The sequence below is a fragment of the Haematobacter missouriensis genome, from assembly GCF_000740775.1.
Lineage (GTDB): Bacteria > Pseudomonadota > Alphaproteobacteria > Rhodobacterales > Rhodobacteraceae > Haematobacter > Haematobacter missouriensis.
In genome coordinates, this window is the sequence record NZ_JFGS01000002.1 from 164820 (window position 1) to 364540 (window position 199721).

General features: G+C 64.9%; 193 protein-coding genes, 3 tRNA genes, 1 other RNA gene, 3 pseudogenes and 2 riboswitches (1 of these 202 only partly in view). Of the genes and pseudogenes, 106 read left to right on the forward strand and 94 right to left on the reverse strand.

The window, feature by feature from the left end; genetic code table 11:
- Positions 1-786, reverse strand: the beginning of a protein-coding gene (locus CG51_RS03050; RefSeq protein ID WP_035741663.1) for an acyl-CoA dehydrogenase family protein. It extends 921 nt beyond the left edge of the window; the window shows 786 of its 1707 coding nt (coding positions 1-786); its start codon is at positions 784-786; its stop codon lies off the left edge, out of view.
- An 81-nt stretch (positions 787-867) separates the two neighbouring features.
- Here CG51_RS03050 and CG51_RS03055 point away from each other — a divergent pair, with 81 nt between their 5' ends.
- Positions 868-1860 (forward strand): L-threonylcarbamoyladenylate synthase, encoded by a 993-nt coding sequence (locus tag CG51_RS03055; RefSeq protein WP_051930003.1) that lies wholly within the window; start codon positions 868-870, stop codon positions 1858-1860.
- 222 nt (positions 1861-2082) lie between these two features.
- On the opposite strand, the gene CG51_RS03060 is transcribed toward CG51_RS03055, so the two are convergent.
- Positions 2083-2640 carry a YqgE/AlgH family protein gene (locus CG51_RS03060; protein WP_035742062.1) on the reverse strand — a complete coding sequence of 186 codons (558 nt, stop codon included), beginning with the start codon at positions 2638-2640 and terminating at the stop codon, positions 2083-2085.
- Positions 2641-2782: 142 nt separating this feature from the next.
- Here CG51_RS03060 and CG51_RS03065 point away from each other — a divergent pair, with 142 nt between their 5' ends.
- The 9 genes from CG51_RS03065 to CG51_RS03105 all read left to right on the forward strand — a co-directional run bounded on the left by CG51_RS03065 (position 2783) and on the right by CG51_RS03105 (position 12950).
- Positions 2783-3601 (forward strand): protein-disulfide reductase DsbD domain-containing protein, encoded by an 819-nt coding sequence (locus tag CG51_RS03065; RefSeq protein WP_088233455.1) that lies wholly within the window; start codon positions 2783-2785, stop codon positions 3599-3601.
- Positions 3602-3757: 156 nt separating this feature from the next.
- A complete protein-coding gene (locus CG51_RS03070; protein ID WP_051930004.1) occupies positions 3758-4222 on the forward strand; it encodes a copper chaperone PCu(A)C in 465 nt (154 codons plus the stop codon).
- A gap of 60 nt (positions 4223-4282) precedes the next feature.
- Positions 4283-4479, forward strand: a riboswitch (cobalamin riboswitch).
- Positions 4480-4609: 130 nt separating this feature from the next.
- Positions 4610-6487 (forward strand): TonB-dependent receptor plug domain-containing protein, encoded by a 1878-nt coding sequence (locus tag CG51_RS03075; RefSeq protein WP_035741664.1) that lies wholly within the window; start codon positions 4610-4612, stop codon positions 6485-6487.
- The gene (locus tag CG51_RS20665) at positions 6481-7794 is read left to right on the forward strand and encodes an ABC transporter substrate-binding protein (RefSeq protein ID WP_233141243.1); all 1314 of its coding nucleotides are present in this window, start codon (positions 6481-6483) and stop codon (positions 7792-7794) included. Before CG51_RS03075 ends, CG51_RS20665 begins: the two co-directional genes overlap by 7 nt.
- Positions 7795-7841: 47 nt before the next feature.
- Positions 7842-8786: a FecCD family ABC transporter permease gene (locus tag CG51_RS03085; RefSeq protein WP_051930030.1), complete on the forward strand. Its 945-nt coding sequence runs from the start codon at positions 7842-7844 to the stop codon at positions 8784-8786.
- On the forward strand, positions 8783-9541 hold the full coding sequence (locus CG51_RS03090) for an ABC transporter ATP-binding protein (protein WP_035741667.1): 759 nt from the start codon (positions 8783-8785) through the stop codon (positions 9539-9541). The genes CG51_RS03085 and CG51_RS03090 overlap by 4 nt, the downstream gene beginning before the upstream one ends.
- Positions 9542-9732: 191 nt before the next feature.
- A tRNA-Pro gene (locus tag CG51_RS03095) sits at positions 9733-9809 on the forward strand.
- Positions 9810-10899: 1090 nt separating this feature from the next.
- Positions 10900-12537, forward strand: a complete 1638-nt coding sequence (locus CG51_RS03100; RefSeq protein ID WP_035741669.1) for a phosphoethanolamine transferase — start codon at positions 10900-10902, stop codon at positions 12535-12537.
- Positions 12534-12950: a diacylglycerol kinase gene (locus CG51_RS03105; RefSeq protein ID WP_233141242.1), complete on the forward strand. Its 417-nt coding sequence runs from the start codon at positions 12534-12536 to the stop codon at positions 12948-12950. The genes CG51_RS03100 and CG51_RS03105 overlap by 4 nt, the downstream gene beginning before the upstream one ends.
- A 291-nt stretch (positions 12951-13241) precedes the next feature.
- Here the strand turns inward: CG51_RS03105 and CG51_RS03110 are convergent.
- Together CG51_RS03110 and CG51_RS03115 are read right to left on the reverse strand one after the other, a co-directional pair.
- Positions 13242-13781, reverse strand: a pseudogene (locus CG51_RS03110) (CbtA family protein); the annotation flags it as partial.
- 356 nt (positions 13782-14137) lie between these two features.
- Positions 14138-14213, reverse strand: a tRNA-Lys gene (locus CG51_RS03115).
- Between the two features lie 136 nt (positions 14214-14349).
- On the opposite strand from CG51_RS03115, the gene dapF reads away from it, so the two are divergent.
- From dapF to CG51_RS03155, 7 genes are all read left to right on the forward strand, one after another.
- Positions 14350-15150 (forward strand): diaminopimelate epimerase, encoded by an 801-nt coding sequence (dapF, locus tag CG51_RS03120; protein WP_244901148.1) that lies wholly within the window; start codon positions 14350-14352, stop codon positions 15148-15150.
- The gene (gene mtaB, locus CG51_RS03125; protein WP_035741672.1) at positions 15150-16412 is read left to right on the forward strand and encodes a tRNA (N(6)-L-threonylcarbamoyladenosine(37)-C(2))-methylthiotransferase MtaB; all 1263 of its coding nucleotides are present in this window, start codon (positions 15150-15152) and stop codon (positions 16410-16412) included. Before dapF ends, mtaB begins: the two co-directional genes overlap by 1 nt.
- Positions 16413-16903: 491 nt before the next feature.
- On the forward strand, positions 16904-17086 hold the full coding sequence (locus CG51_RS03135; RefSeq protein ID WP_035741679.1) for a hypothetical protein: 183 nt from the start codon (positions 16904-16906) through the stop codon (positions 17084-17086).
- 99 nt (positions 17087-17185) lie between these two features.
- Positions 17186-17788, forward strand: a complete 603-nt coding sequence (locus CG51_RS03140; protein WP_035741680.1) for a glutathione S-transferase — start codon at positions 17186-17188, stop codon at positions 17786-17788.
- A 160-nt stretch (positions 17789-17948) separates the two neighbouring features.
- Positions 17949-18512 (forward strand): ubiquinol-cytochrome c reductase iron-sulfur subunit, encoded by a 564-nt coding sequence (gene petA / locus CG51_RS03145; RefSeq protein ID WP_035741682.1) that lies wholly within the window; start codon positions 17949-17951, stop codon positions 18510-18512.
- Between the two features lie 5 nt (positions 18513-18517).
- Complete coding sequence (gene petB / locus CG51_RS03150) at positions 18518-19870, forward strand: cytochrome b (protein WP_035741684.1); 1353 nt, start codon at positions 18518-18520, stop codon at positions 19868-19870.
- Between the two features lie 10 nt (positions 19871-19880).
- Positions 19881-20678 (forward strand): cytochrome c1, encoded by a 798-nt coding sequence (locus CG51_RS03155; protein WP_035741685.1) that lies wholly within the window; start codon positions 19881-19883, stop codon positions 20676-20678.
- 49 nt (positions 20679-20727) lie between these two features.
- Here CG51_RS03155 and CG51_RS03160 read toward each other — a convergent pair whose 3' ends face one another.
- The 3 genes from CG51_RS03160 to thiB are packed head-to-tail and all read right to left on the reverse strand — an operon-like array spanning position 20728 to position 23940.
- The gene (locus CG51_RS03160; protein ID WP_035741687.1) at positions 20728-21432 is read right to left on the reverse strand and encodes a thiamine ABC transporter ATP-binding protein; all 705 of its coding nucleotides are present in this window, start codon (positions 21430-21432) and stop codon (positions 20728-20730) included.
- Positions 21419-22969, reverse strand: coding sequence for a thiamine/thiamine pyrophosphate ABC transporter permease ThiP (locus tag CG51_RS03165; RefSeq protein ID WP_035741689.1), 1551 nt, complete (start codon positions 22967-22969; stop codon positions 21419-21421). The genes CG51_RS03160 and CG51_RS03165 overlap by 14 nt, the downstream gene beginning before the upstream one ends.
- Positions 22945-23940, reverse strand: coding sequence for a thiamine ABC transporter substrate binding subunit (gene thiB / locus CG51_RS03170; RefSeq protein WP_035741692.1), 996 nt, complete (start codon positions 23938-23940; stop codon positions 22945-22947). Before thiB ends, CG51_RS03165 begins: the two co-directional genes overlap by 25 nt.
- A gap of 20 nt (positions 23941-23960) precedes the next feature.
- A riboswitch (TPP riboswitch) is annotated at positions 23961-24059 on the reverse strand.
- Positions 24060-24189: 130 nt separating this feature from the next.
- Between thiB and CG51_RS03175 the strand changes: the two genes are divergently transcribed.
- On the forward strand, positions 24190-25044 hold the full coding sequence (locus CG51_RS03175) for a YihY/virulence factor BrkB family protein (protein WP_051930006.1): 855 nt from the start codon (positions 24190-24192) through the stop codon (positions 25042-25044).
- 18 nt (positions 25045-25062) lie between these two features.
- Here the strand turns inward: CG51_RS03175 and CG51_RS03180 are convergent, their stop codons facing one another.
- The gene (locus CG51_RS03180; RefSeq protein ID WP_035741694.1) at positions 25063-25503 is read right to left on the reverse strand and encodes a phage holin family protein; all 441 of its coding nucleotides are present in this window, start codon (positions 25501-25503) and stop codon (positions 25063-25065) included.
- Positions 25504-25505: 2 nt separating this feature from the next.
- A complete protein-coding gene (locus CG51_RS03185; protein WP_051930007.1) occupies positions 25506-25841 on the reverse strand; it encodes an ElaB/YgaM/YqjD family protein in 336 nt (111 codons plus the stop codon).
- Between the two features lie 185 nt (positions 25842-26026).
- Here CG51_RS03185 and CG51_RS19390 point away from each other — a divergent pair, with 185 nt between their 5' ends.
- Positions 26027-26197, forward strand: coding sequence for a DUF1328 domain-containing protein (locus tag CG51_RS19390; RefSeq protein ID WP_035741697.1), 171 nt, complete (start codon positions 26027-26029; stop codon positions 26195-26197).
- A gap of 58 nt (positions 26198-26255) precedes the next feature.
- Here the strand turns inward: CG51_RS19390 and CG51_RS03195 are convergent, their stop codons facing one another.
- Positions 26256-27065 (reverse strand): response regulator, encoded by an 810-nt coding sequence (locus CG51_RS03195; RefSeq protein ID WP_088239022.1) that lies wholly within the window; start codon positions 27063-27065, stop codon positions 26256-26258.
- A gap of 104 nt (positions 27066-27169) precedes the next feature.
- On the opposite strand from CG51_RS03195, the gene CG51_RS20345 reads away from it, so the two are divergent.
- The 4 genes from CG51_RS20345 to CG51_RS03210 are packed head-to-tail and all read left to right on the forward strand — an operon-like array spanning position 27170 to position 29911.
- Positions 27170-27340: a NepR family anti-sigma factor gene (locus tag CG51_RS20345; protein ID WP_158212536.1), complete on the forward strand. Its 171-nt coding sequence runs from the start codon at positions 27170-27172 to the stop codon at positions 27338-27340.
- Positions 27337-27897, forward strand: coding sequence for an RNA polymerase sigma factor (locus CG51_RS03200; protein WP_035741700.1), 561 nt, complete (start codon positions 27337-27339; stop codon positions 27895-27897). Before CG51_RS20345 ends, CG51_RS03200 begins: the two co-directional genes overlap by 4 nt.
- A gap of 21 nt (positions 27898-27918) precedes the next feature.
- A complete protein-coding gene (locus CG51_RS03205) occupies positions 27919-29652 on the forward strand; it encodes a sensor histidine kinase (RefSeq protein WP_084695008.1) in 1734 nt (577 codons plus the stop codon).
- 58 nt (positions 29653-29710) lie between these two features.
- Entirely contained in the window at positions 29711-29911 is a 201-nt protein-coding gene (locus CG51_RS03210; RefSeq protein WP_035741702.1) for a CsbD family protein, read from the forward strand.
- Between the two features lie 67 nt (positions 29912-29978).
- Here CG51_RS03210 and gyrB read toward each other — a convergent pair whose 3' ends face one another.
- The 4 genes from gyrB to sfsA form a co-directional block, all read right to left on the reverse strand.
- Positions 29979-32414, reverse strand: a complete 2436-nt coding sequence (gyrB, locus tag CG51_RS03215) for a DNA topoisomerase (ATP-hydrolyzing) subunit B (RefSeq protein WP_035741705.1) — start codon at positions 32412-32414, stop codon at positions 29979-29981.
- A 79-nt stretch (positions 32415-32493) separates the two neighbouring features.
- On the reverse strand, positions 32494-33114 hold the full coding sequence (locus CG51_RS03220) for a LysE family translocator (protein WP_035741707.1): 621 nt from the start codon (positions 33112-33114) through the stop codon (positions 32494-32496).
- Between the two features lie 55 nt (positions 33115-33169).
- On the reverse strand, positions 33170-33985 hold the full coding sequence (gene map, locus CG51_RS03225) for a type I methionyl aminopeptidase (protein WP_051930032.1): 816 nt from the start codon (positions 33983-33985) through the stop codon (positions 33170-33172).
- Positions 33986-34017: 32 nt separating this feature from the next.
- Positions 34018-34743 carry a DNA/RNA nuclease SfsA gene (gene sfsA, locus CG51_RS03230; RefSeq protein ID WP_035741711.1) on the reverse strand — a complete coding sequence of 242 codons (726 nt, stop codon included), beginning with the start codon at positions 34741-34743 and terminating at the stop codon, positions 34018-34020.
- A 65-nt stretch (positions 34744-34808) separates the two neighbouring features.
- Here sfsA and CG51_RS03235 point away from each other — a divergent pair, with 65 nt between their 5' ends.
- Genes CG51_RS03235 through CG51_RS03250 form a run of 4 tightly spaced genes read left to right on the forward strand, consistent with a single transcriptional unit; the run spans position 34809 to position 37739 of the window.
- On the forward strand, positions 34809-35540 hold the full coding sequence (locus CG51_RS03235) for a competence/damage-inducible protein A (RefSeq protein WP_035741713.1): 732 nt from the start codon (positions 34809-34811) through the stop codon (positions 35538-35540).
- Positions 35537-36247: a GNAT family N-acetyltransferase gene (locus CG51_RS03240; protein ID WP_051930008.1), complete on the forward strand. Its 711-nt coding sequence runs from the start codon at positions 35537-35539 to the stop codon at positions 36245-36247. Before CG51_RS03235 ends, CG51_RS03240 begins: the two co-directional genes overlap by 4 nt.
- Positions 36247-36813 (forward strand): peroxidase-related enzyme, encoded by a 567-nt coding sequence (locus CG51_RS03245; RefSeq protein WP_035741716.1) that lies wholly within the window; start codon positions 36247-36249, stop codon positions 36811-36813. The genes CG51_RS03240 and CG51_RS03245 overlap by 1 nt, the downstream gene beginning before the upstream one ends.
- Positions 36810-37739, forward strand: coding sequence for an OmpA family protein (locus CG51_RS03250; RefSeq protein WP_233141241.1), 930 nt, complete (start codon positions 36810-36812; stop codon positions 37737-37739). The genes CG51_RS03245 and CG51_RS03250 overlap by 4 nt, the downstream gene beginning before the upstream one ends.
- Before the next feature lie 203 nt (positions 37740-37942).
- On the opposite strand, the gene CG51_RS03255 is transcribed toward CG51_RS03250, so the two are convergent.
- Positions 37943-38839: a LysR family transcriptional regulator gene (locus CG51_RS03255; protein WP_035741717.1), complete on the reverse strand. Its 897-nt coding sequence runs from the start codon at positions 38837-38839 to the stop codon at positions 37943-37945.
- Between the two features lie 411 nt (positions 38840-39250).
- Here CG51_RS03255 and CG51_RS03260 point away from each other — a divergent pair, with 411 nt between their 5' ends.
- The 3 genes from CG51_RS03260 (at position 39251) to CG51_RS03270 (ending at position 42597) form a co-directional block, all read left to right on the forward strand.
- The gene (locus CG51_RS03260; protein ID WP_035741719.1) at positions 39251-40141 is read left to right on the forward strand and encodes a CPBP family intramembrane glutamic endopeptidase; all 891 of its coding nucleotides are present in this window, start codon (positions 39251-39253) and stop codon (positions 40139-40141) included.
- 60 nt (positions 40142-40201) lie between these two features.
- Positions 40202-41128, forward strand: a complete 927-nt coding sequence (gene accD / locus CG51_RS03265; protein ID WP_035742093.1) for an acetyl-CoA carboxylase, carboxyltransferase subunit beta — start codon at positions 40202-40204, stop codon at positions 41126-41128.
- Between the two features lie 230 nt (positions 41129-41358).
- Entirely contained in the window at positions 41359-42597 is a 1239-nt protein-coding gene (locus CG51_RS03270; RefSeq protein WP_051930033.1) for a bifunctional folylpolyglutamate synthase/dihydrofolate synthase, read from the forward strand.
- Positions 42598-42603: 6 nt separating this feature from the next.
- Here the strand turns inward: CG51_RS03270 and CG51_RS03275 are convergent, their stop codons facing one another.
- Complete coding sequence (locus CG51_RS03275) at positions 42604-43026, reverse strand: ATP-binding protein (RefSeq protein ID WP_051930009.1); 423 nt, start codon at positions 43024-43026, stop codon at positions 42604-42606.
- Between the two features lie 30 nt (positions 43027-43056).
- On the reverse strand, positions 43057-43398 hold the full coding sequence (locus tag CG51_RS03280) for an STAS domain-containing protein (protein ID WP_035741722.1): 342 nt from the start codon (positions 43396-43398) through the stop codon (positions 43057-43059).
- A gap of 102 nt (positions 43399-43500) precedes the next feature.
- On the opposite strand from CG51_RS03280, the gene CG51_RS03285 reads away from it, so the two are divergent.
- The 5 genes from CG51_RS03285 (at position 43501) to CG51_RS03305 (ending at position 47098) form a co-directional block, all read left to right on the forward strand.
- Positions 43501-44679 (forward strand): thiolase family protein, encoded by a 1179-nt coding sequence (locus tag CG51_RS03285; RefSeq protein WP_035741725.1) that lies wholly within the window; start codon positions 43501-43503, stop codon positions 44677-44679.
- Positions 44679-44915, forward strand: coding sequence for a GFA family protein (locus CG51_RS03290; RefSeq protein WP_051930010.1), 237 nt, complete (start codon positions 44679-44681; stop codon positions 44913-44915). Before CG51_RS03285 ends, CG51_RS03290 begins: the two co-directional genes overlap by 1 nt.
- A gap of 154 nt (positions 44916-45069) precedes the next feature.
- Complete coding sequence (locus tag CG51_RS03295; protein WP_035741728.1) at positions 45070-45435, forward strand: GFA family protein; 366 nt, start codon at positions 45070-45072, stop codon at positions 45433-45435.
- Positions 45436-45630: 195 nt separating this feature from the next.
- Positions 45631-46290 carry a pseudouridine synthase gene (locus CG51_RS03300; RefSeq protein ID WP_035742098.1) on the forward strand — a complete coding sequence of 220 codons (660 nt, stop codon included), beginning with the start codon at positions 45631-45633 and terminating at the stop codon, positions 46288-46290.
- A gap of 154 nt (positions 46291-46444) precedes the next feature.
- Positions 46445-47098, forward strand: coding sequence for a peroxiredoxin (locus tag CG51_RS03305; protein WP_035741731.1), 654 nt, complete (start codon positions 46445-46447; stop codon positions 47096-47098).
- A 162-nt stretch (positions 47099-47260) separates the two neighbouring features.
- Here the strand turns inward: CG51_RS03305 and CG51_RS03310 are convergent, their stop codons facing one another.
- From CG51_RS03310 to rpsO, 3 genes are all read right to left on the reverse strand, one after another.
- On the reverse strand, positions 47261-47860 hold the full coding sequence (locus CG51_RS03310; RefSeq protein WP_035741733.1) for a L,D-transpeptidase: 600 nt from the start codon (positions 47858-47860) through the stop codon (positions 47261-47263).
- 135 nt (positions 47861-47995) lie between these two features.
- On the reverse strand, positions 47996-50137 hold the full coding sequence (pnp, locus tag CG51_RS03315; protein WP_035741735.1) for a polyribonucleotide nucleotidyltransferase: 2142 nt from the start codon (positions 50135-50137) through the stop codon (positions 47996-47998).
- Positions 50138-50373: 236 nt separating this feature from the next.
- On the reverse strand, positions 50374-50643 hold the full coding sequence (gene rpsO / locus CG51_RS03320) for a 30S ribosomal protein S15 (protein ID WP_035741737.1): 270 nt from the start codon (positions 50641-50643) through the stop codon (positions 50374-50376).
- A 220-nt stretch (positions 50644-50863) separates the two neighbouring features.
- On the opposite strand from rpsO, the gene aroC reads away from it, so the two are divergent.
- Positions 50864-51964 carry a chorismate synthase gene (gene aroC / locus CG51_RS03325; protein ID WP_035741740.1) on the forward strand — a complete coding sequence of 367 codons (1101 nt, stop codon included), beginning with the start codon at positions 50864-50866 and terminating at the stop codon, positions 51962-51964.
- Positions 51965-52122: 158 nt separating this feature from the next.
- On the opposite strand, the gene CG51_RS03330 is transcribed toward aroC, so the two are convergent.
- The 4 genes from CG51_RS03330 to ade all read right to left on the reverse strand — a co-directional run bounded on the left by CG51_RS03330 (position 52123) and on the right by ade (position 56789).
- Positions 52123-53022 carry a DMT family transporter gene (locus CG51_RS03330; RefSeq protein WP_035741743.1) on the reverse strand — a complete coding sequence of 300 codons (900 nt, stop codon included), beginning with the start codon at positions 53020-53022 and terminating at the stop codon, positions 52123-52125.
- A 57-nt stretch (positions 53023-53079) separates the two neighbouring features.
- Positions 53080-53367 carry an HU family DNA-binding protein gene (locus tag CG51_RS03335; protein ID WP_035709049.1) on the reverse strand — a complete coding sequence of 96 codons (288 nt, stop codon included), beginning with the start codon at positions 53365-53367 and terminating at the stop codon, positions 53080-53082.
- A gap of 129 nt (positions 53368-53496) precedes the next feature.
- Positions 53497-54978, reverse strand: a complete 1482-nt coding sequence (locus CG51_RS03340) for an AMP nucleosidase (protein ID WP_233141195.1) — start codon at positions 54976-54978, stop codon at positions 53497-53499.
- 5 nt (positions 54979-54983) lie between these two features.
- A complete protein-coding gene (ade, locus tag CG51_RS03345) occupies positions 54984-56789 on the reverse strand; it encodes an adenine deaminase (protein ID WP_035741746.1) in 1806 nt (601 codons plus the stop codon).
- 89 nt (positions 56790-56878) lie between these two features.
- Between ade and CG51_RS03350 the strand changes: the two genes are divergently transcribed.
- Complete coding sequence (locus tag CG51_RS03350; RefSeq protein WP_035742102.1) at positions 56879-57742, forward strand: SDR family oxidoreductase; 864 nt, start codon at positions 56879-56881, stop codon at positions 57740-57742.
- Here CG51_RS03350 and CG51_RS03355 read toward each other — a convergent pair.
- The 6 genes from CG51_RS03355 to CG51_RS03380 all read right to left on the reverse strand — a co-directional run bounded on the left by CG51_RS03355 (position 57722) and on the right by CG51_RS03380 (position 63453).
- Positions 57722-58939 carry an MFS transporter gene (locus CG51_RS03355; protein WP_035741747.1) on the reverse strand — a complete coding sequence of 406 codons (1218 nt, stop codon included), beginning with the start codon at positions 58937-58939 and terminating at the stop codon, positions 57722-57724. The two genes, CG51_RS03350 and CG51_RS03355, sit on opposite strands and share 21 nt — an antisense overlap.
- A 101-nt stretch (positions 58940-59040) precedes the next feature.
- Positions 59041-60957, reverse strand: coding sequence for a 1-deoxy-D-xylulose-5-phosphate synthase (gene dxs, locus CG51_RS03360; RefSeq protein WP_035741748.1), 1917 nt, complete (start codon positions 60955-60957; stop codon positions 59041-59043).
- A gap of 9 nt (positions 60958-60966) precedes the next feature.
- Positions 60967-61836, reverse strand: coding sequence for a polyprenyl synthetase family protein (locus CG51_RS03365; RefSeq protein ID WP_035741750.1), 870 nt, complete (start codon positions 61834-61836; stop codon positions 60967-60969).
- 4 nt (positions 61837-61840) lie between these two features.
- Positions 61841-62077 (reverse strand): exodeoxyribonuclease VII small subunit, encoded by a 237-nt coding sequence (locus tag CG51_RS03370; RefSeq protein WP_035741751.1) that lies wholly within the window; start codon positions 62075-62077, stop codon positions 61841-61843.
- 162 nt (positions 62078-62239) lie between these two features.
- Positions 62240-62935, reverse strand: coding sequence for a response regulator (locus tag CG51_RS03375; protein ID WP_084695028.1), 696 nt, complete (start codon positions 62933-62935; stop codon positions 62240-62242).
- A gap of 5 nt (positions 62936-62940) precedes the next feature.
- A complete protein-coding gene (locus CG51_RS03380; protein WP_035741754.1) occupies positions 62941-63453 on the reverse strand; it encodes a MarR family winged helix-turn-helix transcriptional regulator in 513 nt (170 codons plus the stop codon).
- A gap of 180 nt (positions 63454-63633) precedes the next feature.
- Between CG51_RS03380 and CG51_RS03385 the strand changes: the two genes are divergently transcribed.
- Positions 63634-64503, forward strand: a complete 870-nt coding sequence (locus CG51_RS03385; RefSeq protein ID WP_035741756.1) for a branched-chain amino acid aminotransferase — start codon at positions 63634-63636, stop codon at positions 64501-64503.
- Between the two features lie 109 nt (positions 64504-64612).
- On the opposite strand, the gene CG51_RS03390 is transcribed toward CG51_RS03385, so the two are convergent.
- The 9 genes from CG51_RS03390 to CG51_RS03430 all read right to left on the reverse strand — a co-directional run bounded on the left by CG51_RS03390 (position 64613) and on the right by CG51_RS03430 (position 73529).
- Entirely contained in the window at positions 64613-64810 is a 198-nt protein-coding gene (locus tag CG51_RS03390; RefSeq protein ID WP_035741758.1) for a hypothetical protein, read from the reverse strand.
- Between the two features lie 69 nt (positions 64811-64879).
- Positions 64880-65935 (reverse strand): tRNA epoxyqueuosine(34) reductase QueG, encoded by a 1056-nt coding sequence (queG, locus tag CG51_RS03395; RefSeq protein WP_035741760.1) that lies wholly within the window; start codon positions 65933-65935, stop codon positions 64880-64882.
- Positions 65916-66581, reverse strand: coding sequence for an FtsZ-binding protein FzlA (fzlA, locus tag CG51_RS03400; RefSeq protein WP_035741762.1), 666 nt, complete (start codon positions 66579-66581; stop codon positions 65916-65918). The genes queG and fzlA overlap by 20 nt, the downstream gene beginning before the upstream one ends.
- 96 nt (positions 66582-66677) lie before the next feature.
- A complete protein-coding gene (mtgA, locus tag CG51_RS03405; protein WP_035741764.1) occupies positions 66678-67415 on the reverse strand; it encodes a monofunctional biosynthetic peptidoglycan transglycosylase in 738 nt (245 codons plus the stop codon).
- Between the two features lie 432 nt (positions 67416-67847).
- On the reverse strand, positions 67848-68948 hold the full coding sequence (gene leuB, locus CG51_RS03410; protein WP_035741766.1) for a 3-isopropylmalate dehydrogenase: 1101 nt from the start codon (positions 68946-68948) through the stop codon (positions 67848-67850).
- Between the two features lie 212 nt (positions 68949-69160).
- Positions 69161-70195: an endonuclease/exonuclease/phosphatase family protein gene (locus tag CG51_RS03415; protein WP_035741769.1), complete on the reverse strand. Its 1035-nt coding sequence runs from the start codon at positions 70193-70195 to the stop codon at positions 69161-69163.
- 327 nt (positions 70196-70522) lie between these two features.
- Complete coding sequence (leuD, locus tag CG51_RS03420; protein WP_035741772.1) at positions 70523-71128, reverse strand: 3-isopropylmalate dehydratase small subunit; 606 nt, start codon at positions 71126-71128, stop codon at positions 70523-70525.
- Positions 71128-72570: a 3-isopropylmalate dehydratase large subunit gene (leuC, locus tag CG51_RS03425; RefSeq protein WP_035741775.1), complete on the reverse strand. Its 1443-nt coding sequence runs from the start codon at positions 72568-72570 to the stop codon at positions 71128-71130. Before leuC ends, leuD begins: the two co-directional genes overlap by 1 nt.
- A 413-nt stretch (positions 72571-72983) precedes the next feature.
- Positions 72984-73529: a glutathione peroxidase gene (locus CG51_RS03430; protein WP_035741776.1), complete on the reverse strand. Its 546-nt coding sequence runs from the start codon at positions 73527-73529 to the stop codon at positions 72984-72986.
- 327 nt (positions 73530-73856) lie between these two features.
- On the opposite strand from CG51_RS03430, the gene rsfS reads away from it, so the two are divergent.
- From rsfS to CG51_RS03465, 7 genes are all read left to right on the forward strand, one after another.
- Complete coding sequence (gene rsfS, locus CG51_RS20670; protein WP_035741778.1) at positions 73857-74228, forward strand: ribosome silencing factor; 372 nt, start codon at positions 73857-73859, stop codon at positions 74226-74228.
- A gap of 130 nt (positions 74229-74358) precedes the next feature.
- Positions 74359-74826 (forward strand): 23S rRNA (pseudouridine(1915)-N(3))-methyltransferase RlmH, encoded by a 468-nt coding sequence (gene rlmH / locus CG51_RS03440; protein WP_035741781.1) that lies wholly within the window; start codon positions 74359-74361, stop codon positions 74824-74826.
- Between the two features lie 210 nt (positions 74827-75036).
- Positions 75037-76557 carry a 2,3-bisphosphoglycerate-independent phosphoglycerate mutase gene (gene gpmI, locus CG51_RS03445; RefSeq protein WP_035741782.1) on the forward strand — a complete coding sequence of 507 codons (1521 nt, stop codon included), beginning with the start codon at positions 75037-75039 and terminating at the stop codon, positions 76555-76557.
- A 17-nt stretch (positions 76558-76574) separates the two neighbouring features.
- Complete coding sequence (locus CG51_RS03450; protein WP_035742103.1) at positions 76575-77768, forward strand: murein hydrolase activator EnvC family protein; 1194 nt, start codon at positions 76575-76577, stop codon at positions 77766-77768.
- Entirely contained in the window at positions 77765-79108 is a 1344-nt protein-coding gene (locus tag CG51_RS03455) for a S41 family peptidase (RefSeq protein ID WP_035741783.1), read from the forward strand. Before CG51_RS03450 ends, CG51_RS03455 begins: the two co-directional genes overlap by 4 nt.
- 76 nt (positions 79109-79184) lie before the next feature.
- Entirely contained in the window at positions 79185-79652 is a 468-nt protein-coding gene (locus tag CG51_RS03460; RefSeq protein WP_035741786.1) for an RNA pyrophosphohydrolase, read from the forward strand.
- Between the two features lie 114 nt (positions 79653-79766).
- Complete coding sequence (locus CG51_RS03465; protein ID WP_035741788.1) at positions 79767-83210, forward strand: pyruvate carboxylase; 3444 nt, start codon at positions 79767-79769, stop codon at positions 83208-83210.
- Between the two features lie 549 nt (positions 83211-83759).
- Here the strand turns inward: CG51_RS03465 and CG51_RS03470 are convergent.
- Positions 83760-84311: a nucleotidyltransferase family protein gene (locus CG51_RS03470; protein WP_051930011.1), complete on the reverse strand. Its 552-nt coding sequence runs from the start codon at positions 84309-84311 to the stop codon at positions 83760-83762.
- Between the two features lie 77 nt (positions 84312-84388).
- On the opposite strand from CG51_RS03470, the gene CG51_RS03475 reads away from it, so the two are divergent.
- The 5 genes from CG51_RS03475 to CG51_RS03495 all read left to right on the forward strand — a co-directional run bounded on the left by CG51_RS03475 (position 84389) and on the right by CG51_RS03495 (position 89020).
- Positions 84389-85255, forward strand: coding sequence for a YihY/virulence factor BrkB family protein (locus CG51_RS03475; RefSeq protein WP_051930012.1), 867 nt, complete (start codon positions 84389-84391; stop codon positions 85253-85255).
- 128 nt (positions 85256-85383) lie between these two features.
- A complete protein-coding gene (locus CG51_RS03480; RefSeq protein WP_035741792.1) occupies positions 85384-86319 on the forward strand; it encodes a siderophore ABC transporter substrate-binding protein in 936 nt (311 codons plus the stop codon).
- A gap of 7 nt (positions 86320-86326) precedes the next feature.
- Positions 86327-87319: an ABC transporter permease gene (locus tag CG51_RS03485; RefSeq protein ID WP_051930035.1), complete on the forward strand. Its 993-nt coding sequence runs from the start codon at positions 86327-86329 to the stop codon at positions 87317-87319.
- Complete coding sequence (locus CG51_RS03490; RefSeq protein WP_035741794.1) at positions 87309-88265, forward strand: iron chelate uptake ABC transporter family permease subunit; 957 nt, start codon at positions 87309-87311, stop codon at positions 88263-88265. The genes CG51_RS03485 and CG51_RS03490 overlap by 11 nt, the downstream gene beginning before the upstream one ends.
- Positions 88262-89020, forward strand: a complete 759-nt coding sequence (locus tag CG51_RS03495) for an iron ABC transporter ATP-binding protein (protein WP_035741796.1) — start codon at positions 88262-88264, stop codon at positions 89018-89020. The genes CG51_RS03490 and CG51_RS03495 overlap by 4 nt, the downstream gene beginning before the upstream one ends.
- Positions 89021-89313: 293 nt before the next feature.
- Here CG51_RS03495 and CG51_RS03500 read toward each other — a convergent pair whose 3' ends face one another.
- From CG51_RS03500 to CG51_RS03520, 5 genes are all read right to left on the reverse strand, one after another.
- On the reverse strand, positions 89314-89790 hold the full coding sequence (locus tag CG51_RS03500) for a copper chaperone PCu(A)C (RefSeq protein WP_051930013.1): 477 nt from the start codon (positions 89788-89790) through the stop codon (positions 89314-89316).
- Between the two features lie 41 nt (positions 89791-89831).
- Positions 89832-90185 carry a hypothetical protein gene (locus CG51_RS03505; RefSeq protein ID WP_143412839.1) on the reverse strand — a complete coding sequence of 118 codons (354 nt, stop codon included), beginning with the start codon at positions 90183-90185 and terminating at the stop codon, positions 89832-89834.
- Between the two features lie 1155 nt (positions 90186-91340).
- Positions 91341-92561: a M20/M25/M40 family metallo-hydrolase gene (locus tag CG51_RS03510; RefSeq protein ID WP_035741802.1), complete on the reverse strand. Its 1221-nt coding sequence runs from the start codon at positions 92559-92561 to the stop codon at positions 91341-91343.
- Positions 92562-92569: 8 nt separating this feature from the next.
- Positions 92570-93217 carry a hypothetical protein gene (locus CG51_RS03515; protein ID WP_035741804.1) on the reverse strand — a complete coding sequence of 216 codons (648 nt, stop codon included), beginning with the start codon at positions 93215-93217 and terminating at the stop codon, positions 92570-92572.
- Position 93218: 1 nt separating this feature from the next.
- A complete protein-coding gene (locus tag CG51_RS03520) occupies positions 93219-93488 on the reverse strand; it encodes a hypothetical protein (protein ID WP_035741806.1) in 270 nt (89 codons plus the stop codon).
- A gap of 194 nt (positions 93489-93682) precedes the next feature.
- Between CG51_RS03520 and CG51_RS03525 the strand changes: the two genes are divergently transcribed.
- Both CG51_RS03525 and CG51_RS03530 read left to right on the forward strand, forming a co-directional pair.
- Positions 93683-94381, forward strand: coding sequence for a cytochrome c oxidase assembly protein (locus tag CG51_RS03525; protein WP_035741807.1), 699 nt, complete (start codon positions 93683-93685; stop codon positions 94379-94381).
- Positions 94378-94878 carry a CopD family protein gene (locus CG51_RS03530; RefSeq protein ID WP_035741809.1) on the forward strand — a complete coding sequence of 167 codons (501 nt, stop codon included), beginning with the start codon at positions 94378-94380 and terminating at the stop codon, positions 94876-94878. The genes CG51_RS03525 and CG51_RS03530 overlap by 4 nt, the downstream gene beginning before the upstream one ends.
- Here CG51_RS03530 and CG51_RS03535 read toward each other — a convergent pair.
- Positions 94796-95365 carry a DUF2231 domain-containing protein gene (locus CG51_RS03535; RefSeq protein WP_084695012.1) on the reverse strand — a complete coding sequence of 190 codons (570 nt, stop codon included), beginning with the start codon at positions 95363-95365 and terminating at the stop codon, positions 94796-94798. The genes CG51_RS03530 and CG51_RS03535 overlap by 83 nt on opposite strands.
- A 120-nt stretch (positions 95366-95485) precedes the next feature.
- On the opposite strand from CG51_RS03535, the gene coxB reads away from it, so the two are divergent.
- From coxB to CG51_RS03550, 3 genes are read left to right on the forward strand one after another with little or no spacing between them, the layout of a single operon-like run.
- Entirely contained in the window at positions 95486-96067 is a 582-nt protein-coding gene (gene coxB / locus CG51_RS03540) for a cytochrome c oxidase subunit II (protein WP_143412854.1), read from the forward strand.
- Positions 96064-98607 (forward strand): cytochrome c oxidase subunit I, encoded by a 2544-nt coding sequence (ctaD, locus tag CG51_RS03545; protein WP_084695013.1) that lies wholly within the window; start codon positions 96064-96066, stop codon positions 98605-98607. Before coxB ends, ctaD begins: the two co-directional genes overlap by 4 nt.
- Positions 98604-98921, forward strand: a complete 318-nt coding sequence (locus CG51_RS03550; RefSeq protein WP_035741811.1) for a hypothetical protein — start codon at positions 98604-98606, stop codon at positions 98919-98921. Before ctaD ends, CG51_RS03550 begins: the two co-directional genes overlap by 4 nt.
- Positions 98922-99169: 248 nt before the next feature.
- Here CG51_RS03550 and CG51_RS03555 read toward each other — a convergent pair whose 3' ends face one another.
- Positions 99170-100786 carry an isocitrate lyase gene (locus CG51_RS03555; RefSeq protein WP_035741814.1) on the reverse strand — a complete coding sequence of 539 codons (1617 nt, stop codon included), beginning with the start codon at positions 100784-100786 and terminating at the stop codon, positions 99170-99172.
- Positions 100787-100850: 64 nt separating this feature from the next.
- Entirely contained in the window at positions 100851-102479 is a 1629-nt protein-coding gene (gene aceB, locus CG51_RS03560) for a malate synthase A (RefSeq protein ID WP_035741816.1), read from the reverse strand.
- Between the two features lie 159 nt (positions 102480-102638).
- On the opposite strand from aceB, the gene CG51_RS03565 reads away from it, so the two are divergent.
- The gene (locus tag CG51_RS03565) at positions 102639-104072 is read left to right on the forward strand and encodes a helix-turn-helix domain-containing protein (RefSeq protein ID WP_035741818.1); all 1434 of its coding nucleotides are present in this window, start codon (positions 102639-102641) and stop codon (positions 104070-104072) included.
- Positions 104073-104537: 465 nt separating this feature from the next.
- Here CG51_RS03565 and CG51_RS03570 read toward each other — a convergent pair whose 3' ends face one another.
- Positions 104538-105815, reverse strand: coding sequence for a PP2C family protein-serine/threonine phosphatase (locus CG51_RS03570; RefSeq protein ID WP_035741821.1), 1278 nt, complete (start codon positions 105813-105815; stop codon positions 104538-104540).
- A gap of 133 nt (positions 105816-105948) precedes the next feature.
- Here CG51_RS03570 and CG51_RS03575 point away from each other — a divergent pair, with 133 nt between their 5' ends.
- Positions 105949-106323, forward strand: a complete 375-nt coding sequence (locus CG51_RS03575) for an Hpt domain-containing protein (RefSeq protein ID WP_035741824.1) — start codon at positions 105949-105951, stop codon at positions 106321-106323.
- On the opposite strand, the gene CG51_RS03580 is transcribed toward CG51_RS03575, so the two are convergent.
- Genes CG51_RS03580 through CG51_RS03590 form a run of 3 tightly spaced genes read right to left on the reverse strand, consistent with a single transcriptional unit; the run spans position 106241 to position 109990 of the window.
- On the reverse strand, positions 106241-107245 hold the full coding sequence (locus CG51_RS03580) for an aldose epimerase family protein (RefSeq protein ID WP_035741827.1): 1005 nt from the start codon (positions 107243-107245) through the stop codon (positions 106241-106243). The genes CG51_RS03575 and CG51_RS03580 overlap by 83 nt on opposite strands.
- Before the next feature lie 21 nt (positions 107246-107266).
- Positions 107267-108514, reverse strand: a complete 1248-nt coding sequence (gene ilvA / locus CG51_RS03585) for a threonine ammonia-lyase IlvA (RefSeq protein ID WP_035741830.1) — start codon at positions 108512-108514, stop codon at positions 107267-107269.
- A 42-nt stretch (positions 108515-108556) separates the two neighbouring features.
- Positions 108557-109990 carry a sensor histidine kinase gene (locus tag CG51_RS03590; RefSeq protein WP_035741833.1) on the reverse strand — a complete coding sequence of 478 codons (1434 nt, stop codon included), beginning with the start codon at positions 109988-109990 and terminating at the stop codon, positions 108557-108559.
- A 169-nt stretch (positions 109991-110159) separates the two neighbouring features.
- Between CG51_RS03590 and CG51_RS03595 the strand changes: the two genes are divergently transcribed.
- Complete coding sequence (locus CG51_RS03595) at positions 110160-111383, forward strand: argininosuccinate synthase (protein WP_035741835.1); 1224 nt, start codon at positions 110160-110162, stop codon at positions 111381-111383.
- Between the two features lie 413 nt (positions 111384-111796).
- On the opposite strand, the gene CG51_RS03600 is transcribed toward CG51_RS03595, so the two are convergent.
- On the reverse strand, positions 111797-112678 hold the full coding sequence (locus tag CG51_RS03600) for a ribokinase (RefSeq protein ID WP_035741838.1): 882 nt from the start codon (positions 112676-112678) through the stop codon (positions 111797-111799).
- Positions 112679-112811: 133 nt separating this feature from the next.
- Between CG51_RS03600 and mutS the strand changes: the two genes are divergently transcribed.
- Entirely contained in the window at positions 112812-115430 is a 2619-nt protein-coding gene (mutS, locus tag CG51_RS03605) for a DNA mismatch repair protein MutS (RefSeq protein ID WP_051930037.1), read from the forward strand.
- Between the two features lie 513 nt (positions 115431-115943).
- Here the strand turns inward: mutS and CG51_RS03610 are convergent.
- Positions 115944-116702, reverse strand: a complete 759-nt coding sequence (locus CG51_RS03610) for an SDR family oxidoreductase (RefSeq protein WP_035741844.1) — start codon at positions 116700-116702, stop codon at positions 115944-115946.
- A 170-nt stretch (positions 116703-116872) separates the two neighbouring features.
- Positions 116873-118171 (reverse strand): FliI/YscN family ATPase, encoded by a 1299-nt coding sequence (locus tag CG51_RS03615; protein WP_035741845.1) that lies wholly within the window; start codon positions 118169-118171, stop codon positions 116873-116875.
- Positions 118172-118250: 79 nt separating this feature from the next.
- On the opposite strand from CG51_RS03615, the gene CG51_RS03620 reads away from it, so the two are divergent.
- The 9 genes from CG51_RS03620 to CG51_RS03660 are packed head-to-tail and all read left to right on the forward strand — an operon-like array spanning position 118251 to position 122710.
- Positions 118251-118631, forward strand: a complete 381-nt coding sequence (locus CG51_RS03620) for a FlgB family protein (protein ID WP_035741847.1) — start codon at positions 118251-118253, stop codon at positions 118629-118631.
- Positions 118631-119020 (forward strand): flagellar basal body rod protein FlgC, encoded by a 390-nt coding sequence (gene flgC, locus CG51_RS03625; RefSeq protein ID WP_035741849.1) that lies wholly within the window; start codon positions 118631-118633, stop codon positions 119018-119020. Before CG51_RS03620 ends, flgC begins: the two co-directional genes overlap by 1 nt.
- A gap of 8 nt (positions 119021-119028) precedes the next feature.
- On the forward strand, positions 119029-119310 hold the full coding sequence (fliE, locus tag CG51_RS03630; protein WP_035741851.1) for a flagellar hook-basal body complex protein FliE: 282 nt from the start codon (positions 119029-119031) through the stop codon (positions 119308-119310).
- A complete protein-coding gene (locus CG51_RS03635; RefSeq protein WP_035741853.1) occupies positions 119310-119576 on the forward strand; it encodes a flagellar biosynthetic protein FliQ in 267 nt (88 codons plus the stop codon). Before fliE ends, CG51_RS03635 begins: the two co-directional genes overlap by 1 nt.
- Before the next feature lies 1 nt (position 119577).
- Positions 119578-120300, forward strand: a complete 723-nt coding sequence (locus CG51_RS03640) for a flagellar hook-basal body complex protein (RefSeq protein ID WP_035741856.1) — start codon at positions 119578-119580, stop codon at positions 120298-120300.
- A 9-nt stretch (positions 120301-120309) separates the two neighbouring features.
- On the forward strand, positions 120310-121095 hold the full coding sequence (flgG, locus tag CG51_RS03645; RefSeq protein WP_035741858.1) for a flagellar basal-body rod protein FlgG: 786 nt from the start codon (positions 120310-120312) through the stop codon (positions 121093-121095).
- A complete protein-coding gene (gene flgA, locus CG51_RS03650; protein ID WP_035741861.1) occupies positions 121095-121529 on the forward strand; it encodes a flagellar basal body P-ring formation chaperone FlgA in 435 nt (144 codons plus the stop codon). Before flgG ends, flgA begins: the two co-directional genes overlap by 1 nt.
- A complete protein-coding gene (flgH, locus tag CG51_RS03655; protein WP_035741864.1) occupies positions 121526-122254 on the forward strand; it encodes a flagellar basal body L-ring protein FlgH in 729 nt (242 codons plus the stop codon). The genes flgA and flgH overlap by 4 nt, the downstream gene beginning before the upstream one ends.
- Before the next feature lie 9 nt (positions 122255-122263).
- The gene (locus CG51_RS03660) at positions 122264-122710 is read left to right on the forward strand and encodes a flagellar basal body-associated FliL family protein (RefSeq protein WP_035741867.1); all 447 of its coding nucleotides are present in this window, start codon (positions 122264-122266) and stop codon (positions 122708-122710) included.
- A gap of 84 nt (positions 122711-122794) precedes the next feature.
- Here CG51_RS03660 and CG51_RS03665 read toward each other — a convergent pair whose 3' ends face one another.
- The 10 genes from CG51_RS03665 to CG51_RS03710 form a co-directional block, all read right to left on the reverse strand.
- Positions 122795-123112, reverse strand: coding sequence for a hypothetical protein (locus CG51_RS03665; protein ID WP_035741870.1), 318 nt, complete (start codon positions 123110-123112; stop codon positions 122795-122797).
- Positions 123109-124182 (reverse strand): flagellar type III secretion system protein FlhB, encoded by a 1074-nt coding sequence (flhB, locus tag CG51_RS03670; RefSeq protein ID WP_035741873.1) that lies wholly within the window; start codon positions 124180-124182, stop codon positions 123109-123111. The genes CG51_RS03665 and flhB overlap by 4 nt, the downstream gene beginning before the upstream one ends.
- On the reverse strand, positions 124179-124958 hold the full coding sequence (locus CG51_RS03675) for a flagellar biosynthetic protein FliR (RefSeq protein ID WP_035741875.1): 780 nt from the start codon (positions 124956-124958) through the stop codon (positions 124179-124181). The genes flhB and CG51_RS03675 overlap by 4 nt, the downstream gene beginning before the upstream one ends.
- On the reverse strand, positions 124955-127042 hold the full coding sequence (gene flhA / locus CG51_RS03680) for a flagellar biosynthesis protein FlhA (protein ID WP_035741876.1): 2088 nt from the start codon (positions 127040-127042) through the stop codon (positions 124955-124957). The genes CG51_RS03675 and flhA overlap by 4 nt, the downstream gene beginning before the upstream one ends.
- Positions 127043-127045: 3 nt before the next feature.
- Entirely contained in the window at positions 127046-127750 is a 705-nt protein-coding gene (locus tag CG51_RS03685; protein ID WP_051930015.1) for a lysozyme family protein, read from the reverse strand.
- A 110-nt stretch (positions 127751-127860) separates the two neighbouring features.
- The gene (locus CG51_RS03690) at positions 127861-128883 is read right to left on the reverse strand and encodes an aspartate-semialdehyde dehydrogenase (RefSeq protein WP_035741878.1); all 1023 of its coding nucleotides are present in this window, start codon (positions 128881-128883) and stop codon (positions 127861-127863) included.
- A gap of 38 nt (positions 128884-128921) precedes the next feature.
- A complete protein-coding gene (locus tag CG51_RS03695) occupies positions 128922-130598 on the reverse strand; it encodes an ABC transporter ATP-binding protein (protein WP_084695016.1) in 1677 nt (558 codons plus the stop codon).
- Complete coding sequence (locus CG51_RS03700; RefSeq protein WP_035741880.1) at positions 130595-131704, reverse strand: ABC transporter permease; 1110 nt, start codon at positions 131702-131704, stop codon at positions 130595-130597. Before CG51_RS03700 ends, CG51_RS03695 begins: the two co-directional genes overlap by 4 nt.
- 3 nt (positions 131705-131707) lie before the next feature.
- Entirely contained in the window at positions 131708-132808 is a 1101-nt protein-coding gene (locus tag CG51_RS03705) for a microcin C ABC transporter permease YejB (RefSeq protein WP_035741881.1), read from the reverse strand.
- Between the two features lies 1 nt (position 132809).
- Positions 132810-134711 carry an extracellular solute-binding protein gene (locus tag CG51_RS03710; protein WP_051930016.1) on the reverse strand — a complete coding sequence of 634 codons (1902 nt, stop codon included), beginning with the start codon at positions 134709-134711 and terminating at the stop codon, positions 132810-132812.
- Positions 134712-135021: 310 nt separating this feature from the next.
- Here CG51_RS03710 and CG51_RS19915 point away from each other — a divergent pair, with 310 nt between their 5' ends.
- Positions 135022-135495 (forward strand): hypothetical protein, encoded by a 474-nt coding sequence (locus tag CG51_RS19915; protein ID WP_156961329.1) that lies wholly within the window; start codon positions 135022-135024, stop codon positions 135493-135495.
- A 254-nt stretch (positions 135496-135749) separates the two neighbouring features.
- Here the strand turns inward: CG51_RS19915 and CG51_RS03720 are convergent, their stop codons facing one another.
- Positions 135750-136268 carry a c-type cytochrome gene (locus CG51_RS03720; RefSeq protein WP_035741882.1) on the reverse strand — a complete coding sequence of 173 codons (519 nt, stop codon included), beginning with the start codon at positions 136266-136268 and terminating at the stop codon, positions 135750-135752.
- Between the two features lie 144 nt (positions 136269-136412).
- Here CG51_RS03720 and CG51_RS03725 point away from each other — a divergent pair, with 144 nt between their 5' ends.
- Positions 136413-137246, forward strand: coding sequence for a prephenate dehydratase (locus CG51_RS03725; protein WP_035741885.1), 834 nt, complete (start codon positions 136413-136415; stop codon positions 137244-137246).
- Between the two features lie 1160 nt (positions 137247-138406).
- On the opposite strand, the gene nudC is transcribed toward CG51_RS03725, so the two are convergent.
- On the reverse strand, positions 138407-139384 hold the full coding sequence (gene nudC, locus CG51_RS03730) for an NAD(+) diphosphatase (protein WP_035741887.1): 978 nt from the start codon (positions 139382-139384) through the stop codon (positions 138407-138409).
- A gap of 236 nt (positions 139385-139620) precedes the next feature.
- Between nudC and CG51_RS03735 the strand changes: the two genes are divergently transcribed.
- From CG51_RS03735 to CG51_RS03755, 5 genes are all read left to right on the forward strand, one after another.
- Positions 139621-141597 carry a bifunctional 2',3'-cyclic-nucleotide 2'-phosphodiesterase/3'-nucleotidase gene (locus CG51_RS03735; protein WP_035741890.1) on the forward strand — a complete coding sequence of 659 codons (1977 nt, stop codon included), beginning with the start codon at positions 139621-139623 and terminating at the stop codon, positions 141595-141597.
- Between the two features lie 166 nt (positions 141598-141763).
- Positions 141764-142771, forward strand: coding sequence for an ABC transporter substrate-binding protein (locus CG51_RS03740; protein ID WP_035742133.1), 1008 nt, complete (start codon positions 141764-141766; stop codon positions 142769-142771).
- Positions 142772-142823: 52 nt separating this feature from the next.
- Positions 142824-143615: an ABC transporter ATP-binding protein gene (locus CG51_RS03745; protein WP_035741891.1), complete on the forward strand. Its 792-nt coding sequence runs from the start codon at positions 142824-142826 to the stop codon at positions 143613-143615.
- Entirely contained in the window at positions 143615-144379 is a 765-nt protein-coding gene (locus CG51_RS03750) for an ABC transporter permease (RefSeq protein ID WP_035741893.1), read from the forward strand. The genes CG51_RS03745 and CG51_RS03750 overlap by 1 nt, the downstream gene beginning before the upstream one ends.
- 68 nt (positions 144380-144447) lie before the next feature.
- Positions 144448-144891 (forward strand): DUF305 domain-containing protein, encoded by a 444-nt coding sequence (locus CG51_RS03755; protein ID WP_035741894.1) that lies wholly within the window; start codon positions 144448-144450, stop codon positions 144889-144891.
- A gap of 1 nt (position 144892) precedes the next feature.
- Here CG51_RS03755 and CG51_RS03760 read toward each other — a convergent pair whose 3' ends face one another.
- On the reverse strand, positions 144893-145456 hold the full coding sequence (locus CG51_RS03760; RefSeq protein WP_035741895.1) for an NADPH-dependent FMN reductase: 564 nt from the start codon (positions 145454-145456) through the stop codon (positions 144893-144895).
- Positions 145457-145551: 95 nt separating this feature from the next.
- On the opposite strand from CG51_RS03760, the gene CG51_RS03765 reads away from it, so the two are divergent.
- The 3 genes from CG51_RS03765 (at position 145552) to CG51_RS03770 (ending at position 147239) form a co-directional block, all read left to right on the forward strand.
- Positions 145552-145929, forward strand: a complete 378-nt coding sequence (locus CG51_RS03765; protein ID WP_035741896.1) for a winged helix-turn-helix transcriptional regulator — start codon at positions 145552-145554, stop codon at positions 145927-145929.
- A 38-nt stretch (positions 145930-145967) separates the two neighbouring features.
- Positions 145968-146064: signal recognition particle sRNA small type (gene ffs / locus CG51_RS19400), an RNA gene on the forward strand.
- Positions 146065-146141: 77 nt separating this feature from the next.
- Positions 146142-147239, forward strand: coding sequence for a transglutaminase-like domain-containing protein (locus CG51_RS03770; RefSeq protein ID WP_035741898.1), 1098 nt, complete (start codon positions 146142-146144; stop codon positions 147237-147239).
- Positions 147240-147254: 15 nt separating this feature from the next.
- Here CG51_RS03770 and CG51_RS03775 read toward each other — a convergent pair whose 3' ends face one another.
- From CG51_RS03775 to CG51_RS03795, 5 genes are all read right to left on the reverse strand, one after another.
- Positions 147255-148592, reverse strand: coding sequence for an MFS transporter (locus CG51_RS03775; RefSeq protein WP_051930038.1), 1338 nt, complete (start codon positions 148590-148592; stop codon positions 147255-147257).
- Positions 148593-149530: 938 nt separating this feature from the next.
- Positions 149531-149606, reverse strand: a tRNA-Thr gene (locus CG51_RS03780).
- 107 nt (positions 149607-149713) lie between these two features.
- Complete coding sequence (locus CG51_RS03785) at positions 149714-151309, reverse strand: heme biosynthesis protein HemY (RefSeq protein WP_084695017.1); 1596 nt, start codon at positions 151307-151309, stop codon at positions 149714-149716.
- Between the two features lie 7 nt (positions 151310-151316).
- On the reverse strand, positions 151317-152621 hold the full coding sequence (locus tag CG51_RS03790) for a COG4223 family protein (protein ID WP_035741901.1): 1305 nt from the start codon (positions 152619-152621) through the stop codon (positions 151317-151319).
- A 142-nt stretch (positions 152622-152763) separates the two neighbouring features.
- On the reverse strand, positions 152764-153471 hold the full coding sequence (locus CG51_RS03795) for a uroporphyrinogen-III synthase (protein WP_051930018.1): 708 nt from the start codon (positions 153469-153471) through the stop codon (positions 152764-152766).
- Between the two features lie 60 nt (positions 153472-153531).
- Here CG51_RS03795 and tsaD point away from each other — a divergent pair, with 60 nt between their 5' ends.
- From tsaD to CG51_RS03820, 5 genes are read left to right on the forward strand one after another with little or no spacing between them, the layout of a single operon-like run.
- Positions 153532-154632, forward strand: coding sequence for a tRNA (adenosine(37)-N6)-threonylcarbamoyltransferase complex transferase subunit TsaD (tsaD, locus tag CG51_RS03800; protein WP_035741903.1), 1101 nt, complete (start codon positions 153532-153534; stop codon positions 154630-154632).
- A complete protein-coding gene (locus CG51_RS03805; protein ID WP_035741906.1) occupies positions 154629-155591 on the forward strand; it encodes an NAD(P)H-dependent glycerol-3-phosphate dehydrogenase in 963 nt (320 codons plus the stop codon). Before tsaD ends, CG51_RS03805 begins: the two co-directional genes overlap by 4 nt.
- Positions 155591-155857 carry a YciI family protein gene (locus CG51_RS03810; RefSeq protein WP_035741909.1) on the forward strand — a complete coding sequence of 89 codons (267 nt, stop codon included), beginning with the start codon at positions 155591-155593 and terminating at the stop codon, positions 155855-155857. Before CG51_RS03805 ends, CG51_RS03810 begins: the two co-directional genes overlap by 1 nt.
- Positions 155857-156270 carry an EVE domain-containing protein gene (locus CG51_RS03815; protein WP_035741911.1) on the forward strand — a complete coding sequence of 138 codons (414 nt, stop codon included), beginning with the start codon at positions 155857-155859 and terminating at the stop codon, positions 156268-156270. The genes CG51_RS03810 and CG51_RS03815 overlap by 1 nt, the downstream gene beginning before the upstream one ends.
- Before the next feature lie 16 nt (positions 156271-156286).
- Positions 156287-157084, forward strand: coding sequence for a DUF72 domain-containing protein (locus tag CG51_RS03820; RefSeq protein WP_035741914.1), 798 nt, complete (start codon positions 156287-156289; stop codon positions 157082-157084).
- On the opposite strand, the gene CG51_RS03825 is transcribed toward CG51_RS03820, so the two are convergent.
- Positions 157075-157416 (reverse strand): DUF2853 family protein, encoded by a 342-nt coding sequence (locus CG51_RS03825; RefSeq protein ID WP_035741917.1) that lies wholly within the window; start codon positions 157414-157416, stop codon positions 157075-157077. The two genes, CG51_RS03820 and CG51_RS03825, sit on opposite strands and share 10 nt — an antisense overlap.
- A 62-nt stretch (positions 157417-157478) precedes the next feature.
- Positions 157479-158867: an adenosylhomocysteinase gene (ahcY, locus tag CG51_RS03830; protein ID WP_035741920.1), complete on the reverse strand. Its 1389-nt coding sequence runs from the start codon at positions 158865-158867 to the stop codon at positions 157479-157481.
- A gap of 134 nt (positions 158868-159001) precedes the next feature.
- Between ahcY and CG51_RS03835 the strand changes: the two genes are divergently transcribed.
- Positions 159002-159601 carry a YfbR-like 5'-deoxynucleotidase gene (locus CG51_RS03835; protein WP_035741924.1) on the forward strand — a complete coding sequence of 200 codons (600 nt, stop codon included), beginning with the start codon at positions 159002-159004 and terminating at the stop codon, positions 159599-159601.
- Between the two features lie 45 nt (positions 159602-159646).
- On the opposite strand, the gene CG51_RS03840 is transcribed toward CG51_RS03835, so the two are convergent.
- The 3 genes from CG51_RS03840 to CG51_RS03850 all read right to left on the reverse strand — a co-directional run bounded on the left by CG51_RS03840 (position 159647) and on the right by CG51_RS03850 (position 161362).
- The gene (locus CG51_RS03840) at positions 159647-159961 is read right to left on the reverse strand and encodes an H-NS histone family protein (protein WP_035741928.1); all 315 of its coding nucleotides are present in this window, start codon (positions 159959-159961) and stop codon (positions 159647-159649) included.
- 135 nt (positions 159962-160096) lie between these two features.
- Positions 160097-160648 carry an ActR/PrrA/RegA family redox response regulator transcription factor gene (locus CG51_RS03845; RefSeq protein ID WP_035741931.1) on the reverse strand — a complete coding sequence of 184 codons (552 nt, stop codon included), beginning with the start codon at positions 160646-160648 and terminating at the stop codon, positions 160097-160099.
- 84 nt (positions 160649-160732) lie between these two features.
- Entirely contained in the window at positions 160733-161362 is a 630-nt protein-coding gene (locus tag CG51_RS03850; RefSeq protein WP_035742163.1) for an SCO family protein, read from the reverse strand.
- Between the two features lie 96 nt (positions 161363-161458).
- Between CG51_RS03850 and regB the strand changes: the two genes are divergently transcribed.
- Positions 161459-162805: a sensor histidine kinase RegB gene (gene regB / locus CG51_RS03855; protein WP_035741934.1), complete on the forward strand. Its 1347-nt coding sequence runs from the start codon at positions 161459-161461 to the stop codon at positions 162803-162805.
- A 118-nt stretch (positions 162806-162923) separates the two neighbouring features.
- Positions 162924-164429: a PAS domain-containing protein gene (locus tag CG51_RS03860; RefSeq protein WP_035741936.1), complete on the forward strand. Its 1506-nt coding sequence runs from the start codon at positions 162924-162926 to the stop codon at positions 164427-164429.
- Positions 164430-164448: 19 nt separating this feature from the next.
- Here CG51_RS03860 and CG51_RS03865 read toward each other — a convergent pair.
- A pseudogene (locus tag CG51_RS03865) lies at positions 164449-165483 on the reverse strand (transposase family protein); the annotation flags it as partial.
- A 912-nt stretch (positions 165484-166395) separates the two neighbouring features.
- On the opposite strand from CG51_RS03865, the gene tsaE reads away from it, so the two are divergent.
- The 7 genes from tsaE (at position 166396) to hslV (ending at position 176276) form a co-directional block, all read left to right on the forward strand.
- On the forward strand, positions 166396-166881 hold the full coding sequence (gene tsaE / locus CG51_RS03870) for a tRNA (adenosine(37)-N6)-threonylcarbamoyltransferase complex ATPase subunit type 1 TsaE (RefSeq protein WP_035741937.1): 486 nt from the start codon (positions 166396-166398) through the stop codon (positions 166879-166881).
- A 152-nt stretch (positions 166882-167033) separates the two neighbouring features.
- A complete protein-coding gene (locus tag CG51_RS03875; protein WP_035741939.1) occupies positions 167034-168056 on the forward strand; it encodes an aminoglycoside phosphotransferase family protein in 1023 nt (340 codons plus the stop codon).
- Positions 168032-168709: a nucleotidyltransferase family protein gene (locus CG51_RS03880; RefSeq protein ID WP_035741941.1), complete on the forward strand. Its 678-nt coding sequence runs from the start codon at positions 168032-168034 to the stop codon at positions 168707-168709. Before CG51_RS03875 ends, CG51_RS03880 begins: the two co-directional genes overlap by 25 nt.
- Positions 168702-171776, forward strand: coding sequence for a double-strand break repair protein AddB (addB, locus tag CG51_RS03885; protein ID WP_051930019.1), 3075 nt, complete (start codon positions 168702-168704; stop codon positions 171774-171776). The genes CG51_RS03880 and addB overlap by 8 nt, the downstream gene beginning before the upstream one ends.
- Entirely contained in the window at positions 171773-175264 is a 3492-nt protein-coding gene (addA, locus tag CG51_RS03890; protein ID WP_051930020.1) for a double-strand break repair helicase AddA, read from the forward strand. Before addB ends, addA begins: the two co-directional genes overlap by 4 nt.
- A gap of 54 nt (positions 175265-175318) precedes the next feature.
- Entirely contained in the window at positions 175319-175639 is a 321-nt protein-coding gene (gene trxA / locus CG51_RS03895; RefSeq protein WP_035741942.1) for a thioredoxin, read from the forward strand.
- Between the two features lie 73 nt (positions 175640-175712).
- On the forward strand, positions 175713-176276 hold the full coding sequence (gene hslV / locus CG51_RS03900) for an ATP-dependent protease subunit HslV (RefSeq protein ID WP_035741944.1): 564 nt from the start codon (positions 175713-175715) through the stop codon (positions 176274-176276).
- Positions 176277-176489: 213 nt separating this feature from the next.
- On the opposite strand, the gene CG51_RS03905 is transcribed toward hslV, so the two are convergent.
- Positions 176490-176978, reverse strand: coding sequence for a pyridoxamine 5'-phosphate oxidase family protein (locus CG51_RS03905; protein ID WP_035741946.1), 489 nt, complete (start codon positions 176976-176978; stop codon positions 176490-176492).
- A 79-nt stretch (positions 176979-177057) separates the two neighbouring features.
- Here CG51_RS03905 and hslU point away from each other — a divergent pair, with 79 nt between their 5' ends.
- Positions 177058-178359 (forward strand): ATP-dependent protease ATPase subunit HslU, encoded by a 1302-nt coding sequence (gene hslU, locus CG51_RS03910; RefSeq protein WP_035741948.1) that lies wholly within the window; start codon positions 177058-177060, stop codon positions 178357-178359.
- 79 nt (positions 178360-178438) lie between these two features.
- Here hslU and CG51_RS03915 read toward each other — a convergent pair whose 3' ends face one another.
- Positions 178439-180733, reverse strand: coding sequence for an adenosylcobalamin-dependent ribonucleoside-diphosphate reductase (locus CG51_RS03915; protein ID WP_035741950.1), 2295 nt, complete (start codon positions 180731-180733; stop codon positions 178439-178441).
- A gap of 125 nt (positions 180734-180858) precedes the next feature.
- Here CG51_RS03915 and CG51_RS03920 point away from each other — a divergent pair, with 125 nt between their 5' ends.
- A complete protein-coding gene (locus tag CG51_RS03920) occupies positions 180859-181278 on the forward strand; it encodes a DUF1489 family protein (protein WP_035741952.1) in 420 nt (139 codons plus the stop codon).
- 283 nt (positions 181279-181561) lie between these two features.
- Here the strand turns inward: CG51_RS03920 and hisG are convergent, their stop codons facing one another.
- From hisG to hisS, 3 genes are read right to left on the reverse strand one after another with little or no spacing between them, the layout of a single operon-like run.
- The gene (hisG, locus tag CG51_RS03925) at positions 181562-182254 is read right to left on the reverse strand and encodes an ATP phosphoribosyltransferase (protein WP_035741953.1); all 693 of its coding nucleotides are present in this window, start codon (positions 182252-182254) and stop codon (positions 181562-181564) included.
- Complete coding sequence (locus tag CG51_RS03930) at positions 182245-183357, reverse strand: ATP phosphoribosyltransferase regulatory subunit (protein WP_035741954.1); 1113 nt, start codon at positions 183355-183357, stop codon at positions 182245-182247. Before CG51_RS03930 ends, hisG begins: the two co-directional genes overlap by 10 nt.
- Positions 183357-184859, reverse strand: coding sequence for a histidine--tRNA ligase (gene hisS / locus CG51_RS03935; protein ID WP_035741957.1), 1503 nt, complete (start codon positions 184857-184859; stop codon positions 183357-183359). The genes CG51_RS03930 and hisS overlap by 1 nt, the downstream gene beginning before the upstream one ends.
- Before the next feature lie 90 nt (positions 184860-184949).
- Between hisS and CG51_RS03940 the strand changes: the two genes are divergently transcribed.
- Positions 184950-185156, forward strand: coding sequence for a SlyX family protein (locus tag CG51_RS03940; RefSeq protein ID WP_035741960.1), 207 nt, complete (start codon positions 184950-184952; stop codon positions 185154-185156).
- Positions 185157-185338: 182 nt separating this feature from the next.
- Here the strand turns inward: CG51_RS03940 and CG51_RS03945 are convergent, their stop codons facing one another.
- Together CG51_RS03945 and CG51_RS03950 are read right to left on the reverse strand one after the other, a co-directional pair.
- Positions 185339-186325: an NAD(P)H-quinone oxidoreductase gene (locus CG51_RS03945; protein ID WP_035741962.1), complete on the reverse strand. Its 987-nt coding sequence runs from the start codon at positions 186323-186325 to the stop codon at positions 185339-185341.
- Entirely contained in the window at positions 186322-187065 is a 744-nt protein-coding gene (locus CG51_RS03950) for a COQ9 family protein (protein WP_051930021.1), read from the reverse strand. Before CG51_RS03950 ends, CG51_RS03945 begins: the two co-directional genes overlap by 4 nt.
- Before the next feature lie 112 nt (positions 187066-187177).
- Here CG51_RS03950 and rpsU point away from each other — a divergent pair, with 112 nt between their 5' ends.
- Complete coding sequence (gene rpsU, locus CG51_RS19405; RefSeq protein WP_084684048.1) at positions 187178-187384, forward strand: 30S ribosomal protein S21; 207 nt, start codon at positions 187178-187180, stop codon at positions 187382-187384.
- A gap of 534 nt (positions 187385-187918) precedes the next feature.
- Here rpsU and CG51_RS03960 read toward each other — a convergent pair.
- Positions 187919-188377 carry an Lrp/AsnC family transcriptional regulator gene (locus tag CG51_RS03960; protein ID WP_035709296.1) on the reverse strand — a complete coding sequence of 153 codons (459 nt, stop codon included), beginning with the start codon at positions 188375-188377 and terminating at the stop codon, positions 187919-187921.
- An 82-nt stretch (positions 188378-188459) separates the two neighbouring features.
- Entirely contained in the window at positions 188460-188858 is a 399-nt protein-coding gene (mscL, locus tag CG51_RS03965) for a large-conductance mechanosensitive channel protein MscL (RefSeq protein ID WP_035741967.1), read from the reverse strand.
- Positions 188859-188994: 136 nt separating this feature from the next.
- Between mscL and htpX the strand changes: the two genes are divergently transcribed.
- The 3 genes from htpX to otsA all read left to right on the forward strand — a co-directional run bounded on the left by htpX (position 188995) and on the right by otsA (position 192294).
- Positions 188995-189960, forward strand: coding sequence for a zinc metalloprotease HtpX (gene htpX, locus CG51_RS03970; RefSeq protein WP_051930022.1), 966 nt, complete (start codon positions 188995-188997; stop codon positions 189958-189960).
- A gap of 106 nt (positions 189961-190066) precedes the next feature.
- Positions 190067-190864: a trehalose-phosphatase gene (otsB, locus tag CG51_RS03975; RefSeq protein ID WP_084695018.1), complete on the forward strand. Its 798-nt coding sequence runs from the start codon at positions 190067-190069 to the stop codon at positions 190862-190864.
- On the forward strand, positions 190861-192294 hold the full coding sequence (gene otsA / locus CG51_RS03980; protein ID WP_051930023.1) for an alpha,alpha-trehalose-phosphate synthase (UDP-forming): 1434 nt from the start codon (positions 190861-190863) through the stop codon (positions 192292-192294). The genes otsB and otsA overlap by 4 nt, the downstream gene beginning before the upstream one ends.
- Before the next feature lie 5 nt (positions 192295-192299).
- Here the strand turns inward: otsA and CG51_RS03985 are convergent, their stop codons facing one another.
- Complete coding sequence (locus tag CG51_RS03985) at positions 192300-193127, reverse strand: tellurite resistance TerB family protein (RefSeq protein WP_051930024.1); 828 nt, start codon at positions 193125-193127, stop codon at positions 192300-192302.
- A 219-nt stretch (positions 193128-193346) separates the two neighbouring features.
- Here CG51_RS03985 and CG51_RS19920 point away from each other — a divergent pair, with 219 nt between their 5' ends.
- The 3 genes from CG51_RS19920 (at position 193347) to CG51_RS03990 (ending at position 194102) form a co-directional block, all read left to right on the forward strand.
- Positions 193347-193502: a hypothetical protein gene (locus CG51_RS19920; RefSeq protein WP_156961330.1), complete on the forward strand. Its 156-nt coding sequence runs from the start codon at positions 193347-193349 to the stop codon at positions 193500-193502.
- Positions 193499-193660 (forward strand): hemin uptake protein HemP, encoded by a 162-nt coding sequence (hemP, locus tag CG51_RS19410; RefSeq protein WP_084695019.1) that lies wholly within the window; start codon positions 193499-193501, stop codon positions 193658-193660. The genes CG51_RS19920 and hemP overlap by 4 nt, the downstream gene beginning before the upstream one ends.
- 190 nt (positions 193661-193850) lie before the next feature.
- Positions 193851-194102, forward strand: coding sequence for a DUF1289 domain-containing protein (locus CG51_RS03990; RefSeq protein WP_035741968.1), 252 nt, complete (start codon positions 193851-193853; stop codon positions 194100-194102).
- Positions 194103-194104: 2 nt separating this feature from the next.
- Here the strand turns inward: CG51_RS03990 and CG51_RS03995 are convergent, their stop codons facing one another.
- Both CG51_RS03995 and CG51_RS04000 read right to left on the reverse strand, forming a co-directional pair.
- Positions 194105-194575, reverse strand: coding sequence for a Dps family protein (locus tag CG51_RS03995; RefSeq protein ID WP_035741972.1), 471 nt, complete (start codon positions 194573-194575; stop codon positions 194105-194107).
- A gap of 70 nt (positions 194576-194645) precedes the next feature.
- Complete coding sequence (locus CG51_RS04000) at positions 194646-195005, reverse strand: hypothetical protein (protein ID WP_143412840.1); 360 nt, start codon at positions 195003-195005, stop codon at positions 194646-194648.
- A 295-nt stretch (positions 195006-195300) separates the two neighbouring features.
- Between CG51_RS04000 and CG51_RS19030 the strand changes: the two genes are divergently transcribed.
- Complete coding sequence (locus CG51_RS19030; RefSeq protein WP_051930026.1) at positions 195301-195777, forward strand: DUF2478 domain-containing protein; 477 nt, start codon at positions 195301-195303, stop codon at positions 195775-195777.
- A 6-nt stretch (positions 195778-195783) separates the two neighbouring features.
- On the opposite strand, the gene CG51_RS04010 is transcribed toward CG51_RS19030, so the two are convergent.
- Together CG51_RS04010 and CG51_RS21100 are read right to left on the reverse strand one after the other, a co-directional pair.
- Positions 195784-196356 (reverse strand): FadR/GntR family transcriptional regulator, encoded by a 573-nt coding sequence (locus CG51_RS04010; RefSeq protein WP_035741974.1) that lies wholly within the window; start codon positions 196354-196356, stop codon positions 195784-195786.
- Between the two features lie 55 nt (positions 196357-196411).
- Positions 196412-196558: pseudogene (locus CG51_RS21100) on the reverse strand (hypothetical protein); the annotation flags it as partial.
- Positions 196559-196875: 317 nt separating this feature from the next.
- Here CG51_RS21100 and ku point away from each other — a divergent pair.
- Entirely contained in the window at positions 196876-197676 is an 801-nt protein-coding gene (gene ku / locus CG51_RS04015) for a non-homologous end joining protein Ku (protein WP_035741977.1), read from the forward strand.
- Here ku and CG51_RS04020 read toward each other — a convergent pair whose 3' ends face one another.
- The gene (locus CG51_RS04020) at positions 197677-198510 is read right to left on the reverse strand and encodes an LOG family protein (protein WP_051930027.1); all 834 of its coding nucleotides are present in this window, start codon (positions 198508-198510) and stop codon (positions 197677-197679) included.
- A gap of 87 nt (positions 198511-198597) precedes the next feature.
- Here CG51_RS04020 and dapD point away from each other — a divergent pair, with 87 nt between their 5' ends.
- Positions 198598-199437: a 2,3,4,5-tetrahydropyridine-2,6-dicarboxylate N-succinyltransferase gene (gene dapD, locus CG51_RS04025; RefSeq protein ID WP_035741979.1), complete on the forward strand. Its 840-nt coding sequence runs from the start codon at positions 198598-198600 to the stop codon at positions 199435-199437.
- Positions 199438-199721 lie beyond the last annotated feature (284 nt).

Sequence of the window (199721 nt, forward strand, 5' to 3'; positions counted from 1 at the left end):
CGGCGAGCCATGCAGGCCCATCTTGTGCTCCAGCGACACGACACGCACGCCATTCCTCGGTCCGGGTTCGCCCGCCTCGTCGAGCAGCAGCTTCGGCACGAGAAACAGGCTGATCCCCTTGACGCCCGGCCCGCCATCGGGAAGCCGGGCCAGCACGAGGTGGCAGACATTGGGCATGAAATCCCCGTCACCCCAGGTGATGAAGATCTTCTGCCCCGAAATCGCGAAGGTGCCATCACCGTTGTCCACCGCCTTCGTCACCAGCGCGCCGACATCCGACCCCGCGCCGGGTTCGGTGAGGTTCATCGTACCGTTCCATTCACCGGAAGTCAGTTTCGGCAGGTAAAGGCGCTTCAGCTCATCCGTGGCGTGATGCTCCAGCGCCTCGATCTGGCCCTGGGTAAGCAGAGGGTTCAGTTGCAGCGACAGGCAGGCGCCGGAGAACATCTCGTTCACCGCCGTCGCCAGCGTGATCGGCAGGCCCATCCCACCGAACTCCGGTGCCGCCGACATGCCGACCCAGCCGCCCTCCGCGATGGCGCGATACCCCTCGGCAAAGCCGGGAGAGGTGCGGACGACGCCGTTCTCCAGCTTCGCAGGGGTCAAGTCACCCGCCCGGTTCAGCGGGGCGAGGACATCTCCCGCAAGCTTGGCCGCCTCATCGAGGATCTGCTGCGCCAGATCGCGGGTGGCATCCGCATAGGGCTCTGTGGCGGACAGGCCCTGAAAACCAACGATATGATCGAAGATGAAGGTCTGATCCTTCACCGGCGCGCGAAAAGCCATCGAATTCCCCCCTCGCACCTTGGCGGCGACCGCCCGGGCGCGTATTTCGGCATTACTGTCACGAAGGCTAAACAAAGCAACATGACCGGCAAGCCCAAACGCAGCGTCACTGGAACCACACGCCGTCTCATCTCCGACAGCGCGGGGATAGAGACCGCGGCACGCCTTCTGGCAGAAGGGGGGCTGGTGGCGCTGCCGACGGAAACGGTCTATGGGCTCGCCGCCGATGCGCGGCAGGATCACGCGGTGGCGCGCATCTTCGAGGCGAAGGGGCGGCCCCGGTTCAATCCTCTCATCATCCATGTGGCCGATCTGGCAAGCGCGGGCCGCTATGCCCGGCTGACCCCGGAGGCGGAGCGGCTGGCGCGGGCCTTCTGGCCGGGGCCACTGACGCTCGTCCTGCCGCTGCTGCCGGAGGCGGGGCTGTCGCCGCTGGTTACGGCGGGCAATGACAGCGTGGCGGTGCGGGTGCCGGCGCATCCCGTCGCGCAGGCATTGCTCCGCCGGTTCGGAGGACCTCTGGCTGCGCCATCCGCCAATCCCTCGGGCCGTGTCAGCCCGACCCGCGCGGCCCATGTGCTCGACGGTCTTGACGGGCGGATCGAAGCGGTGATCGACGGTGGTGAGGCTGCCGTTGGGGTGGAATCGACGATCATCGGGCTGCTCGGGGCACCGCTGCTGCTCCGTCCCGGCGGACTGGCGCTCGAGGAACTGGAAGCCGCCTTGGGCCTCGCGATCCCCGCACCCGCGACCGATCCGGCGCGACCTGTTGCGCCGGGGCAGCTCTCTTCGCATTACGCGCCGCGGGCGGAGATGCGCCTCGGCACCCAGCCCGCGCCGGGGGAGGCATGGCTCGGCTTCGGACCCGAGGACGCGGGCGCCACGCTGAACCTCTCACCCGCAGGCGATCTGACGGAAGCGGCGGCCAATCTCTTTCATTACATGCGGGAAATCGATACCGGCCCCGGAACGGTCATCGCCGTATCTCCCATCCCGGAAAGGGGTCTGGGACGCGCTATCAACGACAGGTTGCGCCGTGCTGCTGCTCCGCGTCCCCGCGACCGATTGGTTTGACCGCTCAGCTTAGTGGCTGCCGAGGAACGGCTTTCAGAATAGCGCTAACGCGAAGATCGCCTGCAATCTTCTGAAACCCGTCAGAAATCCTGCACAGGGCCACCATCCCGGAGCCGATTTGCCGGTTTCCCAGCCGCATATCGGGCGAACCTGACCCTGCATGCACTTGGCGTGGCCAGACGCGTCAGACGCCGTCCCGCTCGCTGGAGGCATCTGAAGACATCAGGCCCTGCCGCCGAAGGCCGACAGGCTTATGGGATCCACCCCCATGGACCGTATCGCGGAAAGCCATTTCGTTCCGTTGTCAGCGGCGAAGACGAGATCGGGAAATGCGTCGCACACCAGCCAGTCATCACGGAGTATCTCGCTCTCCAGTTGACCGGGACCCCAACCTGCATACCCCAGCGCCAGAAGCGCCTGCGCTGGTCCCATGCCCCGCGCGATCTCCCGCAGGATATCGGGCGTGGTGGTCATGGCGAAGTGAGGGCCAACTTCTATCGTACCAGCCTCCTCCTCTTCATCGATCTGCGGAGAATGCAGGACGAACCCGCGGGCAGCTTCCATGGGCCCGCCGACGTGGATCGGGCAGCGCCCCCCCAAATGTGGTATGGAAAGCTGGTCCAGCAGCGCCTCGAAGCTGATATCCGCGGCCGGCTTGTTGACGACCAGCCCCATGGAACCTTGCGAAGAATGGGCGCAAATCAGAATGACGCTTCTTTCGAAGCGCGGATCGCCCAGACCGGGCATGGCGATAAGGAGCTTGCCCCCTAGGTCAGACATATGCGTGGTCCTGCTGCTCATGAACATAAGATGGCGCATGAGACTATCGTCACAAGCAGAGATTGCACCGCATGGGAGACAATGCCATCTCGTCGCCGGATTGTGATTTCAAGTCCTGCGATATCCCGCCGACAGTCCCGCCATGATGCTCAGCCCGTTCCGCCTTCTCGCCCTTGCCACAGCGACGCTGCTGCCTGCCCTTGCGGCGCACGCCGCGCCCACGCGTCCGCAGGATGTGGTGCAGGCAGAGGTTCTACCTGGCTGGCGACAGGCGGACGGCAGCCATGTCGCCGCGCTCCGCCTGACCCTTGCCGATCAGTGGAAGACCTATTGGCGTGCGCCGGGCGATGCGGGCATCCCGCCCAGTTTTGACTGGAGCGGATCAGAGAATCTGACGGATGTGACGCTGCATTGGCCCGCCCCCCATGTGTTCGAACTGAACGGAATGCGCACGGTCGGCTATACCCGCGAACTGATCCTGCCTCTGGAAATCCGCGCCCGGAACGCGGATCAGCCCATTTCGCTGCGCAGCCATGTCATGCTCGGGGTCTGCCGCGACATCTGCGTGCCGGTCGACCTGCGGATCGACGCCGTTCTGCCGGTGACGAAGCAACCGGACCCGACGATCCGGGCAGCCCTTGCCGCCGGCCCGCTGGATGCGGAAATGGCCGGGGTAACGAATCTCCGCTGCCGCGTGGAGATGATCCCGGATGGCCTGCGCGTGACGGCGGCATTCCGCGCGCCTCCGCTGGGCGGACACGAACTCGCCGTGTTCGAAACGCCGGACCCGGCCGTCTGGGTGTCGGAAAGCGATACGCGGCGCGAGGCCCATGGCGTGACGGCAACGGCGGATCTCGTTCCCCCTCCGGGAGAGACATTGGCGCTGGACCGCTCGCGGCTGCGCATCACCCTGATCGGCGACAGGGGCGCAGTGGACATGCTCGGTTGCCCCGCAGGCTGACAGCGCGACATCACGGCGCAGCCTCATACCAGCTATGCACAAAAATATGGCACTAAACGTGCCACTGCTGCTCGCACAAGCAAATCCTTTCTGTTAGGGAGCGCGCCCGCCGCTCTGCGGCATGCACAGCACTGTACCAGTATGATTGGAATATCCATGTTTCGCAGCCTTCCGCTTTTGTCGCTTCTGCTCGCTACCCCCTCTCTTGCGCATGATTTCCGCGCGGGAGAGTTGACGGTCGGGCATCCCTACGCCTTCGAGACGACCCAGGCCGGTCAGGCGCCGCAGGGCTATTTCTCCGTCACGAATGCCGGCGCGGTCGATGACCGGCTGATCGCCGTCCGTCCGGCACAGGGCGAGGCAAATCTCCGCGTGGCAGAGCGGTTCCGGCACATGGTTTCCACAAGCTCGACCGATTCCATTGCCATTCCCGCCGGAGAAACGGTGACGCTGCGCCCCTCCGGCCCGCATGTGAGCTTCACCGCTCCCGAAGCGCGAGTCTGGTCCGCGACTGAACGGATGGACGCGATTCTGGTGTTCGAAAATGCGGGTGAAGTCCCGGTCGTGTTCAATGTGGAGGCCCGCAAGGCAGGAATGGGCAATGGGCACTCGCCCAACTGATGCCAAAGTGCGTGAAGGGGCCGCGACTCCTTCGTGCTTGACAAGGATCGGCGGAGCAGATCATCCATGATCTGCTTCGGTTCCGGTAGATCCGGATGAAAAGGGAACTGCGGTGCGCCTTTGGGCAAGACCGCGGCTGCCCCCGCAACTGTGAGCGGCGAGCGACGGCCAAGAATGTCACTGGAGGTGCACCTCCGGGAAGACGGCCCGAGCGATGACCCGTGAGCCAGGAGACCTGCCGCAGCACTCACCCATTTCCGACGCGGGGCGCGTCTGGAAAGCGGCCCTTCCGCAGAGGTGATCTCACCGGTCTGCGGAATTCCCCGTCAGGCCATTCTGCAATTGGCGGGCCAATACATGCGGACCCGCGTTGGAAAGGCCCCTGCGATGACCTTAACTGGCATCAGGACGATAACGGTTCTCACCGCCCTCGCCCCCCTGGCTGCTCAAGCCCAGGCCGATTCTCCGGTGATGCTCGACAGCATCGTTCTGTCGGGAGGGCTTACCCCTGTGCCCACGGATGCCTATGGACGGGCCTTCACCGTCGTAACAGCGGCGGAGATCGAAGAGCGCGGCATCCGCACCGTGCAGGACGCGCTCCGCGGAGTGCCGGGCGTCTCCGTCAGCTCTTCCGGTTCGAGCTTTACACAGGTCCGCATCCGGGGTGCCGAGGCGAACCACACGCTCATCCTCATTGACGGCGTCCCGGCGACGGGAGGAAATGACGAATATATCCTGAGCGGATTGGAAACCACGAATGTGGAGCGGATCGAGGTGCTGCGCGGCCCTCAATCGGTCTATTTCGGCTCGAACGCTTCTGCCGGCGTCATCAATATAATCACCAAGCGGGGAGAGATCGGTACCCATTACGGCGGTGCCGTGGAGGTGGGCAACGGATATGCTGCCTCTGGCTGGCTCACGCAGCGGACAGAGCGGGGTGGCTTGTCCTTCAACATCTCGAAGCGGGACGATCACGGCTACAACGCGGCTTTCACCGGCAGCGAGAAAGACGGAACAGACCGGCGCACCATCGGATTGACCGGCGACTGGAAGGCGACCGAAGCCCTGACGCTCGGCTTCACCCTTCGGTATTCGGAAGAAAACTACGGCTACGACGCGACGAACTACGCTGCCACCAGCTATCGCGATTACCTGATCGACGACCCGCATCTCACGGGTGAGCGCAAGGAGTTCACCGGCTCCGTCTGGGCGGAATACGAAATGCTGGACGGGCGCCTCGTGAACCGACTGGAGTTTCAGAACTCGACGCTCCGGCAGGAAACGACGGGGTCCGAGGAGACGCGGGGCGAGACACGAGCGCTGAAATACCGGCTCAGCTATGGGCTCGACGGCCGGCCCGCCGCCGAAGCGCGGCACCTGCTCAACCTGATGCTGGAGCGGTCGGAGGACGAGAACGACACCGCCCGCGACTATGATCGCGCCAACAATTCGATCGCGATGGAATACCGTGGTTCCTTCGACGCGGGTGTGGATGTGCAGGCTGGCCTCCGCCACGACAATTTCAACACGTTCGACGACTTCACGAGCTGGAACATCGGGCTGTCATGGCGAATCCCCGACAGCGCCTTCCGGCTGCATGCCTCCGCGGGGCGGGGCCTTGTGAAACCCTCCTACTATGAGCTGTTCGCCAATGACGGCTACACGCTCGGCAATCCCGATTTGAAGCCCGAGCGCAATACCGGCTACGATATCGGCATTGAGGCGGAGGTGCTGCAAGGACGCGGGCTGATCGACGTCACCTACTTCAACGAGAAGATGGCAGACGAGATCACCTATGTCGCTGGCGCTGCCCCGGACGGAAGGGCGAGCTACATCAACCAGGCAGGCAAAAGCCCGCGTGAGGGGGTGGAGATTACTGGTCGGTTCGATGCGACGGAGGATTTGCTCCTGTCGGTCAGCTACACCTACCTCGACGCGAAGAACCCCGACGGAACGGTGGAGATACGTCGGCCCCGCCATGAGCTTGGCCTGAGCGCCACGCAGCAGATACTGGACGGTCGCGGATCGCTCACCGCCGATATCCGCTACGTCGCCGGCAACTACGACACGCAGTACTGGGGCTTTTACGAGACGAAGGAACTGGGCAACTACATGCTGGTCAACCTTGCTGCCGGTTACGATCTCACGGAGCACCTGCGTGCCACGGCCCGCGTGGTCAACCTGCTCGACAAGGAATACATGGACGTCTGGGGGTTCCGCAGTCAGGGTCGGCAAGCCTACCTCGGGCTGGAAGCGAAATGGTAGGACGACTCATCTGGACGGCGGTGCTGGGCTTGACTGTTTCCGCGCAGGTTGCGGCCCCTGCCGCCCGGATAGAGACCGGTGCCTCGGTGTGGCGCGCGGATGCCGCGCCTGAGATTTTGCTGCGGCCGCTTCCCGATGCCGCGCCATCCTCACCCCGCTTTGCCATGGCTGCCTTGCATGGGCCGGCGAGGCTGGGTGCCGCGCCCCGCGCCGTTCGGGACACCGTGGCGACTATGGCCGTTGGTGGCGTCGGCAGAGCCTCCGTTGCCACCACATCTGCCACCACCGCCATGGCACCTTCCCGCAATATGCCGGGTGCGTGGCTGGACATCGTGCCGGTGAGCGCCTTCCCTTGGGATACGGCCCATCCGGCACCGCGGGGATTGGAGCGCCCTGTCAGCGTCTCGACCGGAGGCCTGGCAGCGGCAACACAGGTCGAGCCGCTCCCCACCCCGCCGATTCCTGGCACCCCGCGCATGGAGCCGGCCTCCTCCGGAGCTGTGTTCGGGAATGCGGCCGCCGGCGCGGCAGAGCGCCCCACCGACGCCGGTCGGATATTGCCCCGCCGCGTCGTTTCGATGAACCTCTGCACAGACCAGCTTGCCATGATGCTCGCGGCACCGGGACAGCTTGTCTCCGTCAGCTATCTGGCCAGCGATCCGCGCGCCTCCGCCATGACGATGGAAGCGGCCCGCTACCCCCGGAACTACGGGCTGGCGGAGGAGATCGTGCTGCTGAAACCGGACCTCGTGCTGGCGGGGCGCTACAGCGCTGGGGCAACCACCGCCCTCCTTAAGCGAATTGGTGTGCCGGTGCAGGTGTTCGACCCGGAAACCGGTCTCGCAGATATCCGAAACAATGTCAGGCGGATGGGCGCGATTCTGGGCCGGGAGACGGAGGCGGAAAGGCTGGTCAGCCGCTTCGACAGCGACCTTGCCGCACTAGGCGGACCGCCCGCTGACGCGCGCCGTGCCGCGCTCTATTACGCCAACGGCTATACGGCGGGTGATGCGAGCCTCGCAGGAGAAATACTGTCCGCAGCAGGGCTGACCAATATCGCTTCGGAACTCGGGCTGCGGAACGGTGGCGTGTTGCCGCTGGAACAGCTGGTGCTGGCCGATCCGGACCTGCTCATTGAGGGACGGCGCTATGGTGGGACATCCCGCGCGGAGGATCTGCTGGATCATCCCGCGCTTGCCGCCCTCACGGGCACATCAAGCGCGCTGGCCGACAGCGACTGGGTATGCGGGACGCCGCATGTGATCGACGCCATCCGGCGGCTCCGGGATATGGCGGCATACCCGTGAGCGGCCGCTCCGCTGGGCTGCTCGCCGGACTCGGCGCTGTCGTGGCCATGTTGTTCGTCACCTCCCTGCTCACCGGGCCGGCCGAATTGCCGTGGCTTGATGAACTTCGGGCGCTTTTCGGGCGGGGCGATCCCCTGCTGGTGATCGTCATGCAGGAGATACGCCTGCCCCGAGCGCTGCTCGCAGTTCTGCTCGGGGCAAGCCTCGGGCTTGCCGGGGCGGCGATGCAGGGCTTTCTGCGCAATCCATTGGCGGAGCCGGGGCTGATCGGAACATCCGCGTCGGCGGCCCTAGGCGCGGTACTGGCGATTCAGACCGGGCTGGCCACTGCTGCGCCTGCGCTTTTCATGGCGGCGCCGCTCGCCGGGGCGTTTCTGTCCTTCGTATTGATCCTGCTGCTCGCTGGCAATCGCGGGGGGGCGATGCCGCTGATCCTCGCCGGCATCGCCATTTCGGCGCTGGCAGGGGCGATGACTTCGCTGGTGCTGAACCTCTCGCCTAATCCCTTCGCGGCGAACGAGATCATCTTCTGGATGATGGGGTCACTCGCCGACCGATCCATGGCGCATGTCTGGATGGTGCTCCCGTTCTTCTGTCTCGGCACCGTGCTGATCCTTGCCACCCGCCGCGGTCTGGAATCGCTCACGCTGGGGGAGGAGGTGGCGGCAACCATGGGAATCTCGCTTCCCCGGCTGCGACTCATGCTTCTTGCCGGCGTGGTGGCGCTGATTGGCTCGGTCACCGCAGTGGCGGGCGCCGTTGGCTTTGTGGGGCTGGTTGTCCCGCATCTGCTGCGGCGCTCGGTAGGGGCCAGTCCGGCGCGTCTGCTCCCGGCCTCCGCGCTCGGCGGCGCAGCGGTGATCCTTGCCGCCGACATCGCCGCGAGGGTAATTGCACCGGGCCGGGATCTGAAGCTGGGCGTGCTGACGGCGCTGGTCGGCGCCCCCTTCTTCTTCCACCTCATATGGCGGCTGCGGCGAGAGGCGGTATGACAGTACTGACAACCCAAGGCCTGACCGTACGCCGCGGCGAACGCACCGTTCTGGCGGGCATCAACCTTTGCATTCGCCCAGGAGAGTTCGTGGGTCTTCTCGGCCCGAACGGCGCAGGCAAGACTACCCTGCTACGGGCGGCACTCGGACTTCTGCCCTGCCAGGGGAGTTCATCTCTCGCCGCGCTTCCGATTTCGGAGCGGGCGCGGCAGGCCGCCTTCATGCCGCAGGGCCGGGAGATCGCCTGGCCGCTGTCTGTAGAGCGGGTGGTCTCCCTCGGTCGCGCGGCCCATCCGGCGGGGGCAAGGGACCGGCAGATCGTGGAGGAGGCACTCGCCCTGCTGGACCTGACGGAATTCCATGAGCGGCGGGCCACGGACCTGTCCGGCGGGGAACAGGCCCGCGTCCTGATCGCACGGATGATCGCACAGGACACGCCGCTCATGATCGCGGATGAGCCGATTGCCGGGCTGGACCCGGCCGCTCAGATAAACGTCATGGACGTATTTGCCGGAATCGTTTCTCGGGGCGGCGCCGTGCTCGCCTCACTCCACGACCTTGGCCTTGCGGCAAGACATTGCACCCGCCTCATCGTGATGCAGGCAGGCCGCATCGTCGCCGACGGAGCGCCGGAGGCCGTCCTCTCCCCGGAGATTGTCGCGCAGGTGTTCGGCATCACCGCCTTCACCGCACGGACACCGCAAGGGCTGGTGTTCCAGCCGCTCTCAGTGCTTTCCCGCCGATCACCGCATTGACCGGCTCGCATGCCCTTTGCTGCTTCCAGAAATCAGTCGCCCGGACCCTTTGTCGGACGCGGTTCTTTGCGGCCAGCCCCTGCTTTTCCCGCCGCGACCCTACCGAGCCCCGCTACATATTCCACGCCGACAAATCTCTCCGCATGGCCCTTGCAAACCCCCTCGTCATCGGTTAGTCCGCCTTCCACGGTCGGAGCGTAGCGCAGCCTGGTAGCGCACCTGCTTCGGGAGCAGGGGGTCGGAGGTTCGAATCCTCTCGCTCCGACCATTTTCCCGATTGTGTCGTTTCGGAAAGCTTGCCTTTTGTTTCAAAAAGGTGGCCTTGCTGGCGGATGGATGGGCTCCACGCTCTCGCTCATCTTCGGTGGTTCGCGACAGGAGCCCCGTGTGCCGCAACTGGTCCATAGCGGAAGGGTCAGCAGGTCGGATGTTGCATGGCGGTATTCCACAAGGCCGACCCCCAACGCGTAACGCGGAACAACTCCGATAGAGGCGGGAACCATGCGCCTCATCTCGTCACTTCCCTATCAGCGGCCAAAGACCCGGAAGCATGCACAACTTCTGACATCGTCAACGCGGATTTTCCAAGGCCTCAGACGGGAGAGACCCTCACTGGCAGCGGCCATGATCCTGCGTGACATTTCGATCGTCAGCAGCCGATCCGCGTTCTTGCTGAGCACGGTCGGCAACACGCAGGATCGCCCATGCCCGACCGCCCAAGCCTGATCACAGCAGATGATGCCGCATCCGCTCCCTCGCTATCGTCGGAGCGAACGGAACAGAGGATCTGCGGCAGGCTTCCGCCGCCCCGGCGGCGGCGAAGAGCCGAAATCGGTGTAAAGCATGTCGAACGCGGCATGGAGGCCGGCCGGCACCCATTTCCAGCGGCCGGATAGCCGCAGCGGGTGCCGGGCGGAAGGCGCGCTGCAAGCTCGACATCGCTAAACGGCAATCCGCTCGCTTCCTCCGTCTCACGCATGTCTATCGCCCCGTCTCCCTGCGCCGGGTGAACCATGTTTCACAAGCCTGTCTTGAGCCAAGGGCGGGCGGGTTGCGGGAGTGATCGGAGACGTCGGCGTAATATCGAGATTTGTCTTGGCCGCACATAGTCGCCGCCTCGCCATCGGTGCTACAGGATGCCGAGCATATGACGTCCGGCAATTGGCTTGTTAACGGCAAGCTCCGGACAGCCCTCGTATCCTTTGAAGAACCGTTTGCACATCAGGTCGGCAAGAACGGCCACCCGCAGGCAAATCTGTCCCAGCGCCAGACCTGGTTGTCATTCGTAAGCTTGCCGTAAGCTTGGGCCGCCAGAGAGTGCAGGTCGGCAACGGGCCGGCGGCAAATCTGGCGGGCCCATGATCAGACCTTCAATCTTGCCCAGCCTACAACGGCCGGCTCTCTCACATACAGCACTGAACCTGATCGTTGCCGCTTATGTCATGGTCGGTCTGAATCACGGGTTCTGGGTTCGTGTTCTTTCGCAATTTCCTTGGTTTGATGATAGAGCGACGGTTTTTGGGCTGGGTGTATTCGCGCTGAGCCTCCTCCTGTTGGAACTCCTCGGTCCGGGCCGGCTGCAAAAACCGGTCGCAGCCACCATAGTCCTGCTAAGCGCCGCCGCAGGTTATTATGAGCGTAATTTTGGCGTGCTGATCGATCAGGAGATGGTACGCAACATCTTCGAGACCACCTACACCGAATCGAGCCACATGGTGACCGGCCGGATGGTGCTCGTGATCCTGCTTACCGGGGTTTTGCCCGCCGCCCTGATCTTCTGGCCTGTGGTCCGTCGGGTTCAGCCGGTCCATCAGATATGGCGCTGGCCGCTGGGTGTAGGTGTCAGCTCCGCATTGGTTCTGGCTGCCCTTGCCTTCGACTACAAGGACTACTCCGCCGTGTTGCGCGAGAGGCACGACGTGATGGGTGCCTATCAGCCCGGCGCGACACTTGTGGCGAGCTGGCGCTATGCCCGCGAGCAGTGGAAGACCGCCGATCCCGTGGTCGCCCCTTATGGTCGCGACGCTGTGGCGGGCGGGCGCCTGGCAACCGCGGACCGTCCCGTGCTCTTAGTGCTTTTCGTGGGCGAGACCGCACGGGCGCAGAACTTCGGGTTGAACGGCTATGGTCGCGACACCACGCCGGAGTTGGCGGAGCGCGGACTCATCGCCTTCACCGACACCACCTCCTGCGGCACCTCCACTGCCGTATCGGTACCCTGCATGTTCTCGGGGCTTGGAAAGGCGGGCTATTCCCGTGCGGCGGCCTTGGGGCGCGAAAACCTGCTGGATGTGCTGTCCCATGCCGGGATGCAGGTCGAATGGTGGGACAACAATACTGGCGATCAGAATGTTGCCCGGCGCATCGGCTGGAACCGGGTCGACCGATCGATCGCCCCGGATGCCTGCAGGGGCGAATGCACCGACGAGGCGCTGTTGCCGGTAATTGCCCGGACAGTGGCAACCATCAAGCGCAACACGGTATTGGTGCTCCATATGAATGGAAGCCATGGCCCAGCATACTATCTGCGCTATCCGGAAGACCGCGCGGTCTTCCGTCCGGACTGCCGCAGCGCACAATTTTCGGACTGCACCGGTGCGGAAATCGTCAACGCCTATGACAATACGATCCGGGAAACCGATTTCGTTCTGGCAAATGCGATCGACATGCTCGCCCGCTCCGAAAGGGTAATACCTGCCATGGTATATCTTTCGGATCACGGGGAATCGCTGGGCGAAAACGGTCTCTATCTTCATGCTGCCCCCGCGTTCATGGCGCCGGCCGAGCAGACGCGGGTGCCGTTCGTGATGTGGCTGGCGCCGCGCTTTGCCAGGACTATGGGCCTTGATACCGCCTGCCTGCAAAACATGACTGACAGGCCGACGAGCCATGACAATCTCTTTGCGAGCGTCCTGGGATTGATGGATGTCGAGACCTTGGTTCGTGATCCGTCGTTGGACCTGACAATGCCCTGCCGCAGAGGAGAGACGATGTGACCGGCCAGGCCCGCCCGCCACGCTCATCCCAGGGATCTGCGACGGGCGTGGTGCCGCCCCGCCGCCAGGGTGCATTGCACCTTCTGGATGCGGCCCGCTACTCGTTCGCCGGCGTGGTACGGCTTTGGCAGGAAGCGGCAGCGCGACTGGAAGTGACAGGCGGCGCTTTGGCTGCCTTCGTGCTGGCCCTGCATGGCGCCACTCTCGTTCAGTGGCTCTCCTTCGCGGGGCTTTGCTGCGCGGTGCTGGCTTTGGAAGCCCTGAATACCGCCCTCGAGATACTGTGTGACCGCATCTCGACGGAGTGGTCGAGCGAGATAAAGCAGGTCAAGGATTTGGGCTCTCTTGCTGTGGGTCTGGGGATCATGACGTCCGCAGGGTATGTCGCACTGGTTCTTCTGGGTACGGCTTAGGGCGCTGGTCAATGATCCGGTCTCGAACCACTGCGGAAGCGGAGAGGCGTTTGCCGCCTACCCCCGCACCCAACCACCATCGAAGCCGTGCGCGGCTCAGGTGACCGGCGGGATGAGCCTTCCTCACGCCGGCCAGACACCTTCGTCGAGGATGCCTAGCAGACTGTTGTCATGGCTTCCTGTACAACCCGGTGACCTGCTCCGGCATCCGGCACCCTCCGGGAGATCGAATACGGAATGGCTCGCGCTGTGGATTGCGGGCCGTCCATGAGCCGTCCGCAATTCCCACGATCAGACAGGTCGGGGGACCGGTTCCACCCCGGGAACGCGCCGCAGGAGCTGGGCTGAGAACAGCCCCAACACCAGCCACGCGGTAAATCCTACACCAAGTGCGCGCCCAGCGAACTGGCTGGCCAGTTCAGGCGGCGTCGGCCCCGTGAACTCATGCGGATGCGGTGCGCCGACGACATGCGGGAGTGCAAGCAGCACGATTGCCACTCCCCATGCCAGCCAGTTCCGACCGAAGGCGATGAGCCAGATCCCGATCGCAGATGCAGCGACGGTCAGGAGCCACCAGATCTGGCGCGCTCCAAGATCTGCCGTCGCCATGCCGGGAAGTTCCGGCGGCAGCCCGGCAGCGGGCAGGAACTGCACGGCAAGGAATCCTCCCAGCCCCCAGAGAAGCCCTTCACGTGCCCCTGCCGCGTGATGCCCACGGCTCTCGCTCAATGCCATGGCTGCGGTCAGCAACAGTCCATAACCCGCATACACAACCATGGAAAACAGGATCGACAGAGCGTCCCGCCCCACATCGAGACCTCCGATATCCGGTCCGTGAGGCTGAGCGTGGTGGGCGCCGCCGCTGCCAAGCCACGGAGGTTATAGCTGTGCCGGAAGGCGCTATTTGGTTTTGCTCCATCGCGCTTTAGTCTTGGTACGCACCGACCATCGACCGATCCCCGGCCCGCGCCGTTTTTCCGCAGCCCGCTCCGGACTTTCAAGGACATGCAGGAAGGCCAAATCGGGCGCGACGACACCTCCGCCGAGCGCCCTCCAGCGCCGGGGGATAGTGATCCGGGTTTCCACGCTCCATCTCCATGCACCGTGAAATCGCGCGCCGTGGTAGCCCGGTGGCAGTCCGCTAAAGCAAAGGGCTCAGGCGTTTTCGCCTGAGCCCTTGTATTTATTGGTGAGCCCAACAGGATTCGAACCTGTGACCCACTGATTAAAAGTCAGTTGCTCTACCAACTGAGCTATGGGCCCACTCTGTGAGGCGGGTAACTAGAAACATGTGGGGACGGGGTCAAGGGCAAAACCGACGTGGCACTGGCAAAAAGTGCATGGCTCACGTATATCGTCGCGCATGAAGGACAATAGCACCCCCGGCGGACTGCCGTTCATGAAGATGCACGGCCTTGGCAACGATTTCGTCGTGATCGACGGACGGGGCCGAACGGCGCATGTCACGCCGGAACTGGCGCGCAGGCTTGGCGACCGGCACCGGGGGGTCGGCTTCGACCAGCTTGCGGTGATCGAGGCGGAGGACGGCGTCGATGCGCGGCTGACCTTCTGGAATGCCGATGGCTCGCTCTCCTCCACCTGCGGGAATGCCACGCGTTGCATCGCGCGATTCCTGATGGACGAAACCGGCAAGGCGCGGCTGACGCTCCGGACGGAGCGCGGGCTGCTCACGGCGGAAGATGCAGGCGGGGGGCTGACCCGCGTCAACATGGGAGCGCCGTTGCTCGACTGGCGGGAGATCCCGCTGGCGGAGGCAATGGACACGCTTCACCTGCCCATCGAGGGCGATCCCGTGGCCACCGGCATGGGCAATCCGCATTGCACCTTCTTCGTGCCCGATGCGGAGGCGGTGGAGCTGGAACGGCTTGGCCCCGAGTACGAACACCACCCCCTCTATCCCGAACGCACAAATGTGGAATTCGTGAGTCTGCTCGGCCCGGACGCGATCCGGCTGCGGATATGGGAACGTGGAACGGGCGTGACGCTCGCCTCCGGTTCCTGCTCCTGCGCGGCGGCGGTGGCGGCGGCACGGCGCGGCCTGACGGGACGGCGCGTGTCGGTTCATGTGGATGGCGGCGTGCTGGAAATCGACTGGCGCGATGACGGGGTGTGGATGACCGCACCGACAGCCTATGTATTTGACGGGGTGCTCACCCCGGCCTTTCTCGGAGCCCTGTGATGGATGCCCGCGCGCCGATCTTCGCCACTCTTGGCTGTCGTCTGAACGCCTACGAGACGGAGGCGATGCGGGAGCTGTCGGCCGCCGCCGGGCTCGACAATGCGGTGATCGTGAACACCTGCGCGGTGACGGCGGAAGCGGTGCGCAAGGCCAAGCAGGAGATCCGCCGCCTGCGCCGGGAAAACCCGGATGCAGCGGTGATCGTCACCGGCTGCGCGGCGCAGACGGAACCCGAAACCTTCGCCGCGATGCCGGAGGTGACCCGTGTCATCGGCAATCACGAAAAGATGCAGGCCGACACCTGGCGCAGCATCGCGCGCGCTCCCGATTTCATCGGCGAGACGGAGCGTGTCACGGTCGATGACATCATGTCGGTCCGGGAAACCGCCGGCCATCTGATCGACGGTTTCGGTCGCCATCGCGCGTATGTGCAGGTCCAGAACGGCTGCGACCACCGCTGCACCTTCTGCATCATCCCCTATGGTCGGGGCAATTCGCGCTCCGTCCCCGCCGGCGTGGTCGTGGAGCAGATCAAGCGGCTGGTGGATCGCGGCTTCAACGAGGTCGTGCTGACGGGCGTGGACCTGACGAGCTGGGGGGCGGACCTTCCCGCCGAGCCGCGGCTCGGCGATCTGGTGCAGCGCATCCTGCGGCTTGTCCCCGACCTGCCGCGCCTGCGTATCTCCTCCATCGACTCGATCGAGGCGGATGAGGCGCTGATGCAGGCCATCGCGACCGAGCCACGCCTGATGCCGCATCTTCACCTGAGCCTGCAGGCAGGCGACAACATGATCCTGAAGCGCATGAAACGCCGCCACCTGCGCGACGACGCGATCCGCTTCTGCGAGGAGGCGCGCCGCCTGCGCCCGGACATGGTCTTCGGCGCAGACATCATCGCCGGTTTCCCCACAGAGACCGAGGAGATGTTCGCCAATTCGTTGAAACTGGTGGACGACTGCGGCCTGACCTTCCTGCATGTCTTTCCCTACAGCGCCCGCAAGGGCACGCCCGCCGCCCGTATGCCGCAGGTGGATGGACGGTCGATTCGTGATCGGGCCGCCCGGCTCCGCGCCCGGGGGGATGCGCGCCTTCACCTCCATCTGGCGGAGCAGGCGGGCCGGTACCACAGGATCCTGATGGAAAACACGCGCCTCGGGCGGACAGAGCAGTTCACCGAGGTGCGGTTTACCACCGATCAGCCGGAGGGTCAGATCGTATCGGCGCAGATCACCGGCCATGACGGAACCCGGCTGTCTGCCTGACAGGCTGCCGAAAAATCTTGAAGTACCGGACCGACGCTCTGGAAATGGCGAAATCGGGCCTCGAACCGACCAGAGCCGTCCAGATGTCATCGGATTTCGAGCGATCCCACTTCAGCGCCTGCAGGCTTTTCAGCAGCCAGCTCATGTCCGGCTTGCAAAAGCCGCCGGTGCGCGGGCGACCGCACGGCGCTTGCGAATGGGGCTGGTACCGGCGCCACGCCATAGCGATCGGAGCCCTTTCAAGGAGCTGGCCAGGCGCAGGTGCTGCTGATCTCGCCAGGAGAGCCTCCGACTCGGGCTCCGCCTCTCGCGAGGTGTCTCGCACAGCAGGAAGTGCCGCTCCAAATGCGTCGGTCAGCGTAAAGCGTCGTGGCGCCCTTCAGCATTTGACGACCGCCGAGTGGATAATCAGACCCGCGCATGGCGGCCAGCAATCGCGCGGCTGCAATCGACGGGTACCAGGCCCGGAGAAGGCGTGTGGCGACGCGACGATGCTCCGCGCGCCCCAAAATGCCAACGCGACCGAAACCGAAACCGGCGTGCTTGGCCGCAGCGCCGAGCCGCAGGACATGTGCCATAGCAGCGATCTCGTGGACGGGACGATCGTCTGGCATTCCGGCTGGCCTACGCGTCTGCATCCCGCATGGGGGCGTGAGGCAATCGGCGCGAGCTGACGTGGGACATAGCGCAGGATGGCATGGGCAGCCCTGCGGGCACTGGATCCCCAGTCCGCGCTCGCCTAGGCTCCGCGCTAGCCAGAACGGATGGAAGCCATGCGCCTTTACTACAGCCCAGCGTCACCCTTCGCCCGCAAGTGCGTTGTTACTGCCACGGAACTCGGAATCACCGGGCAGGTGGAGCGCGTGACGGTCTCCACCAATCCGCTGGGCACAGGAGAGACACCGATTCCCGGCAATCCTCTGGGCAAGCTGCCGACGCTTGAACGGGACGACGGGCCCGCGATCTATGACAGCTCGGTGATCTGCCGCTATCTGGACACGGTTGCGGAGGGCACGCTCTATCCGGCGGGAGAGCGGCTCTGGACCACGCTCACGCTCGAGGCGCTGGCGGATGGCATCATGGATGCGGCCCTGCTCATAGCGCTGGAATACCGCCTCCGGCCGGAGGAACTGCACTATGCTCCCTGGCTGGAGGGGCAGTGGCAGAAGGTGTCCCGCGCGCTCGATACGCTGGAAACCCTGTGGATGAGCCACCTGCACGGTCCGCTCGACATCGGCCAGATCGCGACGGGCTGCGCGCTCGGATATCTGGACCTTCGTCACGGCGCGCGGGATTGGCGGGCGGGGCGGCCGCAACTGGCCCACTGGTTCACCGGCTTCGACCAACGTCCTGCCATGGAGGCGACGCGGCCCTGACAATCCGCAGGCATCGCTGTTGCACAAGCCTCGCGCCCGGCAACGAAAGCGGGATGCCTTCTGGACGCACGGATATTTGATCGTTAGAAACCTTCCAGGCGACCCCCGGGGACAACCCGGAGGCGACAGCATGTGCTGACGGCTAGGTAGGGAGGATTCCGTGTCCCAAGCAGAAGATCATACGACGAGCCGAAGGGATTTCCTTTTCTACGCGACGGGGGGTGCGGCGGTCGTGGCAGGGGGCGCGGCGGTCTGGCCGCTCGTCAACCAGATGAACCCCTCCGCGGATGTGCAGGCGCTTTCCTCCATCCACGTCGATATCGCCAATGTGGCGGAGGGCACGCAGCTCACCGTCAAGTGGCTGGGTAAGCCCGTTTTCATCCGCCACCGCTCGCAGGCCGACATCGAATCGGCCCGTGGTGTGGAGATGTCGCAACTTGTGGACACCAACGCCCGAAACGCAAACAAACCATCGGATGCGCAGGCGACCGACCAGAACCGCGCGCTGGATGATGCGGGACAGTGGCTCGTGATGATGGGTGTCTGCACCCATCTGGGCTGTGTGCCGCTCGGTAACGGCGCGGGCAATTTCGACGGCTGGTTCTGCCCGTGCCACGGCTCGCACTATGATGCCGCGGGGCGCATCCGTCAGGGACCGGCGCCGGAAAACCTGCACATTCCCGTTGCCGCATTCACCGACGAAACCACCATCAAGCTCGGGTAAGCCAGATGTCCGGTATTCCCCACGACCATTATGAGCCGAAGACCCGCTTCGAGAAGTGGCTTCACACCCGTCTCCCCGTCGTGTCGCTGATCTATGACACGATCATGATCCCGACACCCAAGAACCTCAACTGGATGTGGATCTGGGGGATCGTCCTGGTCTTCTGCCTCGTGCTCCAGATCGCGACCGGCGTGGCGCTGGTGATGCACTACACGCCGCATGTCAGCCTCGCATTCTCTTCCGTCGAGCATATCATGCGAGACGTGAACGGCGGCTACATGCTCCGCTATCTTCACGCGAACGGTGCGTCGCTGTTCTTCGTCGCCGTCTATCTCCACATCTTCCGCGGCCTCTACTACGGCTCCTACAAGGCCCCGCGTGAAGTCACGTGGATCATCGGCATGCTGATCTACCTCGCCATGATGGCCACGGCCTTCATGGGTTACGTGCTTCCCTGGGGACAGATGTCCTTCTGGGGCGCCACGGTGATCACCGGCCTGTTCGGCGCGATCCCTGGCATCGGCGAGTCGATCCAGACCTGGCTTCTGGGCGGCCCTGCGGTGGACAATGCCACGCTGAACCGGTTCTTCTCGCTCCACTACCTGCTGCCGTTCGTCATCGCCGGTCTGGTGATCGTTCACGTCTGGGCCTTCCACACCACCGGCAACAACAACCCAACGGGCGTCGAGGTGCGGCGCGGCTCCAAAGAAGAAGCGAAGAAGGACACCCTGCCCTTCTGGCCCTACTTCGTCATCAAGGATCTGTTCGCGCTCGTCGTGGTCCTGCTGGTGTTCTTCGCCATCGTGGGCTTCATGCCGAATTACCTCGGCCACCCGGACAACTACATCGAGGCGAACCCGCTCGCCACGCCCGCGCATATCGTGCCGGAGTGGTACTTCCTGCCGTTCTACGCCATCCTGCGCGCCTTCACCGCGGATGTCTGGGTCGTGCAGCTTGTCCACTGGGTAACCTTCGGCATCGTGGACGCCAAGTTCTTCGGCGTGCTGGCCATGTTCGGCGCGATCGCGGTCATGGCGCTGGCACCGTGGCTGGATACATCGTCCGTCCGCTCGGGCCGGTTCCGGCCGATGTTCAAATGGTGGTTCTATCTGCTCTGCGTCGATTTCATGGTGCTGATGTGGGTGGGCGCGATGCCGGCAGAGGGCATCTACACCTGGATTTCGCTCATCGCCGCGACCTACTGGTTTGCCTACTTCCTTGTCGTCCTCCCGCTCCTCGGCGTGATCGAGAAGCCGACTGCCGCGCCCGCGACCATCGAAGAGGACTTCAACGAGCATTACGGCAAGCCCGGCGCACGGCCCGACCTGTCGATCCCGAGCGATCATCCGGCGGAGTGAGGAAGACATCATGCTGAAGAAACTCGCGCTCGCCACGGCCGCCACCCTCGCCCTCACCAGCCCGCTCATGGCGGCGGAGGGGGGGCATGTGGAGGACTTCTCCTTCTCCTTCGAAGGTCCGTTCGGCGCCTATGACCGGATGCAGCTTCAACGGGGCCTGCAGGTCTATACGGAGGTCTGCTCCGCCTGCCACGGCATGAAGTTCGTGCCGATCCGCTCGCTCTCTGACCCCGGCGGTCCGGCGATGCCGGAAGATCAGATCCGCGCCTATGCCGCGCAGATGACGATCACGGATGCGGAAACCGGGGAGGATCGTCCGCGCACGCCTGCGGATCACTTCCCGCCCCACCAGCTTCCCAACGCCCCTGACCTGAGCCTCATGGCAAAGGCCCGCGCCGGGTTCCACGGGCCCTACGGGCTGGGGATCAACCAGATCGCAAAGGGCATCGGCGGGCCGGAATACATCGCCTCGCTCCTCACCGGCTATACGGGCGAGGAGAAGGTGGAGGCCGGCACCACCTTCTACGAGAACCATACCTTCCCCTCCGGCTGGATCGCCATGGCGCCGCCCCTTGCGGACGGTCAGGTCACCTTTGCCGACGGCGCGCCGAACGATGTGCGCGCGATGGCGCAGGATGTGGCCGCGTTCCTGATGTGGGCCGCGGAACCCAAGATGATGCAGCGCAAGACGGCTGGCTGGACGGCGGTTATCTTCCTCGCGTTGCTGGCGGTGCTGCTCTACCTGACCAACAAGCGCATCTGGGCGCCGGTCAAGAAGGCGGCGAAGGACGCCTACAAGAAGGTCTGATCCGGACCGGATATTGAGACAGGACGCGCGCCCCCGGGCGCGCGTTTTTTCATTTCCGCCGCTGGCCGAGATAGCGCGCGAGAGCAACGGGCGGATCGGCCAGCAATGCCGCAGTCGGGCGCGGGGGAAAGGCCGATCCGCCGTCCACGACGATCACCTCATCCGCCAGCCGCTCCGCATCCGCGGGATCATGCGTCACCATCAGCACCGTCGCCGCCGTCTCTGCCGCGATGCGGGCGACGAGGGCCAGCATCTCCTCCCGCAGGGCGGGGCCGAGAGCGGCGAAGGGTTCATCCAGCAGCAGGAGCGGTCGCCGCCGCAGGAGCGCGCGGGCGAGCGCCACGCGCCCCGCCTGCCCGCCGGAGAGCGCGGCGGGTCTGCGCGCGCCAAGCCCCTCCAGCCCCACATCGGCAAGGGCCGCGGCGACCTGCCGCCGCTCCGGTTCGCCAAGCCGCAGATCCGGGCGGAGACCCAACCCGACGTTCTGGCTGACGGTCAGATGCGGAAAAAGGTTGTTGTCCTGAAACAGCACAGTCATCGGCCGCGCGCCCGGACGCAGCCCGCCGATATCCTCACCCGCCCAGAGAATGCGGCCCGAAGCGAGCGGCAAGAACCCGGCAATCGCGTTCAGCAGCGTGGACTTTCCCGCGCCAGACGGCCCCATGACCGCCACCCGCCGCCCAGCCTCCACCGTGAAATCGGCGGAGAGAACGAAGTCGCCCTGCCGGATCGTAACCTGCTCAAGCCTCAGCACCGCGTCCCATCCTGTCGATGATCCAGAAAATCCCGAAGCTCAGCGCAAGCAGCAGCACCGCTGCCGCCGAAGCCTCCGCCATCCGGTAAGCGCCCATTAGCCGGTAGATCTGCAAGGGCAGCGTCGCCTCATCCGCACGGGCGAAAAGCGCGATCACCCCCAGATCGCCCATGGAGAGTGCCGCTGCCAGCCCGCCCGCAAAACAGAGTGGCCGCCGAAGTCGCGGCAAGGTGACAAGCCGGAGCCGCGACACCCCGCGCAACCCGAGACTCTCCGCCAGGCGGGCATAGCCTGCCTCCTCTGCCCGCACAGCGGGAAGCAGGATGCGAAAGGCAAAAGGCAGCGCCATCACCGCATTGACCGCCGCCGTGACACCGAGCGACAGACGCGCCGGATCGACCAGCGGGTTCAGCAGAATGAACAACCCCGTGCCCATCACGAGCGAGGAGGAGGCGAGCGGCAGCATCCCCGCCGTCTCCACCCATCGCCGACGCGGCGACGCGAGCAGGGAGAGCGACAGCGAGAGGAGGAGCGTGAGCAGTGCAGACCCCACCGCTACGACCAGCGACCGCCCCGCCGCCCGGAATACGTTCGCGGAAAGGCCCGGCAGCCCCCCCGCCCCGTCCATCACCAGCGCCAGAAGAGGCACGAGCAGAAAGACCGCCGCCCCGCCGATGGCCAGCGTGTCAAGCACACGCGCCAATGGCCCTGCCGCATCCCAGCGCTGCACTGGCCGGTCAAGGCCGGTGCCGAAGCCGGAAGGCACGGAGATCACCGCAGCACCCATCGCCGCGAGGGCACAGATGCCGAACTGTACCAGCGCGAGCAGCGCCGCACGCCCGAGATCGAAGTCGAAACCGAAGGCCTGATAGATCGCCAGCTCCACCGTCGTCGCCCGTGGACCACCCCCCAATGTCAATGCCACGGCAAAAGAGGTGAGGCAGACAAGGAAGATTGCCAGAAACGCGCCCGGCAACCGCTCCCTCAGCATGGGGCGCTCCAGATGCCGCCGCATGTCCTCCGGACGGAAATCCAGCGCGGCGGCAAGGCGGAAACGTTCCGCGGGTATCGCGAGCCAGCCCTCCAGCAGCAAGCGCGTGGCGAGCGGCAGGTTGAAGAACACATGGGCAAGGATCACCCCCTGCGGCCCATAGATCGACACCGGCGGCAGCCCCAGGGCCGCGAGCGCCGCATTCACCAGCCCCGCCCTGCCAAAGACAGAGACAAGGCCCAGCACCGCCACGATCACCGGCAGCAGAAACGGCGCGCCCAACAGGGTTATGAGCAACCTCCGCCCGTGGAAACGCCGCCGCGCCAGCGCGCGGGCAACCGGGATGGCAAGCAACACGCTCACCAAAGCGGAAACCAGCGCCTGAATCACCGTGAACCGGATCGCTGCAACATCGCCCGACCGAAGCGCCGTGAGCCCTCCTGCCGTTATCGCCACGGCCAGCAGCGTGCCGAGCGTCAGGCCCAGAACGAGGGCGAGCGCCGCCCCCCCTGCCAGAAACCTCACCGGCTGAGCGCCCCCAGCCATTCGTCCAGCGCAGCGTCACGCACGGAGCGGGCCTCCTCCGGCGTGAAGATCAGCGCGCGTTCGGGGATGGAGAGCTTCTCGAAGCCAGCAGGAAGCCCCCCCGCCGGGATGACGGCAGGATACATCCAGTTGGTCGTGGGCAGCACAGCCTGCGCCGCATCCGAGAGGAGGAAGGACAGGAAACGGCCTGCCAATTCCTGCTCCTGGCTGCTGGCCAGCCGGGCGGCAACCTCTACCTGCAGATAATGCCCCTCGGAGAACATCGCGGCGGCCTTGGTGTCGTCCTTCTCCTCTATGATGTGGTAGGCGGGCGAGGTTGTATAGGAGAGAACCATGTCCGCCTCTCCCTTCAGGAACATCCCGTAAGCCTCAGACCAGCCCGGCGTCACGGTGAGGACATGGGGAGCAAGCCCCTTCCATATCTCCGGCGCCTTGTCGCCATAGGCGGCTTTTACCCAGAGCAGCAGTCCGAGACCGGGCGTGGAAGAGCGCGGATCCTGAATGATCACCTTGAAGGAAGCGGGCCTGTCGATCAGAGCGGGGAAGCTGTCGGGCGGGTCAGAAAGCTTCGTGCGGTCATAGACGAAGGCAAAATAGCCCCAGTCGAAGGGCAGGAAGGTGTCATCCCGCGCCTCCACCGGCAGGTCGAGCGTGGCATGGCCCAGCCCGTGCGGCGCAAACAGGCCCGATTCCCGTGCGGCATCGATCAGGTTATTGTCCAGACCGACCACGACATCGGCGGGGCTTCGCGCGCCCTCCAGCCGCAGCCGGCCGAGCAGCGATGCCCCGTCGCCCGCCGTTACGAAATCAACGGTGCAGCCGCACTCCGCCTCGAACAGGGCCTTGATCTTCGGCCCGGGCCCCCATTCCGAGACGAAACTGTCGTAGGTGTAGACGGTAAGCACGGGCGCAGCCGCCACCCCCTGCCCCAGAAACCCTGCGAAAACCGCGGCGATCAATCCAAGCCGCATGACGGCGCCTCCATTTTGGGGCAACAGCGTCGGACCTTCCCTCCGCCGGTGCTGACCGGATCAGGTTCTACGGGTTCGCGCGACGCGTCTCAGCCGGATTGGCACCCCGAGGTGAGGTAAATGATAACCCTTTCCCGCAGAAAAGGCAAAGTGCCCTTCCGATCGTGGCAGGACGGGCCTAGAATGCCGCGCCTGCATGAAGGAGACCACAGGCTGTCAAACTCCCCTCCCAAGCGACAGAGCTTCGTGATGGCGATGCTCGACACGATCGACCGGGCGAACCTGTCGCTCGCTGCCGGAGGCGTTGCCTTCTTCACGGTCTTCGCCATGTTTCCAGCGGTCAGTGCGCTTATCTCCGTCTGGGGATCGTGGCAGGATCCTTATGTCATTCAGGAACAACTGGAATATTTTCGGGAGATCGTTCCGCCAGCCGCCTTCGAGATCATCCGCTCGCAGGTGACTTCGCTGGTGGAGACGAATTCAGGCACGCTGGGCTGGGCCACGCTCATCTCGTTTGCCGTAGCGCTGTGGTCGGCCATGGCGGCCATCGACGCGATGGTCAGGGGTCTCAACGCGATCTATCGCAAGCCGAATCCGCACAGCGTGATTGCCTATCTGGTGTCGATCCTGCTCACGTTGACCTTTACCGCGACAGCGCTTGTGGCGCTGACGGTTGCGGTAGTGCTGCCGATATTGCTGACGTTCTTCCACATACCGCTCTTGGAAAACATCGCCTTTAACCTCGCGCATGTTCTCGCCTCCACGGGAATCGTTCTTGGCGGCATATGGCTGCTCTATCGCATCGGGCCGAACTGGCGGGGAAGCAAGCCCGGAAACCTGCTCCCCGGAACGTTGCTGGCCGTGGTTCTCTGGGCCATCGCGTCGCTTGGCTTTACCTATTTCCTGACGAACTTCGGCCGTTACAACGAAATATACGGATCCATTGCGGCTGTGATGATCCTGCTGATGTGGCTTTATCTTTCCGCTTATTCCGTGCTGCTCGGCGCCGCACTCAATGCCGAGGTCCGGCGCCGGCGGCTTTCGAGCGCAAAAGAACACGCCGCGCAGCTCCATCTGGAGACGCGCGGCGCTGATGTTCAATAATGGTCGCGCGTGCCCTTATTACCGGTGACGCGGCGGCGGGGGCGGCGGCGCGCCGTTCCGCGAGCGCAAAGCTGAATCCAGACCGAAGAAGAATGCTTCCATCAACGGCGGAACGACAGACGAGCTAGATGCGAATGCCCGCGCAGGATCACGTGTGCCGGCGCCAGCGCCGCCGGGCGGAGGGGCATCATACGCCCGCACACCCGGCGTTCCCGGATGTGCCGCCCGGTCGCGGTTCCTGCCGATCAGAAGCACGATGATACCCGCCAGAATATAGGCGAGCGCCACGCCGAGCGCCGCTGTCAGCGCATTGCTCTGTCGCTCAATGAACAGCCAGAGTGCCGCTGTCAGGAATGCGATACCGACACAAAAAAGCACACCCGCAACCAGTGAGAAGACGGATTTCCGCGCTGCATCAACGGCAGCTTCCTTCACACCGGCGGTCAGCTGCTCCAGCATGGTCAGCGGCGCGACAGAAGAAGACCGAACAGGAAACCGGCCCCGGCTGCGACGCCAAGCGCGGTTGCCGGGTTTTCGCGCACCATCTGACTCGTCTGATCGCTGAGTTGGTGGGCGCGGTCCTGCATGTCCGCTACCTTCTGCTCGCCACGCTCGCGCAAGGCCTGCGCCTCCGAGCGGGCGGCGTCCGCTACCTGTTGTCCCTTGGCCCGGCCCAGCTGGGCAAGCGTTTCCGTAATGGCCACCATATCGGCCTTTAGGGAATCGAGCTGGCTCGACAACTCGGCCATCGAGGGTTCGGTCACTTCCTGTTCGACTTCCGTTTCAGTACGGGCCATCTGTCAGCTCCTTCGAATGCATTTTTCCAACGATCGACACTACGACCGCGCACTTCGCCAACGCAGAGATACCGCGCGTGGTTCCGCTCGAGAAGTGTCGATAAGAAGGGAACCACAAAGCTCATTTACAGGTTTTAAATGCAATAACGCCGCTCGACGTAAATCTGAAAGGGAAGGAGAATCGTATGCTCTACTGGGCTCTTGTTTTTCTGGTCGTCGCCATAATCGCAGGGGTTTTTGGCTTCGGCGGAATAGCCAGCGCATCTGCGGGCATCGCTCAGATCCTGTTCTTCATATTTCTGGTCCTGTTTATCGTCGCCCTTATCGCGCGGGCCGTCGGCGGTCGCACTCCCTGATGGAAAAGGGCGACGGTGATCCGTCGCCCATCTGAACAGGTCGCGAGAATTGGGAGACCTAGACGCGCATATCCTCGGTGGAGGCGAAGAACATCGCCTGACTGACCGCAGATCTCACCTGCTCCTCCGAATAGGGTTTCGTGATGAGGAAAGCCGGCTCCGGGCGCTCGCCGGTCAGCAGGCGCTGCGGGAAGGCAGTGATGAAGATCACCGGCACATCTCCAAGAATTTGCAGAAGCTCGTTGACCGCATCAATGCCTGATGACCCGTCCGCAAGCTGAATATCCGCAAGGATAAGATCTGGCCGATCCTTCTGACCCAAGGCAACTGCGGCATCACGGGTGCGGGCATTGCCCGTCACGCGGTGGCCCATTCCAGTTACGATCGAATGGATGTCCATCGCGATAATGGCTTCATCCTCGATGATCATGATCTTGCCGAGGACGGATTCTTCCATCTCGTTCAGAGCGGTGGCGAGCAGTTCTTCTGCTTCCGCAGCCGAAATCTGCATGATCTCGGCGATTTCCTCGAAGGAAAATTCCTCGACCGTCCGAAGCAAAAGCGCTTCCCGCGTATTTCTGGTAAGGGTGCCCAAATGGACCTGTGCCCGCCGTTCCAGAACATCGCCCACGGCTTCGGCAATCGGAGCACCAGCGCTCGACCAGATCAGGTGGAAAGCACGGAACAGGGCCACCTTCGGGGAACGCGCACCTTCGAATACGCTGCGATCCTCCAGGATTGCCTCCAGCGTTGCAGCCGCGTAGGCATCCCCGGTTGTCTGGCTACCAGTCAAGGCACGGGCGTAGCGGCGCAGATACGGAAGCTGCTCTCCGATCCGTTGGGCGAGGTCAGCCTGCGTCTTTGTCATGATGTCTCCGAAGATTCTTCCAGTGCAGTTGGAACCAAACGCACTCAGAAGCGTTTTGTTCCTGCGCAACGACTAGAAAATGACGTCAGGATCAAGCCTTCATCATGACAGACAAACCCAAGGAGGCGACTCTTCGTCTCCAGATCGATGAAAACTTGCGAAGAGTGTATCAGGAAAAAGTGGAGGAAGCGATTCCTTCCCGTTTGATGGATTTGCTGAGCAGGCTGAAGGACCAGGATCAGGCAGCGGACTCTGACAACGAGTCCACACTATGAAGGTCGCCCTCGCCGACCCGAGGGACGAACTTGTCCAGCATCTCCCCGCTCTTCGTGCTTTCGCTCTCAGCCTTGCCCGCAATGGCGCGGCGGCAGACGATCTGGTTCAGGATACGATCCTGAAAGCTTGGACCAATATCGACAAGTTCGAGATCGGAACCAATCTCCGCGCCTGGCTCTTTACGATTCTGCGCAACACTTTCTATTCGAGCCGTCGCAAGGTCAGCCGGGAAGTGGCGGACAGCGATGGGCTCCACGCTGCTCGACTGGCACAGAAGCCCGATCATGACGGTCGTCTTGCGCTTGCGGATTTCCGCACGGCCTTCGCCCAGCTTCCCGATGAGCAACGCGAAGCACTTATCCTTGTGGGCGCCTCAGGTTTCTCTTACGAGGAAGCAGCGGCGATGTGCGCCTGTGCTGTCGGCACGATCAAGAGCCGGGCCAATCGCGGCCGCAAGCGGCTGTCCGAGCTTCTGCACCTGCAGGATGGCGAGGAATTCGAGTTGACGGACCGCGCCACGCTGGCGGTGATTTCATCGAAGGCCGCCCACGGCTGAAGCGCTTGAAAAGGATGGGGCATGAAGACCGGGCTCAGGTCGCGGATCCGGTTCATTGACTCGCTGGGCTTTCGCCTTGCCGCCCTGCTGTCCATCGCACTCCTGCCCATCGGCCTTATCGCGGTCGCACAGAGTTCGCGCAGCATCATGGAAAGCCGCCGTATCTCGGATACGGCGCTTCTTGGCCGAACGGCGGAGGCTGCGGCTTCCGAGCGTACCTTGCTGCTGACGACCTTCGGCGCGGCGGAGGCGCTCGGTGACACCGTGCTCGCCGCGTCGGAGCGGCCGGAGCAGTGTTCCGCTCTTCTCCGCTCCTTTGTCGCACAGTCTTCCGTGATCGATTTCGTCGGATATACCAACGAAAAAGGGCTTCAGAACTGCATCTCCGCCGGCACACCAATCGACGTTTCCGAATATGAGCCGTTCCAGACCATGGCGGCACAACAGGAGGTCCTGATACTTGCGTCTGAGGGCAACAGTCGGGTGTCGGTGCCGAGCGTTGATGTCCGCTGGCCGTTGTTCTCCGAAGGACAGTGGCGGGGGTATCTCTATTTCGGCATTCCGAAAAGCAACATCGGATCCATCAGGGACTATTCAGAAGGAGTCCGCCGCCCCACGGTCATCACTTTCAACGCACGCGGCGAAATCCTGACAAGCTCACTGGCGCGGGACGATCTTGAGGGACAGCTGCCGGAAGGGCATCCCCTTACGACCTTCGCGGTGGATACGGAGCAGGTTTTCCGGGGTCGCAACAACCATGGAGAAAACCGGCTCTTCGCCGTGGTCCCGGTGATCCGCGGACAGGTCTTCGCCATCGGTAGCTGGGGGCCGAGAGAGGATCTAGCCGCCATCAGCATTCCGGCTGCCGTCCTCTATCCTTTGTTGATGTGGGCCGTCAGCCTTGTTGTTGCTTATCTGGCGGTTCATCGCCTTGTCATCCGCCACATCCGTGAAATGCGGGGCCAGATGCGCCGCTTCGCGCTCGGACAGCGGGATACAGCTCCCGAAGTGTTGACAGACGCCCCCGCCGAAATTCAGGAGATGAGCCATACGTTCCACAACCTCACCCGCATCCTGATCCGGGACGAGGATGCGCTGGAAGCGTCTCTGAGCGAAAAGACTGTTCTGCTGAAAGAGGTGCACCATCGGGTGAAGAACAATCTTCAGCTCATCGCGTCGATCATGAACATGCAAATCCGTCGGGTGAAGGAGCCCTCTGCCCGCCGCGTGTTGAAGAGTGTTCAGAACAGGGTGATGAGCCTCGCCTCCGTACACCGCAGTCTTTATCAGGCCGAGCAGCTTTCCGCCGCGCGGGTGGACAGGCTGATTTCCGAGATCGTCGATCAGATGGCCACCGTGGCCACGGACGGACATCACCGGATCGATATCCGCAAGGACCTAGCGGAGATCACTCTCTACCCCGATCAGGCTGTGCCGCTTGCCCTGCTGACAACCGAAGCCTTCACCAACGCGCTAAAATATATCGGGAGACCTGCGCAGGGTGATCCGTGGGTGCGCATAGCCCTGTCGCAGCCGGAGCCGGGACTGGCCATATTCTCCGTTGAAAACACACTCGGCACCGAGATTTTCGGAGAGGAGGAGCGGGATGCCCAGGCGGCCAGCACCGGTCTCGGCTCGCAGCTCATCCAGGCTTTCGTCGTGCAGCTGGAGGGAGAGCTTCTTACCGCCGAGGTGGAAGGCGAGTTCTACCGGCTGGCGGTCAGCTTTCCCGTTCAGGCTTTCACGCCCGCCTGACATTTGCGGAACCAGAACCGAGTTCCCGCGTTGATCGTCAGGAAGCAAGGAGATCACGATGAACTGGGACCAGATCGAAGGCAAGTGGACGCAATTCAAGGGCAAAGCCAAGGAAAAATGGGGCGATATCACCGATGACGATCTGGATAAGATCGCCGGTAAACGTGATCAGCTCGTTGGCAAGCTTCAGGAAAAATACGGCTACGCCAAGGATCAGGCTGAAAAGGAAGTGGACGAATTCTCCAGTTCCATGCGCTGACTGCGAGCAGCTTTCATGACAAAGCCCCGGTATACACCGGGGCTTTCCTATTTTTCGCGGTAGAACCTCAGAAGTCGAGATTCTCCACGGAAAGCGCATTCTGCTGAATGAATTCGCGCCGCGGCTCCACCACATCGCCCATGAGCTTGGTGAAGATATCGTCCGCCTCCGCCACATCCTCGATCCGTACCTGAAGGAGCGTCCGGGCCTCCGGATCGAGCGTGGTTTCCCAGAGCTGGTCCGGGTTCATCTCACCCAGCCCCTTGTAGCGCTGCAGGGTAAGCCCTTTCTCGCCTTCTGCTAGAATCGCCTTCAGCAGATCGACGGGACCGTGGATCGGCTGTTCCCGGTCCTTGCGGACGAGCTTTGCGGGGGCGCCATAAACTTCACGGAGTTTTTCCGTCAGGCTGCCGAGACGCCGCGCCTCCGCCGAGCGGAAGACCGGGCCATCGAGCGTCCGCATTTCCTCCACACCTCGCACCAATCGGCTGAACCGCAGACCGTGGTCCTGTGTCGGCCGCCCTTGCCACCCGCGCTCATACTCAACGGAGACGAGATCCAGCCGTTCCGCCACCACATTGGCCACGCCTTGGGCATCCTTGTCCACCGCGCCGGGCAGCATGGCCCCGGCAATGGCAGCCTGCTCAAGAATGTTCTGCGGATAGTGGGTCGGGAAGGTCTGCAGCACGCGCCGCACAGTGCGCGCCTCCTCCACCACACGGGCAAGATCGGCGCCGGCAATCTCGCTCCCGTCGCCCAGCCGCAGGATCGCCCCTTCCACCCCCTGATGGATAAGGTAATCTTCCAGCGCGGCCTGATCCTTCAGATAGACCTCCGACCGGCCCCGCGTGACCTTATAAAGCGGCGGCTGCGCGATATAGAGAAAGCCCCCCTCGATGATCTCAGGCATCTGCCTGAAGAAGAACGTCAGCAGCAGGGTGCGGATGTGGGCGCCATCCACGTCGGCATCCGTCATGATGACGATCTTGTGGTAGCGCAGCTTCGACACGTCGAACTCATCCCGGCCGATCCCGGTGCCGAGTGCAGTAATGAGCGTGCCGATCTCCTGACTGGCGAGCATTCTGTCAAACCGCGCGCGCTCCACGTTCAGAATCTTGCCCCGGAGCGGCAGAACGGCCTGATTGGCGCGGCTGCGCCCCTGTTTGGCGGAACCGCCGGCAGAATCGCCTTCGACGAGGAAGACCTCCGATTTGGAAGGATCCTTCTCCTGACAATCGGCCAGTTTGCCGGGCAGACTCGCCACATCCATCGCCGTCTTGCGCCGGGTAAGCTCGCGGGCCTTGCGGGCTGCTTCACGGGCCAGGGCGGCTTCGATGATCTTGCCGATGATCGTCTTGGCTTCGGCGGGATGCTCCTCGAACCACTCGCCCAGCTTTTCGTTCACCAGCCCCTCGACCGCGGGCCGAACCTCTGACGAGACGAGCTTGTCCTTGGTCTGGCTGGAGAATTTCGGATCGGGAACCTTGACCGACAGCACACATGTCAGCCCTTCGCGCGCATCGTCGCCCGTGAAATCGATCTTTTCGCGTTTGGCGATGCCGCTGTCCTGCGCGTATTTGGTGAGCGTCCGGGTCAGCGCACCGCGGAAGCCCGCAAGGTGCGTGCCGCCATCGCGCTGCGGAATGTTGTTGGTGAAGGGCAGAACGGTTTCATGGTAGCTCTCGTTCCACCACATCGCGACCTCCACCCCGATACCGCCCTTTTCGCCGGTGATGTAGATCGGCTCGGGCATCATCGCGGTCTTGGAGCGGTCGAGATAGCGGACGAATTCCTTGACCCCGCCCTCATAGCACAGCTCCGTGCGCAGTGGCTCCGCCGGACGGTCGTCTTCCAGAATGATGCGAACGCCGGAGTTCAGGAACGCCAGCTCCCGCAGCCGCGCTTCCAGCGTCTTGAAGGAGAATTCGCGATTGGAGAAGGTGCCGTTCGGGTCATCGACCTTGGTGGAGGCCATGAACCGGACCTCCGTCCCTTTCTCGCCCGCCGCGTCGCCCACGACGCGGAGATGCTCCACCGTATCGCCATGTTCGAAACGGGCGTAATGCTCCTTGCCGTTCCGCCAGACGCGCAATTCAAGCCAGTCGGACAGCGCGTTGACGACGGAGACGCCGACGCCATGCAGACCACCCGAAACCTTATAGCTGTTCTGGTCGAACTTCCCGCCCGCGTGAAGCTGGGTCATGATCACCTCGGCGGCGGAAACCCCCTCCTCACGATGGATATCCACCGGAATTCCGCGGCCATTGTCACGCACGGAGACGGAGCCGTCCGCGTGAATCCTTACCCCCACGAAATCGGCATGACCGGCGAGTGCCTCGTCAATGCCGTTGTCCACGACTTCATAGACCATGTGGTGCAGGCCCGAGCCGTCATCCGTGTCGCCGATATACATGCCGGGGCGCTTGCGAACGGCCTCCAAGCCCCTGAGAACCTTGATGGATTCTGCGCCGTATTCTTCGGGCTTCGGAACGGGTTGAGCCATAGGGGAAATACCTTCGACATTGCCCCCGATTTATAGCGGGGGGAGCATGAAATGTCACCCTCGGACACAATATTTGGTGTCAGAGAAATGCGATCGCGCCTCCGACGAGGATGAGCAGACCCCCCGCGATGCGGTTGGTGCGCGCCATCGCCGAGGGCGAGGACAGAACCGCCCGCGCGCGCGAGACGGCGGCAGCGGCGATGAGGTTGCCAGCCAGTGGCACGGCGGCGGAGACGGCCACGATCACCGTCAGATCCGCGGCTCCGGCATGGGACAGATCGAAGAACCCCGGAAGAACAGCCATGTAGAACAGGATCGCCTTCGGATTGCCGAGGATGGCCATCACCCCGGCGGAGAACCCCGACCACAGGCCGGGACGGGCCAGACGGCTGTCACGATCAGGCGGCGCGCCGGCGTTGCGGATCAGCCCCCAGCCGAGCCACAGGAACATCGCCACTGCCACCCAGCGCATTAAGTCGAGCGCCCAAGCGTTGGCGGTGATGAACCAGGCCATGCCGAACGCGGCGACCAGTGGCCACAGCACATCCCCCACGGTCACGCCGAGCGCCAGCGGCCAGGCGGCGGAGAACCCGCCGGAAAGCGCCCGCGCCGTGATGGCCACGAAAACAGGGCCCGGCGTCAGCCAGAGCACGAACAGCGCTCCTGCATAGAGCCAAAGCGCCTCCGCCGTCAGGGTCATGCGAGACTGTCGCGCTGAGCCGCATGATCAGCGGCCAGTCTGGCGGACGCGACCCTCACAGCGAAGGATAGAACCTGTCCGCAGGGGACAGAGTGAAGATCTCGCAGCCTGTCGCCGTCACGCCGACGGCATGCTCGAACTGTGCGGAGAGCGACTTGTCCCGCGTGACCGCCGTCCAGTCATCGGCAAGCACCTTGGTTTCCGGGCGACCGAGATTCACCATCGGTTCGATGGTGAAGAACATCCCCTCTTCCAGCATGGGGCCGGAGCCGGGACGGCCATAGTGCAGCACGTTCGGCGGCGCGTGGAACACCCGCCCGATGCCGTGGCCGCAGAAATCGCGTACGACCGACATGCGCTGACCTTCCACATAGGTCTGAATCGCGTGACCGATATCGCCGAAGGTGTTGCCGGGCTTCACCTGCTCGATGCCGAGCATCAGCGAGTCATGCGTCACGCGGATCAGGCGTTCCGCTTTCCGCGAGGGGGTGCCCGCGACATACATGCGCGAGCTGTCTCCAAACCAGCCGTCCAGAATCACCGTCACGTCGATGTTCAGGATGTCGCCGTCCTTCAGCACCTTTGCACCCGGAATCCCGTGGCAGACCACGTGGTTCACGCTGATGCAGGAGGCGTGCTGATAACCGCGATAACCGATTGTGGCGGAGACCGTACCCTTCTCCGTCACCTTCCGGGTGATGATGTCGTCGATCTCCGCCGTCGTGGCACCGGGATAGACCGCCTCGCCGATCTCATCGAGAATCTCGGCGGCGATACGACCGGCGGCGTACATGCCGGCGAAGTCTTCAGGATCGTGGATTCGGATGCCGTCCTTCGTCAGACGGCCATGGTGGCGATCGTCCACAGGCAGCTCCGTCAATTGTGATGGCCCCTAGATAGTCATTAGCTCCGGGATTTGCCAGAGCCGGGACGCACCGGCACGGCGGGCCCGAGCGTCAATTCTTCCGGGGCGATCCGCGTCGCGTGGGCGATCACCTCCACCCCCGCGACCTGCGCCGCCTCCGCGGCGCGCGCATAGGCCGGGTCGATGTCTCCCGCGACCGCCACCGCGTCGCAGTCGGAACGGCCGAGCAGGTAGAGCAATACGGCCCGGCGCCCCTCTCCAGCCGCCGCAGCAAGCTCCGCCAGATGACGTGCGCCCCGCGCCGTCACAGTGTCGGGAAACTCGCCCAGCCGTCCCTCCCGACGCAGCGTGACGCTCTTGACCTCCACCAGTGCGTCGGGCAGCCCCGCGCCTGTGAGCAGGAAATCCGCACGGCTCGCCTGACCGTAGCGCACCTCGGCGCGGTGGGTGCCATAGGCCGCGAACGCAGGGAGCGCGCCGTTCCGCAATGCCTCTGCCACGATACGGTTGGGTGTGGAGGTGTCGATGTTCACCAACGTCCCATCCGGCAATTCCGTCAGCCGCCAGCCGTAGCGCAGCTTGCGCCGTGGATCGTCGTTCCCCTCCACCCAGATCGGCATCCCGGGCTCTGCCAGACCCGTCATCGCGCCAGGATTGGGACAATGGGCCACATGCTGCGTCCCGTCCTCCAGCAGGATGTCGGCGAGGAAGCGTTTGTAGCGGCGCAGCAGCCGGACCCGGCGGAGAGGGGATTGAAAGCGCATCGTCAGGGTCTATAGCTGTGAAGGGGACGCGACAAGACGACCGGCATTGCCGGCAGGAGGACAGGATGACGAACCCGACAGCCGCAATGCTGGTGATCGGAGACGAGATCCTCTCCGGTCGAACCAAGGACACCAACAGCGGCCATCTTGCCGACGAACTGACGGCACGGGGCATCGACCTGCGGGAAATCCGGGTGATTCCCGACGATAACGCCGCCATCGTGGAGGCGGTGCGCTCGCTTTCCGACAGGTTCGACCATGTTTTCACCTCCGGTGGGATCGGCCCGACGCACGATGACATCACCGCCGATGCGGTGGCCGAAGCCTTCGGCGCAACGATCGGCGTTCGGGCGGATGCACGGGAGATCCTCGCGCGCCACTACGCCCGGCAGGGCACGGAACTGAACGAGGCGCGGCTGCGCATGGCCCGCATCCCGGACGGCGCCACGCTGATCGACAATCCGATCTCCGCGGCGCCGGGGTTCACCATCGGCAATGTGCATGTGATGGCGGGCGTGCCGACGATCTTCGGCGCGATGGTGGCTTCGGTGCTGTCCACCATCGACGGGGGCGCGCCGCTCCTCTCCCAGACCCTCCGCATCGAGCGGGGAGAGGGCGAGGTGGCAACACCGCTCGCCGATCTCGCGCACCGCTATCCAGAGCTCACGATGGGTTCCTATCCGTTCCAGAAGAACGGCGTCTATGGCACGAATATCGTCGTCCGGGGCACCGATCCCGGCCGGATCGGCACGGCGGTGACGGAGCTTGCAAGGCTGTTCCCGGAGGCGATCGCGTGACTTACGGCGAGGTGATGGACGCCACCTGGCCCGCCGAATCGCTGCACCGGGCCGGTGAATGGCTCATCCGTGTGTCCCCCGCGGCGGGGGGCAAGCGCGTGCAGGCGATCACGCCCGCAGAACCCGGCACCCCGGACCCGGAGGAGGCGATCCGCGCCGCCCGCGCCCTTGGCCAACGCCCGATCTTTCGGGTGGAGGCGGAGGATGGCGCGCTGGACAGCCGGCTGGCAGCGGCCGGGCTGACGAAAATCGACCCCGTCATCTACTACACCGCCCCGACGGCCACGGTGGTGGGCGCGGGGCCGAAGCCGGTCACGGGCTTCACCATCTGGGAACCGTTGCAGCTCATGCTCGACATCTGGGCGGATTGCGGCACGTCACCGGAGCGGATCGAGGTGATGCATCGCGTCAGGGGGCCGAAGACCGCCCTTCTCGGCCGATCGAGGGACCGCGCTTCCGGCGTGGGCTTCGTCGCGCTGGCGGGTGATCGGGCGATGGTCCATTCCCTCGCCGTCCTGCCCGACTTCCGCCGCATGGGCGCGGGGCGCAACATGATGCAGCGCGCAGCGCTCTGGTCCATGGAACAGGGCGCGGAGGAGATCTCCCTTGCCGTGGAGGCGGAGAACACCGGTGCGCGAGCGCTATATGATTCGCTCGGCATGCGTGCCGCGGGGGGATACCACTACCGCGTGGGAGGAGACGACTGATGACTGACAGCGCAACCGCACTCGACCTGCCGATGGTCGATCCGCTGCCGGAGGCAACGGCGAAGTATTTCCGCATCTGCGAGGAGAAGCTGGGACTCGTCCCCAATGTGCTGAAGGCCTATGCCTTCGACATCGACAAGCTGAACACCTTCACGGCCCTCTACAATGACCTGATGCTCGCCGACAGCGGGCTGACCAAGCTGGAGCGGGAGATGATCGCCGTGGTGGTGTCGTCTCTCAACCGCTGCTGGTATTGTCAGGTCGCCCACGGCGCGGCGGTGCGGGAGCTGTCCGGCAACCCGGCGCTCGGGGAAGCAATGGTGATGAACTGGCGCGCGGCGGAGCTGAATGCCCGGCAGACGGCGATGCTGACCTTTGCCGAGAAGCTCACCCTCGACAGCGCGCGTGTCGTGGAGGCGGACCGGGAGGCGCTGCGGACCGCGGGTTTCTCCGACCGCGACATCTGGGACATCGGCGCGGTCACGGGCTTCTTCAATATGACCAACCGCGTGGCCTCCGCCAGCGACATGCGTCCCAACGCAGACTACCACGGCATGGCGAGGTGAAGGGGGAGCGCCTGTCACTCCCGCTTCTCGCCCTGCTGATAAGCCCCCTGCCCCTAAGCGCCCTGCCACCGGGCGGCGCGCCGGACCTCGGGCTGCCGCCTGATGCCGTGCTGACAGTGGACAGCCATGTGGCGACGGGCAGCTATGCCCTGCCGACCGGGCCTGCCAATGACTCCCTCCCCGTGCGGACGGTGGAGGGAGAGGTCACGCGGCAGGTCTGGCGCGTGCCGGGGCCCGGTTTTTCCACCCTTGATGCGCTGACGGCGATGGAGGAGCGGCTTTCGGCGGCGGGTTATCGTACAGGCTTCGCCTGCGAGACGCTGGCCTGCGGGGGCTTCGACTTCCGCTATGCCACCGATGTCGCCCCAGAGCCGGATATGCATGTCGATCTGGGGGATTTCCGCTTCGCCGTGGCCGAGGGTCCGACAGGCATCGTCAGCCTGTTCGTCAGTCGGTCGAGCGACAGCGGTTTTGTCCAGATGACCCATGTCTCCCCGCGATCCGCGCGGCCTGCGCCGGAGTCGGTGCCGAAACCGATGCTAACGGAGGCGAGTCCTCAGGGCGATATTGCCGAACGGCTTGCGGCAGGGTTTGCCGTCCCCCTTGAGGACCTGCGATTCGCAAGCGGCGCAGCGGCGCTGGATGGCGGAAACTTCCCCTCCCTCGATGCCCTTGCGGCATGGCTCAGGGAGGACCCGGGGCGGCGCGTGACCCTTGTCGGCCATACTGACAATTCCGGCACGCTGGAGACAAACCGCGCCCTGTCTCTCCGGCGGGCCGAAGCCGTGCGCAATTACCTCACAGGCAAGGGCGTCAGCGCCCGCCAGATCCGGGCGGAAGGCGTGGGCTGGCTGGCTCCGCGCGAAAGCAATGCCACGGAAACCGGCCGCCTTCGCAACAGGCGGGTGGAAGCGGTAGCGGATTAGCAGGCTGCTGAAAGAGGCTTTCAGGTCTGCGTGCTGTGGAAATCACTCGCGATCTGAAGAAGGAAAACTACACATTTCGGGGCATTCTAGAGCCGATTTCCCCGCTTTCCTGAGCACAGACATAACACTCAGACCTCTTTCCGCAGCCTGTTAGGAGAGGCCAGCCACACCCACGCCCACGCCCACGCCCACGCCCACGCCGATCAAACCTGATGCTCCGCAAAGCGATCGCTCAGGAAATCGATGAAGGCGCGCACCTTCGGCTGCGTAAACCTGCCGGGCGGATAGACGGCATGCACGCCGACTGTCTCCATCGGGAGGCTGGGAATCGCTTCCTCCACCAGACCCGCCTTCATCGCGTCCGCGTAAAGAAACCGGGGCAGATAGGCGATGCCGAGACCGGAGATTGCCGCATTCAACAGTGACTGGCCGTCATTCACGGTAAGCCATCCCGTCGTCCGCACCGCGCGGCGCTCCCCCGATGGGGTTATGATCCGCCAGACATTGGCGCTGGCTTCGTTCGAGTAATGCAGCAACCGGTGATCGCTCAAATCCTCCACCCGCTTCGGGTGCCCAAACTGCTCGAAGTAGGCAGGTGCCCCAACCATCCTCCGAGTGGTGTTCAACAGCCGTCGCGCACGAAGCGAGCTGTCCTCCAGCTCCCCCATGCGAATGGCAAGGTCGAACCCCTCCGAGATCAACTCCACGTAGCGGTTGGAGAGGGACATGTTCACCGTCACTTCCGGGCAGTCGCGCAGAAAATCCGCGAGAATCGGTGACAGCAGGCTGACCCCGAAATCGGTATCGACGGAGACGCGCAGCACCCCGGAGGGCGCTGTCTGCATGGATGTGACGAGCGCATCGGCCTCTCCGGCGTCGTTCAGCACACGGCGGGCGCGGTCGTAATAGGCCAGCCCGATCTCCGTGGGGCTGACGCGCCGGGTCGTGCGGTTCAGCAGCCGCGCGCCAAGCCGCGCTTCGAGGGAAGATACATGTTTCGACACGGCCGATTTGGAAATGCCCATCTTGCGCGCCGCATCCGTGAATCCGCCCTGATCCACGACCGTCGCGAAGGCCTCCATCTCTGTCAGTCGATCCATTCCAAATCTCCAAAACTAATCCCCGGACACCGGCCCACACAAGCTATCTCACTGATAAGGAAGAACAATGAGGAGCTGAAAAAAAGAGGTGGGATGTGGGAGGGCGTGCAATCGAAAGAAGAAATAACACAGAATATCTCGCCAAAAAAGTGTCCTTACGCTTGAGCCGTATTTGGAAACGAATCACGCGTTGGGCGCGCGGCCCTAGATTATTCCGAAACAGCAGGGAAGACTTCCCGATCCTCACCGGCGATTCCTTGCCGATTGCCCGTCCAGAGGCTCGCAGGATAGTCTCAGGAAGAAAGCCGTCCGCGTGCCCGAAATTTCAGCTTGTCCAAACCGTCCTGTCCTCTCAAGTCTTTAGCCCAACGCATCCTGTGATCCTGACGGGTATGCCGAAAGCGGTGCCCGATGTCCTATGCCCCCCTCGCCCCATATGTCGCGCCAGCGCGGCGGCGCTCCGCCCTGTGGCGGACGGTGCTCGGCCTTTTGCTGATCTTTGCGGTTTATGCCGCAATTCTCGCGGCGGTTGCCGCCGTGCTCTTCCGACTGACAGGACAGGGACGCTTTCAGCCGCTCGCAGCCGACATTGCACTGGGCGAGACACCCTGGGGCATGATCGCGCTCCTGTGGTCCTTCGCGGCGCTGGCCATCGGCCCGATGATCGCGGTCCGCCTGCTGCACGGACGGAGCGTCCGCTCGCTGTTCGGGCGGGGAGGGACGGTTCTGCGCGACTTCGTGAAGGCCGCGGTAACACTCATCGTAATCTATGCTCTCGGCATGACCGTCACCAGCCTGCTGCCGGGGGAGGAGGGGACGCTGCCCGGCCTCGATCTGCGGCGCTGGTTGAGCTTCCTTCCACTTGCGCTGATCGGGATCGGAATCCAGACCCTGGCGGAGGAGCTGGTGTTCCGCGGCTATCTTCTCCAACAGCTTGCCGCGCGCTTTCGGTCGCCGCTGATCTACCTGCTCCTGCCAAGCATCCTTTTTGCGCTGCTGCATTATGAGCCCGGCCTGATGGGGCCGAATGCGATTTATGTGGTCGCCGCAACGGGGCTTTTCGGGCTGGTGGCCGCCGACCTGACAGCGCGGACCGGGTCCATCGGCGCGGCCTGGGGGCTGCATTTCGCCAACAATGCCGCTGCGCTGCTCTTCGTCTCCTCCGGCGGGGCGCTGCAGGGTCTGGCGCTTCGCATCTCCACCGTCGCGCCGGAGACGGACGGTTTCGTCGCGATGATCGTCATCGACGCTGTGATGCTGGCCATCGTCTGGCGTCTGTGCCGCCTCGTGCTGAGGCGCTGATTGCATTTCGGGCCCGCGCGGCTTATCTCAGTCGCGACCGAAAGAGGGCCCTCTGCGCGCATGAACTGGATTTCAAACTACGTCCGCCCGAAGATCAACTCGCTCTTCTCCCGCCGGGAAGTGCCTGAGAACCTGTGGACGAAGTGCCCCGAATGCGGAACGATGATCTTCCACCGGGAGTTGACGGACAATCTGAATGTCTGCCCCAACTGCGGCCATCACATGCAGATCAGCCCGCGGGACCGCTTCCGCGCGCTCTTCGATGGCGGGATCTTCACAGAGGTTAAGGTGCCGGAGCCGATGGTCGATCCGCTCCACTTCCGTGACCAGAAGAAATATCCCGACCGCCTGAAAGCCGCTCAGAAAACCACCGGCGAGAAGGAGGCGATGCTCGTCGCCGAAGGCGAGATGGGGCGGACCCCGATCATTGCCGCTGCACAGGACTTTTCCTTCATGGGCGGGTCCATGGGCATGTATGTCGGCAACGCGATCATCGCCGCGGCGGAGCGCGCCGTGGAGCTTGGACGGCCGCTCGTGCTCTTTTCCGCTGCGGGCGGGGCACGAATGCAGGAGGGGATCCTTTCCCTGATGCAAATGCCGCGCACCACGGTCGCCGTCGAGATGGTGAAGGAAGCGGGCCTGCCCTATATCGTCGTTCTCACGCATCCGACCACCGGCGGCGTGACGGCGAGCTATGCCATGCTGGGCGATGTGCAGATCGCAGAGCCGAATGCGCTCATCTGCTTTGCGGGACCGCGCGTGATCGAGCAGACGATTCGCGAGAAGCTGCCCGAAGGTTTCCAGCGGGCGGAATACCTTCTGGATCACGGCATGCTGGACCGCGTTACGCCCCGCAAGGACCTCAAGGATGAGCTGACCGCGATCATCCGCCTGCTGATGAGCCAGCCGCAGGCCGTGAAGGCGGAGCTTCCCCCCCCCGCTGAAGACGCGGAAGCCGAGCCTCTTCACGTGGACACAACTCCGTGAGCGAGACGCCTGCCGGTGGCAAATCCCACGACCGCAAGGGAGATGGGCCGGTGACCGGCATGTCCGCTCAGGAGGGGGCGGGCAAAGGGCCGCACTCTCCTGACACGGCTCAGCCCGGCGCGCTGCCGCAGGACGGGCCTGTACCGGCAAGCGCGGGGCAGGATGGATCCGCCAAAGGCGCTGCCTCGCCGCTTGAGGGGGCGGCCGGAAGCGACGAGATTCTCGACCGCATGATGCGGCTGCACCCCAAGGTCATCGATCTCACGCTCGACCGTATCGGGGAATTGCTGAGCCGGCTTGGCCATCCCGAACATGCCCTGCCCCCGGTGATCCATATCGCCGGGACCAACGGCAAAGGTTCCACGCAGGCCATGATTCGGGCTGGTCTGGAGGCGGAAGGCAAGCGGGTCCACGCCTATACATCCCCCCATCTCGTCCGATTTAACGAACGCATCCGGCTGGCCGGAGAGTTGATCGATGAAGGCGATCTCATGCGCCTTCTGGACGAATGTGACCGGGTGAACGCCGGGGCCCCGATCACTTTCTTCGAAATTACCACGGCGGCGGCCTTCCTCGCCTTTTCCCGCGTTCCGGCCGACTATCTGCTGCTGGAGGTTGGGCTGGGCGGGCGTTTCGATGCGACCAACGTGATCGACCACCCTGCCCTTACCATCATCACGCCGGTGTCCTTCGACCATGAGCAGTATCTGGGTGACACGCTGGGGCAGATCGCCTTCGAAAAGGCGGGAATCCTGAAACCAGGTGTCACCGGGATCATAGGGCCGCAACCTCTCGAAGCGCGTGAGGCGATCACGGCACGGGCAGAGGCGATCGGCGCGCCGCTCCTCCTCTCCGGGCAGGATTGGCAGGTCTGGGAGGAGCGGGGACGCCTCGCCTATCTGGATCAGCGCGGCCTGCTCGATCTGCCGCTGCCCAATCTTCCCGGTCCGCATCAGGTTGAAAACGCAGGCGCTGCTCTCGCCGCGCTCCGGTCGCTCGGCATAGGCGAAGCGGGGACGGAGGCCGCGGTCACGCGCGCCGTCTGGCCGGCGCGGATGCAGCGTCTTCGCCGGGGTCCGCTCGTGGAAGCTGCGCCCGCCGCGGATATCTGGCTCGACGGGGGGCACAACCCGGCTGGCGGACAAGCGCTGGCGGCGACGCTCGCCCGGATGCCGGAACGCCGGACCCATCTTGTCTGCGGTATGCTGAACACAAAAGATATCACCGGCTATCTCGTCCCCTTGGCTGCGAGGGCAGAGGATCTGCGCGCCGTCAGCATTCCCAACGCGCCCGCGACGCTGCCCGCCGAAGAAACCGCTGGCGCGGCGCGGGCAGCCGGTCTGAACGCCCATGTCTGCAAGAGCGTTCTGGCGGCGGTCGAGGAAATTGCGAACAGCGATCCTGACTCGCGCATTTTGATCTGCGGCTCCCTGTATCTCGCGGGAGAGGTGCTGCGCGACAACGGCTGACACCTGTCATTCGCCCAGCACCACTTCAAAACGCGTCAGGTTGGTTCGGGCGCTGCGCCGGTAATCCAGGTGCTCGGCCATGGAACGGATGAGAAACCAGCCGTAGCCCCCTTCCGGCGGCGAACCGCTTTCCGGCAGCATCCCGTCGGGTAATGCGCCCCCCGGCATGACCCCGCCCCTGTCGCTCACAGTGAAGCAGGCGCGGTCATCCCCGCAGCGCATCCGGATCGCAATCGGGCCGTCGTCCCCTGCATAGCCGTGTTCAACGATGTTGTTCAGGATTTCGGCCAGGGCGATCTCCGCCCTTGCCAAGCCTTCGTCGGAAGTGCCGCGCAGGCGGAGCACGCCGATAATCCGGGTCAGCGCTCCGCGCACCGCCATCGGGTCGGCGGGAATAAGCAGGCGCATCTGGTCCTGCCCGTCCGCCATGTTACTCCTCTCTACGCGGCCCATGTGCCGTCAGGAGGCGAGGGGCAACGGCCCCGCCTCATCCAGCGGCGGGTGGATCGGGAAGATCCTGTCCATCCGGGTGAGCGTCAGAACCTTGGCCACCGTGGGGGTCAACCCAGCAAGTTCCAGCCGCCGCTCCGGTTGAAGCAGCTTCATCACCGCCACCAGCGCGCCAAGGCCGGAGCTGTCGAGAAAGGTAACCTCCGCCATATTGAGAATCACGCGATCTGCAGGCTCCGCGGTGAGTTGGCGCATCCGTTCCTTGAAGGCGATGGCCGAGGCCGCGTCGATCCGGCTCTCCTCAACCCGGACGAAAAGAAGGCCGTCTGTCAGACTGGCGGAAAGCTGCATGTCAAATACCTCTTAAAAACCGGCGAGTCGCACCCGCATGTGGAAATGCTGGCAGCAAAGAGTTACTTTTGCGTAAACTCTCCGCACGCTCAGGAGCACAGAATGAGAGACGTTGTTATCGCCGGCGCCGCCCGGACCCCAATGGCCGGTTTTCAGGGCGCTTTTGCCGAGTTGGACGCCCCCACCCTAGGGGGCGCGGCGATAGAAGCCGCGCTGAAAGATGCGGGAATCTCTACCGCCCGCGTTGAAGAGCTGGTGATGGGCAACGTCCTCTCCGCCGGTCAAGGGCAGGCTCCCGCGCGGCAGGCGGGTTTCAAGGCAGGTCTGGGCGAGGAGGTTCCGGCCACCACACTGAACAAGATGTGCGGCTCCGGCATGAAGGCACTGATGATCGCCGCAGATCAGGTGGCGCTTGGCCAGACGGGGCTGATGGTCGCGGGCGGGATGGAAAGCATGACCAATGCTCCCTACCTGCTGCCGAAGATGCGCGGCGGCGCGCGGATGGGGCATCAGCAGGTCATAGACCACATGTTCCTCGACGGGCTGGAGGATGCCTACGACAAGGGTCGGCTCATGGGCACCTTCGCGGAGGATTGCGCCGAAGCCTTCCAGTTCACCCGCGAGGCGCAGGATGAATTCGCGCTCGGCTCGCTGAGCAATGCGCTGGAGGCGCAGAAATCCAATGCCTTCCGTCGGGAGATCGCGCCGGTTACCGTCACCACCCGCAAGGGACAGGTCACGATCAGCGAAGATGAACAGCCCGGCAACGCCCGACCCGAAAAGATCCCCACGCAGAAACCCGCCTTCCGCAAGGACGGTACCGTGACGGCTGCGAACTCCTCTTCCATCTCCGACGGCGCGGCGGCTCTGATCGTGGCCAGCGGCGATGTGGCGGCGTCGGAGGGCCTGCCCATTCGGGCCCGGATCCTCGGACATGCTTCCCACGCGCAGGCACCGGGCTGGTTTGCCACCGCCCCGGTCCCCGCCGCGAAGAAGCTGCTCGACCGGCTGGGCTGGTCGGTCGAGGATGTCGATCTGTGGGAGGTGAACGAAGCCTTTGCCGTCGTTCCCATGGCGTTCATGCAGGAGATGAACATCCCGCGCGACAAGGTGAATGTGAACGGCGGGGCCTGCGCGCTCGGCCATCCGATCGGGGCTTCGGGAGCAAGGATCGTCGTCACGCTGCTGAACGCGCTAGAGACGCGCGGATTGAAGCGGGGCATCGCGGCGATCTGCATCGGCGGCGGGGAAGGCACGGCCATCGCCATCGAACGGCCCTGATGAACGGGCGCTGCCTCTGCGGGCATGTCTCCTTCACTTCGCGGGAGACGCCCGAGGGTGTCGTGATCTGCCGCTGTGCCGATTGCCGGCGGTGGTCAGGCAATGCCTGGGCCTCCGTCTCGGTGCCGCTGGAGGCGCTCGAGGTGCGGGGCACACCGGTGTGGTATCGCTCTTCCGTCCACGCCGCCGCGGGTTTTGCGGCGGCTGCGGCGCGTCGCTGTTCTGGCAAGCCGTGACCGAAGAAACGGCGGACGGCAAGATGCCAGGCGGTGAGAGAATCGCCGTCTCGGCGGGCGCGCTGGACTTGCCCACGGGGCTGTCGGTCCTGCGGGAGGAAGGCGGGCCCGCCGACTTTCAGCAGACAGACACCTCCCCACGGAGCCGCGACGGCTGACCGGCCGCTGTCTCTGCGGCGGCGTCACCGGGCGGCTCGCGGGGCCAGCGGGCGCGGTGGAGGCCTGCCATTGCAGCCAATGCCGCCGGATGACTGGGCACCACAGCGCCTCCTTGGGACCGGTGACGGAGTTTGTGACGAGGGCGCACACGCTCCGATGCCGCGCCACCGGGGCGGGCCGCTGGACGTTCTGCGGCACCTGCGGCTCCACCATCGGGTTTCGCCGGGGAGAGGACATATGGGTGGATGCGGGCTTCATCGACCCGCCCACGGGCGGGAGGCTCACTGCGCATATCTTCACCGCCTTCAAGGGAGACTATTACGAGATCACGGACGGGTTGCCGCAGGCTGCGGAGCGCTAGCAGGCGAACGAAAAGCCGTTAGGGCGCCACGAGGGGGAGTCTCCCGATTGCCAGAGATCGGCCCCGAAACCGCAGGTTCTGGCCTCGTGTCCGGGACGATTTCCGGTCTTTCAGCGTAAGCCCTGCCGATGCCCGCCTTTTCCGCAGCCTGCCAGGGTTGGAACGGTGGCTTGGATGGCTTACATCCGCTCCGCCATGACCGACCATTACGCCCCTCCAGACACCCCGCTCAGCATCCTGCACCACGACCATGAGATCCTGATGGTGGACAAGCCCTCCGGCCTGCTTTCCGTGCCCGGCAAGGGGGAGCATCTGGCCGACTGCCTCATCTCCCGCCTGCAGGGGTTGTTCCCCGAGGTCCTGCTGGTGCATCGGCTGGACCGGGACACCTCCGGCGTCATGGTCTTTGCCCTTACCCCGCATGCGCAGCGTCATCTGGGGCTGCAATTCGAGAAGCGGATGACCAAAAAGGTCTATCTCGCCCGTGTCGCCGGGCATGTGGAGCCGCGTCATGGTACCGTGGACCTGCCGCTCACCGTGGACTGGCCGAACCGCCCGCTCCAGAAAGTGGATTTCGAGACGGGTCGGGAAGCGGTGACAGACTGGCGTGTCGTCCGCCACGAAACAGGGCAGGAAGGGGCAACGACGCGGATGCGCCTCATGCCGAAAACCGGGCGGAGCCATCAACTCCGCGTACATATGCGGGAACTTGGCCATCCAATCCTCGGCGACAGCCTTTATGCGACAGGCGACGCCCGGAATGCGCCCCGACTGATGCTCCATGCCGAAAGTCTGCGCTTCCGTCATCCCGATGGCGGCAAGAGCCTGTCCTTCTCCGCTCCGGCACCATTCTGAAACAGGCGTTCCAAAACCGGGGAAAGGCAGGGAAAGCGTTTGGCGCTGCCCGATCGCGGTGGAATGCAGTACCTTTCCTCACCCGCCCGCTGACACCGGGCGAGAAGCTGCCTATTCTCCTAGGCAGCCGGCACGCAGCCTGAAAGGATGGACCATGTCGCTTCGCATCAACGATATCGCCCCTGATTTCACCGCCCAGTCCACGGAAGGGGAGATTCGCTTTCACGACTGGATCGGTGACGACTACGCCATCATCTTTTCCCATCCGAAGGACTTCACTCCGGTCTGCACCACGGAATTCGCCGCCGTGGCGAACCTTCAGGACGAATTCGCCAAACGGGGCACAAAGGTGATCGGCGTATCGGTGGACCCGCTGGACAGTCACCAGAAGTGGAAAGCCGACATCGCCCAGTACGGCGGAACAGAAGTGTCATTCCCGCTGATCGCCGACCCGGACCTTACGGTGGCCAAGCTCTACGACATGATCCCCGCGGAGACCGTGCTGCCGGACGGGCGCACGCCTGCCCATACGGCGACAGTGCGCTCCACCTTCTTCATAGGGCCTGACAAGAGAATCCGTGCGGCGATCATCTATCCGATGACCGTGGGGCGGAACTTTCAGGAAGTACTCCGGGTGCTCGACGCGCTGCGCCTGACGGATGGGGTGCCGCTGGCCACGCCCGCCGACTGGAAACAGGGCGATGACGTGATCGTGGCACTGTCGCTCGACGATGCGCAGGCCAAGGAGAAATACGGCGATCTGAATATCCAGCTCCCCTATATCCGCAAGGCCAAACAGCCCGCGTAGACCCGCAGACCAAACCTGTCAGCCAAGGCGAGCGGACCGCCCGCCGAGGAGAGAGCAGGGCGGCCGAAAGCCCCCTCGGCGCGGACGGATCGGCACCTTCAAGCGCAAAAGCAGGCAACCCCAACGCGGCTGCCTGCCCCCCTCTCCGCCCCAGCATTTCCGTCATACGACGGGAACGATGTCCTTCGGATACAGCACGACGGGCGCACCCACGGGGACGAGGTTGTAAAGCTCCTCGATATGCTCGTTCATCAAACGCACACAGCCGTTGGAGACAGCCGTCCCCACGGTCCAAGGATCGGGTGTGCCGTGGATTCGCAGCATCGTATCCCCCGCGTTCGGCGCGAAAAGATAAAGCGCACGCGCACCCAGCGGGTTCGTCGGCCCCCCCGGCATCGGCTCCTCCGCCCATTTGGCATAAGCGGTGGGATTGCGCTCCACCATCTCGGCCGTGGGCTTCCAAGTCGGCCATTCCTTCTTGGCGCCAACCCAGAAATTGCCGGATTCGTAAAGATCGCCCTTGCCGATGCCGACCCGGTAGCGCCGGGCGCTTTGCCCCCCGAAGGTAAGGTACAGCGCGAAATCGCTGGGAACGACATGTACCTGCCCCGCGGAATAGCTGTTGTTCAGCAAAACCATCTGCGGTGTCCAGTCGGCGGGCATCGTCCACCCGGTCCGCGCCTCGGCGCGCTGCATCAGCGAGGCCGCCGAAACCGTTGCAAGACCTGTAAAAATGAAGCCACGGCGGGAAAATCTGGGCATGTCGAACTCCGTTCCATCTACCCTATCAAAAACATTATATAAATTCCGGTTCCCTGATCTCACCCCAAAGTCACGTCGTCGGGAACAAAAAAACCCCGGCCGTTACCGGCCGGGGCAATAACGAGCGAGAATGCCTTACTCGGCGTTCTGCTTTTCCTTCTGTTCGGTGATTTCCTCACCGGTTTCCTGATCGACCATCTTCATGCCGAGCCGGACCTTGCCGCGATCGTCGAAGCCGAGCAGCTTGACCTTCACTTCCTGGCCTTCCTTCAGCACTTCGTTCGGATGGTTCAGACGCTTGTTGGCGATCTGAGAGACGTGGACCAGCCCGTCCCGCTTGCCGAAGAAGTTCACGAAGGCGCCGAAATCGACAAGCTTCACGACCTTACCGGTATAGACCTTGCCCTCTTCCGGCTCCGCCACGATCGACCAGATCATGTCATAGGCCCGCTTGATCGCTTCGGCGTCGCTGGACGCGATCTTGATCACGCCGTCGTCGTTGATATCGACCTTGGCGCCGGAGGTTTCGACGATCTCGCGGATGACCTTGCCGCCGGAGCCGATCACTTCACGGATCTTGTCGGTCGGGATGGTCAGCGTCTCGATCTTCGGTGCGTATTCGGAGAAGCCCTGCGGCGCGGAAAGCGCCCGGTTCATCTCTCCGAGGATGTGAAGACGGCCATCCTTCGCCTGCGCCAGAGCCTGCTCCATGATCGCCGGGGTGATACCCGCGACCTTGATATCCATCTGGAGCGAGGTGATCCCGGCTTCGGTGCCCGCCACCTTGAAGTCCATGTCGCCGAGGTGATCCTCGTCGCCCAGGATGTCGGTCAGCACCGCCCACTTGCCGTCATCCTCAAGGATGAGGCCCATGGCCACGCCGGCAACCGGCGCCTTCAGCGGCACACCCGCATCCATCATCGACAGCGAGCCGCCGCAGACGGACGCCATGGAGGACGACCCGTTGGATTCGGTGATCTCGGAGACGACGCGGATCGTGTAGGGGAAGTCCGTCGGCGCGGGCAGCACGGCCTGAAGGGCGCGCCAGGCAAGTTTCCCGTGGCCGATCTCACGACGGCCGGGGGAGCCGACGCGACCCACTTCGCCGACCGAATAGGGCGGGAAGTTGTAGTGCAGCAGGAAGTTCGACCGCGAATTGCCGGTCAGCGCGTCGATGATCTGCTCATCCTCGCCGGTGCCGAGCGTGGTCACGACCAGCGCCTGCGTCTCGCCGCGCGTGAACAGAGCGGAGCCGTGGGTGCGCGGCAGGATGCCGACTTCGGAGACGATGGGACGCACGGTCTTGTTGTCGCGCCCGTCGATCCGCGGCCCGCCGGAGATGATGTCACCGCGCAGGATGGAGGATTCGAGCTTCTTGAAGGAGGAGCCGAGGTTCGGATCCGCCAGTTCGTCCACCGAGAGCGTGGCTTCGACGGCGTCCCGGGCGGCTTCGATGGCGGACTGGCGCTGCTGCTTGTCCTTGATGGCGAAGGCGGCGCGCATCTTGGTCTCGCCTGCCTTCTTCACCTTCGCATAGAGCGCCGAATAATCGGCGGGTTTGAAGTCGAAGGGCTCTTTTGCGGCATCTTCGGCAAGGTCGATGATCAGGTCGATCACCGGCTGCATTGCCTCATGGCCGAACTTCACCGCGCCCAGCATCTCTTCTTCGGTCAGCTCATAGGCTTCCGATTCGACCATCATCACGGCGTTCTTGGTACCCGCGACGACAAGGTCGAGACGCTGCTCCGGGTTCGCGCGGAGCTTCTGCATATCCTCTACCGGCGGGTTCAGACGGTATTCACCGCCCGAGAACCCGACGCGCGCCGCCCCGATCGGACCCATGAAGGGCACACCGGAAATGGTAAGCGCCGCAGAGGCCGCGATCATCGCCACGATGTCGGGATCGTTGACGAGGTCATGGGACAGCACGGTGGCCATCACCAGAACCTCGTTCTTGAAGCCCGGCACGAAAAGCGGCCGCGTCGGACGGTCGATCAGGCGGGAGACAAGCGTCTCCTTCTCCGAAGGACGCGCCTCGCGCTTGAAGAACCCGCCGGGGATCTTGCCCGCGGCGTAGTACTTTTCCTGATAGTGAACGGTGAGCGGGAAGAAGTCCTGACCGGGCTTCGGCTGCTTGGCGAAGGTCACGTTGGCCATGACGCTCGTCTCGCCCAGCGTGGCGATCACGGAACCATCCGCCTGGCGAGCGACGTGGCCCGTCTCGAGGGTCAGCGTCTCGCCGCCCCATTCGATGGATTTCCTGGTAATATTGAACATGTCGTATCCTTTTCGCCGGAGGACCCTCCCCCGGCCGTTACGCGTACGGGCCGCATGCCCGTGATCCCTGATGATCATTTCTCCAACCTGTCCCGCGGGATCCGACGGGGAGGCTTCGACCTTGGCCCGGCGATGCGCGGGCGCGGTGCCGGTCCTTGGGCGGGCGCGGTCATCCTGCGCCCCTGCCCGGATATATATAGCGGTCGCGCCCCGCAGGCGAGGCGCGACCGGAAAGGTCAGCGACGCAGGCCGAGACGCTCGATGAGCGACTGATAGCGGGCCTCGTCCTTGCCCTTGAGATAGTCGAGCAGCTTGCGGCGCTGCGCCACCATCATCAGGAGCCCACGGCGGGAATGGTTGTCCTTCTTGTGGGTCTTGAAGTGCTCGGTGAGCGTCGCAATCCGCGAGGAGAGGATCGCAACCTGAACTTCGGGCGAACCGGTGTCGCCTTCCTTCGTTGCGAATTCCTTGACGACGCGGTTCTTCTCTTCGACAGTGATCGACATCGGGGCCTCCTGTTCGGCTTGAGATAAGGGCGCGAGCCGGGATGTCGTCCAGCAAGGCCCGTGGAGCATCCGCGCGGAGATACGATGATCTCCCGGACGGATGCGCGCCTATACTGGAAAAACCCGATAAAGGAAAGCATAAATGGCGCGCCCGCGCCGCCCCGAAAGACTTCCCAGACGCCTCCGCAGCCGCTAAACGGGCGGGCGAAGGAGACCCTCCATGAGCCTAAACACGTTCGGCCACGTCTTTCGCGTCACCACTTGGGGGGAGAGCCACGGGCCGGCACTTGGCGCGACGGTGGATGGCTGCCCGCCCGGCGTGCCGATCGACCTTACCCGCGTTCAGGCGTGGATGGACAGGCGCAAGCCCGGGCAGAGCCGTTTCACCACCCAGCGCCGCGAGGCCGATGAGGTGGAAATCCTCTCCGGCACCTTCGAGGGTGTCACGACGGGCACGCCGATCCAGCTCATGATCCGCAACACCGACCAACGGTCGAAGGACTATGGCGAGATCGCCAACGCCTTCCGCCCCGGCCATGCGGACGTCACCTACTGGCAGAAATACGGCATCCGCGACTATCGCGGTGGCGGACGTTCCTCGGCGCGGGAAACCGCCGCACGGGTGGCGGCGGGCGGTATCGCGCGGGAGGTGCTGGCACGGCTCGTTCCCGATCTGCGGATCACCGGCTATCTCGTGCAGCTTGGCGCGGATGCCATCGACCGCGCCAGCTTCGACGCTTCGGAAATTGAGCGGAACCCGTTCTGGTCGCCGGATGCCGCGGCGGCGGAACGCTGGGCGGCCTCGCTCGACGCACTGCGCAAGTCGGGCAATTCCGTCGGCGCGGTGATCGAGGTCGTGGCCGAAGGCGTGCCTCCCGGCCTGGGCGCACCGATCTACGGCAAGCTGGACAGCGACCTCGCTGCCGCGATGATGTCGATCAACGCGGTGAAGGGGGTGGAGATCGGTGACGGGTTCGCCGCAGCCGCCCTGACCGGGGTGGAGAATGCCGACGAGATGCGTATGGGCAATCAGGGCCCCTATTTCACCTCAAACCACGCGGGCGGAATTCTGGGTGGCATCTCCAGCGGACAGCCCGTCGTGGTGCGCTTCGCTGTGAAGCCGACCTCCTCCATCCTCACCCCACGGCGGACGGTGACAAAGGACGGCGGGGAAGTGGAATTGGTCACCAAGGGCCGCCATGATCCATCCGTGGGCATCCGCGCCGTGCCGGTGGGTGAGGCGATGATGGCCTGTGTCCTGCTCGACCACCTGTTGCTCGACCGCGCCCAGACGGGCGGCGTGCGGGGCGAGTTCGCCTGACCTGCGGGCCATACGATTGGGTCCTCTGACTGGACCGTGTGGCGGCGGTGCCCGGCATCGGCGGGACACCGAAGGCCAGCCGACGACGACAACGACGCCAATGGATGGGTAGCCTTTTTCAGAAGCTTCGACTGCCCCCGTGAGGGCAGCGCCGAGGCTCAGGCTTTCTGGCTCTCGGCCAGAACGGGGCGTGTGCGGATCTGCTTGGAAAGCTGCACCGCGAGAATCCCAGCCATGATGATGAGCACGCCGACCAGATCGGCGCCATGCACTGGCTCTCCCAGCAGGACAGCCGCGACGGCCACGCCGAAGAACGGGTTGAGGAAGTGAAAGGTCGCGGCCTTGACCGCGCCGATCCGCAGCACAAGCCGAAACCAGAGCCATGTCGCGAACAGGCCCGGAACGAAAACCATGTAGAGAAAAGCCATCAGCACCCGCGGGCTGCCGTCGAGATGGAACGGCTCGGTCACAAGGGCAATGGGCAGCAGAACCGCGGTTCCGACGAGCATCTGCAAACCCACCACCATCAGCAGGTTGCCGCCTCCCGACGTTCCCCTGACCGCCAGCGTCGCTGCGGTGAGCGCAAGTGCGCCAAGGCAGAGCAGGAACAGCCCCCATGGGTCCACCCCACCGCTGATACGCCCCGCCATGATGATCGCGACCCCGACCATACCCGCGACTAGCCCCGCGATGCCCAGCGGACGCGGACGTTCGCCAAGGATGAGCCAGCCGAACAGCGCCACGAGCAGCGGCATGGTGGAGCCGACGATGGCGGCGAGCGAGGCCTCCACCGTCTGCATACCCACGAAATTCAGCCCGAGGTAGAGCGCATTCTGGCACACGCCGAACACGATCACCGAAATCCACTGCGAACGTGTCAGCCGCGCCGTCTGACCAAGCGAGAGCGCCAGCAGGATGCCGCATACCCCCGCCAGCAGAAAGCGCCCGGACAGCGCGTAGAGCGGGGGAACGGCGGTAACGACGATCCGGGCGGCAGTGAAGGCCGACGACCAGATGAAGGCGAAGGTCAGCCCCATCAGGAGCGCGCGGACGTCCATATTCCCCCCCGGAAATGGAAAGGGCCGCTCCTTGCGGGCGGCCCCTTGTTCTTCGCCTCAGGCGTTGATGCTGTCTTTGAGAGCCTTGGCGACGGTGATCTTCACCACCTTGTCCGCCGGCTTGGTGATCTGCTCGCCGGTGGCAGGGTTGCGCACCTGACGCTCGGGGCGGGTCCGGCAAACGATCTTGCCAAGGCCCGGAAGCGTCACGGCACCGCCGGCCACCACTTCCTTGGTCACCACGGACGCGATTGCGTCGAGCGCAGCCGTCGCCGTCTTCTTGTCCGAGCCCATCTCTTCGGCCAGGGCGGCGACCAGTTGGGTCTTGGTCAGCGCTTTCGACATCAGAACACTCCTCGTATAGTCCCGCTTGTGTTGTTATCGGCCCGTCATTTTAAGGGCATGTCGCTTGCTACACAGGTTTTCACCGCGCATTTCAAGCCGTTTCGCGTGGGCCAAGGCGGAAATCAGCCTTTAGAGAAAGGCTGTCTCCTCAAAGGAACGCAACTTGCGGCTGTGCATGCGCTCCAGCGGCGTCTCCCGCAGCAATTCCATGGCCCTGACGCCGATCTTCAGATGCCGCGCGACCTGCGTGCGGTAGAAGGCGCTGGCCATGCCGGGCAGCTTCAGCTCCCCATGCAGCGGTTTGTCGGAGACGCAGAGCAGCGTGCCGTAAGGCACGCGGAAGCGGAAACCGTTCGCCGCGATGGTCGCGCTTTCCATGTCCAGCGCCACGGCGCGGCTCTGGCTGAGGCGCTGCACCGGGCCGGACTGGTCGCGCAGTTCCCAATTGCGGTTGTCGATCGTGGCGACGGTTCCGGTCCGCATGATGCGTTTCAGCTCATAGCCCTCCAGCTCCGTCACCTCTTCCACCGCATCCTCCAGTGCCACCTGTATTTCCGCGAGCGCGGGGATCGGCACCCAGACGGGCAGGTCATCGTCCAGAACGTGATCCTCGCGCAGATAGGCGTGCGCGAGCACGAAATCGCCGAGGCTCTGGCTGGATCGCAGCCCCGCGCAGTGCCCGACCATCAACCAGGCATGTGGGCGCAGCACGGCGATATGGTCGGTGGCCGTCTTGGCGTTGGAGGGGCCGACACCGATGTTGACCAGCGTGATCCCTGCAGCCCCCGGACGCTTCAGATGGTAGGAGGGCATCTGCGGCATCTTGCCCAGCTGCGGCAGCGGATCGCCGGCCCCGGTGATCTCCACCCCGCCCGGCCCCACGAAGGAGGTATAGCCGCTCGCCGGATCGGCGAGGCAGGCGCGAGCATAGGCCTCGAACTCCTCCACGTAGAACTGGTAGTTGGTGAACAGCACGAAGTTCTGGAAATGCTCCGCTGCCGTTGCGGTATAATGCTGAAGGCGGGCCAGTGAATAATCCACCCGCTGCGCGGTAAAGGGAGCAAGGGCGCGCGAGCCGTCCTCATGCCGGATGTCGTAGCCGTTCACGATGTCGTCGTTCATCGTGTTGAGGTTCGGCACGTCGAAGATGTCGCGCAGCGGAAAGTCCAGCGCGGCCTCCTGCGGAACGGTGAACCCCTCGCTCGACATGGCGAAATGCAGCGGAATCGGCGTCACGGAGGGGCCCACGGCCACCGGCACGCCGTGGTTCTGCATGACGAGCCCGATCTGCTGGGTCAGGTAGGCTTCGAACAGGTCGGGACGGGTCACGGTGGTCGAGTATTCCCCCGGCTCCGCCACGTAGCCGAAGGACAGGCGGCTGTCGATCTTGCCGTAGCTCGTCGTGGTGATGCGGATTTCCGGGTAGAAGGCCCGGTATCGAGCACGGATCGAGCCGCCATTCAGTGTCTCTCCGAAGCGATCGCGGAGAAAGGCCGTGGCCTCGTCATACAGTTCCCGGAGAAAGGCCACCGCGGCGGCGGGATCGCCGAAAAGCTGCGGCTCGCGCAGGGGAGGCGTGCGGATCGGGAGGTTATTCTTGGGCAGGGACACGAGGTTCACGTGAAAAGCTCCGTCAACTCGAAGGTCGTAACATCGACGAGCCCGAGGTCGGAGATACGGATCTCCGGGATCACAACGAGCGCGAGAAGCGAATGCTGCATGTAGGCGTTGTTGAGCCTGCAGCCGCATTCCTCCATGGCCTGCACCATGCGCTCCGCCGCCGCGGCTACCTCCTGCGCCGGCCGGTCGCTCATCAGCCCCGCGATGGGAAGCGGCACGGAAGCGATCTCCGCGCCGTCCTTCCACACGGTGATGCCGCCGCCGATCTCGCCCAGCCGGTTCGCGGCTTTTGCCATCAGGTCGCGGTCGGTGCCCACGACGATCATGTGGTGGCTGTCATGCGCGACGGTGGAGGCGATGGCCATGCGCCCCTTGTAGCCGAAGCCGGAGACGAAGCCGTTCACCACGCCACCGGTGCCCCTGTGACGCTCCACCAGCGCGATCTGGGCGACGTCACGGCCCTCGTCCGGCTCCACCCGGCCGTCGGTGACGGCAAGATCCACGGTCAAGGCCTTGGTCGGGGCCTGATTTTCCACCACGCCGATGACGCGGGCGGTGACGGTATTCGCGCCGTCGGGCGCGGAGATCAGGAAATCGTCCCCGTCCAGCACCTTGCCCAGATGCACCGTCTGCCGCGCGGCTTCCGGCCAGTCGAGATGGGGGCAGCTCACCTTCAGGTCGCCGTCCTCCGCCACGGTCACGCCCCGCGCGATCACCCGTTCGATGGGCAGCATCATCAGGTCAGAGGTAAAGATCAGATCCGCCCGCCGCCCCGGCGCGATGGAGCCAAGCTCCCGCTCCAGCCCGAAATGCGCGGCGGTGTTGATCGTTGCCATCTGCAGCGCCACCAGTGGATCGCAACCACAGGTAATGGCATGGCGCACCACCCGGTTCATGTGCCCCTCGTTCACCAGCGTGCCGGAGTGGCAGTCGTCAGTGCAGAGAATGAAGCTCCGCGGGTCCAGCCCCCGTTCGGTGACGGCCTTGATCTGCGTCTCCACGTCATACCAGGCGGAACCCAGGCGCATCATGATCCGCATGCCCTGCCGGGTCCGTGCGATGGCATCCTCCACCCGCGTGCCCTCGTGATCGTCCGCCGGGCCCGCTGCGGCATAGGCATGGAAGGCCGGCCCGAGATCGGGAGAGGCATAGTGCCCGCCCACCGTCTTGCCCGCGGCCTGCGTCGCGGCAATCTCCGCCAACATCTGTGGATCGCCGTTGATCACGCCGGGGAAGTTCATCATCTCGCCCAGCCCGATGATGCCGGGCCATGTCATCGCCTCGGCCACATCCTCCGCGCTGATGGCGAAACCCGTCGTCTCCAGCCCCGGTGCGGAGGGCGCGCAGGAGGGCATCTGCGTGAAGATGCTGACGGGCTGCATCAGCGCCTCGTCATGCATCATCCGCACGCCTTCCAGCCCCAGCACATTCGCGATCTCATGCGGGTCGGTGAACATGGTCGTCGTGCCGTGCGGGATGACGGCGGCGGCGAATTCGGCCGGGATCAGCATGCCGCTTTCGATATGCATGTGGCCATCGCAGAGACCGGGGATCAGATACCGCCCTTCGGCGTCGATCACCTCCGTCTCCGGGCCGATACAATGCCCTGCATCCGGCCCTACGTAGGCAAAGCGTCCTGCGGCGATGGCGACCTGCCAGCCGTCAAGCACCTCACGCGTGTGAACCGAGACGACCTTGCCGCCGGTGATGACCAGATCGGCCGGCGCGCGTCCCGCGGCGACGGCGACCAGAAGGGGGGCCACGTCGGGCCAGCTCTGAAGGGGAGAGACTTTACGTTCCATGCCCGAGATTTTCACCTTGCGGCGTTGCGTTCAAGTGATATTGCGATGACAGTGGCAGCATGACCATGCCTCGCCCGGAAGAATCCCGCATTCCCACGCTTTTGTCACTCGGCCACGGTTACACGGCCGGCTTTCTGGAGCGGCATCTGCCCGGCTGGCGCATCATCGGCACGACGCGGGACGCGGCAAAGGCCCGGGCTTTCGTCAGCCGGGGAGTAGAGCCACTCCTGCTGCCCGCCGATCTCCGTCCCGCGATGGCGGTGGCCACGCATCTGCTCATCTCCTCCGCGCCGGGGATGGAGGGCGATCCGTTTCTGGTATTGGCGGGAGAGGCGATCGGCAAGGCCGCCCCGCATCTCGCCTGGGTCGGGTATCTCTCCTCCACCGGCGTCTATGGCGATCATGGCGGCGGCTGGGTGGATGAAACGACGGCACCCCGCGCGACGGAGGGTCACCGCGACCGCAGGCTCATGGCGGAGCAGGCATGGCAGACGCTCGCGGCACAGACAGGCCTGCCGCTCCATATCTTCAGGCTTGCCGGGATCTATGGGCCGGGGCGCGGCCCGTTCGAGAAGCTCCGCGCAGGCACGGCGCACCGCATCATCAAGGAGGGGCAGGTCTTCTGCCGTATCCATGTGGAGGATGCGGCGGAGGTGCTCGCGGCCTCCATCGCGCGGCCTGATCCGGGCGCGATCTACAATGTCTGTGACGATCTGCCCGCACCGCCGCAGGACGTGGTGGAAGCCGCCGCGCGGATGGCGGGCCTCCCCGTCCCCCCCGCGGTGCCCTTTGACGAGGCCGAGATGACGCCGATGGCGCGGGCCTTCTACCGCGACAACCGCCGGGTCAGGAACGAGAGGATCAAGCGCGATCTTGGCGTCACGCTCCGCTACCCGACCTACCGCGAGGGGTTGGCCTCGCTCCTGTCACCGTCACTCGCAGGGCTGGACTGAGCGGGCCACGCCCGAACGTTGTGCCGACCGGCGTGCATCCCAGACGGTGACGCCCAGCAGAAGAAGCCCGCCCAGCGCCAGTGCGCTGCCCACGAAGCCCGAGGCCGGAAAGCCGTAGCCCGCCGTCAGCACTATTGCGGCCAGCCACGGACCCAGCGCATTCGCCGCATTGAAGGCGGAGTGATTCAGCGCCGCCGCCAGCGTCTGGGCATCGCCCGCGACATCCATCAGCCGGGTCTGCAACACCAGCCCCAAAGATCCGCCCGCCCCGATCAGGAAGACGCAGGGCGCGATAGTCCAGAGGCTGTGGACGCTGAACGAATAGAGAAACAGCATCACCGCCGAAAAGATCAGGATGCCCGCCGCCGTGGCCATCAACCCCCTGTCGGCGATCCGCCCCACGATCAGCGTTCCCGCCGTCATGCCGAGACCGAAGACCATGAACACGATCGGTACCGCCCATTCCGGGGCCATCGTCACCGTCAGCAGTGTGGAGGCCACATAAGTATAGACGGCGAACAGCCCGCCGAACCCCACCGCCCCTGTCAGCAGCGTCAGCCAGACCTGCCGGTTGCCGAGCGCCGACAGCTCCCGGAGCGGGTTCGCCCCCGGATCGGCTGCCGGATCGGGCGCGAGCCGCAGGATCAGCACGAAGGTCAGGAGCGCCAGCACCCCCACCACACCGAAGCCCCAGCGCCAGCCGATCGTCTGGCCCATCACATTGGCCATCGGGACGCCCAGCACGGTGGCGATGGTAAGGCCGATCATCAGCATGGACACGGCCCATGTCCGCCGGTTCGGCGGAACGAGGGAGGCTGCCATCAGGCTTGCTACGCCGAAATAGGCCCCATGCGGCAGGCCGGCCATGAAGCGGAACAGCAGCATCACCGGATAGCTGGGCGACAGCGCCGCCGCCACGTTGGCCAGCCCGAAAACCGCCATGAGAATGAGGAGCAGGCGCTTCCTCGGCATCCGCGCGCCCAGTACCGCCAGCACCGGCGCGCCCACGACAACCCCGAGCGCATAGGCAGAGATCACATGGCTCGCCGTCGCAGCATCGATACCAAGCGCGGGCGAGAAATACGGCACCAGCGACATCGCCGCGAACTCCGTGGTGCCGATGGCAAACCCGCCCATCGCCAGAGCGAAGAGCACGAGCCTTACCGGCGCCTGGGCGATGGTGGGTGAATCGGTCATGTCGGGATCCCGCGGTTGCTGAGGCGAGATGTCGCATAACCGGCCCGCCATTCAAGGGGGTCCGTCAGTTATTTCTGCATTGCAGCAGGAGAATGGCCGGGTCAGGCCCGCCGTTCGATCCGCGCGACTCCCAGAACTTCCAGCACCTTCGCCTCTATCTCGGCGGCGTTCATGCCGGCGACGGCGTACATGTCCTCCATGCTCGCCTGGTCGATGAAGATATCCGGCAGCACCATGGAGCGGAAGCGGAAGCCCTTGTCGAAGACGCCTTCCTCCGCAAGAAGCTGCGCGACGTGGCTGCCGAAACCGCCGACCGCGCCCTCCTCCAGCGTGATCATCGCCTCATGCCCGCGGGCAAGCCGCAGGATCAGCTCCCGGTCCAAGGGCTTGGCAAAGCGCGCATCGGCCACCGTCGGCCGCAGGCCCCGCTGCGCCAGCGCCTCGGCGGCGGCATTCACCTCCGCCAGCCGCGTGCCGAAGGAAAGGAGCGCCACGCGGTTGCCCTCCGACACGATGCGGCCCCGACCGATCTCCAGCGGCTGGCCCCGCTCCGGCAGATCGACGCCGACACCCTCACCCCGCGGATAGCGGAAGGCGGAAGGCCGGTCATCCAGCGCGGCAGCGGTCGCGACCATGTGGACGAGCTCCGCCTCATCCGCCGCGGCCATCACCACCATGCCGGGCAGGTTGGCAAGAAAGGCGATATCGAAGGAGCCGGCATGCGTCGCCCCGTCCGCCCCTACCAGTCCTGCCCTGTCGATGGCGAAACGGACGGGCAGGCGCTGAATGGCCACATCATGCACGACCTGATCGTAGCCCCGCTGCAGAAAGGTGGAATAGAGCGCGCAGAACGGCCTCATGCCGCCCGCCGCCAGGCCGGCGGCAAAAGTGACGGCATGCTGTTCCGCGATGCCTACGTCAAAGCAGCGCTTCGGGAACCGTTCGGCGAACAGGTTCAGCCCCGTGCCATCCGGCATGGCAGCGGTGACGGCGACGATCCTGTCGTCGCGCTCCGCTTCCGCCACCAGCGCCTTCGCAAAGACGCTGGTGTAGCTCGGCGCATTGCTCGGGGTCTTTGCCTGCTTGCCGGTAAGCACGTCGAACTTCGCTGTGGCATGGCCCTTGTCGAGGGCGGCCTCGGCGGGGGCATAGCCTTTGCCCTTGCGGGTGATCGCGTGGATCAGCACCGGCCCCCGTGCCCGTGCCTTCGCGGTGCGCAGCACGGCCAGAAGCTGCTCCATGTCATGCCCGTCGATCGGCCCGATATAGGAGAAACCCAGTTCCTCGAAGAGAGTGCCGCCCACGGTCATGCCCTTGAGCATCTCCTTGGCGCGGCGCGCGCCTTCCTGCATCGGCGGCGGAAGGAAACGTACGGCGCCCCGCGCTGCCGCCTTCAGTTCCTGAAACGGCTCACCCGCATAAAGCCGTGCGAGGTAGGAAGACAGCGCTCCGACCGGCGGCGCAATGGACATGTCGTTGTCGTTCAGCACCACGAACAGCCGCTTGCCCAGATGGCCCGCGTTGTTCATCGCCTCGAACGCCATGCCTGCGGACATTGAGCCGTCACCGATGATGGCGACCGCATCTCCCACGCCCTCCGCGCCCAGATCGCGCGCCACGGCAAACCCCAGAGCAGCGGAGATGGAGGTGGAGGAATGCGCCGCTCCGAAAGGATCGTAGGGACTCTCTGACCGCTTGGTGAAGCCCGACAGCCCGTCCTTCTGGCGAAGCGTACGGATCCGCTCCCGCCGTCCGGTGAGGATCTTGTGCGGATAGGACTGGTGGGAGACATCCCAGACGATCTTGTCGCGCGGCGCGTCGAACACGGCATGGAGCGCGACGGTCAGTTCCACGACGCCCAGCCCGGCGCCCAGATGTCCCCCGGTTTCCGACACCGCGGAAATTGTTTCGGCGCGCAGCTCATCCGCCACGGCGGACAGCTCACGGTCGGTTAGCCCTTTCAGGTCGGCTGGTAGCCGCACCCGGTCCAGATGCGGCGTCACGGGTCTGTGGCTCATCGGGGCCTCCTACATCTCCCGCGCGATAACGAAACGGGCGGTGTCACGCAACCGTTCCGCCCCGTCCCCATAGGGGGTGAGCGCCGCGCACGCCTCCTCCACCAGCGAGATGGCACGTTTCCGCGCACCGTCGAGCCCCAGAAGCGACACGAAGGTGGCCTTGCCCGCCTCCGCATCCTTGCGCAGCCGCTTGCCGGCCTTTGCCGGGTCGCCCTCCGCATCCAGAATGTCGTCCGCGATCTGGAAGGCGAGACCCAGCGCCTCCGCATAGGCACGCATCGGCTGCGGATCCGCCGCGGCCAGCAGCGGCCCGGCCTCGGCCGACCAGCGGATCAGCGCACCCGTCTTGTTGGCCTGAAGGATGGTGATCTCCTCCAGCGTCAACGGGTGGACCGCGGTCTCCGCCGCAATGTCCTGCGCCTGTCCCAGCACCATTCCCGCCGCCCCCGCCGCCCGCGCCAGCCCTGCGATGAGCCGAAGCCGGACATCCGCGTCCGGCGCCACCTCCGGCCGCGAGAGGATATCGAAGGCCAGCGTCTGCAACGCGTCGCCCGCAAGGATCGCCGTCGCCTCGTCCCATTTCACATGCACGGTCGGCTGGCCCCGGCGCAGATCATCATCGTCCATCGCGGGCAGGTCGTCATGGACGAGCGAATAGGCATGGACCGCCTCGACCGCTGCCGCTGCATGGACGGACTGTTCAGGCGGAATACCGTGCAGCCGTGCGCCCTCCATCACCAGAAAGGCCCGCAACCGCTTGCCGCCGCCAACCGCATACCGCATGGCCTCGATCACGGGCAGATCGCCCATGGGAGAGAGCGCGGCCTGAAGCCGTGCCTCCACCCGTCCGGCCGCCGCGCGCAGCACCTCTTCGAACATTGGTTCAGAGCCCCTCGGCCGGCCGCGTTCCCGTCGGCTGACCGTTCTGGAGCGTGATCTGCTCGACCCGCTCCTCCGCTGCGCGCAGTTTCGCCTCGCAATGCTGGCGAAGCGCGTTGCCGCGTTCATAAAGGGCGATAGACGCCTCCAGCGCCACCTCCCCCCGCTCGAGCTGGCTCACCACCTGCTCCAGTTCCTTCAGCGCTTCCTCGAAGCTCAGCTCCGTCAAGGGCTGCGTCATGGCCGGTCTCCTTGGTTCGCGCCCCTGAAAGCACAAGGCCGCGCCGGAGTCGAGCCGCCCCGCCGCAGCATGCGCAGCACGCGCCCTGCCGATGTCCCGCGGCAGCCGGAAAGCCGGGGGTTCGACGCCCCCGGTTTTCCGCGCCGTCAATTGCCGGCCAACTCAGTCGGGCGCCAACATGTAGCCTTCGCCCCGCACGGTCTGCAGGTAACGTGGCTGGCGAGGATCCTCCTCGATCTTGCGGCGGAGACGGGTGATCTGCACATCGACCGCGCGCTCCTGCGCCTGCCCCTTGTCGCGTCCCAGATCCTCCACCAGCTTCTCGCGAGTCAGTGCCTCACCCGGATTGGCCGCGAAGATACGCATAAGCGCGACCTCGGTTGCCGTCAGCCGCACATGGTCCGGCCCGCGCCACATCTCGCCCCGTTCCACGTCATAGCGGACAGGACCAAGCTGGATGACCTTCGGGCCGCCCTGCTCCGGCCGGGCGGCAGGCACCCGGCGCAGGATCGCGTTGATGCGCAGCAGAAGCTCCCGCGGCTCGAAGGGTTTCGTCAGATAGTCGTCCGCTCCCGCCTCGAGCCCCTTGATGCGGTCGTCCGCCTCCCCCTTCGCCGTCAGCAGCAGGATCGGCGTGTCGATGTCCTCCCGGAGCGATTTCGTCAGGCTGATCCCGTCCTCGCCCGGCATCATGACGTCAAGCACCAGCAGGTCGAACTCCAGGCCCGCAAGCAGCCGCCGGGCCTGCGCTGCATCCCGCGCGGTGGAGACCAGAAATCCGTTGCGTATCAGGAATTTTTGCAGAAGGCCGCGGATCCGCTGGTCGTCATCGACGATCAGCAGATGCGGCGCGGAAATCTCCGTCACGATCCCTGCTCCTTCAATCCGCCATAGAGCCGGCGCATCTCCGGATCCATCATCGCCTCCAGCACCTGCCGGAACCCGGCCACCGCCTCTGGCCCGGCCGCCCTGTAAGCCGCGCGCATCCGTGCCCGCTGCGCCTCCGACAGGTCGCGTTCCAGCACGGTGCCGCGCTCCGTCAGGTAAAGGTGCCGCTCGCGCTTGTCGTTCGGCCCGATCCGGCTTTCTACCAACCTGTCCTCCACCAGCGCCCGCAGAACACGGTTCAGCGATTGCTTGGTCACGCCAAGGATCGCGAGCAGGTTGTTGACCGTGGTGCCCGGGCAGCGGTGAATGAAGTGCAACGCCCGGTGATGGGCGCGACCATAGTCGTACTGCTCCAGAATCCGGTCAGGGTCTGCAGTAAATCCACGATAGGCGAAGAACATCGCCTCGATGCCCTTGCGAAGCTGTTCATCCGTCAGAAACAGCAATCCCTCGCCCTGCACGGGCAATGCACCGATACCTTCCGCCAACCCGGACCCCCTTGCTCAATAGCGCCTGGAGACCGTGTTTACGTCAGGCATGTTGACTTTCCAAGAATCAATTGATAGCTCCGCCGGGCTTGCGCGCAATATTCTTTAATATGGAGAAATCGGCACGCAAGATTCGCCAAGGAAATCCCCGAGGCGGGGAAACACGAAAGGAATGGCCCGATGGCCGGCTCATACGAAGACCGCGATGGCAAGATCTGGATGGATGGCAAACTGGTGGAGTGGCGGGATGCACAGGTGCATGTGCTGACCCATGCTCTGCACTATGCTTCCGCGGTATTTGAGGGTGAGCGGTGCTACAACGGCAAGATTTTCAAAGGCACCGAACATTCCCAGCGGCTCCACCGCTCGGCTAACCTGCTCGACATGGAAATTCCCTTCACCGTCGAAGAAATCGACGCAGCGAAAGCGGCGGTGCTCAAGGCCAACGGACTGACCGACGGATATGTCCGCGCGCTTGCCTTCCGCGGTGCGGGTGACGAAATGGGCGTTTCTGCCATCGACAATCCGGTGCGGCTCGCGATCGCCACCTGGGGATGGGGTGCCTATTACGGCGATGCCAAGATGAAGGGCGCGAAGCTCGATATCTCCAAATGGAAGCGCCCCTCGCCCGAAACCATCCCGGCGGAGGCCAAGGCAGCGGGGCTTTACATGATCTGCACGATGTCGAAACATGCGGCTCAGGCCAAGGGCTGTTCCGACGCGCTGTTCTTCGACTATCGCGGCTATGTGGCCGAAGCGACCGGGGCGAACATCTTCTTCGTCAAGGATGGTGAGGTGCACACCCCGCTGGCCGACTGCTTCCTGAATGGCATTACCCGCCAGACGGTGATCGGCCTGCTCGGCGACCATCAGATCAAGGTGCATGAACGCCATATCCTGCCTGCGGAACTTGAAGGGTTCGAGCAGTGCTTCCTGACAGGCACGGCGGCGGAAGTGACCCCTGTGGGCCAGATCGGCGATTACAACTTCGAGGTCGGCGCGCTCACCCGCGACATCGCCTCCACCTACGAGAAGCACGTGCGCGCCTGACCTTTCAGGTGGGAGCATCATGACGGGGCGGTGCCGCACGGGCCGCCCCGCTCTTTTCCGGGCCGCGACAAGCCGCCAAGGACGCCCCGTCAGCCCCGCTTTGCGACGATCAGGCTTCGCGACCGCGCTCGATACGCGTGTAGTGGGCCACCCGGGCGTCGGCTTCGGGGGATTTCGCGCCGGTGCGCTTCATCAGTTTGAGACTGGCGGGATGCGGCCCTTCGCCCTGCTCACGCGCCAGAACAGCGAATTTTTCCAGCCGCCCAGTCTCACCGGGTTCGCGACGGTCAATGATATGCTTCGTCATGCGCCTTCTCCTCCTGGAAAGGCGAGTATAGGGCCGATGCGGCCTTTTGTCTGCCCCGGTCGTGGAAAGTCACTGATCCCGCTGCGTGGACAGGCGGTTCACAGCCCATTCCGCTGCCTCCGCAACGACCGGGTCGGGATCGGAACGAAGCGCCATTGCAGAGGGCATCAAACGGCTGTCCGCAGAATTTCCGATGGCATAGAGCACATTGCGCACAAATCGGTCACGTCCGATCCGCTTGATCGGACTGCCGGAGAATCGCGCGCGAAAGGCCGCATCATCCAACAGCGCCAGTTCCGCCAGTGGCGGCGCCACCAGATCCTCGCGGGCGGCATAGCGCGTCTCCCGCGCCTCGACGGCGAACTTGTTCCACGGGCAGGCCGCCAGACAGTCGTCACAGCCATAGATGCGATTGCCCATCCGCTGCCGCAGCGACTCCTCCACCGGCCCGTGATGTTCGATGGTCAGGTAGGAGATGCAGCGGCGGGCATCCAGCTGATAGGGCGCGGGAAAGGCGTCGGTCGGGCAGGCGGTCTGGCAGCGCGTGCAGGAGCCGCAGTGGTCCGCCTCCGGCCCGTCCACCGGCAAGTCCAGCGTGGTGAAGATCGCCCCCAGAAAGAACCAGTTGCCCATCTCGCGGCTGACGAGGTTGGTATGCTTGCCCTGCCAACCCAGCCCAGCCGCCTGCGCCAGCGGCTTCTCCGGCACCGGGGCGGTATCGACGAAGACCTTCACCTCGCCGCCCCCTTCGGCGATCAGCCAGCGGGCGAGCCGCTTCAGCCGCTTCTTCACCAGATCGTGATAATCCTTGCCCCGCGCATAGACGGAAATCGCCCCCCTGTCGCGCTGCGCGACGGCGGCCATGGGGTTCTCCTCGGGCGTATAGCTCTCGGCCAGCATGATGACGGAGCGCGCCTCCGGCCAGAGCGCGGCCGGATCGGTCCGCCAGTGCACCCGCTCCGCAAGCCAGCCCATCTGGCCGTGAAACCCGGCGTCCAGAAAGGCCCGATACCGCTCCGGCACTTCGGGAATATCCGTCGGACGGCAAAGTCGCGCGGCGGAGAACCCCTCCACCAGCGCCTGAGCGACCAGGCGTTCCTTCAGGTCAGAAGTCGAGATCGGCATAGTGCCTGGGGGGCGGGAAGCCCGGCACCTGATCGGCCAGCAGCGACCGGAAGGAGGGGCGCGACTTGATCTTGGCATACCAGTCCCGCACGTTGGCGGCCCGGTTCCAGTCCACGTCGGAGATGTAGTCGAGGCAGGACAGGTGCGCAGCAGCGGCGAAATCCGCCAGCGTCATCACGTCTCCCGCCAGCCAGCGGCGCTGATCGAGCAGCCAGCCCATGTAGTCGAGATGATACTTGATCTTCTGAGCCCCCGACTTGACGTTCTTGCTGTCGGGATAGCCAAGACCCATGATCTTCTTGTTCACCCGCTCATAGAGCAGCTTGGACGTGACCTCATGGTGGAACTTGTCGTCGAACCAGGCGCAGAGGCGGCGCACCTCGAACCGTTCGTCGGGGCTTCGGGGAAACAGCGGCGGGTTCGGCACCGTCTCCTCCAGATATTCGCAGATCGCCTGACTTTCGGACAGGAAGCGGTTGTTGAGGCGCAGGACCGGGACCTTGCCGGCGGGGTTGCGGCGCAGGAAATCCTGGTTCGGCTCCCAGTAACGCTCCTCCACCAGTTCGACCTCGATCCTCTTTTCCGCGAGCGTGAGCCGGACCTTGCGAGAGAAGGGAGAGAGGGGGAAGTGAAAGAGCCTGTTCATCGCTGCGTCGTCTCGCGCTTCATGGATATCGGGTGGAGTGGCCTTTCATCGCGCCCGCGGCAGGGAATTTCAATCCCGTCCGAAGGGAAAGCCGCCTCAGCCGGTGAAACAGTTCGCGCGTCCGTCGGCGCGGATCGTCTGCGCCCCGTCCTGAATCGCGGCTCCCCGACGCTGGACGAAAGCCGTCGGTCGTCGCGGATCCCGTCCTTTCGGATCCGGCAGAATAGCGGCCAGCCGCGCCGCCTGTGCCGGTGTGAGCCGGGCGGCATCGACATTGTAGTAGTGCCGCGCGGCCGCCTGCACGCCAAAGACCCCCTCACCGAATTCCGCCACGTTCATGTAAACCTCAAGGATCCGCCGCTTGGACCAGAACGTCTCCACCAGTGGCGTAAGCACACCCTCCAATGCCTTGCGCGGCCAGGAGCGGCCCTGCCAAAGATAGACGTTCTTCACAGTCTGCTGGCTGATGGTGGAGGCGCCACGCTGGCCTCCCGCATCTATGGCACGCCTTATCTCGCCCATGTCGAAGCCCCAGTGCAGGCAGAAGTTCGCATCCTCCGCCGCGACGATGGAGCGGGCCATCACGGGGGCGACGTTCTCGAAATCCACCCACTCCTGCTCAACCCCGCCGAGCCTGCGGGATTCAGAGGCCATGTAGATGGTCGTGGGCGGGTTGAAGAGCGAAAAGAACAGCACTGCAGCGACCAGCACGGCCACCAGCCCGATCCCCCCGCGAATCGCCCAGCGGGCCATGTCCTTCCGGCCGGGCGCGAGAGGAACGCGCGCAGGGGCTGAAGCGGCCTTCGAACGGGCGGTCTTTGCGGGTTTCGCCATGGCGGAGCCAGACCATGTGGCGTCTCACCGGTCAAGTGCGACATGATGTGCGGATGTGGAAAACAACCGCTGTGGATTGCGGACGGCACACCTCAAGATGCCGACGCGAGTCCCGATGCGTGCGGGGACATCCACTGCCTCTCCGCCCTATGCCAATATCAGCGGCAAGCACGTGCGTCGGAACTTGCCGCCCGCGTGATCACCCCTCACCGGCGGATACGGATGAATGACGAAGCGGTCGGCCCCCGACCATCGCGGGCAGGCGCTGCGCGATGGGATGCACGGCGATGGACCGCGGGGTGATACCGCGGCCGCCAAGGGGTGGGACAGGCCTGCGGGGGGCTTCCGGCACGCGGCCCACCCTCCGAGGTGTAGGGGAGCGCGCGACATGCCCATAGGGCAATGCCGCAGCAGGCGCACCGGAGAAGCCCGTCAGACCGCCGCCAGCGCCCGGACGATGGCATCGCCCATCTGCGAGGTGCTGAGCGGCGCACGGTCACCCGCCTGCATCAGATCAGCCGTCCGGTCGCCATCGGCCAGCACCTTCTCCACGGCGCGCTCCAGCCGGTCGGCCTCCGCGCCACGGTCGAAGGAGTAACGCAACGCCATGGCGAAGGAGAGGATGCAGGCGATCGGGTTGGCCTTGCCCTGCCCCGCGATATCCGGTGCGGAGCCGTGAACCGGCTCATAGAGCGCCTTCGGCCGACCGTTGGCCATCGGCGCACCGAGGCTCGCGGAGGGCAGCATGCCGAGAGAGCCAGTCAGCATCGCGGCGAGATCCGACAGCAGATCGCCAAAGAGGTTGTCCGTCACGATGACGTCGAACTGCCGCGGCCAGCGGGTGAGCTGCATGGCACCGGCATCGGCATACATATGCGTCAGCTCCACGTCGGGGTATTCATCGTCGTGGACCTTCTGGACGACTTCACGCCACAGGACGCCGGATTCCATCACATTGGCCTTCTCCATAGAGCAGACCTTGTTATGACGCCGCCGCGCCAGCTCGAAAGCGGAGCGGGCAACGCGGGCGATCTCGGATTCCGTATAGCGCTGGGTGTTGATGCCCACCCGCTCATTACCCTCCATGAAGATGCCGCGCGGCTCGCCGAAATAGACGCCCGAGGTCAACTCCCGCACGATCATGATGTCGAGCCCGGCCACCACCTCCCGCTTGAGCGAGGAGAAATCGGCCAGCGCGTCGAAGCACTGTGCGGGCCGGAGGTTCGCGTAGAGGTCCATCTCCTTGCGGAGGCGCAACAGCCCCCGCTCCGGCTTCACCGAAAAATCCAGCACATCGTATTTCGGCCCGCCCACGGCACCGAGCAGCACCGCATCCACCGATTGCGCCAGCTCCATCGTCTCGTCCGTGAGCGGCGTGCCATGCGCGTCATAGGAGCAGCCGCCGACAAGTCCCTCATGAATGTCGAAGACAAGGCCCTGACCGGCGAACCAGTCGATGACCTTGCGGACCTCGGTCATCACTTCGGGGCCGATGCCATCGCCGGGCAGGATGAGAAGCGACGGGTTAGACATGGACAATTCCTCCTTATGCGCCGGGATGGCCTAGCCTTCGGCCCTCCGTCGGTCAAGCGGCGTGCAGCGGAGCCGGGATGCTGACTGCCCCCGAACCGGCCTGTCCCGCATGCCGCAGGCCGTCTCTGGGGCGCTGCCGGGAAGTCCGCCTGCCCTCGGTCAGCCGCTGACTTCATCCGTGGCGGCGGGAACGGGAGCGGATCGGCGGCGCGCTACGGAACTGTTGCCTGCGCTGCCTCCATGCGCAGCGGGGGGAGTGTCACATCCACCATCACGACGGAATGGCGATCCTCCCCCTCCGGTGGAAGCAGACCGGCGGAGAGAAGCGTCATATCCCGGGAGGGAAGGACATAGTCCACACGCAACCGGCCCGGCCCCCGTTTGCCGGAGCGGAGCATGCTCCAGTCCGCCGTCGCCGTGCCTCCCTGTGGATCGGCAGGACGCGGGTCCGTCAGACGTGGATCGGCCAGAAGACGCGCCATGGCCTGACGCATGCCATCGCCGCCTTCGGGATCCAGATTGGCATCCCCCATCAGTACGAAGGGCATGGAAGGCGGCGGACCAAGCGCCCCGTCCAGCAGCGCACCCCAGATCGCTGTTTCGTCGTGATTGCGGCGCCGGCTCCTCTCCCCGCCGAAGGCTGGCGGCCCTGCGCACCATGTCAGCAGCGTCACCCGCTTGGTTCCCCACAGAACGGGCACCTGCCAATGCCCGGTGGTGGAGAGTCTTTGCGCCGCCGCCGCCGGGCCGGTCAGGGGGGAAAGGTTGCCGGGAAAGTCGCGCCAGAGCATCGCGCTGTGATCGACGATCTCCTCCCGCAGAATGGGCAGTCGGGAGAGCAGGGCCATTCCCTTCTCTCCGCTGAAATTACCGAAACCCTGGGCGTCGGCCGGCCCGCCCAGACGCCCGTCGCCATCGAGATCCAGCCCCGTCGCCATGCCGGTGTTCGGCCGAAGCGCCAGCCGATGGGGATAGTCGAGCCCCGCCGCCCGCACGCGATCCGCGAGGGCGTCGAGTGCCAGCCCGTCGTGGTCCCAGTCGATGCCACACAACAGCAGCACATCCGCTCCCGCCGCCACGATCCGGCGCACCGCGGTTTCCACCCCGGGCGCGCCCGGTTTCAACAGGTCACGATACAGCAGGCCCGGCCCGTCACGGGTGAGTTCGGTCGTATATTGCGCAAGCCGCAGCCGGTCGCCCGCAAAGGCGGGTGTGACGAAGAGCAGAAGGAAAAGAAGCCGCAGCATCCCTGCAGGATGTCACGACTTCCCTAAGACGCGGTTAACAAGCGGCCGAAACGCCCCGAATTAACAGGCTGCTTAAAAAGTCGGGCACCTAACTAGGATTGCGTCGAAGCCAGAAATCTTTCCTGTCACGCGCCAAGACCGGCGGCTTCCGGGGCGCATCTCAACACCGTGTGGGAAAGATCTCCACCCCAGGGGAGTCGTGGACGGCCTTTTCAGCAGCCGGTTAACCCTCCCGGCGGCCGGAACATCCCGTCCTCGGCACGGGGATCCGGCCCGGTGTCCCGCCGCGCCGACCGTTGATGGGATTTCCGGCAGTCAGCGAGTCCGTCAGGCCCAGGGGCGGGACATGCGGGTGTTTGCCTCATAGGCGTCGATGTCGCCCGCGTTTTCCAGCGTCAGCCCGATGTCATCGAGACCGTTCAGCAGGCAGTGCTTGCGGAACGGGTCGATCTCGAAGTGGAATACCTCGCCATCGGAGGCGGATACGGTCTGCGCCTCCAGATCCACCGTGATCCGCGCATTGGAGCCGCGCCGGGCGTCATCCATCAGCCGATCCACCTGCTCCTGCGGAAGCGTGATCGGCAGGATGCCGTTCTTGAAGCAGTTGTTGTAGAAGATGTCGGCAAAGCTGGTGGAGATCACGCAGCGAATGCCAAAATCCAGAAGCGCCCAAGGAGCATGCTCGCGCGAGGAGCCACAGCCGAAGTTGTCGCCCGCGACGATGATCTCAGCCTTGCGATAGGCGGGCTGGTTCAGCACGAAATCCGGCTTCTCCGATCCATCGGCCTCATAGCGCATCTCGTCGAACAGGTTCTTGCCCAGCCCCGTCCGCTTGATCGTCTTGAGGAACTGCTTGGGGATGATCATGTCCGTGTCGATATTGACCAGCGGCATCGGCGCGGCGACCCCGGTCAGCGTGGTGAAACGATCCATCAGGCAGTCTCCCTTTCGGCTGTCAGTTCACGCACGTCCACCAGATGGCCCGCGATACCTGCGGCGGCGGCCATGGCGGGGCTCATCAGATGCGTCCGCCCCCCACGGCCCATGCGGCCCTCGAAATTGCGATTGGATGTGCCCGCGCAGCGCTCACCGGGTGCGAGCTGATCGGGGTTCATACCGAGACACATGGAGCATCCCGCCAGCCGCCATTCGAAACCTGCCGCGCGGAAGATGTCCGCGAGGCCTTCCTCCTCCGCCTGCAAACGAACGAGACCCGACCCCGGCACCACCATGCCCCGCACACCGGAGGCGAGCTTGCGCCCCTTCACCACCGCGGCGGCGGCGCGCAGATCCTCGATCCGGCCATTGGTGCAGGAGCCGATGAACACGGCGTCGATCGGGATCTCCGACAGCGGGGTTCCGGGCGTCAGACCCATGTAGTCGAGACTCCGCCGCGCGGCTTCCGCTTTTGCACTTGGGAAATCCTCGGGGTCCGGCACGATGCCGGTGATCGGCAGCACGTCCTCCGGGCTGGTGCCCCAGGTGACGACGGGAGCGATATCCTCTCCGCGGAGCGTGACCACCTTGTCGTAATGCGCGCCCTCATCCGTGAAGAGCGTCTTCCAATAGGCGACCGCCGCCTCCCAAGCCGCACCCTTGGGCGCATGCGGTCGGCCCATGACATAGGCGAAGGTCGTCTCGTCCGGCGCGATGAGACCTGCGCGTGCGCCGCCCTCGATCGCCATGTTACAGACGGTCATCCGGCCTTCCATCGACAGTTCGCGAATCGCTTGACCGCAATACTCGATGACATAGCCGGTGCCGCCTGCCGTGCCGGTGGCGCCGATGACCGACAGGGTGATGTCCTTGGCGGTCACGCCGGGGCGCAGACTCCCGGTGATCTCCACCTTCATGTTCTTCGACTTCTTCTGGATCAGGGTCTGGGTGGCAAGCACATGCTCCACCTCCGAGGTGCCGATCCCGTGCGCCAGCGCGCCGAAGGCCCCGTGCGTCGCGGTATGGCTGTCGCCGCAGACAACGGTCATGCCCGGCAGCGTCCATCCCTGCTCAGGCCCGACGATGTGCACGATCCCCTGCCGAATGTCGTTCACCGGGTAATAGACCACACCGAAATCGCGGGCGTTCTTGTCCAGCGCATCGACCTGAATGCGGGATTCCTCGTTGTCGATGCCCTTCTCGCGATCCCAGGTTGTGGGAACGTTGTGATCGGGCACGGCGATGGTCTTTTCGGGTGCGCGGACCTTTCGGCCGGTCATCCGCAGGCCCTCGAAGGCTTGCGGCGAAGTCACCTCATGAACGAGGTGCCGGTCGATATAGAGAAGGCAGGTGCCGTCTTCGGACTGGTGGACGACATGATCGTCCCAGATCTTGTCATAGAGCGTTCGTGGACTGCGGCTGGCGGTGTCGGCTGACATCGGAATTCACTCCGTTCGGAATGGCTGTTACGCGGCAATGCGCGCGGCTTTTCGGAAGGGTGTCGCAAGGCGCATGGGGCGGACGCTTGACGGCGCCGCCCGCGCGATCAAAGTCGCCCGAGGATCGAATGCTCCACGCCGAAGAAGCGGCCCGGAAGCCGTGCACGGTCGTGGATATTGAAATAGACGAAGCCTCTCATGGCAGCCCTCATAGCCGCATCTCCGGCAGCAGGCAAGCACCCACCGCCACAGAACGCAACAACCGGATGGCAGACAGGCGGGACGAGCAAGTTTGTTGCGCAGGCCCTGTGCTGGAGGGCAGAACGACACCGCTTCACCCGCCAGCCACGGCCGCTTCATCGGGAGGGTCAGCGGGAGGAATTAGCTCCGCCGAAACGCCCTGCGAAGCGGGATCAGCCCTTCGCCAGCTCCGCGTCGATCGCAGCGAGGATACGGGGGTCGTCCGCTGGAATATCGGGAGCGAAGCGGGCGACCACGTCGCCATGGCGGGAGATCAGGAATTTCTCGAAGTTCCATTGCACCTCAGGGCGGGGATTCATGGCGATCCCCTTGCCCTCGAGCCGCGCGCGCCAAGGCCCTTCGCCCTCCGCCTCCGGGATCGCCCCGGTCAGAGCGGTATAGAGCGGGTGGCGATCCGCACCGGCCACCGAGATCTTGGAGAACATGGGAAAGCTCACATCATATGTGAGGGAGCAGAACTCCGCGATCTCGCTGTCCGACCCGGGTTCCTGGCCCAGAAAGTCGTTCGCGGGGAAGCCCAGCACCTCGAAGCCTTGGTCCTTCTTGGACTCGTAGAGCGCCTCAAGACCGGCATATTGCGGGGTGAGACCGCATTTCGACGCGACATTGACGATGAGAAGCACCTTGCCGGCATGGGCGCCAAGCGTGTCGGGACTGCCGTCGATGCGGGTGAGCGGAAGGGTGGTGAGCGTATCCATGGAGGGTCTCCGGCAGGGGTTGTCAGCGGCATTCCGGCGGGGCGTCGGCTCATGCCACCCTCCGGATGCCGCCATGCACCATGCCCCAGTCGCGCCCCGCCGTCACCCCCGCCCGTCGGGAGGTCATCACTTCTGTGCGGAAGGTGGAAGATCGCCGCGACGGCGGCACGAATCCGGGACCGCTGTGCATTGAGAAATCGCCGTCGAAGTGTTAAATGGATAAGCGTCCCGGCGCCGGGGAGGATCGGGCGCGCAGAGAAGGAGGACAATGTCCTGTCGTACATATCGCCCGCGGTCGGCGCCAAGACCGCTTCGGGAGCCGCGGGCTTGAGTACCGCACCCCAAGGGAACGTCGCAGAGCCCTCCAGTGAGGAGCTCCTGTCCCGTATCGTCGCCTCACTGGATGACGACAAAGCCGAGGAGATCGTGACGATCGACCTCAAGGGCCGGTCGTCGGTCGCCGATTACATGGTGATCTGCTCCGGTCAGTCGTCGCGTCAGGTCGCCGCCATCGCCGACAAGCTCGTCGAGCGTCTGAAGGAGGACTACGGTCGCTCCTGCAAGATCGAGGGCAAGGAACAGGGCGACTGGGTGCTGATCGACGCGGCCGATGTCATCGTGCACGTCTTCCGCCCGGAAGTGCGCGAGTTCTATCAGCTCGAGAAGATGTGGATGCCCACCGGCCCCCGCGCGGCCTGAAACTTCGACCGGTCTGACGTTCTGCCCGGCGCCCGGCGGGAGCCTTGACGACGGAGTCTCCGCCCGACGACGGTGAGAACGATTTGGCCGAGGGGTGCCGCGCACGTGGTGCCGGGAGATGTGACGCGTCGTGAAAGTGCAGATTTGCGCCGTGGGCCGGCTTCGAAGTGGCCCGGAGGCGGAGCTCGTATCGGATTATCTCGCGCGTTTCGACCGGACAGGTCGTCCGCACGGTTTGGGTCCAGCGGCAGTCGCGGAGGTTGAGGATCGCAAGGGCGGAGGCATGGCCGCGGAGGCGGAGCTTCTGCAACGCAGCCTTCCCTCAGGTGCCCTGACCGTCGTGATGGACGAGCGGGGGCAGATGCCCTCCTCCCCCGATTTCGCGGCGATGCTTGTTCGCTGGCGCGATCAGGGGCGCGACGTGGCGTTCGTGATCGGCGGAGCGGACGGGCTGTCTCCCACCTTCCGGGACCGAGCCGACGCGGCCATCTCGCTGGGGACGATGGTCTGGCCGCATATGCTCGTCCGGGTGATGCTGGCCGAACAGCTCTACCGCGCCGCGACCATCATCGCCGGAACTCCTTATCACCGCTCCTGAACCCACGCGGCTGGAGTTCCAACGGCACTCCCGCCCTGCCCGGTCAGGCGCCGCCCCCGGACGACTGGACCATCGACACCCGGACCGCCTACCGCGGCTCCGCACGATACCGTCACCGAAAGGCCGCGGAGTTGCCTTGCGCCGCGGTGGAGCGTAGAACGCCTGCGACCCGGCCGTTGCCATCCGTCTTTGCCAGCCAAGGAGCCCTTCATGCCGTCGATAAAGCCCGTGGTTCTCTGCATTCTCGACGGTTGGGGATTGCGCGAGGAGCAGGAGGCGAATGCCCCGGCGCTGGCCGCCACGCCGAATTTCGACAGGCTGTGGAGCGGCTCTCCGCATGCGACGCTCATCACCCATGGGCCGGATGTGGGCCTGCCGACCGGGCAGATGGGCAATTCGGAGGTCGGCCACACCAATATCGGCGCGGGTCGCGTGGTGGCGATGGACCTGGGACAGATCGACCTCGCCATTGAGGACGGCAGCTTCTTCGCCAATGAGGCCCTCCGCACTTTCCTCGCACATGTGGGTACGGCGAACGGGCGTGTACATCTGATGGGCGTCATATCCAACGGTGGTGTGCATGGTCACATCGAACACGTGCTGGCCGCGGCCCGTGCCGCGACGGAGGCGGGGCTCGGCGTGCTCGTCCACGCAATCACCGACGGACGGGACGTGGCGCCCACTTCCGCCCCGGGCTTCATCGCCGATCTGGCGGCGCGGCTACCGGCGGGGGCGGAGATCGCCACGGTTTCGGGCCGTTACTACGCCATGGATCGCGACAACCGCTGGGAGCGGGTGGGCCTTGCGTATGACGCCATCGTGCGAGGCGGTGGCGAGCGCGCGGCGGATGCCGCGACCGCCGTGGCCGCAGCCGCCGCGCGTGGCGAAACCGACGAATTCATCAGGCCAACGATCATCGGCGGCTATGCGGGCGCACAGGATGGCGACGGATTCTTCGCCCTGAATTTCCGGGCCGACCGCACGCGCGAGATCATGGCCGCCATCGGCGCGCCCGGCTTCGACGCTTTCGACACCGGGCCACGGCCCGACTGGTCGGCGCTGCTCGGGATGGTGGAATATTCCGATGCCCATAACGCCTACATGACGACCGCCTATCCCAAGCGGGACATCGTGAACACGCTCGCCTCCTGGGTGGCGGATCACGGCCTGCGGCAGTTCCATATCGCGGAGACGGAGAAATATCCCCATGTCACCTTCTTCCTGAACGGTGGCAAGGAAGCCCCGATGACGGGGGAGGATCGCTACATGGCGAAATCCCCCAAGGTCGCGACCTACGACCTGCAACCCGAAATGTCGGCGGATGAGGTGACCGATCACCTCGTCGCCGCGATCGGGGAGGGCTACGACCTCATCGTGGTGAATTATGCCAACCCGGACATGGTGGGCCATACCGGCGTCCTTTCCGCTGCCATCGCCGCCTGCGAGACGGTGGACCGGGGGCTGGGCCGGGTGATCGCCGCCGTGGATGCCGCAGGCGGGGCGCTGATCGTCACTGCCGATCATGGTAACTGCGAAACGATGGTCGATCCGGTGACGGGCGGACCGCATACGGCCCATACGACGAATCCCGTCCCGGTGATCCTTCATGGCGGACCAGCGGGAGTATCGCTGGCTGCAGGCAGGCTCGCTGATCTCGCGCCGACGGTGCTGGACCTCATGGGCCTGCCGAAGCCTGAGGAGATGACCGGCGAAAGCCTCGTGCGGCGATGAGCGGATCCGTGACGACCATGCGGCGGATCGCGCTGCCCGTTCTCCTCGCCCTGGGACTGGCCGCGCCGCTCAGGGCGCAGGACGATCCGGCCGATGCCGCGCGTTCGGCAGCGGCATCGCTCGCGGCAGCGATCGACAGCCTGGACACCGCGACCGGCGCGCAGGACAGGGTAGCGGCGCTCACCCTCACCATCCGTGCCTATGAGGACGGTCTGGCCGCCGCGCGGGAAGCGCTGCGCCGCGTGACCCACCGGGACGCGGAAATCCGCGCCGACCTGAACGGAAAGCGGGAGCGCGTCTCCCGGCTGGTGGGCGTGATGACGGGGATGAGCCGCGATCCCGCCCCGGTCCGGGTGCTGCATCCCTCCGGTCCGCTCGGCGCGGCGCAGGCGGCGATGATCCTCGGCGATATCGCCCCGGCGCTGGAGGCGGAGACGCATACGCTCCGGCAGGAGCTGGCGGAGCTGGGGGAGTTGCGCGCCCTCCAGCAGCAGGTCACCGAGATGCTGGAAAAGGGCCTTGGCGCCGCGCAGACCGCGCGCACCGATCTGGCGCAGGCGATTTCCGACCGGCGTGACCTGCCGCAGCGCTTCACCGAGGACCCCGCCGTGCTCCGCGCGCTGATCGAGAGCCACGATACGCTCGACAGCTTCGCTGAGGCCGTGGCTGGGGGCGAGAAGGTGACCCCCGGCGAAGGGCCGTTCGGTTCGGTCAAGGGCGACCTCATGCTGCCGGTGGCGGGCGAGCTGCTCCGGGGTTACCGGGAGGCAGACGCCGCGGGTGTGAGCCGTCCCGGAATGATCGTGGCCGCCCCGCCGCGCGCGCTGGTGGTAACACCTGCTTCGGCGACGATTCGCTACATCGGCCCGCTCGACGGCTATGGCAACGTGGTGATCCTTGAGCCGGCGGCGGGCTATCTGATGGTGCTGGCCGGGCTGGGAGAGACCTACGGACGCATCGGGCAGGTCGTGCCCGCAGGCTCTCCCGTGGGCCTGATGGGAGGCGAGGATACCCGCACTGCTGAACTGTCGGCCGATATCGCCGGGCGCGCACGAAATGTCGCAGGTGCACAGAATGTCGTGAACGATGCCCCCCCTGATGCACAAGCCGCTGGCGCGATGGCCTCGGAGACGCTTTACATTGAGGTCAGGCAGGGGGGGTCGCCCGTGGACCCCGCCGAGTGGTTCGCTGAGACAAGGATGTTTCCATGAAGAAGTTCGTGATGGCCGCGCTCGGCGGCACGGTCGCCGGGGTGCTGCTCACCACGCAGGTCGCAGGGCCTCTTGTCGCTCAAGAAGCCAAGGAGAATGCTTCCGTCTATCAGCAGCTCGATCTCTTCGGAGACATCTTCGAGCGGATCCGCGCCCAATATGTGGAACCCGTGGATACGTCGAAGCTGATCCAAGCGGCGATCAACGGAATGCTCACCTCGCTCGATCCGCATTCCAGCTATCTTGCGCCCGACGATTTCAGCGACATGCAGGTGCAGACCAAGGGCGAATTCGGGGGTCTCGGCATCGAGGTCACGCAGGAGGAGGGCTTCGTCAAGGTCGTCTCCCCCATGGACGGCAGCCCGGCGGACAAGGCGGGCATCCAGTCCGGTGACTACATCACCCATGTGAACGGCGAGACCGTCATGGGCCTGACGCTGGATCAGGCGGTGGACATGATGCGCGGCCCCATCGGGTCGGAGATCACCATCACCGTCGTGCGCAAGGACAAGCCCGAGCCGTTCGACGTGACGCTGACCCGCGACACGATCAAGCTCACCGCCGTTACCGCGCGCATGCAGGGCTCCACGGTCGTGCTCCGCGTCTCCACCTTCAACGACCAGACGTTCCAGAACCTCGAAGACGGCTACAAGAAGATGCTGGAGGAGGCCGGCGGCGCGGACAAGGTGTCAGGCGTCGTGCTCGATCTGCGCAACAACCCCGGCGGGCTGCTCACCCAGGCGATCAAGGTGTCAGATGCGTTCCTCGAATCGGGAGAGATCGTATCCACCCGCGGGCGCAACCCGCAGGACGGGGAGCGTTACAACGCCACCGCCGGCGACATCACCGGGGCGAAGCCGATGGTTGTGCTGATCAACGGCGGCTCCGCTTCGGCATCGGAGATCGTGGCGGGCGCCCTTCAGGATCACCGCCGCGCAGTGGTCGTAGGCACCAAATCCTTCGGCAAGGGCTCGGTGCAGACCGTGATTCCGCTGAAGGGCGACGGGGCGATGCGGCTGACCACGGCGCGCTACTACACGCCGTCGGGCCGGTCGATCCAGTCGCTCGGCGTCTCGCCCGACATCTGGGTGGAACAGCCGCCGCCCAAACCCGCGGCGGATGACGAAGGTACCCCGAATACGCTGGCCGCGCGGATGCGCTCGGAAGCCGATCTTCGCGGCGCGATCACCAACGACAGTATGACCGATGACGAGCGCAAGCAGCTTCAGGAGGAGCAGCATCAGGCCGAGCTCGCCGCGAAACTGCGGACGGAGGACTATCAGCTCGCCTATGCCGTGGATATCCTGAAAGGGCTGTCCGCGCTCGAACTGCCGCAGTAAGGCGGCTCTGCGCCGCACAGGACACGCGGACGGACCGCCCGGCTTCATGCGGGTGGTCCCGACGGACGGAGGAACCATGGCCAAGGAATTGCCCTACCGCCCCGGCGCGGGAGTAATGTTGCTCAATCAGGCGGGCCTCGTCTGGGCGGGGATGCGCCGGGACACGACGGGTGCATGGCAGATGCCGCAAGGCGGGCTGGACGAGGGAGAGGAACCTCGCGACGCCGCCCTGCGGGAGCTGGAGGAGGAGACAGGCATCTCCCCCGACCTCGTCGATATCATCGCGGAGACCGGCTGGGTAAGCTACGATCTGCCGCCCGAACTGCTCGGCAAGGTCTGGAAGGGCCGGTATCGCGGACAGCGGCAAAAGTGGTATCTCATGCGCTTCAACGGCGATGACAGCGCGGTGGACATCGCACAGGATCACCCGGAATTCTCGCAATGGCGCTGGATGCACGCCGACGATCTGTTGGTCCACATCGTTCCGTTCAAGCGCAAGCTTTACGTCGATGTCATCGATAGCTTTCGGACATATCTCACATAACAGTATATTCTGCGATGCAGCAAAAAATCTGCTGCTCCGCATAAATGGTTGATTGATCGCTCCTTCGCTTCCTGTTTATCCCTGTCTAACACGGAATGGCTGCGGGGAGCGAAGATGCCAAACTTCCGGAAGATACTGATAGCGAACCGTGGCGAGATCGCGATCCGTGTGATGCGGGCCGCGAACGAGTTGGGCAAGCAGACGGTTGCGGTCTATGCGGAGGAGGACAAGCTGAGCCTCCACCGCTTCAAGGCCGATGAGGCTTACCGGATCGGGGAAGGGCTGGGGCCGGTTGCGGCCTATCTGTCGATCCCGGAGATCATCCGCGTGGCGAAGATGTCGGGCGCGGACGCGATCCACCCCGGCTATGGCCTGCTGTCGGAGAACCCGGATTTCGTGGAAGCCTGCGACGCGGCCGGCATCGTGTTCATCGGCCCCAAGGCGGAGACGATGCGCGCGCTTGGCGACAAGGCAAGCGCACGGCGGGTTGCGATTGCGGCCGGTGTGCCTGTGATCCCGGCGACCGAGGTTCTGGGCGATGATTTCGCCGCGATCCGGGCGGAGGCCGGGGAGGTCGGCTATCCGCTGATGCTGAAGGCAAGCTGGGGCGGCGGCGGGCGCGGGATGCGCCCGATCAACGGCCCCGATGAGCTGGAAGCCAAGGTGCGCGAGGGCCGGCGCGAGGCCGAGGCCGCCTTCGGCAACGGCGAGGGCTATCTGGAGAAGATGATCCTGCGCGCCCGCCATGTGGAAGTGCAGCTTCTTGGCGACGACCATGGCGGTCTCTACCATCTTTATGAGCGCGACTGCACCGTTCAGCGGCGCAACCAGAAGGTCGTGGAACGCGCCCCCGCCCCGTACCTCACGCCGGAGCAACGGGCGGAGATCTGCGAACTCGGGCTGAAGATCGGGCGGGCGGTGGGCTATCGCAACGCCGGAACGGTCGAGTTCCTGATGGATATGGACAGCGAGCAGTTCTACTTCATCGAGGTGAACCCTCGCGTCCAGGTCGAGCATACCGTGACGGAAGAAGTCACCGGCATCGACATCGTCCAGGCCCAGATACGTATCGCGGAGGGAGAGACGCTAGCAGAGGCCACCGGAGCACCGACGCAGGCCGATGTGCAGCTCAAGGGTCACGCGTTGCAATGCCGGGTGACAACGGAGGACCCCCAGAACAACTTCATCCCCGACTACGGCCGCATCACCGCCTATCGCACCGCGACGGGCATGGGCATCCGGCTGGACGGCGGCACCGCCTATGCCGGTTCCGTGGTCACGCGGTATTATGACTCTCTGCTGGTCAAGGTCACCGCCTGGGCGCAGACGCCTGAAAAGGCCATCGCGCGGATGGACCGGGCGCTCCGCGAATTCCGCATCCGGGGCGTGTCCACCAACATCGCCTTCGTCGAGAACCTGCTGAAACATCCGACGTTCCTGAACCTCTCCTATACGACGAAGTTCATCGACACGACGCCCGAGCTGTTCCGGTTCGAGACCGGGCAGGACCGGGCGACGCGGCTGCTCACCTACATCGCCGACGTGACGGTGAACGGCCATCCCGAAACCAAGGGCCGCGGCCCGCTCGCCGCCGGGGTGCGCGCGCCCGTACCCCCGTCCGTGACGCTGGACCCGCCCCCCGCGGGCACACGGACGCTGCTGGACGAGCAGGGGCCGCAGGCGGTGGTGGACTGGATCGCCGGGCAGAAGAAGCTTCTGCTCACCGATACAACCATGCGCGACGGGCATCAGTCCCTGCTGGCCACCCGGATGCGATCGATCGACATGGTGCGTGCCGCCCCGGCCTATGCACATCTGCTGCCGGGCCTGTTCTCGGTGGAGTGCTGGGGCGGCGCGACATTCGACGTGGCGTACCGCTTCCTCCAGGAATGCCCCTGGCAACGGCTGCGCGACATCAGGGAGGGGATGCCCAACATCCTGACCCAGATGCTGCTCCGCGCGTCCAACGGGGTGGGCTACACCAACTATCCCGACAACGTCGTGCAGGCCTTCGTGCGGCAGGCGGCGGAGTCCGGTGTCGACGTGTTCCGCGTGTTCGACAGCCTGAACTGGGTGGAGAACATGCGCGTGGCGTTGGACGCGGTGATGGACTCCGGCAAGATCTGCGAAGCCGCGATCTGCTACACCGGCGACCTGCTAGACCCGGACAGGTCCAAATATGACCTGCAATACTACCTGAAGATGGGCCATGAGCTGAAAGCCGCGGGCACTCATATCCTCGGCATCAAGGATATGGCGGGGCTGCTGAAACCTGCCGCCGCCCGGGTGCTGATCCGCACGCTGAAGGAGGAACTCGGCCTGCCGATCCACTTCCACACGCATGACACATCCGGCATAGCCGGAGCCACCGTGCTGGCGGCGGCGGAGGCGGGGGCCGATATCATCGACGCGGCAATGGATGCGTTTTCGGGCGGCACATCGCAACCGTGTCTCGGCTCCATCGTCGAGGCGCTACGCCATACAGAGCGCGACACCGGGCTGGACATCGCCGCGGTCCGGCAACTCTCCGACTACTGGGAAGGCGTGCGCTCCCAATATGCCGCCTTCGAGGCCGGGATGCAGGCTCCCGCCTCCGAGGTCTATCTGCACGAGATGCCTGGCGGGCAGTTCACCAACCTGAAAGCGCAGGCGCGCTCCCTCGGGCTTGAGGATCGCTGGCCGGAGATCGCACAGGCCTATGCCGATGCCAATCAGATGTTCGGCGACATCGTAAAAGTCACCCCCTCGTCCAAGGTGGTGGGAGACATGGCGCTGATGATGGTGTCACAGGGTCTCACCCGGGCGCAGGTGGAGGATCCGGCCGTGGACGTGGCCTTCCCCGATTCCGTCGTTGACATGATGAAGGGCAACCTTGGCCAGCCGCCCGGCGGCTTCCCGGCGGGCATTCTGAACAAGGTGCTGAAAGGCGAGCGTCCCGATACCACACGCCCGGGAGCGCGGATGGCCCCGGTGGATCTGGCGGAGGCACGGGCGAAGCTGGAGGCCGACCTACCCGGCGAACACGTGGATGACGAGGATTTCGCCGGCTGGCTGATGTATCCGAAGGTGTTTCTCGACTACCGCGCGCGTCATCGCACCTATGGTCCGGTGCGGGCACTGCCGACGCGCACCTTCTTCTACGGCATGGAACCGGGCGAGAGCGTGGAGGCTGCACTCGATCCCGGCAAGACACTGGATATCCGCCTCCAGACCGTCGGCGAAACCTCGGACGAGGGCGAGGTCAAGGTATTCTTCGAGCTGAACGGACAGCCGCGCGTCATCCGCGTGGCCGACCGGTCTGCCGTGGCGAAGGCAGGCGCGCGCCCCAAGGCGGTCGAAGGCAATCCCGCCCATATCGGCGCCCCCATGCCCGGCTCGATCGCAACGGTTCTGGTCAAACCCGGCGCGAAGGTGCGGGCCGGAGATCTCCTCCTCACCATCGAGGCGATGAAAATGGAAACCGGCCTTCATGCCGACCGCGAAGCCGTCGTGAAAGCCATCCATGTCGCCCCGGGCACACAGATCGACGCAAAGGATCTCCTCGTCGAAATGGAGTGAAGATACGCCACGCCTCCTCATAGGAGCAGGCGTGGCGCAGCATTGCGCGCAGCCAACGACAGGTACGCCTGCCTCTGCCCGAGGGCGGTCATGCCACCGGGGGACGTGCGCGCCCTCGGTGAGATACGTGCGGGCCGCCCTCCGGCGAGGCTACCCTTCTGGCTTCGGATTGGCGGCCCTTCACGGCACGGATCGCAACGCCCACCGCTTCTGGGAATATCGGTCCCCGCAGCAGCGAGGACGCTCGTGTATGCGCTCCCCGTCTCGCACCGCTACAGGCAGGCGAGGCAGGCGCCGAACTCACGCATTTCGTCGGCCGCCGGGCGCACCGGGGAATATCGGACGCGGCAGGCTGAAAAGGCTTTTTTCAGGGCAGATATCCACCTTCCAGACCATAGGCATGGGATTCAGAATGCTTGCAGCGGCCTGCCACGGGGGAGAGGCCCCGCCGCCAGCCGATAAAAGGGCCGATCTGCGCAAAGCTCGGTTGTCGACCCGCGATTGGGCTGGAAACTTGCGCCAAGGCAAGCCGTGTTTCCATCCGGCGGGTTATTCGCTCCTCGTGGAATCATCGAGATCGGCCGGACGATCAATGTCATGAAGCATCAGGGGTGCCACCTCGATCAGCCCCTCCCCGCCGATGATCTGCAGAAGGCTTCCCGCCCCCCTGTCACCCTCAAGGGCAAGAAGAGTATCGAACTTGTCCGAATCGAAGGCAGCGGGGGGCATGCGCCGCGCGCCATCCGTCACGCAGGCCGCACCCCGACGCGAAAGTACCGCCGCCATCGTCGCTGTATCGATGCGCGGCATATCGGCGAGCACGATGAGCAGCCGCTCCGCCCCCATCGCGCGCGCCCGCCTCACCCCGAGGCGGAGGCTCGCGGATTGCTCCGCCGGACGGGGCGGATCGAGCCTGTCATAGCCGGGCAGCAGCGGCGACAGCTTCGTCCCCGCCACGGCGATCCGCGCCTCCAGAGGAACCGCCGCCAGCGCCGAGGCGGCCCATGTGATGAGCGGGCGCCCCCGCCAGTCGGCCAGCAACTTGTCCTGCGTCCCGAAACGCCGCGACAGTCCTCCGGCGAGCAAGAGCCCCACCCTCATGCGACCTCGCTGCCACAGATCGCGGAAAACAGCCGGGCGGCAGGGAACAGGAGCGCGCCGCGCAGACTTGGCGCTGCATGGCAAACAGTTTCTTCCTCTCCGCCAGGCAAATCTGGCAAAGAATCGGCGATAACCACCTGTCTCTCATCGCGGCCGGGGTGGCCTTCTACACGATGTTCGGCCTGTTCCCCGCCATCACCGCGGTCATGGCCATCGCGGCGCTGCTGACGACGCCTGCCGATATCGTCGCGCAACTGAACGCGCTGAGCAGCGTCGTGCCGGAGGAGGTCGCAAGAACCGTGATCTCGCAGGCGAGTGCGGTCGCCGCGGCACCGGACACCGGACTGGGGCTGACGGCGATCTTCGGCCTCGGGCTGGCGCTCTGGTCGGCCTCCCGAGGGGTGGGAAGCCTCATTCAGGGGCTGAACGTGGCCTATGACGCGCGGGAGGAGCGGAACTTCGTTCATCTGACGCTCGTGACCCTCACCCTGACCCTTGCAGGTGTTGTGGGGGTGGTTGTCGTGCTGGCACTGATCGCGCTCCTGCCCGCCGTTTTCGCCATCTTCGGCGAGGATGAGCTCTGGGCGCAGATCGCGAACTGGCTCCGCTGGCCCGTGCTGTTGGCAACCATGATCCTAGGGTTGTCCCTTGTCTATCGGTTCGGCCCGTGCGGCAGCCGCGGACGGCGGTTCGCGCCCGGCGCGGCACTGGCCTGTCTGCTCTGGCTCGTCGTTTCCATCGGATTTTCGGTCTATGTCAGCCATTTCGCAAGCTACAACGAAACCTTCGGCGCGCTTGGCAGCGTCATCGTCCTGTTGATGTGGATATGGTTGTCCACGTTCATCGTACTGCTCGGCGCAGAGGTAAACGCGGAGATTCAACGCCGCGGCACTCGGGGCAAGGCTGCGAGCGAGGGGATCAGGCCTGCCCGTGGCTTCGGGTGAGCGGATGCGACATTTCACCACCCCTTCGTCAAACCGAAACGCTGGATAGTTTATCTTTTCCCTAGGAATTGGTTTTGACCCCCCCGTATTCACGGGGTAATGACGGCCCAACAGGAATGGAGGTCGCCATGAACCGTTTTCACGCCCTGCTCGGTACGGCCGCGCTCGGGCTTGCCCTTGCCGGAGCGCCCGTGATGGCGGAGCCGCTGACCATCCAGCATCAGCAGGGCACGCTCGAACTGCCCGCGACGCCACAGAAGGTGCTCGTTCTGGATATCGTGTCTCTGGACGACATGGATGCGCTCGGGGTGGAACCTGCTGGTGTCATCGGCTCCAACCTGCCGCCCTATCTGCGGAAATACGCGGATGACAAATACCTCAAGATCGGCACCCTGTTCGAGCCGGACTATGAAGCGATCAACGCGGCTGAGGGCGATCTTGCCGTCGTCGGCGGCCGGTCGCGGTCGAAATATGCCGAAGTGGCGGCCCTGCTGCCGACCATCGACATGACGGTGACAAACGACGCCGAATTCGTCGATCATGTGAAGTCCAACCTGACGACCCTCGGCGCGCTGTTCGGCAAGTCCGACAGGGCCGATGAACTGAACGCCACGCTGGACCAAAAGGTCGCGCAGCTGAAGGCGGATGCGGCGGATGAGGGGACGGCGCTGATCCTCGTCACCAATGCGGGCAAGCTCGGCGCCTACGGGCCAACCTCCCGCGTGGGCTGGCTGCATACGCTGATCGGCTTCCCGACGGTGGAGAAGAGCATAGACGACCGTTTTCACGGCGGTGACGTGGTGTCCTTCGAATACATTCTCGAGAAGAACCCGAAATGGCTTTTCGTGATCGACCGCGATGCCGCCGTCGGCCAGTCCGAGCCGGGAGTCGCGGCCAGGGCGGTGCTCGACAATGAAATCATCCACCGCACCGATGCGTGGAAAGAAGGCCGGATCGTCTATCTGGACCCGGCTTCCGCCTATGTGACCTCGGGCGGCTATACCGCGTTCACCACGCTGGTCGATCAGGTCCAGGCGGCGGTTTCCAAGGACCGTGGCGAGTAATCCCGACATCACCGGGGGCGGACCACGGTCAGTCCTTTCGGCACTCCTTCTACCCGCCGCGATCTGCCTCACACTGGCGCTCGCGGCGGGCAGCCTTTTCGTGGGCGTGACGGACATCGGGCTTGCGGGCCTGTTCACGGGCACCGCGACATCGGAACAGGCGCTGGTCCTGGCGGCGAGCCGCATTCCGAGAACGGCAGCGCTGCTGCTCGCCGGCTCCTCGATGGCGATCGCGGGGCTCATCATGCAGATGATGATCCGCAACCGTTTTGTCGAACCCTCCACCGCGGGGACCGTCGAATCGGCGAGCCTCGGCCTGCTGCTCGTCACGCTCTTTGCTCCGGCCTGGCCCATCTGGGGCAAGATGCTGGTCGCCGCGGTCTTTGCCGCGGCGGGTACATGGCTTTTCCTCCGGCTGCTCCGGCTCGTTCCGCTCCGCGATGTGCTGATGGTGCCGCTGGTGGGCATCATGCTGGGCGGGATCATCGGCGCGGCTACGACCTTTCTCGCCTATCGAGCGGATCTGCTTCAGACAATGCTCGCCTGGACAACCGGAGATTTCTCGGGCGTGCTGCGCGGGCGATACGAGCTTCTCTATATCGGCCTAGCGCTGGCCGTGGTCGCCTATATCGCGGCGGACCGGTTCACCGTCGCGGGGATGGGTCGGGATTTCGCGACCAACCTCGGGCTGAACTATCGGCGTGTCGTGGCGCTGGGATTGACCATCGTGTCGCTCATCACGGCCGTCGTGGTGGTGAGCGTGGGGATGATCCCGTTCCTCGGTCTCATCGTGCCGAATGTCGTCAGCCTGATGATCGGCGACAACATGCGCCGCGCCGTGCCTTGGGTCGCGGTGCTGGGCGCGGCCTTCATCCTTGCCTGCGACATCCTCGGGCGGCTGATCCGCTACCCCTACGAGATTCCGATCGGCGTGGTGGTCGGCGTGATCGGCAGCGGGATGTTCCTCTGGCTGCTTCTGAGGAAACAGCATGGCCGCTAACCGCCCCCGCCTTGTCATCCTGCTGCTGGCCATTGTGGCGGCGCTGGCAGCGACGGCGTTCATGACGCTCGGGGCCAAGGGGAGCTGGGCCTTCGTGCTGAAGTTCCGGGGCCTGAAACTCGCAGGGCTGGTGCTGGTGGCCTATGCGGTCGCGGTTTCCACGGTGATGTTCCAGACGGTCACCGCGAACCGCATCCTCACGCCTTCCGTCATGGGGTTCGACGCGCTCTACGTGCTGATCCAGACATTGCTTGTCGCCGCCATCGGCTCCCATGCCGCTGCGGTGCTGAACCCGAACCTGCTGTTCGCGGCCAAGGTCGTGCTGATGGTGGTGTTTTCGGGCCTGCTGTTCCGCTGGCTGTTTCTGGGCGAGGAGCGGAGCCTCCATCTCCTCGTGCTCGTCGGTATCATCTTCGGGGTGTTCTTCCGCAGCATCTCCACGCTGATCCAGCGCATGCTCGACCCGAACGAGTTCATGGTCCTGTCGGACAGCCTCTTCGCCAGTTTCAACAGCGTTCAGCCAGCGTTGCTCGGGGCGTCCGCCGTGCTGATCGGGCTGGCCTCCATCGTGGGCTACCTGATGCTGAACCGGCTGGACGTGCTGACGCTGGGCCGCCCCATGTCGATCGGCCTCGGCCTCCCCTACAGGCAGACGGTGGCGATCATCCTTGCCATCGTCGCGCTCCTCGTGTCCGTCTCCACGGCGCTTGTCGGTCCGGTGACGTTCTTTGGTCTGCTGGTGGCGAGCCTCGCGCATGTCATGACGGGCAGCGCGAAGCACCGTCATCTCCTGCCTGTCGCGGTCCTGCTCGCGATCATCTGCCTCGTCGGCGGTCAGACGGTGCTGGAGCGGGTGTTCGGCTTCCACACGGCGCTGTCGGTCATCATCGAATTCCTGGGCGGCATCGCTTTCATCCTGCTCATCATACGCCGGGGGGCCAGATGATCCACGCCTCGAATCTCAGCAAGACCTATGGCGACGCGATCGTCGTCGACGATGTGACGCTGACCCTGCCCGCACGGGGCGTCACCTCGATCATCGGGCCGAACGGGGCGGGGAAATCCACCTTCCTGTCGATGGTGAGCAGGCTGCTGGCGATGGACGGGGGCACCGTCACGGTGGACGGCCTCGACGTGACGAGGACGCCCTCCGACGTGCTGGCGCGGCGGCTTGCGATCCTGCGGCAAGACAATCATCTGACCTCTCGCCTGACAGTGCGTGATCTGGTGACCTTCGGGCGCTACCCCTACACCAAGGGCCGCCCCAATACCGGGGACCGCGTCCATGTGGAACGCGCGCTCGGCTACCTGAACCTTGAACCTCTGGCCGACCGGTTTCTGGACGAGATCTCCGGCGGGCAGCGGCAGCGGGCTTTCGTCGCCATGGTACTGTGTCAGGACACCGATTACGTGCTGCTGGACGAGCCGCTGAACAACCTCGACCTGAAACACGCGCAGGCGATGATGAAGACGATGCGCGGCGCCACGCGCGATCTGGGCAAGACCGTGGTCATGGTGCTGCACGACATCAACTTCGCCGCTTGGTATTCCGACCATATCGTCGCCATGCGGGACGGTCGCGTCGCCATCGCCGGAACGGTGGAGGAAGTCATTCGCCCCGAGGTTCTCCGCGACATCTATGAGGTCGATATCGCGGTCGAGGAATTCGGCGGTCGTCGGGTCGCTCTGTTCTACGAATAAGCCCGCGCTCTGCACACACAGACCCCCAGACGCCCACCCGCAAGGCTCGTGCGCTTCAGAGGCAAAAGCCCCTGAACGCTGGCGAACCTGCCGCCTGTCCATGCGGCGTGCACGGCACCCTCCACCGGGACCTGCTCTCACCCCTGCTCCGAACCAGGCGACGGTCCTGCCGACCAGGCGGCCCACGACGAGCGGCCAGAACGAGCGGCCAGAACGAGCGGGCGCCAGGAGGACTGGGCAGCCCGCGCGTCCGGTGCTGGTGGCTGGTGCCTCGAAGGGCACCAGCCACCAATTCAGTGATGTGCGTGCGGATCGGCGTCGCCGTCCTTGCGGGCCTCGACATTGAAGACGACAGGAACCTTGCCGGTCTTTTCGAACACCAGCGTGGCGGGGATCTTTTCCCCTGCCGTCCATGACGTGCCGCTCAGCCCCGTGAACATGATGTGGTAGCCGCCCGGAGCAAAGGTGACGGTCTGCCCCGGCGCGATTTCCACCGCCTCGACATGGGTCATTCTGGCGACCCCGTCTTTTTCTTCCGACAGGTGGACCATGGGGTTCCCCACCTTTGCCTCTACAGCGATCAGCCGGTCGGGCGCGCTGCCCGCATTGGTAACTGTCAGATAGCCGGCGGCAGCACGCGCGGAAGAAGGAACCTCGAAGGAATAGGGGTGGCCGATGGTCAGCTCACCAGCCTTGAACTCATGCGCGAGCGCAGGGGCGGCAAGGAAGGGCATGGCGATAAGAGTTGCAGCCAGAAGCGTGCGGAACATGGGAAATCTCCGTGAAAACGTTCATTAGATGAGGGCGCGTTTCACGAAAGCGGCGGGCCGCGTGGCAAAGGATTGAAAAACGGTGTTCCCGCCCGCAGGGTCAGCGGGCCGAGCGTCGTCGAAACCGTGCCGGACAGCCGCCAGACCATGCCCGGCAACGGCAGCGCCGGCACGTGATCAAGGGCATGCAGAAACGCACAGGGATCCGAGCGCACCTCCTCGACCGGGGTGCCACTGCCGTCGAGCGCGATGACCCGCATCCCGTCGCCCGAACAGATCACCACATAGCGCAGGTCGAGAAGCCCCATCGACACGGCCGCCGCCGAAACCTTCGGCAGCAGGATGCCCGCGGCGACGAGCAGGACGGAAAGAAGGCGCAGCAGCCTGACGATCATGGCAGAGACCATACTGACGCGGACAGGGCGTGGAAAGGCGCAGAATGTCCTATGCTTGCCACGTATCGCCTCATATCCATCGGAACCGGCCAAAGGCTGTCGCGACCCCAGGCCGCAATCGCCTCGCGCCCGGCGTAAGGCGCGGCGCTACCCTCGCCCGGAGCGGGCAGCGCCGCAATTCCCCCGCCGAACAGCATAGGGCACGCAGGCGCGACAGGCGCGCGCGACCGCAGGGACAAGGGGCAAGCTGAGGGCTTAGTCCTCCACCGGGCCGCATGTCGCTCTTATTCCGCCTCAGGGAACATGCGTGGGTCATCCTGAGACTTGTCGCCGACAAGGGCAACCGAGCGTGCCTCCGCCCGCAGAATGCTCCAAGGCCAAAGGTGGTTCATCGCTGAAAACAGCACCGCGCGCGCGACAGCTTGCCGACTGCTGGCGGATCCCGATCCGGGGCGGCCACCGATGTCAGCCTGAGTGCCTGAGTGCCTGAGTGCCTGAGTGCCTGAGTGCCTGAGTGCCTGAGTGCCTGAGTGCCTGAGTGCCTGAGTGCCTGAGTGCCTGAGTGCCTGAGTGCCTGAGTGCCTGAGTGCCTGAGTGCCTGAGTGCCTGAGTGCCTGAGTGCCTGAGTGCCTGAGTGCCTGAGTGCCTGAGTGCCTGAGTGCCTGAGTGCCTGAGTGCCTGAGTGCCTGAGTGCCTGAGTGCCTGAGTGCCTGAGTGCCTGAGTGCCTGAGTGCCTGAGTGCCTGAGTGCCTGAGTGCCTGAGTGCCTGAGTGCCTGAGTGCCTGAGTGCCTGAGTGCCTGAGTGCCTGAGTGCCTGAGTGCCTGAGTGCCTGAGTGCCTGAGTGCCTGAGTGCCTGAGAAGGCCATACTCAGCAGGCCAGACACCACAAGACACGAAAGCACACATGAACGGCCCCTCCGGGTCACCGCAGACACCCGCTATACGAGAGGGAGAGCAGCGCCGGAAGCAGTCCAGCGCCTGAGCCTCGCGGTAGGCCAGGTCGCCCACGCACAGGCCGCCGGGAGCGGCCGTGACGGGATGCTGGGAAAGCACCCGGGACGCGCTGCCGGAGGCAGAGACGATCCCGAGGCGGAGATCGTCCAGGCAGCCGCAAGCTCTGGCTGACCGGACCGATAGCGCTGGTCGGAAACCTCTCAGCCCTCCACAAGTCCGGCAACTGCGATCAGCGCGGCAAGGCCGGTGGAGAGGCCCTTGCTGCTCGCCTCCGGTTCCACATCGATCCATTCATCCACCGAGTGATACCGGTCGCCATGACCGCCGGTGCCGATCATGACCGCCGGGATACCGAGGCTCATGGGGATATTGGCATCGGTGGAGGAAGCCGCGGTGACGAAATCCAGCCCGTGCGCACGAAGCGCGGCCTTGCAGGCCTCGACGATCGCTGCATCCTCTGGCGTGGCGCCCGCGGGGCGATCGCCGATCTGCTTCACTTCCGCGGTGATGCTGCCGCTCCGCGTCTCGCGGCGGCCGTTTTCAGCGGCGACGGCCTCCTCCACCAGCGCCCGCATCCGCGCGTCGAGTTTCGCCAGCTCCTCCGACGAGGCCGAGCGGAGGTCGATCTCCACCCAGACCTCCTCCGGGATGGCATTGATGGAACTGCCGCCTCCGAAAACCGAACAGGAGAAGGTCGTGCGCGGGGTCTCCGGCACGACGATCTGCCCCATGCCAGCGACCAGCGCCGCCATGGCATAGGCCGGGCTGACCGTGCCGAAGGCATTCAGGCTGTGTCCCCCCGGCCCCCGGAAGGTGACGCGGTAGCGATGGGAGCCGATGGCGGAGGTGACGAGCTTGCCCATCTCCGGGCCGTCGAAGGTGAAGAACGCCCCGATCCGGTCGCGATACTCTCCTTCGGTGAACAGGTGGCGGATGCCGCGCAGGTCGCCCTGCCCCTCCTCGCCCACATCGGCCACGAAGAGGATATCCTCCGCCGTCTCGATCCCCGCCGCATCCAGCGCCCGCATGAAGGCAAGAAGCGCCGCCAGACCGCGGGTGTCGTCACCCACGCCGGGGGCAAACAGCTTTGTCCCCTCGCGCCGGACGGTGGTGTCGGTCCCTTCCGGGAAAACCGTGTCGAGATGGGCGGAGGCCACGACCATCCCCTTCCGGCCCGGTGCCTTCCCCGGACGAAGGCCGGTGACATTGCCGATGCCGTCCAGCTTCACGTCATGCAGGCCGTGCTGGATCATCAGGTCGCGGTAGATCTCGGCACGGCGCGCCTCCTTGAAGGGGGGCGCCGGGATTTCCGTCAGGGCCACGATATCCTCCACGAACCTGTCGTGATCACGGCGCAGGATGGCTGAGGCGCGGGCGAAGGCGGGCGTGGCGATGATCCGGGCGGCGTCGGTGAGGGGCATGGAGGCTCTCAGGTTCGTCCGGGGACGAGGGCTTCCCGGATCAGGGCGATACGTTCAAGAAGCGCCGGCAGATCCCAACCCTCCGGTCCGCCGCCACTGACCCGCGTTTCATAGACCGCCTCGATCACCCTTGTCACCTCGTTGCGGCGCGCGATCGTGGCCGCGGCCCCCGTTACGGGCGGCAACGAGGCCCGCCATGCCTTCAGCGGATCGGTGAAGGCCGCGCTGAAGGCGGCCTTCGCCTGCCCTGCGGGCCAGATCCGGCTTCCGGGCTTGCGCGCATCGTCAAGCCATGCCCCGGCAATGAAGGCATTCACCGCGCCCAGAAGCACACCCGTCGCGGTTTCCATCTGTTTCTGGTCTGGGATATGCGCTTTCAGCCCCATCCAGTCGGCGAAATGCAGCGACAGCCAAGTCGTCGCGCAGGTGGTGAGCGCGATGAGCGTGATGGGCGCCAGAAAGCCCAGCTGCATGAGGCAGACGGCGCTGCGCGGCCAGCGTGCCAGCAAGGCGGTGGCAAGCCCCATCGCCAGCATTCCCGCAAGCAACGCCGCGAACGTCCATCCGACACTCGCCCAACCGGGCAGGAACTGGATATAAACGCCCAGAAATACCCCGATCAGCACAGGGGCAAGCGCCTGAAACTTCTCCCACATCTCAGCGGAGGAGTTCGTGGGGCGGGTTGTGGTAGCAGCGATAGACGAGCTGATCCCCCACAATGACGGAATAGACCTCCGATGGTGGCAGGTCCAGATCGCACCGCGTCTCCTCCCGGAGCAGGGTCCGGTCGAGTTCCTGCGTCAGCGCCGTCGCATCCGCCAGCGGATCGTTCAGCGCCTCCTCCACGGCCGCGGTCGCCTCCTCCAGCCGCGCGATATCACCACCAACGACAAGCCCGGGCACTTCGGCAAGTTTGAAATCCGGCATGGCTCTCTTCCCGTAAATGACCTGTGGAAATGGGTTCATCTTCCGCCTCTCTCTGCCATCGGGCAAGTGAGTCTCGTGGACCGTCTGCGACAGATGCGTCTTTGGCACCCCGACGGGGGAACCGCTCCGGCTCTCCCACGTTGGCGATTACCGGCAGCAGTTCACGACGGAGTATCACGCATGGGAGGAGCAGAATGACGCCCTATTGCGGCCCCGCACCCACGCCGGAGGCCCTCTGGCTCAGTTGGAACGCGGATCCGCTGGTCATCGCTCCGATCCTGCTGCTGGCAGTGTGGCCGCTTCATGCGCGGTCGCGGGCGGGGATCGTGGCGACAGGGGTGCTGGTCGTTGCTTTCGTATCGCCGCTCTGCGCGCTGTCCACCGCGCTGTTTTCCGCCCGTGTGGCGCATCACGTGCTCCTCGTCTCCATCGCCGCGCCGCTTCTGGCGCTTTGCCTGCCGCGGAGCGCGGGTCGCGGAGGGGAGCTGGCCTTTCTGGCTCATGCGGCGACATTGTGGCTCTGGCATACACCCGGCCCCTACGGCTGGGCGCTGTCCTCCGACGCCGCATACTGGCTGATGGAGGTGACGCTCCTTGGCTCCGCCGTCTGGCTGTGGCGCGCGATACTCTCACCGGAAACTGCGGCGGGGCGGGCGATCCTGCTGTTGCTGGGCGTCACGATGCAGATGGGTCTGCTGGGGGCGCTGCTGGTCTTTGCCGGGCGTCCGCTCTTTGCTGCGCATCTGGCGACAACGGCGCTCTACGGCCTGTCGCCGCTTGAGGATCAGCAGCTCGCGGGGCTCATCATGTGGGTTCCGGCCGCGCTGCCCTATCTCGGCGTCGCGCTCTGGCGGCTGGGCGGACTGCTTGGCCGGCGCGGGCACACGGCATGATCGTCGCCTGGGTGAAGCTCGTCCACATTGCCGCGATCTCCCTTTGGGCCTTCGGGCTGATGGCGCTCCCACCGATGCTGATGCGGCGAAACCATGTGACCGGAGAGGCGGCGCTCTACAATCTGCATCGCGCGACGCGATTCTTCTACCTGGCCTTTCTTTCTCCCGCAGCGGCCATCGCGGTCATCTCGGGTACGGCGCTGATCTTTCTGGCTCATGTCTACACCCCGTGGTTTGCGGCAAAGCTCGCCTTCGTGGCCGTCCTTTGCATGATGCACGGCCTTGCCGCCGGACGGATCCTCAAGGTGTTCGGAGAGGACGCCCGCTACCCCCGGTGGCTGGGCCTCCTGTCGCTTTTCCTGCTGATGGGCACTGTCGGGGTTATTCTGTTTCTTGTCCTCGGCAAGCCGGTGCTTACGCTTCCCGATCTGCCGCTTCTGCGTCCCGGCGCCCTGTCGGAGCGGTTTCCCGGGCTTCCGTCTCTTCGTTCTGAATGAGGCCGACCCCGTGATGGAAGATGAGCTTACCGCCGTGCCAGCCCGCAGCCCCCGCCACGATCGCGGAGAGAAGCGACAGCAGGATCCCTACGGGCATCACGTCGCCGCCCTGAAACCTGAACCCCCAGTTCAACCCGAGAAGCGAGATCAGCATGAGGCCCGCCACCCCGTGACTCCAGCTCCCGACCCGCGTCCTGATGCCCGGAACGGCAAGGATTTCCATCAGCCCCGCCAGCCCCGCCAGCGCGCCGGAGAGGAAGCCGAGGCCGACCATCCAGATCGCCGCCCGCACCCAGAACGGATCGCCGTTCCACCAGTAGAGCAGGTCGGCCCCGAGAACGGTCATGGTCAGGGCGATGGGGAAATGCACCAGCATCGCGTGGATCGGGTGCCCGGCAAAGGCCACGACCGATTGCGTCGTCTCGGCGGCGACCTCCGCCATGACGGGATCGTCCTCGTCCTGCGGTTCGCGGGCGGTGTCGTTCATCGGCTGTCTCCCCTGTGGCGTTCTCTCCGAACGGCGGGACGGAGCGGTCGGTTCCTGCTTGCGACGTTTCCTCTCACCGCCTGCAGTGGTCCTCTCTCCACGTTGTCGCCGGGCGGGCGGGTGGCAGAGGATATCGCGTTTCTATGGTGGGCGATGCTGGCGGCCTCCGGTCTGGCTTTCGCCATCGTCATGGGGTTCTTCCTGACGGCGGTGCTCAGGCCCGGGCGGCTCGCGCAGGTGCCGGTAGGCCGATGGCTCGTCTGGGGCGGCTTCGCCCTGCCGCTCACGGTGCTGACGCTGCTGGTCTGCATCGGTTTCGTGGTCGGGGAGCGCGCGATCATGCGCGGCGCGGAGCCGCTGGTGATCGAGGCGGAGGCGCGACAATGGTCCTGGACCTTCCGCTATGCCGACCGTCCCGATCTGCCGCCCGAAGAAAACGGCATCGCCATTCCCGTGGGCCAACCGGTGGAGTTCCGGCTGACAAGCGCCGACGTGATCCACGCCTTCTGGGTGCCGCGCCTTGCGGGCAAGCTCGACGCGATACCCGGCCATGTGAACCGGCTGCGCCTTGTCGCGGACGATGCGGGGGAGTTCGGCGGGGTCTGCGCCGAATACTGCGGGTCTGGCCATGCGATGATGCCCTTCCTCATCCGCGCGGTTCCCGTGGCGGAGTTCGAACGCCTGACCGGAGGTTCCGAATGACCGTGCTGCCTGACGGACGCCCCGACGCACGGCCGCGCAGCCGCCAGATCCCCACGCCAGAGGCCGCCCGGAGGGACAGGGAGCTGGAGCGCATCTGGACCTCCGGCCATGGCTGGCGGCGGCTCTCGGCGGTGAACCACTCCGTCGTGGGAATGCGCTTCATCCTGACCTCTCTCGTGTTCTTCACCATCGGCGGATTGCTGGCGATGCTGATCCGCGCGCAGCTCGCCACCACGCGCAGCCCCTTTCTGGATGCCGAAAGCTATGCGCAGGTCTTCACCATGCATGGCACGGTGATGATGTTCCTGTTCGCCATTCCGTTCTTCGAAGGTTTCGCCATCTACTTCCTGCCGAAGATGCTCGGTGCGCGCGACCTCGCCTTCCCGCGCATGTCGGCCTACGGCTACTGGTGCTACCTCTTTGGCGGGACAATCCTCATTGCCGCGCTGATCGCGGGTTATGCGCCGAAGGATGGCTGGTTCATGTATACGCCGCTTTCCTCCGCGACCTATTCGCCGGGGGTGAACGCGGATATCTGGCTGCTGGGCATCACCTTCGTGGAGATCTCCGCCCTGTCCGCGGCGGTGGAGATCGTGGTGACGATCCTGAAGATGCGCGCGCCCGGCATGACGCTGGACCGGATGCCGATCTTCGCCTGGTACATGCTGGTCGTCGCGGCGATGATGGTGCTGGGCTTCCCGCCGCTGATCGTCGGCTCCCTGCTGCTGGAGGCGGAGCGCGCCTTCGGCCTGCCGTTCTTCGATCCGACGCGCGGCGGCGATCCGCTGCTCTGGCAGCACCTCTTCTGGCTGTTCGGGCACCCCGAGGTCTATATCATCTTCCTGCCTGCGGCGGGCGCGCTCTCCACCCTGCTGCCGGTCTTTGCCGGGCGGCCGCTGGTGGGACGGCGCATGGTGATCGCAGCAGTGCTGTCGATGGGGTTTCTCTCCTTCGGCCTCTGGGTTCACCACATGTACACGGTCGGCCTGCCGCATCTGTCGCTCGCCTTCTTCTCCGCCGCCTCCGCCGTGGTGGCGATACCGACGGCGGTGCAGATCTTCGCCTGGATCGGCACGCTGGCCACGGGGCGGCCAAGGCTCGAACTGCCGATGCTGCATGTTTTCGGCTTCTTCTTCGTCTTCGTGATCGGCGGGCTGACGGGCGTGATGCTGGCGGTCGTGCCCTTCGACTGGCAGGCCCATGACAGCCATTTCGTCGTCGCGCATCTGCACTACGTGCTGGTCGGCGGTTTTCTGTTTCCGATGATGGCAGCCGCCTATTACTGGCTGCCGGCGCTCACCGGGCGGATGCCGGACGGGCGGCTGGCCCGGCCCGCCTTCTGGCTGATCTTCATCGGCTTCAACCTGACATTCTTCATCATGCACCTCACCGGGCTGCTTGGGATGCCGCGGCGGGTGGACCATTACACCGCGGATACCGGATGGGAGGTGTTCAACCTCATCTCCTCCATCGGCAGTTTCGTGATGACGGGCGGTTTCATGCTGGTGATCGTCGATATCGCGCTGACGCTGCGCTACGGGCGGCAGACAGAGCCGGACCCCTGGGGGGCCGGGACACTCGACTGGGCGGTGCCAAAGCTGCCTGCGCCCAGCTACAACTTCCCCGCCGTGCCCCGGATCGCGGCGAATGCCGACCGGCTCCGCCCCCGTGATATCGGACCCGCACTGGCAGAGGGCGAAGGCTACCTGCCCACCCCGCGCAACGGCTGGATGGAGACGCTGGTGACCGGGGCCGCCGATGCGGAGCCGGAGCATATCGCGCTTCTCCCCCGTCAGACCTTTCTACCGCTCTATACCGCGCTGGCGACGGGGACGGTTTTCCTTGCACTGATCTTCAAGCTCTACTGGTGGCCGCCCTTTGGCGTCGCGCTGGTGGTGGCGCTGTTTCTGTGCTGGACCGCTCGGGGGGAGTTCCGCCGCGATCACGGCAGGCTGGACGCGGGCTTGGGCGCGCGGCTCCCCCTTCATGCCGAAGCTTCCCGCCCGCTGACATGGTGGGCCATGGCGGTGACGATCACCGCTGATGCGACGGCCTATGCGGCACTCCTGTTCGGGGGGCTGTTCCTGTGGCTCTCCGCTCCCGGATGGCCACCGCCGGACTTCCCTGTACCGCCGGTTCTGGGGGTGATTGTGGCGCTGGCTGCACCGGTGATCGCCGCCCTCGCTGCCCGCTTGGCGGAACGCGGGGGGGAGATGCCGTTTCTGGCGTTGTCGCTGGTCTGCCAGCTTGCCGGACTTGCGGCGCTGATCGGGCTGATCCTTGCGGTTCCGAGTCCCTCCTCGCACGCCGCTCTGGCGAGCATGGCGGCCGTTCTCGCCTATGCCGCCCTGCATGTCGGACTGGGCGCGCTGTTCGCGGCCTATGGCATCTGGCGCCTTTGGGCGGGCTATGTCTCCATGGCGCGGCGGGCGGACCTGGCGATCGGCAGGCTCTGGCAGGATTACAGCGCGCTGGTGGCCGTGATCGCGGTCGGGTTTCTCTACGCGCTCACCCATCTGTCCCAAACGGTGCCGCTATGATCGGGCTGCGTCCACTCGCCGGGTTCGCGGCGCTCGTTGGAGCCTTCGTGATCTGGAGCATCGCATTCGTCCTACTCTACGGGGCGCATGCCACCGGCTGCGCGATGGGATGGGAGGGCCAGCCTTTCCTGACGACCTCGCTGCTCCGCGCGGTGCTGGCGGGCATTCTGGCATTGACCTTCGCCGCACTGTTTCTCCTCCGCCCAGCAGGGGGAGAGGAACCGCTGGCCCGGGTCGCGCGCATGGTGTTCATCGCGGCGCTCGTGGCGACGGTATTCTGCTTCTGGGCGATCTTTGTCCTGCCGCTCTGCTAGCAGGCTACCGAAAGGGTTGAGCAGTCTCCTGCATATGATCCGGAGGTTGCGGATCGGACCCCCGGAATGGTTCTGGTCGTATGGATTGCCGGCTGGGTTTCCATCATATTTTCGCTCCAGCGCGGACCTGAAATCTTTTTCGCAGCCTGCTGGAGTATCGCGCATTGCGCTCGCCCGCAGCATGTCGGAATGCGAACCGCCCGCGGAGTTTCCTCCACGGGCGGCCCGACGATCACCGACGAGGGAGCTTACTCGGCGGCGAACTGGTTCATGGTGTTGCCATGGCCACCGGCCTTCAGCGCGCGCTCACCCGCCACCATCTCCTTGAACGTGTCGCCCAGATCGGAGCCGACCTCGTGCTGGTGCTTCACGGCGGAGATGCCGCGACGGATTTCCTCACGCTGCACGGTCGCGACATAGGCGAGCATCTTGTCCTCGCCGAAGTAGCCGCGGCTGAGCTCGTCCACCGATTTCGCGGTGAGGTGGAAGGTCGGCAGGGTGATGAGGTTGTGGAACACGCCCGCCTTGGTGGAGATGTCGAACTGGAAGTTCTGCAGGCGGGCATCCGCCTCGCGGCCCAGATCGGTCGCGTCGAACTCCGCCTTCATCAGCTCGTTGCCCTCCGGGTAGTCGGCTTCCTTGATCCGGCCCTCCTTCAGCCACTCGTTGCGGACCTGCTTGCGCAGGTTGAGCGTCCAGTTGAACGAGGGCGAGTTGTTGTAGGTCAGCTTGGCGTGGGGGGCCTTGGCGCGGATATCGGCAACCATGCCGGCGATCTCCGCCACGTTGGGCGTGTCGGTCTCGATCCAGATCAGGTCCGCGCCGCCATCGTTGAGCGAGGCGATGCAGTCCTCCACCACCCGCGACCGGCCGGAGCCGTCCTTGAACTTGTAAAGGCCGTTCGGCAGGCGCACCGGCTTCACCAGCTTGCCCTCGCTCACCATCAGCACTTCGCCATCGGCGGGCAGGTTGCCTTCGGCCACCGGCTCCACCTCGACCCACTTCAGATATTCGGAGGCGAGGTCGCCAGGATGCTGGCTGACGGGGAGTTTCTGCGTCAGGCCGGCGCCGAGGCTGTCGGTCCGGGCCACGATCACGCCCTCATCCACGCCCAGTTCCTCGAAGGCGAGGCGGCAGGCACGGAGCTTCTCGATGAAGTCCTCGCGCGGCACGGTGACCTTGCCGTCCTGGTGACCACACTGCTTGGCATCCGACACCTGGTTCTCGATCTGGAGGCAGCAGGCGCCCGCCTTGATGAGCTCCTTCGCCAGCAAATAGGTGGCGTGCTCGTTGCCAAAGCCCGCGTCGATATCGGCGATGATCGGCACCACATGCGATTCGAAGGTGTCGATCGCCTCGATCGCCTTCTTCTCGGCCACCTGGTCGCCCTTGGCGCGCGCGGTCTTCAGATCCTTGAACAGATCGTTGAGCGCCACTTCATCCGCCTGACGCAGCGAGGTATAGATCTCCTCGATCAGATCCGCGACGGCGGTCTTTTCATGCATGGACTGGTCCGGCAGGTGGCCCCAGCGGTTGCGCAGGCCCGCGACCATCCAGCCCGACAGATAGACATAGGCCCGTTTCGTCGTGCCGCGCAGGCGCTTGACCGACTTGATCATTTGCTGCGCGTGGAAGCCGGACCAGCAGCCCAGCGACTGGGTGAACTGCGTCGGGTCGGCATCATAGGCCGCCATGTCCTCCCGCATCACCGTCGCCATGTCGCGGGCGATGTCGAGATGGGTGGAATAGGTGTTCTGCAGCTTGAGCTGGACGATATCCTCAACCGTCACGCCGCCCGGCGTCTGGCCGGAGGGGTAGCGGGCAAGCGTCTCGGCTTCGAGTTCTGCATAGGTCTTGCGGGCCATCTTGGGTCCTTTCACTGTCGAAATGGTCGAGGAGAAGCGGGCGGTGGGGCGCCCGCCCGGTTTGTCAGTCGAGCGCGTTCAGCACGTCATAGGCCGGCAGCGTGATGAAATCGGGAAGCACCTCGGCGGCGGCCGCCTCCTGGAAGATCCGCGCAGCAGAGGCGTAGCGTCCCCGGTGGAAGGCGTTCGGGCCGATCCGGTCGAGGATGGAGACGATCTCCTCCTGCACCAGCTCCGCCAGCCATTCGCGGCTCATCGTCCGATCTCCGCCCGCGGTGAGGGCGACGCTGGCGGAATGGCGGATCCACTGCCAGATCTGGGCGCGCGAGATCTCTGCCGTCGCGGCATCTTCCATCAGGTTGTGGATCGGCACCGCGCCACGGCCCGACAACCACTGCGCCAGATATTCGATGGCCACGGAAACATTGGTGCGGACACCCGCCTCCGTGATCGTACCCTCCGTCGGCTTCAGCAACATGGCCGGTTCGATCCGCCACTCCTGACGCGGTTTGCGGATCTGGTTCGGGCCGGGCATCTCGGCATCGAACACCTCCATGGCGACCGGAACCAGATCGGGATGGGCGACCCAGGTGCCGTCGAAACCCATACCCACTTCGCGCAGCTTGTCCGCCCGGACCTTGGCAAAGGCGGCCTCGTTCGCGGCCGGGTCGTTCTTCACCGGGATCTGCGCGGCCATGCCGCCCATGGCGTGAATGCCGCGGCGGTGGCAGACCTTCACGACCCGCGCCGCATAGGTGGCGAGGAAGGCGCGATCCATCGTGACCTGCGACCGGTCGGGCAGGACATAGGCGGAATGGTTCCGCAGGGATTTGATGTAGCTGAAGATGTAGTCCCAGCGCCCGGAGTTAAGCCCGGCGATATGGTCCTTCAGTTCCCAGACGATCTCATCCATCTCGAAGGCGGCGGGCAGCGTCTCGATCAGCACGGTAGCCTTGATCGTACCCTGGGGAATGCCGAGGCGGTCCTGCGCGAAGACGAAGACCTCGTTCCAGAAACGCGCCTCGCGGTGGCCTTCCAGCTTTGGAAGATAATAGAACGGCCCCCGCCCCGTCGCCGCCAGCGCGCGCCCGTTGTGGAAGATGTTCAGCCCGAAGTCGAACAGCGCGGCAGAGACGGCATAGCCGCCGATCATCATGTTCGCCTCGTCCAGATGCAGCCCGCGCGGACGCACGATCATGACCGCCGGGGTATCGCCGACGCGGTAGGACTTGCCCGTCTCCGCATCGTCGAGTTCCAGCGTGCCATCGCGGTAGTCGAGCATGTTGACATGCCCCGCGATGATATTGGTGAAACTGGGCGAGGTCGCATCCTCGAAATCGGCCATGAAGACCTTCGCCCCCGAGTTCAGGGCGTTGATCATCATCTTGCGGTCGACCGGACCGGTGATCTCGACCCTGCGGTCGGCCAGAACGTCCGGCACCCGCGCGGCGGACCAGATGCCGCGACGGATCGTCACCGTCTCCTCCAGGTAGTCGGGCAGACGACCGTCGTCGTAACGCTCCTGCCGGCGCTGGCGGGCGACCATCAGCGCGTGGAGCTTGGAACCGAAACGCGCCTGCAACTCCGCGATGAAGGCGGTCGCGTCCGGGGTCAGCACCCTATCCTGTCCCCGCACCACGCGCAGGAACACCGGACGGGTCGCTATCGAAGGGGCGGCAAGATCAAGGGACATGGCGATTCTCCTTTCGTGCAGGACAAGCACGATTCGTTAAGTCATGTTAGTAATGTAATGCCGCACACGCAGCATGAGATGCACCTTTACTTGTGTGAATGAGGTCGTGTTGTCAGTTGTGTCGTGGCTGAAACTTGAATTTTGTAAGGTTTGTAAGTAATGGCGAGAGGCGAGAAGCTCATCATCGGCCCCCGGTTGAAGGCGCTGCGCCAGAACCTCGGGCTCACGCAGGCGCAGATGGCCGAGCAGCTCCGCGTAAGCCCGAGCTACATCACGCTCATCGAAGCCGATCAGCGTCCTGCCAGCGCGCGTCTGCTCATGCGGCTCGCCGAGGTGTTCGACCTGAACGTCGCCGAACTCGCTCCGAGCCATGATACGCAACTTGCGACCGACCTGACGGCGACGCTGAAGGATCCGGCGCTGGAGGCCGCGCATGTCACCCGCACGGAGATCGAGCAGGCCCTTCATGCCGCGCCGGGAGTGGCGGGTGCGCTTGTCCGCCTGCACGAACGCTACCGGCGGGTGATCCTGCGCAGCCAGTCGGGGGATGATCCGCTCATTGACCGGGACAAGGTGCAGGTGCTGGAGGAAGGCTCCCGCCCCGTGGAGGATGTCCGCCTGTGGTTCTACGACCGTCGGAACTACATCGACGAGGTGGATCGCGCGGCGGAAACGATGGCGGAGGACTTGGGCCTGCACCGGGGAGAGCCGAACACCGTGTTGACGGAACGGCTTCGCGCCCACGGCATCCGCGTCCGCATTCTGCCGGGCGACGTGCTTTCGGGGCGGCTGCGGCGGTTCGAGATGCACCGGCGGGAGCTGATGCTCTCCGAATTGCTGGGGCAGGCAAGCCGCCGGTTCCAGATCGCCGTTCTGCTGGCACGACTGGAGCACGAGCCGGTGATCGAGGCGGCGCTCGCCGATTCGGGAATGGAGGGAGAGGCGATGCGGCTCGCCCGTGTGAGTCTGTTCAACTACTTCGCCGCAGCTCTGCTGATGCCCTATCGCCGGTTCCTCGCCGCCTGCGAATCGGCGCGCTATGACGTGGAACTGCTCAGCCATCGCTTCGGCACAAGCTACGAACAGACGGCCCACCGCATGTCCACACTGCAACGCGCGGATGCGCGGGGGGTGCCCTTCTTCTTCGTGCGGGTGGATCGGGCGGGGAATGTCTCCAAGCGGTTCAGCGCCGGGCGTTTTCCCTTTTCCAAATTCGGCGGCACCTGCCCGCTATGGAACATCCACGCGGCCTTCGAGGCCCCGGACAAGGTTCTGACGCAGGTCATCCGCATGCCGGATGGCGCGAGCTACTTCTCCATCGCGCGGACGGTCACGCGGACCGGCGGCACATTCGACCAGCCTGCACCGAAACTGGCCATCGGGCTGGGCTGCGACATAGCCTATGCGCCGCGTCTCATCCATGCCGACCAGATGAACCTTGAACGGACCGTGCCCACGGATGTGGGACTGAACTGCTACCTTTGCGAGCGCCCCAACTGCGCCTCCCGCGCCCATGCGCCGATCAACCGCCGACTGGCGATCAACGAGCAGGAGCGCAGCCTGTCGATCTACCGCTTCGAAGGCGAGGGCTGAGGGCTGAGGGCTGAGGGCTGAGGGCTGAGGGCTGAGGGCTGAGGGCTGAGGGCTGAGGGCTGAGGGCTGAGGGCTGAGGGCTGAGGGCTGAGGGCTGAGGGCTGAGGGCTGAGGGCTGAGGGCTGAGGGCTGAGGGCTGAGGGCTGAGGGCTGAGGGCTGAGGGCTGAGGGCTGAGGGCTGAGGGCTGAGGGCTGAGGGCTGAGGGCTGAGGGCTGAGGGCTGAGGGCTGAGGGCTGAGGGCTGAGGGCTGAGGGCTGAGGGCTGAGGGCTGAGGGCTGAGGGCTGAGGGCTGAGGGCTGAGGGCTGAGGGCTGAGGGCTGAGGGCTGAGGGCTGAGGGCTGAGGGCTGAGGGCTGAGGGCTGAGGGCTGAGGGCTGAGGGCTGAGGGCTGAGGGCTGAGGGCTGAGGGCTGAGGGCTGAGGGCTGAGGGCTGAGGGCTGAGGGCTGAGGGCTGAGGGCTGAGGGCTAGGCATCCTCCCTCCGGCCGAACTCGTAAAGCGTGCATGAGATGTCGTCGGGGAAATCCGCGCCACCGACGGTCTCCGCCAGATCGGCGATCACCGACTCGAGGAATTTCCGCCCGGCAAGCTGCTGGTTCAGGCGAAGGATATCGGCCAGACCCTCCTCCATCACGCCCTGCCCCGCCGCGCCGCACTCCGTCACGCCATCCGTTAGCAGCAACATCCTGTCGCCGGGCCGCAGCGTCACCGTCACCTCCTCATACTCCGCCTCCGCGATCAGGCCGATGGGAAAGCCACCCGCGCCCGGAAATTCCACCATGCCGTTCGCGCGGATAAGCGCCGGGTTGGGATGACCCGCCTGCACGAAGGTGACGCAACCGGTAGCCATGTCGGCGTCAGCATAGATCATGGTGAAATATCGCTCCGTCTTCATCTCCTCCAGAAACACCCTGTTCAGGTGGACGGCGACCTCCTTTGGTCTGCGCGGGGTGAGAGTGCCGTATTCGTTGCGGACCAGCGCCACGTTCTGACCGCCGCCGCCGGGAGAGAAAAGTCCGGAAAGACGTGCCATCATCAACGCCGCGGCGACACCATGGCCCGCAACATCGACCGAGAAGAACCCGACCCGCCGTGGCCCTATCGGGAAGAACCCCGCCAGATCCCCGCCGATCTGGCCGCTTGGCCGCAAGAGCACCGAAAGGGCGGCAGGCCCGAAATCGCGCGAATGATCCCGCACCAGCGCCTGCTGCAGCTTGCGCGCCTCGTCCAGATCACGGTCGAGCGCGCTGTAGAGGCCGCGCACCTCCGCCAGCGTCTCGTTGAGCCGCCGGTTGCTGTCGGAGAGCCGCCGCTGCATGTCGATGATCCGCTCACCCGCCGCGATGCGGGCCCGGAACTCTCCCGGAGTTACGGGCTTTGTCAGGAAGTCATCGGCCCCACGATCCAATCCATGCGCGACCTCATTCTTCTCGCTCTTGGCGGTGACGAGAATGAAGTAGCTGTAGCTCTCCCCCGGGAGCGCCCGGAGCGCCTCGCAGAACTCGAGACCGTTCATGCCGGGCATCATCCAGTCGCTGACAACCAGATCGAACTGCCGCTGACGCGAGAGGAGCAGCGCCGCTTCCCCCGTCTCCGCCTCCTGCACCTCGTAGCCCCAGTCGGTCAGCATCTCTGCCAGCAACTGTCGCTGCAATCCGCTGTCATCGACGACAAGCGCCGTTCGCCCCCCCCAGCGCTGGCACTGGGCAAGGGGCATGACAGCCTGGGACATCATAATGGGCATGAACAAAGGGTTCCTCCGCAATCGCCTCAGCTATCGCAGGAAACCCTTAACGCGCGATGAATCCACCGCTCTCCGTGCTGTAACCGGCCATTAAGCTCCTGCGTGTAAGGTACTTCCGAAGCGGGAGGACGGAATGATCGACTGGCAGCGCGTGGCGGTGTTGAGGCGCGACCTCTCCCCGCAGACCCTTGATATCCTCATTGGCGTCTTCCGCGCGGAGGTGGAGGAGACGCTCGCGGCCATGACGGAGAAGAACGCAGGAACGGAGGCCTGTCACTTCCTGCGGGGCAGCGCGCTCAACATGGGATTTTCGGCCTTCGCCCGCCTTTGCGCGGAGGGAGAGGCGGAACCGGGGAGGCTGCCCGCGGAAACCCTGCGATCCCTCTGGCAAGCGTCGCTGACCGCGTTTCTCGACGGTCCGCCGGTCAGCTGGAAAACCGATAGACCGTGGCCTGACGGCGCACCTCTCCGGGATGCAGCACAAGATCGGGAAAGCCCGGATGATTGACTGCATCGGGCCAGATCTGCGTCTCCAGACAGAAACCCGCAGCCGTGCCGTAGTCCTTGCCCTCCAGACCCGGGACGCCGATCGTCATCCCCACCGCACAGAAAAGCTGTACACCGGGTTCAGTGGTCAGCACCTCCAGCGTCACGCCGGACGAGGGACTTTCCGCCCATGCGACAGGACGCAGATCGACCCTGCCGTCGGAGAGACAGAAGTTGTGATCGAACGCGATGCCGGCCTCGGCCATCCTGTCACCGAGGGTCGTGGCGTCCCGCAGGTCAAAGGGCGTGCCGGACACCGGCGCGATCTCCCCCGTCGGCACCTTCAGCGCGTTCACAGGCAGATAGGCCCCGGCGTCGATGCGCATCCGGTGGCCCAGAATGTCCGGCCCGCCGTCGAGGTTGAAGTAGCCATGGTGGCACAGGTTCACCAGGGTCGGTGCATCCACCCGCGATTCGTAGGTGATCTCCAGCCCGCCATCCGCAAGCCGCATGTGGCAAAGCGAGTCGACGGCCCCGGGATATCCCGCCTGGCCCGCCGGATCATGAATGGACAGGGTGAGCCGATCCGCCCCATGCTCTTCCACTTTCCAGACGCGTTTCGCCATGCCGCGGCTGCCGCCATGGCTGTGGGTCACACCCTTTTCGTTCAACTCCAGCGCGTAGTCCCGCCCCTCAAGAGAGAACCGCCCGTTGCCAATCCGGTTCGCCACCCGTCCGCAGGTGGCTCCGTGATTGCGCGCATGGCCGAGATAATCCTCCAGCGACTCGAACCCCAGCACCAGCGGTGGCGGATGACCCTCCAGCCGCAGGTCGCGCACCACGGCGCCATAGGTCAGCACCTCGGCCTGGAGGCCGCCTCCGCTGAGCGTCAGCGCCTCCACCTGCGTGCCATCGGGCAGGGTTCCGAATGTGCGACGACTCATGGCTCTCTCCGCGCCGGAAGGTCAGATCAGGAACTGGCCCACGACCTCGTCATTGGTGATATCGGTGAAGACGAAGCCGGCCGCATCCAGACGCTCGAAAAGCGTGACGAAATCATCCGGCGCGCGGGTTTCGATGCCGATCAGGATCGTGCCAAAGTTTCGCGCGGATTTCTTCAGATATTCGAACCGCGCCACATCGTCATGCGGGCCAAGCTGTCCCAGAAAATCCCGAAGCGCGCCCGGGCGCTGCGGAAGACGGAGCAGCAGGTATTTCTTGACGCCGGAGAATCGCTGCGCCCGCTCCTTCACCTCCGGTAGCCGCTCGAAATCGAAGTTCCCGCCCGAGGTCACGCAGACCACGCGCTTGCCGCGGATCTGGTCGGCCAGTTCGGGCAGCACATCGAGCGACAGCGCTCCCGCAGGTTCCAGCACGATGCCTTCCACATTCAGCATCTCGAGAATCGTGGTGCAGATCCGATCCTCGGGAGCGAGGAGAATGTCGTCCGTCGGAAAATGGCGGAGGCGGCTGAAGGTCAGGTCGCCCAGCCGTCCGACGGCAGCGCCATCGACGAAACTGTCCACCTTGGGCAGCGTCACCGGCCGGCCCGCCCTGACAGCCGCACGGAGGCTTGCCCCCCCCAACGGCTCCACAAAACGGAACGTCGTCTCCGGCGAGGCTTCGCGCAGATAGCCCGTCACGCCGGAGGCAAGGCCGCCGCCGCCCACCGGCAGGATCACCATGTCGGGCGGGCTGTCGAGCTGGTCCATGATCTCCACACCGACCGAGGCCTGCCCCTCGATCACGTCGGCATCATCGAAAGGAGACAGGAAATACCCGTGGATTCCGGCGCAGAACTCCTTTGCCGCCGCCAGCGACTGGTCGAAATAGTCGCCCGTCAGTTCGATCGTCACATTGTCGCCGCCGAACATGCGGGTTTTTTCGATCTTCTGATCCGGCGTCGTCACCGGCATGAAGATCGTGCCCTGCACGCCGAAATGCCGACAGGCGAAGGCCACACCCTGTGCGTGGTTGCCCGCGCTCGCACAGACGAAATGCCCGCTGGTCGCGCCGGAAGCGATCACCTTGCGCATCGCATTGAAAGCGCCACGCAGCTTGTAGGACCGGACAGGGGTCAGATCCTCGCGCTTCAACCAAATATCCGCGTCATACCGCGCAGAGAGCAGTTCGTTGCGCAGAAGTGGTGTTTCCGGGAAGAGATCACGGAGCGCGGCGGTGGCGGAGCGGGCGGAGGCGGCGAAACTGGTCATGCCCCTTCGAATAGCGCTGGTGTTGCCGTACGTAAAGCGGCGTCAGGCGATCATTCCCTCACCGCCCAGAAGCGCGCTCATTCGACAATGAAGGCCACCCGGCGCGAAATCCATGACGACCTCGCCGCCAAAGGTGCCCAGCCCCGCCGCTATCAGCCCCGAGCCGCTCCCCTTTGTCAGCGGCTCGGAAACCGGTGGCCCGCCGCTTTCCCGCCAGTCAAATATGAAACACCGGCCTTCCGGGAGTGCCTCCATCTCCCAAGTGATGTTCACATGGCCATCGGCCACGGAGAATGCGCCGTGTTTGAGCGCATTTGTGCCCAGTTCATGCACGACGAGGGACAGACTCATCACGAGCTGCCCACCAAGCACGACATGCGGCCCGGTCAGGCTGTAGCGTGAGCTTTTCCCTTCGTCAGCTTCATCATACGGCGACAGGGCCGCGCGGACGACGGCAGCCACAGTGCTTTCCTCCGTCTCGGCACTGAGGAGCAGGTTCTGCGCCCGGCCGAGCGCCATCAGGCGACCGTCGATCACCTGCGCCGCCTCCCGCATGTCGCCGGCGCGGCGGATCGTCTGGGAGATCACCGCACGCACGACGGCAAGCTGGTTCTTCAGCCGGTGCGACAACTCGTTGGCAATGATCCGTTGCTGCTCCTCCTTCTCCCGGCGGTCGGTGACGTCGATCCCCTGGATGAGCAAGCCGCGCGCGCCGGTGATGGGATCGGCGAAGGGCTGATAGACGAAATCGACATAGTGGCGCGTCATCTCGGCATGGTCGTCATGCAGCAGGTCGATCGGCACATCGCGGCCCTCATAGGGCGTTCCGCTGGCGAAAACCCGGTCCATCAACCGGATGAACCCCTGTTGCGCGATCTCCGGCAGAGCCTCGGCGATAGGTTTGCCGATAATGCCGATGTCCTTACCGCACAGGAAAAGAAACCGCTCGTTAGCCAGCGTGAAGATATGATCGGGCCCCATGACCAGTGCCGTCCCGCCAGGAGAAAGACGCAGCGCCTCATAGAGCACTGCCCGCTCCTGCTCCTGCGCCCGCCGATGCCGTACCTGTTCGGTGGTCTCGTCGCAGGCACAGAACATACCCGCAACCTGCCCCAGCGCATCCCGGACCGGCGTGTAGGAGAAGGAAAAATGCGTCTCTTCCGGATAGCCGTTGCGATGCATCAGGAAGCAGATGTCGTCCATGTGGGTCGACCGCCCCCGGTAAGCGGCTTGCAGGATCGGGTAGACATCGTCCAGAATGTCAGCCCAGAGCACTTGGAAGGGGACGCCGATCGCAGGATGCCGTGCACCGCAGAGGAGGGCATAGGCGTCATTGTACAACATGATCTCCTGCGGGCCCCAGGCCACGAACATCGGCTGTCGGGAGCCGAGCATGACACCTACAAGCGTCCTGAGTTCTGTAGGCCATGTCTCGGGCGGTCCCAGCGGATTGGCGGACCAGTCAAGATCGCGCATAAGGCGCGCGCACTCCGTATCCGCCGAAAACATTGCTACCCCGCGCCAGCCTGCCCTGAAACACTAAAGGAGGAGCGCCCCGCTTCAAGCCCCGCTGACGCTTTTCCTTGAGCCTCGCGCTCAAAGGGCATAGACCCGCGCGGATTGTTGTTCGCCGGGGAAAATCCCAATGTCCGCACCGAAAAAAGTCGTCCTCGCCTATTCGGGCGGGCTCGATACGTCCATTATCCTCAAATGGCTCCAGACCGAGTATGGCTGCGAGGTCATCACCTTCACAGCCGATCTGGGTCAGGGCGAGGAGCTCGAGCCCGCGCGCCAGAAGGCAGAGATGCTGGGGATCAACCCCGCCAACATCTATATCGAAGACCTGCGCGAAGAATTCGTGCGCGATTACGTCTTCCCGATGTTCCGGGCGAATGCGCTCTATGAAGGCGAGTATCTGCTCGGCACTTCCATCGCGCGGCCGCTGATCGCACAGCGGCTGGTCCAGATCGCGGAGCAGACCGGGGCGGATGCCGTGGCCCATGGCGCCACTGGCAAGGGCAACGACCAGGTCCGGTTCGAGCTGTCGGCCTATGCGCTGAACCCGCATATCAAGGTGATTGCGCCCTGGCGGGAATGGTCGCTGACCAGCCGCACCAAGCTTCTGGAATTCGCCGAGGCGAACCAGATCCCGATCGCCAAGAACAAGCGGGGCGAAGCACCGTTCTCCGTCGATGCGAACCTGCTCCATACCTCCTCCGAGGGGCGGGTGCTGGAGAATCCGGGCGAGGAAGCACCGGGTTACGTCTATCAGCGCACCGTCGATCCCGAGGATGCGCCGAACGAGGCGGAGTATGTGGAGATCACCTTCGAGAAGGGCGATGCCGTCGCACTGAACGGCGAGCGGCTCAGCCCGGCCACCATCCTGACCCGGCTGAACGAGCTGGGCGGCAAGCATGGCGTCGGCCGTCTCGACATGGTGGAAAACCGTTTCGTCGGCATGAAGTCCCGCGGGATCTATGAAACTCCGGGCGGCACCATCCTGCTGGTCGCACACCGCGGGATCGAGCAGATCACCCTCGATTCCGGGTCGGGACACCTCAAGGATTCGATCATGCCCCGCTATGCGGAGCTGATCTACAATGGTTTCTGGTTCAGCCCGGAGCGCGAGATGCTTCAGGCACTCATCGACAAGAGCCAGGAGCATGTCTCCGGCACCGTGCGGGTGAAGCTCTACAAGGGTTCCGCGCGGACGGTGGCGCGCTGGTCCGACGAGTCGCTCTATTCGGAGGCGCATGTGACCTTCGAAGATGACGCGGGCGCCTATGACCAGAAGGACGCGGCGGGCTTTATCCGGCTGAATGCGCTGCGGTTGAAACTGCTCGCCACACGGAACGCGCGCGGCAACTGAGCCCCGCAGGATCCCCCGGGGAGGGCCGCACCGGCCCTCCCCCGCCCGGCTGAAATGCCGGAACATCCCCCCTCACAACACCACGGATCGCGCCGCCCGCCGCCTGCAAAGCGGGAGGGCAGAGCATTCAGCAGGCTGCTGAAAGGCCTTGAGGTTTGGGCTGGAGCGGAAATCCTTCTCAATCTGAGGGATTTCAGCCGGAAATCTGTACAATACGTAGCATTCCGGGGCAGATTTCCATTCCCACGAGGCTTCGGAATATTCCCGCAGGCTGGTGGAAAAGGCTTTTTGGCAAGTGGGGCGGAAGTGAGTCCCAATCTGACGAAACCCAGCCGGAAATCTATATGCTTCCGAGCGGATTTTCCGATTTCCGGCACATAGGCATGACGCTTCAGGACTTTTCCCGCGGCCCGCTAGAGCCCGCGCGCGGCCAGGAACGCCTCCACCTCCATGCGTGACGGCATGGCATCGCCGGCGCCGGGACGCCCGACCTGCATCGCGGCCGCCGCCGCCGCAAGGCGCATGGCGGTCTCCGGCGCGGCGCCTTCATCCAGCGCCGCGACCAGATAGCCCGCGAAGCAATCCCCAGCGCCGGTCGTATCCACCACATCGACGGAATGTGCAGCGACGGTCACGATCTCCTCCCCCTCCGTGATCCAGCTCGCACCGCGCGCGCCTTTCGTCACCACGATGTCGGGAACCCCCAGCGTGGCAAGAGGCTGTCCCAGAGCCTCCTCAAGCTGTTGCGCCTCCAGCTCGTTCAGGAGCAGGATGGAGAGATAGGGCAGAACGGCGCGCACGGCTTCCACCTCGAAAGGCGCGGCGGAATAGGCGACGCGGAGACCCTTTTCCCGACCCGCGCGGGCAGCGGCCTCCTGCGCGGAGGTTTCGTTCTGGATCAGCAGAAGGTCGCCCGGACGTGATTCGGCCAGCCCGTCCATCACCGCATGGGGGGGGATTTCGCGATTCGCGCCGGGGTGAATGACGATGATGTTCTCTCCATCCTCCGCCACCAGGATCACCGCATGGCCGGTGGCCTCCGCCCCGATCCCGACGCGCGACACATCCACCCCGGCGAGCGCCAGCCGCTTCAGCGTCCAGTCACCATCCTCGCCCACGGCGCCGATATGCAGCACACGCCCGCCCGCCCTCGCCGCGGCGACGGACTGGTTCGCACCCTTGCCGCCAAGCCCCGTCGCATAGGACAGAGCGGCCAGCGTCTCCCCCGGCGCGGGATGCCGCGGCAGGCGATAGACCTTGTCGATGTTGATCGAGCCCAGATTCCAGATTGTCATACCCGATAGATAGCGCGGCGGCGGACCGCCGTGAACGGGATTTCGCCTTTCCCCCGCCCGCGCCGGTTTGTAGGTTCCGCAGCCGGAAACAAGAGGAGAGACCGTGGCCAGCGACGATACCTCCGTCACGCCGATGATGGCACAATATCTGGAGATCAAGTCCGGGCATCCCGACGCCCTGCTGTTCTACCGGATGGGTGACTTCTACGAGATGTTCTTCGACGACGCCCGCCAGGCGGCAGTGGCCCTGGATATCGCGCTGACCAAGCGGGGCAAGCATCTGGGCGAGGATATCGCCATGTGCGGCGTGCCCGTCCACGCAGCGGAGAGCTATCTGCTCACGCTTATCCGCAAGGGCTTTCGCGTCGCCATCGCCGAGCAGATGGAAGACCCGGCGGAGGCGAAAAAGCGCGGCTCGAAATCCGTCGTGCGGCGGGAGATCGTGCGCCTCGTCACCCCCGGCACGCTGACGGAGGAGAGCCTGCTGGAGGCGCGGCGGCACAATTTCCTCGCTGCCTATGCCGAGATGCGGGAGGAGGGCGCGCTGGCCTATGTGGATATCTCCACCGGCGAACTGGGCGTGACCGCCTGCCCGCCCGTGCGGCTTGCGCCGGAGCTGGCCCGGCTCCGCCCGCGGGAGGTGCTGATCTCCGAAGTGCGGGAGGCGGAATGGGAGCCGGTTGTGGCGGAAGTCGGTGCGGTCGCCACGCCGCGCCCGCGCGCGAGCTTTGACAGCACGGCGGCGGAGCGGCGGCTGTGCGCGCTGTGGCGGGTGGCCTCGCTCGACGCGTTCGGAGCGTTTTCGCGGGTGGAGATCGCGGCGCTGGGGGCGCTCGTCGATTATCTCGACCTGACGCAGAAAGGGCGGATGCCGCTTCTCCGCCCGCCGGTGCGGGAGGAGGCGCGCCGCGCCATGCAGATCGACGCGGCGACGCGGCGGAACCTTGAACTGACGGAGGCGCTGTCCGGCGGGCGGGAGGGCTCCCTGCTCGCAGCCATCGACCGCACCATCACGGCGGGCGGCGCGCGGCTGCTGGAGCGGCGGCTTTCCAGCCCCTCCTGCGATCTGGGGGAAATCGCCTCCCGGCAGGAAGCGGTGCGGCTGCTGGTGGAGGATCGCGCGCTGGCGGACAGGCTGGCCGACAGGCTCCGCAAGGTGCCCGACATGGACCGCGCCCTGTCGCGGCTGGCGCTCGACCGGGGCGGACCGCGGGATCTGGCGGCGATCCGCAACGGCCTCGCGGAAGCGGAGGCCTTGGCCACGCTCCTTGCCGACAGCACGTCCAGCCGGCTCGCGGGGGCGGCCGGGGCCCTTCGCGGGCATGGCGCGCTGATCGAACTCCTGGACGCCGCGCTGATCGCCGAGCCACCGCTTCTTGCCCGCGATGGCGGTTTCGTGGCCACCGGGCAGGACGCGGAACTCGACGAGGCGCGCAAACTCCGGGACGAAGGGCGAAGCGTCATCGCCGGGATGCAGGCCGATTACGCCGCAGAAACCGGCATCTCCTCGCTGAAGATCAAGCACAACAACGTGCTGGGCTATTTCATCGAGACGACCGCCACCCATGCCGAAAGGATGCTGGCCCCGCCGCTCAACGCCCGCTTCATCCATCGCCAGACGACGGCCAGTCAGGTGCGGTTCACCACCGTGGACCTCGGCGGGCTGGAGACAAAGATTCTCAACGCCGGAAACCGGGCGCTGGAGATCGAGAAGCGGATCTTCGAGAGGCTGCGTCAGGCGGTCCTCGCCGCTGCGGGACCGATCGGGGAGGCCGCACGGGCGCTGGCGGAGATCGACCTCTCCGGAGGGCTCGCCCTTCTGGCGATAGAGGCGGACTGGGCCTTGCCGGTGGTGGACGCCTCGCGCGCCTTCCGGGTGGAGGGCGGGCGGCATCCGGTGGTGGAGCGGGCGCTCCGCAGGCAGGGCACGCCCTTCATCGCCAATGACTGTTCCCTCTCCGACGGGGGGGAGGGTGCGGCGATCTGGCTCGTCACCGGTCCGAACATGGCCGGGAAATCCACCTTCCTCCGGCAGAACGCGCTGATCGCCATTCTGGCTCAGGCGGGCGGTTATGTCCCGGCCCGCGCGGCGCATGTCGGGTTGGTCAGCCAGGTCTTCTCCCGCGTGGGCGCGGCGGATGATCTGGCACGCGGACGCTCCACCTTCATGGTGGAGATGGTGGAGACGGCGGCGATTCTCAATCAGGCGGATGACCGCGCGCTGGTCATTCTCGACGAGATCGGTCGGGGCACCGCAACATGGGACGGCCTTTCCATCGCCTGGGCGACCCTGGAGCATCTGCACGGGGTGAACCGTTGCCGGGCGCTTTTCGCCACGCATTACCACGAGATGACCGGACTTGCCGCGAAGCTGCCCGGGCTCACAAACGCGACCGTCGCCGTGAGGGAGTGGCAGGGGGAGGTGATCTTCCTGCACGAAGTGCGGGAGGGCGCGGCGGACCGGTCCTATGGCGTACAGGTCGCGCGTCTCGCAGGCTTGCCGCCTGTCGTGGTGGAACGTGCGCGGGTGCTGCTCGAGGCGCTGGAGAAGGGTGACCGCGAGGGCGGCGGCCATCGGCGCGCCATGGTGGAGGATCTGCCGCTCTTTGCCGCGCGGCCCGCACCGCCGGTCCCGGTCGAGGCGCCCGACGGGGTGAGGCGCGCGCTCGAGGAGATCGAACCCGACGCCCTCACCCCGCGCGAGGCGCTGGAGACCCTCTATCGGTTGAAGGCATTGCTGACCGCCGGCTGACGGCGCCCTTCCCGGGGCTTTGGCAAAGGCTGCCGCCGGGCGGGCCTGTTCAGGGGAGGCGTCCCGCCAGTCCCGTAGGGCGACCCGCAGCGTTCCGACCGGTGGTAGGTGGAAGCCCCGCCGCACCGGCAAGACCTGCGCTCCGGCAACGCTGCGTGCAGGACAGCCCGGCATCGTTCCGCAACAGGGCGGAATGGACCCGTCCTCTCGGCCCCTCCGCCCGACGCCGGAGGCCAAGGGCAGGCGGGTTCACGACAGGAAGAGGCGGTATGCCCCCGCCGCTACCCCGTCCGCCCGGCAAGCAGGCGGCAAGGCGCGGGGGACGCCCCCGCGACCCCCGGCGGAACGGATGCGCCAGCAGGCCGATGAAAGAATCCTGAAATGTCATGCCTACGGCCCGAAAATCGGAAAATCGGCCCGGAAATACCCGGAAGTATACCGATTTCGGATTTCGTCAGATGGCGAAGGATTTCCGCTCCAACACAGGCCAAAAAAGCCTTTTTCAGCCGCCTGCTAGGCCCTGTCCGTCTCGCGGCGATGAACGCGTAGCGGCGCCCAGGACTGGCTGACAGGCATCATCTCGATGCTGTTGAAGTTCAGATGCGGTGGTTGGGTGGCGAGCCAGTGGATCGTTTCGGCAATATCCTCCGGCTGGATCGGATCGGCCCCTTCATAAAGCGCGTCGTAGGCCGCCTGATTGCCGCGGGTGCGGATCATTGTGAACTCGCTCTCGCACAGCCCCGGCTCCAGCGACGTGACCCGGACCCCGGTGCCATGCAGATCGGCCCGCAGACCGAGCGAGAACTGCCGCACGAAAGCCTTGGTGGCGGCATAGACATTTCCCCCCGGATAGGGCCAGTGCGCGGCGATGGAGGAGAGGTTCACGATCATGCCCTTCCGCGCGATCAGCCCCGGCAGCAGCCTGTGCGTGACGGCGAGAAGACCCGACACGTTCGTCTCCACCATCGCCTGCCAGTCCGCGAGCGGCGGTTCCGGCGCTGGTGCGGTACCAAGCGCCATGCCCGCATTGTTCACCAGCAGGTCGATGGCGGCAAATGCGTCGGGCAGACTGTCCAGCGCCGCAGCGACGGCGGCAGGATCGGTGATGTCGAAGGCGAGGCCGTGGAAAGCCGGGCCGATCTCCCCGGCCAGCGCGCGGAGGCGCTCCTCCCTCCGGCCGGTGCCCACGACGGACCAGCCCGCGCGCGCAAAGCGGCGGGCGGTGGCCTGACCGAAACCGGCGGTCGCCCCGGTGATGAGGATGATGGGCATGGCTGTCTCCTTCCACGGATTGCGACCCGAGCTATTCCGCGAGACGGCGGGCAACACAAGCAAAAGCGGCCTCCCCCCCGACTGGTCCCCCGAGCGGTCCTGGCGGATGGTCCCGGCGGACGGTCCCCGCGGACGCTCCCCCGAACGCTCCCGGCAGATGGTCCCGTCGCTCAGGCCAGTATCGCCGCGAGGCGTCCGAAGCTGGCCGCCGTTCCATCCTGCGCCCGCTCCGCCAAAAAGGCATCAAGCGCGGGCCAGACGGCGATGGCGCGATCGACCAGCGGATCGGAGCCGGGCACATACAGCCCTGCCTGGATCATCATCTCTGCCCGGTCATAGGCGCCAAGGAGCCGCCGCGCCTCACCGATCAGCAAGTTCTCCTCAGCGCTCGCGGCGGCGGGCAGGCTGCGGGAGACGGAGCGCAGCAGGTCTATGGCCGGGAAGCGTCCGCGCTCGGCGATGCTGCGGTCCATCACCACGTGGCCGTCCAGCACGCCGCGCAGGATATCAGCCACCGGCTCCTCCATGTCGGACCCGGCAACAAGCACGCTGAAGATCGCGGTAATGTCGCCCGCGCCCCTCGGCCCCGGCCCCGCCCGCTCGGCCAATGCCGTGATCATCTGGCTGGTGGAGGGCGGGAAGCCCCGCAGGCTCGGCGGTTCGCCGGAAGCAAGCGCGATCTCCCGATGCGCCTCGGCATAGCGGGTGACCGAATCCATCAGGAGGAGTACCTGTTTGCCCGCGTCGCGGAAATGCTCCGCCACGGCCATCGCGGTCCAGGCCGCGCGGCGCCGGAGCAGGGGTGACTGGTCAGATGTCGCAGCGACGACCACCGCCCGCGCCATCCCGGCAGGCCCCAATACATGATCGACGAATTCGCGGACCTCGCGCCCCCGTTCACCCACCAGCCCGACCACCACCACATCGGCGGCAACATGGCGTGCCAGCGCCGCCAGCAACGTGGACTTGCCCACGCCCGACCCTGCGAAAAGCCCGATGCGCTGCCCGCGCACGAGGGGGAGCAGCGTGTTGAACACGGACAGACCCGTCTCCATGCGGGTGCCCAGCGGCCGGCGCAGGGCCGCGTCGGGCGGAGCGGCGGCATAGTCCCGCGCCCGTACCCCCGACCCCAGAGGCCGCCCGTCCAGGGGCTTGCCGGAGGCATCGACCAACCTGCCGATCCAGCTGTCATCCGGGGCGATGCCGCTCCCCTGCTCCCAGAGTACAAGGTCGCCGACCGCCAACCCTTCCGGCCGTTTCTCCGGCAGCACGCCCGCCCCCTCCTGCGTGAGCGAGACGATCTCGCCCGCCAGCCCCGCGCGGGGAAACTCTACCCGGTCACCCAGCGCAGCCCTTCGCGGCAGCCCGCCCACACCGATCAGCGCACCGCTGACGGAAACGACTCTTCCCACCGGACGGGTGACGGGAACGGCTGCGATTCTGGAAAGAAGGATTTCGGTGGGCGACATCGGATTCTCCTGCGGCTCTTACCATTCTTAAAGGAATCACTCTTAAAGCTTGGTTTCGCCGAGAGAGGGAGAAATGCCGATGTTCGAAAGACTTGCGCTGTCGCGACTCGCTGGCGCGCTCGCCAATCACGCCGCAGCCCGGCAGGCCATGGTGGCGGAGAACGTCGCCAATGCCGATACGCCCGGATACCGCGCCCGCGACCTGCGCCCTTTCGCCGAACTGGTCGAACGGGGCGACATGCCGATGGCCGTCACACGGGCGGGCCATCAGCCGGATGGGCTCTCCAGCCTCCGCAGCCCCGTGGACAAGGGAGGGGAGCCTGCGCCCAATGGCAATACCGTCTCGCTGGAGGGTGAGATGGTGACGGCGGCGGAGATACGTCACAGCCATGACCTCGCGCTCGCCGTCTATCGCAGCGCGGGCGGCATCATCCGCGCCAGCCTCGGGAAGGCGGGCTGATGGCGGACCTGAAGCAGATCCTCGCCGTCTCCTCCTCCGGGATGGAGGCGCAGGCCGGCAGGTTGCGCAACATCTCCCAAAATATCGCCAATGCCGATACGCCCGGCTACCGCCGCAAGACCGCCGCATTCGAAGCGGAAATGCGCGGCGCGGAGGCCGGGCAGGTGCATCTCTCCCGCACTAGGCTCGATCGCTCGGAACTTCAGCGCATCCATGACCCCGCACATCCGATGGCCGATGGCTCGGGCTACTACGATGGTTCCAACGTCGATCTGATGGTGGAGATCGCCGACGCACGTGAGGCCCAGCGCAGTTATGAGGCGAACCTGCGCATGTTCGATCAGGCCCGGCAGATGGCCTCCGCAGCGCTCGATCTTCTCCGCCGATAGGACAACAGATGGACCTGACCCCCTCCCTCGCCATCCGTGGCTATGACACCGCCCGAACCGCGACCCGCCCCGAACCGGGCGGCGCGAACGGCCTGCTCGGCGCCGCGCAGGACTTCGCCCGCGTGCTTTCAGAGGGCGAGCAGACGGCTGCCGCCGCCTTGAGCGGCAAGGCGGACGCCCACGCCCTGGTCCAGGCGCTCTCCGCCTCGCAGACGGCGGTGGAGACGGTCGTGGCCGTGCGGGACAAGGTGGTGGAGGCGTATCAGGAAATCCTCAGGATGCCGGTCTGATGGCGGATACGGTCCTTTACGACACGCTCCGGCAAGCGCTCTGGATCGCGGCGCTGACAGCCGCGCCGCTTCTGGGCGTGGCGCTTGTTACCGGTGTGGTGATCGGGCTCTTTCAGGCCCTCACCTCCGTGCAGGAGGCAACGCTGACCTTCGTGCCGAAGCTGGCCGCGATGCTCGTCGTCTTCTGGGTGTCGATGAGCTTCATGACCGAAACGCTGGTGAGCTTTTTCACCGACCGCATCGTGCCCCTGATCGCAGGAGGATAGGATGGACACCCCCGTTTATGTCGCCCTCACCCGCCAGCGTGGATTGACGCGCGAAATGGATGTGATCGCCAACAATATCGCCAATGCCTCCACCACCGGGTTCCGGCGCGAAGGGCTGGTGTTCTCCGAACATGTAAAGCGCTCGGGTCAGCCGGGAGAGGTGCTGTCCATGGCGACAGCCCATGGCCGCACCATCGACCCGCGCGCAGGCGCGATCGCGGCGACGGGGGGCACCTACGACTTCGCCATCGAGGGGGAGGGCTACTTCCTCGTTGAAACACCGGACGGTCAGGCGCTCACCCGCGCGGGTCACTTCACGCCGAATGCCGAAGGGGAGCTTGTGACGCCGGAGGGCGACCGGTTGCTCGACGAAGGCGGCGGCCCGGTTTTCGTGCCCGCGGAAGCCCGCTCCGTGACGCTGTCGCCGGATGGCACGCTCGCCGCGGATGGCACGCCGCTCACCCGCATCGGCCTGTGGCAGCCCGTCGATCCCGGCCGGAGCCAGCTGGCTGGCGCAAGGCTCCAGATCCCCGAAGGCGGTGCAGAACCCGTCGCGGAAGACGGAGCGCGCCTTCTGCAGGGCCACCTGGAAGGCTCCAACGTCAACCCGATCTCGGAGATCGCGCGGATGATCGCCGTCCAGCGCGCCTACGAGATGGGACAAAGCTTCCTCGAGATGGAGGACGGGCGCATCCGCGTCGTCGTCCAGACGCTCGGCCGATAGGAGAGAGATATGCGTGCACTTCAGATCGCCGCGACCGGCATGGCCGCCCAGCAGATGCGGGTGGAGGTCACGTCGAACAACCTCGCCAACATGAACACGACGGGCTACGCCGCCCGGCGGGCGGAATTCGCCGACCTGCATTATCAGCAGATGACACGCCCCGGAACCATCACCGCCGCCGACGGAACAATCGTGCCCGCAGGTGTGCAGCTCGGCCTCGGGGTCCGTCCTGCCGCGGTATCGGTGCAGATCGCCCAAGGCACCCTCTCGCAGACGGGGGGGGATCTCGACGTTGCCATCGAGGGGCGCGGCTACATCGAAGTCACACTGCCCTCCGGGCTGGCGGCCTACACGCGGGACGGGGGGCTCAAGCGCTCTGCCGAAGGGCTGATCGTCACAGCGGAGGGACATGAGGTCGCCCCGGGCATCACCATTCCCACCGATGCGCGGACGATCTCCATCAATGCGGCGGGAGAGGTCTATGCGTATTTCAGCGACAGGGTAGAGCCCGAGATGCTGGGCCAGATCACGCTTGCAGGTTTTTCCAACGAAAAGGGACTGGAGGCGATAGGCTCCAACCTGTTCACAGAAACGGAAGCCTCCGGCCCCGCGCTTCCCGGCAATCCCGGCGAGGACGGGTTGGGGACATTGCGGCAAGGATATCTGGAGAGCTCCACCGTCGATGCCGTGCGCGAAGTGACCCAGCTGATCGAGGCACAGCGCGGCTATGAACTGAATGCCAAGGTGATGACAGCGGCGGATCAGATGATGGCAGCGACGGCTCAGGTGCGCTGATGCGGCTGGCGGTTTTCCTTCTTCTGGCAGCTTCCCCTGCGGGAGCGGAGGCGCTGGTCGCGGCACATACGATCCGCGCGACAAGCGTCATCGCGCCGACCGATCTTGCGCTTTCGGCTGAGGTTGTGCCCGGCGCCCTCACCGATCCGGGCGAAGCCATCGGTTTCGAGGCCCGTGTTGCGATCTATGCAGGGCGCCCGATACGTCCCGGCGACATCGCACCGGCCGCCGTGGTGGAGCGCAATCAGATCGTGCCCCTTGCCTGGCGGAAAGGTGGGCTGCTCATTCGCGCCGAAGGCCGCGCGCTCGGCCGTGCCGCCCCGGGCGAGGATGTCCGTGTTCTCAATCTCGCCTCGCGCACCACAGTGACCGGCATCGCCGGCCCGGACGGGACTGTGCATGTCGGCGGCACCTCCAAGGATTACATGCAATGAAAAACCGCGTTCTGGCCACCATGGTTCTGCTCCCGCTGACCGCCGCCTGCGGGCGCATGGCAGAGGTCGGGCGCGCCCCCGCCTTCAAGCCGGTGGAGGACACCTATCAGATGCAGGCGATGTATGCGCTCCCCTCCCATACCGACGCACGGGAGGGACAGGCCCCCGCCGCCTCGCTCTGGAACGGAGGGCGCGAGTCGCTGCTGGGCGACAGGCGTGCGGGCATGCGGGGGGACATCCTGACAGTCGTGATCGAAATCGACGACCGGGCGGAGATTTCCAATACCACGGGCCGCTCCCGGCAGGGGTCCGACACGATGGGGATACCGCAGCTCTTCGGCCTCCCCCAGCGTCTGAACGAAAAGCTTCCCGAAGGGGCAGGCATGGCGGAGGCGATCTCCACCGGCTCTGCCAGCAACTACAAGGGCAACGGCTCCGTCAAACGGCAGGAGAAGCTCACCCTCCGCGTCGCGGCCACAGTGGTCGAGCGCCTGCCCAACGGTGTGCTGCGGATCGAGGGCAGCCAGGAGGTACGGGTGAACTTCGAGCTGCGGGAGCTTCTGGTGACGGGCTATGTCCGCCCCAATGACATCACCCGCCAGAACGAGATCGCCTACGACAAGATCGCGGGCGCCCGGATCGCCTATGGTGGGCGCGGTCAGATCACCGACGTTCAGCAGCCGCGCTACGGCCAGCAGATCAGCGACATCGTCCTGCCGTTCTGAGGGGAAACCATGAAGCGACTTCTTCTCCCGATCCTGCTCTGCGTCACCGGTCTTACCGGAGGGGTGGCCGCCGGCATAGCGTTCCGGCCAGCAGCGGTGGACGAGGAACCATCTCCGCCCCCGCCGGCGCTGCGCGACTATGCCCGGCTCAACAACCAGTTCGTAGTCCCGGTGATACGGCAAGGTGAAACGCGGGCGCTCATCGTGCTCTCCCTCAGCGTGGAAGTTCCGCAGGGCCGGAGCGATGTCGTACACCGTTATGAACCAAAGCTTCGGGATGCGCTTTTACAGGTTCTGTTCGATCACGCGAATACAGGCGGTTTCGACGGCGCCTTCACCGAAGGTGGCCCGATGATCGCGCTTCGTGCGGGATTGGGCGAGGCGGCAAGAGGCATCGTGGGGCCGGATGCTCTCGACGTGCTCGTCACCGACATCGTCCGGCAGGACAGCAGATAGCCACGGTCTTGCCCACGCCTCCCGCGGCAATGCCCGGCGGTTCCGTGGCGACAAGATGCCCGCTTCCGGCCGCGGATCGTGCAATCACTTGTCCTTCGCCGCGAGACGGGAAAGCCCATCCTTCTGACCAAAAGCCCGCGTTGCGCTCTCCCGCGCTTCCTCGATGCGCACGAGCCGGTTTGCCAACTCCATATTCAGCTTATCCAAGCGCTGTCTGACCCATACAGCGTGACTTTCGCCCAGCCGCTGATCGTCCCGGCGCGCCAGCAGCGCGCTATCGGCCAGATGCCGCATCTCGGATCGAAGCGTCTCCGCAGCCTCCGTCTCCCGACGGAGCGCGTTCAGCTTCAGATCGAGCCGGAGGCCCGCAAGGTGCTCCAGTCCAACCACATCCTTTTTCATGCACCCGTCCTCCGTGCGGCCCGCACGCGTTCGGCAAACCGGATCGCGATGGCGACCGCCCGGTAGTGCTCCGGCCGTATGCGTGCGCCGACCTCCACCGTCGCATGAAGCGCCCGGGCCGTGGGCGGATCGCTATGGATCGGGACACCATGTTCTGCCGCCGCGGCGCGGATACGGGCAGCCACCTCATCGACACCCTTGGCCAGACAGAGCGGGGGTCCGGGCTCGCTCCGCGACCATTTCAGCGCCACCGCATAATGTGTGGGATTGACGATCACCACGTCGGCCTTGGGCATATCCGCCATCATGCGGTTCGTAGCGAGCGCTTCCGCCTTGGCGCGACGTTGCTGACGGATGTGCGGGTCGCCCTCCTGCTCCTTCATCTCGTCCGTTACCTCCTTCCGCGTCATGCGATTGCGGCGGAGGAAATCGAAGCGCTGCCACAGGTAGTCCAGCACCGCGAAGACCACTGCGATCATCAGAATCGGGACGAGAAACGCCAGAAGAAGCTCTCCCAGCAAGCCTGCCCCTTGAGCAGGCGCCAGATGGGGTGCCGTCAGGAGAAGCGACATGCGGTCGGAAAGAAATACGCCGAGCAATCCCGCGATGAGAAGGAGCTTGATGAAACTTTTCAGGAATTCGACCAGCCCCGTGGGCCCAAATTTCTGCTTCGCATTCGCAAGGGGCGAGAGGCGTGAAAGTTTTGGCTCTATCTTGGATGGCGCAAAGATCATGGATCGTTGTGCAAGAGTCGCGAGCAGCACCAGCCCTGCCGGGAGAAGAAAAAAGGGAGCGATGGATCGGACGGCGGACAGCATGACACCAGACATGCCCCCTTCCGGAGTAGCGACGAGCCCTTCCGCCACCATGTCCGCCTGCCCCAGAAGCATGCTGCCGAGCGTTCCTATTCCATCGACCGCCGCGGGTCCTGAAAACAAGCCTGCCAGCAAGAGACCGCCGTAGGCTGCCGCCGTGCCGACATCGGCAGACCGGACGACCTCCCCCTTCCTGCGTGCATCGTCGAGCCGTTTCTGTGTCGGCTCATGTTCCTTTTCGGCATCGTCGCTCATGGCGTGCCGAACGGCGCGGAAAGGAATCCGGCGAACCGTCCGATCCAGATACCCAGCATGACGGGCGCGAGCAGCGCCAGAAGCACGATCCCGCCAAGCACCTGCGCAGGCGCACCGACAAGAGACACCATGAGCGACGGCATCGCGCGGTTGATCGCTCCGATTGCAAGGTTGTAAAGTGTGCCCCCGATCACGAACGGCAGGGCAAGGGAAAAGGCCAGCCCGAAGCTCTCCGCGATCAATGCCACTCCCCAACGGGTCATCTCCGCAGCAACAGGATGCCCCCCCGCGGGCAGCAGGTCGTAGGACAGGATAAGATATTCCGCAAAGCGCACGTGAAGTCCGATCGTCACGGCGAGAGCCAGACCCGCAACGGTCAGAAGATGGGATACGACCGGCTGCGGCTCGCCCACCGTGCCGAACATCTGGGCCAGCGAAATCGTCTGCGCGACGATAGCGCCCGCCGTCTGCAGGGCGAAAACAAAGAGCCGCAGCGCCGCGCCAAGCGCGAGACCGATCAGCGTCTCCGTCAGCAGCGGCAGGCCGAGAAGGGCCTTCTCCGTCGCGATCGGGGCCACCCTGTCGGCGACAGGCGGCAGAACGATCACCGTGAAGGCCACGGCCAGCGCCAGACGGATGCGGACCGGCACCGACTGCTCGCCGAAGGCCGGCAGGAACGCCATGGCCGCGCCGACGCGGAGGAAAACGGCAAAACCGGTGAGAAACATCTCCCGCAGGGAAAGGACCAGGTCCAGGAGTCCCGCGTCCAGCGTCATGCGGGAACCTGCCCGACGAGGGAGGGACGCGCGTCGAAGCCGATTTCGTCGAACGACAGGACGGGCGCGGAGAGGCCACGGGCGATCATCACCGTACGCAGGAACCGCCGCCGCAGCGGCGAGGTGATGACAGCGGCATGCACCCCCGTTTCCCCCGCCCGCGCCAGCTTTTCCGCGATGCCGTTGGCAAGCCGGTTGAACAGATCGGGCGGCAGGGCCACCTGCCCCCCTGTACCGCCGAGCTCATAGGTCGCGAAGCTCTGCTCCCACTCCGGGGCAAGCTGCACGAGGGGTATGGTTCCGTCAGGGCGACGCAACTCGGCCACGAGTTGAAACCCGAGGCGTTGGCGGACGTATTCGCAGACCGCCTCCGCATTCGGCAGGGCAGTCTTCGCCTCGGCTATCGTCTCGAGGATGACCGGCATGTTGCGGATCGAGACACGCTCCTCCAGCAGAAGCCTGAGCACAGAGAGCAGAAGGTCCATTGGCACACGCTCGGGGATCAGCTCGTCTATCAATCGGCGGTTGGCCTCCGCTCGCGCGCCGTCGGAAAGGTTGGTCATCTCGTCCAGTACCCGGCGAAGCTGGCGAAGCGTCAGCAGGCGACCGAAGTTCCGCTTGATGACCTCCAGCATGTGGGTTGCAAGCACCTCCGGCGGAGAGACGACCGTGGCACCGGCAATCGCGGCTTCCTCCTGCCGCGAAGGGAGAAGCCAGCGGGCGGGCGCGCCATAGACCGGCTCCCGCACATCATCCCCGGCCGGCATCAGCGCCTCCTCCGAGCCGCCGGGCATCAGGGCCAGAACCCTGTCCGCCTCCAACCCGTCGGCTGCCTGCTCCACGCCCTGAATGCGGATGCGATAGCCGCCCGGGGGCAACGTTGCATCATCCGTCAGCCGGATCTCCGGCAGGATAAGGCCGAATGTCGCGGCGACATGACGGCGCATGTTGCCGATGCGCGCATCCAGACCCGAAGCGGGATCGAGCACCATGGAAATCAGCGTGGGCGAGAATTCCACATGGATATCGTCCAGCTCCAGAATATCGCCCAGAGACTTCTCTGCCGGCTTCTCAACCGCTGCCGGCCCCTGCGCCGGCTTCGCGGCCCGCTTCTCCCGCCGGAAGCCGATCCAGGCGCAAAGACCAAGCAGCCCAGCCCCCGTCATGAAGGGCAGAAACGGCATGCCGGGAACAAGAGCAAAGAACGCCATCAACCCACCCACGGTGGCGAGTGCGGCGGGGTAACGTCCGAGTTGACCGAAGAAATCGAGGTTGACCGCGCCTTTGGAACCGCCGCGAGAGAGAAGCAGGGCGGCAGCGACGGAAACGATCACGGCTGGGATCTGTGACACGAGGCCATCGCCCACGGTCAGGATCGCATACGTCCGGAACGCGCCACCTATGTCCATGCCGTGAAGGCCGATGCCGACGGCCAGCCCCACACAGATGTTCAGGAGCGTGATGATGAGGCCCGCGACCGCATCGCCCTTCACGAATTTGGATGCCCCGTCGAGCGAGCCGAAGAACGTGGTTTCCGCCAGCTCCCGCTCCCGCCGCGCCTTGGCCTCCGCATGGTCGATGGCCCCCGCCGCCATGTCGCTGTCGATGGCGAGCTGCTTGCCCGGCATCCCGTCGAGCGCGAAACGCGCTCCGACCTCCGCCATGCGGCCCGCGCCCTTGGTGATGACCATGAAGTTGACGATCATGAGCACGCAGAAGATGACCACGCCCAGAAAGACGTTTCCGCCCATCACGAACATGGCGAACCCCTCTATCACGTGGCCCGCCGCCGCCGTGCCAGTATGACCCTGCCCGATGATGAGCTTGGTCGAGGAGACGTTGAGTGAGAGCCGCAGCAGAAGCGTGGCCAGCAGGATCGTCGGAAAAGCGGAAAAGTCGAGCGGCCGTTCGATGAACAGGGTGATGGTGAAGATCAGGATCGCCAGCGCGAAGGAGACCGCCAGCCCAATGTCCAGCACCAAGGCAGGCACAGGCAGCACCATCATCACGATCACAGCCATCAAGGCGACGGCAAGCAGGACGGTGGGATGGAAGACGAGTTTGAGGTCGAATTTCGCAGGCATGGCTTACTCCTGCGAGGGTGGGCCGATCAGCGGCCGGGAGGAGGGGGCGGAACCGGGAAACAATGAGCCACGCCGCCCGCGTTCGCCGCCCTGCAGCAGCGGGAACAGGTTCTGCCGGGGAACAGGCTCCCCGCCGTTCAGGGCGAGCACGATATCCGGTATGTCGGGGATGCCGTCCTCCGCCGCCAGACCGGCGCGGATCGTGTCGAACCGTTCGCGGTAGCGCGCGGCATATTCGGGCGTTCGGGAATGGAACGCACCCGCCGCCGCGCTCCATGACCCGAATTCCCCGTGCAGCTCCGACAGGAAGCGCGCGGCATAGAGCGCGTTGCCGAGAGGATCGAACATCTCCTCCACCGTGTCGAACGCATCGCCGTGCCAGCGGTAGTTGATCTGGAAACACCCGACATCGAAGGACCGCGCGCCGCGGGCGAACTCCTGCCGGACATAGGCGAGCGCCGCCTCCGGCGTGTCGAACCAGCGCCCCTCGCCCTCCATGTTCACGGTCCAGGGCCATGACTGGAAGCGCCCGCCCTGCCGCCTGCCGGTCTCCGTGAGGGAAATGGCGCGGAGGACGGAAGCGGGAACGCCGCTCTGACGCGACGCGACCAGCGCCGCCTGTTCACAGACCGTCGCCGGATCGGCAACGGGAAGCCCGGCGACTGGGTTCGACAGAAGGAGCAGCAGGAACAGAAGAAAGCGCGCCATGGATCCCGCCCGGTTGGGGTTCTGGGATCAGGCTAGGGGAAGTTCCTTGAGATTTGGTAACCACCCCGATAGAAAACGCGGCCCCTGCGAGGAGCCGCGTGGGAAGGGACTCACCCCTTCTTCAGAACCCGGTTGCCCAGCGTTTCCGCGATCTGAACGGCGTTCAGCGCGGCGCCCTTGCGCAGGTTGTCAGAGACGCACCAGAGATTGATGCCGTTCTCGATGGTCGAATCCTGCCGGATTCGGCTGATGTAGGTCGCGTATTCGCCGACCGATTCGATCGGCGTGACGTAGCCACCCGGCTCCCGCTTGTCGACGACGAGAATCCCCGGCGCCTCGCGGAGGATGTCGCGCGCCTCGTCCTCGTCGAGGAATTCCTCGAACTCGATGTTGATGGACTCGGAATGGCCGACAAAGACCGGAACCCGGACGCAGGTCGCCGTCACCCGCACCTTCGGATCAAGGATCTTCTTGGTCTCCGCCACCATCTTCCACTCTTCCTTGGTGGTGCCGTCTTCCATGAAGACGTCGATATGCGGGATCACGTTGAAGGCGATCTGCTTGGTGAATTTCGACGGCGCCACTTCCTGACCGGGGACATAGAGGCCCTTGGTCTGGTCCCAGAGCTCGTCGATGCCCGCCTTGCCCGCGCCGGAAACCGACTGGTAGGTGGAAACCACGACCCGCTTGATCCGCGCGCGGTCATGCAGCGGCTTGAGCGCCACTACCATCTGCGCGGTGGAGCAGTTGGGGTTCGCGATGATCATCTTGTTGCGGTAGTCCTCCACCGCCTCCGGGTTCACTTCCGGCACGACCAGCGGAACCTCCGGGTCGTAGCGGTAGAGCGAGGAGTTGTCGATGACGACGCAACCCGCCGCGGCAGCCCGCGGCGCGTAGATCTTGGTCGCATCCGAGCCGATGGCGAAGAGCGCGATGTCCCAGCCTTCGAAGTCGAACGTGTCGAGATCCTTCGTCTTGAGCGTCTTGTCCCCGAAGCTGACCTCCGTTCCCAGCGACTTGCGCGAGGCAAGCGCGGTAATCTCGTCGATGGGGAATTCCCGCTCGGCGAGGATGTTCAGCATTTCGCGGCCCACGTTACCGGTGGCGCCCGCGACGACGACCCTGTAGCCCATCCGGACCTCCTGTCTGTCAAGGGACCCGGTCCCTTAGCCTAAAGGGGAGAAGGTGGAAAGGGCTTTGGTGGTTCCGGGGGCGATTCCGGCTGGCGTGTATCGGCGACGGGGGGTGCGTCCTCCGCCGACATGTTGAGTGCGGCGGCCATGAGCGCGCGGGTGTAGTCGGTCTTCGGCGCGGCGAAAATCTCTGCCGCCGGACCTTCCTCCACCACATCGCCCGCGCGCATCACCATGACCTTGTGCGACAGCGCCCGCACCACCCGCAGGTCATGGCTGATGAACAGATAGGCGAGGCGGTGCTTCTGCTGCAGCCCGCGCAGCAGATCCACGATCTGCACCTGCACCGTCATGTCGAGCGCGGAGGTCGGCTCGTCCAGCACGACGAGGCGGGGCCGCAGGATCATCGCGCGTGCTATGGCGATCCGCTGCCGCTGGCCACCGGAGAATTCGTGCGGATAGCGATACATGGACTCGGGCGGTAGCCCCACCTCCTCCATGATCTCCGCAACGCGGCCGTGACGCTCTGACGTGGACAGGGTGCCATGCACGCCCAGGCCCTCGGCGATGATCTGCTCCACCGTCATGCGGGGGGAGAGACTGCCGTAGGGATCCTGAAACACGATCTGCATGTCGCGGCGCACCGCCCGCATCTGCCGCGAGCGCCAGCCCTGGATGTTGCGCCCCAGAAACACGATCGGCCCTTCGGAGGAGATGAGCCGCAGGATGGCGAGGGCGAGCGTCGTCTTGCCGGAGCCGGATTCACCCACCACCCCGAGCGTTTCCCCCTCACGGACGGAGAGGCTGGCGCTGTTGACCGCCTTCACATGGCCAGTGATCTTGCGAAGAAAACCCCGGTGTATCGGAAACCAGACGCGGAGCGCGTCCGTCCTCAGCAGCTCCTCTGCGCCCTCCGGCACCGCGGCGGGGCGCCCCTTCGGCTCGGCGGCGAGGAGCTTCTGCGTATAAGGATGCTGCGGATCGGCAAAGACCACTGCCGTGGGGCCGGTCTCCACGATCTCGCCGTCCTTCATCACGCAGACCCGGTCAGCAATCCGCCGCACGATGCCGAGGTCATGGGTGATGAACAGCATGCTCAACCCCTCCTCGCGCTTCAGTTCCGACAGAAGATCGAGGATCTGCGCCTGAATCGTCACGTCGAGGGCGGTCGTGGGCTCGTCCGCGATGAGCAGCTCCGGCCCGTTGGCGAGCGCCATGGCGATCATCACCCGCTGCCGCTGCCCGCCCGAAAGCTGGTGGGGATAGGCATCCAGCCGGCTCTCCGGGTCGCGGAGTCCGACCTTGCGCAGAAGTTCGAGCACACGCGCCCGCGCGGCGGAGCCGGAGAGGTTCTGGTGGAGCGACAGGCTTTCCGTGATCTGCTTTTCGATGGTGTGCAGCGGGTTCAGCGATGTCATCGGCTCCTGAAAGATGAAGCTGATATCGTTGCCCCGCACATCCCGCAGCTTCGCCTCCGGCGCGCCGCGAAGTTCCTCGCCCTTGTAGCGGATGCTGCCCGTCACCTCCGCGCTGTCGGGCAGGAGCGAGACGGTGGAAAGCGCGGTGACCGACTTGCCCGAACCGGATTCGCCTACCAGCGCCACCGTCTCTCCCCGCCCCACGGTGTAGGAGACGCCGCGCACGGCCTCATGCACCCGTCCGTCCTGCACGAAGCGGACATGAAGATCGCGGACATCAAGGACGGGATCGCTCACCGGAAGGTCTTTCTGGGGTCGAAGGCATCCCGCACGCCTTCAAAGATGAAGATGAGCAGGGACAGCATTATCGCGAAGGTGAAGAAGGCGGTGAAGGCAAGCCACGGCGCCTGAAGGTTGTCCTTGGCCTGCTGGGTCAACTCTCCCAGCGACGGATAGGAGGAGGGCAGCCCGAAGCCCAGGAAGTCCAGCGCGGCCAGCGACCCGATGGTGCCCGTGATGATGAACGGCAACATGGTGACGGTCGCGACCATGGCGTTCGGGAGCACGTGGCGGAACATGATCTTGCCGTCGGAGACGCCGAGCGCGCGGGCTGCGCGGACATATTCGAAGTTCCGCGCCCGCAGGAATTCCGCCCGGACGACCCCCACCAGCGCCGTCCAGCCGAAGGCGGTCATCAGAATCACGAGCAGCCAGAAATTCATCTGCCAGATCGCGCCCACGATGATGATGATGTAAAGGCTGGGCGTCGCTCCCCAGATCTCGATGATCCGCTGAAAGCTCAGGTCGATCCAGCCGCCGAAATAGCCCTGCACGGCGCCGGAGGCGATGCCGATCACCGTCGTGGCGAAAGTCACCACCAGCGCAAAGATCACCGACAGGCGGATGCCGTAGATCACCCGGGCCAGCACGTCCCGCGCGGTATCGTCGGTGCCCAGCCAGTGCTGGCCATCCGGTGCGGAAGGTGCGGTGCCCTGAATGTCGTTCACGGTGTTGTAGCTGTAGGGAATGACCGGCCAGATCATCCAGCCCTTCTGCACGGGCGTGCCGTCCACCGCGCCGGTGGCACGCGCCTCCGCCATCGCGGCGGCAGGGTCATCCCAGCAGACTTCCGCCCCGCCGGTCGCGATCAGGCACTGCACCTCCGGGTCGCGATAGACGGCCTCGGTGGCGAAGTCGCCGCCGAAGGTCGTCTCCGGGTAGAAGCGCATCACCGGCACGAAAAGCTCCCCCCGGTAGCTCACCAGCAGGGGCTTGTCATTGGCAACGAATTCCGCGCAGAGCGCGATGAGGAAAAGGACCGAAAAGATCACCAGCGCCCAGGAGGCACGCCGGTTGGCCCGGAAGGTCCGCCAGCGGCGGCGGGTTAGCTCTGAGACTGCCATCACTCAGGTCTCACGTGATTCGAAGTCGATGCGAGGGTCGATCCAGACATAGGTCAGATCCGACAGCAGCCCGAGGATCAACCCGATCAGCCCGAACACATAGAGCGTGGCGAACATGACGGGGTAATCCCGCGACACTGCCGCCTCGAACCCCAGCCGTCCCAGCCCGTCGAGCGAAAAGATCGTCTCGATAATCAGGCTGCCGCCGAAGAACACCGATACGAACAGCGCCGGAAAGCCAGCGATCACGATCAGCATCGCGTTGCGGAACACATGGCCATAAAGCACCCGCCGCTCCGGCAGGCCCTTGGCCCGTGCCGTCATGACATACTGCTTCTTGATCTCATCCAGAAAGGAGTTCTTCGTCAGCAATGTCAGCGTGGCGAAGCTGGAGATGGTGGAGGCGATGACCGGCAACGTGATGTGCCAGAGATAGTCCAGCACCTTGCCGACGAGCGAAAGCTGATCCCAGTTGTCCGAGGTCAGCCCGCGGAGCGGAAACCACTGCCAGTAGGAGCCGCCCGCGAACAGCACGAGCAGGAGCACCGCAAACAGGAAACCGGGGATCGCATAACCCACGATGATGAGGCCGGATGTCCATGTGTCGAACGGGGAGCCATCCTTCACCGCCTTGCGGATGCCAAGCGGGATGGAGATGAGATACGCGATCAGCGTGGACCACAGGCCAAGCGAGATCGAAACCGGCATCTTCTCCAGCACCAGATCGACCACGGAGATGGAGCGGAAGTAGCTCTCGCCGAAATCGAAGCGCAGGTAGGACCACATCATGTCGAGGAACCGCTGGAGCGGCGGCTTGTCGAAGCCGAACTGCTTCTCCAGATCGGCGATGAAGTCGGGCGGCAGGCCGCGGGCACCGAGATAGCGGTCGTCCCCCCCGGCGTTGCCCGCCGAAAGCTGCCCGGCCCCGGCATCGCCGCCTCCGCCCGAGATGGAGGAGAACACATCCCCTCCGCCCCGGACCTGCGCGATGATCTGCTCGATCGGGCCGCCCGGCACGAACTGCACCAGAGTGAAGTTGATGACCATGATCCCGATGAGCGTCGGGATCATCAGCAGGAGGCGGCGAAGGATATAGGCAGCCATCTTAGCGGAGCGCGCCCTGTGCCTTCAGCCGGCCGAGCTTTGCCTCGTCCATCCACCACATGCCGTCCCCGCGGGAATAGGGCGGCTTTTCCGGAGGCTTGCCGAACACATCCCAATAGGCGATCAGATATTTGCCGGAGTACCAGTTCGGCACCCAGATCTGCTTGGAGCGGAGCACCCGATCCAGCGCCTTCGCACGGGCGTCCAGTTCTTCGCGCGTTTTCGACTGGATGACCTTTTCGATCAGCGCATCCACCACCGGGTCGGCCACCCCCGAGAGGTTGGCCGAATCCGGTGTCGTCGCGGCTTCGGCGGAGAAAAGTTGGCGAAGTTCGATGGAAGGGCTGAGTGACATGACGAACCGCCCGCTCAATATATCGTAGTCGAAATCCTTCTGCCGCTGCTGCATCTGGGCGCTGTCGATCCGCGTCAGGCGGGCATCCACACCGATGCGGCGCAGGTTCTGGATATAGGGGTTCAGCACGCGGTCCATGGAGGTGCCGTCCTCGATGAATTCCAGCGTCAGCCGCTCTCCCTTGGCGTTCTGACGCATCCCGTCACCGCCGACAGACCAGCCCGCCTCGTCCAGAAGCTGCGAGGCGCGGCGCATGTTGCCACGGTCGAGCTGCTGCTTGCCGGAGACCGGCGGCTCGAAGGCGGGTGCAGTGAAGATTTCCGGGGGAAGCTGGTCGCGGAACTCCTCCAGCACGGCGAGTTCCTCCCCCTCCGGCAGCCCCTCGGCCTGCATGGGAGAATTCTCGAAGAAACTGTCCGTGCGTTTGTAGAGGCCGTAGAACAGCGTCTCGTTCGTCCATTCGAAGTTGAACATCAGGCCGATGGCCTCGCGCACACGCGGATCCTGAAACTTCTCGCGACGAAGGTTGAACCAGAAGCCCTGCGTGCCCGAGGGCGTCGCATCCTCCAGTTCCTCTCGCTTCACCCAGCCGCGCTCGACGGCGGGGAAATTGTAGCCCGTGGCCCAGAGGAGGGAGAAGAACTCCTGCTGGTAGAGGTACTGGCCGACCTTGAATGCCTCGAAGGCGGCATTGTTATCGGCGAAATACTGATAGGTGTAGCAATCGAAATTCGCCATGCCGACGTTCACCGGCAAATCCTTCGCCCAGTAATCCGGGTTCCGGCAATAGGTGATGGATCGACCGGGCTGCGCATCCTTGACCAGGAACTGCCCCGACCCGACGGGCGGGGTCATCGTGGACTGAGCAAAATCCACCGTGTCATAATAATGCTTCGGCAGGATCGACAGTCCGCCCGCCAGCATCGGCAGATCGCGCGTAGCCGCGCCCTCCTTGAAGGTGAATTTCACCCGGTGCGGGTCCAGCGCCTCGACATTCTCGATATCGCGGAGAGAGATGCGATAGGCAGGCGAGCCCTTCTCCAGCAGCACCTTCCAGGTAAAGACCACGTCCTCCGCCGTGATCGGCTGACCGTCGGAAAATGTCGCCTCCGGCCGCATGGTGAAGGTCACCCAGGAGCGGTCCTCCGGGTACTCGACGCCCGAGGCCACCAGCCCATAGGCGGCATCGGGATCGTCCGGTGCGCCGGAAAGCAGGCTGTCATAGAGCAGCCCCAGCCCCTGCGCCGGGTTGCCCTTCAGCACAAAGGCGTTCAGGCTGTCGAAGGTCTGGCTCGCTCCCGTACCCCGGAAGGTCATCGTGCCTCCCTTGGGCGCCTCCGGGTTCACGAAGTCGAAATGCTTGAAATCCGCGGGATATTTCAGATCGCCGAATGTGGAGATCCCGTAGGAGGTGATGACCTTCTGCTCTTGCGCCGCAGTCATCGAAGGGGAGAGCGCCAGAAACGGCAGTGTCAGGAGCAGGACGCGGGAGGAAATCGCAGACGAATTCCGTCCGGCGATAATAGTTGTCCTCGGGTCAGCCGGCATCCTGTCCTCCGATCAGCATCGTTCCGCGCCAGCTAAGGGCGCAAGCGGCAAAGTTTCAAGTTGCGATTGCGTGAGAGACTGCGCCTTCCGGCAGGATAGACGGAAAACCGACCACATACATCCCAAAGCGGCAGCCCTGAGCCGGCGGTGTCTGGATGACGTCACCAGTGCCGCCTTCGATGTTCCGCAACCAATGCCACAGCCGCAATGCCAGGATCGACTTTCGGCGCCAGAGGCAGGCGAATGCCATCTATGGCTCGGTCACCGACCCGGTGGCACGGCTCTGCAGAAAGTACCCGGAGCCGGCGCAATGCTGTGCGTTTTCTCCCGCTCTCCCGCTCTCCCACTCTCCCGCTCTCCCGCTCTCCCGCTCTCCCGCTCTCCCGCTCTCCCGCTCTCCCGCTCTCCCGCTCTCCCGCTCTCCCGCTCTCCCGCTCTCCCGCTCTCCCGCTCTCCCGCTCTCCCGCTCTCCCGCTCTCCCGCTCTCCCGCTCTCCCGCTCTCCCGCTCTCCCGCTCTCCCGCTCTCCCGCTCTCCCGCTCTCCCGCTCTCCCGCTCTCCCGCTCTCCCGCTCTCCCGCTCTCCCGCTCTCCCGCTCTCCCGCTCTCCCGCTCTCCCGCTCTCCCGCTCTCCCGCTCTCCCGCTCTCCCGCTCTCCCGCTCTCCCGCTCTCCCGCTCTCCCGCTCTCCCGCTCTCCCGCTCTCCCGCTCTCCCGCTCTCCCGCTCTCCCGCTCTCCCGCTCTCCCGCTCTCCCGCTCTCCCGCTCTCCCGCTCTCCCGCTCTGACGGGTGCTGCCGCATCACCTTTTCCGCAAGTGTCCATGGAGGGCCGGCGGCGCATGGGGCGGATGTGGGTCCGGTTTCCGCCACGACGGCGGCGCCTTGCAAAGAAAATGTCTGGGGCAACGTCTGACCTACGGGCGTGGACGGGAACACCACCCCACCCGAAGGCGGGATCACGGCTCAGTGACGCACCGCCAGTACAAATGGAAAAGGCCGGCGCAAGCCGGCCTGTCTCGTGCCTTCACATGGAGGCGGGATCAGTGCGGCAACGATTCCAGATAGGCGATGAGGTCGACACGCTCCTTGATGCGCGGCAACCCGACGAAGGACATCTTGGTGCCCGGCACGTCGCCCTTGGGATTGGCAAGGAACTCGCTCAGTTTTTCAGGCGTCCACTCGCCGCCATGTGTCTTCATCGCGTCCGAATAGCCGAAGCCGTCCACGGAACCGACCGGGCGGCCGACCACGCCGTCCAGATGCGGGCCGGTGGCATTGGCACCATCGATCTTGTGGCAGGCGCGGCATTTTGCGAACACCCTCTCGCCCGCGGCAGCATCGGCGGTGGCGAAGACCTCCTCGAACGGCGGCTCATCGGAGGCGGCGGCAGCGCCCGCACCTTCCTCCGCACCCGTGTCGATCACATAGGCGGCGTGTTCATCACCATGACCGCCTCCCATGGAGAACAGGGCGCTGGCGGCCCAGTTCGACAGCAGCAGGATGAGCAGGGCCCCGCAGAGCGCGGCAACGGTCTTGGTCACGGTCATCTGGTCGAACATCTGGCCCCCCCGGCTGGTGTCTCGTTCGGTCTTAGCCGCTTCCGTTCGAAGTTTTCAAGGTGTAGTTACCACGCGCCGGGGCGGTGTGTCCCGCCAGCCCTCAGAAGACCTCACAGAGCAAGCCTCAGAATTCCGGGAGAAACCATGCGGGGAAAGATCGCCTTTCAGGGTGAGCCGGGAGCCTACTCCCACCAGGCCTGTCGGCAGGCGCGGCCGGATATGGAGCCGATGCCATGTCGGACCTTCGAGGATGCGATGGAGGCGGTCCGCCAGGGGGAAGCGGATCTGGCCATGCTCCCGGTGGAAAATTCCACCTACGGACGCGTGGCGGACATGCATAGTCTGTTGCCACAGAGCGGGCTTCATATCGTGGACGAGGCCTTCGTGCGCGTTCACATCAGCCTGCTTGGCGTGCCCGGCACAAAGATCGGGAATATCCGGCAAGCGATGAGCCATACCGTGTTGCTGGGCCAGTGCAGGGATTTCCTGCGCGCTCACAGCATCCAGTCGCTGACCGGCGCCGATACGGCGGGCTCTGCGATGAAGGTCGCGGAAATGGGCAATCCCGCCATCGGGGCGCTCGCATCGGAACTCGCAGGCGAGATCTACGGGCTCGACGTGCTGGCCAGGGAAATCGAGGACCAGCAGAACAACACCACGCGCTTCCTCGTCATGTCCCGCGAACTGGACCTGACGCGCCGGGGAACGGCCGGGATGATCACGACCTTCATGTTCCGCGTCCGCAACATCCCCGCCGCGCTCTACAAGGCGATGGGCGGCTTCGCGACGAATGGCGTCAACATGACGAAGCTGGAAAGCTACATGGTCAACGGCTCCTTCACTGCCACGCAATTCTACGCCGACGTGGAGGGACACCCCGAAGATCGGAACGTGCAGCTCGCCTTCGACGAGCTTCGCTATTTCACCACGGAAATGTCGCTTGTCGGCGTGTACCCGGCAGATTCGCGTCGGCGGTGACGAGAGCTGACGGGTCTTTTGGCTCTCGCGGCATTCCCTTCGTGCTCGACAGATCGGCGGGTGCCGTCGCGATCATTGAGGTCGGGAACATGTAGAGAGCCAGCAGGCGTGCGTCCAGGCCGGTCCCCCGGTCACGGGATCGGGGGATCGGGGGATCGGCCTGCGAGCCGGGGCGGGCAGCCCGCTTCCACCCCCGGAGAACGGCGGTTTCCAACTCGTTTTCGGCAGAGCATTCCGCGGCGCCCTGAGGCGAAGATTTTCCCCACATTGCCGAAGAGCACCCCGGAAAACCCAGTTTCGGGCATGTGACTGGATAGATTTCAGGCTTTCAACGCGGATCCTGACAGGCAACGCACACAAGTAAGTGCGCGATTTTTTCCAGCAGCCCGTCAAGGCCATGTTCCGCTGGTCTCCGGTGGAACACAGGCTGTGAGGAGAGGCGCCCTCTGGCGAGGCCCGGGGCGCGCCGCCGCCCGAGCCTCCCTACCGGTATCAATTGTCGGATTCCCTCGAGGATGCACATGCTGCTAGGTGAAACGGTGTGCTGCCTTTTGTGAAACACCGGCTCCCCGGGCACGATACGGAGAGAGGCTTTCAGCTCGGCGGGGGAGCAGGAATCGTTCGACATCCAGCCAGCAATCTGCCCAGTCAGGTGATCCACGGTCCGCCTTCCATGGACATGATGCTTCAAAAGTTTCTCAACAGGCAGCCAGATTCGGAAGGCCGGGAGGCGGTGCCTGAAAACGCGAAATCCGCCGCCCGCCGCGGAAACCCGAGGCAAGCCTTGCAACAACCCCTGCAGTTACTACCACCCCAATTAGCAGGCCGCTGAAAAGCACTCCACGATTCCCCTGAGGCGCAGATCTTTCCCACACTGTTGAGATGCGCCCCGGAAACCGCCAGTTTGGCCCATGACGGGACAGATTTTCTGCTTTCGACGCAAGTCCGGGGCAGGTGCCCGACTTTTTCAGCAGCCTGTTACGACCATCCCCGTCTTCGAACCTCGCGACGGAACCGTATTCCCCCGCAGCCGCCAGCCGGAGCTGTTTTCCTTCTTCCCACTTCGAGGATCGTGGCGGCGCCAGCCGATCCAGAGCGACCCCCGAACAGGGCATGCCGCGCGGCGGCAGCCCGGTCAGATTACCCAGCGACGATGGACTCTAGTCCAGCCGGTCCTCCATCCAGCGATGGATGAGGAAATGCGCGATCGCTCCCTCCCGCGCGGGGCGAATTGCGGGATTGGCACCGGACAGCACATCCACCATCTCCTGCCGTGAAACCCAGCGCGCGTCCTCTATTTCCGCCGGGTCGATTTCTATGGCATCCGATAGAGCCTCTCCCCGGCAGCCGATCATCAGCGAAGCGGGGAAGGGCCAGGGCTGGCTCGCAAGATATTGCACCGCGCCGACGCGGACGCCCGCCTCCTCCAGCACCTCGCGGCGGACCGCGGCCTCCACCGTCTCGCCGGGTTCGATGAATCCCGCGAGCAGCGAATACATCCCCTGCGGCCAGGCGGCGCTCCGCCCCAGCAGCACACGATCTCCCCGCGTGATGAGCATGATGACCACGGGATCGGTGCGCGGATACTGCTCCGCCCGGCAGTTCGGGCAACGCCGGATCCAGCCCCCCATCGCGGGTTCGGAGGCATGGCCGCAGCGCGGGCAGAAGCCATGTGTCGCGTGCCAGCCGAAAAGCGCGCGGGCGGTGGCTGCGATCTCCGCCTCCCGGCGGGTGAGGCGGGTCATCACCGCGCGCAGTTCGACGAAACGGCTGTCGGCGGGAAGCGCGGGATGGCGCTGCTCCCGTGGATCAAGAAAGGCGGCATTGGCGGCGGCATCGGCGATGTCGGGTGACCAGGCGGAAATATCGGCCCCGAACCACGGCACGCCGTCGTCAAGGCCGAGCAGCGTCGGTGCTCCCCCGGCTTCCGCCAGTGCAGGATGGCCCGGCGACACGGTGACCAGCCCCATCTCTCCGGCCGGCCCTGCCTCCACAACCGGCACGAGGCCTTGCCACAGTGGCAGAACCCGCGCATCCGGCCTTTTCAGCAGCGCCGCCAGCGCGTCCGGCTTCGCCCTGAGACCGGAGGCCCTGTCGAGCCCCGCGCTTCCAAAAGTCACATCTTCCGCATCCCGCATTTCTGCCTCCCGCCGCCGTCAGACATCCGGCCGACTGCCAGTTTCGCTCATTGGATCGCATGCCGCCGGTGCCACCGCAAGCTGCACAAAAACACGGCATTCATGGAAATTAAACAATTACAAGTTGTAATTTCTCGGTTATACCTGCGGTGGCGATCCTCCGCCGTTGGCGGGAACGCGGTATGCGGCCTACCACTGATGATGCTAGGATCACCCTGTCTAAAGCGGAGGTGGGCATGCGGCAGGGCACAGATTTCACGATGACCCGTCGGAGATTTCTGGCGGGAACGGCAGGAACCGGTTTGATCGCTCTGCACCCTTTCTCCCTTCAGGCCGCCACCAACCAGGCGCATCTGCGGATCCTCGAGACGACGGATCTTCACGTCCACATCTACCCCTATGACTATTATGCAGACCGGGCGTCCGACACCGTCGGGCTGGCGCGCACCGCCGCGCTGATCGAGGCCGTCCGGGCAGAGGCCACGAACACGATCCTGCTGGACAACGGCGACTTCCTTCAGGGCAACCCGATGGGCGACTACATCGCCTATGAGCGGGGCATGCGGCAGGGCGACGTGCACCCCGTGATCGCGGCGATGAATGCTGTCGGCTACGACGCGGGGACCCTGGGAAACCACGAGTTCAACTATGGGCTGGAGTTTCTGGAGCGGACGCTTGCGGGGGCGGACTTCCCGGTGATCTCCGCCAATGTTGCGAAACGGCAGGGCGCGGGACCGCGGGGAGACCAGACACTGATCCCCCCCTATGTCATTCTCGACCGCATTGTGAGGGACGGCTCCGGGCAGACCATCCCCATCCGCATCGGGCTGATCGGTTTCGTGCCGCCGCAGATCCTGAAATGGGACCGCAAGCACCTGGAGGGCCGGGTCGAGACGCGCGACATCGTCGAGGCAGCGGAAGCATGGTTGCCGGAGATGAAAGAGGCGGGGGCCGATATCATCGTCGCGCTATCCCATTCGGGCATCGGGACGGCGGAGCGGTCCGATGGAATGGAGAATGCCTCCACCCCCCTCGCCGCCCTGCGGGGGGTGGATGCGGTGCTGACGGGGCACAGCCATCTCGTCTTCCCCTCCCCCGCCTTTGAAGCCTCCGCCGCCGTCGATCCGGTCGCGGGAACGCTCCACGGCAAGCCTGCGGTCATGGCGGGCTTCTGGGGTTCACACATGGGGTTGATCGACCTTCTGCTCGAACACGAGGGCGGCCAGTGGCGTGTCGTCACCGCGACGAGCGAGGCCCGGCCCATCGCCCGCCGGAACGAAGACAGGAGCGTAACTGCGCTGGTGGACAGCCGTCCCAACGTGCTGGCCTCCGTCATGCGGGAGCATGAGGAAACGCTGGCCTATGTCCGCCGCCCCGTGGGCCGGACGAGCGCGCCGCTGCACAGCTATTTCGCCCTCGTGGCCGATGACCCCTCTGTCCAGATCGTCTCAAATGCGCAGAAGTGGTATATCGCCGAGATGATGATCGGCTCCCCGCATGAGGGGTTGCCGATCCTCTCCGCCGCCGCGCCCTTCAAGGCCGGAGGTCGGGGCGGGCCAGACTACTATACCGATGTGCCCGCGGGCGACATTGCCATCCGCAACGTGGCCGACCTCTATCTTTACCCCAATACGGTCCGCGCGGTTCGGGTGACAGGGGCGGAACTGCAGGGCTGGCTGGAACGATCCGCGGGCATGTTCAACCGGATAACGCCGGGGGAGACCGACCAGCCTCTCCTCAACCCGGAGTTTCCGAGCTACAATTTCGACGTGATAGACGGCGTTACCTATGAGATCGACCTCTCCCAACCCTCCCGCTATTCCGCCAAGGGGCAGCTGGAGGCGCCGGAGGCCAGCCGTATCATCAACCTTTCCTTCGACGGCCGCCCGGTGGAGCCGGAACAGGAATTCATCATCGCGACCAACAACTACCGGGCGGAAGGCGGTGGAGATTTTCCCGGCGCGGACGGCACGACGATTGTCTTTGAAGGGCCCGATACCAACCGGGACGTCATCGTGCGCTATATCGTCGAACAAGGCACGATCAACCCGTCTGCGGACAATAACTGGCGTCTTGCGCCCCTGCCCGACACGAGCGTCATCTTTGAGACAGGGCCGAAGGCGGCGGATCATCTGGGCGATCTGAACGGACTGCGCATCGAAGCGGCAGGGCCGGGAGAGGATGGCTTCGCCCGTTTTCGTATCCTCCTCTAGTTTGCAAAATGCCCGTTCACAGGGCGTTATTACCGGATGAGCTCAAAAAACACGCACTGACCTGCGACGAATTTGCACAGTTCGCAGGCAGTTTCCCTAAGATGCTCCCCTGCCGGGCGAATATCGGGCACGGTCGGTGCCGCAGTTTTCAAAGAGGCCCTTCGTGTTGCACCGCGCCCTGACAGCCATCACCGCCACCGTCCTCATCGCCACGGGCGCGTCGGCGGAAACCACGGTCCCCTTCGCCCTCGACTGGAAGTTCGAAGGCCCCTCGGCCCCCTATTTCGCCGCGATCGACAACGGTCATTTCAAGGCCGAGGGCCTTAATGTGGAGATCTCCGCAGGCCAGGGATCGCTCGATGCCATTCCGAAAGTGGCGACGGGCGCATTCCCGTTCGGCTTTTCCGACATGAATTCCATCGCAAAGTTCCTCGACCAGAACCCGGGCGCGCCGGTCACGGCGGTGATGATGGTCTATGACAAGCCCGCCGCTGCCATGGTCGGCCGCAAGTCACAGGGCATCAACGAGATCAAGGATATCGAGGGCAGGAAGCTCGGCGCTCCGCCCCCGGACGGCGCATGGGCGCAATTCCCTGCCTTTGCGAAGGCCAACGACATCGACATTTCCAAGATCACCGTGGAGCCCGTCGGCTTCCCCACGCGGGAACCCATGCTGGCAGAGGGCAAGGTGGATGCGGTGATGGGCTTCTCCTTCTCCGTCTTCCTCAACCTCACGCGGCTCGGCGTCCCGGCGGATGACATCTCCATCTTTCTGATGGCCGACAACGGGGTGAAATACTACGGCAACGCCATCATCGTGAACACCGCCTACGCCAAGGAGCACCCGGAGCAGGTGACAGGCTTCCTCCGCGCGGTGGCGAAGGGCTGGCATGATGCCATCGCCAACCCGGAAGCGGCGGTGGAATCCATGATAAAACGCTCCCCCGCCTCCGATCTGGCGCTGGAGACGGAGCGGTTGAAGATGTCCATCGAGACGAACGTGCTGACCGACTGGGTCAAGGAGCACGGCATGGGCAATGTCGATCCCGAACGGTTCGCGGCATCCATCGACCAGCTCAAGGAAATCTACACCTTCCAGAACGATCCCACGCCGGATCTGTATTTCACCGCCGATTACCTGCCCGCAGACGGCAGCCTGAAGCTCGCAGACTGACCGCATTCAAACAGGGCCGGGCGGGGTTGCACCCGCCCGAAACGGAACCGGCATGGCAAACCTCGTCGATATCAAGGGCGTCACGCACGCCTACAAGACCAAGGCCGGCCCGCTGCCGGTTCTGGACGACCTCAACATCTCCATCCCGGAAGGCAATTTCTGCGCGGTGGTCGGCCCATCCGGCTGCGGCAAGTCCACGCTCACCCGGCTGATCGCCGGACTGATGATCCCTGACAGGGGAGAGGTCTGGCTGCACGGGGAACGGGTGAAAGGCCCCCGCAAGACGGTGGGGATGGCGTTCCAGAACCCCGTCATGCTGGAATGGCGCACGATTTTGGACAATGTGATCCTGCCGCTGGAGATCGTTTCCCCCGGCATGGCCCGCAAAGCCCGGGAAGCCCGTGCGATGGAGCTGCTGGAGCTGGTGGGCCTTGGCAAGTTCGCGGACAAGCGTCCCTCCGAACTCTCGGGCGGAATGCGGCAGCGCGCCTCCCTCTGCCGGGCGATCGTCCACAAGCCCGACGTGCTCATCATGGATGAACCCTTCGGCGCGCTCGACGCCTTCACGCGGGAGGATCTGTGGCAGACGATGCACGCGCTCCGCGCGGAGGAGCCATTCACCTCTCTCCTCATCACCCACGACCTGCGGGAGAGCGTGTTCCTTGCCGATGAGATCGTCGTGCTCTCGGGCCGCCCTGCCACCACCCAATATGTCATGACCGTCGCCCACGACGGCCCGCGGACGCTCGACATGCTGTATGAACCCGCCTCTGTGGAGCGCCTCTCCATCCTTCGCGATCAGATCGAAATCGCGCAAGGCCGCAAACCGGCGGGGGCGCACTGATGGAAACGCTGCGCAAGATCGCCATTCCGCTGATCGCCACCGTGCTCCTGCTCGCGGGGTGGGAATTTCTGGTCTGGGTGAAGGGCTGGCCGAACTACGTGATGGCCTCCCCCTCCGATCTGCCGCCCGCCTTCTGGAAATACCGGGAGTTGTTCTTTACCCAAGGCTGGCAGACGCTGTGGCGCACGGTCGTCGGCCTGGTGCTGGCGGTGATCTTCGGCACGCTGCTGGGAATGGTCATGGGCTTTTCTCGCACCATGCGGGATGCGCTCTATCCGCTGCTTGTGGGCTTCAACGCCATACCGAAGGCGACGGTGGTGCCGGTGGTGGCGCTGATCTTCGTCGGCCAGCATGATTTCAACACCGTCCTCATGGCCTTCATGATCTCCTTCTTCCCGATTTCCGTGTCGGTGGCGATCGGGCTGTCCACGCTGGAACCAGAGTATCGCGACATCCTGCGATCCCTTGGGGCGTCCAAGTTCACCATCTTCCGCAAGATCGCCCTGCCGAAAACCCTGCCGGAGTTCTTCGGCGCGCTGAAGGTCGCGGTGACGCTGGCCTTCATCGGCACCAACCTGATGGAGATCGTGGAACCGCATGGCCGGGGCTTGGGTGCGCTGTTCGATTCAGGCAAGATCAACGCGGATTACCCGCTGATGTTCGCCGTCCTGCTCGCCCTCGCCTTTTTGGGGATCGTGCTCTACTATATCGTGGTGGCGCTGGAGAAGATTTTCGCCGGCTGGGCGGAACGCAATACGGCCTGAGAATTTGTGCGTCAGCAGGGAACCATTTCACCGGCAGCGATTGATCCTGATCCAGTCAGGAGAAGACGATGTCCTACGCCCGCTTCCTCACCATGATCGCCGTTTCCACCGTGCTGATGTACGTCTTGATGTATCTCAACACCTGGAGTTGGGATCACGTCTATTTCAGCGAAACTCGCGCCTTCGCCGCGCTCTACATGGGTGCGGTGATGGCGGTGGTCATGTTGCTTTTCATGTGGGGCATGTATCGCAACCGCGCCGCAAATTACGCCATTCTAGCTGGGAGCGCCGTGGTGTTCGCGGTGGCGCTCGCCCTGCTCCGGTCACAGGCGACCGTGGGGGATGTGGCCTGGATGCGCGCGATGATCCCGCATCATTCCATCGCCATCCTGACGTCATCGCGGGCGCACATCACCGACCCGCGGGTGAGGTCGCTGGCCGACGGGATCATCACGACGCAGCAGCGGGAGATCGGCGAGATGAAATCCCTCATCGCCGATCTCGAGAGGTAGATCAGGCGGGAACCGGTTCCTTGGCCACCGCGTCGATGAGAGCGGCGAAGGCGTCGACCCAGCCCGAGAGGAATGCCTTGGCCGTCGGCTCGACCAGCGTGCCGGTGGCATCGAACAGTTCCGGCTTCCAGACGAAATACACCTCCGGCTGGCCGAGTTGAACGGTGCCCAGAATCGTCGCGAGCATTTTCATCGACTGTTGTCCGGCGGCGGAGCCCGTCGTGCCGGGAGTGGTCCCGACGACGGCAGCGGGTTTGCCCATCCAGGAGCTTTTCCCATAGGGGCGGGAGCCCCAGTCGGCGGCGTTCTTCAACGCGGGGGAGAGCATGCGGTTGTATTCGGGCGTAACGAAGAGGACGGCATCGGCGGCCTCGACCTCGGCCTTCATCCGCAGGACGGAATCCGGCACCTCATCCCACAGGTCTTCATTGTAGAGCGGCAGATCGCCGATCTCGACGAATTTGAAGCCGAGCTTACCAGCGGCCAGCTTTGCCAGCGCTTCGGCGAATTTGCGGTTGATCGAATCCTTGCGGAGCGATCCGACGAGAACGGCCACGGTCTTCATGGGAGGAGCCTCTTGTTTCTTTGAGTGACTGGGGGCAAATTAGTAACCGTCTCGCAAAACGCAAGAAGGCACCTTGCAGTCAGAAGGTTACACCCATGGAACCCACCCATCAGCGCTGCAATAGAGTGAATGACATCATCTCGCTTGTCGGGGACAAGTGGAGCGTCTTGATCGTCATGCATCTCAGCGCCGAGCCGCGCCGATTTTCCGAGATCAAACGATCCATCACCGGCATCTCCCAGAAGATGTTGACCGTTACCTTGCGGGGTCTCGAGCGGGATGGTTATGTGCACCGGCGCGTTTATCCGACCGTGCCGCCGCGGGTGGAATATCGGCTCACGCAGCTGGGCGAGGAGCTTCAGGTTCCGCTCGGAGCGCTCGGAAATTGGGCGGAAACGAATTACGAACGGGTATGCACGGCCCGTAAGGCCTATGATTTTGGCGCGACTCAGCCGCTGACGGCTGCAGAGTAGTCTTGCCATTTCCGCCCGCGCGCCGTAAATCCGGCTGCGAGAGGTTGGCGCGGGCGAGCGCCTCGCCAACCCGGTCAGGTCCGGAAGGAAGCAGCCGTAACGAGTCCCGCTTGGGTCGTTGTCCAGCCTCTCACCCGTTCTTCTCCGAAAATCGTTGAGCACGGTCTGGTCTTGGCGCAGTCTGTCCAGATACCCACGGACAGGAGAAGCCGATGACCGCCCATCCCCGCAGGACCGTTCTGAAGATCGCGCTGGCTGCAGGATTCGCCCCGATGTTCGGGGGCCTTGCCTCCCGCGCCTGGGCGGATCCGGTCAGCTTTTCTCCCGCACCCACGCCATGGCGGGCTTACGAGACACGCACGACGATTGCCCTTCCCGCCAGCCGGGCGGAGATATGGCTGCCAGTGCCCTCGCTCTCCACTGATTACCAGCGAAGCCTCGGCGATGGCTGGACAGGCAATGCGGCACAAGCCGAACTGGTGACAGACCCCTCGACGGGCGCGCGCTTCCTGCATGCGGAGTTCGATGGCAAGGCTCCCGGAAACCTTGAACTGGTCAACCGGTTCGAGACGCGAAACCGCACCACCGACTGGTCGAAAACCTCTGATGTCTGGGAAGAACCTGCCGTTCTGGCAGCGGCACTGCGGCCCTCCGCGATGAAGCCGCTCGACGGTGTGGTCGCGGAGACGGCGGCACGGATCACCGCGGGCGCCACCACGGATGTGGAGAAGGTGCGCGCGATCTACGCCTATATCGTTGCTAACTGCTATCGCAATCTCGACACGCCGGGCTGCGGTCCGGGGGATGCCGTGGCGACGCTGACCAGCGCCGGGCTGGGCGGGAAATGCGCCGATCTGAACGGGTTGTTCGTGGCGCTCACCCGTGCGTCGGGGGTTCCCGCGCGCGACATGTACGGGGTCCGGGTTGCCCCCTCCGCCTTTGGCTACAAGCAGCTCGGCGCGAACAGCGAGACGATCACCGGCGCCCAGCACTGCCGGGCAGAGGTCTGGCTCGATGGCTACGGCTGGGTCGCGATGGACCCCGCCGATGTGCTCAAGGTGATGCGCGCCGAATCGGACCGCTGGATCCGTGACCCGTCCGACCCGCTGGTGACAGAGGTGGACGCGGCTCTCCTCGGCAACTGGGAGGGCAACTGGGTGGCCTACAACCGGGCGGAGGATCTGCACCTGCCGGGCCGGCCGGGCACTCTGCCCTTCCTCATGTATCCGCAGGGGACCGTGGACGGCGCCGCGCTGAACGAGCTTGACGCCAAGGCCTTCGCCTACACGATCACCGCACGCGAGGCTTGATGCGCAGGGCGGCCCTCAATGGGCCGCCGCTTCCGCTCCGTTGAGGCCGATCTCCCCCTCCACCCGTGCGCTGTTCGCCATCAGGTAGAAGCCCAAGCCCGTCGTCAGAGCGGCGATGAACAGCAGATACCACGCATGCGCCATCGGGCTGACGGCGAGAAACGTGGTAACGAGCACCGGCGTCAACCCGCCGAAGATCGCATAGGCCACGTTGTAGGAGAAGGAGAGGCCGGAAAACCGGACCTGCGCGGGAAAGGCGCGCACCATGACATAGGGCACGGCGCCCACCATGCCGACCGCCAGCCCCATCACAGCGTAAAGCCCGAACAGAACCGGCAGGGACACACCCGCGAAGGTGTAGAAGGTGAAGGTCGCCACTCCGAACACCACCCCTGCTACCGCGAAGAACGGACCGCTGCCCACCCTGTCCACGATCGCCCCGGCGCTGACCGTTCCGAAGATCAGGAACAGTGTGCCGAAGCTGGTGGCAGAAAGTGCCTCCAACGCGGAATAGCCATAGAGTTTCTGCAGAAAAGTCGCCGTCATCAGCGTGGTGACGACAATCCCGGCAGACAGCACCCACGTGAGCAGGCCGGAGATGATGACGCCGGGCATATGGTCGCGCAGGACGGTGCGGATCGGCAGCGTCTCCTGCAGGCGGCTGTCTTGCTTCATGGCGAGGAAGATCGGCGTCTCCGACAGCCAGCGGCGCAGATAGACCGCAAGCAGCCCGAAGACCCCGCCGAGAAAGAACGGAAGGCGCCACGCCCAGGCGGAAACCTGTTCCGCCGTGAAGGTCCAGTTGATCGCCGTGGCGATCAGCGAACCCAGCAGGATGCCCATCGTCAGGCCGGAACACAGGAACCCGCAAGCCATGCCCACGCGCCGGGCGGGCACATGTTCCGCCACGAATGTCCATGCGCCCGGAACCTCGCCGCCGATGGCCGCGCCCTGCAACATGCGGAGCACGATCAGCAGGATCGGGGCCAGCACGCCGATGGTCGCATAGGTCGGCAGCATCGCCATGCCGAGAGTCGAGATCGACATGAGGAACACGGACAGGGCGAATACGCGCTTGCGCCCCACCTTGTCGCCATAATGCGCCATGACGATCCCGCCAAGCGGACGCACGAGGTAACCTGCGGCAAAGATGCCGAAGGTCTGGATCATGACCAGCCAGTCCGGCATGTCCGGTGGAAAGAACAGATGGCCGATGACCGCCGCGAAAAAGACAAAGATGATGAAGTCGTAGAATTCCAGTGCCCCGCCCAGAGCCGACAGGCCCAGAACCTTGAAATCCTCACGATTGAGCGGGCGGTTTTCCTCACCCGCGCCTTGCAGCGTCTCAGTCATCATGCGTCCTTTTCGATTTCCCGCTCCATCCTTCGGGACGCAGCCTTATCGCGGCAATCGCGCAGCGCGGCAAGCGAGACGTGGGAGCACAACATGACACTGCGGCCAGGACGCTACGTTGGCCTCCTCCCCCTGGCAGGGGTGCCAGCACAGGTGAAGCCCAGTTTTTTCGGACGACCGCGCCAGGAGGATTGCTGAAGTTTGCTTCGGAGCGGAAGTCGTCCCTTGTCCGGGGAGTTCCAGTCAGAACGCTACGGATGGCAGGTCATTGCAGGATCGATTTCCCGGGTCTGAGAGCGGAACTATGCTAACAGCCGAAAAAATCGTGGAGCTACCCGTCCTTGGGTTGAAACTAGGAAATCGGTCCGGTCACGAGCCAAAACCTGCGGCTTCCGGGGGGTTCTTCAACCATGGAAGTTCTCGGCCCCCGAGCAACCTCGGGATACTTTTTTCAGCACGCTGCCAAAGAAGCGTCTGCAAGTGCCGCCTCGCCCAGCTCTGGCCGCAAATCGCAGGCGAGCAAGAGAAGCAGCCCATGCACCGGCGATTTCCATGGGGATCACTCGACATCCCGAGGTCAGCCGATGCGTGACACCTCCCGTTCCGGCAAGATTTCTTCCAACTCGCTGGCTGACGGCATCCCCCGCCGAATGTGTTCCGCCACACCCGGCCGAAGCGGGCATGATCGCGGGCGGCAACGTTCCTTGCCATCGAGACGGACGTGTTCTTCTCCGAAAGGTCGCTCTACGGCGACCGCTGGATCAAAAGTGTGCTGGCGCGGCTGCAATGCGCGGCGCTGATCCAAGGGTGCACTGGAGCCGCCGAAGGGCAAGAGGCCCGACGGCTGGTAACCGCGGGAGCAGACGCCGTTCGGCACGACCGAGCCATGAAGCAGCCCGGAGATGGACGACCTGAACTTGCTGGTTTTCTTGATGAAGTGGTGCCGCAGAAGGGACTCGAACCCCCGACCCCATCATTACGAATGACGTGCTCTACCAGCTGAGCTACTGCGGCGTTCCCTTGCGGGAGGCCCGCCCGGCCGGGGCCGGAGGGGCGTTGTGGCGGGCTGATAGCACCATCCTGCGGGGGTGTGTAGCCCTAAAACGCAAGAATTCTCGCGCTCAGCCCCCGGCCTTCCGCATCGCGTCGAGGTCAACCGCGCGCGGAGTGTGGAATGGGCTCGAGCTTGCCGCCGGGGGGTCCTGCGGCTCGACCGGGAGGGAGGGCGTTTCCACCACCGGCTCCGGTGTTTCGTCTGGCGCAATAGTCACCGACTCGGGCACGGGCTCCGGTTCCGGCTCCGGTTCTGCGACCGGGGCGACGGGAGCGGACTTCGGCTCCGGCGCGCGCACGATCAGCGGCAGCATTTCCGCCTGCGTGGGAGAGGGGCCAGCCCCTTCCGGCGGCTCCTTCCATGTAAGCGTGTCGAAGGCGCCGCAGTTGTCACAGACCGGCCCCCATTGCGCATGGATCGCACCGCAATTGTCACAGACCCATTGCGGCCCGCGCGGAGAAACGAGCGCCCGTGCCAGCCAGCCGCGCACCACTGCATCATCCGCGCCTTCTCCCCGTTCGATCGCCGCCATGATGGCGAGGCTCCGCGCGGTAGGATGCGTCTCCGCCAGATCGCCCATGGCCCGCCGGGCGGCTGGGAAATCCTCCGCCGCGATATCCAGTTCAGCGCGCAGCAGACGGGTCTGCTCGTCATCCGGGCGCAGCCGGAGGAGCGTATCGAACCGCTTAAGCCGCTGCGCGGGGGTCTCGTTCGGCTCGATCTCGGCAAAGGCGGCCGCGAGATCGGGATGCGGGGAGACTTCCCAGGCTTTGCGCAGCACTCGCGCGGCGCTTTTCTTGTCACCGGTCGTGAGGTAGCCGCGTGCGGCCATAACGGCGGCGGGGATAAGATCCGGCGACTGACGGTTCGCGGCGATGGCCGCCTCCCGTGCCTCGATGGAATTGCCCTCGGCGAAGACCTCCTTTGCCTCCTGCAGCGCCAGGACGGCGTCTCGGCGCTTGTAAACATCGCGGGGCATGTTGCCGCTGCGCTGCTTTGCCTCCAGCGTGCGCCGGGCTCCCTTCCAGTCACCCCGGTCAGCCTGAAGTTTCAGCAGGACATCCTGCGTCTCGGCGTGACGCGGGCGAATGGCCAGCGCGTGCTCCGCGAGCTTCATTGCGGTGTCGGTATCGCCTTCGGCCAGCTTCATCCGCATCAGCCCGCGCAGGGCCACGAAACGCGTCCGGTCATCGTCCAAACGGCGCTTCCACGCCTCCGTGGCGCGTTTCGAATCGCCGACCATCTCCGCGGCCTGCGCGATGACAAGATCCGTGAGTTCCGGCCGGTTGAGATATTTCTCCGCCCGTACGGATTTGTTGATGGCGAGCCGCCCCTCTCCCGCCGTGAGGGCGAGGATGCCGTCGGCCAGCGCCTCGTACCCCCGCTTTTCGCGGCTACGGTCGAGATAGCGGCTCATCGCCGTCTCATCCCCGTTCAGGAAGCGGAACAGCGCAACCACGAGGCCCACGATCTTGAACAGCACCCATGCGCCGACAAGCCCGAGCAGCGAGAGGATCACCGCCTGCAGCAGGCCGATGGAAAACTCCGTATCCCCGAAGGTGATGCGGATGCCTTCGCCCGCGCTGAGCAGATGGCTCGCGCCGAAGGTCAGCGCCGCGATGATGGCGACGAAGAGGAGAACCTTGAGTAGGGACCAGAGCATGTGCGCCTCAGTTCCGTATGAGGTTGGCGACGATTTCGTCGGCAGCCTGCTGTGCAGAAACGCGGGTCTTGGCTGCGGAGATCCATCCGGCCATCGCGGCCTGACCTGCGGCGGGAAGAGTGGCGATTTCCGTCAGTGCCTGATCGACTTGGCCCGCCTGAACCGCAGCGTTGGCACGAGAGAGGACCGCATCGGGGGAATTGCCCTCCTGAGGGGTAAGCGAGCGGATACCCAATTGACTACGCAGGAACATTTCCGCCCGGTCGCCAAAGCTCTCTTCCCCCGTCGCGCGGTAGGAGGCATCGAGAGCCGCACGTGCGGCTTCAGGAAAATCTCGGCGCAGGTCGGACAATGGCGCTACGCCGCCTCCGGCTTCCTTCAAGGCCGCGGGAACATTCACATTCAGCTGCTCCAGGCGTTCGACAGCCGGAGCAAAGCCGCTCCCGAGCTCTATCGCCATGCGGATGCTGGCGACGATCGCCTCGCCTTCAGCCGCGCGCGCACCAGCGGTGGATGAAGAACGGAGGCTTTCCACCTCGCTCGACAGGGCGGCGTTGCGCTCCGCCTGAGCGGACAAGTCGCTCCGCAGGCTTTCCAGCGCCGCGCTCAAGTCTGCGGAGGGTGCTTCAGCCGCTCCTGACGACGCAGAGGCCACAGGCCGATTTTCCAGCGCCGTGATCCGGGAAGTGAGGGTTTCAAGCGCGCTCTCCCCCTCGGTCGCGGCATTGGAAAGGCGCGAAAGCTCGGCCTCCATCCCTGAAAGATCGGCTGGCGCGGGCAGCGACGCGATCTCGGAACGCATTGCAGAGATCTGCTGTGCTTGCTCCGTGATCCTGCGCTCCAAAGCGGGATCGGTCGTATGACGCGGCAGAAGGAAATAGGCCGCGCCGAACCCCAATGCCGCCGCGATAGCTCCACCAGCAAGCGTCGGCCAGAAGCCGCCACCCTGCGCTGCGGGTTCGGTTTGTGCGGGACGGGGAGGCGGAACTACACGCTCCTCCTCCGCCGCCTTCGCCAGCGGCTCCTCAAGCGTCAGGTCCCTGTCGGGCGTCAAATCCCGGGGGTGATCGGCGTTGTCAGCCACAGCAGCGGAATCAGTGCCCTGCCCACCAGCGAAATCATGGCGTTCCGCCGTTGCCGGGTTCTCCGTCGCAACTGTCTTCTCTGGAGCATCGACGCCGGCTTCCGGGCTGTCCGTCGTCTCGAACACCTCAGCCGCTTCGCGTGCAGAGATATTTTCTTCGGATGGCGGGGTCTGCGCTTCTTCGGCCTTCGCCTTGCTCCGCGACCTCGGTTTCTTTTCGTCTTCCACGCAGCTCTCCCGTTGGCCGTTCCGTGAACGGAGATTAGCGACCGGATCCCCGGGCCTCAACCCGCAGCCTGATGTGCCGGCGCGAAGCCCTGCCAGCGACTTATGCCTTGTCCGGACGCAAGGTTCCCGAAAACAACCGATTTCAGCCCTTCAGCGCCCCGATTGTCTCCAACATAGCCTCTGCTGAAGGGGTTGGGGCAATTTTCAGGCGGCGCGGCGCCTTACCGGACCATGCGGCTGCGACATTCGCACTCATCGCGGCGATGAGAAGCGGCGCGCGGATCGGCCAGCCCGCCACAAGCCGCGCGGATCGCGGCGAGAACAGCGGCAGGAGCACAGGGCCCTCCGCCTCCAGAAGTCCCAGTGCCTCCGCTGAGGGAGGGAGCGCCACCTGCTCGTAGGCCACAGCCCCCGTGATCTCCACCTCGTCCCTCAGGGGCGCGACGATATCAGCGGCAAGATGTCGCCCATGCGGGTGAAACAGCGGGCCGGACGGACGCTCCCGCCGAATGAGGGAGAGCAGGGATGCCGCGTCGCCGCCCGCGGCCCGGGGCGAGAGACCATGCGCCGCCGCCGCCGCCGCCGTGCGTTCCCCCACGCAATAGGCGGGCAGGCCCAACCCAAAAGGGAGCGCCGCCGCTGCGTTCTCCGATGTCAGAACGATACCCTTTACCCCCTGGGGCAGGACGATGGGCAAGCGTCGGATCGCCTGCGCAGGCGCAAGGACCACCGCCATATCCGGCCAGAGTGCTGCCACATCGGCGGCGAAACGGCGCGACTGCGCCTCCGGCCGGGTGAGCAGGAGCGTCGGTGCACGGGCAGAAAGGAGCGGTCGGGTTGTCTCGCGCATGTTGCGGTGTTACCTGCGCGGGGGCGGTCAGGCAACGCGGAAGACCCCTCGGATCAGATCATGGACAAGGCTCTCACCCTTCTCGGCATCGAGTCGAGCTGCGACGACACCGCAGCGGCGGTTGTCCGGCTGACGCCGGAGGGCCGGGCGGAGGTTCTCGCGAATGTCGTCGCCGGACAGGCCGCGCTCCACGAGGCCTATGGCGGAGTTGTACCGGAGATCGCCGCACGGGCGCATGTCGAAAAACTCGACACCTCGGTGGCGGAGGCGCTGCGAAGAGCGGGGCTGGCGCTTGCCGATCTGGACGGGGTGGCAGTCACCTCCGGTCCCGGGCTGATCGGCGGGGTGCTGGCGGGCGTCATGCTCGCACGTGGGCTGGCGGCGGGGGCGGATCTGCCGCTCCACGGGATCAACCACCTGGCGGGCCATGCCCTCACCCCGCGGCTGACCGGGGACATCGCCTTTCCCTATCTGCTGCTGCTCGTCTCCGGCGGTCATTGTCAGTTCCTGATCGTCCACGGCCCGGATCGCTTCGACCGGCTGGGCGGTACGATCGACGACGCCCCCGGCGAGGCGTTCGACAAGGTGGCGAAGCTGCTCGCCCTGCCCCAGCCCGGCGGCCCCGCCGTCGAGGCAGAGGCGCGGCAAGGCGATGCTGCCCGTTTCCCCCTGCCCCGCCCCCTTCTTGACCGTCCGGGGTGCGACATGTCCTTCTCCGGCTTGAAGACGGCGGTGCTGCGCACGCGGGACCAGCTTGTGGCCGCTCACGGCGGGCTGCGCCGGCAGGACAGGGCCGATCTCTGTGCAGGCTTCCAGCGCGCGGTAGCCGATGTGCTGGCGCAGAAGGCGCGTCGAGCCATCGCGGCCTATCTGGAGCTTGCCCCCAAAGCCCCGGCCATCGCTGTGGCGGGCGGCGTGGCCGCCAACGGAGAGATCCGGGCGGCACTTGAGGAGGTCGCCAACACCCAGGGTCTTGCCTTCGTCGCGCCGCCGTTGAAACTCTGCACCGACAATGCCGCGATGATCGCCTGGGCGGCCATCGAGAGGCTGCGGGCGGGCATCCCCGACGATCCGGCCGACCTGACCGCCCGCCCGCGCTGGCCGCTCGACCGGAGCAGACCGGCGCTCATCGGCTCCGGCAAGAAGGGCGCCAAAGCATGAGCGGCGTCGCCATACTGGGCGCGGGCGCCTTTGGCACGGCACTGGCGATCAGCCTTGCCCGGGCGGGGACCGAAGTCGCGCTCTGGACCCGCGACGCGGATCAGGCGCGCGAGATGCACGACCAGCGGACCAACAGTCGCCGCCTTCCCGGCGAGGTTCTGCCCATGGCGATCAGGGTGACGGAGACGCTGCCTGCGACGGCCGATCTCCTCCTCCTCGCCATCCCCATGCAGCAGACCGCCGCCTTTCTGGAAACCCACCGCGCGCTGTTCGCCGGTCGGGACGTGATCGGCTGTGCCAAGGGGATCGACCTGACCAGCGGCCTCGGCTCCACCGGCCTCATCGCGCGGGCCTGCCCGGACGCCACGCCCGCCGTGCTGACCGGGCCGAGCTTCGCCACGGATATCGCCAGCGGCCTGCCGACCGCGCTCACGCTCGCCTGCGCGGATGCGGCGGCGGGAGCGGCAATGCAGGAGCGGCTCTCCACCTCCGCACTCCGTCTCTACCGCACGACGGACGTGGCTGGCGCCGAGCTGGGCGGCGCGCTGAAGAACGTCATCGCCATCGGGGCGGGCGCGGTAATGGGCGCGGGCCTGGGCGACAGCGCACGCGCCGCGCTGATGACGCGCGGCTATGGCGAGATGACCCGGCTGGCGATGCGCGCGGGTGCGCGCGCCGAGACGCTGGCAGGCCTGTCTGGCTTCGGAGACCTCGTCCTGACCTGCACCTCGCTGCAATCGCGCAACTTCCGCTACGGTCACGCGCTGGGGTCCGGCGCGGATTGGGACAGCACCACGACGGTGGAAGGGATCGCCACCGCCCGCGCCATGGCCGCCCGCGCCACGCGCGAAGGGGTGGACATGCCTGTCGTCTCCATGATCGTTGCGTTGATAGATGGCCGCGTCACCGTGACAGAGGCCGCCGAACGCCTGTTGAACCGACCGCTGAAGGAGGAATGATGTACGCTGCCGTGATCTGCCGGGACAAACCCGGCGCGCTCGATCTCCGCATGGAGAACCGCCCCGCCCATCTCGCTTATCTGGGCGAAAGCAAGGTCGCCTTCGCCGGGCCGTTCATCGTGGACGGCTCCCCCGTCGGCTCGCTCGTGGTGATCGAGGCCGATGACCTCGCCGCCGCCGAAACCTGGGCGGCGAACGATCCCTATGCGAAGGCCGGACTGTTCGAAACGGTCGAAATCCACGAATGGCGCAAGGTGATCGGCTGATGGCCTTCTGGCTGTTCAAATCGGAGCCCGACACCTGGTCCTGGGACCAGCAGGTCGCCAAGGGCGAGGCCGGCGAGGAATGGGGCGGCGTGCGCAACTATCAGGCGCGCAACAACATGCGGGCGATGAAGGTGGGCGAGAAGGGCTTCTTTTACCACTCCAACATCGGCAAGGAGATCGTCGGCATCGTTGAGGTATCCGCCGAATCGGCCCCCGATTCCACTGCGGACGATCCGAAATGGGACTGCGTTCATATCCGCGCGGTGCAGCCCCTGCCCCGCCCCGTCACGCTGGAGGAATGCAAGAACGATCCTCGGCTGAAGGATATGGTGCTCGTCAACAACTCCCGCCTTTCGGTGCAGCCGGTGTCGGAGGCTGAATGGCAGACTATCTGCGAAATCGGTGGCTTGTAGCGCAAGGCTGGCGGACATGGCGGGCAGCATCAGGGTTGGGATCGGCGGCTGGACCTATGAGCCGTGGCGGGGCAGCTTCTACCCCGACGGGCTACCGCAGAAACGCGAACTGGACTATGCCAGCCGCCATCTGACAACCATCGAGGTCAACAGCACCTACTACCGAAGCCAGACGCCCAAGACGTTTGCCGACTGGCATGACGAAACGCCTGAGGATTTCGTTTTCGCCCTCAAGGCACCGCGCTTCTCCACCAACCGCAAGGTACTGGCGGAGGCGGGCGAGTCGATCCAGCGGTTCATCGACAGCGGCATCGCGGAGCTGAGGGACAAACTCGGACCGATCAACTGGCAATTCATGGCGACGAAGAAATTCGATGCTGAGGATTTTGCCGCTTTTCTCGCCCTCTTGCCGAAGGAGGTGGAGGGCCGCCCGCTGCGGCACGCGGTCGAACTCAGACACGAGAGTTTTCTCGTCCCTGAATGCGCGGAGCTGCTCCACCGGCATGGGGTCGCTGCGGTCATCGCTGGGGATTCCGAATTTCCGCAGTTCCCGGATGTGACGGCGGATTTCGTCTATGCGCGCATCATGGGAACGACCGAAACCGCGGAGGCCGGCTATTCATCCAGCGACTTGGCCCGGTGGAGCGAAGTGGCCCTGAACTGGGCAAAAGGCGGTGACGGCGGCTTTCCCCCCATTGGGAAAGCCACCGCGAAAAACCCCCGCGATGTCTTTCTGTATGTGATCAGCGGACATAAGGCCGCCAATCCTGCCGCCGCGATGGCGCTGATCGAGCGGTTGCCCAATCAGGCGTAAACGGATTCCTTGCCGAAATTCTTCACCAGCAGGTAATAGAAAACTGCCCGATATTTGTTGCGTTCGGATTTGCCATAGGTGTCCACTGCCTTCTGGATACCCTCCATCAGCGACGGGCCATCGGGCAAGCCGAGTTTCTTCATCAGAAAGCTCGTCTTAACCCGTTCCAGCTCAGCGGAATCGGAGGAGGCCACCGTTTCGCTGTCGGAGCTGTAGATTGTCGGACCGCAGCCAATGGTGATCTTGGTCAGCAGTTCCATGTCCGGTTCCATCCCGCACTTGGTGCGCAGATCGCCGGCATATTTCTCGATCAGTTCGTCGCGTTTGCCCATCTGACCTCTCCGCATTTGAGATACGGAGAGGTTAGCAGGACATTCACATAACGCAATCTGGCTCAGTAACGGTAGTGCTCGGGCTTGTAGGGGCCTTCGACCTTCACCCCGATATAGGCGGCCTGATCAGGCCGAAGTTCCGTGAGCTTCACGCCGATCCGGCCCAGATGCAGGCGGGCGACCTTCTCGTCCAGATGCTTGGGCAGGATATACACGCCAGGCTTGTAGGCCTCGCCATTCCGCCACAGCTCCATCTGTGCCAGAACCTGGTTGGTGAAGGAGGCGGACATCACGAAGCTCGGATGCCCGGTCGCATTACCGAGGTTCAGCAAACGACCTTCCGACAGGAGAATGATACGGGCGCCCGAAGGCATCTCGATCATGTCCACCTGATCCTTGATATTCGTCCATTTGTGATTGCGGAGCGCAGCCACTTGGATTTCATTGTCGAAGTGGCCGATATTGCCGACAATGGCCATATCCTTCATCGCGCGCATATGCTCGATGCGGATGATGTCCTTGTTGCCCGTCGTGGTGATGAAGATGTCCGCAGTTGCGACCTCATCCTCCAGCAGCGTCACCTCGTAGCCATCCATCGCCGCCTGAAGCGCGCAGATGGGATCAACCTCCGTCACCTTCACGCGAGCCCCCGCACCGCGGAGCGAGGCGGCCGATCCCTTGCCCACATCGCCATAGCCGCAGACGACAGCCACCTTACCGGCCATCATCGTGTCCGTCGCACGGCGGATGCCATCGACCAGCGATTCCTTGCAGCCGTACTTGTTGTCGAATTTCGACTTGGTGACGCTGTCGTTGACGTTGATCGCAGGGAAGGGGAGAAGGCCCTGCTTGTGCAGGTCGTAAAGGCGGTGAACGCCGGTCGTCGTCTCTTCCGATACGCCTTGGAGGAGGTCGCGTTGGCGGGTGAACCAGCCGGGGCTTTTCTCTGCGCGCTTGCGGATTTGCGCAAAGAGCGCCTCCTCCTCCTCCGAAGAAGGATTGGCGATCAGCGCCGTCTCGCCCGCTTCGACCCGCGCACCGAGCAGGATGTAGAGCGTGGCATCCCCGCCGTCATCTAGGATCAGGTTCGCGCCTTCCGGGAACTGAAAGATCCGGTCGGTATAGGTCCAGTAGTCCTTCAGCGTCTCGCCCTTGACGGCAAAGACCGGCACGCCCGATTCGGCAATCGCTGCCGCCGCATGATCCTGCGTGGAGAAGATGTTGCACGATGCCCAGCGCACCTCTGCGCCCAGCGCGGCCAAGGTTTCGATCAGGACGGCGGTCTGAATGGTCATGTGCAGGGAACCGGCGATCCGTGCGCCTTTGAGCGGTTGGGAGGCACCGTATTCCTCGCGGAGCGCCATCAGACCCGGCATCTCCGTTTCCGCGATATCCATTTCCTTGCGGCCGAAATCCGCGAGCGTGATATCCTTGACGATATAGTCCTTCATGACAGCTCCTGCGTCGCGTTTGCCCGTCGATAGCACCCATGGACAGGAACGGCAATGAAACCCCTCCCCTGCGCGGTGACCCTTGCCAACCAGCCGGGTCGGCCCTACCGCTACCCGCGATCAAGGAGCGCAGAATGAAGAAGCCCCCCCGCGCATGGCAGAGGATGTTGTCCGGTCGCCGCCTCGATGTGCTGGATCCGACGCCGATGGACATAGAGATCGCGGATATTGCCCACGGGCTGGCCTTCGTCGCTCGCTGGAATGGCCAGACGCGGGGAGAGTTCCCCTATTCGGTTGCCGAACACTCGCTTCTCGTGGAGGCGATCTTTGCCGAAAGCGAGTTTGGCCAATCCTCACGCTGGCGACTGGCAGCTCTGCTGCATGACGCACCAGAATACGTGATCGGCGACATGATCTCTCCTGTGAAGGCGGCGATCGGGTCGGATTATGGCAAGCTGGACGAAAGACTGACCGCAGCCATTCACCTGCGCTTCGGACTTCCCGCCGTTCTCCCGACGGCTGTCAAGAAAGCAATAAAGCTGGCGGACAGCGCTTCTGCTTGGCTGGAAGCAACACAGATCGCAGGCTTCACCGTGGCCGAGGCGAACAAGTATTTCGGCCGAACGCAGTCGCAATTCGCTGGCCATGAAATAATCCCGCGCGCGCCCGTCATGGCCCGGGAGGCATTTCTTGCGCGACATTCCGCCCTGCTGGCGGAAATCGACCAGGGCTGAGGCGCGCGTGCCACCCAAAGCAGATAGCACGCCGCGAAAAGACTTTCAGATCGCGAGGTCTTCGAGCTTTCGGCCCGCTTCCAAAGCCGCTTTGACCCAATTGGGCTGACGCCCACGACCGGTCCAGGTCTGATCGGGATCATGCGGATTGGCATATTTCGGCGCCGCTGGCCCACGTTTCCGCGCGCTGAGCGTTTCGGTAAGATCAGCGATGTCGAAACCATGGCGTTTCGCGACTTCTTCCAGTTCCTGGAGAGCGTCGCGCTTCTTGCGCTCTTCGAAAGTGGCGATCGCCCTATCGATTTTATGGCGCATATCCTTGAGTTCTTTCAGGGATAGCGCCTCGAGATCCATTTCCATTATTCGGCTCCGGAGAAAAACAGTGTCGCTTAGGATAATCTTCTGTTGAAGAATATCCAACGGCGGGGGCAACAAATTTTGCGACCCGTTTTGCAACCGGCAAAAAGGCTTTCCGCCTTTGAAATGCGGGGAACGCTATTTCGGGCTACGCTTGGCCAGAATGCGCTGCAATGTGCGGCGATGCATGTTTAGCCTGCGGGCGGTATCGCTGACGTTGCGATCACACAATTCATAGACCCGCTGGATATGCTCCCAGCGCACCCGGTCGGCGGACATGGGGTTTTCCGGAGGTGCAGGCAGATCGCCCCCTCGTGCCAGCAGCGCGGAGGTGATGTCGTTCGCATCTGCGGGTTTGGACAGATAATCCGTTGCGCCCGCCTTGACAGCAGCGACGGCGGTGGCGATTGCGCCATAACCCGTCAGCACAACGATACGGCTGTCCGCCCGCTGTTCCCGTAGCGTCTCCACGACCTCCAGACCGTTACCATCCTCCAGCCGCAGGTCGATCACCGCATAGGCGGGCGCCTGTTCAAGCGCGATGGTGCGACCCTCCGCGACGGTCCCGGCCAGAACCGGCTCGAATCCCCGCTTTTCCATGGCGCGGGCAAGCCGCTTCAGAAACGGCTCATCATCATCGACCAGCAGGAGCGAACGGTCAGGGCCGAGGTCGTCTGTATCTTCGGTCATCTCTCATCCCACGAAATTCGCGGCACTCTAGGCGTGCCGCCGGACCGGGTCAAATCCCGCTCCCGGCAGCCCTCCATATGGTGATCACATGTGATCTATGAAACAGGCTGCCGTTTCCGCGACCTGTTCCGGCGTCTGGTCACGTCGGATGAGGTCAACGAACCCGTAGCCCGGCAGCATCAGATAGGTGAAGGTGGAGTGATCGACGAGATAGCTTTCATCTCCCGCGGCATGTTCGGGGACATGGTAGTAGACCTTGTAGGCCTGCGCGGCCGTGTGGATCTGCTCCTGCGAGCCGGTCAGGCCTATGGCACGGGGGTGCATCGCGCTCGACCATTCGCCCACTACCGCCGGCGTGTCGCGGTCGGGATCGACGGTAATGAAGACGGGCGTGACCTCCTTGCCCTTCTCCTCCAGCAGATCGACGGCCTCGGCATTGCGCACCATGTCGAAAGGGCAGACATCGGGGCAGAAGGTATAGCCGAAGTAAACGAGCGACGGTTTCGTCAGAACCGTCTTTTCGGTCACCGTCTCCCCTTGCCCATCGACGAGGCTGAATGGCCCGCCGATCTGCCCGGCGCCTCCGGCGATATTGGTGGAGCGGCAGGTAGCGAAGGGATCTTCTTCCCCCCGGCCACTGACGACAAGGAAGGCCAGCCCTCCAAGAAGAGCGATGATGAAGCCAGCGGCGAGCGCGGCATAGGTGCGTATCATCCCGATGAACCCCGTTCCGGTGCGCGGCTGCATTGATCGCCGATCGCGCGCCGATTAACAATCACCCCCCGCCCCCATGCGACATCAGGCCCCGGCATGACCCTTAGCGACCTTTTCCCCGATCCGCCGGAAAGCGCGGCGGAACGCCCGCTCCGCCTGCGCACGCTGGTGCTGCTCAGGTGGATGGCGGTGACGGGGCAGTTCATTGCGCTGATGGTGGCGGAGCGGTATTTTGGTCTGCTCCTTCCTACCGGCTGGGCGATTGCCGCGATTCTCGCCATGGTGGCTGTCAATGTCGTCACCATGCTGGGCTTCCCGAAGAACCGCCGTCTGACCGACCGGGAGGCGATGCTCACCCTACTGGTCGATACGTCGCAATACGGGCTGCTGCTTTACCTAACGGGGGGGATCCACAACCCGTTCGCGCTGCTGATCCTTGCGCCCGTGACAATCTCCGCAACATCCCTCCGCCTGTCGTCGACCATCGTGCTCGCGGTCGTGGCGATCGCGCTCGTGACGCTGGTGGAGTTCCGCAGCATCCCCATGCGTTTTGCCGATGGAAGCCCGGTGGTGCTGCCACCGATCTATCGCTTCGGCAACTGGCTCGCCATTCTGATCGGCATCCTGTTCATCGGGCTTTACACCCACCGCGTGGCCTCCGAGGCGCGCGCGATGTCGCGGGCGTTGCTGGCCACGCAGATGGCTCTGGCGCGGGAACAGAAGCTCACCGATCTGGGCGGTGTAGTGGCGGCGGCGGCGCATGAACTGGGCACACCGCTCGCCACGATCAAGCTCGTCTCCTCCGAACTGCTGGAGGAGGTGGGCGACGATCCCGATCTGACAGCCGATGTCACGCTGATCCGCGATCAGGCGGACCGCTGCCGTGATATCCTGCGGTCCATGGGGCGCGCGGGCAAGGATGACATGCACCTGCGCAGCGCCCCGGTGGAGGCTGTCCTGCGCGAAGCAGCGGAGCCACATGCGGGCCGGGGCAAGGCCGTGCGCTTCGTGATGGAGAGCGGCGACGGCTCCCCCCAGCCGATGATCCGTCGCCGGCCGGAACTGATCCACGGGGTGCGCAACCTCGTGCAGAACGCGGTGGATTTTTCCCGCACCGGCGTCGTGATCACCGCCATCTGGTCGCGGGACAGTCTGCGCATCACCATCGTTGACGACGGTCCCGGCTATCCTCCCCACCTGCTGGGCCGCATCGGCGAGCCCTTCCTGCGCCGCCGCCGCGACGAGCCGGACCCGGAACGGCCGGGCTACGAAGGAATGGGTCTTGGCCTGTTCATCGCAAAGACGCTGCTGGAGCGGACGGGGGGCACCTTGCGATTCACCAACGCACCCGAAGGCGGGGCTGTGATCGCCGTCCGCTGGCCGCTGGCGTTGATCGCGGCGGAAGCCGGCCCTCTGGGCGACAATCCGATGTTCGAAGCCTGAAGGCCACACCCCACCGCCACTCATTGCACGGTCATCGACATATTAACTCCATCTTAACCCTTTTGGAGCCTGATGACCCGAAAACCTGCGTCCGGGCAGGGAACGGAAGGACAGGGGCATGGACATCGCCTTCTTCCTAACCGTGGCGGCTGCCACGGTGATGGCAACCGGCGCGGCCACCGCCGTGGCGGTATTCCTTAGTGGTCACACGCGGGGGCCGAAGGGGCCTGCGCCCGGGCCACCCGCGGAAGGGATCACGTTTCTCTTCGATGACGAGCGGCTCATCGACAGTTCACCCGAAGGGCTGCTCCTGCTTGCGCCCCTCCGCGGGAGAACGGACTGGACGCGGCTCGGCGGCTATCTGGAACCGCGGTTGCCCGGCGTGATGGCACGCCTCACCGCGCTTCCTCCGGGGGGAGAGACGCGGGATTCGGGGGGCGGTGTGACCCTTGAGGCTCGCCGGGAGAACGCGCACCTGCGGCTTATCCTCCGGGGCGCAACGGCCGCCGCCCTGTCCCTGACGGCCGCGGAGGAGGAGCTGGCCCTGCTGCGCCGGACGTTGGAGACTGCGCCCTGGCCCGTCTGGCGAACGGATCCGGCGGGTGAGATCACCTGGGTCAACGCTGCCTATCTTGCACTCACGGGAAGCAAGCCGGACGATATAACGTGGCCGCTTCCGCGCCTCTTCCTTCCCGGCCCGCGTGAGACCGCACCGGGAAGCCTGCCGGGAAGCCAGCGGATTCAGGGCGTGGACGGCGAGGCCTGGTTCGATTGCGTGTTCACCGCGGAAAAGGGTGGCGACACTGTCGGCTATGCAATTCCCGCCGATGGCATGATGCGGATGGAGCGGCAGCTCCGCGGCTCGCAGCAGGCAATGTCTGACGCGTTCATGGGGCTCGCGATCGGGCTCGCGGTCTTCGACCGGGGTCGCAAGCTCCAGATGTTCAATCCCGCGCTCGCGGACCTTACACGGCTGGGGCCTGATTTTCTTGCCGCACGACCGTCGCTCTTTGCTTTCCTCGAACGCCTGCGGGAACAGCGGATGCTGCCGGAGCGGCGGGATTACGCAAGCTGGCGCCAGCAGATGACCGAGGTGCAGAAGGCTGCCGAAGCAGGTGGTTATGAGGAGACCTGGAGCCTTCCGGGTGGCCAGACCTATCGTGTGACCGGCCAGCCGCATCCTGAAGGCGCGATCACCTTCCTGCTGGAAGACATCACCGGAGAGATCACCCTGTCCCGCCGCTTCCGCGCCGAGATAGAGCTGTCGCAGGAGGTGATCGATGCCATTCCTGACGCCATCGCGGTTTTTTCCGCGGCGGGAATGCTGCTCGTCTCCAATCGGGCCTATGCAAGTCTCTGGGGGATAGAGGGGGGCGAGGATCTGACGCCGGTGGAGATCGACCAGGCGATCGCCCTGTGGGAGGCCAAGCTTCCCGAAGCAACACTCTGGGGGAGGTTGCGCCAACAGGTCGGAACTCTCGATCGGCGGGAGGAGTGGACGGCGGCCATCCGGCGCGACGGCGCGACTTTCCTCCAGTGCCGCACGACGCCGTTGTCCGACGGCGCAACTCTCGTCGCCTTTCAGATCCGTCCGGCGGGGGAAAGGCTGCTCGCAGCCGAGTGATCTGCAATGGGTCTAGGTTGTTCAGTTCCGGCATCTGTTGGATCGGGTTCCGGATGAATCTGTAGGGCTCTGCTGTCCAGATCTTGCAGATGTAGTCGTAGGGTGTGAGGCCGCCGAGGGTCTTCAGCCTGCGCGCGAAGGTGTAGGCTGTCATGAATCGATGAGGTGTGTGCGAAGCTGGTCATGGCGCTCGTAGTGGAAGCGTTTGACGTTCAGCGGGAAAACGATCCCCGGATCGTTTTCTGATCCGCTTCCCCTTCCTTGATCGTGCGGTTCATCCGTTCGACCTGTCCGTTGGTCCAGAGCCGTTTCACCTTGGTCAGCCGGTGATCCATGTCGTGCTCACGGCATACGCGCCCGAAGATGTGCTCGAAGGCACTGATATTGACGCTGCAATTTGCGAATTGCACGCCGCTCACCACTGGGCTCGGACCGATGGCGCCTTCAATGGCTCGCTCGACACAGTGTGGGTCCGATACGGTACGGCTGCTAAGGCACGGCTGCGATCAAGTCGCGCATAAACGTGGCTGCAGCTCTCTTCCTCTCTTGTGGGCGAGGCAAACGAAGGCCAACTTTCTGGTTCTGTCAATTGCGACAAAGAGATAGAGCTTACCTTCGGCGGTCTGCACCTCGGCGATATCGACATGGCAGGAGCCGATGGGGTAGCGCTTGAAGCGTTGCCGTTTCGGTTTGTCGCCATCCACGTCCGGCAGGCGAGATATCCCGTGGCGTTGAAGGCAACGATGCAGGGCCGAGCGTGTCAAATGCGGAAGATCTGGTTGCAAAGCATAGAGGCAGTCATCCAATGGCAGCAGCGTATGCCGCCTGAAGGCCACGACCACCGCTTCCTCCTCCCCGCTTAGCACCGTCGAACGAGGCTCTTTCAGCCCCGTCTTCATGTCCTCGACCGTCTGACGTTTTCGCCACTTCGCAATGGTCTTTGGGTTAATGTCCAGTTCGCGGCTCAGCGCCGCGGTCGAAGCCTCCGATCGGCTCGTATTGCTGCTGGGATGGTGTGCGTGGTCGTGGCGCTGCCGTGACGAACTTGTCCCATAGAGCGTCCTTCCATTCCAAAGAAGGAGCGTGCCATCAAACCGTGGGATCAAACACCTAGGCTGCGGAAAAACGCGGCTATCGAAAAGCACCTTGGGCAATATTCCTGTCCAGCCCCCTGCCGGTGCCGGTGAGATGAGATCAGATGAAATGAGATTTTGCTTGCTGCCGCATGAGGCGATACCTGACTGAATAGTTCGCGACAGCTTTGCAGACGCTGAATTTTCTCACATCGGGCAATCATGGTCACCACGCACCGGAATGCCCTGCGCATTTTGGTGGGTGTTTGTTGTTCCCCGATAGGATGCCGGTACGGGCTAAAAGTGGACGCCGGGCCCGGACATCGCATGGAGTCCCCCTCGTGTGACGATATCGGCCGGGACGCATCTCAGCATCAGAAAAAACGGCGATTTCCGCGGGATTGAAGGCCAGCGGGCCTGGCGTGGCAAATGCGGCGAGTCTTCCGCTTCACGTCCCGGTCTGGGCGGAGGCGGTCACCTAATTGCAGATCATGCTGCGCGAGTTTTCCGCTTGATGCGGGCTATTGTATGCCGGGAATGGTGCCATCCCTCTGCGGCGCCGCAGGGTGCTGCTTCGCGGAGAACCTTCGACTGTGTGAAGCGCAGGCATCGACCTCGCATCGACCCTCAGCGGATGGTGCAACAGCCTCGGCGGGCAAGGCTCTCGTCACGTCCCGGCAGGGACGCTCAACCCGATCGAAAGGCCGTCGCGGATCGGTTGCGGCTCAGATCCGGGATCCGGCTTACCCCGGCGAAATGCTGACCAGAATTCAGCACCCCCTCCGTTGCCCGAGGCCCGGCGGATCGGGAAAGACGCGTTTCAGCCCGAATACGTTTGACGCCCATCCCTCAAGACGGCTTGCAGAACGGGACGGGAACGTTACAAGTCGGGCATGTCTGCAGCACCCTTTTCCCGTACAGTTGACCTTGCCGGCCCGGAGGCGACGGACGCACTTGCGCAGTTGATTGAGCCGCTGTTGCGACCGGGAGACGTCCTGTTGCTCGACGGACCGGTGGGAGCGGGAAAATCCCATTTTGCGCGCGCGCTCATCCGGGCGCGGCACGGGGCGGAAACGGAGGTTCCCTCACCGACTTTCACCCTCGTCCAGACCTATGGCGCGGACGGTGACGAGATCTGGCACAGCGACCTCTATCGTCTGTCCCAGCCCGATGAGATCGTCGAGCTGGGCCTGGAGGACGCATTCACCACCGCGATAGCGCTTGTGGAATGGCCCGACAGGCTCGGTTCCCTCACGCCGGAGGGGGCTCTGACACTGGCCTTCCGTTCCACGCGGGATGGGGAGAGCAGAACTGTCACCCTTACCGGAAATGCGGGCTGGGCCACGCGGCTGAAGCCTCTGCTTGAGACCTTGCCGTGACCGCGCCGCCCGAAATGCCCTGGCAGGCACCCTCGGCTGAGCCGCATTTGCCCGAAGGCAGTCCTCCCAAAAACAGCCTGACCGAAATTCAACCAACCGACAGCCGCCCACCCGTAACCTTTCTCCCCGCAACCCCAGCGCACGACGGACCGATGACCGAAACACCCCGGACCCAGCTTGCAGATACGTTTCTCGCCCGGGCGGGCTTGAAGGGCGCGGTGCGTGCGCCGCTGGCGGGCGATGCCTCCAACCGCCGCTATGAGCGGGTGCGCGCTGCGGGCGAGACACTTGTGCTCATGGATGCCCCGGCGGAACGGGGGGAGGATGTACGCCCCTTCATCGCCATCGCACGGCATCTGTCGTCGCTCGGCCTGTCTGCTCCCCGGATCCTGGCCGAGGATGCGGCACAGGGCTTTCTGCTCCTGGAGGATCTGGGCGACGACCTCTACGCCAGCCTGCTGCGGAAGGATGCGGGAGAGGAGCGCCTGCTCTACGCCGCTGCTGTCGATGCCCTGGTGGAGCTGCACCGCCATCCCGCGCCCGACGGCGTGGGGCGGTATGCCCCGCCACTCCTCGGAGATCTCGCAGCGCTGGCGGTGGACTGGTATCTTCCGGGCACCGGTGCGGAGCCTGTGGATCGCGCCCCGCTGGCCGAGGCGGTGAACGAGGCCGCACTGCGCCATGCCGGCGGACCGGAAGTGCTGGTGCTGCGGGATTACCATGCCGAGAACCTGCTCTGGCTGCCGGAGCGGGAGGGTGCGGCCCGTGTTGGCCTGCTCGATTTTCAGGACGCACGGCGCGGCCACCCCGCCTATGATCTGGTCTCCCTTCTGGAGGACGCGCGGCGGGACACGAGCGAAACGCTCCGGCAGGAGATGATCGCCCGCTACATCACGGAAACCGGCGCGGAAGATGCGGGTTTCCGCGCCGCCTATGCCACGCTGGGTGCGCAGCGAAACCTGCGGATTCTGGGAGTGTTCGCCCGGCTCTGCCTGCGGGACGGCAAACCACGCTACCTCGCCTTCATCCCGCGCGTCTGGGATCACCTGATGCGCGACATCTCCCATCCGGCGCTGGCCGATCTCTCCCGTCTCGTGCGGGAGACGCTGCCAGAACCTACGCCGAAGCGCCTTGAAAGGATCAAAGAGAGATGCGGAACGCGCGCCTGCCCCTGATGTTGTTCGCCGCAGGCCGCGGCACCCGCATGGGCGCGCTGACGCAGGACCGCCCGAAACCGCTGGTAGAGGTGGCGGGGGTGCCCCTGATCGACCATGCGCTCGGGATGGCCGAGGCCGCCGGGGCCGCGCCGATCGTGGTCAACACCCATTACCTCGCCCCGATGATCGAGGCCCATCTGGGTGAGCGGGTGCGCTATTCGCCGGAGCCGACGCTTCTGGAAACGGGTGGAGGCCTCCGCGCGGCTCTGCCTCTGCTGGGCAAAGGTCCGCTCTACACGCTGAACAGCGATGCCGTGTGGACGGGGCCAAACCCCCTCGCCACGCTTGCCGCAGCCTGGGAGCCGGAGCGGATGGACGGGCTTCTCCTCCTCGTGCCCAGAAACCGTGCGGTGGGGCATGGGCCGAAGGGCGATTTCGACCTTGCAGACGGCCTCGTCGCGCGGGGGCAGGAATACATCTATACCGGCGCCCAGATCATTCGTCCCGACGGCCTGGCCGGGATCGCGGCGGAGGTATTCTCTCTGAACCTTCTCTGGGATGAGATGATCGCCGCGAACCGCCTTTACGGCGTGGTCCATCCGGGCCGCTGGTGCGACGTGGGCCGGCCCGAAGGCATCGCGCTGGGGGAGGCGATGCTCGCCGATGGCTGACCTTTTCCCTCCGAGCGGTGATCCCCGCGTCTATGCCCTGCCCGCAGGCGTCGATTTCCCGCGGCAACTGGTGGAAGGTCTGCGTGCCCGGCTGGCCCCCTTACCGCCGGAGGCCGTGGCGCGGGTGGAGCTTTTCGTCAACACCCGGCGGATGCAGCGGCGGGTGAAGACCCTGTTCGCGACGGGCGAGGCGACGCTCCTGCCCCGCATCCGGCTCGTCACCGATCTGGAACGGGATCTGGCGATGGCGGATCTGCCGCCGCCGGTGCCGCCGCTCCGGCGCAGGCTGGAGCTGGCCCAACTTGTGCAGCGACTGCTGGACGTGCAGCCGCATCTCGCCCCCCGCGCCTCGGTCTATGACCTGGCGGACAGTCTTGCCGCGCTGCTTTCCGAGATGCAGGGGGAGGATGTGCCCCTGGAGCGGCTGGAGGCGCTCGACCTTGTCGATCACGCCCAGCACTGGGAGCGGAGCCTCGCCTTCATCCGCATCGCCGCGCGCTTCCTGTCCCCCGGCCCCGGCGAGGCGCCGGATGCGGAGGCGCGGCGGCGCATGGTGGTGGAGCGGCTGGAGGGCCAGTGGCTCGAAACGCCTCCGGCCCATCCGATCATCGTGGCAGGCTCCACCGGCTCGCGCGGTACGACCGCCCGGCTGATGCGCGCGGTGGCACGCCTGCCGCAAGGCGCGGTGGTGCTGCCGGGCTATGACTTCGATCTGCCGGAGCTGGCCTGGGAATCGCTCGATGACGGGCTGACGGCGCAGGATCATCCGCAGGCGCGGTTCCGCAGCTTCCTGCGAAGCCTCGAACTGCCCATGTCTGCCGTGCAGCACTGGGACGGTACGCCCCCGCCCTGCCCGGAGCGGAACCGGCTCGTTTCGCTCGCTCTGCGACCCGCCCCGGTGACGGATCAATGGATGGAGGAAGGTCCTGCCCTTGTCGGCCTTGACCGCGCGGTCGAAGGGCTGACGCTGATCGAGGCTCCCTCGCCGCGGGCGGAGGCGCTTTCCATCGCGCTCCTGCTGCGGGACGCGGCGGAGCGGAACGAGACCGCGGCCCTCATCACGCCGGACAGGGGCCTGACCCGGCAGGTCACCGCGGCGCTGGACCGCTGGGGCATCCTGCCGGACGACAGCGCGGGGCGGCCGCTTGCTCTTTCGCCGCCTGGCCGCTTCCTGCGACATGTGGCGGCGCTGTTTTCCCAAAAGCTCACGGCGGATGCGCTGCTGACGTTGCTGAAACATCCACTGACCCATACCGGGGCGGGGCGCGGCCCGCATCTGCGCTGGACACGGGAGTTCGAGCTGCGGCTTCGCCGTCACGGTCCGGTGTTTCCCGCACCGGAGGACATCCACGCCTTCGCCGCCCGCAAAAGCCGGGGCGGAGAGGTGGAGGAAGGCCGCGCCGGTTGGGGCGACTGGCTGGCCGGCGCCCTGGCGCTGGCGGCGGAGCCGGGGCATGACCTTCCGCTTACGGATCACGTCGCGCGCCACCGCCGGCTCGCGGAACTGCTGGCCGCCGGGCCGGTGCCGGGGAGCGGCATCCTCTGGGAGGATACGGCGGGGGACAAGGCGCTTGCCGCCATGGAGGAACTCGCCTTCGAGGCCCCTCACGGCGGCCGGATGAGCGCCGCCGATTACCGCGACATGGTTTCCGCCATTCTTGCGCGGGGGGAGGTTCGCGAAGCCGCGGAAGTCGATTCGCGCATCATGATCTGGGGGACGCTGGAGGCCCGGGTGCATGGTGCGGAGCTTGTCATCCTGGGCGGGCTGAACGAGGGGAGCTGGCCGCAGATGCCGCCGCCCGATCCGTGGCTCAACCGGCAGATGCGCCACAGGACCGGGCTGCTGCTCCCCGAAAGACAGGTCGGCCTTTCCGCCCACGACTTCGAACAGGCGGTGGCGACGCCTCGTGTCGTCTTGAGCCGTGCCATCCGCTCGGACGAGGCGGAGACGGTGCCCGCGCGCTGGATGAACCGGCTGGTGAACCTGATGGGCGGGCTGAAGGACAACGGCGGGCCGGAGGCGCTGGCCGGGACGCGGCGGCGTGGGGCCTACTGGCTCGGCCTGGCGGAGGCGCTGGAGACGCCCACGCGCCGGGCGACCCCCGCGCCGCGCCCCTCCCCGCGCCCGCCCGCTGCCGCGCGCCCCATGGAACTGCCCGTGACGGATATCGGGCGATTGATCCGCGACCCCTATGCGGTCTATGCGCGGCGCATCCTGCGGCTCCGCCCGCTCGACCCGCTCCGGCCTGAACCCGATGCCGCGTTGCGCGGCTCGGTGCTCCACGAGATCCTCGCGCGGTTCTCCACCGTCGATCCCCGGGCGCCCGAGGCCCGGGCGCGGCTTCTGGAGATCGCCGACGTCGTGCTGGCGGAAGAGGTGCCCTGGCCGGTGGCCCGCCGCCTGTGGCGCGCGCGGCTGGAAAGAGCGGCGGACTGGTTTCTCGCGCGGGAGGCGCGGCGGGAAGGCACGCCGCGGCTGGTGGAAAAACCGGGGGGGATCACGCTGGAGCCGTCTGGCTTTCGGCTAACGGCCCGCCCTGACCGGATCGACGAGCTTCCCGACGGGCGCATCCACATCTACGACTACAAGACCGGCAGCCCGCCCACGGAGAAGCAGCAGCGCGCCTTTGACAAGCAGCTTCTGCTCGAGGCCGCGATGGCCGAACGCGGGGCGTTCGAGGATTTCGGGCTCGCGGATATCGCGGGTGCCACCTATATCGGCCTCGGCGCCACGCCGAAGGAGGAACCGCTCGACCTCTCTTCCGGCGTGACAGCGGCGGCATGGGAGCAACTGGGCCAGCTCGTCGCCCGCTATGCGGCAGAGGAGACTGGCTATACCTCGCGCCGCGCAATGTTCAGCGAAGGCAGCGCCGGGGCCTATGACCACCTCGCCCGCTTCGGCGAATGGGAGATGACCGCCACGCCGGAGCATGAAGACGTCGGACAGGATACGGCCGAAGCCGGTGCAGGGCGGGACGAGCCGCAGGCGATGCTGGAGCGGGACAGCGGCAAGGAGCCCTTGGACACCGCCCCCGGCCCACCCCGGAACGGGAAGGAAAACTCATGAGTCGCGACGCAGCCAGCCAGCGGCAGGTGGATGCTGCCAACCCCCGCGCCTCCACCTGGCTTTCAGCCAATGCGGGTTCCGGCAAGACCCGCGTGCTGACGGACAGGGTGGCGCGGCTCCTGCTCAACGGCGTGGACCCGCAGCGCATCCTCTGCCTGACCTATACCAAGGCCGCGGCGAGCGAGATGCAGAACCGCCTGTTTCACCGTCTGGGCGAGTGGGCGATGCTTGGGGACGGGCCGCTTGGCGACGCGCTGATGAAGCTTGGCATTCCGGCAGCGGAGATCGGCGTGGAGCGGCTGCGGGCTGCGCGCCGCCTTTTCGCCCGCGCGATCGAAACCCCGGGCGGTCTGAAAATCCAGACGATCCACTCCTTCTGCGCCTCGCTGCTCCGCCGCTTTCCGCTGGAAGCCGGGGTCACCCCGCAGTTCAGTGAGATCGACGACCGTGCGGCAGAGCTTCTGCGCGAAGAGGTGATCGAGACGCTGGCCGACGATCCCCGCCATGTCGCCGCCGTTGACGGCGTGGCCGCGCTCTGGACGGGGGACAGCCTGAGGGATCTGGTGGCCCAGATCTGCCAGCACCGCGCGGCCTTCGCCGATCCGCTGGACCGCCCGGCGGCCTTCACGCTCTTTGGTCTGCCGGAGACATTCACCGCCGCGGATGTGCTGGCCGATGTCTGTCTGGGCAATGAGGGCGACCTCTGCCGCGAGCTGATCGCGGCGCTGGAGACCGGCGGCACGACGGATATGTCCGCCGCGGCCAAGCTCCGCGCCGCGCGGTTCGACCCGATGGGACTTGGCACGCTCGCGGTGCTGGAGGGCGTGTTCCTGACCGGCGCCGCGGCAAAGGAGCCGTTCACCGCCAAGATCGGCAGCTTCCCCACCAAGAGCACCCGCGCCCGCGTACCGCGCATGGCGATGGTGGAGGATCTGATGAAGCGGGTGGAGGCGGCGCGCGCCAGGCGCCTCGCCCTCGTCGCGGCGGAGCGCGCCGCCGCACTCCACCGTTTCGCCGCCGCCTTCCTGCCGGAATACGACCGGCGCAAGGGAGAGCGCGGCTGGCTCGACTTCGACGACCTCATCACCCGCGCCCGCGCCCTGCTGACGGACCGCGCCGCCGCGCAGTGGGTGCTGTTCCGGCTGGACGGCGGGATCGACCATATCCTCGTGGATGAGGCGCAGGACACCAGCCCCGGCCAATGGGCGGTGATCGAACGGCTGGCGGAGGAGTTTGCCGCGGGCGAAGGCGCGCGGGTTGAGACGCCGCGCACGCTTTTTGTCGTGGGCGACAAGAAACAGTCGATCTACTCCTTCCAGGGGGCCGATCTTGCGGTGTTCGAGGCGATGCGGCAGGAGTTCGGCCAGCGTCTCGCGCGGATCGAGATGCCGCTGGTGGAACTGACGCTCGCTCACTCGTTCCGCTCCTCCGCCGCCGTCCTCGGCGTGGTGGACGCGACTTTCGCGGCGGATGGCGGCAAGGGGCTTGGCGGCGAGGTAAGCCACATCGCCTTCAAGAACGACATGCCGGGACGAGTGGACCTGTGGCCACTGGTGCCCAAGGCGGGCGACCCGGAGGAAGACGTCTGGTACGAGCCCGTGGATCTCGTCACCGATCAGCATCACGAGGCCCGCCTTGCACGGATGATCGCGCGGGAAATCCGGCGGCTGATAGACGCGGGCACGCTGATCCCCGAAGGCAATGGCCGCACCCGTCCGATGACGGAGGGGGACGTGCTCATCCTCGTGCGCCGCCGGAACACCCTCTTTCGCGAGATCATCCGCGCCTGCAAGCAGGCCGGCCTTGCGATCGCCGGGGCGGACCGGCTGAAGCTCGCCGCCGAAATGGCCATCCGCGATCTGACGGCGCTGCTCTCCTTCCTCGTCACGCCGGAGGATGACCTGTCTCTGGCCGCCGCGCTCCGCTCGCCTCTGTTCGGCTGGGGGGAGGGCGATCTCTACCGGCTGGCGGAGCCGCGGGGCGGAGCCTTTCTCTGGGAGGCCCTGCGGCGGGAGCGGGAGCGGCACGGACCGACCCTCGCGGTGCTGGATGATCTGCGCGACCAGTCGGACTTCCTGCGACCCTATGAGCTGGCCGAACGCATCCTGACCCGCCATGGCGGGCGAGGCAGGCTTCTGTCTCGGTTGGGAGCGGAGGCGGAGGACGGGATCAACGCCTTTCTCGCGCAGGCGCTTGCCTACGAACAGGCGGAGGTGCCGAGCCTTCAGGGCTTCGTCGGCTGGCTTGCCTCCGGGGATGTGGAGGTCAAGCGGCAGGTTGACGCGGCGGGGGGGCGCATCCGGGTGATGACAGTGCATGGCTCCAAAGGTCTTGAAGCCCCCGTGGTCATCATGCCCGATACTGCCAAAACGCGCCCGCAGGAACGGGAGCAGATCTACCTTTCAAATGGCACACCGCTCTGGCGCACTGCCGCCGCCGAAAGCCCCGACCTCATCGCCAGCGCGCGCGGCGACCTTCTGGAACGGCAGGAGGAGGAACGGGCGCGGCTTCTTTATGTGGCCATGACCCGGGCACAGTCCTGGCTCATCGTCTGCGGCGCGGGCGAGCAGGCGAAGGACCTGTCCTCCTGGCACGACCGGATCGCCGTGGGAATGGCGCGAGCGGCGGGAGCTAGTCCGGGCGGCGGCAGTCTGGGCGGCGGCAGTCTGGGCGCGGATCACGGCTTGGGGCGGGATGAGGGCTTGAAGCTGGTCCCCTGCCCGTTCCCTCCGGGAGAGGGCAAGCGGCTTTCCTGGGGTGACTGGCCCGCCGATCGCCCCGCCGACCACCCCGGCGATGGCGTCCTGGCCAGCACCGCGCCTGTCCCCACCGCCCTTCCCGACTGGACGATGCACCCCGCACCGCAGCCCCAGGAGGAGCCCGGCCCCATCTCTCCCTCCGCGCTCGGCGGCGCAAAGGCCCTGCCGGGAGAGTCCGGTCTGGAAGAGGAGGAGGCCAAACTTCGCGGCACACGGCTTCATCTTCTGCTCGAACACCTGCCGCACTACCCGGCGAAGGAGTGGGAACGGCTTTCCCACGATCTGTTGGCGCTGGACGACGATCCGCCGCCCACAGGGGAGCGGCTCGCCCTGCTCGCGGAGGCTCAGGCAGTCATCCGAAATCCGGCGCTTGGCTTTCTGTTCGCGCCCGAGACATTGGCCGAAGTGCCAGTCACGGCAGAAATCGGTGGGCGGCGAATGCTCGGAACCATCGACCGGCTTGTGATCACCCCCGATCATGTCCTTGCCATCGACTTCAAGTCGAACGCCGTCGTCCCTCGTTCGGAAGCGGAGGTGCCGGAAGGTATTCTTCGCCAGATGGGAGCCTATGCGGCAGCGCTCCGCCTGATCTGGCCCGAACGGCGGGTGGAGACCGCGGTGCTCTGGACGCGGACGGGGGTGCTCATGCCGCTCGGCCCGGCACGGGTGGCCGCGGCGCTGGCCGAGGCGGTGCCCGCGACCCGGGAAGCCGACCCCTGTCCGCCTTGACGCTCCCCCTCACCATACCTACGTTTCCACCAACACTCATCCGAGGAGAACCCGATGGCCACGCAACCCGTCACCGATGCCACCTTTGACAGCGAAGTTCGCCAGTCCGACCTCCCGGTCGTGGTGGATTTCTGGGCCGAATGGTGCGGTCCCTGCCGCCAGATCGGCCCGGCGCTGGAAGAACTCGCCGCCGAATACGACGGCAAGGTCAAGATCGTGAAGGTGAACGTGGACGAAAACCCGCAGTCGCCCTCGCAGCTCGGCGTACGCGGCATCCCGGCGCTGTTCCTCTTCAAGGACGGTCAGGTGGTGTCAAACAAGATCGGCGCCGCGCCGAAGGCGGCACTCAAGAACTGGATCGACAGCGCGATCTGATCGCGGCGCGATCCATGGCAGGGGCGCCCGCATCGGGGCGCCCTTTTGCTTGGCATCCCGGAAGGAGAGAAGAATGGCGGAAGAACGGTTCCCCGGCTGGCATGGCACGACGATTGTCGGCATCCGCAAGGGCGACGAAGTGGTGGTCGCGGGTGACGGGCAGGTGAGCCTTGGTCAGACCGTCATCAAGGGCACCGCCCGCAAGGTGCGCCGCCTCTGCCCCGGCGGCGTGCGGGAGATCGTGGCGGGATTCGCCGGGTCAACCGCCGACGCCTTTACGTTGCTGGAGCGGCTGGAAGCAAAGCTGGAGGCGACACCCGGACAACTCGCGCGGGCCTGTGTCGATCTGGCGAAAGACTGGCGGACCGACAAATACCTGCGGAATCTGGAGGCGATGCTGATCGTCACGGATGGGCAGGATCTGCTGGTGCTGACCGGCGCGGGCGACGTTCTGGAGCCAGAGGACGGCGTGGCCGCCATCGGTTCGGGTGGCAACTATGCCAAGGCAGCGGCGCTGGCTCTGATCGACGGCGATCTTCCCGCAGAGGATATCGCCCGCCGCGCGATGAAGATCGCGAGCGACATCTGCGTCTATACGAATGGCAATCTGACCGTGGAGCGGATCACCGCACCCTAACACCCACGATTGGGGAGGGTCTGCACCCTCCCCTTTCATTCAGGAGTTGGATAATTCAGGTGTATTGGGCGGCCCATGATAGGCGGAGTCCCACAGTCGCCACGCGCCCCGGCGGTGGAACTGATCTCTTTCCTAGCCATGGAATTGCGCTGACGTTGGTCGGAGGCGGACCCGGAACTGAAAGACTGCATTCCGACGCCTCCGTACCCAGCGTCAGAGACGCACTTCCGCCACATTGTCCTTGTACTCCTCCTTCGGGTCGGAGCCGAACAGGTGCTTGATCCCGGCCCACATACCGCTGGCGTCCTTCCAGATCTCCGCGCTTTCCGGGTCGAAGCGGAGAAGCGCAAGTTTCGGATCCTCCTTCCCTTGCTCATACCAAGCGGCGATGTGGCGATTCCACAGCCGGTCGACCACGGCGCGATCATTGTCGACCGTGAGCGAGCCGTGCAGGCAGGCAAAGATCCCGTGACCCTCCGACGTGAACGTGGCGATGGCCCGCGACGTCTTGTCGCCCAGACCACGCACAAGCTCGCTGTCGTGGCTGGTGAAGAACCACACGGGGCCACCTTCGTCACCCTCGAAAAGCGCTGTCATCGGGCGGGTATGGCTGTCGTCCTGGCCCGAAATGCCCAGCATGACCGTCATGTCGGATTTCAGCGCTTTCCAGAAGTCGGCCGCGAGTTCCTGGGGGGTAGGCATTGTCATTCCTCCGCTACTGCATAATTGGGAAACGGGCGGAATGCGCGCGTGTTCCCGCAACTGACGAACAGGACCAGACATGACCAACCTTACCCCGCGCGAGATCGTCTCGGAGCTCGACCGTTTCATCATCGGTCAGAAGGAGGCGAAACGCGCCGTGGCCGTCGCCCTGCGAAACCGCTGGCGGCGAAAGCAGCTCCCGCCGGCGATGCAGGAGGAGGTCTATCCAAAGAACATCCTGATGATCGGGCCGACCGGCGTCGGCAAGACCGAGATTTCCCGCCGTCTGGCGAAGCTCGCGAAAGCGCCGTTCATCAAGGTGGAAGCCACGAAATTTACCGAGGTCGGCTATGTCGGCCGCGATGTGGAACAGATCATCCGCGATCTTTGCGACGCGGCCATCGCGGAAACCCGCGACCGGATGCGCGAGGAGGTGAAGTCCCGCGCGCACAAAGCCGCGGAGGAACGCGTGGTAGAAGCCATCGCGGGCCGGGATGCACGGGAGCAGACGCGCGAGATGTTCCGCCAGAAGCTGAAACGCGGCGAGCTTGACGGACAGGTCATCGAACTTGAGGTGCAGGATACGTCCAGCCCCTTCGGGGGGATGGAGATCCCCGGCCAACCCGGATTGGGGGCGGTCAATCTCGGCGATATCTTCGGCAAGGCGCTCGGCGGGCGGCGCGTGAAGCGCAAGCTGAGCGTGGCCGAAAGCTATGAGGTGCTGATCGCCGAGGAAGCGGACAAGCTCATCGACGATGAAACCGTGACGCGCGCCGCGCTCGAATCGGTTCAGCAGAATGGCATCGTCTTCATCGACGAGATCGACAAGGTGGTGGCACGGGGCGATGCCCGCGGCGCGGAAGTGAGCCGCGAGGGCGTTCAGCGTGACCTGCTGCCGCTGATCGAGGGGACGACCGTTTCCACCAAATATGGCCCGGTCAAGACGGACCACATCCTCTTCATCGCCTCCGGTGCCTTCCATGTCGCCAAACCCTCGGACCTGCTGCCGGAGCTTCAGGGCCGCCTGCCGATCCGGGTGGAACTGCGGGCGCTGACCGAGGAAGACTTCGTCCGCATCCTGAACGAGACGGACAACGCGCTGACGCGGCAATATGCGGGGCTGATGGGCACGGAATCCGTCACCGTGACCTTCACCGACGATGGCATCGCCGCCGTGGCGCGGATCGCGGCGGATGTGAACCGGTCGGTGGAGAACATCGGCGCGCGGCGGCTGTACACGGTGATGGAGCGGGTGTTCGAGGAGTTGTCCTTCACCTCGCCCGACAGAGCGGGCGAGACCGTGACCGTCGATGCCGATTTCGTGGAAAGAAACGTGGGCGAGCTGGCGCGGTCCGCCGATCTCAGCCGCTACGTGCTCTGAGCGGTTTTCCCTCCCGGCGATGAACCGGCCTCATCGGGCCGGCTCATCCCCCTGCCCATGCGTGGCACGGCCCCCTCCCTCATGAACATTTTGAATAGCCGCAGTCCAGACAGGTCATGCAGCCCTCCGCCATGTGGAGGTCGTGGCCGCCGCAGTTGGGGCAGGCGGGGCCGCGCCGTTCCCCCACCGCCACCCGCTCCGCACGGGGATCGGACTTCAGCCCCTGGCCCTCGCCCGCGATGAACCCGATGGAGACGAGGTGCCGCTCGATCACCCCGCCGATCGCAGCAAGGATGGAGGGCACGTAGCGCCCTTCCATCCAGGCCCCGCCGCGCGGGTCGAACACCGCCTTCAGCTCCTCCACCACGAAAGACACGTCCCCCCCGCGCCGGAACACGGCGGAGATCATCCGCGTCAGCGCCACTGTCCAGGCATAGTGCTCCATGTTCTTGGAGTTGATGAACACCTCGAACGGTCGCCTCTGGCCGCCCACGACGATATCGTTGACGGTGATGTAGATCGCATGGTTTGAATCGGGCCATTTCAACTTGTAGGTCTGGCCTTCCAGCGCCTGCGGCCGGTCCAGCGGGTCGCTGAGATAGACAACCTCCCCCCCGGTGGCGGCACGCGCGGGATGTTCCCCGGCGGGCGCGGGAGTAGCCGCGGGCTCCGGTTTCGTCTCCGCTACGGTCAGGACAGATCCCGTCACGCTGTTGGGACGGTAGGTGGTGCAGCCCTTGCAGCCGGTTTCATAGGCGGCGAGATAGACATCCTTGAATGCGTCGAAGGAGATATCCTCCGGGCAGTTGATCGTCTTGGAAATGGAACTGTCGATCCATTTCTGTGCCGCCGCCTGCATCCGCACATGGTCGAGCGGCGCGAGGCTCTGGGCATCCACGAACCACTCCGGCAGGGGCGCATCGCCGAACCGCTCCCGCCACAGGCGGACGGCGTAATCCACCACTTCCTCCTCCGTCCGCGATCCGTCCTTCTGGAGAACCTTGCGCGTGTAGGCATAGGCAAAGACGGGCTCGATCCCGGAGGAGACGTTGCCCGCGAAAAGCGAGATCGTCCCCGTCGGCGCGACGGACGTGAGCAGCGCGTTGCGGATGCCCTTTTCCCGGATCGCGGCCCGAACCTCTTCATCCATGTCGCGCAGGGACGCAGAGGACAGGAACTTCTCGACATCGAACAGCGGAAAGGCCCCCTTCTCCGCCGCCAGATCGGCGGAGGCGAGATAGGCGGAACGCGCGATGGCATGGAGCCATTCCTCCGTCCGCAAGGCCGCCTCCTCCGAGCCATAGCGCAGGCCCAGCATCAGCAGCGCATCCGCCAGCCCCGTGACGCCCAGCCCGATCCGCCGCTTCGCCGCCGCCTCCGCCGCCTGCTCCGGCAGCGGGAAGCGCGAGGCATCGACGACATTGTCCATCATGCGGACGGCTACGCGCACCAGATCGTCCAGCGCGTCGAGATCCAGCCGCGCTTCCGCCCCGAAAGGATCGGAAACCAGCCGCGCGAGATTGATGGAACCCAGCAGACAGGCCCCATAGGGCGGGAGCGGCTGCTCCCCGCAGGGATTGGTGGCGGAGATCGTCTCGCAATAGGCGAGGTTGTTCATCGCGTTGATCCGGTCGATGAAGATCACCCCCGGCTCCGCATAATCATAGGTGGAGCGCATGATGCCGTTCCAAAGGTCACGCGCCTGCACCGTGCGATAGACGTTGCCTCCGAAGGACAGATCCCACGGGGCATCGGCCTTTACCGCCGCCATGAACGCATCCGTCACCAGAACGGAGAGATTGAACATCCGCAACCGCGCGGGGTCGCGCTTGGCTTCGATGAACGCCTCTATGTCGGGGTGGTCGCAGCGCATGGTGGCCATCATCGCACCCCGCCGTGATCCGGCGGACATGATCGTGCGGCACATCGCATCCCACACATCCATGAAGGAGAGGGGGCCGGAGGCATCCGCCGCCACGCCCTTCACCTCCGCGCCGCGCGGGCGGATGGTGGAGAAATCGTAGCCGATGCCACCGCCCTGCTGCATGGTCAGCGCGGCTTCCTTCAGCATGTCGAAGATCCCCGCCATGCTGTCCGGGATCGTTCCCATGACGAAGCAGTTGAAGAGCGTGACGCTGCGCCCGGTGCCCGCGCCCGCAATGATCCGGCCTGCGGGCAGGAAGCGGAAATCTTCCAGCGCGGCGTAGAAGCGGTTTTCCCATGCGCCCGGGTCTGCTTCCGTCTCCGCCAGCGCGTGAGCGATGCGGCGCCAGGTGTCCTCCACCGTGCCGTCCACAGGGGTGCCGTCCGCCTGCCGGAGCCGGTACTTCATATCCCAGATCTGTTCGGCGATGGCAGTTTCAAAACGGGACATGGCAGAACCCTGTATGTTGTGTGTGAATTGGCGGATGACACAAGATAGGCATTGATCTATCAGGGTCAACCTTGCCCTCCGGCCGATCCGCGCCTATGTGATCCGGTATTCCCCCGGAGGCGATGATGACCGATTCCCTGCATATCGTGAAGCTTTGCGTCGGCGCGGAGTCGGTCGATGACCTGATCCGCTGGCAGAAGGAGCGGTATCCCGCCGGCAATCCGGTGCATGTCACGCGCATGTGGCCGAAACGGGAGACGGAGATCCTCTCGGGCGGTTCGCTCTACTGGGTGTTCAAGGGGCTGATCCTCGCCCGTCAGCGCCTGCTGGCGTTCGAGGAACGCGATCACGGCGATGGCATCCGGCGCTGCGGCTTCGTGCTGGACCGGGAGGTAGTGCAGACCCATCCGATGCCCCGACGCCCGTTTCAGGGCTGGCGCTACCTTGCCGCCGCCGATGCGCCGCAGGATCTGCCCAAGGGCCGGGAGAACGAGGATCTTCCCCCCGCCCTCGCCGCCATGCTGGATGAGATCGGCCTCCGCTAGCATACCGCTTGTCGCCGATTGCTGAGGAAGCCTCTCGGATCTGCGTCGGAATGGAAATCAGTTGCGATCTGACGGAATCGGGCCGGAATTTCATAAATTCTGGGTCATTCTGGCGTTGATTTCCCGATTTCCGAAGTATGGCATGGCACTTCAGAATTTCTCCGGCAGCCAGATAGGCTCGCGTCGGAGCCAAATCGCGCGATCTGAAAGCCGGCCCGAAGTCTGATCTTCCGGGTCGGATTCCAGATCCCAGGTACGACAGTTCCGGGCCTTTCTGCAGCTGCTAAAGGCCGATCCGGGCGGAAAGCTGGGCCAGCGCGCTGCGCTCTCCCTCGCTCAGCGGCGCGCTGCGCGAAAAGAACAGCGTGGCTTCCGACCTGTGAATGAGACCGTCCGACAGGATCTTCAGGTGGTTGGCGCGCAACGTCTCTCCGGTGGAGGTGATATCGGCGATCGCCTCGGCCGTCAGGTTCTTCACCGTGCCTTCCGTCGCTCCCTGACTGTCCACAAGCTGATAGTCGGCCACGCCGTTATCGCGCAGGAACTCCCGCACCAGCCGGTGATATTTGGTCGCGATACGGAGCCGGTGCCCGTGACGCGCCCGGAAATCCGAGGCTACGGCGTCCAGATCGTCCAGACAATCCACATCGACCCAAAGCGCCGGAACCGCGATCACCAGATCGGCGAAGCCGAAGCCCAGCGGGGCCAGCGCCTCCGCCCGCTGCTGCCAATCCACGATCTTCTCCCGCACCAGATCCGACCCGGTGACACCGAGATGGATGCGGCCCGCCTGAAGCTCCCTCGGGATCTCTCCGGCGGAGAGCAGGACGAGCTCCACACCCTCCACCCCGCCGACATGGCCGGAATATTCCCTGTCGGACCCCGTGCGCATCAGCCTCACGCCGCGCGCGCCGAACCATTCGAACGTCTTTTCCATCAGGCGGCCCTTGGAGGGCACGCCAAGCTTCACCGCCATTCGCCCGCCTCCTTCAGTTCCGCCAGCACGCCCGGTCGGATGATGCCGCCGACCGCAGGGATCGACTGCCCCAGTCCCAGCCGGGAGGTCATCGCGTCATAGCGCCCACCGGTCGCCACCGGAGGAAGATCCGGGCGACCTTCGGCGTAGAAGCCAAAGACGAAGCCGTCGTAGTATTCCAGCGTGGTACGTCCGAAGCTCGCCTCGAAGTCCAGCCGGTCCACGTCGATCCCATGCGCAACCAGCGCATCCAGCCTGAGAGACATCCGCTCCACCGCCGGAAACAGCCCCGGCATGTCCACGGAGAGATCCTCCAGACGGCTGAGCGCGGCCGGCGCGGTATCGCGCAGCCCGATCAGCTCATCCAGGATGTCCGCCTGCAGGGAGGGGATCGGCGGCGTGTCGGCCTCCTCCACCATGTGACGCACCCGGGCGGCAACTTCCTCATCGCTGCGCAGACCGACGGCGGTGCCAGCTTCCCAAAGAAGCCGCTCCACCGGCGTCTCGGCAAGTCCCCGCAGCATGCGCTTGCGCGCGTCCGTGGGTTTCGTGCGGCCGGAATACTGGTCCAGCAGGGCGCGGAACCGCCGGGGCCGCCAGATATGATGATGAAGCCGCGCCTTGCGCGCCTCTGAAGTTTCCAGCGCGTTCACTGCGGCAAGCAACAGTCCCATGTCGCCCGTCGCGGCCCGAAGGCCGAGCGGCGCCAGTATCTCCGCGAACAGCGCAAAGACCTCGGCATCCGCCGCAGGAATATCGTCGCGCGCGAAAAGCTCGTAGCCCACCTGGAAATATTCGCTTGCCCGCGCACCACGGTGTTCCTGACGGCGGAAGACCTCGCCGAAATAGGTGTAGCGGGCGGGCTCCGCGCCCTGCGCCATGTGCATCTGCACGACGGGCACGGTGAAGTCCGGGCGCAGCATCTGCTCCCCCCGGAGCGGATCGGACGTCACATAGGCGCGGGCGCGGATATCCTCCCCATAAAGGTCCAGAAGGGTTTCCGCAGGCTGAAGGATATCCGTCTCCACCGGCAGGGCGCCTGCCAGAAGGAACCGTGAAAAGATCGCCTCGCCCTCGGCCCGCGCGGCCGCTTTCGTCGGCATCAGTACCGCCCGAGGATGCCACGCACCCCCTGCACGAGGTCGCCCCGCGGCAGTTCGATCTGCGCAGGCTGGGATTTCCATTCCTCAAGGCTCGCTTCGGCGGCGATTTTGGCACCCAGATACAGGTCCTTGAGCTGCACGACGCCCCGCGCGCGCTCATCCGACCCCTGGATCACCGCGACCGGAGAATTGCGTTTATCGGCATATTTGAGCTGGTTGCCGAAGTTCTTCGGATTGCCCAGATAGACCTCCGCGCGAATCCCGGCATTCCGCAGTTCCGCGACCATCGTCTGGCAATCCGCCAGCCGCTCGCGGTCCATCACGGTGACGATGACCGGACCGACGGTTTCCCCACCGATCCGCCCCTTGGCCCGCAATGCGGCCAGCAGACGGTCCACCCCGATGGAAACGCCGGTGGCGGGCACGGTCTGGCCGGTGAAGCGTTTCACCAGATCGTCGTAGCGACCGCCGCCCGCAACGGAACCGAACTGCCGGGGGCGCCCCTTTTCATCGAGTATCTCGAAGGTCAGCTCCGCCTCGAAGACCGGGCCGGTGTAGTAGCCGAGGCCGCGGACCACCGCCGGGTCGATCATCACCCGATCCGCCCCGTAGCCCTGCGCATCCAGAAGCTCCGCGATCTGTTCTAGCTCGCCCACACCTTCGAGTCCGATGGCCGATGCGCCGACAAGTTCCCGCAGCCGGGCCACGGTCGCCGCACCGCTGTCGCGCCGCGCGGCCATGAACCCCATGACCGCGTCGGCCTGCTCCGATCCGAGTCCCGCGCCCTTGGTGAAATCACCGGATTCGTCGCGCCGCCCCTCGCCCAGCAGGGCGCGGACACCCGCCTCTCCCAGCCGGTCGATCTTGTCGATGGCGCGCAGCACGATGCCGCGCTCGGAGGCGAAGCGGTCAGGATCGGCGGGGTCGAGCACGCCCGCAACCTCCATCACGCCGTTCAGCACCTTACGGTCGTTCACGCGCACGACATAATCGCCCCTTGGAATACCCAGTGTTTCCAAAGTGTCGGAGAGCATCGCGCATATTTCTGCATCCGCAGCCACGCTGGCCGAACCCACCGTATCGGCGTCGCACTGATAGAACTGGCGGAAGCGTCCAGGTCCGGGCTTTTCATTCCGCCAGACGGGCCCCATCGCATAGCGGCGGTAAGGGGAGGGCAGGTCGTTGCGGAACTGCGCGGCCACACGGGCCAGCGGCGCCGTCATGTCATAGCGAAGCGCGAGCCAGTCGCCCTCGTCCTGCCAGGCGAAGACGCCATCGTTCGGCCGGTCCACGTCGGGAAGGAACTTGCCGAGCGCCTCCACCGTCTCCACCGCCGGGGTTTCCAGCGGATCGAAGCCGAAGAGATGATACACCTCGGCAATCCGGTCGAGCATGGTCTTGCGTTCGGTGACCTCTGCGCCGAAATAGTCCCGGAAGCCGCGGGGGTTCTCCGCCTTGGGCCGGCGGGTTGCCTTGGTCTGGCTGCCCTTGTCCTTCGCCATCGGTGTGCCTCGTGGTTGACGGGCGTCGTCTATCGGATGGACCCGTTCGGGGCAAGACAATGCGGCTTTTTGGCCCGAAAGGACGAGATCATGCATGACCGCCTTACCCGAGCGGAGGAACAGATCGCCCACCTCACCCGGATCGTGGAGGATCTGTCGGACGTGACCAGCGCGCAGGCCCGCGACCTCGCGCGCCTGACGCGGCTCGTCTCCCTGCTGATGGAGCGGGAGGCGGAGCGCGAGATGCAGGCCGGGGGCAGCATCCCGCTCGCCGACCAGAAACCGCCGCATTATTGAAAGGGTTCAACCCCCGGCCGCCCGCCCTTTCCGGGCAAACGGCCGCAGAAATCCGCCGCACAAACCGCGGCCGCTGTGACCCCCCCGACAGTCCGCGAACCAACGTCAGGCTTGGGCGTTGGCTATGGCTGGCAGGGCAAAGATGCCGGGGACGGAGAGCCCATGGCCATCAGGCGGTCTCGTCACGCCACCTTCAGGACGATCTTGCCGATATGGGCGGAGCTTTCCATCCGCTCATGCGCCCGGGACGCCTGCTCGAGCGGAAAGACCGAGTCCATCACCGGGGCCACGCGCCCCGCCGACAGCAATGGCCAGACCGACGCCTCAAGCCCCTCCGCGATTCGCGCCTTTTCGAGATCAGAGAGCGGCCGAAGGGTCGAGCCGGTGACGGACAGCCGCCGCCGCATCGGCAAGCCGAAATTCACCTCCGCCGTCGGACCGGAGAGGAAGGCGATTTGCACCAACCTGCCATCTTCCGCCAATGCACGTAGATTGCGCGGGATGTAATCGCCCCCCACCATGTCTAGGATCAGATCGGCGCCGCCTTCTCCCTTCAACACGGTCACGAAATCCTCCTCTCGGTAGTTGATCGCCCTCTCTGCGCCGAGCGCCCGGCAAGCATCGCACTTTTCCTCGCTCCCCGCCGTGGCAAAGACCCGCGCACCGAAGGCATGGGCGAGCTGGATGGCCGTCGTACCGATTCCAGAAGATCCGCCGTGAACGAGGAAGCGCTCCCCCGCCTTCAGCTTTCCCCGGCCAAAGACATTGGTCCAGACGGTGAAGAATGTCTCGCACAGCGCGGCGGCGGCGGCGGCGGGTTCCACGCCCTCCGGCACCGGCAGCGCCTGCCCCCAATGGGTCACGACGTAATCCGCGTAGCCGCCGCCGGGCGTCAGGGCGACGACCGCATCACCCACCTTCCAGCGCTGCGCTCCTGGACCAACGCCGACGACATGACCCGAGACTTCCAACCCCGGCAGGTCGGAGGCCGTGGGGGGCGGTGCATAGTTTCCGGCACGTTGCAGGGCATCGGGCCGGTTCACGCCCGCATAGTCCACCCGGATCAGGATCTGCCCGTAGCCCGGTTGAGGGATCGGGCGCTCCACCAGGCGCAGCACCTCCGGCCCGCCGGGCCGCGATATCTCGACGGCGCGCATGGACCGGCTCATTCCGCCGTCCTCCCGAGCGGACCGGGTGCCGTCCGTGATCGCCGTCCGGGCAGCCCGTCCCTCCGGCAACGCTCGGGCGAGGGTACCTGCCGGGCCAGCCAGTCGGGACCGGTCATCAGCAGATTGAATCCGGGCGTCTTGCGCAGGAAGGACTTGGTCTTTTCGATCCGCATGACCCCGTCGATCCGGCGCTCCAGAAACGCGGCGGTTGCACTGCTGTCTGGGGTTTCGTCCCCAAGCCAGTAGAGCACCGTCGCGCCAAAAACCCCGGAAAGGCTCGCGCGTTTCGTATACCAGTTCAGGTCGTCCGCCGTGTCGCCAAGCGCTGTCCAGATCGTATCCGCCGTCTCCCAGACCAGCCGGGAACCCTCTGCGGCGTGCTGGGGCAGCGAAAAAAGCGTCATGCCACGGCGCACAGCCTCCCGGTCCCCCGCGAGTTCAAGGCGCAGCATGACGGCCTTTGCAACCCGCTCGCGGAAGCGCAGGGCGGAAAGGTCGCTTGCCGCCAGTGCCTCCGCCATGCGCCTGTCGCCGCGGACGTGGAAAGCGTGCGCAAGGTCGATTGCGCCCCGCGGCGCGGCCATATGCGCCAGAGTGGGATCGAGGCCCGAATCATCCACGGCCGCCCGATAGGTGACGGCGGTCCAGCCATCGAAGACGACATGCGGCAGCGCCGCGTCCAGAAGGCGATCACGAACCTCCTCCATAGAATGAGCTGAGCCGGAAGAAGTCTCGGTCATGGCAATTCCCCTTTTCCTTGCGAGGCGCGGTGGACAACCCCTTTACCCTCTGATATGGAGCGGCGTCCTGCACCTGACAGAAACCCTAGACCAGAAAGGTGGTGACAACCACATGCAGGTAAGCGTTCGCGATAACAACGTCGAACAGGCCATGCGCGCTCTGAAGAAGAAACTTCAGCGCGAGGGCGTGTTCCGTGAGATGAAGCTCAAGCAGCACTTCGAGAAGCCTTCCGTCAAGAAGGCGCGTGAGCAAGCCGAGGCCGTTCGCCGGTCGCGTAAACTGGCTCGCAAGAAGGCGCAGCGCGAGGGTCTCCTCTGAGCCTCTGACGCGACGGGTAACCTCATGGTTGCCGAACCCCCGCTGCTTTTGCGCGGGGGTTTTCTTTTGCGCGGAGGTCGGCAATGCCATGGCGAAGGCGGGGCGGCCTGTCTGGAAGGAGTACACTCCGGGGACAGCAGCACTTTGCCAGGCTGCTGAAGGCCTTGGGCTGCGCGAAGGCGGAAATCGTCCGCAATCTGCAGAACTCCAACCCGAATCCGCGCATTCATGGTCGCTCCGGGGGTGCCTTCCCGATTTCCGGAGCCCCGCTTCCAGAGCACGGACATAACACTTCAAACTTTTCCGAAGCATGTTGGCTCCGAACGCGTCAGCACCCGCTGGGCCGCGACCGCCTGAAAAGGTCCGCTCGCCTACCGTGGTGGTGCCGCCCGCGCGGGAGGCCGACGGTCAATCAAGGTAACCACCACATGTGCTTGCAGCGCGACCAACGGCTGCCTGCTTCCGACATCAGGGCGCGTGAGCTGGTTTGCCCGGGTTATCGCCCCCGTGGCCGCAGCACTTGGACGAAAAGGGCTATACGGGAATTGCCGTCGTGCGGAAGACAGTGCGCAGCGCAAAGGAGGAATGCATCTGCGACACCCCCGGCAGCTTTGCCAGATATTGCCTGTGGATCCGGGCGAAATCCTCCGTATCCGAGGCCACGACTTTCAGCAGATAATCCGCGGATCCCGCCATCAGATGACATTCCAGAATGTCGGGAACGCGCGCCACCTCGCGCTCGAAGGCTTCCAGCACCTCATCCGCCTGACCGGAAAGCGTGATTTCGACAAAAACCGTCGTGGGCACCCCCATGCGGCGCTCATCGAGCAATGCGACATAGTCCCGGATATAGCCTTCCTGCTCCAACCGCTGAACACGACGGTGACAAGCCGAAGCGGAAAGGTTCACACGCTCCGACAGGTCGGAGTTTGAAATCCTCCCTTCCTTCTGCAGGACGATGAGGATTCGACGGTCCGTCGCATCAAGTTCCATTCAGCGCAAACTTCTTCGAAAAGGGGCGGAAAATCCGGTAGAGCCTACCAATATTTCCGCCCCTGACGAAGTGCTTATCGCGTCAAACGGCAGTGCGATTTTTCAGTTGGTCACGGATTTCGGTGAGAAGCTTGATCTCCGGCGGATCCTCGGCCTTCTCCTCCTTGCCTTCCATATGCGCGAACTTTCGTGCCGTGTTCACGCCCTTCACGATCAGGAACACGACCCAGGCAATGATAAGGAAATTGATCACCGCCATGATGAACTTGCCGTAAGCGAACTGCGCGGCATTCGGCCCCTCGCCCAAGGAAATCGACAGGCCGGAGAAATCGAGGCCACCGGTGAACAGCGAGATGATGGGGTTGATGAGATCCGTAACCACGGAATTGACGATTGATGTGAATGCGGCACCGATGATGATACCTACAGCGAGGTCAAGCACGTTGCCGCGCGCGATGAAGTCCCGGAATTCCTTCAGCATTCTCTGCTCCAATAGAATGGTCGGCGGCAAAGAAGACCGCCGGTGCCTGCGAAAGAAGTTGAACCCCTCGCGTTGTTTGTCAACACTCGCTGCGAGAACCACATATCTCTCTCGGGATCCGTTGCGGGGATGACAGATGACCGGATATGCCAAGACAGCGCTTCTGATGGCCGCCATGACGGCGGTTTTCATGGGCGTCGGATATCTGCTGGGCGGACAGGGCGGCATGATCTTCGCGCTGATCTTTGCGGCACTGATGAATGTCTTTACCTGGTGGAACTCCGACAAGATGGTGCTGAAGACCTATTCAGCCCAGCCCGTTGATCCGAGAACCGCGCCCGAATTCTATCGCATGGTGGAGGGGCTTGTCGCTCGCGCGGGGCTTCCGATGCCAAAGCTCTACATTCTTCCAAACGACCAGCCGAATGCCTTCGCCACGGGCCGCAACCCGGAAAACGCCGCCGTCGCGGTGACCACCGGCCTCATGCGCGCACTGACGATGGAGGAGGTGGCAGGCGTCGTTGCGCATGAGCTGGCCCATGTGAAGCACCGCGACACGCTCATCATGACGGTGACAGCAACCTTTGCCGGGGCTATTTCCATGTTGGGCAATTTTGCGCTGTTCATGCCGCGTGACCGCAATAGTCCCATGGGGCCGCTGGGTGGCCTGATCGCCATGATCGTGGCCCCGATGGCGGCGGCTGTCGTCCAGATGGCGATCAGCCGGACGCGGGAATATGAGGCTGATCGGACGGGTGGGGAAATCTGTGGCCAGCCGCTCTGGCTTGCCTCGGCGCTTCAGAAGATCGAGGGTTATGCCAGCCGGATCGACAACGTACAGGCGGAGCGCAATCCGGCCACGGCGCCGATGTTCATCATCAATCCGCTGCATGCCCTTCAGCGCGACAGACTGTTCTCCACCCACCCCTCGACCGCAAACCGGGTTGCCGCCCTGAGGGAGATGGCTGCGCGCATGGGAAATACCGCTGTGCCGCGGACAGCGTCCCTGCAGGACAAACCTGCCCCTGATTACGGATTGAGCACCAGCCGCATCCCGCCCTCCGGCACGAAACGGCCCCCCGGAGGAGGCTGGCCGACCTGATACGCTCAAGGACGCGCTTCATACAAAAGTGACTGCCAAACTGCTGCGAGTGCAAAATAACGGCTTCGCGGTTGCCGAAACCGCAGCGGCGCTCTAGTTTCCCTGCATGCAGATCAGTCAGACGCCACCCCCGGTTGCAGACCGGGATTCCCTCGCTGACCCGGTTGCCGCTGCGGAAGCCACGCTCAGGTCGCTTCCCGCCGTTTCCGACCGCTGGGCCATGTTTCTGGATATTGACGGGACGCTCGTCGATCTCGCCGACAGCCCGGACGGTATCGTCGTGGAGGAAGGGCTGCCAGCCCGGCTCACACGCCTTTCCGGCCTGCTGGGCGGAGCGCTAGCGCTGGTCACGGGGCGGTCTCTCGCAAGGGCGGAAGCCATGTTCATGCCGGCCCGTCTTCCGATCGCCGGGCTGCACGGGGCGGAATTGCGGGGAGCGGATCAGCCGCCTCCCCCGCGCGATTACCTCATCGCCAAGGCCGGTGCCGCCAGCTTTGCCGAACGGACGCCAGGCGTGCTGTTCGAGGACAAGGGACTCGCCTTCGCGCTCCACTACAGGGGACTGCCGCAAGCGGAGGCGGATGTCCGCCGCGAGATGGAAGCAGCGCTGGCCAGCGCGGGCAGTGACTTTCAACTCCAGTCCGGCAAGATGGTTGCCGAATTGCGCCCCGCCTCCGGTGACAAGGGCACAGCCATCGCCGCTTTCCTTGCGCGAGCTCCCTTCCAGGGCCGGTTACCTCTCGCCATCGGTGACGACCTGACGGATGAGGCGATGTTCCGCTCCGCAGCGGATCGGGGGGGGCGGGGTATCCGTATCGGGCCGACACTGGAGGGCAGCGCGGCGACGGAGCGGCTCCCCACGCCAGCGGCGCTGCGTGCGCTACTGGCGGAGATCGTCCGATGAGCAGGCTCGTCGTCGTTTCAAACCGCGTACCACTCCCCGACAAGCATGGGAATCCACCGCCAGGCGGTCTTGCCGTGGCCGTTCACGCCGCGCTCCGGGATCAAGGCGGCATCTGGATGGGATGGTCGGGACGGGCGGTCGCCGATACGGAAGACGTTAGAGTGACCACCCGCGAACAGGGGCGCATCGCCTATTCGCTGATGGATCTGACGGAAACCGACGTGGAGGAATATTACAACGGTTTTGCCAACCGCGTCCTCTGGCCGATCTTTCATGGGCGGGTCGATCTGGCAGAATACGCACGTCGCGAGATGGCAGGATACTTCCGGGTGAATCGACTCTTTGCCGATCAACTCGTGCCCATGCTCCGCCCGGACGATACGATCTGGGTGCATGACTATCATCTCATCCCGCTGGCGGAAGAATTGCGGCAGCGCGGGGTCAAGAACCGAATCGGCTTTTTCCTCCACATCCCTTGGCCGCCCGCGGATATCCTTTTTGCCATGCCGGTCTATGAGGCGGTGCTATCAGGGCTTTCCGCCTATGATCTGGTCGGTTTCCAGACTGACTACGACATGGACAATTTTATCGGCTGCCTCCGGCGCGAGGGCAGCGGCAGCCCGCTCGGCGACGGGGAAGTTGTGGCCTATGGGAGGCAGTTTCGCGTCGGCGCCTTCCCCATCGGCATGGAGACGGAGGAGTTCGCCAACCTCTCGCGAGCCTCGGTGGGCAAACCGGGGGTGCGTGACCTGCTCCGCAGCCTGCACGGGCGGCGGCTCATCATCGGGGTGGACCGGCTGGATTATTCCAAGGGCATCCCCAACCGCATCGACGCCTATGAACGCTTCCTCAAGCGGCACCCGGAATTCCGGGGGGAAGTCACGTTCCTTCAGGTCACCCCCAAGTCCCGCTCCGACGTGCCGGAATACCGCGCCATGCAGGAGGCGGTCGCAGCGCAGGCGGGGCGGGTGAACGGCGATAATGGCGCGGTGGACTGGACGCCGATCCGCTACATAAACCAGTCCCTGAAGCGTCCGGTGCTGGCAGGTCTCTACCGGGTGGCACAAGTGGGATTCGTGACGCCGCTGAAAGACGGGATGAACCTTGTCGCCAAGGAATACGTCGCTGCTCAGGATCCGGCTGATCCCGGTGTCCTGGTGCTGTCCCGCTTCGCCGGCGCCGCGCGGGAGATGGTAGAGGCGTTGCTCATCAACCCCTACGACATAGATGCGACCGCCAATGCTCTGGCGCGCGCCCTCTCAATGCCACTGGAGGAGCGTACGGAGCGCTGGAGCGCCATGATGGACAGGCTCCGCGCCTATGACGTCCATCACTGGTGCCGCGACTATCTCGGGACGCTCGCAAAGGTGGGGCGGCCTTCCGGGCTCGCCGTGCCACAAGCCGCCCCGGAAGCCGCAAATCCCCCCTGAGGAGATCAGGCGAGCGCACCCGCGTTCGCGTGAAGATGCGCCACAAGATCAGCCGGAAGCTTCAGGCGCGCGGCCAGCATGGCAAGATAGCCCTTCTCCGCCGCCCCCTCCGGGTCGACAGCCAGCAGGGAAGCCGCATAGATCTCCGCCGCCTCCGCCTGATTGGAGGCGAGGGCCGCGATCCGTCCCACATCCAGCGGGGCTGCCAACTCTTCGCTTACCACCTGCGCAGCGCTGTCGTCATAGCCCCGCTCTTTCAGGGCGGCGCTGATCCTCGCACGTTCCACGGGGGTGACCTCCCCGTCCGCCTTGGCGGCGGCGACCATGGCGCGCGCGAGCTTCTCCGCCAGTTCTTCAGGATCATCGGGCATGAAATCGGTGCCCTCCGGAGAGGGCAACGGCTCCGCCCCTGCTGCCGGCTGCGGCTGGGCAGCAGCAGCCGAGGTATCGGAGCTGAACGGTGCCCGGCCTGCTTGCCAGTCGTTGAAGGCCTTGTAGGCGAGTGTGCCGATCGCCGCGGCCACAGCTCCTTTGGCCAGCCCCTTGCCACCAAGAAGCGCCCCGGCAAGACCACCTGCGGCCGCTCCCTTGGCAAAGGATCCCTGATCGCCGACAAGGCCACCCAGCATATCGGAGAGGCCACCCGAGCGGCTGGGTGAGGCCGTTGTTCCTCCGCCCGTCAGGCTGGAGAGCAGATCCCCCAGTCCTCCGCTGGTGCCGCCGGTCGCACCGGCGGCATTCTGGCCACCGACCTGAGTGCGACTCGTGCCGGTATCGCCGGTGATCTGACCCAAAAGACTGTCGAACATGGATTTCATCGAGGTCTGCTGCATCTGCGCCTCCAGCCAGAGAGTGTCGGCAGAAAGGTGACACAATCTTCTTAAAACGCAAGGTTTGGCGGTGAGCCTCTCTCGATGAGGCAAAAATCTTTCATCGGATTAATTCCCGACAAATCTTGTTTGACATTTCTGACTGTTTCGCTCAGTTTCATCATCAGTCCTAGCCGCCCGAACAGGTCAGCCCGGAACAGACCCTCCGTCGGAGTACGGAAAATGAAACCTGAGATCCTGTTCTGGCCGGATCACCGGCAAATTCGGGAAGGCGCGCCTTCCACTCCGCTGGGGGAGCTGTACCGGCTCCTGCTTCTTGCCTTCGGGGGCGGACGCCCGCTTGACCAGGTTCTCGACAGCTTTGAGAGGATGCCATGAACGCCACCGTCTCCCGCACGCTGACGCTGCAGGATTCCATCCCCGTCCACGATGCACACCTGCTGACCGCCGGGGGCGTGCAGGCGCGCATCGTCCTTGATGGACAGGTCTATTCCCTCAGGATCACCAAGGCGAGGAAGCTCATCCTCACCAAGTGAAACAACCGGCATACCCCTCCCGGAAACATGCCGGATAGGCGCGACACACGCTCTGTAGCGCCTTTGGAGGCCCTGCGACCCGTCTCCTCGGGGATCGCGGGGCCTCTCTCGTTTCGCAAGCTTGACAAGGGGCCGGGGCTTGCCTCTAACCGCTCACTTCGGGCACGCGTCGTGCTCCGTGGAGGCTTCAATGACAAAGCTCCCCTCTCCCTGTCTCAGCGTCTGCAAATTCCGCCGCGCAGGGCATTGCATCGCCTGCTCGATGACCAAGGATCAGAAGTCTTTGTTCAAGAGGCTGAAGAAAGAAAAACACCAGCAAGGTTTCCTGACCATGCTGGTGCATCAGCAGCGCGACCTTGGCAAATTTCCCGCTTGGGGCCGCGCCTATGCCCGGAAATGCGCGAAGAAGGGCATCGAGATGCCCCCCCTACCCCGTCTTTAGGATTATTCGAGGTGAGCTTGCAGCATCCACGCGAACTTTTCATGGACACGGCCCCGCTCGATGGCCAGGTCCTGCGTCAGCAGGTCGCCGTGGCTTTCGGAGATTGAGGCGACACCGGCAAGCGTCTCCGTGACCGTCCGCTGCGCTTTCAGCAAGGCACGGATCATGTCCTCGGCGCTGGCGTGGCCGTCGTGTTCATCAACCTTCGAGCGCTTGACCATATCGGCCAGACGGCCCTCGGCATGAGCTCCGATGGCGCGGACACGCTCGGCCAGATCGTCCTGCCCCTCGAAGTGATCTTCATAAATCTTCTGGAATAGCTCGTGCAGCGGTCCGAAGGACATACCCTTGACGTTCCAGTGGAAATTCTGTGCGAGCATCGTCGTAACGACGGTCTCGGCAACGGCTTGGTTCAGCGCGTCCGCGATGGCGGCCTGCGCACTTTCGCTCAGGTTGGCAGCCGTTTGCGACATGTTCTCATTCCTTTCGAGTTGCGAATCATTAGCTGGCGTCCGCTTGCCATGACCTCAACTTAGAATGATTTTAAATTGTGTCCAGTCCCTCGGCGAGACCTTTCGCCAGATAGGCAACCTGACGACGGTAGGGTTTGCGCACCTGCGAGGCGATGAGAAAGATCGTGCTGTCGCCATCACCATGGCGCACCGCCTCCAACAAACGGAGGAGCCAGCTTTCATCGAAAGAGCGCTCTCTGGAGCCGGGGAACAGGAAATTCGATGGCTTACCTGTCGCCTGCGGTAGAGCGCGCAGCAGGGCCTCTGCAAAAGCCTGCGCGGCTTCCACCCGGTCCATGGCAAGGAGGGCGCAGGCCGAGAACACGTCGATCCGGCGCGCCGCGCGGCACCGGAGAGAAAGAAGCCTCAGGCGGTTCAGAGTTGCAGTCAACTGAACATCCCGCTCCTCGTTCTCAGGAGTGGCAACGGCAGGTGCGGGAAGAAGAGCTGCGACGGCCATAAGACTCGCGTTCCATTCCAAGATGGTTGAGTGATACAGTCAACATAAACAGGAGTAAAGCAAAACACGGCGCTTTTGCCTGACAAAACCGTTCGATGTCGCTAGCTTCGCCGCTTAGCCAATGGCTGACCTACAGAATGGGCCTGACGACTGGCACGTATGACTGTTCCGTACGATTGCCTAGGCTACCGGCCGCGCGATTGGCCAGTGAAGGAGGGAATCACACATGACACGCCTCGCAACCGTTGCGTATCACGCCGGACAGTCGCCGGACGGCGCCATTCTCTCCGCCGTGCGCGGCCTTCCCGGCGTGCGCGGCTATGTTCAGGCAAGGCGCGAAGACGGTGGGTTGGCGCTACTGGATGTTGCGGACGGCACACTGGTGCCCTTGGGCGGCCCCGCTGGCAGCGGGTGCAGGCTCGACCCGGCAGCACTTGATCACGCGGCGGCCGGGCTGCAAGCGCACCTGACCCCCCCGCCATCTCTCCTGGTGCTCAACCGTTTCGGTGATAGTGAGGCCGCCGGATTCGGCTTCCGCCCGCTGCTGGAGACCGCGGTAGAGGCCGGAATACCGGTTCTGCTCGCCGTGGCGGATACCCGGCTGGCACTCTGGCTGGCTTATGCGGGGGAGATGGGTGAAACGCTTCCCTGCTCCGGGGAGGCGGTTTCCGCCTGGGCAGCGCGGCTTGTAGTACGGAGTTGAGTTCTTTCAGCAGGCGAGCGGCATCAGGTTGATGCGATGGCGGCCCATTTCCTCGATCCGCTCGCCATAGGCATTGAGGTATAGCCGCCAGACATTGGCCGCCTCCTCCGCATCGCCCGCTTCGGCCCGGCGGATCAGCTTCATCTTGGTCCCGACGCCCGCCTCGTAACGGCCGGCGACATCTTCCTCAGCAAACCGCGTGGCATTCGCCCGGTTTTCCAGATGGCGTGTCATGACCTCATCGAGAATCTCGCCGAAAACCTCGGTGATGCCATTGCCGGAATGCTTTACGAGGGCCCGACGAAATTCGTCGTCCAGCTTATTGTAAGCCAAAGCGACTTCAGAGGGATCGCTTTTGGAAATCGCCGCACGTTGTGCCACCATGCAGGCACGCAGCGCCTCGATCGCGTCGAAGTTGCGCGCCTTGACGATATGGTGGACAGCGGCAGGCTCCGTCTGAAGGCGGTAATCCATCACCTCTCCCAGAGTCATGCGCTGCATCTGGAAGTAAAAGCCGACCTGACGCGCAATCGGCTCGATCGTCGGCCTGAGAACACGGGTGCCCCCCCCGAGGCCCACGCTCCACCGTCAGCAACCCCTCCGCCTCCAGCACCCGAATGGCCTCGCGGTAGGTGGGACGGGAGATATTGTGCTGCTCCATCAAATCGACTTCACCTGGCAGAAGAGAGTTGGCGGGAAACTCGCCCGATGCGATGGCGAGCCGGAGCGTGTCCGCAAGTGCCTCTGCCTTGCTCGCGGCACGTCTCGTTGTCTTCGCCATCTTAACTCTCCGCAAAGTTGTTTTCGATAAAACTCATCCTTCTCAAAGTTGAATATAAAATCAATACTAATTTCTGCAAGAACAGCTGCTTAAAAAGAAAAAGGTAAGATATTCTCACCAAACTCAGCGAAGTCCGATTAAAAAGCAGGCTTGAAAAACATGCGTGCGAAATTTCAATGGGCGACTGTGCTTAACCCACGCAGGCGGATGTCGCGCAAATTTGATTGCGAAGCAACACATAACTTGCGTTCAAACGGGAACCTGCGCAATTCCGTGGCGTTACAGCCTGTTGATCTCATGAAAACGAGAGGTAACGGATGGCGCCCCGTCCCTTCTGGAAAGGCTATCTCAAACTCTCTCTGGTGACCTGCCCGGTCGCGATGACCCCTGCGACCAGCGAAGCTGACAAGCTGCGGTTCACCACCATGAACGCGAAGACGGGAAACCCCACGCTCAGTCGCTATGTCGATGACAAGACAGGAAAAGAAGTTCCCGAAAAGGATCAGGTGAAGGGCTATCCCAAGGGCGAGGAGGAGTATATCCTGCTGGAGGATGCCGAAATCGAATCCCTCGCCTTGGAGAGTACGCGCACCATTTCCATCGACCGGTTCGTCCCGTCGGACAGCGTAGGATGGGTCTGGCTGGACACTCCCCACTACCTGCTCCCGGACGACAAGGTGGCGGAGGAGGCCTATGCCGTCATCCGGGCCGCGATGGAGGCGACGGGCACCTTCGGACTGTCCCGGCTGGTGCTCTATCGTCGGGAACGGCCAATCCTCCTGGTGCCGAAGGGCAAGGGAATCATGCTGTGGACGCTCCGTTACGGGGACGAAGTGCGCGATCCCGGCGATTACTTTGAACAGAAACCGCAGTCCCCCGACACGGATCTTCTGAAAATGATCACGCAGCTCATCAACGCACGAAAGACGGACTGGACGCCGGAGATCGTTCACGACCCCGTTCAGGCGCGTTTGTTGGAAATGATTGAAGCCAGGCGGAAGCCTGCGCGCAAGTCCCGGAAACCTGCCTCCCCCCCCGCCCAGCAGGAGGAGGAAGGCAAGGTCATCGACATCATGGATGCACTGAAGCGATCCCTTTCAGCGGGAAAGAAGCGCTGATCAGAAGACCTGCCGCTGATGCAGGAGTGCCATCGCATCCTCTGCCGTCTCGACATAGCTGAAGATCGACAGATCGCTTTCCGCGATTGTGCCTGCATCCACCAGCGCCTGCCAGTTGATGACGCCATCCCAGAACTCTCGCCCGAACAGCAGGATCGGAATACGCTGCATCCGCCCGGTCTGGATCAGCGTCAGACACTCCATGAGTTCGTCGAGGGTGCCAAAGCCGCCGGGGAAGACGCAGACCGCCCGGGCCCGCATCAGGAAATGCATCTTGCGAATGGCGAAGTAGTGGAAGTTGAAGCAAAGATCCGGCGTAACGAAAGGGTTCGGTGCTTGCTCATGTGGCAGCACGATATTAAGGCCGATCGACTGTCCGCCTGCCGCCGCCGCCCCTTCGTTGCCCGCCTCCATGATGCCCGGCCCCCCTCCTGTCATGACAACCGAGTCACGACCGTAGGTCTTGAGGCTTTCGTCGGTGATCCGCTGGGCCAGGTCTCGCGCGACCTCATACCAGCCGGAAAGCGCCGCCCCGGGCCCCGCCTCACCCTCACGGGGGATTCTCGCGCTGCCCATCAGCACGACGGTCGAGCGGATACCGCGTTCCGCCAGGATCATCTCGGGCTTCAGGAGTTCAAGCTGCAACCGCACCGGCCGCAACTCCTCCCGCATGAGGAAATCGGTATCGGTGAAGGCCAGACGGTAGGCGGGCGCGCGGGTCTGCGGCGTGTCTGGCGTCTCCTTCACCACACGGGCATCCTGACGGCTGTCCCGGAACGGGTGCTGACGGTCGGTTCCGTTCGGCCCGCGGGGGGTGTCCGCATCTTCGGTCATGGCCCGTCCTTTCGGCTGCGTTGCGTGACTGCCGTGCGCGGTCTATAGGCTTGGCCCCGGTCGAGCCATAGAAATCGGAGCATCCCCATGTCGAATGCCGCGTCGAATGCCGCGCTTGAAACCGCCATCGAAGCCGCCTGGGAGGCGCGCGACGGCATCACCCCCGCCACCAAGGGCGAACAGCGCGACGCGATCGAAGCGACGCTGGAGGCGCTGGACAAGGGACGGCTGCGCGTGGCGGAACGGCAGTCCGATGGCAAATGGCACGTGAACCAATGGGCGAAGAAGGCCGTTCTGCTCGGCTTCCGCCTGCGCGACATGGAGATGCAGTCCGGCGGACCGCAGGGTGGCGGCTGGTGGGACAAGGTGGATTCCAAGTTCAGCGGCTGGCAGGACAGTGAGTGGAAGGCTGCGGGCTTCCGCGCCGTTCCGAACTGCATCGTGCGCCGCTCCGCCTATATCGCGCCGGGCGTGGTGCTGATGCCGTCCTTCGTCAACCTGGGCGCCTATGTCGATTCGGGCACGATGGTGGATACCTGGGCCACCGTCGGCTCCTGCGCCCAGATCGGCAAGAATGTGCATCTCTCCGGCGGCGTCGGCATCGGCGGCGTTCTGGAGCCGATGCAGGCCGGCCCAACGATCATTGAAGACAACTGCTTCATCGGCGCCCGCTCCGAAGTGGTGGAAGGCGTGATCGTCCGCGAAGGCTCCGTGCTCGGCATGGGCGTTTTCATCGGACAGTCCACCAAGATCGTGGACCGCGAGACGGGCGAGGTGATGTATGGCGAAGTCCCGGCGGGCTCCGTCGTGGTCTCCGGTTCGCTGCCGTCGAAGAATGGCGTCAATCTCTACTGTGCGGTGATCGTGAAACGGGTAGACGCCAAGACGCGGTCCAAGACCTCGATCAACGAACTGCTGCGCGACTGATCATACTTCAAGATGAAGCACCCTTCCGCTGCATGGCGGGGGGGGGTACAGGAGCCGATGCTTTCGTGGCGGAAACCAAGTGGTCGCACCGACTCGCCGGCCGGTTTCTTCCAGTTGGCGGTCCGCAATTCTGCCTTTCGATCGCCGGAAAGGATGCAGGGTCTGCGATCCGCCTCAGGGACGTTGTGCAGGCATTGCTTGCCCGCGAGGCGGGAAGTGCGCGACGGCTGTGCGACTGCTTGCGGATTCTCTTCTCTGACCGATGCTGACCGATGCTGACCGAT

Coding starts and splice junctions, on each gene's coding strand:
- ku (WP_035741977.1), top strand. CDS start 196,876: ATGGCGCCCCGTCCCTTCTGGAAAGGCTATCTCAAACTCTCTCTGGTG.
- CG51_RS03820 (WP_035741914.1), top strand. CDS start 156,287: ATGGCGGGCAGCATCAGGGTTGGGATCGGCGGCTGGACCTATGAGCCG.
- CG51_RS03905 (WP_035741946.1), bottom strand. CDS start 176,978: ATGCCTACCCCCCAGGAACTCGCGGCCGACTTCTGGAAAGCGCTGAAA.
- CG51_RS03155 (WP_035741685.1), top strand. CDS start 19,881: ATGCTGAAGAAACTCGCGCTCGCCACGGCCGCCACCCTCGCCCTCACC.
- CG51_RS03455 (WP_035741783.1), top strand. CDS start 77,765: ATGAAGAAGTTCGTGATGGCCGCGCTCGGCGGCACGGTCGCCGGGGTG.
- aroC (WP_035741740.1), top strand. CDS start 50,864: ATGAGCCTAAACACGTTCGGCCACGTCTTTCGCGTCACCACTTGGGGG.
- CG51_RS19920 (WP_156961330.1), top strand. CDS start 193,347: ATGAAACCTGAGATCCTGTTCTGGCCGGATCACCGGCAAATTCGGGAA.
- CG51_RS03085 (WP_051930030.1), top strand. CDS start 7,842: ATGTTGTTCGTCACCTCCCTGCTCACCGGGCCGGCCGAATTGCCGTGG.
- CG51_RS03500 (WP_051930013.1), bottom strand. CDS start 89,790: ATGTTCCGCACGCTTCTGGCTGCAACTCTTATCGCCATGCCCTTCCTT.
- sfsA (WP_035741711.1), bottom strand. CDS start 34,743: ATGCGCTTTCAATCCCCTCTCCGCCGGGTCCGGCTGCTGCGCCGCTAC.
- ade (WP_035741746.1), bottom strand. CDS start 56,789: ATGGAACGTAAAGTCTCTCCCCTTCAGAGCTGGCCCGACGTGGCCCCC.
- CG51_RS03700 (WP_035741880.1), bottom strand. CDS start 131,704: ATGGCAGTCTCAGAGCTAACCCGCCGCCGCTGGCGGACCTTCCGGGCC.
- CG51_RS03915 (WP_035741950.1), bottom strand. CDS start 180,733: ATGTCCCGTTTTGAAACTGCCATCGCCGAACAGATCTGGGATATGAAG.
- CG51_RS03055 (WP_051930003.1), top strand. CDS start 868: ATGACCGGCAAGCCCAAACGCAGCGTCACTGGAACCACACGCCGTCTC.
- CG51_RS03480 (WP_035741792.1), top strand. CDS start 85,384: ATGAACCGTTTTCACGCCCTGCTCGGTACGGCCGCGCTCGGGCTTGCC.
- CG51_RS03075 (WP_035741664.1), top strand. CDS start 4,610: ATGACCTTAACTGGCATCAGGACGATAACGGTTCTCACCGCCCTCGCC.
- CG51_RS03745 (WP_035741891.1), top strand. CDS start 142,824: ATGGCAAACCTCGTCGATATCAAGGGCGTCACGCACGCCTACAAGACC.
- CG51_RS03705 (WP_035741881.1), bottom strand. CDS start 132,808: ATGGCTGCCTATATCCTTCGCCGCCTCCTGCTGATGATCCCGACGCTC.
- addB (WP_051930019.1), top strand. CDS start 168,702: ATGGCTGACCTTTTCCCTCCGAGCGGTGATCCCCGCGTCTATGCCCTG.
- flgG (WP_035741858.1), top strand. CDS start 120,310: ATGCGTGCACTTCAGATCGCCGCGACCGGCATGGCCGCCCAGCAGATG.
- CG51_RS03245 (WP_035741716.1), top strand. CDS start 36,247: ATGACTGACAGCGCAACCGCACTCGACCTGCCGATGGTCGATCCGCTG.
- CG51_RS03520 (WP_035741806.1), bottom strand. CDS start 93,488: ATGCCGGATTTCAAACTTGCCGAAGTGCCCGGGCTTGTCGTTGGTGGT.
- CG51_RS03755 (WP_035741894.1), top strand. CDS start 144,448: ATGTCCTACGCCCGCTTCCTCACCATGATCGCCGTTTCCACCGTGCTG.
- CG51_RS03330 (WP_035741743.1), bottom strand. CDS start 53,022: ATGGACGTCCGCGCGCTCCTGATGGGGCTGACCTTCGCCTTCATCTGG.
- CG51_RS03805 (WP_035741906.1), top strand. CDS start 154,629: ATGAGCGGCGTCGCCATACTGGGCGCGGGCGCCTTTGGCACGGCACTG.
- CG51_RS03760 (WP_035741895.1), bottom strand. CDS start 145,456: ATGAAGACCGTGGCCGTTCTCGTCGGATCGCTCCGCAAGGATTCGATC.
- queG (WP_035741760.1), bottom strand. CDS start 65,935: ATGCCGATCTCGACTTCTGACCTGAAGGAACGCCTGGTCGCTCAGGCG.
- CG51_RS03510 (WP_035741802.1), bottom strand. CDS start 92,561: ATGCCCCTCACCGACGCCGCCCGGATCATCGCCACGCCCGCCTTCGCC.
- CG51_RS03220 (WP_035741707.1), bottom strand. CDS start 33,114: ATGACCCTGACGGCGGAGGCGCTTTGGCTCTATGCAGGAGCGCTGTTC.
- thiB (WP_035741692.1), bottom strand. CDS start 23,940: ATGCGGCTTGGATTGATCGCCGCGGTTTTCGCAGGGTTTCTGGGGCAG.
- CG51_RS03355 (WP_035741747.1), bottom strand. CDS start 58,939: ATGACCGATTCACCCACCATCGCCCAGGCGCCGGTAAGGCTCGTGCTC.
- addA (WP_051930020.1), top strand. CDS start 171,773: ATGAGTCGCGACGCAGCCAGCCAGCGGCAGGTGGATGCTGCCAACCCC.
- accD (WP_035742093.1), top strand. CDS start 40,202: ATGAACTGGATTTCAAACTACGTCCGCCCGAAGATCAACTCGCTCTTC.
- CG51_RS03280 (WP_035741722.1), bottom strand. CDS start 43,398: ATGCAGCTTTCCGCCAGTCTGACAGACGGCCTTCTTTTCGTCCGGGTT.
- CG51_RS03880 (WP_035741941.1), top strand. CDS start 168,032: ATGCGGAACGCGCGCCTGCCCCTGATGTTGTTCGCCGCAGGCCGCGGC.
- CG51_RS03795 (WP_051930018.1), bottom strand. CDS start 153,471: ATGCGCGAGACAACCCGACCGCTCCTTTCTGCCCGTGCACCGACGCTC.
- CG51_RS03275 (WP_051930009.1), bottom strand. CDS start 43,026: ATGGCGGACGGGCAGGACCAGATGCGCCTGCTTATTCCCGCCGACCCG.
- CG51_RS03640 (WP_035741856.1), top strand. CDS start 119,578: ATGGACACCCCCGTTTATGTCGCCCTCACCCGCCAGCGTGGATTGACG.
- CG51_RS03815 (WP_035741911.1), top strand. CDS start 155,857: ATGGCCTTCTGGCTGTTCAAATCGGAGCCCGACACCTGGTCCTGGGAC.
- fliE (WP_035741851.1), top strand. CDS start 119,029: ATGGACCTGACCCCCTCCCTCGCCATCCGTGGCTATGACACCGCCCGA.
- CG51_RS03180 (WP_035741694.1), bottom strand. CDS start 25,503: ATGCTGGAGCAGCTGACCGCCGGTGTGAAGGAAGCTGCCGTTGATGCA.
- CG51_RS03065 (WP_088233455.1), top strand. CDS start 2,783: ATGATGCTCAGCCCGTTCCGCCTTCTCGCCCTTGCCACAGCGACGCTG.
- CG51_RS03465 (WP_035741788.1), top strand. CDS start 79,767: ATGCCAAACTTCCGGAAGATACTGATAGCGAACCGTGGCGAGATCGCG.
- hslU (WP_035741948.1), top strand. CDS start 177,058: ATGACCAACCTTACCCCGCGCGAGATCGTCTCGGAGCTCGACCGTTTC.
- CG51_RS03850 (WP_035742163.1), bottom strand. CDS start 161,362: ATGATACGCACCTATGCCGCGCTCGCCGCTGGCTTCATCATCGCTCTT.
- regB (WP_035741934.1), top strand. CDS start 161,459: ATGACCCTTAGCGACCTTTTCCCCGATCCGCCGGAAAGCGCGGCGGAA.
- CG51_RS03070 (WP_051930004.1), top strand. CDS start 3,758: ATGTTTCGCAGCCTTCCGCTTTTGTCGCTTCTGCTCGCTACCCCCTCT.
- tsaD (WP_035741903.1), top strand. CDS start 153,532: ATGGACAAGGCTCTCACCCTTCTCGGCATCGAGTCGAGCTGCGACGAC.
- CG51_RS03950 (WP_051930021.1), bottom strand. CDS start 187,065: ATGACCGAGACTTCTTCCGGCTCAGCTCATTCTATGGAGGAGGTTCGT.
- hisS (WP_035741957.1), bottom strand. CDS start 184,859: ATGGCGAAGGACAAGGGCAGCCAGACCAAGGCAACCCGCCGGCCCAAG.
- htpX (WP_051930022.1), top strand. CDS start 188,995: ATGACCGGATATGCCAAGACAGCGCTTCTGATGGCCGCCATGACGGCG.
- CG51_RS03505 (WP_143412839.1), bottom strand. CDS start 90,185: ATGATCGTCAGGCTGCTGCGCCTTCTTTCCGTCCTGCTCGTCGCCGCG.
- CG51_RS03365 (WP_035741750.1), bottom strand. CDS start 61,836: ATGTTCGAAGAGGTGCTGCGCGCGGCGGCCGGACGGGTGGAGGCACGG.
- CG51_RS03770 (WP_035741898.1), top strand. CDS start 146,142: ATGACCGCCCATCCCCGCAGGACCGTTCTGAAGATCGCGCTGGCTGCA.
- CG51_RS03305 (WP_035741731.1), top strand. CDS start 46,445: ATGTCGCTTCGCATCAACGATATCGCCCCTGATTTCACCGCCCAGTCC.
- CG51_RS03270 (WP_051930033.1), top strand. CDS start 41,359: ATGATGCGGCTGCACCCCAAGGTCATCGATCTCACGCTCGACCGTATC.
- CG51_RS03470 (WP_051930011.1), bottom strand. CDS start 84,311: ATGAGGGTGGGGCTCTTGCTCGCCGGAGGACTGTCGCGGCGTTTCGGG.
- otsA (WP_051930023.1), top strand. CDS start 190,861: ATGAGCAGGCTCGTCGTCGTTTCAAACCGCGTACCACTCCCCGACAAG.
- flgC (WP_035741849.1), top strand. CDS start 118,631: ATGGCGGACCTGAAGCAGATCCTCGCCGTCTCCTCCTCCGGGATGGAG.
- CG51_RS03285 (WP_035741725.1), top strand. CDS start 43,501: ATGAGAGACGTTGTTATCGCCGGCGCCGCCCGGACCCCAATGGCCGGT.
- CG51_RS03290 (WP_051930010.1), top strand. CDS start 44,679: ATGAACGGGCGCTGCCTCTGCGGGCATGTCTCCTTCACTTCGCGGGAG.
- CG51_RS19390 (WP_035741697.1), top strand. CDS start 26,027: ATGCTCTACTGGGCTCTTGTTTTTCTGGTCGTCGCCATAATCGCAGGG.
- CG51_RS03530 (WP_035741809.1), top strand. CDS start 94,378: ATGATCGTCGCCTGGGTGAAGCTCGTCCACATTGCCGCGATCTCCCTT.
- CG51_RS04020 (WP_051930027.1), bottom strand. CDS start 198,510: ATGACCGAAGATGCGGACACCCCCCGCGGGCCGAACGGAACCGACCGT.
- gyrB (WP_035741705.1), bottom strand. CDS start 32,414: ATGGCTCAACCCGTTCCGAAGCCCGAAGAATACGGCGCAGAATCCATC.
- mtaB (WP_035741672.1), top strand. CDS start 15,150: ATGGATGCCCGCGCGCCGATCTTCGCCACTCTTGGCTGTCGTCTGAAC.
- trxA (WP_035741942.1), top strand. CDS start 175,319: ATGGCCACGCAACCCGTCACCGATGCCACCTTTGACAGCGAAGTTCGC.
- CG51_RS03960 (WP_035709296.1), bottom strand. CDS start 188,377: ATGGAACTTGATGCGACGGACCGTCGAATCCTCATCGTCCTGCAGAAG.
- rpsU (WP_084684048.1), top strand. CDS start 187,178: ATGCAGGTAAGCGTTCGCGATAACAACGTCGAACAGGCCATGCGCGCT.
- petB (WP_035741684.1), top strand. CDS start 18,518: ATGTCCGGTATTCCCCACGACCATTATGAGCCGAAGACCCGCTTCGAG.
- fzlA (WP_035741762.1), bottom strand. CDS start 66,581: ATGAACAGGCTCTTTCACTTCCCCCTCTCTCCCTTCTCTCGCAAGGTC.
- CG51_RS03100 (WP_035741669.1), top strand. CDS start 10,900: ATGATCAGACCTTCAATCTTGCCCAGCCTACAACGGCCGGCTCTCTCA.
- CG51_RS03390 (WP_035741758.1), bottom strand. CDS start 64,810: ATGACGAAGCATATCATTGACCGTCGCGAACCCGGTGAGACTGGGCGG.
- CG51_RS03635 (WP_035741853.1), top strand. CDS start 119,310: ATGGCGGATACGGTCCTTTACGACACGCTCCGGCAAGCGCTCTGGATC.
- pnp (WP_035741735.1), bottom strand. CDS start 50,137: ATGTTCAATATTACCAGGAAATCCATCGAATGGGGCGGCGAGACGCTG.
- CG51_RS03610 (WP_035741844.1), bottom strand. CDS start 116,702: ATGCCCATCATCCTCATCACCGGGGCGACCGCCGGTTTCGGTCAGGCC.
- CG51_RS03210 (WP_035741702.1), top strand. CDS start 29,711: ATGAACTGGGACCAGATCGAAGGCAAGTGGACGCAATTCAAGGGCAAA.
- CG51_RS03685 (WP_051930015.1), bottom strand. CDS start 127,750: ATGGCGCGCTTTCTTCTGTTCCTGCTGCTCCTTCTGTCGAACCCAGTC.
- flgA (WP_035741861.1), top strand. CDS start 121,095: ATGCGGCTGGCGGTTTTCCTTCTTCTGGCAGCTTCCCCTGCGGGAGCG.
- CG51_RS03595 (WP_035741835.1), top strand. CDS start 110,160: ATGTCCGCACCGAAAAAAGTCGTCCTCGCCTATTCGGGCGGGCTCGAT.
- mtgA (WP_035741764.1), bottom strand. CDS start 67,415: ATGGCGAAACCCGCAAAGACCGCCCGTTCGAAGGCCGCTTCAGCCCCT.
- CG51_RS03535 (WP_084695012.1), bottom strand. CDS start 95,365: ATGAACGACACCGCCCGCGAACCGCAGGACGAGGACGATCCCGTCATG.
- CG51_RS03785 (WP_084695017.1), bottom strand. CDS start 151,309: ATGCTCTGGTCCCTACTCAAGGTTCTCCTCTTCGTCGCCATCATCGCG.
- flhB (WP_035741873.1), bottom strand. CDS start 124,182: ATGAGCGACGATGCCGAAAAGGAACATGAGCCGACACAGAAACGGCTC.
- CG51_RS03840 (WP_035741928.1), bottom strand. CDS start 159,961: ATGGAAATGGATCTCGAGGCGCTATCCCTGAAAGAACTCAAGGATATG.
- CG51_RS03665 (WP_035741870.1), bottom strand. CDS start 123,112: ATGAAAAAGGATGTGGTTGGACTGGAGCACCTTGCGGGCCTCCGGCTC.
- CG51_RS03565 (WP_035741818.1), top strand. CDS start 102,639: ATGGCGAGAGGCGAGAAGCTCATCATCGGCCCCCGGTTGAAGGCGCTG.
- CG51_RS03985 (WP_051930024.1), bottom strand. CDS start 193,127: ATGCAGCAGACCTCGATGAAATCCATGTTCGACAGTCTTTTGGGTCAG.
- CG51_RS03555 (WP_035741814.1), bottom strand. CDS start 100,786: ATGGCCCGCAAGACCTATGCAGAACTCGAAGCCGAGACGCTTGCCCGC.
- CG51_RS03940 (WP_035741960.1), top strand. CDS start 184,950: ATGCATGACCGCCTTACCCGAGCGGAGGAACAGATCGCCCACCTCACC.
- CG51_RS03430 (WP_035741776.1), bottom strand. CDS start 73,529: ATGGATACGCTCACCACCCTTCCGCTCACCCGCATCGACGGCAGTCCC.
- CG51_RS03920 (WP_035741952.1), top strand. CDS start 180,859: ATGACCGATTCCCTGCATATCGTGAAGCTTTGCGTCGGCGCGGAGTCG.
- dxs (WP_035741748.1), bottom strand. CDS start 60,957: ATGAGCCACAGACCCGTGACGCCGCATCTGGACCGGGTGCGGCTACCA.
- CG51_RS03525 (WP_035741807.1), top strand. CDS start 93,683: ATGACGCCCTATTGCGGCCCCGCACCCACGCCGGAGGCCCTCTGGCTC.
- CG51_RS03995 (WP_035741972.1), bottom strand. CDS start 194,575: ATGTCGCAAACGGCTGCCAACCTGAGCGAAAGTGCGCAGGCCGCCATC.
- nudC (WP_035741887.1), bottom strand. CDS start 139,384: ATGCGGGATGCGGAAGATGTGACTTTTGGAAGCGCGGGGCTCGACAGG.
- CG51_RS03515 (WP_035741804.1), bottom strand. CDS start 93,217: ATGTGGGAGAAGTTTCAGGCGCTTGCCCCTGTGCTGATCGGGGTATTT.
- CG51_RS03620 (WP_035741847.1), top strand. CDS start 118,251: ATGTTCGAAAGACTTGCGCTGTCGCGACTCGCTGGCGCGCTCGCCAAT.
- CG51_RS03600 (WP_035741838.1), bottom strand. CDS start 112,678: ATGACAATCTGGAATCTGGGCTCGATCAACATCGACAAGGTCTATCGC.
- CG51_RS03385 (WP_035741756.1), top strand. CDS start 63,634: ATGGCCGGCTCATACGAAGACCGCGATGGCAAGATCTGGATGGATGGC.
- hemP (WP_084695019.1), top strand. CDS start 193,499: ATGAACGCCACCGTCTCCCGCACGCTGACGCTGCAGGATTCCATCCCC.
- CG51_RS20665 (WP_233141243.1), top strand. CDS start 6,481: ATGGTAGGACGACTCATCTGGACGGCGGTGCTGGGCTTGACTGTTTCC.
- CG51_RS03475 (WP_051930012.1), top strand. CDS start 84,389: ATGGCAAACAGTTTCTTCCTCTCCGCCAGGCAAATCTGGCAAAGAATC.
- CG51_RS19915 (WP_156961329.1), top strand. CDS start 135,022: ATGCTGTGCGTTTTCTCCCGCTCTCCCGCTCTCCCACTCTCCCGCTCT.
- CG51_RS03750 (WP_035741893.1), top strand. CDS start 143,615: ATGGAAACGCTGCGCAAGATCGCCATTCCGCTGATCGCCACCGTGCTC.
- CG51_RS03590 (WP_035741833.1), bottom strand. CDS start 109,990: ATGCGCGATCTTGACTGGTCCGCCAATCCGCTGGGACCGCCCGAGACA.
- leuD (WP_035741772.1), bottom strand. CDS start 71,128: ATGGATCGTTTCACCACGCTGACCGGGGTCGCCGCGCCGATGCCGCTG.
- CG51_RS03765 (WP_035741896.1), top strand. CDS start 145,552: ATGGAACCCACCCATCAGCGCTGCAATAGAGTGAATGACATCATCTCG.
- leuB (WP_035741766.1), bottom strand. CDS start 68,948: ATGTCTAACCCGTCGCTTCTCATCCTGCCCGGCGATGGCATCGGCCCC.
- CG51_RS03415 (WP_035741769.1), bottom strand. CDS start 70,195: ATGCTGCGGCTTCTTTTCCTTCTGCTCTTCGTCACACCCGCCTTTGCG.
- CG51_RS03945 (WP_035741962.1), bottom strand. CDS start 186,325: ATGAGCCGGTCCATGCGCGCCGTCGAGATATCGCGGCCCGGCGGGCCG.
- CG51_RS03690 (WP_035741878.1), bottom strand. CDS start 128,883: ATGGGCTACAGGGTCGTCGTCGCGGGCGCCACCGGTAACGTGGGCCGC.
- CG51_RS03735 (WP_035741890.1), top strand. CDS start 139,621: ATGCGGCAGGGCACAGATTTCACGATGACCCGTCGGAGATTTCTGGCG.
- CG51_RS03260 (WP_035741719.1), top strand. CDS start 39,251: ATGTCCTATGCCCCCCTCGCCCCATATGTCGCGCCAGCGCGGCGGCGC.
- CG51_RS03675 (WP_035741875.1), bottom strand. CDS start 124,958: ATGACGCTGGACGCGGGACTCCTGGACCTGGTCCTTTCCCTGCGGGAG.
- CG51_RS03550 (WP_035741811.1), top strand. CDS start 98,604: ATGATCGGGCTGCGTCCACTCGCCGGGTTCGCGGCGCTCGTTGGAGCC.
- mscL (WP_035741967.1), bottom strand. CDS start 188,858: ATGCTGAAGGAATTCCGGGACTTCATCGCGCGCGGCAACGTGCTTGAC.
- CG51_RS03140 (WP_035741680.1), top strand. CDS start 17,186: ATGCGCCTTTACTACAGCCCAGCGTCACCCTTCGCCCGCAAGTGCGTT.
- CG51_RS03310 (WP_035741733.1), bottom strand. CDS start 47,860: ATGCCCAGATTTTCCCGCCGTGGCTTCATTTTTACAGGTCTTGCAACG.
- CG51_RS03450 (WP_035742103.1), top strand. CDS start 76,575: ATGCGGCGGATCGCGCTGCCCGTTCTCCTCGCCCTGGGACTGGCCGCG.
- CG51_RS03575 (WP_035741824.1), top strand. CDS start 105,949: ATGATCGACTGGCAGCGCGTGGCGGTGTTGAGGCGCGACCTCTCCCCG.
- CG51_RS03825 (WP_035741917.1), bottom strand. CDS start 157,416: ATGGGCAAACGCGACGAACTGATCGAGAAATATGCCGGCGATCTGCGC.
- CG51_RS03775 (WP_051930038.1), bottom strand. CDS start 148,592: ATGACTGAGACGCTGCAAGGCGCGGGTGAGGAAAACCGCCCGCTCAAT.
- ahcY (WP_035741920.1), bottom strand. CDS start 158,867: ATGAAGGACTATATCGTCAAGGATATCACGCTCGCGGATTTCGGCCGC.
- CG51_RS03930 (WP_035741954.1), bottom strand. CDS start 183,357: ATGCCGACGAAAGCGGCCGCGCGGGCCGAGGGCGAGGCGATCTTTTCA.
- CG51_RS03990 (WP_035741968.1), top strand. CDS start 193,851: ATGACAAAGCTCCCCTCTCCCTGTCTCAGCGTCTGCAAATTCCGCCGC.
- ilvA (WP_035741830.1), bottom strand. CDS start 108,514: ATGACCAGTTTCGCCGCCTCCGCCCGCTCCGCCACCGCCGCGCTCCGT.
- CG51_RS03060 (WP_035742062.1), bottom strand. CDS start 2,640: ATGTCTGACCTAGGGGGCAAGCTCCTTATCGCCATGCCCGGTCTGGGC.
- gpmI (WP_035741782.1), top strand. CDS start 75,037: ATGCCGTCGATAAAGCCCGTGGTTCTCTGCATTCTCGACGGTTGGGGA.
- CG51_RS03200 (WP_035741700.1), top strand. CDS start 27,337: ATGAAGGTCGCCCTCGCCGACCCGAGGGACGAACTTGTCCAGCATCTC.
- CG51_RS03460 (WP_035741786.1), top strand. CDS start 79,185: ATGGCCAAGGAATTGCCCTACCGCCCCGGCGCGGGAGTAATGTTGCTC.
- CG51_RS03845 (WP_035741931.1), bottom strand. CDS start 160,648: ATGACCGAAGATACAGACGACCTCGGCCCTGACCGTTCGCTCCTGCTG.
- CG51_RS03300 (WP_035742098.1), top strand. CDS start 45,631: ATGACCGACCATTACGCCCCTCCAGACACCCCGCTCAGCATCCTGCAC.
- otsB (WP_084695018.1), top strand. CDS start 190,067: ATGCAGATCAGTCAGACGCCACCCCCGGTTGCAGACCGGGATTCCCTC.
- hisG (WP_035741953.1), bottom strand. CDS start 182,254: ATGGCGGTGAAGCTTGGCGTGCCCTCCAAGGGCCGCCTGATGGAAAAG.
- CG51_RS03835 (WP_035741924.1), top strand. CDS start 159,002: ATGAAGAAGCCCCCCCGCGCATGGCAGAGGATGTTGTCCGGTCGCCGC.
- CG51_RS03175 (WP_051930006.1), top strand. CDS start 24,190: ATGGCGATGCTCGACACGATCGACCGGGCGAACCTGTCGCTCGCTGCC.
- CG51_RS03090 (WP_035741667.1), top strand. CDS start 8,783: ATGACAGTACTGACAACCCAAGGCCTGACCGTACGCCGCGGCGAACGC.
- flgH (WP_035741864.1), top strand. CDS start 121,526: ATGAAAAACCGCGTTCTGGCCACCATGGTTCTGCTCCCGCTGACCGCC.
- CG51_RS19030 (WP_051930026.1), top strand. CDS start 195,301: ATGACACGCCTCGCAACCGTTGCGTATCACGCCGGACAGTCGCCGGAC.
- CG51_RS03195 (WP_088239022.1), bottom strand. CDS start 27,065: ATGACAAAGACGCAGGCTGACCTCGCCCAACGGATCGGAGAGCAGCTT.
- CG51_RS03185 (WP_051930007.1), bottom strand. CDS start 25,841: ATGGCCCGTACTGAAACGGAAGTCGAACAGGAAGTGACCGAACCCTCG.
- CG51_RS03490 (WP_035741794.1), top strand. CDS start 87,309: ATGGCCGCTAACCGCCCCCGCCTTGTCATCCTGCTGCTGGCCATTGTG.
- dapD (WP_035741979.1), top strand. CDS start 198,598: ATGTCGAATGCCGCGTCGAATGCCGCGCTTGAAACCGCCATCGAAGCC.
- CG51_RS03725 (WP_035741885.1), top strand. CDS start 136,413: ATGCGGGGAAAGATCGCCTTTCAGGGTGAGCCGGGAGCCTACTCCCAC.
- flhA (WP_035741876.1), bottom strand. CDS start 127,042: ATGCCTGCGAAATTCGACCTCAAACTCGTCTTCCATCCCACCGTCCTG.
- CG51_RS03810 (WP_035741909.1), top strand. CDS start 155,591: ATGTACGCTGCCGTGATCTGCCGGGACAAACCCGGCGCGCTCGATCTC.
- CG51_RS03255 (WP_035741717.1), bottom strand. CDS start 38,839: ATGGATCGACTGACAGAGATGGAGGCCTTCGCGACGGTCGTGGATCAG.
- CG51_RS03615 (WP_035741845.1), bottom strand. CDS start 118,171: ATGTCGCCCACCGAAATCCTTCTTTCCAGAATCGCAGCCGTTCCCGTC.
- tsaE (WP_035741937.1), top strand. CDS start 166,396: ATGTCTGCAGCACCCTTTTCCCGTACAGTTGACCTTGCCGGCCCGGAG.
- CG51_RS03710 (WP_051930016.1), bottom strand. CDS start 134,711: ATGCCGGCTGACCCGAGGACAACTATTATCGCCGGACGGAATTCGTCT.
- mutS (WP_051930037.1), top strand. CDS start 112,812: ATGATGGCACAATATCTGGAGATCAAGTCCGGGCATCCCGACGCCCTG.
- CG51_RS03135 (WP_035741679.1), top strand. CDS start 16,904: ATGCTCCGCGCGCCCCAAAATGCCAACGCGACCGAAACCGAAACCGGC.
- rpsO (WP_035741737.1), bottom strand. CDS start 50,643: ATGTCGATCACTGTCGAAGAGAAGAACCGCGTCGTCAAGGAATTCGCA.
- CG51_RS03570 (WP_035741821.1), bottom strand. CDS start 105,815: ATGCCCATTATGATGTCCCAGGCTGTCATGCCCCTTGCCCAGTGCCAG.
- CG51_RS03165 (WP_035741689.1), bottom strand. CDS start 22,969: ATGGCTGGGGGCGCTCAGCCGGTGAGGTTTCTGGCAGGGGGGGCGGCG.
- CG51_RS03860 (WP_035741936.1), top strand. CDS start 162,924: ATGGACATCGCCTTCTTCCTAACCGTGGCGGCTGCCACGGTGATGGCA.
- leuC (WP_035741775.1), bottom strand. CDS start 72,570: ATGTCAGCCGACACCGCCAGCCGCAGTCCACGAACGCTCTATGACAAG.
- CG51_RS03580 (WP_035741827.1), bottom strand. CDS start 107,245: ATGAGTCGTCGCACATTCGGAACCCTGCCCGATGGCACGCAGGTGGAG.
- CG51_RS03235 (WP_035741713.1), top strand. CDS start 34,809: ATGACGAACCCGACAGCCGCAATGCTGGTGATCGGAGACGAGATCCTC.
- aceB (WP_035741816.1), bottom strand. CDS start 102,479: ATGTCCCTTGATCTTGCCGCCCCTTCGATAGCGACCCGTCCGGTGTTC.
- CG51_RS03370 (WP_035741751.1), bottom strand. CDS start 62,077: ATGACGCAGCCCTTGACGGAGCTGAGCTTCGAGGAAGCGCTGAAGGAA.
- CG51_RS20345 (WP_158212536.1), top strand. CDS start 27,170: ATGACAGACAAACCCAAGGAGGCGACTCTTCGTCTCCAGATCGATGAA.
- CG51_RS03335 (WP_035709049.1), bottom strand. CDS start 53,367: ATGTCGAAAGCGCTGACCAAGACCCAACTGGTCGCCGCCCTGGCCGAA.
- dapF (WP_244901148.1), top strand. CDS start 14,350: ATGAAGATGCACGGCCTTGGCAACGATTTCGTCGTGATCGACGGACGG.
- CG51_RS03205 (WP_084695008.1), top strand. CDS start 27,919: ATGAAGACCGGGCTCAGGTCGCGGATCCGGTTCATTGACTCGCTGGGC.
- hslV (WP_035741944.1), top strand. CDS start 175,713: ATGGCGGAAGAACGGTTCCCCGGCTGGCATGGCACGACGATTGTCGGC.
- CG51_RS03495 (WP_035741796.1), top strand. CDS start 88,262: ATGATCCACGCCTCGAATCTCAGCAAGACCTATGGCGACGCGATCGTC.
- ctaD (WP_084695013.1), top strand. CDS start 96,064: ATGACCGTGCTGCCTGACGGACGCCCCGACGCACGGCCGCGCAGCCGC.
- CG51_RS03660 (WP_035741867.1), top strand. CDS start 122,264: ATGAAGCGACTTCTTCTCCCGATCCTGCTCTGCGTCACCGGTCTTACC.
- CG51_RS03875 (WP_035741939.1), top strand. CDS start 167,034: ATGACCGAAACACCCCGGACCCAGCTTGCAGATACGTTTCTCGCCCGG.
- CG51_RS03720 (WP_035741882.1), bottom strand. CDS start 136,268: ATGTTCGACCAGATGACCGTGACCAAGACCGTTGCCGCGCTCTGCGGG.